This is a genomic window from Streptomyces megasporus (assembly GCF_000718985.1).
GTDB classification, from domain to species: Bacteria; Actinomycetota; Actinomycetes; order Streptomycetales; family Streptomycetaceae; genus Streptomyces; species Streptomyces megasporus.
The window spans coordinates 170889-359872 of record NZ_JODL01000005.1; the positions used below are offsets into that span (position 1 = coordinate 170889).

General features: G+C 72.6%; 155 protein-coding genes, 5 tRNA genes and 6 pseudogenes (1 of these 166 only partly in view). 63 read left to right on the top strand and 103 right to left on the bottom strand.

The features are described 5' to 3' along the window. The 3 genes from IF47_RS0106860 to IF47_RS0106870 form a co-directional block, all read left to right on the top strand. Positions 1 to 157, top strand: partial view of a metal ABC transporter ATP-binding protein gene (locus tag IF47_RS0106860; protein WP_078591639.1) — the end only. 638 nt of this gene lie to the left of the window's left edge; only the last 157 of its 795 coding nucleotides appear in the window; its start codon lies beyond the left edge, outside the window; its stop codon occupies positions 155 to 157. After that, positions 154 to 1065 (top strand): metal ABC transporter permease, encoded by a 912-nt coding sequence (locus tag IF47_RS0106865; RefSeq protein ID WP_078591614.1) that lies wholly within the window; start codon positions 154 to 156, stop codon positions 1063 to 1065. Before IF47_RS0106860 ends, IF47_RS0106865 begins: the two co-directional genes overlap by 4 nt. 133 nt (positions 1066 to 1198) lie before the next feature. After that, a complete protein-coding gene (locus IF47_RS0106870; RefSeq protein ID WP_037732162.1) occupies positions 1199 to 1624 on the top strand; it encodes a Fur family transcriptional regulator in 426 nt (141 codons plus the stop codon). 139 nt (positions 1625 to 1763) lie between these two features. Here IF47_RS0106870 and IF47_RS0106875 read toward each other — a convergent pair whose 3' ends face one another. From IF47_RS0106875 to IF47_RS0106885, 3 genes are all read right to left on the bottom strand, one after another. Further along, positions 1764 to 2642 (bottom strand): isoprenyl transferase, encoded by an 879-nt coding sequence (locus tag IF47_RS0106875; RefSeq protein ID WP_078591615.1) that lies wholly within the window; start codon positions 2640 to 2642, stop codon positions 1764 to 1766. Positions 2643 to 2730: 88 nt separating this feature from the next. Next, positions 2731 to 3480: a DNA repair protein RecO gene (gene recO / locus IF47_RS0106880; protein ID WP_031507411.1), complete on the bottom strand. Its 750-nt coding sequence runs from the start codon at positions 3478 to 3480 to the stop codon at positions 2731 to 2733. Between the two features lie 72 nt (positions 3481 to 3552). Beyond that, positions 3553 to 4215, bottom strand: coding sequence for a TerB family tellurite resistance protein (locus tag IF47_RS0106885; protein ID WP_031507412.1), 663 nt, complete (start codon positions 4213 to 4215; stop codon positions 3553 to 3555). Positions 4216 to 4510: 295 nt separating this feature from the next. Here IF47_RS0106885 and IF47_RS0106890 point away from each other — a divergent pair, with 295 nt between their 5' ends. Next, positions 4511 to 5395, top strand: coding sequence for an alpha/beta fold hydrolase (locus IF47_RS0106890; protein WP_211257173.1), 885 nt, complete (start codon positions 4511 to 4513; stop codon positions 5393 to 5395). Positions 5396 to 5419: 24 nt separating this feature from the next. Here IF47_RS0106890 and IF47_RS0106895 read toward each other — a convergent pair whose 3' ends face one another. The 5 genes and pseudogenes from IF47_RS0106895 to IF47_RS0106915 all read right to left on the bottom strand — a co-directional run bounded on the left by IF47_RS0106895 (position 5420) and on the right by IF47_RS0106915 (position 7368). Beyond that, positions 5420 to 5623, bottom strand: a complete 204-nt coding sequence (locus IF47_RS0106895) for a DUF397 domain-containing protein (protein ID WP_031507414.1) — start codon at positions 5621 to 5623, stop codon at positions 5420 to 5422. Between the two features lie 219 nt (positions 5624 to 5842). Continuing rightward, on the bottom strand, positions 5843 to 6043 hold the full coding sequence (locus IF47_RS0106900; RefSeq protein WP_031507415.1) for a DUF397 domain-containing protein: 201 nt from the start codon (positions 6041 to 6043) through the stop codon (positions 5843 to 5845). A 99-nt stretch (positions 6044 to 6142) separates the two neighbouring features. Further along, positions 6143 to 6202, bottom strand: a pseudogene (locus IF47_RS32105) (hypothetical protein); the annotation flags it as partial. 135 nt (positions 6203 to 6337) lie between these two features. Beyond that, positions 6338 to 6556, bottom strand: a complete 219-nt coding sequence (locus tag IF47_RS0106910; protein ID WP_051717164.1) for a DUF397 domain-containing protein — start codon at positions 6554 to 6556, stop codon at positions 6338 to 6340. Continuing rightward, positions 6553 to 7368 carry a helix-turn-helix domain-containing protein gene (locus IF47_RS0106915; protein ID WP_031507417.1) on the bottom strand — a complete coding sequence of 272 codons (816 nt, stop codon included), beginning with the start codon at positions 7366 to 7368 and terminating at the stop codon, positions 6553 to 6555. Before IF47_RS0106915 ends, IF47_RS0106910 begins: the two co-directional genes overlap by 4 nt. A 242-nt stretch (positions 7369 to 7610) precedes the next feature. Here IF47_RS0106915 and IF47_RS0106920 point away from each other — a divergent pair, with 242 nt between their 5' ends. Beyond that, positions 7611 to 8021 carry an ATP-binding protein gene (locus tag IF47_RS0106920; protein WP_031507418.1) on the top strand — a complete coding sequence of 137 codons (411 nt, stop codon included), beginning with the start codon at positions 7611 to 7613 and terminating at the stop codon, positions 8019 to 8021. 181 nt (positions 8022 to 8202) lie between these two features. Then, on the top strand, positions 8203 to 8640 hold the full coding sequence (locus tag IF47_RS0106925) for a hypothetical protein (RefSeq protein WP_031507419.1): 438 nt from the start codon (positions 8203 to 8205) through the stop codon (positions 8638 to 8640). 115 nt (positions 8641 to 8755) lie between these two features. Here the strand turns inward: IF47_RS0106925 and leuA are convergent, their stop codons facing one another. From leuA to hrcA, 13 genes are all read right to left on the bottom strand, one after another. Beyond that, positions 8756 to 10522, bottom strand: coding sequence for a 2-isopropylmalate synthase (gene leuA, locus IF47_RS0106930; RefSeq protein ID WP_031507420.1), 1767 nt, complete (start codon positions 10520 to 10522; stop codon positions 8756 to 8758). A gap of 260 nt (positions 10523 to 10782) precedes the next feature. After that, the gene (gene era, locus IF47_RS0106935; RefSeq protein WP_031507421.1) at positions 10783 to 11754 is read right to left on the bottom strand and encodes a GTPase Era; all 972 of its coding nucleotides are present in this window, start codon (positions 11752 to 11754) and stop codon (positions 10783 to 10785) included. Between the two features lie 122 nt (positions 11755 to 11876). Continuing rightward, complete coding sequence (locus IF47_RS0106940; protein WP_031507422.1) at positions 11877 to 12230, bottom strand: cytidine/deoxycytidylate deaminase family protein; 354 nt, start codon at positions 12228 to 12230, stop codon at positions 11877 to 11879. Between the two features lie 59 nt (positions 12231 to 12289). After that, a complete protein-coding gene (locus IF47_RS0106945; protein WP_031507423.1) occupies positions 12290 to 13636 on the bottom strand; it encodes a hemolysin family protein in 1347 nt (448 codons plus the stop codon). Continuing rightward, on the bottom strand, positions 13633 to 14130 hold the full coding sequence (gene ybeY / locus IF47_RS0106950) for an rRNA maturation RNase YbeY (protein WP_031507424.1): 498 nt from the start codon (positions 14128 to 14130) through the stop codon (positions 13633 to 13635). The genes IF47_RS0106945 and ybeY overlap by 4 nt, the downstream gene beginning before the upstream one ends. 35 nt (positions 14131 to 14165) lie before the next feature. After that, positions 14166 to 15203, bottom strand: a complete 1038-nt coding sequence (locus IF47_RS0106955) for a PhoH family protein (protein WP_031507425.1) — start codon at positions 15201 to 15203, stop codon at positions 14166 to 14168. Positions 15204 to 15404: 201 nt separating this feature from the next. Further along, positions 15405 to 16475 carry a carbohydrate kinase family protein gene (locus IF47_RS0106960; protein WP_031507426.1) on the bottom strand — a complete coding sequence of 357 codons (1071 nt, stop codon included), beginning with the start codon at positions 16473 to 16475 and terminating at the stop codon, positions 15405 to 15407. Positions 16476 to 16605: 130 nt separating this feature from the next. Next, entirely contained in the window at positions 16606 to 17514 is a 909-nt protein-coding gene (locus IF47_RS0106965; protein WP_031507427.1) for a ribonuclease Z, read from the bottom strand. Between the two features lie 10 nt (positions 17515 to 17524). Then, a complete protein-coding gene (locus IF47_RS0106970) occupies positions 17525 to 17902 on the bottom strand; it encodes a histidine triad nucleotide-binding protein (protein ID WP_031507428.1) in 378 nt (125 codons plus the stop codon). Between the two features lie 91 nt (positions 17903 to 17993). Further along, positions 17994 to 18737, bottom strand: a complete 744-nt coding sequence (locus IF47_RS0106975; RefSeq protein WP_031507429.1) for a 16S rRNA (uracil(1498)-N(3))-methyltransferase — start codon at positions 18735 to 18737, stop codon at positions 17994 to 17996. Next, a complete protein-coding gene (locus IF47_RS0106980) occupies positions 18734 to 19831 on the bottom strand; it encodes a nitronate monooxygenase (RefSeq protein ID WP_106982511.1) in 1098 nt (365 codons plus the stop codon). The genes IF47_RS0106975 and IF47_RS0106980 overlap by 4 nt, the downstream gene beginning before the upstream one ends. Before the next feature lie 97 nt (positions 19832 to 19928). Further along, positions 19929 to 21068: a molecular chaperone DnaJ gene (dnaJ, locus tag IF47_RS0106985; RefSeq protein ID WP_031507431.1), complete on the bottom strand. Its 1140-nt coding sequence runs from the start codon at positions 21066 to 21068 to the stop codon at positions 19929 to 19931. After that, complete coding sequence (gene hrcA / locus IF47_RS0106990) at positions 21069 to 22085, bottom strand: heat-inducible transcriptional repressor HrcA (RefSeq protein ID WP_031507432.1); 1017 nt, start codon at positions 22083 to 22085, stop codon at positions 21069 to 21071. Between the two features lie 235 nt (positions 22086 to 22320). Here hrcA and IF47_RS0106995 point away from each other — a divergent pair, with 235 nt between their 5' ends. The 4 genes from IF47_RS0106995 (at position 22321) to IF47_RS0107010 (ending at position 25705) form a co-directional block, all read left to right on the top strand. After that, positions 22321 to 22986 carry an MBL fold metallo-hydrolase gene (locus tag IF47_RS0106995; RefSeq protein ID WP_078591616.1) on the top strand — a complete coding sequence of 222 codons (666 nt, stop codon included), beginning with the start codon at positions 22321 to 22323 and terminating at the stop codon, positions 22984 to 22986. A gap of 26 nt (positions 22987 to 23012) precedes the next feature. Next, the gene (locus IF47_RS0107000; protein WP_031507434.1) at positions 23013 to 23867 is read left to right on the top strand and encodes a DUF3097 domain-containing protein; all 855 of its coding nucleotides are present in this window, start codon (positions 23013 to 23015) and stop codon (positions 23865 to 23867) included. A 58-nt stretch (positions 23868 to 23925) separates the two neighbouring features. Next, positions 23926 to 25158, top strand: a complete 1233-nt coding sequence (gene hemW, locus IF47_RS0107005; protein ID WP_037732102.1) for a radical SAM family heme chaperone HemW — start codon at positions 23926 to 23928, stop codon at positions 25156 to 25158. 91 nt (positions 25159 to 25249) lie between these two features. Continuing rightward, on the top strand, positions 25250 to 25705 hold the full coding sequence (locus tag IF47_RS0107010; RefSeq protein ID WP_031507436.1) for a VOC family protein: 456 nt from the start codon (positions 25250 to 25252) through the stop codon (positions 25703 to 25705). Between the two features lie 152 nt (positions 25706 to 25857). Here IF47_RS0107010 and IF47_RS0107015 read toward each other — a convergent pair whose 3' ends face one another. Together IF47_RS0107015 and lepA are read right to left on the bottom strand one after the other, a co-directional pair. Beyond that, the gene (locus IF47_RS0107015) at positions 25858 to 27747 is read right to left on the bottom strand and encodes an AMP-dependent synthetase/ligase (protein ID WP_031507437.1); all 1890 of its coding nucleotides are present in this window, start codon (positions 27745 to 27747) and stop codon (positions 25858 to 25860) included. 327 nt (positions 27748 to 28074) lie between these two features. After that, complete coding sequence (gene lepA / locus IF47_RS0107020; RefSeq protein WP_031507438.1) at positions 28075 to 29949, bottom strand: translation elongation factor 4; 1875 nt, start codon at positions 29947 to 29949, stop codon at positions 28075 to 28077. A gap of 220 nt (positions 29950 to 30169) precedes the next feature. On the opposite strand from lepA, the gene rpsT reads away from it, so the two are divergent. After that, entirely contained in the window at positions 30170 to 30436 is a 267-nt protein-coding gene (gene rpsT, locus IF47_RS0107025) for a 30S ribosomal protein S20 (RefSeq protein WP_031507439.1), read from the top strand. 254 nt (positions 30437 to 30690) lie between these two features. Here the strand turns inward: rpsT and IF47_RS0107030 are convergent, their stop codons facing one another. Both IF47_RS0107030 and holA read right to left on the bottom strand, forming a co-directional pair. After that, complete coding sequence (locus tag IF47_RS0107030) at positions 30691 to 31671, bottom strand: peptidoglycan-binding protein (RefSeq protein ID WP_031507440.1); 981 nt, start codon at positions 31669 to 31671, stop codon at positions 30691 to 30693. Positions 31672 to 31994: 323 nt separating this feature from the next. Further along, positions 31995 to 32987, bottom strand: coding sequence for a DNA polymerase III subunit delta (gene holA / locus IF47_RS0107035; RefSeq protein ID WP_031507441.1), 993 nt, complete (start codon positions 32985 to 32987; stop codon positions 31995 to 31997). A 76-nt stretch (positions 32988 to 33063) separates the two neighbouring features. On the opposite strand from holA, the gene IF47_RS0107040 reads away from it, so the two are divergent. Next, positions 33064 to 33351: a hypothetical protein gene (locus tag IF47_RS0107040; RefSeq protein WP_051717167.1), complete on the top strand. Its 288-nt coding sequence runs from the start codon at positions 33064 to 33066 to the stop codon at positions 33349 to 33351. Between the two features lie 62 nt (positions 33352 to 33413). After that, positions 33414 to 33878 carry a pyridoxamine 5'-phosphate oxidase family protein gene (locus IF47_RS0107045; protein ID WP_031507443.1) on the top strand — a complete coding sequence of 155 codons (465 nt, stop codon included), beginning with the start codon at positions 33414 to 33416 and terminating at the stop codon, positions 33876 to 33878. 586 nt (positions 33879 to 34464) lie between these two features. Here the strand turns inward: IF47_RS0107045 and IF47_RS0107050 are convergent. From IF47_RS0107050 to IF47_RS0107075, 6 genes are all read right to left on the bottom strand, one after another. Continuing rightward, entirely contained in the window at positions 34465 to 36984 is a 2520-nt protein-coding gene (locus tag IF47_RS0107050; RefSeq protein ID WP_031507444.1) for a ComEC/Rec2 family competence protein, read from the bottom strand. Then, positions 36981 to 37880: a ComEA family DNA-binding protein gene (locus tag IF47_RS0107055; RefSeq protein WP_245641026.1), complete on the bottom strand. Its 900-nt coding sequence runs from the start codon at positions 37878 to 37880 to the stop codon at positions 36981 to 36983. Before IF47_RS0107055 ends, IF47_RS0107050 begins: the two co-directional genes overlap by 4 nt. 418 nt (positions 37881 to 38298) lie before the next feature. Beyond that, positions 38299 to 39174, bottom strand: a complete 876-nt coding sequence (locus IF47_RS0107060) for a DegV family protein (RefSeq protein ID WP_051717169.1) — start codon at positions 39172 to 39174, stop codon at positions 38299 to 38301. Between the two features lie 57 nt (positions 39175 to 39231). Beyond that, positions 39232 to 39921, bottom strand: coding sequence for a hypothetical protein (locus IF47_RS27550; RefSeq protein WP_031507447.1), 690 nt, complete (start codon positions 39919 to 39921; stop codon positions 39232 to 39234). Between the two features lie 231 nt (positions 39922 to 40152). Continuing rightward, complete coding sequence (gene leuS / locus IF47_RS0107070; RefSeq protein WP_031507448.1) at positions 40153 to 43041, bottom strand: leucine--tRNA ligase; 2889 nt, start codon at positions 43039 to 43041, stop codon at positions 40153 to 40155. Between the two features lie 346 nt (positions 43042 to 43387). Continuing rightward, positions 43388 to 43460, bottom strand: a tRNA-Ala gene (locus IF47_RS0107075). Positions 43461 to 43649: 189 nt separating this feature from the next. Between IF47_RS0107075 and IF47_RS0107080 the strand changes: the two genes are divergently transcribed. Then, positions 43650 to 45032 carry a glycosyltransferase 87 family protein gene (locus IF47_RS0107080; RefSeq protein ID WP_078591641.1) on the top strand — a complete coding sequence of 461 codons (1383 nt, stop codon included), beginning with the start codon at positions 43650 to 43652 and terminating at the stop codon, positions 45030 to 45032. Here IF47_RS0107080 and IF47_RS0107085 read toward each other — a convergent pair. The 7 genes from IF47_RS0107085 to IF47_RS31030 all read right to left on the bottom strand — a co-directional run bounded on the left by IF47_RS0107085 (position 45011) and on the right by IF47_RS31030 (position 49808). Continuing rightward, positions 45011 to 45244 carry a hypothetical protein gene (locus IF47_RS0107085; protein ID WP_031507450.1) on the bottom strand — a complete coding sequence of 78 codons (234 nt, stop codon included), beginning with the start codon at positions 45242 to 45244 and terminating at the stop codon, positions 45011 to 45013. The genes IF47_RS0107080 and IF47_RS0107085 overlap by 22 nt on opposite strands. A gap of 340 nt (positions 45245 to 45584) precedes the next feature. Then, positions 45585 to 45657 (bottom strand) — tRNA-Ala (locus IF47_RS0107090). 138 nt (positions 45658 to 45795) lie between these two features. After that, positions 45796 to 46449, bottom strand: a complete 654-nt coding sequence (locus tag IF47_RS0107095; protein ID WP_031507451.1) for a histidine phosphatase family protein — start codon at positions 46447 to 46449, stop codon at positions 45796 to 45798. After that, the gene (gene rsfS / locus IF47_RS0107100) at positions 46446 to 46865 is read right to left on the bottom strand and encodes a ribosome silencing factor (protein WP_031507452.1); all 420 of its coding nucleotides are present in this window, start codon (positions 46863 to 46865) and stop codon (positions 46446 to 46448) included. Before rsfS ends, IF47_RS0107095 begins: the two co-directional genes overlap by 4 nt. A 79-nt stretch (positions 46866 to 46944) precedes the next feature. After that, complete coding sequence (locus IF47_RS0107105; RefSeq protein ID WP_037732104.1) at positions 46945 to 48951, bottom strand: LCP family protein; 2007 nt, start codon at positions 48949 to 48951, stop codon at positions 46945 to 46947. A gap of 13 nt (positions 48952 to 48964) precedes the next feature. Further along, entirely contained in the window at positions 48965 to 49594 is a 630-nt protein-coding gene (nadD, locus tag IF47_RS0107110) for a nicotinate-nucleotide adenylyltransferase (protein ID WP_031507454.1), read from the bottom strand. Between the two features lie 52 nt (positions 49595 to 49646). Next, positions 49647 to 49808, bottom strand: a complete 162-nt coding sequence (locus tag IF47_RS31030; RefSeq protein ID WP_031507455.1) for a hypothetical protein — start codon at positions 49806 to 49808, stop codon at positions 49647 to 49649. Positions 49809 to 49951: 143 nt separating this feature from the next. Here IF47_RS31030 and IF47_RS0107120 point away from each other — a divergent pair, with 143 nt between their 5' ends. Further along, a complete protein-coding gene (locus tag IF47_RS0107120; RefSeq protein WP_031507456.1) occupies positions 49952 to 51025 on the top strand; it encodes a M48 family metallopeptidase in 1074 nt (357 codons plus the stop codon). Here the strand turns inward: IF47_RS0107120 and IF47_RS0107125 are convergent. From IF47_RS0107125 to proB, 5 genes are all read right to left on the bottom strand, one after another. Beyond that, positions 51003 to 52058 (bottom strand): SCO2583 family membrane protein, encoded by a 1056-nt coding sequence (locus tag IF47_RS0107125; protein WP_031507457.1) that lies wholly within the window; start codon positions 52056 to 52058, stop codon positions 51003 to 51005. The genes IF47_RS0107120 and IF47_RS0107125 overlap by 23 nt on opposite strands. Positions 52059 to 52145: 87 nt before the next feature. Further along, positions 52146 to 52886, bottom strand: a complete 741-nt coding sequence (locus IF47_RS0107130; protein WP_078591619.1) for an SCO2584 family spore wall biosynthesis protein — start codon at positions 52884 to 52886, stop codon at positions 52146 to 52148. 77 nt (positions 52887 to 52963) lie between these two features. Then, on the bottom strand, positions 52964 to 54241 hold the full coding sequence (locus IF47_RS0107135; RefSeq protein WP_031507459.1) for a glutamate-5-semialdehyde dehydrogenase: 1278 nt from the start codon (positions 54239 to 54241) through the stop codon (positions 52964 to 52966). A gap of 138 nt (positions 54242 to 54379) precedes the next feature. Beyond that, a complete protein-coding gene (locus tag IF47_RS0107140; RefSeq protein WP_245641027.1) occupies positions 54380 to 54889 on the bottom strand; it encodes a hypothetical protein in 510 nt (169 codons plus the stop codon). A 196-nt stretch (positions 54890 to 55085) separates the two neighbouring features. Then, positions 55086 to 56264 carry a glutamate 5-kinase gene (gene proB, locus IF47_RS0107145; RefSeq protein ID WP_078591620.1) on the bottom strand — a complete coding sequence of 393 codons (1179 nt, stop codon included), beginning with the start codon at positions 56262 to 56264 and terminating at the stop codon, positions 55086 to 55088. Positions 56265 to 56488: 224 nt separating this feature from the next. Between proB and IF47_RS0107150 the strand changes: the two genes are divergently transcribed. The 3 genes from IF47_RS0107150 (at position 56489) to IF47_RS0107160 (ending at position 63720) form a co-directional block, all read left to right on the top strand. Continuing rightward, on the top strand, positions 56489 to 58624 hold the full coding sequence (locus IF47_RS0107150) for a hypothetical protein (protein ID WP_245641028.1): 2136 nt from the start codon (positions 56489 to 56491) through the stop codon (positions 58622 to 58624). Positions 58625 to 58949: 325 nt separating this feature from the next. After that, complete coding sequence (locus IF47_RS0107155; protein WP_031507463.1) at positions 58950 to 61190, top strand: bifunctional glycosyltransferase/CDP-glycerol:glycerophosphate glycerophosphotransferase; 2241 nt, start codon at positions 58950 to 58952, stop codon at positions 61188 to 61190. Between the two features lie 226 nt (positions 61191 to 61416). Then, complete coding sequence (locus IF47_RS0107160; protein WP_051717171.1) at positions 61417 to 63720, top strand: bifunctional glycosyltransferase/CDP-glycerol:glycerophosphate glycerophosphotransferase; 2304 nt, start codon at positions 61417 to 61419, stop codon at positions 63718 to 63720. Between the two features lie 129 nt (positions 63721 to 63849). On the opposite strand, the gene obgE is transcribed toward IF47_RS0107160, so the two are convergent. The 16 genes and pseudogenes from obgE to IF47_RS0107240 form a co-directional block, all read right to left on the bottom strand. Beyond that, positions 63850 to 65289 (bottom strand): GTPase ObgE, encoded by a 1440-nt coding sequence (gene obgE / locus IF47_RS0107165; RefSeq protein WP_031507465.1) that lies wholly within the window; start codon positions 65287 to 65289, stop codon positions 63850 to 63852. Between the two features lie 234 nt (positions 65290 to 65523). Further along, complete coding sequence (gene rpmA / locus IF47_RS0107170) at positions 65524 to 65781, bottom strand: 50S ribosomal protein L27 (protein ID WP_031507466.1); 258 nt, start codon at positions 65779 to 65781, stop codon at positions 65524 to 65526. A 14-nt stretch (positions 65782 to 65795) separates the two neighbouring features. Then, positions 65796 to 66119 (bottom strand): 50S ribosomal protein L21, encoded by a 324-nt coding sequence (gene rplU, locus IF47_RS0107175; protein ID WP_031507467.1) that lies wholly within the window; start codon positions 66117 to 66119, stop codon positions 65796 to 65798. A gap of 245 nt (positions 66120 to 66364) precedes the next feature. Beyond that, complete coding sequence (locus IF47_RS27555; RefSeq protein ID WP_031507468.1) at positions 66365 to 70480, bottom strand: Rne/Rng family ribonuclease; 4116 nt, start codon at positions 70478 to 70480, stop codon at positions 66365 to 66367. A 238-nt stretch (positions 70481 to 70718) separates the two neighbouring features. Next, on the bottom strand, positions 70719 to 71465 hold the full coding sequence (locus IF47_RS0107185; RefSeq protein WP_031507469.1) for a TIGR03936 family radical SAM-associated protein: 747 nt from the start codon (positions 71463 to 71465) through the stop codon (positions 70719 to 70721). Between the two features lie 103 nt (positions 71466 to 71568). Further along, on the bottom strand, positions 71569 to 72126 hold the full coding sequence (locus tag IF47_RS0107190) for a GNAT family N-acetyltransferase (protein ID WP_031507470.1): 558 nt from the start codon (positions 72124 to 72126) through the stop codon (positions 71569 to 71571). 105 nt (positions 72127 to 72231) lie between these two features. Continuing rightward, positions 72232 to 74160, bottom strand: a complete 1929-nt coding sequence (locus IF47_RS0107195; RefSeq protein ID WP_031507471.1) for a TIGR03960 family B12-binding radical SAM protein — start codon at positions 74158 to 74160, stop codon at positions 72232 to 72234. 117 nt (positions 74161 to 74277) lie between these two features. After that, the gene (gene rodA / locus IF47_RS0107200; RefSeq protein WP_078591642.1) at positions 74278 to 75411 is read right to left on the bottom strand and encodes a rod shape-determining protein RodA; all 1134 of its coding nucleotides are present in this window, start codon (positions 75409 to 75411) and stop codon (positions 74278 to 74280) included. A 56-nt stretch (positions 75412 to 75467) separates the two neighbouring features. Further along, positions 75468 to 77233, bottom strand: a pseudogene (locus IF47_RS27560) (penicillin-binding transpeptidase domain-containing protein). A gap of 13 nt (positions 77234 to 77246) precedes the next feature. Further along, positions 77247 to 77933: a rod shape-determining protein MreD gene (gene mreD / locus IF47_RS0107210; RefSeq protein WP_031507473.1), complete on the bottom strand. Its 687-nt coding sequence runs from the start codon at positions 77931 to 77933 to the stop codon at positions 77247 to 77249. A 9-nt stretch (positions 77934 to 77942) separates the two neighbouring features. Continuing rightward, positions 77943 to 78923: a rod shape-determining protein MreC gene (mreC, locus tag IF47_RS0107215; RefSeq protein ID WP_051717176.1), complete on the bottom strand. Its 981-nt coding sequence runs from the start codon at positions 78921 to 78923 to the stop codon at positions 77943 to 77945. A gap of 159 nt (positions 78924 to 79082) precedes the next feature. Further along, positions 79083 to 80102 (bottom strand): rod shape-determining protein, encoded by a 1020-nt coding sequence (locus IF47_RS0107220; RefSeq protein WP_031507475.1) that lies wholly within the window; start codon positions 80100 to 80102, stop codon positions 79083 to 79085. Between the two features lie 285 nt (positions 80103 to 80387). After that, positions 80388 to 80801, bottom strand: a complete 414-nt coding sequence (gene ndk / locus IF47_RS0107225) for a nucleoside-diphosphate kinase (RefSeq protein ID WP_031507476.1) — start codon at positions 80799 to 80801, stop codon at positions 80388 to 80390. 107 nt (positions 80802 to 80908) lie between these two features. After that, positions 80909 to 81250, bottom strand: coding sequence for a DUF4233 domain-containing protein (locus tag IF47_RS0107230; RefSeq protein WP_031507477.1), 342 nt, complete (start codon positions 81248 to 81250; stop codon positions 80909 to 80911). After that, positions 81251 to 82789: a bifunctional tetrahydrofolate synthase/dihydrofolate synthase gene (gene folC / locus IF47_RS0107235; RefSeq protein WP_031507478.1), complete on the bottom strand. Its 1539-nt coding sequence runs from the start codon at positions 82787 to 82789 to the stop codon at positions 81251 to 81253. Between the two features lie 91 nt (positions 82790 to 82880). After that, positions 82881 to 85529: a valine--tRNA ligase gene (locus IF47_RS0107240; protein WP_031507479.1), complete on the bottom strand. Its 2649-nt coding sequence runs from the start codon at positions 85527 to 85529 to the stop codon at positions 82881 to 82883. 133 nt (positions 85530 to 85662) lie between these two features. On the opposite strand from IF47_RS0107240, the gene IF47_RS0107245 reads away from it, so the two are divergent. Further along, the gene (locus IF47_RS0107245; RefSeq protein WP_031507480.1) at positions 85663 to 86592 is read left to right on the top strand and encodes a hypothetical protein; all 930 of its coding nucleotides are present in this window, start codon (positions 85663 to 85665) and stop codon (positions 86590 to 86592) included. Positions 86593 to 86706: 114 nt separating this feature from the next. Here IF47_RS0107245 and clpX read toward each other — a convergent pair whose 3' ends face one another. The 5 genes from clpX to IF47_RS0107270 form a co-directional block, all read right to left on the bottom strand. After that, a complete protein-coding gene (gene clpX, locus IF47_RS0107250; RefSeq protein ID WP_031507481.1) occupies positions 86707 to 87996 on the bottom strand; it encodes an ATP-dependent Clp protease ATP-binding subunit ClpX in 1290 nt (429 codons plus the stop codon). A gap of 190 nt (positions 87997 to 88186) precedes the next feature. Next, positions 88187 to 88873 carry an ATP-dependent Clp protease proteolytic subunit gene (locus tag IF47_RS0107255; protein WP_031507482.1) on the bottom strand — a complete coding sequence of 229 codons (687 nt, stop codon included), beginning with the start codon at positions 88871 to 88873 and terminating at the stop codon, positions 88187 to 88189. A 62-nt stretch (positions 88874 to 88935) separates the two neighbouring features. After that, on the bottom strand, positions 88936 to 89538 hold the full coding sequence (locus IF47_RS0107260) for an ATP-dependent Clp protease proteolytic subunit (RefSeq protein ID WP_031507483.1): 603 nt from the start codon (positions 89536 to 89538) through the stop codon (positions 88936 to 88938). 256 nt (positions 89539 to 89794) lie between these two features. Further along, entirely contained in the window at positions 89795 to 91216 is a 1422-nt protein-coding gene (gene tig / locus IF47_RS0107265) for a trigger factor (RefSeq protein WP_031507484.1), read from the bottom strand. 97 nt (positions 91217 to 91313) lie between these two features. After that, positions 91314 to 91390 (bottom strand) — tRNA-Pro (locus IF47_RS0107270). 102 nt (positions 91391 to 91492) lie between these two features. Between IF47_RS0107270 and IF47_RS0107275 the strand changes: the two genes are divergently transcribed. Then, positions 91493 to 91566: transfer RNA gene (locus IF47_RS0107275), tRNA-Gly, on the top strand. A gap of 44 nt (positions 91567 to 91610) precedes the next feature. Here IF47_RS0107275 and IF47_RS0107280 read toward each other — a convergent pair. After that, positions 91611 to 91805: a hypothetical protein gene (locus IF47_RS0107280; RefSeq protein WP_051717178.1), complete on the bottom strand. Its 195-nt coding sequence runs from the start codon at positions 91803 to 91805 to the stop codon at positions 91611 to 91613. 561 nt (positions 91806 to 92366) lie between these two features. On the opposite strand from IF47_RS0107280, the gene IF47_RS0107285 reads away from it, so the two are divergent. Continuing rightward, positions 92367 to 93608: an acyltransferase family protein gene (locus tag IF47_RS0107285; protein ID WP_078591621.1), complete on the top strand. Its 1242-nt coding sequence runs from the start codon at positions 92367 to 92369 to the stop codon at positions 93606 to 93608. A 22-nt stretch (positions 93609 to 93630) separates the two neighbouring features. Here IF47_RS0107285 and IF47_RS0107290 read toward each other — a convergent pair whose 3' ends face one another. Beyond that, complete coding sequence (locus IF47_RS0107290; RefSeq protein WP_031507487.1) at positions 93631 to 94365, bottom strand: endonuclease V; 735 nt, start codon at positions 94363 to 94365, stop codon at positions 93631 to 93633. Positions 94366 to 94412: 47 nt separating this feature from the next. Continuing rightward, positions 94413 to 95567, bottom strand: a complete 1155-nt coding sequence (locus IF47_RS0107295) for a PP2C family protein-serine/threonine phosphatase (RefSeq protein ID WP_031507488.1) — start codon at positions 95565 to 95567, stop codon at positions 94413 to 94415. Between the two features lie 113 nt (positions 95568 to 95680). Here IF47_RS0107295 and IF47_RS27565 point away from each other — a divergent pair. Further along, a pseudogene (locus tag IF47_RS27565) lies at positions 95681 to 96903 on the top strand (GNAT family N-acetyltransferase). A gap of 23 nt (positions 96904 to 96926) precedes the next feature. Here IF47_RS27565 and IF47_RS0107305 read toward each other — a convergent pair. Genes IF47_RS0107305 through IF47_RS0107315 form a run of 3 tightly spaced genes read right to left on the bottom strand, consistent with a single transcriptional unit; the run spans position 96927 to position 98908 of the window. Further along, positions 96927 to 97754 carry an Fpg/Nei family DNA glycosylase gene (locus tag IF47_RS0107305; protein ID WP_031507489.1) on the bottom strand — a complete coding sequence of 276 codons (828 nt, stop codon included), beginning with the start codon at positions 97752 to 97754 and terminating at the stop codon, positions 96927 to 96929. Between the two features lie 42 nt (positions 97755 to 97796). Further along, on the bottom strand, positions 97797 to 98285 hold the full coding sequence (locus tag IF47_RS0107310; RefSeq protein ID WP_031507490.1) for a ribose-5-phosphate isomerase: 489 nt from the start codon (positions 98283 to 98285) through the stop codon (positions 97797 to 97799). Between the two features lie 14 nt (positions 98286 to 98299). Next, the gene (locus tag IF47_RS0107315) at positions 98300 to 98908 is read right to left on the bottom strand and encodes a biotin transporter BioY (RefSeq protein WP_031507491.1); all 609 of its coding nucleotides are present in this window, start codon (positions 98906 to 98908) and stop codon (positions 98300 to 98302) included. 322 nt (positions 98909 to 99230) lie between these two features. Here IF47_RS0107315 and IF47_RS0107320 point away from each other — a divergent pair, with 322 nt between their 5' ends. Continuing rightward, positions 99231 to 100643 (top strand): amino acid permease, encoded by a 1413-nt coding sequence (locus IF47_RS0107320; protein ID WP_031507492.1) that lies wholly within the window; start codon positions 99231 to 99233, stop codon positions 100641 to 100643. A gap of 306 nt (positions 100644 to 100949) precedes the next feature. On the opposite strand, the gene IF47_RS0107325 is transcribed toward IF47_RS0107320, so the two are convergent. After that, a complete protein-coding gene (locus IF47_RS0107325) occupies positions 100950 to 101600 on the bottom strand; it encodes a mycothiol-dependent nitroreductase Rv2466c family protein (protein ID WP_031507493.1) in 651 nt (216 codons plus the stop codon). A gap of 265 nt (positions 101601 to 101865) precedes the next feature. Between IF47_RS0107325 and pepN (IF47_RS0107330) the strand changes: the two genes are divergently transcribed. Together pepN (IF47_RS0107330) and IF47_RS0107335 are read left to right on the top strand one after the other, a co-directional pair. Next, entirely contained in the window at positions 101866 to 104469 is a 2604-nt protein-coding gene (pepN, locus tag IF47_RS0107330; protein WP_031507494.1) for an aminopeptidase N, read from the top strand. Positions 104470 to 104747: 278 nt separating this feature from the next. Further along, positions 104748 to 105797 (top strand): hypothetical protein, encoded by a 1050-nt coding sequence (locus IF47_RS0107335; protein WP_031507495.1) that lies wholly within the window; start codon positions 104748 to 104750, stop codon positions 105795 to 105797. Between the two features lie 183 nt (positions 105798 to 105980). Here the strand turns inward: IF47_RS0107335 and pepN (IF47_RS0107340) are convergent, their stop codons facing one another. Beyond that, the gene (pepN, locus tag IF47_RS0107340) at positions 105981 to 108557 is read right to left on the bottom strand and encodes an aminopeptidase N (protein WP_031507496.1); all 2577 of its coding nucleotides are present in this window, start codon (positions 108555 to 108557) and stop codon (positions 105981 to 105983) included. Positions 108558 to 108820: 263 nt separating this feature from the next. Between pepN (IF47_RS0107340) and IF47_RS0107345 the strand changes: the two genes are divergently transcribed. The 4 genes from IF47_RS0107345 to IF47_RS0107360 all read left to right on the top strand — a co-directional run bounded on the left by IF47_RS0107345 (position 108821) and on the right by IF47_RS0107360 (position 112573). Beyond that, positions 108821 to 109561: a Clp protease N-terminal domain-containing protein gene (locus tag IF47_RS0107345; protein WP_031507497.1), complete on the top strand. Its 741-nt coding sequence runs from the start codon at positions 108821 to 108823 to the stop codon at positions 109559 to 109561. 223 nt (positions 109562 to 109784) lie between these two features. Further along, positions 109785 to 111479, top strand: coding sequence for a TIGR03767 family metallophosphoesterase (locus IF47_RS0107350; protein WP_031507498.1), 1695 nt, complete (start codon positions 109785 to 109787; stop codon positions 111477 to 111479). A 231-nt stretch (positions 111480 to 111710) separates the two neighbouring features. After that, a complete protein-coding gene (locus tag IF47_RS31420) occupies positions 111711 to 111881 on the top strand; it encodes a hypothetical protein (RefSeq protein WP_157839926.1) in 171 nt (56 codons plus the stop codon). Next, on the top strand, positions 111878 to 112573 hold the full coding sequence (locus IF47_RS0107360) for a DsbA family oxidoreductase (protein ID WP_245641029.1): 696 nt from the start codon (positions 111878 to 111880) through the stop codon (positions 112571 to 112573). Before IF47_RS31420 ends, IF47_RS0107360 begins: the two co-directional genes overlap by 4 nt. A 66-nt stretch (positions 112574 to 112639) precedes the next feature. On the opposite strand, the gene IF47_RS0107365 is transcribed toward IF47_RS0107360, so the two are convergent. Next, a complete protein-coding gene (locus IF47_RS0107365) occupies positions 112640 to 112822 on the bottom strand; it encodes a hypothetical protein (RefSeq protein WP_031507500.1) in 183 nt (60 codons plus the stop codon). A gap of 225 nt (positions 112823 to 113047) precedes the next feature. After that, the gene (locus tag IF47_RS0107370) at positions 113048 to 113707 is read right to left on the bottom strand and encodes a VWA domain-containing protein (RefSeq protein ID WP_031507501.1); all 660 of its coding nucleotides are present in this window, start codon (positions 113705 to 113707) and stop codon (positions 113048 to 113050) included. Positions 113708 to 114035: 328 nt separating this feature from the next. Here IF47_RS0107370 and IF47_RS0107375 point away from each other — a divergent pair, with 328 nt between their 5' ends. Further along, complete coding sequence (locus tag IF47_RS0107375; protein ID WP_031507502.1) at positions 114036 to 115205, top strand: endo-1,4-beta-xylanase; 1170 nt, start codon at positions 114036 to 114038, stop codon at positions 115203 to 115205. A gap of 99 nt (positions 115206 to 115304) precedes the next feature. On the opposite strand, the gene IF47_RS28605 is transcribed toward IF47_RS0107375, so the two are convergent. The 4 genes from IF47_RS28605 to IF47_RS0107395 form a co-directional block, all read right to left on the bottom strand. Continuing rightward, the gene (locus IF47_RS28605) at positions 115305 to 115640 is read right to left on the bottom strand and encodes a hypothetical protein (protein ID WP_157839927.1); all 336 of its coding nucleotides are present in this window, start codon (positions 115638 to 115640) and stop codon (positions 115305 to 115307) included. Positions 115641 to 116261: 621 nt separating this feature from the next. Beyond that, complete coding sequence (locus IF47_RS0107385) at positions 116262 to 116552, bottom strand: hypothetical protein (protein ID WP_051717184.1); 291 nt, start codon at positions 116550 to 116552, stop codon at positions 116262 to 116264. A gap of 10 nt (positions 116553 to 116562) precedes the next feature. Then, positions 116563 to 118758: a 4-alpha-glucanotransferase gene (malQ, locus tag IF47_RS0107390; RefSeq protein WP_078591622.1), complete on the bottom strand. Its 2196-nt coding sequence runs from the start codon at positions 118756 to 118758 to the stop codon at positions 116563 to 116565. Positions 118759 to 118795: 37 nt separating this feature from the next. Continuing rightward, complete coding sequence (locus IF47_RS0107395) at positions 118796 to 119050, bottom strand: hypothetical protein (RefSeq protein WP_031507505.1); 255 nt, start codon at positions 119048 to 119050, stop codon at positions 118796 to 118798. Positions 119051 to 119476: 426 nt separating this feature from the next. Between IF47_RS0107395 and IF47_RS0107400 the strand changes: the two genes are divergently transcribed. After that, positions 119477 to 122770, top strand: a complete 3294-nt coding sequence (locus tag IF47_RS0107400) for a beta-N-acetylglucosaminidase domain-containing protein (protein ID WP_245641030.1) — start codon at positions 119477 to 119479, stop codon at positions 122768 to 122770. Between the two features lie 121 nt (positions 122771 to 122891). Here IF47_RS0107400 and IF47_RS0107405 read toward each other — a convergent pair whose 3' ends face one another. Beyond that, a complete protein-coding gene (locus IF47_RS0107405; RefSeq protein ID WP_031507507.1) occupies positions 122892 to 123431 on the bottom strand; it encodes an HNH endonuclease in 540 nt (179 codons plus the stop codon). Positions 123432 to 123657: 226 nt separating this feature from the next. Between IF47_RS0107405 and IF47_RS0107410 the strand changes: the two genes are divergently transcribed. The 10 genes from IF47_RS0107410 to IF47_RS0107455 all read left to right on the top strand — a co-directional run bounded on the left by IF47_RS0107410 (position 123658) and on the right by IF47_RS0107455 (position 138231). Beyond that, the gene (locus IF47_RS0107410; protein WP_078591624.1) at positions 123658 to 124845 is read left to right on the top strand and encodes a mechanosensitive ion channel family protein; all 1188 of its coding nucleotides are present in this window, start codon (positions 123658 to 123660) and stop codon (positions 124843 to 124845) included. Positions 124846 to 124989: 144 nt separating this feature from the next. After that, positions 124990 to 126222 (top strand): ROK family transcriptional regulator, encoded by a 1233-nt coding sequence (locus IF47_RS0107415; protein ID WP_031507509.1) that lies wholly within the window; start codon positions 124990 to 124992, stop codon positions 126220 to 126222. Between the two features lie 81 nt (positions 126223 to 126303). Next, on the top strand, positions 126304 to 127575 hold the full coding sequence (locus tag IF47_RS0107420) for a 6-phospho-beta-glucosidase (protein WP_031507510.1): 1272 nt from the start codon (positions 126304 to 126306) through the stop codon (positions 127573 to 127575). Further along, positions 127566 to 128630, top strand: coding sequence for an N-acetylglucosamine kinase (locus tag IF47_RS0107425; RefSeq protein WP_078591625.1), 1065 nt, complete (start codon positions 127566 to 127568; stop codon positions 128628 to 128630). The genes IF47_RS0107420 and IF47_RS0107425 overlap by 10 nt, the downstream gene beginning before the upstream one ends. 236 nt (positions 128631 to 128866) lie before the next feature. Then, positions 128867 to 130297: a hypothetical protein gene (locus tag IF47_RS0107430; RefSeq protein ID WP_031507512.1), complete on the top strand. Its 1431-nt coding sequence runs from the start codon at positions 128867 to 128869 to the stop codon at positions 130295 to 130297. A gap of 94 nt (positions 130298 to 130391) precedes the next feature. Continuing rightward, positions 130392 to 131360 carry a transporter substrate-binding domain-containing protein gene (locus IF47_RS0107435; protein WP_037732108.1) on the top strand — a complete coding sequence of 323 codons (969 nt, stop codon included), beginning with the start codon at positions 130392 to 130394 and terminating at the stop codon, positions 131358 to 131360. Between the two features lie 41 nt (positions 131361 to 131401). Then, entirely contained in the window at positions 131402 to 132736 is a 1335-nt protein-coding gene (locus IF47_RS0107440; RefSeq protein WP_031507514.1) for a hypothetical protein, read from the top strand. Next, positions 132733 to 135240 (top strand): serine/threonine-protein kinase, encoded by a 2508-nt coding sequence (locus IF47_RS0107445; protein WP_031507515.1) that lies wholly within the window; start codon positions 132733 to 132735, stop codon positions 135238 to 135240. The genes IF47_RS0107440 and IF47_RS0107445 overlap by 4 nt, the downstream gene beginning before the upstream one ends. A 2-nt stretch (positions 135241 to 135242) precedes the next feature. After that, positions 135243 to 136562, top strand: a complete 1320-nt coding sequence (locus IF47_RS0107450; protein ID WP_031507516.1) for a PP2C family protein-serine/threonine phosphatase — start codon at positions 135243 to 135245, stop codon at positions 136560 to 136562. A 349-nt stretch (positions 136563 to 136911) separates the two neighbouring features. Continuing rightward, positions 136912 to 138231, top strand: coding sequence for an FHA domain-containing protein (locus IF47_RS0107455; RefSeq protein ID WP_031507517.1), 1320 nt, complete (start codon positions 136912 to 136914; stop codon positions 138229 to 138231). Here IF47_RS0107455 and IF47_RS0107460 read toward each other — a convergent pair. After that, positions 138212 to 139273: a methyltransferase domain-containing protein gene (locus tag IF47_RS0107460; protein ID WP_051717189.1), complete on the bottom strand. Its 1062-nt coding sequence runs from the start codon at positions 139271 to 139273 to the stop codon at positions 138212 to 138214. The genes IF47_RS0107455 and IF47_RS0107460 overlap by 20 nt on opposite strands. A gap of 94 nt (positions 139274 to 139367) precedes the next feature. Between IF47_RS0107460 and IF47_RS0107465 the strand changes: the two genes are divergently transcribed. From IF47_RS0107465 to IF47_RS0107475, 3 genes are all read left to right on the top strand, one after another. After that, positions 139368 to 140096, top strand: a complete 729-nt coding sequence (locus tag IF47_RS0107465; protein WP_031507519.1) for an ABC transporter ATP-binding protein — start codon at positions 139368 to 139370, stop codon at positions 140094 to 140096. Continuing rightward, a complete protein-coding gene (locus tag IF47_RS0107470; protein ID WP_245641031.1) occupies positions 140093 to 141163 on the top strand; it encodes an ABC transporter permease in 1071 nt (356 codons plus the stop codon). The genes IF47_RS0107465 and IF47_RS0107470 overlap by 4 nt, the downstream gene beginning before the upstream one ends. A 104-nt stretch (positions 141164 to 141267) precedes the next feature. Beyond that, on the top strand, positions 141268 to 141672 hold the full coding sequence (locus tag IF47_RS0107475; RefSeq protein WP_031507521.1) for a globin: 405 nt from the start codon (positions 141268 to 141270) through the stop codon (positions 141670 to 141672). Between the two features lie 87 nt (positions 141673 to 141759). Here the strand turns inward: IF47_RS0107475 and IF47_RS0107480 are convergent, their stop codons facing one another. The 7 genes from IF47_RS0107480 to IF47_RS0107510 all read right to left on the bottom strand — a co-directional run bounded on the left by IF47_RS0107480 (position 141760) and on the right by IF47_RS0107510 (position 150596). After that, positions 141760 to 142506: a DUF8010 domain-containing protein gene (locus IF47_RS0107480; RefSeq protein ID WP_031507522.1), complete on the bottom strand. Its 747-nt coding sequence runs from the start codon at positions 142504 to 142506 to the stop codon at positions 141760 to 141762. Then, a complete protein-coding gene (locus tag IF47_RS0107485; RefSeq protein WP_031507523.1) occupies positions 142503 to 142952 on the bottom strand; it encodes an acyl-CoA thioesterase in 450 nt (149 codons plus the stop codon). The genes IF47_RS0107480 and IF47_RS0107485 overlap by 4 nt, the downstream gene beginning before the upstream one ends. A gap of 8 nt (positions 142953 to 142960) precedes the next feature. Continuing rightward, the gene (ettA, locus tag IF47_RS0107490) at positions 142961 to 144625 is read right to left on the bottom strand and encodes an energy-dependent translational throttle protein EttA (RefSeq protein ID WP_031507524.1); all 1665 of its coding nucleotides are present in this window, start codon (positions 144623 to 144625) and stop codon (positions 142961 to 142963) included. A 289-nt stretch (positions 144626 to 144914) separates the two neighbouring features. Continuing rightward, positions 144915 to 146351, bottom strand: a complete 1437-nt coding sequence (locus IF47_RS0107495; protein WP_051717192.1) for a Cys-Gln thioester bond-forming surface protein — start codon at positions 146349 to 146351, stop codon at positions 144915 to 144917. Positions 146352 to 146534: 183 nt separating this feature from the next. After that, positions 146535 to 146930, bottom strand: coding sequence for a single-stranded DNA-binding protein (locus IF47_RS0107500; RefSeq protein WP_051717194.1), 396 nt, complete (start codon positions 146928 to 146930; stop codon positions 146535 to 146537). A 163-nt stretch (positions 146931 to 147093) separates the two neighbouring features. Then, positions 147094 to 148971 carry a GTPase gene (locus IF47_RS0107505; RefSeq protein WP_342667244.1) on the bottom strand — a complete coding sequence of 626 codons (1878 nt, stop codon included), beginning with the start codon at positions 148969 to 148971 and terminating at the stop codon, positions 147094 to 147096. 5 nt (positions 148972 to 148976) lie between these two features. Further along, complete coding sequence (locus IF47_RS0107510; RefSeq protein WP_031507528.1) at positions 148977 to 150596, bottom strand: dynamin family protein; 1620 nt, start codon at positions 150594 to 150596, stop codon at positions 148977 to 148979. A 311-nt stretch (positions 150597 to 150907) separates the two neighbouring features. On the opposite strand from IF47_RS0107510, the gene IF47_RS0107515 reads away from it, so the two are divergent. Together IF47_RS0107515 and IF47_RS29210 are read left to right on the top strand one after the other, a co-directional pair. Continuing rightward, a tRNA-Arg gene (locus IF47_RS0107515) sits at positions 150908 to 150983 on the top strand. Positions 150984 to 151122: 139 nt separating this feature from the next. Continuing rightward, positions 151123 to 151599, top strand: a pseudogene (locus IF47_RS29210) (TerD family protein); the annotation flags it as partial. A gap of 89 nt (positions 151600 to 151688) precedes the next feature. On the opposite strand, the pseudogene IF47_RS27580 reads toward IF47_RS29210, so the two are convergent. Then, positions 151689 to 152434: pseudogene (locus IF47_RS27580) on the bottom strand (DEAD/DEAH box helicase); the annotation flags it as partial. A 116-nt stretch (positions 152435 to 152550) separates the two neighbouring features. Then, positions 152551 to 153024 (bottom strand): ATP-binding protein, encoded by a 474-nt coding sequence (locus IF47_RS0107530; protein ID WP_078591626.1) that lies wholly within the window; start codon positions 153022 to 153024, stop codon positions 152551 to 152553. 363 nt (positions 153025 to 153387) lie between these two features. Here IF47_RS0107530 and IF47_RS30580 point away from each other — a divergent pair, with 363 nt between their 5' ends. The 3 genes from IF47_RS30580 to IF47_RS29215 all read left to right on the top strand — a co-directional run bounded on the left by IF47_RS30580 (position 153388) and on the right by IF47_RS29215 (position 155933). Beyond that, a complete protein-coding gene (locus IF47_RS30580; RefSeq protein WP_051717200.1) occupies positions 153388 to 154287 on the top strand; it encodes an SCO2400 family protein in 900 nt (299 codons plus the stop codon). Positions 154288 to 154881: 594 nt separating this feature from the next. Then, positions 154882 to 155742 carry a helix-turn-helix domain-containing protein gene (locus IF47_RS0107540; protein WP_031507532.1) on the top strand — a complete coding sequence of 287 codons (861 nt, stop codon included), beginning with the start codon at positions 154882 to 154884 and terminating at the stop codon, positions 155740 to 155742. Next, positions 155739 to 155933 carry a DUF397 domain-containing protein gene (locus tag IF47_RS29215; protein ID WP_078591627.1) on the top strand — a complete coding sequence of 65 codons (195 nt, stop codon included), beginning with the start codon at positions 155739 to 155741 and terminating at the stop codon, positions 155931 to 155933. Before IF47_RS0107540 ends, IF47_RS29215 begins: the two co-directional genes overlap by 4 nt. Here IF47_RS29215 and IF47_RS0107550 read toward each other — a convergent pair. Further along, positions 155909 to 156790 (bottom strand): annotated as a pseudogene (locus IF47_RS0107550) (DUF7008 domain-containing protein); the annotation flags it as partial. The gene IF47_RS29215 and the pseudogene IF47_RS0107550 overlap by 25 nt on opposite strands. Positions 156791 to 157236: 446 nt before the next feature. On the opposite strand from IF47_RS0107550, the gene IF47_RS30585 reads away from it, so the two are divergent. The 4 genes from IF47_RS30585 to IF47_RS0107570 all read left to right on the top strand — a co-directional run bounded on the left by IF47_RS30585 (position 157237) and on the right by IF47_RS0107570 (position 159691). Then, positions 157237 to 157407, top strand: coding sequence for a hypothetical protein (locus IF47_RS30585; protein ID WP_157839928.1), 171 nt, complete (start codon positions 157237 to 157239; stop codon positions 157405 to 157407). 64 nt (positions 157408 to 157471) lie between these two features. After that, complete coding sequence (locus IF47_RS0107560; protein WP_031507534.1) at positions 157472 to 158365, top strand: ABC transporter ATP-binding protein; 894 nt, start codon at positions 157472 to 157474, stop codon at positions 158363 to 158365. Then, entirely contained in the window at positions 158365 to 159144 is a 780-nt protein-coding gene (locus IF47_RS0107565; protein ID WP_031507535.1) for an ABC transporter permease, read from the top strand. Before IF47_RS0107560 ends, IF47_RS0107565 begins: the two co-directional genes overlap by 1 nt. Before the next feature lie 115 nt (positions 159145 to 159259). Beyond that, on the top strand, positions 159260 to 159691 hold the full coding sequence (locus IF47_RS0107570) for an OsmC family peroxiredoxin (RefSeq protein WP_031507536.1): 432 nt from the start codon (positions 159260 to 159262) through the stop codon (positions 159689 to 159691). Positions 159692 to 159786: 95 nt separating this feature from the next. On the opposite strand, the gene IF47_RS0107575 is transcribed toward IF47_RS0107570, so the two are convergent. Genes IF47_RS0107575 through IF47_RS0107590 form a run of 4 tightly spaced genes read right to left on the bottom strand, consistent with a single transcriptional unit; the run spans position 159787 to position 163635 of the window. Further along, positions 159787 to 161190, bottom strand: coding sequence for an NAD(P)/FAD-dependent oxidoreductase (locus tag IF47_RS0107575; protein WP_037732114.1), 1404 nt, complete (start codon positions 161188 to 161190; stop codon positions 159787 to 159789). 34 nt (positions 161191 to 161224) lie between these two features. Then, positions 161225 to 162559 (bottom strand): MAB_1171c family putative transporter, encoded by a 1335-nt coding sequence (locus tag IF47_RS0107580; RefSeq protein WP_051717202.1) that lies wholly within the window; start codon positions 162557 to 162559, stop codon positions 161225 to 161227. Positions 162560 to 162566: 7 nt separating this feature from the next. After that, positions 162567 to 163136: a hypothetical protein gene (locus IF47_RS0107585; protein WP_051717203.1), complete on the bottom strand. Its 570-nt coding sequence runs from the start codon at positions 163134 to 163136 to the stop codon at positions 162567 to 162569. 4 nt (positions 163137 to 163140) lie between these two features. Continuing rightward, positions 163141 to 163635: a helix-turn-helix domain-containing protein gene (locus tag IF47_RS0107590; protein WP_051717204.1), complete on the bottom strand. Its 495-nt coding sequence runs from the start codon at positions 163633 to 163635 to the stop codon at positions 163141 to 163143. A 210-nt stretch (positions 163636 to 163845) separates the two neighbouring features. Here IF47_RS0107590 and IF47_RS28620 point away from each other — a divergent pair, with 210 nt between their 5' ends. Further along, positions 163846 to 164955 (top strand): GGDEF domain-containing protein, encoded by a 1110-nt coding sequence (locus IF47_RS28620; RefSeq protein WP_078591629.1) that lies wholly within the window; start codon positions 163846 to 163848, stop codon positions 164953 to 164955. 99 nt (positions 164956 to 165054) lie between these two features. Here the strand turns inward: IF47_RS28620 and IF47_RS31880 are convergent, their stop codons facing one another. The 3 genes from IF47_RS31880 to IF47_RS0107610 all read right to left on the bottom strand — a co-directional run bounded on the left by IF47_RS31880 (position 165055) and on the right by IF47_RS0107610 (position 172954). After that, positions 165055 to 170025 carry a DNA repair ATPase gene (locus IF47_RS31880; protein WP_031507542.1) on the bottom strand — a complete coding sequence of 1657 codons (4971 nt, stop codon included), beginning with the start codon at positions 170023 to 170025 and terminating at the stop codon, positions 165055 to 165057. Positions 170026 to 170117: 92 nt separating this feature from the next. Further along, positions 170118 to 172166, bottom strand: coding sequence for a flotillin family protein (locus IF47_RS0107605; RefSeq protein ID WP_031507543.1), 2049 nt, complete (start codon positions 172164 to 172166; stop codon positions 170118 to 170120). Positions 172167 to 172318: 152 nt separating this feature from the next. Continuing rightward, positions 172319 to 172954, bottom strand: a complete 636-nt coding sequence (locus IF47_RS0107610) for a DUF1449 family protein (protein ID WP_031507544.1) — start codon at positions 172952 to 172954, stop codon at positions 172319 to 172321. A gap of 205 nt (positions 172955 to 173159) precedes the next feature. Between IF47_RS0107610 and IF47_RS0107615 the strand changes: the two genes are divergently transcribed. Continuing rightward, positions 173160 to 173582, top strand: coding sequence for a nitroreductase family deazaflavin-dependent oxidoreductase (locus tag IF47_RS0107615; protein WP_031507545.1), 423 nt, complete (start codon positions 173160 to 173162; stop codon positions 173580 to 173582). Between the two features lie 36 nt (positions 173583 to 173618). Here the strand turns inward: IF47_RS0107615 and IF47_RS0107620 are convergent, their stop codons facing one another. After that, positions 173619 to 174728 (bottom strand): PucR family transcriptional regulator, encoded by a 1110-nt coding sequence (locus IF47_RS0107620; protein WP_031507546.1) that lies wholly within the window; start codon positions 174726 to 174728, stop codon positions 173619 to 173621. 314 nt (positions 174729 to 175042) lie between these two features. Between IF47_RS0107620 and nhaA the strand changes: the two genes are divergently transcribed. Then, a complete protein-coding gene (gene nhaA, locus IF47_RS0107625) occupies positions 175043 to 176389 on the top strand; it encodes a Na+/H+ antiporter NhaA (RefSeq protein ID WP_051717208.1) in 1347 nt (448 codons plus the stop codon). A gap of 129 nt (positions 176390 to 176518) precedes the next feature. Here the strand turns inward: nhaA and IF47_RS0107630 are convergent, their stop codons facing one another. The 5 genes from IF47_RS0107630 to iolC all read right to left on the bottom strand — a co-directional run bounded on the left by IF47_RS0107630 (position 176519) and on the right by iolC (position 182898). Beyond that, the gene (locus tag IF47_RS0107630) at positions 176519 to 178015 is read right to left on the bottom strand and encodes a CoA-acylating methylmalonate-semialdehyde dehydrogenase (RefSeq protein ID WP_031507548.1); all 1497 of its coding nucleotides are present in this window, start codon (positions 178013 to 178015) and stop codon (positions 176519 to 176521) included. A gap of 75 nt (positions 178016 to 178090) precedes the next feature. Further along, positions 178091 to 179971 carry a 3D-(3,5/4)-trihydroxycyclohexane-1,2-dione acylhydrolase (decyclizing) gene (gene iolD, locus IF47_RS0107635; protein WP_031507549.1) on the bottom strand — a complete coding sequence of 627 codons (1881 nt, stop codon included), beginning with the start codon at positions 179969 to 179971 and terminating at the stop codon, positions 178091 to 178093. Beyond that, a complete protein-coding gene (iolB, locus tag IF47_RS0107640; protein ID WP_031507550.1) occupies positions 179968 to 180948 on the bottom strand; it encodes a 5-deoxy-glucuronate isomerase in 981 nt (326 codons plus the stop codon). The genes iolD and iolB overlap by 4 nt, the downstream gene beginning before the upstream one ends. Positions 180949 to 181036: 88 nt before the next feature. Continuing rightward, complete coding sequence (locus IF47_RS0107645; RefSeq protein WP_031507551.1) at positions 181037 to 181915, bottom strand: Cgl0159 family (beta/alpha)8-fold protein; 879 nt, start codon at positions 181913 to 181915, stop codon at positions 181037 to 181039. 8 nt (positions 181916 to 181923) lie between these two features. After that, complete coding sequence (iolC, locus tag IF47_RS0107650; protein WP_031507552.1) at positions 181924 to 182898, bottom strand: 5-dehydro-2-deoxygluconokinase; 975 nt, start codon at positions 182896 to 182898, stop codon at positions 181924 to 181926. Positions 182899 to 183219: 321 nt separating this feature from the next. On the opposite strand from iolC, the gene IF47_RS0107655 reads away from it, so the two are divergent. From IF47_RS0107655 to IF47_RS0107685, 7 genes are all read left to right on the top strand, one after another. Next, a complete protein-coding gene (locus IF47_RS0107655) occupies positions 183220 to 184233 on the top strand; it encodes a sugar ABC transporter substrate-binding protein (protein WP_031507553.1) in 1014 nt (337 codons plus the stop codon). Positions 184234 to 184238: 5 nt separating this feature from the next. Beyond that, complete coding sequence (locus IF47_RS0107660; protein ID WP_031507554.1) at positions 184239 to 185324, top strand: ABC transporter permease; 1086 nt, start codon at positions 184239 to 184241, stop codon at positions 185322 to 185324. 5 nt (positions 185325 to 185329) lie between these two features. After that, positions 185330 to 186241 (top strand): ATP-binding cassette domain-containing protein, encoded by a 912-nt coding sequence (locus IF47_RS0107665; RefSeq protein ID WP_037732200.1) that lies wholly within the window; start codon positions 185330 to 185332, stop codon positions 186239 to 186241. A gap of 162 nt (positions 186242 to 186403) precedes the next feature. Continuing rightward, on the top strand, positions 186404 to 187438 hold the full coding sequence (locus tag IF47_RS0107670) for a Gfo/Idh/MocA family protein (RefSeq protein WP_031507556.1): 1035 nt from the start codon (positions 186404 to 186406) through the stop codon (positions 187436 to 187438). 323 nt (positions 187439 to 187761) lie between these two features. Next, positions 187762 to 187977, top strand: coding sequence for a helix-turn-helix transcriptional regulator (locus IF47_RS0107675; RefSeq protein ID WP_031507557.1), 216 nt, complete (start codon positions 187762 to 187764; stop codon positions 187975 to 187977). Positions 187978 to 188101: 124 nt separating this feature from the next. Further along, positions 188102 to 188320 carry a heavy-metal-associated domain-containing protein gene (locus tag IF47_RS0107680; RefSeq protein ID WP_031507558.1) on the top strand — a complete coding sequence of 73 codons (219 nt, stop codon included), beginning with the start codon at positions 188102 to 188104 and terminating at the stop codon, positions 188318 to 188320. A 104-nt stretch (positions 188321 to 188424) separates the two neighbouring features. Further along, positions 188425 to 188984: cation transporter (locus tag IF47_RS0107685; RefSeq protein WP_031507559.1), on the top strand; the 560-nt coding region annotated here is incomplete at its 3' end.

A 188984-nucleotide genomic window follows, 5' to 3' on the forward strand; every position in this document is an offset into this window, starting at 1 on the left:
GCACGAGCTGGGCCCGCTGGCCCCGCTGATCGACCGCTCCGTCGTCCTCCACGACGGCCGGGTCGAGCGGGTGGACGGCACCGCCCACCTCCACGACCAGGCGTGCCACCCGTACCCCGACCCCTCCGCCCCCGCCCGGACCGGACTGCTGACATGATCGAACTGCTGGACTACCCCTTCATGCAGCGCGCCCTGCTGGCGGCGCTGCTGGTCGGCGTCGCCGCCCCGGCCGTCGGCATCTACCTCGTACAGCGCCGCCAGGCGATCATGGGCGAGGGCATCGGGCACGTGGCGATGACCGGTGTGGCGCTGGGCTTCCTGCTCAGCACCAACCCGGTGTGGACGGCCGTGCTGGTCTCCGCCCTCGGCGCGGTCGCGATGGAGCTGATCCGCTGGTACGGCATGGCGCGCGGCGACATCGCCCTGTCGCTGCTGTTCTACGGCGGCCTGGCCGGCGGTGTCATGATCATCAACCTCTCGCCGGGCGGTTCCAACGCCGACCTGCTGACGTACCTCTTCGGTTCCATCACCACCGTCTCGCCCGAGGACGTCACGGCGATCGTGGTGCTGTCCGCGTTCGTGCTGGCGGTCTCCCTGGGGCTGCGCCGCCAGTTGTTCGCCGTCTGCCAGGACGAGGAGTTCGCCCGGGTCACCGGTCTGCCGGTGCGGCTGCTCAACCTGCTGCTGGCCGTCACCGCCGCCGTCACCGTGACCGTGGCGATGCGGGTGGTGGGCCTGCTGCTGGTGAGCGCCCTGATGGTGCTGCCCGTCGCCGCCGCCCAGCAGGTCACGCGCAGCTTCGCGAGTACGCTGGCACTGTCGGTGTCCGCCGGCGTGCTGGTGGCCCTCTCCGGCACCGTCACGTCCTTCTACGCGGACGTGCCGCCCGGAGCGAGCATCGTGCTGCTGGCCATCGCGCTGTTCGCGCTCCTGGCGGTGGTGGGTCCCCTCCTCGTCCGGGCGAGGAGCAGGGCGGGGGCCCGGCACGGGGAACGCCACGAAGCGCGCCACAAGACGCACCACGAGGCACCGGAGGATCCCGAGGGCGCTACGGTCGTGCGGTGATGTGTGACCACGGTCGTCGGTGACGGGCGTCGGCGAGGGCGCACCGTAAGGAGTGCTCCCGCGTCACGCCCACCACACCCTGGCACAATGGCCGATCAGCTACGCGAGGTAGCGCCGAGGTGAGGAGGCAATGGTGGCGACCGCAGGTCCCCCTGTACGCGGCCGGTCGACCCGGCAGCGCGCCGCTGTGGCGGCGGCTCTCAGCGAGGTCGACGAGTTCCGCAGCGCCCAGGAGCTGCACGACATGCTCAAGCATCGAGGCGACTCGGTGGGCCTGACCACGGTCTACCGCACCCTCCAGGCGCTGGCCGACGCCGGGGAGGTGGACGTGCTGCGCAACGACGACGGCGAGGCCGTGTACCGCCGGTGCAGCACCGAGGACCACCATCACCACCTGGTCTGCCGCCACTGCGGCAGGGCCGTGGAGGTGGAGGGGCCCGCCGTGGAGAAGTGGGCGGACTCCATCGCCGAGGAGCACGGCTTCGTCGACGTGGCCCACACCCTGGAGATCTTCGGCACCTGCGGCGAGTGCGCCGCGGCCGGGCGCTCCACGTCCTGACGCCGTCCCGGTCCACGGGATGCCCACCGCGTCCCCGCACGCGAAGCGTGCGGGGACGCGGCACGTTCCGGGCCGCTTTCGGCCGCGGGGCCGGGCGACGGGGCCGGGCGATGGGGCCGGGCGACGGGGCCGGGCGAGGTCAGGCGCCGGGCTCGGCCGCCGTGTCCGGGGCGCTCTCCTCCCGCTCCTCGGCCCGTCGCGCGTCGGGGGCGGGCACCCGGTTGGGCTCCGCCCCGCCGAAGCGGCGGTCGCGGCGGGCGTACTCCAGGCAGGCGTCCCACAGGTCGCGCCGGTCGAAGTCGGGCCAGAGCACGTCCTGGAAGACCATCTCGGCGTAGGCGCTCTGCCATATCAGGTAGTTGGACGTGCGCTGCTCGCCCGAGGGCCGCACGAAGAGGTCCACGTCCGGCATGTCCGGGTAGTACAGGTACCTCGCGACGGTCTTCTCCGTCACCTTCGACGGGTCCAGCCGCCCGGCCCGCACGTCCGCCGCGATGGCCGCCGCCGCGTCGGCGATCTCGGCGCGACCGCCGTAGTTGACGCAGAAGTACAGCGTCATGGCGTCGTTGTCCTTCGTCTGCTCCTGCGCTATCTGGAGCTCCTGGACGACCGACTTCCACAGCTTGGGCATCCGGCCCACCCAGCGGATGCGGATGCCCAGGGCGTCCATCTCGTCCCGGCGGCGGCGGATGACGTCGCGGTTGAAGTTCATCAGGAAGCGGACCTCCTCCGGCGACCGCTTCCAGTTCTCGGTGGAGAAGGCGTACAGCGAGAGGTTCTCGATGCCCATCTCCAGGCACCCCTTGAGGACCTCCATGACGACGCCCTCGCCCCGCTTGTGCCCCTCGGTGCGCGGCAGCCCGCGCTGCTTGGCCCAGCGGCCGTTGCCGTCCATGACGATCGCCACGTGCTTCGGCACCAGGTTGGCGGGGATGCTCGGCGGGCGCGCACCGGAGGGGTGCGGGTCGGGGGTGAGGTAGTCGCGACGCTGCCGGGACAGCATTCCGCGCCGTGCCATGCGGTTCTCATCTCCACTCGGGCGGGCCTCGACGACCGCGCCTGGATTACGGGCTCTCGTGGGTCGGGACAAGCGGGAGCGTAGCCGGTCAGCCCTTCTCCACGTAGCGCAGGGACCGCAGACCGCGCTCCAGGTGCCAGTGGAGGTAGGCCGAGACCAGGCCGCTGCCCTCCCGCACGTGCCGGGCCTCGGCGGCGTCGGCCGTCGCCCAGTCGCCGGCCAGCAGCGCGCCCAGCAGCCGCAGCGCCTCGGGGGACGGCACGACGCTGCCCGGCACCCGGCAGTCGGCGCACACCACGCCGCCGGCGGCGACGGAGAAGAACCGGTTCGGTCCGGGCAGCCCGCACTGGGCGCAGGCGTCGAAGCTCGGCGCGTAGCCGCCGACGGCCAGGGAGCGCAGCAGGAAGGCGTCCAGCACCAGCCCCGGACTGTGCTCCCCGGCGGCGAGGGTCCGCAGCGCCCCGATCAGCAGCAGGTACTGCTGGACGTTCGGCTCGCCCTCGTGGTCGGTGAACCGCTCGGCCGTCTCCAGCATGGCCGTCCCGGCGGTGTAGCGGGCGTAGTCGGTGACGATGTTCCGCCCGTAGGGCGCGATCGTCTCGGTCTGGGTGCACAGCGGCAGCCCGCGGCCGATCAGTTCGCTGCCGCGCGCGAAGAACTGGATGTCGACGTGGGAGAAGGGCTCCAGCCGCGCGCCGAACTTGGACTTGGTGCGCCGCACCCCCCGCGCCACGGCCCGTACCCTGCCGTGTCCGCGCGTGAGCAGGGTGATGATGCGGTCCGCCTCGCCCAGCTTCTGGGTTCGCAGGACCACACCGTCGTCGCGGAACAGGCTCATTCCCCCATTCTCCCCCACCGGGCCCCGGCGGGGGCGGGGGGAGGCGCGGGGTGAGGTACAGGGGGAGGGCGGTCAGGAGGAGGCACTGCGGGCGACGTCGAGCAGCCGCTCGGTGTCGTCCCGGCACAGCTCCAGAGTCCGTCCGACGGACGCCAGCACCGCGCGCTCGGCGGGGGTGTAGGCGCCGTCGGCGAGGGCGACCCGGGCGCCCAGGAACAGCAGGCTCTCGCGGCCCGGCGGGGCGAGGTGCGGGGCGAGCGGGGCCAGGGCCTCGTGCAGCTCGATGTCCATCGTGACGCGGTCGGCGCCGACCGCCGCGAGCAGGGTGACCACCTGCTCCTCGGAGCATCCGGGGTATCCGGCGGCCCTGATCCCCTCGACGGCCGCCTCACGGGCCGCGCGGGACTCCGATCCGCCCGCCGCGAGCACCGCCAGGGCGACGGTGTGCACGGCGTCGCGGAGCATGGCGCCCAGTCGGGTGGTGGTCGGGTGGTCCAGCGCGTCGGTGCCGAAGCGCTCACGGCAGGCGGCGCACTCCAGCACCGGCCCGACCTCCCCGCGCGCCAGGACGGGCACGCCCAGCACGACCAGCCGACGGCGTCCGGTGCGCCGCCTGTAGTTGCGGTCCCCACCGCAGGACGGGCAGAAGAACTCGCCGTCGTCGAGGGTGCGCCATGTCGTACGGACGCCCGCCACACGCAGTTTCCGGCCGTCCCGGCTCCGGGAGTGCACCACTGACGTACCTCCGTCACGCTTCAGCGCCATTGCCGCGTGGGCGTGATGTTAACCACATTCGTGAGGCGACGTCAGTACCCCGACCGGTACCCGTTGCCTGCCCGTCCGGCCCTTGTGGACCGGCCCGAGGGGCGTTCCCGCCGGTCGGACGGCGTTTTCCGGGGCGGGGCGGCCATGCGCTCGATCCGGTCGACCACGGCGGTTTTCCGCCGGCCGAACCGACGACGGCTCCGTGGAGGCGCCGCCGCGGAAACACCGTCGCGGGCCCGCCGCCCGGATCGGCAGGATGGCGCGCATGGACGTGGGCGTCACCGATCCGGAGCGGGTGGGCGAGGAGCGGCTTCCCGACGGGAGGCCGCTGGGCTGGGCGGAGTGGGGGCCGCCGGACGGCGTCCCCGTGCTGTTCTCTCCGGGCGCGGGCACGAGCCGGCACCTGGGTTTCGGCGCGGACGCCGTGGCCGCGCTCGGGGTGCGGCTGATCGCCCTGGACCGGCCCGGCCTGGGCGCCTCCGCCCCGTCCCCAGGACGCACCTTCGCCGACTTCGCCGAGGACGTCCGCGCGTTCGCCGCCGCCCGAGGGCTCGGTCGGCCCGCCATGGTGGGCAACTCCCAGGGCGCGCCGTTCGCCCTCGCCTGCGCGGCGCGGGGGGCGGTGAGCGCGCTCGCCGTGGTCTCCGGGGCGGACGAGATCGCCGATCCCCGGTTCGCCGACGCACTGCCGGAGGAACTGCGGCGACTGGTCGGCACCGCCGTCGCCGACCCGGCCGCCGCGGAACGGATCTTCACCGGCTTCACGCCTCGGGCCATGGCGGACATGGTGTTGGCGGGCAGCCCGGAGTGCGACCTGGCGGTCTACCGGCACCCGGCGTTCGCCGCCGCCTGGCAGCGGGCGCTGGAGGAGGGCTTCGCCCAGGGGCCGGGCGGCTACGCCCGCGACACCGCCCTGGTCATGGGCCGCTGGGGGCGGTGGGGGCTGAACCTGGCGCGGATCGCGGTGCCGGTGGACCTGTGGTACGGCGCGGAGGACACCTCCCACTCCCCCGACCAGGGCGCCTCACTGGCGTCACGCATCCCCGGAGCCGTCCGCCGCACCGTCCCCGGCATCGGCGGCGCGGTGCTGTGGACACACGCCGAGGAGATCCTGGGCACGCTGCTGGAACGCATCGGGACCGCCCGGTAGATCCAGGTGGCCCCGACACGGGGTTCACTTCACGGCGAAGCCGACGAACGCGCTCCAAGCCACAGGGGTGAAGGCGAGCGTCCCACCCGCCCTGTCCTTCGAGTCACGTACGCGGACGGCATCGGAGCCGGCCGCGACCTCGACGCAGTTGCCGCCATCCCCACCGCTGTGGCTGCTCTTGAACCACGACAGTCCGTCGGGCGCGTTTGTGGGCTGCTCTCTGTTCATAGGTCTCCCGCGATGTCGACATCGCCTACACCAAAACAGTGCGCATCTTCGCGCGCTCCGACACGTGCCGAAGCTGCCTCTTGTGCGCGCCCCTCCCCGGTGAGGTACCGCAGCACGACTTCTTCGATCAGAAACCCAAGACGCACGCCGAGAACCTTCCGCGCCCTGCTCGAACACATCGGGGCCGCCCGGTAGACCCGAGCGACCCCAATACGGGCTTCACTCCGCGGCGAAGCCGACGAACGCACTCCAAACCGTGCGCGGGAACGCCAAGGGTTCCCGTCCCGGCTCCTTGGAATCCCGCACGTGGACGGTGCTGGGCGTGGCCGCGATCTCGACGCACTCCCCACCGTCTCCGCCGCTGTAGCTGCTCTTGAACCACACCAGCCCGCTGGTACCCGTGGCCCGCTCGGTGTTCATAGGTCTCCCGCCGCCTGCTCGATGAGATGTACTGATTCTTCCCATGGCAAGGGGGCTGTCCATGCCCATGTGGATCCCCCACGACGTCGGCGTGATCCGCACCAGGACGTTGCGCTTCTTCGCGCACTCCACCAGGTGCCGAAGCTGTCGCCTGTACACGCCCTTCCCCTGATGGGCGCCGCAGCACGGCCTCTTCGATCATGAAGCCCAAGACGCACGCCGGTGAGATCCTGGGCGCGCTGCTGGAACACGTCGGGGCCACCCAATAGTTCCGGGTGGCCCCGACACGGAGGTTCACTCCGCGACCGTCGCCTCCGCGGCGAGGCCGACGAACGCGTTCCAAGCCGCAGGGGTGAAGGCGAGTGTCCCGCCCGCCTTGTCCTTCGAGTCGCGTACGCGGACGGCGTCGGAACCGGTCGCGACCTCGACGCAGTTGCCGCCTTGGTTACCGCTGTAGCTGCTCTTGAACCACTTGGGCGCAGCGGTTGTGCCAATGCCCTGCTCAGTGCTCATAGGTCTTCTGCCGCCTGTTCGATGAGAGCTGCGGAGTCTTCCGGGCTGAGAGCCTGTGCCCGGATGATTCCATACCGCCGCGCCATCTTGTTCACCTCTTTCCGCTGTGAGACGAGGAAGCTGCCGCCCTGTCCCTCGACATAGGCCAGGCTGCGCTCCTCCTGGGTCTCCAGCAACACCATGGGGCCGTCCAGCCCGGTGTGTGTCTCCCGCATGGTCGGCATGATCTGGAGCGAGACATTGCGCATGTCGGCGCACTCCAGCAGGTGCCTTAGCTGGGCCCGCAATGTCTCCTTTCCACCAATCGGTCGGCGCAGAACCACCTCTTCGATGACGAAGCCCAGAATCGGAGCCGGTTTGCGGCTCAGAAGCCGTTGTCGATCGAGCCGTGCGGTCACACCGCTCTCGATGCTCTCGTCGTCTGGTGGTGGGCAATCGGCGGAGATCACCGCCCTCGCGTAGCCCTCGGTTTGGAGAAGACCCGGAATGACGTGGTTCTCGTACGAGTACAGGCTCACCGCCTCCGCCTCCAGCAGGGCGAAGTCCCGGAACCATGTCGGGTAGCGGGATTGGAGCAGGTACGGCAGGCCGGCCCGCAACACCCCGCCCGCGCCCAGAGTCTCGTCCACCTGGTCGACGAACTCCTGCTGCGGCATCCGCCGTCCCTGCTCGACGGAGGCGACCGTCGCCTCCGAGTACCCGATCCGATCGCCGAGTTCCGCGCGGGACAGCCCGGCCCTCCGACGGAACAGCTTCATCTGGCTGCCGAAGTACCTGAGCGTCGTCGCCCCGTAGTCGCTCTGCTCACCCATGTGACACCACCCCGTCCGCAGGCTTCGCATGGTCAACTCGGCTTCATGAGTCGCCGTTACGGCGCGCGGCGCGTACAGAACCTCGTACAAGCGCGTACACGTCCCGGTCGGGACGTGGTGGCCATCCCCAACTCACGCGGTGGTGCTGTTCCTTGCTGGACATGCTGCCTGAACTCCCCTCAAGTCGACTTCTCTTCGGCCTCCGAGCCCACACCCCTCCGTGCGGTCCGTACGAGTTCCGGATGCGGTTCAGTCCGACTCCGCGTGGTGCGCGGCTCGCGCGGCACCTGGCCGCGGTGCGGCTCGACGAGTGGGGCTTCCCCTACGACGGGGACGCCGCCGGAACGGCCTGCCTGCTGGTGGCCGAGCTGGCCGCGAACGCCGTCGTCCACGGCCGCGTGCCCGGCCGGGATTTCGCACTCCGGCTCGCGCTCTCCGCCCCTCTGCCGCTGCCCACGACCCTGCGCATCGAGGTCACGGACGCCCGGGGCGAGAGGCGTCCGCCCTCATCGCTCCTCTCCCCCGCCCCCACCGACGAGTCCGGACGCGGGCTTCTCCTCGTCGACGCCCTCGCGGACCGCTGGGGCGTCGACGAGCGGGGGCCGGGTCCGGCGCCCGGCAAGACCGTCTGGGCGGAGGTGGACGTCCGGTGAGGACGACCCCGCCCACGTCGAGCGGCGCTTCGGGCCCTCGACCGCCCGGTTCGCGGTCACGCGGCTTCGCCCACCGAACGACACCTGTGATCGTTCACGGCTGCGGGAGGCGTCGGCGACGGCCCGCTCGGGTGAGCTTCCCTGGCTTCCCGACCGATCGGGGCACCGGCATGCTGTGTCTATGACAAAAGGGCGGGGACTCGCGATCGTCGGTTACAGCGCGCTCACCCTGCTGTGCGCCGCGGCGACGGCGTTCGCGGTGTTCGACGGTCTCGCCCGGCTGGACCTGCTGGGAAACGCCGTACAGGTCTGGATCGCGGAGTGTCACGTCGAAACCGGGGGACGCGGTGGAAGTTACTCCGTATGCAGCGGTCCCCGGTTGGACATTGCGGCGACGCACATCGTGGAGGTCCGGTACGAGGGCCACAGGGGAGAGGTCATTCGGGTCGCGCGGACGCCGTGGGGCAGCCATGAGGCCGTGGACACGGGCTTCGTTTCCTGGGGCATCGCGGTGCTGCTTCCGGTCCTGCCGCTCATGGCGACGGCCGCGGCGGGTGCTTTCACCGTCAGAGAGGTCCGTCGGGCACGGCGGGACGCCATGTCCGACGGTGCTCCGTGAGCGATTGGTTTCGGCGGCGGGCCGCGACCTCCGTGCGGTCTTCCGCCGGAAGGCGGGCGGCCCCGCCGAACCGAACGGTTCGGCGGGGCCGCTTTCCGGGTGGGCGCCGCGTCCGTCAGCGGTAGGCGCGGTTGACGGCGGAGACGATGGCCTTCAGCGAGGCGCGGGTGGTGTTGGGGTCGATGCCGATGCCCCACAGCACCTTGCCGTCGATGGCGCACTCGATGTACGAGGCGGCCTGCGCGGAGGCGCCCTCGCTCATCGTGTGCTCCTGGTAGTCCAGCAGTCGGGCGTCGACGCCGATCTTCTCCAGCGCGTCGAAGAAGGCGGAGATCGGTCCGTTGCCGGTGCCGGTCAGCACGGTCTCGGCGCCGTCCACGGTGGCCTCGACGGTGAGGGTGTCCACGCCGTCGGTCTCGGTCGTGGTCTGCCCGTTCCTGACCTGGATGCGGCCCCAGGGGTTCTCCGGGTTGGGCAGGTACTCGTCCCGGAAGATGTCCCAGATCTGGCCCGGGGTGACCTCGCCGCCCTCGGCGTCGGTCTTCGCCTGGATGATCTTGGAGAACTCGATCTGCATCCGGCGCGGCAGGTCCAGCTTGTGCTCGTTCTTCAGCACGTAGGCGACGCCGCCCTTGCCGGACTGGGAGTTGACGCGGATGACGGCCTCGTAGGAGCGGCCGACGTCCTTGGGGTCGATGGGCAGGTAGGGCACCGCCCACTCGATCTCGTCCACCGTCCTGCCCTGCTCGGCGGCGGTGGCCTCCAGCGCCTCGAAGCCCTTCTTGATGGCGTCCTGGTGGGAGCCGGAGAAGGCCGTGTAGACGAGGTCGCCCGCGTACGGGTGGCGCGGGTGGACCTCCATCTGGTTGCAGTACTCGGCCGTGCGACGGATCTCGTCGATCTGGCTGAAGTCGATCTGCGGGTCGACGCCCTGGCTGAACAGGTTCATCCCCAGGGTGACCAGGTCCACGTTGCCGGTGCGCTCGCCCTGCCCGAACAGGCAGCCCTCGACGCGGTCCGCGCCGGCCATGACCGCCAGCTCGGCGGCGGCCACGGCGGTGCCGCGGTCGTTGTGGGGGTGGGTGGACAGGCAGACGAACTCGCGGCGGGACAGGTTCCGCGACATCCACTCGAAGCGGTCGGCGTGGGTGGAGGGCGTGGAGCGCTCGACGGTGGCCGGCAGGTTGAGGATGATCTCGCGGCCGTCCTCGGGCTGCCAGACGTCCATGACGGACTCGCAGACCTCCAGGGCGAAGTCCAGCTCGGTGTCGGTGAAGATCTCCGGGCTGTACTGGTAGCCGAAGACGGTGTCGTCGCCCAGGATCTTCTCCGCGTACTCCATCACCAGGCGGGTGCCGTCCACGGCGATCTGCTTCACGTCCTCCCGGCTGCCCCGGAAGACCACGCGGCGGAAGACGGGCGCGGTGGCGTTGTACAGGTGGACGGTGGCGCGGGGGGCGCCCTCCAGGGACTGCACCGTCCGCTCGATCAGTTCCTCGCGGGCCTGGGTCAGGACGGAGATCGTCACGTCCTCGGGGATGGCGCCCTCTTCGATGATGGAGCGCACGAAGTCGTAGTCGGTCTGGCCCGAGGAGGGGAAGCCGACCTCGATCTCCTTGTAGCCCATGCGGACCAGCAGGTCGAACATCGCGCGCTTGCGGGCGGGCGACATCGGGTCGATCAGGGCCTGGTTGCCGTCGCGCAGGTCGGTGGACAGCCAGCGGGGGGCTTTGGTGATGCGCTTGTCGGGCCAGGTGCGGTCGGGCAGTTCCACGGCCTCGTAGCCGCGGTACTTGTGGATCGGCATTCCCGACGGCTTCTGGGTGACGGTCGCCGCGGTGATGGGCGTGGGACGGCCGATGCGGGAAGGGGAATCGCTCATGGTGGGCTTCGTCTCCTGATCGCGGAGTGAGGGGGCTTCGGGGGTGGCCGACGACGGCAACACCGAACTCCGCGGTGAGGGGGTCGGCCGTATGTCTACAGGCCCTCGCCGCGGCAGCTAAGGAGAAGCAGCCCAAAACGCATGACCTCTCAAACATAACCGACGGGCGCTCGCATACGGCGGCGCGTATCAGTATGCGAGAAGTCACAGAGAGGACCGGTCGGCGCGCGCCCGCCGCGCACCGGCCGGGAGACCTCGGGTCAGAAGCCCAGTCTGCGCAGTTGCTTGGGGTCGCGCTGCCAGTCCTTGGCGACCTTGACGTGGATGTCGAGGAAGACGGGCGTGCCCAGGAGAGCCTCGATGTGCTTGCGGGACTTGGTGCCGACCTCCTTCAGCCGGCTGCCGCCCGGACCGATGACGATGCCCTTCTGGCTGGGCCGCTCGATGAAGAGGTTGGCGTGGATGTCCAGCAGCGGACGGTCCGCCGGGCGGCCCTCGCGCGGCAGCATCTCCTCGACCACGACGGCGATGGAGTGCGGCAGTTCGTCGCGCACGCCCTCCAGCGCGGCCTCGCGGATCAGCTCGGCGACCATGACCTGCTCGGGCTCGTCGGTGAGGTCGCCGTCCGGGTACAGCGCGGGGCCCTCGGGGAGGAGGGGGACGAGCAGGTCGGCCAGCAGCCCCACCTGTGTGCCCGCGGTGGCCGAGACGGGCACGATCTCGGCCCACTCGATGCCCAACTCCTTGCCGAGCCGGTCCACGGCGACGAGTTGCTCGGCCAGGGCCTGGGAGTCCACCAGGTCGGTCTTGGTGACGATCGCCACCTTGGGGGTGCGCCTGAGCGTCGCCAGCTCCTTGGCGATGAACCGGTCGCCGGGGCCGATCTTCTGGTCGGCGGGCAGGCAGAAGCCGATCACGTCGACCTCGGCCCAGGTGGTGCGCACGACGTCGTTGAGCCGCTCGCCCAGCAGGGTGCGCGGCTTGTGGAGGCCGGGGGTGTCCACGAGCACCAGTTGGGCGTCGGGACGGTGGACGATGCCCCGGACGGTGTGGCGGGTGGTCTGGGGACGGTTGGAGGTGATCGCGACCTTCGTCCCCACCAGGGCGTTGGTGAGGGTGGACTTGCCCGCGTTGGGGCGGCCGACGAAACAGGCGAAACCCGCGCGGTGCGGCGCGGACTCCGCCGGCGGGGTGGGCCGGGAGGAGGGGGAACGGTCGCTCATGAGGGCCATTCTCCCCGATCGGCGGAGCGACTCGGACCAGATCGCCCCGGGCGTTCCCGGCCGGAGGCCGCCGAGGGGTCGGGCGTACGGCGTTCACCCCGGGGGCGGGGTGAACGCCGTACGGCGGCGGCTCAGCCCGCGGTGACCGAGGAGCGCAGCGCGCCGTCGGGCCCGGCGAGCAGCACCGGGGTGGCCGGTCCGCCCAGGTCGTGGACGGCGGCGAGGTCCGCGGAGGGCACGGCGGGCGCCTCGGAGACCACGGCGGCGGCCTCCAGGGACTTGGCCCCGGACGCCACCGCCATGGCGACCGCCGTCTGCAGGGCGCTGAGCTTGAGCGACCGCAGCGCCACGGTCCCGGCCACATAGGTGCGCCCGGTCTCGTCCCGTACGGCCGCCCCCTCGGGCACGCCGTTGCGGGCCCGCGCGCTGCGGGCGAGGGTGATGATCTTGCGGTCTTCGGGGTCCAGCTCGGCGGCTTCGCTCATGGGGCCGAGCATATGTGCTCCCCGCGCGGCGGGGGGCGGGAGTCCGGACGCCGGCACGGTCAGCCGCCGCCCCCCGCGGCAGGTTCGTCCTCCCGCTCGGGGACGGCGGCGCGGACCGGCTCGACCAGGACCGTGACGATGCGGTTGCGGCGTCCCGCCGGGGACTCCGCGGTCAGCCGCAGGCTCTCCAGCGTCGGATCGGCGTCGCGGTCGGCGCGGGCCTCGGAGACGTCCACGACGGCCGTGGCGCCCGCGATCGGGACCCGGCCCAGCAGCTTGGCCAGCAGACCGCCGACCGTCTCCACGTCCTCGTCCTCCAGGTCCAGGCCGTACAGCTCGCCCAGGTCGCCGAGGTCGAGGCGGGCGGTGACGCGGTGGCGGCCCCCGCCGAGGTCCTCCACCGGGGGCAGCTCCCGGTCGTACTCGTCGGTGATCTCGCCGACGATCTCCTCCAGGATGTCCTCGATGGTGACGATCCCGGCCGTGCCGCCGTACTCGTCGATGACGACCGCGACGTGGTTGTGGTCCCGCTGCATCTCGCGCAGCAGGTCGCCGGCGTTCTTGGTGTCCGGGACGAAGACGGCGGGCCGCATCGCCGTGGAGACCGGCTCGGTCTCGGCCTCGCGGTTGATGTGGACCCTCCGCGCGAGGTCCTTGAGGTAGACGATGCCGACCACGTCGTCCTCGCTCTCCCCCATCACCGGGATGCGGGAGAAACCCGAGCGCAGGGCCAGGGTGAGGGCCTGGCGGACGGTCTTGAAGCGCTCGATGGAGACCACTTCGGTGCGCGGCACCATCACCTCGCGCACCAGGGTGTCGCCCAGCTCGAAGACGGAGTGCACCATCCGGCGCTCCTCGTCCTCGATCAGCGACTCGCGGCCGGCCAGGTCCACCATCGCCCGCAGTTCGGCCTCGGTGGCGAACGGGCCCCTGCGGAAGCCCTTGCCCGGGGTGAGGGCGTTGCCCAGGAGGATCAGCAACTGCGGCAGCGGGCCCAGCACTCGGGCGAGCGGCAGCAGGACGTACGCGGCGGCCGTGGCGGTGTTCAGCGGGTGCTGACGGCCGATGGTGCGCGGCGAGACGCCGACCGCGACGTAGGAGACGAGCACCATCACGGCGATGGCGGCGGCCAGGGCCTGCCAGGTCTCGCCGAAGGCGTGGAGGAAGCCGTAGGTGACCAGCACCCCGGCCCCCATCTCGGCGGCGACGCGCAGCAGCAGCGCCAGATTGAGGTAGCGGGTGGGTTCGGCGGCGACGGCGGCCAGTCTGGCGCTGCCGCGCCGTCCGGACCGCACGGCCTCCTCGGCTCGGTAGCTGGTGGTGCTGGCCAGGCCCGCCTCGGCACAGGCCGCGAGCCAGGCGACGCCGACCAGGACGACCGCCGCGACGATCAGTTGGGCGCTCACGTCGTGGTGGGGGCCGGCGAGGGCCCGGTCAGGCCGTGTTCGGCGCGCCAGCCGTCGACGATCGCCGCCTGGAGGCCGAACATCTCGGCCCGCTCGGCGGGGGTCTCGTGGTCGTACCCGAGCAGGTGCAGCACACCGTGGACGGTGAGGAGTTGGAGCTCCTCGTCCATGGAGTGCCTCGTGGGGGCCTCCGCGCCCTGCTTCTCGGCGACGTCCGGGCAGAGGACGATGTCGCCGAGCAGACCCTGCGGCGGCTCGTCGTCGTCCTTCGTGGGCGGACGCAGCTCGTCCATGGGGAAGGACATCACGTCGGTGGGGCCGGGAAGGTCCATCCACTGCCGGTGGAGCTGCTCCATGGCGGCGGTGTCGACGGCGATCACCGACAGCTCCGAGAGGGGATGGATGCGCATCCGGGCGAGGGCGTAGCGGGCGATGTCGAGGATCGCGCGCTCGTCGATCTCCCGCCCGGACTCGTTGTTGACGTCGATCGACATGGGGGGCTGGACGCTCTCCGTTACTTTCCGCGCCGTTACTTTTTTCCGCGGTCGCTGCCGTTGGTCGTGCCGTTGAGGTCGTCGTAGCGGTCGTAGGCGTCGACGATACGGCCGACCAGCCTGTGGCGGACGACGTCGGTGCTGGTGAGCCGCGCGAAGTGGACGTCCTCCACGCCTTCGAGGATCTCCTGGACCTGGCGCAGACCGCTCTTCGTGCCACCCGGCAGGTCCACCTGCGTGATGTCACCGGTGACCACGATCTTGGAATCGAAACCGAGCCGGGTGAGGAACATCTTCATCTGCTCGGGATTCGTGTTCTGCGCCTCGTCGAGGATGATGAACGCGTCGTTGAGCGTCCTGCCGCGCATGTACGCCAGCGGCGCGACCTCGATCGTCCCGGCGGCCATCAGGCGCGGGATGGAGTCGGGGTCGAGCATGTCGTGCAGCGCGTCGTACAGCGGACGCAGGTACGGGTCGATCTTCTCGTAGAGGGTGCCCGGCAGGAAGCCCAGCCGCTCTCCCGCCTCGACCGCGGGACGGGTCAGGATGATGCGGGTGACCTGCTTGGACTGCAGGGCCTGCACGGCCTTGGCCATCGCCAGGTACGTCTTGCCCGTGCCGGCGGGGCCGATGCCGAACACGACGGTGTGCTTGTCGATCGCGTCCACGTAGCGCTTCTGGTTGAGCGTCTTGGGACGGATCGTGCGACCGCGGTTGGACAGGATGTTCTGGGTGAGGACCTCGGCCGGCGTCTCCGCCTGGGCCCCCTCCCCCGCGTCGCGGAGCATGGCGATCGAGCGCTCCACCGCGTCCTCGGTCAACGGTTGGCCGGTGCGCAGCACCAGCATCATCTCGTCGAAGAGCCGCTGGATGAGAGCGACCTCCGCCGCGTCGCCCGTGGCGCTGATCTCGTTCCCGCGAACGTGGATGTCGGTCGACGGGAAGGCGCCCTCGATCACGCGGAGGAGGGAATCGCCGGAGCCGAGCACCGTCACCATGGGGTGCTTGGCCGGAACCGTGAAGTGGGCACTCGTGTGGTTCGACCGTGCCTGGTCTGTCTGTGTCTGAGTCATGGGCCGGCACTGTGGCCTGCGCGTCCCTCTCTGTCGCTGCCGTCCGCTTCGGGTCCCAGGGTACGCCGTGCGGCCGACAGGCCCGTAGGGGGAATTGCCTCACCCCGCCGCCCGCGGGCCGGCCCACCGTCTCCTCACGGCCCCCTTCCTGCTCCCTTCCGGCCCCCTTCCGGCCCCCTTCCGGCCCCGAGGGGCGTCCCCTCACACCCTGCGGAACCCGATGGTCGGCACGGCCCGGCGCAGCGGCCAGGGCCGGGCGACGCCGGGCAGCAGGTCGTCCAGGAAGGAGTAGCGGCGCAGGGCCCGGCGGTCCTGGTCGTCGAAGGAGCGGACGTGCTGCCACCACGCGGCCACCTCGGCCCAGCCGGGGGCCGACAGCGAGCCGCCGAACTCCTGCACCGACAGGGCGGCGGTCAGGCCCGCGAACGCGAGCCGGTCGGCGAGCGGCCAACCGGCCAGGGTGCCGGTGACGAAACCGGCCGTGAACACGTCCCCGGCGCCGGTGGGATCGAGCGCCTCCACGGCGATGGCGGGCACCTCGGCCGTCTCCCCGGTGCCGCCGTCCACCGCGTAGGCGCCCTCCGAGCCGAGGGTGACCACGGCCAGCGGCACCGTGTCGGCGAGCTTGTGGGCGGCGGCGCGGGGGCAGTCGGTGCGGGTGTAGCGCATCGCCTCCTCGGCGTTGGGCAGGAACGCCTCGCAGTGCCGCAGGTCGGTGAGGTCGTTCGGGTCCCAGCGTCCGCTCTCGTCCCACCCCACGTCGGCGAAGATCCGGCTGCCGCGGCGGGCCGCCGTCTCGACCCACTCCTGCCGGACGCCCGGTCGCAGGGAGACGACGCAGGCGCGGGAGAGGGGCGGCACGTCGGGCGCGGGTTCCTCCGGCGGCGGGGCCTCGTGCCCGTGGGAGACCATCGTCCGCTCGCCCTCGTAGGCCATCGAGACGGTGACCGGGGAGTGCCAGCCGGGCACGGTGTGCGACAGCGACAGGTCGATGCCCTCGCCCTGTTCCAGGGCCTCCCGACAGTAGTCGCCGTACATGTCGTCCCCGAAGGCGGCGGCGAGCCAGGTGCGCAGGCCGAGCCGGGCCAGGGCGGTGGCCATGTTGGCGACGCCGCCGGGGCTCGATCCCATGCCCTTCGCCCAGGACTCGGTGCCGCGCACCGGCGCGGAGTCCAGGCCCGTGAAGACGATGTCCAGGAAGACGGTTCCGGTCAGGTAGACGTCGCAGGGCGGGTCGTCGGGAGCGCGGCGAGCGGCGAGCGGGTCGAGCATGCGGCCCAGTGTGCCCGACGACGGGCGCGCCGCGGAGGGAGCGTGGGGTTCGTCCACCGGCGCGGTGCGGCGGGACCGGTCGCGCGTTCGCCGCGCGCCCCGGTCCGCCGGCGCGTGGGACGGGAGGCGGTCACCGTCGCCGGGGCACCGGCACCCGCGTCAGGTCCTCGGCCACGGTCAGCTCCCCGGCGAACCCCGCCGCCCGCGCCTGCCGGGCGAACTCGGCCGGGTCGTCGTAGCGCTGCGAGAAGTGCGTGAGGACCAGGTGCCGCACCCCCGCCTCCACCGCGACGGACGCGGCCTGGCCGGCGGTGAGGTGACCGTACTCCTCGGCCTGGTCCGCCTCCCCGTCCAGGAAGGTGGACTCGATGACCAGCATGTCGCAGCCCTCGGCGAGCTCGTACACGCCGTCGCACAGCCGGGTGTCCATGACGAACGCGAAGCGCTGGCCCGGCCTGGGCTCGCTCACCTGGTCGAGGGTGACGCCGCGCAGTTCGCCCTCCCGCCGGAGCCGGCCGACGTCGGGGCCGGTGATGCCGTGGGCGGCGAGCCGCTCGGGCAGCATCCGCCGTCCGTCGGGCTCGACCAGGCGGTAGCCGTAGGACTCCACCGGGTGGGACAGCCTCCGCGCGAGCAGGGTGAACGCGTCGGTGACGGCCAGCGTGCCGCCGTCCCCGGAGACCGGCTCCTCGCGCAGGTCGACCGTCTCGCGGTAGGCCGTGGCGTACCGCAGTCGGTCGAAGAAGCGCCGGCCGCTCGCCGGGTAGTGCGCCGTGACCGGGTGCGGCACCCGGTCGAGGTTGATGCGCTGGATCACACCGGCCAGGCCGAGCGAGTGGTCGCCGTGGAAGTGCGTCACGCACAGCCGGGTGAGGTCGTGCGCGGCCACGCCCGCGCGGAGCATCTGGCGCTGGGTGCCCTCGCCGGGGTCGAAGAGGAGGCCCTCGCCGTCCCAGCGCAGGACGTAGCCGTTGTGGTTGCGGTGTCGTGTGGGCACCTGGCTGGCGGTGCCCAACACGACCAGTTCGCGCACGGACAAGGACCGGCCCTTATCCGGGCGGCCAGTTCAGACCGCGTCCGCCGAGCACGTGGGCGTGGGCGTGCCAGACGGTCTGCCCGGCGCCCGCGCCGGTGTTGAAGACGATGCGGTACCCCTTGCTGGGCACGCCCTCCTCGGCGGCGATCTTCTCCTGCGCGGCGACCTCGCCCGCCTCGCGCAGCACGTCGGCGGCCAGTTCCGGGGCGCCGGCGGCCAGCGACGCGGCGTCGGGGTAGTGCGCCTTGGGGATCACCAGCACGTGGGTGGGTGCCTGGGGGTTTATGTCCCGGAAGGCGAGCGTCGTCTCCGACTCGCGGACGACGGTCGCCGGGACGTCACCCGCGACGATCTTGCAGAACAGGCAGTCGGCCTGTGATTCTCCCGCCACGGTGGCGCCTCCCGCTGTGGATGGGCTTGATCCGTCGGTACGCAGCGGATCGTACCCGCTCCGGCCCCGGACCGGGCCGTGAGGACACCGCTCAGGACCAGCGGCCGGTGCGTCCCAGCAGCAGCGCCGCCGCGGCCGTCCCCGCCGTGGAGGTGCGCAGCACGCTCGGGCCCAGGCGGTAGGGCCGCGCCCCGACCTCGGCGAAGGCGTCCAGCTCCTCCGGGGCGATCCCGCCCTCCGGGCCGACGACCAGCACCAGTTCGCCGGCCGTGGGCAGGTCGGCCGTGGCCAGCGGCTCGGCGCCCTCCTCGTGGAGGACGGCGACGAAGGCGGCCGAGGCGAGCAGCGGGAGGAGCCGGCGGGTGTCGACCGGCTCGGCGATCTCCGGGAAGCGCAGCCGGCGGGACTGCTTGCCCGCCTCGCGCGCCGTCGTGCGCCACTTGCGCAGCGCCTTGGCCCCGCGCTCGCCCCGCCACTGCGTCACGCAGCGCGCGGCCGACCACGGCACGATCGCGTCCACGCCCGTCTCGGTCATCGTCTCCACGGCCAGCTCGCCGCGGTCGCCCTTGGGCAGTGCCTGGACGACGGTGATCCGGGGATTCGGTTCCGGCTCGGCACGCACCTCGGCGACGGAGACCTCCAGCCGCTCCTTGCCCTCGACGGCCGTGACGGTGCCGAAGGCCCCGGCGCCCGCGCCGTCGGTGAGGACGATCTCCTCGCCCACCCGCAGCCGCCGCACCGCGACGGCGTGCCGGCCCTCGGGACCGTCCAGGGTCAGCGTGGTGCCGGGGGACGCTCCGGCGAGGGAGTCGGCGACGAAGACGGGGGCGGTCACGCCGCCCTCCCCGGGACGAACGCGTCGCGGGCCGCCGCCAGCTCGTCGGCCAGCAGCCCGACCAGCTCCCCGGCGGGCAGGGCGCGCGTCAGCCGGTGCCCCTGTCCCGCCCACAGCGCCATGGCCTGCGGGTCCCCGGCCGCCGCGGCGGCCCCGCGCAGGGGGGACGCGAGGTGGTGCACCAGCGGGTACGCGGCGGGGGCCTGGGGGCCGTGCTCGGCCATGAAGCGGTTGACCAGGCCACGTGCGGGGCGGCCGGAGAAGGCACGGGTCAGCTCGGTGCGGGGGAACGCCGGGTCGGTCAGCGCCCGCTTGTGCAACTCGTGGGCGCCCGACTCGGGGCAGGCCAGGAACGCCGTGCCGAGCTGCGCGGCGACCGCGCCCGCGGCCAGCACTGCGGCGATCTGCCCGCCGCGCATCAGCCCGCCCGCGGCGATCAGCGGGAGCGACACGGCCTCCCGCACCTGCTCCAGCAGGGTGAGCAGGCCGAGCCCGGCGCCGTTCGAGGCCGGGTCCGAGAGGGGGTCGTCGTGGTGTGTGCCCTGGTGGCCCCCCGCCTCGACGCCCTGGACGCACAACGCGTCCGCCCCCGCCTCCTCGGCGGCCCGGGCCTCGGCGACCGAGGTGACGGTGACCACGGTGGCGGTGCCCGCCCCGGCCAGTTCCGCCAGGACCCGGCGCGACGGGCAGCCGAAGGTGAAGGAGACCAGCGGAACGGGCTCCTCCAGCAGGATCGCCAGCTTGGCGTCGTACCCGTCGTCGCCGCCCCGCTCGGGGTCGCCCGGCTCGACGCCGTACCGGGCGAACTCGTCCGCGAGCCGCTCGCGGTAGGCCGCGACGGCGGCCCGCGAGTCGCCGTCGAGCTCCTGCGGCATGAAGAGGTTGACGCCGAAGGGGCGGTCGGTCAGCGTCCGCAGCCGTCGGATCTCCTCGCGCATCGCCTCCGGGGTCTTGTATCCGGCGGCGAGGAAGCCCAGCCCGCCCGCCTCGCAGACGGCGGCGGCCAGCTCGGGGCGGGACGCGCCCCCGGCCATGGGGGCCTGCACGACGGGGTGTTCGATCCGGGACAGGAGCGTGGTCGACACGGAGGACATGACCGCATCCTGTCACGCCTCGCCGGGACGGACGCCCCGCCCCGGTCGGCCGCGCCCATCGGGGGACAACCCCCGAACCCCCGGCCGACAGAACCCCTCAACGCCCGTTGAACGCGTCCTTCAACCGAGAGAACAGACCCTGCTGCCCCGGCTGGAACTGGCCCGTCGGCCGTTCCTCGCCCCGCAGTTTGGCCAGGCGGCGCAGCAGCTCCTCCTGCTCCTGGTCCAGCTTGGTCGGGGTCTGCACCTCGACGTGGACGACCAGGTCGCCGCGGCCCCCGCCGCGCAGGTGCGTCACACCGCGCTGGTGGAGCGGGATGGACTGGCCGGACTGGGTGCCGGGGCGGATGTCGACCTCCTCCATGCCGTCCAGCGTCTCCAGCGGGACCTTCGTGCCCAGTGCCGCCGCCGTCATGGGGATGGTGACCGTGCAGTGCAGGTCGTCCCCACGGCGTTGGAAGACCGGGTGCGGGACCTCGTGGATCTCCACGTACAGGTCGCCCGCCGGGCCGCCGCCCGGGCCGACCTCGCCCTCGCCGGCGAGCTGGATGCGGGTGCCGTTGTCGACGCCGGCCGGGATCTTCACCGTCAGGTTGCGCCGCGACCGCACACGGCCGTCGCCGGCGCACTCCGGGCAGGGGGTGGGCACGATCGTGCCGAACCCGTGGCACTGCGGGCAGGGACGCGAGGTCATGACCTGGCCCAGGAAGGACCGGGTGACCTGCGAGACCTCACCGCGGCCACGGCACATGTCGCAGGTCTGCACCGACGTGCCCGGGGCCGCGCCCTCGCCGCTGCACGTCTTGCAGACGACGGCGGTGTCGACCTGGATGTCCTTGGTGGTGCCGAAGGCGGCCTCGTCCAGCTCGATGTCGAGCCGGATCATCGCGTCCTGACCGCGCCTCGTGCGGGACCTCGGCCCGCGCTGCGAGGCGGTGCCGAAGAAGGCGTCCATGATGTCGGAGAAGTTCCCGAACCCGGCGCCGAAGCCGGCTCCGGCTCCGCCCCGCGCCCCGGCGCCGCCCATGGGGTCGCCGCCGAGGTCGTACATCTGTTTCTTCTGCGGGTCGGAGAGCACCTCGTAGGCGGTGTTGATCTCCTTGAACCGCTCCTGCGTCTTCGGATCGGGGTTCACGTCCGGGTGCAGCTCGCGCGCGAGCCGCCGGAATGCCTTCTTGATCTCGTCCTGCGAGGCATCGCGCTGCACGCCCAGGACCGCGTAGTAGTCCGTCGCCACTTACGACTCCGCGAGGATCTGTCCGACGTAACGTGCCACTGCGCGTACCGCTCCCATCGTTCCGGGGTAGTCCATGCGGGTCGGTCCGACCACACCGAGCTTGGCAACCGCCTCGTTGCCCGAACCGTAACCGACCGAGACGACCGACGTGGAGGTCAGCCCCTCGTGGGCATTCTCGTGCCCGATGCGTACCGTCATGCTCGAATCCTTGGCCTCCCCCAGCAGCTTGAGGAGCACGACCTGCTCCTCCAGCGCCTCCAGCACGGGTCGGATGGTCAGGGGGAAATCGTGGACGAAGCGGGTGAGATTGGCGGTGCCGCCGATCATCAGCCGCTCCTCGGGTTCCTCCACCAAGGTCTCCAGCAGGGTCGCCAGCACGGTCGAGATCGTGCCGCGGTCGCCCTGCTCGAAGGACTCCGGCAGATCCTGCACCAACCTGGGCACCTCGGAGAAGCGCTCGCCGACCACCCGGCTGTTGAGCCGGGCACGCAGGTCCGCCAGCGTCGTCTCGGTGAGGGGGGCAGGACAGTCCACGACGCGCTGCTCGACCCGCCCGGTGTCCGTGATCAGCACGAGCATCAGGCGTGTGGGCGCGAGCAGCAGCAGTTCGACGTGGCGCACGGTCGAGCGGGTCAACGACGGGTACTGGACGATGGCGACCTGTCGGGTGAGCTGGGCCAGCAGCCGCACGGTGCGGCTGACGACGTCGTCGAGGTCGACGGCCCCCTCCAGGAAGTTCTGGATCGCCCGCCGTTCGGGCTTGGACAGCGGCTTGACGCCCGCCAGTTTGTCCACGAACAGGCGGTACCCCTTGTCCGTCGGGATACGCCCCGCGCTGGTGTGCGGCTGGGCGATGTAGCCCTCGTCCTCCAGGGCCGCCATGTCGTTGCGCACGGTGGCCGGGGAGACCTTGAGGTTGTGCCGCTCGGTCAGGGCCTTGGAGCCCACCGGCTCCTGTGTGCCGACGTAGTCCTGGACGATGGCGCGCAAGACCTCGAGTCTGCGTTCACTGAGCATTCGGCGCACCTCCCGTCCGGCCGTGCCTTCGTTTCCTGCCCTGGCACTCTCGACAGGCGAGTGCCAGCCTTCCCTGTGCCAGTGTACGGCCGGTTACCACGGCCAGGGCAAGGGCGGCCCCGGAGCGGGTGCTCCGTCCCTGCTCGCCCGGTGGGCGTCGCCCGCCCGTTGGCGCTAGCGTCGCCGTATGGACGCCGGATGGGAAGAGCTCGCGCCGGGAGTCGTCCGTCACCGTATGCCCGGCTGGGACGAGACGATCGGGGCCGTCGGGGGCGAGACGGGCGTGCTCGTGGTCGACACGGGCGCGTCGCTGGGCGAGGGCGCGCGGATCCGACGGTCACTGGGTGAGCGCTTCGGCCGCCGCGTCACCCACGTGGCGCTCACCCACCCGCACTTCGACCACGTCCTGGGCACGTCCGCCTTCTCCGGGGTCGAGGTGTACGCGGCGGTGGGGGCCGACGACTGGCTGGCGCGGTCGAAGGACGAGCTGCTGGCGGACGCCGTGCGGCACGGCGCGGACCGCGAGGAGGCCGCCCAGGCCGTCGACGTGCTCGTCCATCCGCACCACCGGGTGGTCGGCGAGCTGACGGTCTCGCTGGGCGACCGGGAGGTGGTCCTGGCCAACGTCGGTCCCGCGCACACCGCGTACGACCTGGCCGTCCTGGTGCCCGGCGTCGCGGGCGGGCGGGACGTCGTCTTCTGCGGCGACCTGGTGGAGGAGTCCGGCGAGCCGCAGGCGGGCCCGGACGCCCACCCTCTCCACTGGCCGGCCGCCGTGGACCGCCTCCTCGCCCTGGGCGGCGAGGACGCACTGTACGTCCCCGGTCACGGCGCGGTGGTGGACGCCGCGTTCGTCCGCGCCCAACGCGACGCGCTGGCACGGCGCTTCGGCGTTTCCTGACGGTGTCCGCGTTACAGAATGAGCGCATGCGCAGCAGACGGTACGACCGGTACGACCCCGACCTGACCCCTCCGTGGAAGCGGACCAGGCCCGTGCCTGAGGTCCCCGCCGAGCCGGATCTGGTGGTGGAGGAGGTCACCACCGGGTTCTGCGGGGCCGTGGTCCGCTGCGAGAAGACCGCGCAGGGGTTCACCGTCACCCTGGAGGACCGGTTCGGCAGGCACCGCGTCTTCCCCCTGGAACCGCGGGGCTTCCTGCTGGAGGGGAGGGTCGTCACCCTGGTGCGACCGCGGGCGGTCGCCCCGCCCGCCCCGACGGCGCCCCGGCGCACCGCCTCGGGCTCGATCGCCGTACCGGGTGCCCGCGCGCGGGTGGCGCGGGCGGGGCGCATCTACGTGGAGGGACGCCACGACGCGGAGCTGGTGGAGAAGGTCTGGGGCGACGATCTGCGGATCGAGGGCGTCGTCGTGGAGTACCTGGAGGGCGTCGACGACCTTCCGGCGATCGTGGAGTCCTTCGGCCCCACCCCCGACGCCCGGCTGGGGGTGCTGGTGGACCACCTGGTGCCCGGCTCGAAGGAGTCCCGGATCGCGGCGCGGGTGACCGACGAGAACGTGCTGGTGGTCGGACACCCGTACGTCGACGTCTGGCAGGCGGTGAAGCCGTCCGCGCTGGGCATCGACGCCTGGCCGGACGTCCCGCGCGGCCAGGACTGGAAGACGGGCGTGTGCCGGGCGCTGGGCTGGCCGGAGAACACCGGCGCGGCGTGGCGGCGGATTCTGGGCAGTGTGCGGAGCTACACGGACCTGGAGCCGGGCCTGCTCGGGCCGGTCGAGCGGCTGATCGACCACGTCACGGTGGGCGGTCCCGGCGGTCCGTGAGCCCGGCCCGTCCGGTATCGGCCGCCGATACCGGGCGGGATGCCGGACAATGGGTCCCATGCCTTCCGCACTGCCCGACGGCGAGCCCGTCCCCGCCGACGGGGCGCTGCCCGCGCACGCCCTGGCGGGCGCGGGGAAGCGTCCTCTCGGCCTCTACCTGCACGTTCCGTACTGCGCGACGCGCTGCGGCTACTGCGACTTCAACACCTACACCGCGAGCGAGCTGCGCGGCTCCGGCGGGGTGCTCGCCTCGCGGGAGAACTACGCGGACATCCTGGTCGAGGAGGTCCGGCTGGCCCGCAAGGTGCTCGGCGACGATCCGCGACCGGTGGAGACGGTCTTCGTCGGCGGCGGCACTCCGACCCTGCTGCCCGCCGCCGACCTGGGACGGATGCTGGCCGCGATCCGCGAGGAGTTCGGTCTGGCGGACGGCGCGGAGGTCACCACGGAGGCCAACCCGGAGTCCGTCGACCCGGCCTATCTGGCCGGACTGCGCGAGGCGGGTTTCAACCGGGTCTCCTTCGGGATGCAGAGCGCCCGGCGGCACGTGCTGGCCGTCCTGGACCGCACCCACACCCCCGGCCGTCCCGAGGCGTGCGTGGCCGAGGCCCGGGCGGCGGGCTTCGAGCACGTCAACCTGGATCTGATCTACGGCACCCCGGGCGAGAGCGACGACGACTGGCGGGCCTCGCTGGACGCCGCGATCGACGCCGGGCCCGACCACGTCTCGGCGTACGCGCTGATCGTCGAGGAGGGCACGCGACTGGCCCGCCGCATCCGGCGCGGCGAGATCCCCATGACCGACGACGACGTGCACGCCGACCGCTACCTGATCGCCGAGGAGAAGCTCTCCCGGGCCGGTTTCGGCTGGTACGAGGTGTCCAACTGGGCGACCTCGCAGGCCGCCCGCTGCCGCCACAACGAGCTGTACTGGACCGGCGCCGACTGGTGGGGCGCGGGCCCCGGAGCGCACAGCCACGTCGGCGGGGTGCGCTGGTGGAACGTCAAGCACCCCGGCGCGTACGCCCAGGCCATCGCCGAGGGGCGTTCCCCGGGTGCGGGCCGCGAGCTGCTGACCGACGAGGACCGCCGCGTGGAGCGGATCCTGCTGGAGCTGCGGCTGGTGGACGGCGTGCCGCTGGACGTCCTCGCCCCGGCGGGGGCGCGGGCCGCCGAGCGGGCGCTGGCCGACGGGCTGCTGCGCCCGGAGGCGTACGAGCGGGGCCGGGCGGCGCTCACCCTGCGCGGCCGACTGCTGGCCGACGCGGTGGTCCGCGACCTGGTGGACTGACGGGGCCTCCCCCCGACGGCGTTCTCCCGGTGGCGTTCCCCCGGCTGCGTTCTCCCGGCGGCTGTCGGTCCCTCCTGCCATGCTCCGCTCCATGGAGACGACACTGCAGGTGACGATCGACTGCGCCGAGCCGCGGCGGCTGGTGCCCTTCTGGTGCGAGGCCCTGGGGTACGTGCCCGAGCCCCCGCCGGGCGGGTACGCCACGTGGCGGGAGTACTGGCGGGCCACCGGGGTGCCGGAGGAGGAGCTGGGCGACGGCGCCGGGGAGACGCCCGAGTCGATCGTCGACCCGGCGGGGCGGGGGCCGCGGGTGTGGTTCCAGCAGGTCCCGGAGCCCAAGACGGTGAAGAACCGGGTGCACCTGGATCTGAAGGCGGGCGGCGGGCGCGGTGTCCCGCTCGCGGTCCGCACGGAGCGCGTGACGGCCCTGGTGGACCGGTTGACCGGGGCGGGCGCGACGGTGCTGCGGATCATGGACGAGCCGGGAATGGACTACTACGGCGTCGTCCTGGCCGATCCGGAGGGCAACGAGTTCTGCGTCGCCTGACCGTCCCCGCCGGCCGGGAGCGCCGCGCCGGCGGTCCGGAGGGCGGGGTGACGGTCCGGCAGGGACGGGGGCCGGGAGACGACAGGGGCCGGAGGGGCGCCGGATTCGCGGGCGCCCCTCCGACCCTCGCGGGCCGGTTCCCTGTGGGCCGGTCAGGACTCGCGGGCGCCCTCGTACATCTCCTCGATGAGGTGGCCGAACTCCTTCTCCACCACGGGCCGCTTGAGCTTCAGGCTCGGGGTGAGGTCGCCGTGCTCGACGTCCAGGTCGCGCGGCAGGATGCGGAACTTCTTGATCGTCTGCCACCGCTGGAGGCCGGCGTTGAGCCGCTGGACGTAGCCGTCGATCAGCTCGCGCACCTCGTCGGAGGCGACGATCTCCGCGTAGCTCCTGCCGCCGAGCCCCTTCTCCTTCGCCCAGCCCGTGATGGAGGGCTCGTCGAGCGCGATGAGCGCGGTGCAGTAGTTGCGGTCCGCGCCGTGCACCAGGATGTTGGAGACGTACGGGCAGATGGCCTTGAACTGGCCCTCGACCTCGGCCGGGGCGATGTACTTGCCGCCGGAGGTCTTGATCAGGTCCTTCTTGCGGTCGGTGATCCGCAGGTAGCCGTCGTCCGACAGCTCCCCGATGTCACCGGTGTGGAACCAGCCGTCGTCCTCCAGGACCTCGGCGGTCTTCTCCGGGAGCTTGTGGTAGCCCTGCATGATGCCGGGGCCGCGCAGCAGGATCTCGCCGTCCTCGGCGATGCGCACCTCGGTGCCCGGCAGCGGCTTGCCGACCGTGCCGGTGCGGTAGGCCTCGCCGGGGTTGACGAAGCTGGCGGCGCTGGACTCGGTGAGGCCGTAGCCCTCCAGGATGTGGATGCCGGCGCCGGAGAAGAAGAAGCCGATCTCCGGGGCGAGGGCCGCCGAGCCGGAGACGCAGGCGCGCAGCCGGCCGCCGAATGCCTCGCGGATCTTGGCGTAGACGAGCTTGTCGGCGATCCCGTGCTTGATCTTCAGTCCGGCGGGCGCGGAGGCCACCCCGGTGCGGCGGAAGTTGTCCTGGGTGACCTTGGCGTACTCGCGGGCCACCCCGGACGCCCACCGGAAGATCCTGTACTTGGCCGCGCCGCCCGCGCGCGCCTTGGCGGCGACCCCGTTGTAGACCTTCTCGAAGATCCGGGGCACGGCGGCCATGTAGGTGGGCCGGACCACCGGAAGGTTCTCGATGATCTTGTCGACCCGGCCGTCCACCGCGGTGACGTGGCCGACCTCGATCTGGCCGGCGGTGAGGACCTTGCCGAAGACGTGCGCCAGCGGCAGCCACAGGTACTGCACGTCGTCGGGCCGGACCAGGTCGGTCGCGGCGATGGCCTTGCCCATGTAGGACCAGGCGTCGTGCGGCAGCCGTACGCCCTTGGGGCGGCCGGTGGTGCCGGAGGTGTAGATCAGCGTGGCGAGCTGGTCGGAGCGGAGGGAGGAGACGGTCTCCTTGACGGCCTCGGGGTGCTGCTCCAGGTAGGTCTCGCCGCGCCGGCGCAGCTCGTCCAGGGAGAGCACCCAGCCCTCCGGGTCGCCCTCGGCGGGCACCGCGTCCTTCGGCTCGACGACGACCACGTGGGCGAGGTTCGGCAGTTCGGCGCGGCGCTCACGCGCCTTGGCGAGCTGCCCGGCGTCCTCGGCGATCAGCACCCGGCTCTCGGAGTCGGCGAGGATGTAGGCCGTCTCCTCGGCGTTGGTGCTGGGGTAGACGGTGGTGGTGGCCGCTCCCGCGCACAGCACGCCGAGGTCGCACAGGATCCACTCGACCCGGGTGTTGGAGGCGATGGCGACCCGCTCCTCGGGGCGCACGCCCAGGTCCATCAGGCCGGCGGCGGTCGCGAAGACCTTCTTCGCGGCCTCGCCCCAGGTGTAGGAGCGCCACTCGTCGGGGCCCTGGCCGGAGGCGGGCGGCACGGGATAGCGGTACGCCTCCCCGTCCGGCGTGGCCTCGACGCGCTCCAGGAAGAGATTCGCCACCGAGGGCGGACGGTTCTCGATCAGGGTCTGTGGGTCGCTCACGACATCCTCCGGGGCCCGCGACGATGCAGGTGGGTGGCTCCAAGACTCGGTGTACCGGGAGCGCTGGGATTGCGAAAGAGTATTCGGGTCTGTTCTCTGCGTGCTTGCCTGTGCGTACTGCGTAACTCATGAGTAACAACCGAGTGGGTGATCAGACTAAACGGGATGGCCGTCCCTTGATAAGGGCTTGCGCCCGCCCTCCCCGAAGCCGTGACCTCCGCGATACATACCCGACATACCAAGTGGTCTGTCCGGCGCTCCGCTCCTGGAGCGGACACGGCGAGGGCGCCCGCCGACCGGCGGGCGCCCTCGCCGTGGACACCGTCGCTACTTCTTGCCCTTCTCCGCGCCCGCGTCGGAGTCGGAGGAGAGCGCGGCGATGAAGGCCTCCTGCGGGACCTCCACCCGGCCCACCATCTTCATGCGCTTCTTGCCCTCCTTCTGCTTCTCCAGCAGCTTCCTCTTGCGGGAGATGTCACCGCCGTAGCACTTGGCGAGCACGTCCTTGCGGATGGCCCGGACGGTCTCGCGGGCGATGATGCGCGAGCCGATGGCGGCCTGGATGGGCACCTCGAACTGCTGCCGCGGAATGAGTTCGCGCAGCTTGGAGGCCATCTTGACGCCGTAGGCGTACGCCTTCTCCTTGTGGACGATGGCGGAGAAGGCGTCCACCTTGTCGCCGTGCAGCAGGATGTCGACCTTGACCAGGTCGGAGGTCTGCTCGCCGGTCGGCTCGTAGTCGAGCGAGGCGTAGCCGCGGGTCTTGGACTTGAGCGCGTCGAAGAAGTCGAAGACGATCTCGGCGAGCGGGAGGGTGTAGCGCAGCTCGACGCGGTCCTCGGAGAGGTAGTCCATGCCCTGGAGGTTTCCGCGCCGGGACTGGCACAGCTCCATCACCGCGCCGACGAAGTCGTTGGGCGTCAGGATGGTGGCGCGCACCACCGGCTCGTGCACCTGGGCGACCTTGCCGTTGGGGTACTCGCTGGGGTTGGTGACGATGTGCTCGCTGCCGTCCTCCATGTCCACCCGGTAGATCACGTTGGGCGCGGTGGCGATCAGGTCGAGCCCGAACTCGCGCTCCAGACGCTCGCGGATCACCTCCAGGTGGAGCAGGCCCAGGAAGCCGACGCGGAAGCCGAAGCCGAGCGCGGCGGAGGTCTCCGGCTCGTAGACCAGCGCGGCGTCGTTGAGCTGGAGCTTGTCCAGGGCGTCGCGCAGCTCCGGGTAGTCCGAGCCGTCCAACGGGTACAGCCCGGAGTACACCATCGGCTTGGGCTCCTTGTAGCCGCCCAGCGGCTCGGTGGCGCCCTTGGTGAACTGGGTGATGGTGTCGCCGACCTTGGACTGGCGGACGTCCTTCACACCGGTGATCAGGTAGCCGACCTCGCCGACGCCCAGTCCGTCGGAGGGCAGCATCTCCGGGCTGTTGGTGCCGATCTCCAGCAGTTCGTGCGCGGCGCCGGTGGACATCATCTTGATGCGCTCGCGGTGGGAGAGCTTGCCGTCGACGACCTTCACGTACGTCACCACGCCGCGGTAGGCGTCGTAGACCGAGTCGAAGATCATCGCGCGGGCGGGGGCGTCGGCCTCGCCGACCGGCGCCGGAACCTGCCGGACGACCTCGTCCAGCAGCGCCTCGACGCCCTCGCCGGTCTTGGCCGAGACCTTCAGCACCTCCGACGGGTCACAGCCGATGAGGTGCGCCAACTCGGCGGCGAACTTCTCCGGCTGGGCGGCCGGCAGGTCGATCTTGTTGAGGACCGGGATGATCGTGAGGTCGTGCTCCATCGCCAGGTAGAGGTTGGCGAGGGTCTGGGCCTCGATGCCCTGGGCGGCGTCGACCAGGAGGATGCATCCCTCACAGGCGGCGAGGGAGCGGGAGACCTCGTAGGTGAAGTCGACGTGCCCCGGGGTGTCGATCATGTTGAGGATGTGGGTCGTCCCCTTGGCATCGCTCCCGGTGGGCGCCCACGGGAGGCGGACCGCCTGGGACTTGATGGTGATGCCGCGCTCGCGCTCGATGTCCATGCGGTCGAGGTACTGAGCGCGCATCTGGCGCTGCTCGACGACACCGGTGAGCTGGAGCATCCGGTCGGCGAGGGTCGACTTGCCGTGGTCGATGTGCGCGATGATGCAGAAGTTGCGGATCAGCGCCGGGTCGGTACGGCTCGGCTCCGGCACGTTCGATGGGGTCGCGGGCAACGCAGGGTCCTGTCGGGTCATGGCTCGGGTTCGATACGTCTTCCCCCATGGTCCCATGAACGGCGTGCTCGGTCCGGTTTGGGAGCCCATCGGGCCTGCTGGTACCCTGACCGACTGTGTCTTGCCCTCTCGCGGGACCCGCCGCGAAGGAAGCGCGGGAGCCGGAAGGGCCCACAAAGGCACGGAACCACACCTCTATCACACCCGAGAAGGCTCTTTCGTGGCGAACATCAAGTCCCAGATCAAGCGGAACAAGACCAACGAGAAGGCCCGCCTGCGCAACAAGGCGGTCAAGTCCGAGCTGAAGACCGCGATCCGTCGCACCCGTGAGGCCGTCGAGGCCGGCGACGCCGCGAAGGCCACCGAGGCCGCGCGTCTGGCCGCCAGGAAGCTCGACAAGGCCGTCAGCAAGGGCGTCATCCACAAGAACCAGGCCGCCAACAAGAAGTCGGCGCTCGCTCGCAAGGTCTCCGCTCTCCAGGGCTGACCCCCTCGGGTCGCCGTACGGCGGCCCACCCCGTGCCGGAGCGGGCCACAGCGGACCCTCTCACCGCTCCGCGACGGCACCACCGCGCCGCACGCGGCCTGCGTTCGCCACGCGGGTGCGGCGCACCACTGCGTTCACAGCACAGAGCGACACACATCGCTTGGTCATGGGCCGTAGGTTCGCTGCCCGTCGGGATTCCCGGCGGGCAGCGGCCGTTTCCGCGCCCCGCCGGCGGACGGGGCGCGTACGAGCCGTCAGCCGACCAACGCCTCCCAGGTCACCGGGCCCGCCACGCCGTCGACGTACAACCGGTTGGCGCTCTGGTACGCGCGCACGGCGGAGGTCGTCACCGAGCCGAACCCACCGTCGACCACGAGTCCCGCGCTGTGCTTGTTCAGCGCGACCTGCAGCCCCCGGACGTGAGAGCCCGAGTGGCCCTGCCGCAGCGAGTAGACCAGGTGGGGCCAGGTGACCGGGCCGACCTGGCCGTCGGCGACCAGGCCGCGGGACGTCTGGAACCTCTTGACCGCGCCGACCGACACCGAGCCGTACTGGCCGTCCACCACCAGGCCGTATCCGCGCTGGTTCATCAGGTGCTGGATGGCCTTGACGGTCTCGCCCACGGCGCCCGGGTCGATGCGCGACCAGCCGCCGCCCAGGTCCACGCCGCGGGCGGTCATGAAGGTGACGGGGTTGACGGTGGAGCCCAGTCCCCCGGTGTGGGTCTCGAAGTGCAGGTGCGGGCCGGTCACGTTGCCCGTGGCGCCCATGTCGGCGATGCGCTGCCCGGCTCCGACCGTCGCGTTCAGGCCGACCCGGAACACACTGAGGTGGCCGTAGTAGGTGTACGTGCCACCGCCGTGCGAGATGACCAGGCCGTACCCGGTGCGCCCGGTCAACACGTTCGTGCCCCGGCGGATCACGGTGCCGGCCGCCGCCGCGTAGACGGCGGTGCCCGTCGAGTTGGTGATGTCCTGACCGGCGTGCGAGACACCGCCCCGCGGGGCCCCGTAGTGACCGCCGGAGGGGAAGTAGCCTCGGGCGGGGTTGCACCACCGACCGTCCTTGAGGGTGGCGGCGGCGGCCGGGGACGTCAGGGCGGGCACACCCGTCAGGGCGACGCCCATCCCGGCGCCGAGGCCGGCCAGCAGTCTCCGGCGGGACGGGCCCGCCGGGCGGAACGTCTCCTCCGCCTCCTCCGCCGTGGCGTCGGTCGGGCCACACTGTTCACACATGTGTCTCCCCTTCTGGAAAGCGTGTCGGTCGTTTCTCACGGGAACCCCGTGGCCGACCTTCCGCTCTCACCGGCTTCTACGCGCGTCGCACCGGAGCGCGACGCGAGCGCCCACCGAGATCGGACACACAGCCCCCGTATGACAGGAGCATGCCATTCCTGGTTCGTTTCGCCCAGAGGGCCTCGGAAGCCCTCCCGAAGCCCGGCCGGGACCCCGACCGGGACATGCGGAGCCCGACCGGGGCATGCGGAGGCAGACGTGGAGAGGCACCCGCGGCGGGGACCACAGGTGGTGCGGTACCGGTCGACAGTCGGTCGATCGGTTCAGCGGGAGCGCGCCGCGCGGGCGATGGCCATGACGGCCTTCTCCAGGGCGTACTCCGGGTCGTCCCCGCCGCCCTTCACCGCCGCGTCGGCCTCCGCCACCGCTCGCAGCGCCACCGTCACCCCGTCCGCCGACCAGCCGCGCGCCTGTTGGCGGACCCGGTCGATCTTCCACGGGGGCATGCCCAGCTCACGGGCCAGGTCGCCCGGACGCATGCCGCGCGGGGCCGACAGCAGCTTGCCGATCCCCCGCACGCCCTGGGCCAGGGCGCTGGTGACCAACACCGGGGCGACGCCCGTGGCCAGGGACCAGCGCAGCGCCTCCAGCGCCTCGGGAAGCCGGCCCTCCACGGCGCGGTCGGCGATGGTGAAGCCGGACGCCTCGGCACGGCCGCTGTAGTAGCGGGCGACGACGGCCTCGTCGATGGTGCCCTCGACGTCGGCCATGAGCTGGGAACAGGCGCTGGCCAGTTCGCGCAGGTCGCTGCCGAGCGCGTCGACCAGGGCCTGACACGCCTCGGGGGTGGCCGAACGCCCCGCGGCGCGGAACTCGGCCCTCACGAACGCCTGTCGGTCCGCGGGCTTGGTCATCTTGGGGCAGGCCACCTCGCGGGCACCCGCCTTCCGGGCCGCGTCCAGCAACCCCTTGCCCTTGGCGCCCCCCGCGTGCACCAGCACCAGGGTGATCTCCTCGGCCGGGGACGCCAGGTAGGCCTTGACGTCCTTGACCGTGTCCGCCGCCACGTCCTGTGCGTCCCGCACGACCACGACCTTCCGCTCGGCGAAGAGCGAGGGGCTGGTCAACTCGGCGAGCGTGCCCGGCCGCAGGTCGACGGGGGCGAGTTCGCGCACGTCGGTGTCGGCGTCGGCGGCCCTGGCCGCGTCGACCACCTCGCGCACGGCGCGGTCGAGCAGCAAATCCTCCTGGCCCACGGCGAGCGTGACGGGGGCGAGGGGGTTGTCGGTCGAGGACTTCCTGGTTTTTCCGGCCATCGCGGACCAGCATCCCACGAGCCGCCGACACCCACCGCCCCCACGGCCGGTTCCGGCCCTGCCGCAGAATGGTCCGGTGAGCGACGTTCGACACATCCTGGTGCTGCCCGACCGCGACGCCGCCGAGGAGGTGGCCGAGGAGGTCACCGAGCGTCTCGGTCTTCCGGAGGAACCGCGGCCGATCCGCGAGGCGCTGGCGGGCGAGGACGACGCGGAGGACGCCCAGTGGCTGGTCGTCCTCGACGATCCGGCGGGCGCCTACGATCCGGCCGACCTGGACGCCCTCGCCGCCGAGTACGACGGCTGGCTGGAGGGATGGCCGGAGCACGAGCAGCAGCCGGACACCGACGACGCGCGTGGGTAGGCCGGAAGGCTTACCCCCACCGCCCGATGTGCCGGTGAGGACCGCCCGGTTAGCGTCGCCGCATGGTGACCGGTGACCCCGCTCCGCGCGATGCGGAGCAGCGCAGACGTGATGTGCTGGAGCGGCTGGAGAAGGATGTGGACGCCTGGGTGTCCACCGTGAACCCGGACGGCAGTCCCTGCCTGGTGCCGCTGTCCTTCGTCTGGCACGGGGACGCCCTGCTGATGTGCACGAAGGAGTCCCGGCCCACCGCCCGCAACCTGCGGACGGGCGGACGGGCTCGGGTGGCGCTGGGCCACACCCGGGATGTGGTCCTGATCGACGCCCGTGCGGAGTTCGTGCCCTCGGACCGGCTGCCGGACGCGGAGGGGGAGGCGTTCGCGGGGAAGCTGAGCTGGGACCCGCGCGGACGGGAGGCGTGGGTCTTCCTCCGTCTCCGCCCGGAGAGGCTGCTGGCCTGGCGCGAGGAGAACGAACTGGCGGACCGGGAGCTGATGCGCGACGGGGTCTGGGTCGTGCCCGGGTGATCTCCCCTGCTGTCCGCGGGGTCGCACAAGAAGGGCGCCGGCCGGTGCCGGGGCTGTCGGGGCGGTGGCCGTCAGCGGCCGGGTGCCGGGCGGCGGGCCCGGCGACGGAGGCGAAGGCCCCACCGTGGGCGGCGAGGACGCCGCCGACCGGCCGGACGTGGAGGGACGGCGACCGCTCCGGCTGCGTCGCGGGCCGGCCTCCACGGATCGTCGGGCGACGACATCGGCACCCTGCGTTCCGCCTGTGCCTGGATCTCGTGGTGAGCTTGGTGGGCCGTCGCCTGGAAGGCCTCGTTGTAGGAGGCCATGGCCGCGCGGACGGCTGTGCCGGCGACACCGCGACGGCGGACGACGGATGCCAACCATGTGAAGAAGCCCATGGTCGCGGCGAGAGCGCCGGCGACCACCAGGAGGGGAAGGAGTTCACCCATGGGCCCGAGCCTATGCCCGGCACCGGTCCGCACGGGCGGTTGTGCACCTGCTTCCCCGTCGTCGCGGCGGCCTGACGACCGCTCGGCCGCGAGGAACACGAAGGGCGGGCAGGACACCGGCGGGACGAGGGACGTGGAGGAATGGACACGGAGGCTCAACCCTCCGATCCGGTGACCGCACCGTCGGAGGTGACGGCCAGGGAGCCGTGGACGTCGGTGCGCAGCACGACGGCACCGGTGGCGCGCAGGGCGCCCAAAGTACGGGGAGAGGGGTGCCCGTAGGGGTTGTCCTCCCCCGCCGACACGAGCGCCACGCGCGGGTTCAACCGCTCCAGTAGTTCGGTGTCCTGGTAGGCCGAGCCGTGGTGGGCCACCTTGAGGACGTCCACCCGCGGCAGGTCGGGACGCGCCGCCAACAGCCCCCGCTGCGCCGGGGGTTCGAGGTCTCCGGGAAGGAAGACGGTCAGGTCGGCGGCGCGGACGAGGAGGGTGACGCTGGCGTCGTTGGCGTCCTCGCCCATCGGGGAGGGCGGTCCGGGCGGCGGAGGCTCCCGGGGCCACAGCACCTCCCAGGAGAGATCGCCGATCCGACGCCGCTCCCCCGGCCCCGCCCGGAGCACCGGCACCCCCGCCCGGGCGGCCGTGCGCCGTACCGCCGCCGCCTGCCCGGACGGCTCGCCCAGGGGGGTGGTCTGGATCGCCCCGACCGCCCGTCCACGCAGGACTCCGGACAGCCCCGCGACGTGGTCGGCGTGGAAGTGGGTGAGCACCAGCAGCGGGACGGCGGTGACCCCGAGGGTGCGCAGACAACGGTCCACGGCCCCGGGGTCGGGGCCGGCGTCGACGACGACGGCCGCGCCCTCCCCGGCCGCCAGTGCCAGCGCGTCCCCCTGTCCGACGTCGCAGACGGCGAGCCGCCAGTCGGGGGGCGGCCACCCGGTGAAGGGACGGATCAGGGGGACCGGTCGCAGGATCGCCAGGACGAGCAGCACGGCGCAGGCGGCGCAGAGCCAGGGGTGCCGCAGCAGCCACCGGGCGGCCAGGAGCACCGCCACGGTGAGCGCGGCCAGCGCCAGGGCGCCGGCCCAACTGCCGGGCCAGTCGATCTCGGCGCCGGGCAGGGCGGCGCCCGCCCGGGCGATGGCGGCGATGCCGGCGGTGGGCCAGCCGGCGACCCAGGCCAGCGCCTCGGCCAACGGCGGCGCGAGCGGCGCCGCCGCCAGGGCGGCGAACCCGAGCACCGTGGCGGGCGCCACCAGGAACTCGGCCAGCAGGTTGCACGGAATCGCCACCAGGCTGACGTGGGCGGCCAGGACCGCGACCACGGGCGCGCACACCGCCTGCGCCGCGGCCGCCGCGGCCAGCGCCTCGGCGAGCCGTCCGGGCACCCCGCGGCGGCGCAGGGACTCGCTCCAACGCGGGGCGATGGTGAGCAACGAGCCGGTGGCCAGCACCGAGAGGAGGAAGCCGAAGTCACGGGCCAGCCAGGGGTCGTACAGGACGAGCAGCAGAACGGCGGTTGCCAGCGCGGGCAGCAGGGAGCGCCGCCGCCCGGTGCCGATCGCCACGATGGTGATCAGCCCGCAGGCCGCCGCTCGCAGCACGCTGGGCTCCGGACGGCAGACCACCACGAAGGCCAGGGTGAGCAGCGCGCCGGTGACCGCGGTGGTGCGCAGCGACATTCCCAACCGGGGCGCCATCCCGCCGCGTTCGGCGCGGGAGGCCCTCCCCGGCGGTCCGATCAGCAGCACCAGCAGGATCGCGAGGTTGGCCCCGCTCACCGCCAGCAGGTGGAGCATGTCCGACGCCCGGAAGGCCGCGTCGAGGTCGGGCGGGATGCGCGAGGTGTCGCCGACCACCAGTCCGGGCAGCAGTGCCCGGGCGTCGGCCGGCAACCCGTCGGTGGCCTCCCGCAGCCCGGCCCGCAGCTCTCCGGCGGTGCGCTGGACGCCGGTCGGCGCGCCGATCACCGTGGGCGGTCCCTCGCCCCGCACCCGCAGCACGGCGGCGACGTCCCGGCCGCCCGCCCCGTCCTCCCGCGGCGGCAGGAGGCGGGCCCGGACCCGCAGCCGGGTACTGGGCAGCAGGTCGAGCCACGCCGACGGCGGCCGGACCTCGGGGCCTTCCCGTCCTCCGCCCCCGTCGCCCTGCCGTGCCAGGAGGAGCACCGGCGACCGGGTGGCGGTCACCGTGCCGTCCGGGGCGGTGACGCGGACGGCCTCGGCCCGCAGCAGCACCGCCTCCGGCACCTGCTCGGACCCGTGGACGCGCGGCCTGACCGTGCGCGGGTCACCGGTGACGATCACCTCGGCCGTGACATGGGCGTACCGCTCGGCCTGTGCGGGCAGCGGGCCGCGGTGCACGTCGGCGGCGTGGGCCGCGGCCACCCCGCCCCCCGCCGCGGCGCACACCAGTACCGTGGCGACGGCCGTGTGCCCGCCGCTCCGCCCCCGCGCGAGGAGCAGGGACACCACCGCCCCCAGGCAGCAGACCGTCACGCCCACCACCGCCGTGCGGCCCGGAATCCCCAGGGCCAGGGCCGCCGCCCCCCACGTGGCCAGCGCGGGCGGGATCATCCGGAGGTCGGTGGGCCCTTCCCGACGGGGCTCGGCCGCGCCCAGACGGTGCCCGGCGGCGGCGTGGACCGCCGCCCTGGCCGTCCCCCGGACGGTCACGGTCCGACCAGGGGACGCAGATCGGCGAAGCGCCGCTCGCCGATGCCGTCGATGTCGCGGAGTTGTTCGACGGAGGTGAAGCCACCGTGCTCGGTGCGGTAGTCGACGATGCGCCGCGCCATGACGGGGCCGATGCCGGGGAGGGCGTCGAGCTGCTCGACCGTGGCGGAGTTGAGGCTGATCGGCACCCCCGTGGGCGGTCCGCCGGCCGCCGGGGGGGCGGGTGCGGCGATCGCCGCGGCGGGCTCTCCGACGACGATCTGCTCGCCGTCGACCACCGGGCGGGCGCGGTTGAGACCTTCGAGGTCCGTGCCCGGCCGGACACCACCCGCGGCCCGCAGCGCGTCGGCGACGCGGGCGCCGGCCGGCAGCCGGTGCACCCCCGGCTTGCGGACCTTGCCCGCCACGTCCACCAGCAGGTGTCGGACATCGGGGGCCGGCGCGGGGGGCCGCGCGGAGGGGCGGGGCGGGGAGGAGTCCGGACGCGGGTCGGGCGCGGACTCCACCGAGGGCACCCCGACGGTCTGTGGACGGCCGGTCCAGAAATGGTGTGCGGCGAAGCCCAGGGCCACGACCAGCACCAGGCCGAGCGCGGCCAGTGCGCGCGGCTCCACCCCGCACCGTGTCCGCACCCACAGCGGCAGGCGGTCCCACACGGCCTCCGCCAGCCGCGCGCGTCGGGAGAGCCCCGGCCCGGGCCCCGGCTCGTGCCCCGGCTCGTGCCCCGGCTCGTGCCCCGGGGCCTGGGCGGGCTCGTGCTCGGGCTCGGTCCCCGGCTCGGGGCGCTCACGCGTCAGATCCCGCGCCGGCTCACGTGACGGCTCACGCGCCGCCGAACCATGCGCCACGGCCCGGCCGGCCGGACCTCCCTCCGCCGCCCGCCGGACACGTGCCATACGGACCGCCTCTCGGGCGGCGGCCATGGCCTCGACCCGCGACAGCGAGGGCGAATCGGCAGGTCCGGGACCGGCACCGGAGGGAACAGTGGGAGCGGAAGCGAGCGTGGAGCCGGCGGCCGGCCCGCGTGGCCCCGGTCCGACCGTGAGCAGTGTGCTCGCGCGTTCCCGCAGCGGCGCCTCGGCGGCGGCCCGCCGCCGTGCCCGACGGCCCGGGTCGCGGTGCCGGCCGGGGACGCCGGCCGAGGTGCGGACCGGGGGACGGATCGGGAAGGAGCGTGACCGTGCCCGTGGGAGGGATCGGGAGGACGGCCGAGGGGACGGCCGGGAGTGCGCGCCGGAACGTGTACGGGTGTCCATGCCGGTCGACGGTAGGCCGGACGACCCACCTCGGACGATCATGGAGATCTTCCGTGGACTACCCGCCGGTTGTGGACAACTCCGTCACCTGTCCGAGCGACACCACCACGCCCAGCAGCCCCGGCCCGGTGTGCGCGCCGATGACCGCGCCCACCTCGCTGACGTGCAGTTCCCCGAGCCCGGGCAGGCGGGTGCGCAGCCGTTCCGCGAGCTGGTCGGCGCGGTCCGGCGCCGCCAGGTGGTGCACGGCGACGTCCACCGCCGCGGCGCCCGCCCGCTCCACCACGATCTCCTCCAGACGCGCGATGGCCCGGGAGGCGGTGCGGACCTTCTCCAGCACGCCGATGCGGCCGTCCTCCAGCTCCAGCAGCGGCTTGACCGCCAGCGCCGAGCCCAGCAGCGCCCGGGCCGCGCCGATGCGGCCTCCGCGCCGCAGGTAGTCCAGGGTGTCCACGTAGAAGTACGCGGACGTTCCGTCGGCGCGCTTCCGGGCCGCGGCGACCGTCTCGTCCAGCGAGCCTCCCGCCTCGGCGACCTCCGCCGCGGCCAGGGCGCAGAAGCCCAACGCCATCGCCACCATGCCGGTGTCCACCACCCGCACCGGGACGGGCGCCTCCCGGGCGGCGAGCACGGCCGCGTCGTAGGTGCCGGAGAACTCGGCCGACAGGTGGAGGGAGACGATGCCCTCCACCCCCGTCTCCGCGATGGCGCGGTAGGTGTCGGCGAACACCCGCGGGGCGGGACGGGAGGTGGTCACGGACCGCCGTTTCCGCAGCGCCTCGGCCAATGACCGGGCGGAGATCTCGGTACCCTCCTCCAGCGCCCGGTCGCCCAGCACCACGGTCAGCGGTACCGAGGTGATGCGGTGACGCTCCAGTGCCGCCGGTGGCAGGTAGGCCGTGGAATCAGTGACGATCGCGACATGGCGGGACATGGGGCGGAGATTACCCGGCCCTTCCCGCCGCGCGTGACACGAGGCCGTCGGCGTGGTTCACGACGCGCTCTGCGGACGGCCCTTGCCGAAGTCCGTCCCGGCACCCGGAGCCGCCTCCCCGCCCCGCCACGCGGCCGTTCCCTTCCGGCCCTCGATGCCGGGGGCGCCGGGCGCTCCGGCGGAGCCGGGGAGTTCCGCGTCGGGCGTGGTCCAGTGCCGCAGGGCGCCGGCCTCCAGTTCGATCTGCTCGTTCAACGCGGCCAGTTCGTCCTCGCTGTGGCGTCGGGCGCGGTCCTGCGCGGCGAAACGCAGCGAGTCCGCGGAGGCCCTGATGCGGTCGGCCCGCTCCCGTGCCTCGGGCAGACGGGCGGCGACCCTCGCCCGATCCGGTTCACGTTCCATCAGCAGCCGCAGTTCCCCGTCGAGTTGACGGGCGTGCTCCTGAAGGCGGTCGAACAGGGCGACGGCCTCGCCGAGCGAGGTGTCGTGCCGGGCGCCGTCCTCCAAGGCGCGGCGCGTGCCCTCGAGGGACGCGCGCAGCTCCAGCCGTACCCGGGCCAGCTCGCCGACGGGCCCCGGCTGGGCGCTGCGGGCCCGCAGCGTGGTCTCCTCCACCGTCCGGCGCACCTGGTCGCCGGCTCGCTCCACACCGCGCTTGACCGCTCGCGTCGTCTTCACCGCGGCGATCGCACCGAGCACCGCGAAGAGCACGAAGAGCAGGGCCAGCAGACCGATGACGAACTCCACAGTCGCTCCCTCGTTCGCCGGTGCCGTCGTGTTCCCAGGGTAAACGCGCGAGGCCCGGTCCGGGGTTCCACACGACCCCGGGACCTTCCCGCGTTCGCCCCGTAGGGGACGTCCCTCGCCCGACGCCCCTCCCCCGTGTCGCCCGGGCCGCCGGCCGCGCGGTGGAACGCGTGTGGGGGCGGGGACCGCGCGGTCCCCGCCCCCACACCGCCCGAAACGGACCGGACCGGATCAGGCCGGGACGATGTTCACCAGCTTCGGCGCCCGGACGACGACCTTGCGGACGTCCGCGCCGCCCAGCGCGTTCCGGATCGCCGGCTCGGCCAGCGCCCTGGCCTCCAGGTCGGCCTCCGAGATGTCCGGCGCGACCTCCAGACGGGCCTTGACCTTGCCCTTGACCTGGACGACGCAGGTCACGGTCTCGTCCGCCACGTACCGCGGGTCGGCGACGGGGAAGTCCTCGTGGACGACGCTGGTGTCGCGGCCCAGCCGGTGCCACAGCTCCTCGGCGACGTGCGGGGCCAGCGGGGCGACCAGCAGCACCAGCCGCTCGGCGGCCCAGCGCGGCACCTCGCGCAGCTTGGTGAGGTGGTTGTTCAGCTCGGTGATCTTGGCGATGGCGGTGTTGAAGCGCAGGCTCTCCATGTCCTTGCGCACGCCGTCGATCGCCTTGTGGACCGCGCGCAGGGTCTCCTCGTCGGGCTCGGCGTCGACGACCGCGACCTCGCCCGTGGTCTCGTCGATCACGTTGCGCCACAGCCGCTGCAGCAGCCGGTACTGGCCGACGACCGCGCGGGTGTCCCACGGCCGCGAGACGTCCAGCGGGCCCATCGCCATCTCGTACAGCCGCAGCGTGTCGGCGCCGTACTCCGCGCAGATCTCGTCCGGGGTGACGGCGTTCTTCAGGGACTTGCCCATCTTGCCCAGCGTCCGGCCGACCTTCTCGCCGTTGTACCAGTACGCGCCGTCGCGCTCCTCGACCTCGGCGGCGGGGACGGCGATGCCGCGGGAGTCGCGGTAGACGTACGCTTGGATCATCCCCTGGTTGAACAGCTTGTGGAACGGCTCGGCCGAGGAGATGTGGCCCAGGTCGTACAGCACCTTGGACCAGAAGCGGGCGTACAGCAGGTGCAGCACGGCGTGCTCGGCGCCGCCGACGTACAGGTCGACGCCGCCGGTCGGCATCCCCTCGCGCGGGCCCATCCAGTACCGCTCGATCTCGGGGTCGACCAGCTTCTCGTCGTTGTCCGGGTCCAGGTAGCGCAGCTCGTACCAGCACGAACCGGCCCAGTTGGGCATGGTGTTGGTCTCGCGGCGGAACCTGCGCGGGCCGCGGCCGTCGCCCAGGTCCAGGGTGACGTGGACCCACTCCTCGTTCCGGGACAGCGGGGTCTCGGGCTGGGTGTCGGCGTCGTCGGGGTCGAAGGTCCGCGGGGAGTAGTCCTCGACCTCGGGCAGTTCCAGCGGCAGCATCGACTCGGGCAGCGCGTGGGCGACGCCGTCCTCGTCGTAGACGATCGGGAAGGGCTCGCCCCAGTAGCGCTGCCGGCTGAACAGCCAGTCGCGCAGCCGGTAGTTGACGGTGCCCTCGCCGATGCCGCGCTCGGCCAGCCAGTCGGTCATCCGGGCCTTGGCCTCGGTGACGGTCAGGCCGTCCAGGGTGACGCCCTCGCCGGTGGAGTTCACGATCCGCGCGTCGTACGAGGCGAAGGCGTCGTCCCAGGTCGCCGGGTCGGTGCCGCGGCCGTCCGTCGGCTCGACCACGCAGCGCATCGGCAGGTCGAAGGCGCGGGCGAAGGCGAAGTCACGGCTGTCGTGCGCGGGGACGGCCATGATCGCGCCGGTGCCGTAGCCCATCAGCACGTAGTCGGCGATGAACACCGGGACCCGCTCGCCGCCGGCCGGGTTGACGGCGTACGCGCCGGTGAAGACGCCGGTCTTCTCCTTCGCCTCCGCCTGCCGCTCGACGTCGGACTTGGACGCCGCCTGCTTGCGGTACTCCGAGACGGCCTCGGCCGGGGTGGAGTGACCGCCGGTCCACGCCTCACGGGTGCCCTCGGGCCAGGCGGCGGGGACGATGCGGTCCACCAGGTCGTGCTCGGGCGCCAGCACCATGTACGTGGCGCCGAACAGGGTGTCCTGCCGGGTGGTGAAGACGGTGATCCGCTCGTCGGACTCCTCGCCGTCGGGGCCGGCGACGGGGAACTCGACGCGGGCGCCCTCGCTGCGGCCGATCCAGTTGCGCTGCTGCAGCTTGATGGCCTCGGGCCAGTCCAGGGTGTCCAGGTCCTCCAGCAGCCGCTCGGCGTACGCGGTGATGCGCATGTTCCACTGCCGCAGCTTGGCCTTGAAGACCGGGTAGTTGCCGCGCTCGGAGCGGCCCTCGGCGGTGACCTCCTCGTTGGCCAGGACGGTGCCCAGGCCGGGGCACCAGTTGACCGGCGCGTCCGAGGCGTAGGCCAGGCGGTACTCGCCCAGCACGTCGGCCCGCTCGACCTCGCTCAGCTCGCTCCAGGGCCGCCCGTCGGGGGTGGGGCGCGTGCCGTTCTCGAACTGCTCGACCAGCTCGGCGATCGGCCGGGCCCTGCGCGCCTCCTCGTCGTACCAGGAGTTGAAGATCTGCAGGAAGATCCACTGGGTCCAGCGGTAGTAGTCCGGGTCGATCGTGGCGAAGGAACGGCGCTGGTCGTGCCCCAGCCCCAGCCGCCGTAGCTGGGCCCTCATGTTCTCGATGTTGGCCTCGGTCGACACCCGCGGGTGGGTGCCGGTCTGCACGGCGTACTGCTCGGCGGGCAGGCCGAAGGCGTCGAAACCCAGGGTGTGCAGGACGTTGTGGCCGGTCATGCGCAGGTAGCGCGCGGTGACGTCGGTGGCGATGTAGCCCAGCGGGTGCCCGACGTGCAGGCCCGCACCCGAGGGGTACGGGAACATGTCCATGATGAACCGCTTGGGGCGGGCGACCGTTTCGGGATCTCCGGCCAGGTTCCCTTTGGGGTTGGGAGCCTCGTAGGTGCCGTGCTCGTCCCAGAAGTCCTGCCAGCGCGCCTCCAGCTCGGCGGCCAGCGCGGCCGTGTAGCGATGGGGGGCCGCGGTCTCCGCGGCGGCGGTGGTCTCGCTCATCGTCCTCTAAGCTCCATCGGTCGTCATCTGCCTGCGGGAACGCTGCGGAAGCACTGTGGGAACACTGCGGGAGCGCAATGGCCCGTAAAACAAAAGACCCCTCGCACAGGAGGGGATGCCGCGCTGACTCCGACTCCACCGGAACCGAACCGGAGGGTCGGCGCTGATTCAGCGCGGCCCGCTAAGCAGAAGGCGTACGGCACGCATAACGTCAGGGTACCGCAAGGCTCCCTCGGCGCCGGTGTCCATCCACGGTCCGGACAGGCTCCGACCGGCCCGCGGAACCGGGCCCGGGGAACAGAAAAGCGGGTCATTCGCGTCTCGCGAATGACCCGCTCGTTCACTGTGGAGCTAAGGAGAATTGAACTCCTGACCTCTTGCATGCCATGCAAGCGCTCTACCAACTGAGCTATAGCCCCGAGTGGTCCGCTCGCGGTTTCCCGCGGCGGCGACGCCTACTGTACACGGCCCCCACCGCTCTTCGCCAAATCCCATAACGGGTGGGTCACGGAGGGGCGGGTACTGTCGGTCTCGCGCCCGTTCCCCCCACCGTTCCGCCCTGGAACCCCCACCGGAAACCGGAGCCGCTCGTGAGCACGCTGCAGCCGATGGCCGACCGCCGAGGCCTCGTGGCGAGGACGTACCTGCTGAAGCGCCCCACCCTCGTCGCCGCCGCGTTCTGCCTGCTGTCCTTCGCGGCGTTCCTGGCGGCACAGCGCGCGGCGAACGTCTCCATGATCGACCTGATGGTCTACCGGGCCGAGGGCTGGACGGCCCGCACCGGCGGAGACCTGTACGCGATGCGCGCCACGCACGCCGAACTGCCCATGACCTACCCGCCGTTCGCCGCGCTGCTGTTCATCCCGCTCACCCTGGTCGACGTCCCGGAGATGCGGGCGCTGGCCACCGGGGTCAACCTCGCCCTGCTGGTCGTCCTGATCCACCTGTCGCTGCGGCTCGTCGGGCGTCCGCTGCGCCTCCCGCGTCCGGCCGTCGCCCTGGCGCTGGCGGCGGTCGCCGTCTGGTGCGAGCCGGTGTGGACGACCCTGCGGTACGGGCAGATCAACCTGCTGCTCGCCGCCCTGGTGCTGTGGGACCTCTCCCGGCGCTCGGACCACCGCTGGGCGGGCGTCGGCATCGGGGTGGCGGCCGGGATCAAACTGACCCCCGCGCTGTTCGCGGTGTTCCTGGCGCTGTGCGGCCTGGTCGGGGCGGGGCAGCGGTTGTGGCGGACCGGGCGGCTCGAAGGCGCCTGGAACCACTGGCTGCGCCGGGCCGCCGTCGCCGGCGGGGCCTTCCTCGGGACGGTCCTGCTGGCGGCCCTGGCGCTGCCCCACGACTCCCGGAACTTCTGGACGGCGGTCGTCTTCGCCCCGGAGCGGGTGGGCAGGGTGGAGGACACCGCCAACCAGTCGCTGCGCGGCGTCCTGGCCCGGCTGCTGCACACTCCCGAGCCCGGCTTCGGCTGGCTGCTGCTCGCCGCCGTGGTGACCGCGGCGGGGCTCGCCACGGCGGTGGCCGCCGCGCTCGCCGGTCCGCGCCGGCTGCCCGCCGCGCACGCCTGGGCCGTTGTCGCCTGCGCCACGACCGCGCTGCTGGTCAGCCCCGTCTCCTGGTCGCACCACTGGGTGTGGTGCGTGCCGACCGTGGTGCTGCTCGGCACCGAGGCGCTGCGCCGGGGCAGCGCCCTGTGGTGGGCGGGCACGGGGCTGACGGCGCTGCTGTTCTGCTCGTACGCGCTGTGGTGGGTGCCGCACGCCCCCTCGGAGCGGTTCGAACTGCGGCAGAGCGGTGTGGAGATGGCGCTGTCCGCCGTCTATCCGCTGACGGGGGCGGCCGTTCTGCTGCTCGCCGCGGCCTTGGCGGCACGGGCGCTGCGCCGGCCCGTGCCGCGTCCGCCCGTCTCCCCGCCGCGAGCCGTCGAGACCGCCGTGTCCCGACGGAGGGCGCCGCTCGGGCCGGTCCGCGCTCAGGCCGCCACGAAGGAGTAGAAGCGCTTGAGGGTGCAGTGCTCCTCGAGGAGCCGGCCGTAGATCGGCTCGCCCTCCAACTCGCGGTACACCTCGATGGGATCGCCCTTGATGATCAGGGCTCGCGCGCACTCGACACACCAGTACTGGTAGGCCGTGTTGACCGGCTCCATGTCACGGACGATCGGAGTACCGCTGCCGCACCAGTCGCATTTCCTGCTGTGGGCACCCATGTCCGTCAGTCAACTCCAGCCGTGGCCGCGGGCGTGCACGTGCGGGGACCGCCTCCGCCGTCCCCGCTCCCTGTGGACATTCCGGCGGCTTCTTCCCCCACCGCCCCTCCGATGGGGGCCGCCGCCTCGTCCAGCGCTCCGATTCTGCCACGCTCCGGACGGTCTCCGGCAGGAGCGCCGGCCTCTCGGCGCCTCCCTCGCCTCCCGCTTCCGGAACGCGGCGGAGGACGCCGAGGAGACGGGGGAAAGCCGGCCGGGAAACGGCTCGGACAACGATTCGGACAACGATCCGGAAAACGGAAATCCCGCCCCCGGAAGGAGCGGGATCACCATGTGTCTGTGGAGCTAAGGAGAATCGAACTCCTGACCTCTTGCATGCCATGCAAGCGCTCTACCAACTGAGCTATAGCCCCAGGCTCCGGCTCCGCCGTTCTCACCGCGGCGCCGTGAACGGGAAGTAGCTTAACCGGTGACCTGCCCGAATGCGAAATCCGCCTCCGGGCCCCGGCCGGCATCCCGTTCCACGCCCTCCGGCCGGGCTCCTCGCGCGGTCAGACGTCGTCGCCGAGCACCGGCTCGGGGAGTGTCCCGGCGTTGTGCTCCAGCAGACGCCAGCCGCGGGCGCCCTCGCCCAGGACGGACCAGCAGCAGTTGGTCAGCCCGCCCAGAGCCTCCCAGGAGCTCGGCTCCAGGCCGAGGAGACGGCCGATGGTGGTGCGGATGGTGCCGCCGTGGCTGACGACGACCAGGATCCCGCCGTCGGGCAGCTTCTCGACGTTGCGCTCGACGACCGGCGCCGCGCGGTCGGCCACCTCCGTCTCCAGTTCGCCGCCGCCGCGCCGCACGGGCTCGCCGCGCTTCCACGCGGCGTACTCCTCGCCGTGGCGCTCCATGATCTCTTCGTGGGTCAGCCCCTGCCAGACGCCCGCGTACGTCTCGCGCAGGCCCTCGTCGTAGGTGACCTGCAGGCCCGTGACCGCCGCCAGCTCGGCGGCCGTGTCGACGGCCCGCCTCAGGTCGGAGGCGATGATCGCGTCCGGTCCCAGCGCCGCGAGCTGCCGGGCCGCGCGCCGCGCCTGGGCGACGCCCGTCTCGGTCAGCTCGATGTCCGTCGTGCCCTGGAAACGGCGTTCGAGGTTCCACGCGGTCTGGCCGTGCCGCCACAGCACGACCCGGCGACCGCGTCCCGCCGACTGCCCGTTCAGCTCGACTCACCGCCCTCGCGCGCGGCCGCCTCGCCCCCGCCCCGGGTGGCCTTGGCGGCCTCCGGCAGGTCGATCTCCGGGCAGTCCTTCCAGAGTCGCTCCAGCGCGTAGAAGACCCGCTCCTCGCTGTGCTGGACGTGCACCACGATGTCGACGAAGTCCAGCAGGACCCAACGGCCCTCGCGCTCGCCCTCGCGGCGCGCGGGCTTGGCGCCCTTCTCCTTCAGGAGGCGCTCCTCGATCTCGTCGACGATCGCCCTGACCTGGCGGTCGTTGGGAGCGGAGGCCAACAGGAAGGCATCGGTGATGGCGAGCACATCGCTGACGTCGTACGCGACGATGTCGTGGGCGAGCTTGTCGGCAGCCGCCTGGGCGGCTGCGTTGATCAGCTCGATGGAGCGGTCCGTGGCGGTCACAGGCAGTGCTTTCCGTCGGTGGTCAACAACCCTTCAAGGGTCTCACGATCCGCCGCGGACCGGCTCCACGGGCTTCTCGTCAGCCGCTCGCCCCCTCGGGGTCGTAGTCCTCGCCGAGCACCACCGTGACGTCGGCGTTCGCCGCGCCCTTGCCCTTGGCGACCGCCTTCTCGGAGAGGCCGAGCGTCCTGGCCACCTCCTGGGCCTGCCGCTTGTGCTTCTCGTCCGAGTAGGTCACCCGGGTGGCCGCCTGGGGGGAGTCGGAGGTGCCGGCGCCGACGACGGTGTACCCGCCGTTCACCAGCGCCACCCGGGCGGTGGTCGCCGCGGCCTCGTCCCCGGTGGCGTCCTTCAGGCTCACGCGCGGGGCGGCGTCCGGATCGGTGTTCCGCACCGTGCCGCCGAGCACGTTCCGCACCAGGCCCTCGCCGGTCTCCTCGCTCAGCGTGCCGTCCGCCTCCACCGGCAGCAGCTCGGTGGCGTAGTCGCCCTTCTTGGCGTAACCGGCCAGCGGGGCGAGGCTGGCGCCCAGTTGCGACTCCGTCAGGGACGGGTCGAGGATCTGGGTCAGCGACCTGACCGTCTCGGTGGCGGCCCCCGGGTCGCTGGACATCTTGGCGAGGGTGGCCTGCACCACCTGCCCGAAACGGGCGAGCTGCTTCGTCTGCGGCTCGCCGGTGGCCCGGTGGGTGGCGTAGGCGACGGCGGCCCGCCCGTCCAGGTCGCGGTCGGCGCCCTTCTCGACCAGCGGCTCCTCGCCCTCCTTGGCGCCGGGCACGGTGGTGTCGGCGTCGACGGTGATGCCGCCGACCAGCTCGACCCAGTTCTCCAGGTACGGGGTGTCCAGTCGCCAGGTGCCCCTGATGTCGGTGCCGAGCAGCAGGCCCAGCGCGTCGCGCGTGGCGGCGGCTCCCTCCGCCTCGAAGACCTTGCCGAGCGTGGTCGCCCCGCCCGTCCCGCCGGAGGAGGTGACGGCGAGGGAGTTGGGCAGCAGGACGGTGGTTCCCTTGCCCGCCGTCTCGTTGTTGACCAGCAGAACCGTGGAGATCTCACCGCCGTCGACCTCGCGCAGGTGGACGACTATCGTCGTGCGCTTCTGGCCGCCGCCCGCCGCCTGTTCCGCCTCCTCGGAGCCGGACAGTCCGGGCAGTTTGCCCGCGAACCACAGCCAGCCGACGCCGCCCACCAGGACCACGGCCACCGCGACGATCAGGGCGATCGTGCGGTTGCGGCCCCGGCGTTTGGCCTCCTCGCGCCGCTCGGTGCGGCTCTCGGAGAACTTCAGCCAGTCGATGACGTCCTCGGACTCCTCGTTCTGCTCCTCGATGAAGGAGAACTCCTCCGACCGGTACTCGCCGTCGGCGTCGTCCGTGCCGTCCCGCTCCGTGCCGCTCGGCGCCCCGGCGGAGGCGGGCACGGTGTCGGGGTCCGGTCGGCCGGGCTCGGTGCCGTCCCGGCCTTCCCGGGAGTCCCGAGTGCCCTGGGAGTCCTGGAGGGCCCGTGCGCCGTCGGCCGCCCCGTGCCCCTCCTCGTACCAGGGGGCCTGGGGCTGCTGCGGGATCCAGACGTCCCCCGCGGACCCCGGCGCGTCGGTCGCGGCGGCGGAGCCGTCCCAGGATGCGGTGTACCGCTCCCGGGCGCCGTACCCGCCGTGTTCCGGGGTCGGGTCCGCTTCGGTCGCCCCCGGAACGGGGGCGTAGGCGTCCGGGGCGTAGGGGCCGGAGGCGTACGGGTCCTGGGGGTACGCGCCAGGGGTGGGCGTGCCCGAGGCGTAGGGGTCCTGGGCGTACGAGATCTGGGTGTAGGGGTCCTGGGCGTACGAGGTCTGGGGATAGGGATCCTGGGCGTGGGAACCCTGGGCATAAGGGTCCTGGTCGTAGGAACCCCGGGCGTGGCCGTCGGGGGGGTACGGGGCGTACGGGTCGTACGCGGGCTGCCCTCCGGCTCCCGGGGCCGGGTACGAGGCGTCGTGGTCCTGCCGCGGCGGGTCGCCGTGGACGGGGCGACCGTACTCGTCGTAACCGTGGATGTGGTCGTTCGCCTGTGGCGGGTCTCCCAGCCCGTACGGGTCCTGCCGGTCGTTCACGACTGCCGCCCCTCTAGCCCCTCTGCGCCTGCCCGTCCCGGTACAGCCGGCGTTTGTTGATGTAACGCACCACCCCGTCCGGCACCAGATACCAGACGGGATCGCCCTGTGCCACGCGCGCGCGGCAGTCCGTCGAGGAGATCGCCAGCGCCGGCACCTCGATCAGGGACACCCCGCCGTCCGGCAGGCCCGGATCGGTCAGGGCGTGTCCCGGACGGGTGACCCCGATGAAGTGGGCGAGCGAGAACAGCTCGTCGACGTCGCGCCAGGTGAAGATCTGGGCGAGCGCGTCCGCGCCGGTGATGAAGAACAGGTCGGCGTCGGGGTGCAGCGCCCGCAGGTCCCGCAGTGTGTCGATGGTGTACGTCCGGCCGCCGCGGTCGATGTCGATGCGGCTGACCGAGAACTGCGGGTTGGAGGCGGTGGCGATGACCGTCATCAGATAGCGGTCCTCGGCCGGCGAGACCTTCTGGTGGCTCTTCTGCCACGGCTGTCCGGTCGGCACGAAGACCACCTCGTCGAGGTCGAACCGGGCCGCCACCTCGCTCGCCGCGACCAGGTGCCCGTGATGGATCGGGTCGAACGTCCCGCCCATCACGCCCAGTCGCCGCTTACCGGCTCCGGGCACTATGTGCTCTCCCATGCGTGCCGACCTTAGCCGTCCGACGTCCGCTCCGCCGCCGTGGCGCCGGACCTCAGCGGTCCCGGTTGAAGCGGGTGGTGATCCACAACAGGATGAGCAGCACCAGCAGCGCGCTGCCGCCGGTGACGAGCGGGTCGGGGCCGTGACCACCGCCGTTCTCGGCACCGGAGGAGGCGAGGAGGGCGAGGGTGTGCGCGGTCTCGGGCAGCTTCATCGTCGGCAGAACCTATCCGGGGTAGGAACGGACACTTGAGCCACATCGTAAGCGGGGTGGGTCCTGTGACTCGCGGCACCCACCACCTAGGGTGGTGGGCGACAAGGGGGACGGGCCCGAACGAGACCCGCAGGGGGCGGAGAATGACAGACGCCAACGGCAGCACCGAACACCTTCCCGGCCGCAACAGGCGGCGTTTCCCCGGGATCTCCTCGCGGGCGTACGAGCACCCCGCGGACCGTTCGGCACTGGTGGCACTGCGCAAGCTGAGCGGATTCGACACGGCTTTCAAGGCGCTGAGCGGGCTGCTGCCCGAGCGCAGCCTGCGCCTGCTGTTCCTGTCCGACTCGGTGCGGGTGGACGACGACCAGTTCGCCCACCTGTACGCCATGCTGCGGGACGCCTGCTACATCCTGGACCTGGAGAAGGTCCCGCCGATGTACGTCACGCAGGACCCGAAGCCCAACGCCATGTGCATCGGCATGGACGAGCCGATCATCGTGGTGACGACCGGGCTGATCGAGCTGCTGGACGAGGAGGAGATGCGGGCGGTCATCGGCCACGAGGTCGGTCACGCCCTGTCCGGGCACTCGGTCTACCGCACCATCCTGCTGTTCCTGACGGGCCTGGCCGCCAAGGTGGCGTGGATCCCGCTGGGCAGCGTGGCGATCATGGCGGTCGTGACGGCGCTGCGCGAGTGGTTCCGCAAGTCGGAGCTGTCGGCGGACCGGGCCGGTCTGCTGGTCGGCCAGGACCTCCGGGCGTCGATGCGGGGCCTGATGAAGATCGCGGGCGGCAACCACCTCCACGAGATGAACGTGGACGCGTTCCTGAAGCAGGCCGACGAGTACGAGGCCGCCGGCGACCTGCGCGACTCCGTCCTGAAGATCCTCAACGTGCTGCCGCGCAGCCACCCCTTCACCACCGTGCGCGCCGCGGAACTGCGCAAGTGGGCCGCGAGCCGCGACTACCAGCGGATCATGGACGGGCACTACGACCGGCGCGAGGACGACAAGGAGGCCTCGGTCTACGAGTCGTTCCGGCAGTCCGCGAGCCACTACTCCGAGACCGTGCGCACCAGCAAGGACCCGCTCATGGGCCTCCTCCGGGACCTCGGCGACGGAGCCGGGGACCTGGGCGGGAAACTGCGCGACCGCTTCACCGGACGCCAGGGCGGCCGGGAGGCCGGCGGCTCTACGGGCTCGGCTGCGAGCTAGGGGACAGCGTTCCGCACAGCGGGGTGTTCCCGCCGTGCCGGTCGTAGGGGTCGGTGGCGGCCGGGCGGTCGTCACCGGCCGTCTGCCCGGCCGTCAGGGGGCTCAGCGCCTCGTGGGAGCGGGCGCCGCAGGACATGGGCCCGGCCCGCACCGTGGCCCGCTCCACCACCACCTGCTGGTCGCGCAGGTTGCCGCGGTCGAAGCTCAGCACCAGCTCGCGCCGCACCGTGAACAGCGAGGCGGCGCCGCCGCCGGCGGCGGGACGGACGGCGTAGACGAAGACGTGGTCGGTGCGGACCTCCAGCACGTCGGAGCCCGCCTCCCGGACCGCCATCGTGCCGCGCACCCGCACCCCGTCGCCGGTCGGACCGGCGCGGCGCGGGTCGAAGCGCACCAGCCAGCCGGTCGCCGCGTGCCGGCCGTCGGCGGCGGGCCGCTCCAGGCTGCGGTCGAACTGGGGGTGCTGGGTCGGATCGATCATTATCCGCACCGGGCGCGCGGTGCCCCCGTCGAGCACCTCCGGGTTGAGGGAGCTCTCGACGAGGTACTCCTTGGCGGTGGTCAGGGCGGCGAGCACCTGCGTCTCGGTGAAGTGGGGGGTGCTGCGCACGGGGGGCAGCGTCACCCCGGCGGCGCCGACGTGGAACTCCGCGGCCGGGCTGCGCGCGAACAGTCGGTCGGGCTCTCCGCCGGGCACCTTCCCCCTCGGTTCGAGCGGGACCACCGTGCTGCTCAGCGGCTCCCGGCGCGGCGCGTTCGAGGGCGGGGAGGAGCCGTTCAGGTTCATGTGGATCGCCGTGCCGAAGGCGATCACGAGCAGGAGCACCAGGACGACGCCCTGCCACGGCACCCCGCGCAGTGGCCGGGGCGGCAGGGAACGCACCGGGTGTTCGTGGTCCACCAGCCGTTCCCGCGCGGAGAACTCCTGGAGGCGGGCAGCCCTGACGAACGACTCGTCGAAGACGGTCGATCGGTACTCGTCGTCGCCACCGCCCGGAACACCCTCGGGCGGCAGGCCTCCAGGCCCGGCCATACGGTCAGGGTAGGTCGGCGAAAGGCACCCTAAACGCCCCGATGGGCCGTAAGTTCGGAAAGTGCGAAGTGGAGTCCTCCGGGCGGCCTAGCGGGTGTCGGCCAGGGGGGTCGGCGGGGCCTCGACGGACACCGGCCACGGCGTGGCGTGGTGGGCGGAGGACGTCGCGTACCGGCCGGACAGCGAGGGGAACGCCCCGGAGGACCGTCCGCCCGACGGGGTGTCCACGTCGGTGGACGCGGGCGGGGGCGTGGGGGTCTGCTGCCGGTACTGGCCGCCGGCGCCCCGGTGGAGGGCCGCGAAGGCCATCGCCACGATCCCGACGCCCATCACCACGGCGAGCACCCAGGCGACCGGCCGCTGCCAGCGCACATGGCCCCGGTAGGGACGGAAGACGGGGGCGCGCGGGTCGTCCCGCGGGTCCGGGTCCTCGTTGTAGCCGAGGTAACCGGCGTCCTCCGGGTACTCCGCGTCCTCGACGTACTCGATGTACTCGACGCGGTCCGCGTACTCCACACGCCCGTACCGGTACCTGCCGTACCGGTCGTCGTCCTCGTCCGGGTCGTCGTGGTCCTGCTCGGCGCCCTCCGGGGTCTGCCGGCGCCCGTGGCCGTACAGGTCGTCGTGCGCGAGCGCCGACTCCGTCTCGGCAGGGGACTGGGCGGCGGCGAGTATGCGCTCGGCGGCGCTGGGCTCGCGGATCAGGGCGGCCCGTACGAAGGACTCGTCGAAGACCACGGAGGCGAACGCGTCGTCCGCCGCCGTGCGGTCGCGATCGTCGGGCTCCTCGCCGTTCTGGAACGGCCTGCCCCCCACATCGTCCGGCACGGCACCAGCGTAGACCGGTCGGAGCGGTTTGGGCAGGGACAGCGGCGATTCGCCTGGTACCGGCTGGTCCGTTCCGCTCAGCCGCGCACGTGGCCGTCGCCCGTGACCACGTACTTCGTCGAGGTCAGCTCCGGCAGGCCCATGGGACCGCGGGCGTGGAGCTTCTGGGTGGAGATGCCGATCTCCGCGCCGAAGCCGAACTGGCCGCCGTCCGTGAAACGGGTGGAGGCGTTGACCATGACGGCGCTGGAGTCCACCAGGGAGACGAAGCGGCGGGCCGCGGCGGTGTCCGCGGTGACGATGGCCTCGGTGTGGCCGGAGGACCAGCGGCGGATGTGGTCCACGGCGGCGTCCAGGGAGGGCACGACGGCGGCGGCGATGTCGTACGAGAGGTACTCGGTCTCCCAGTCCTCCTCGCCGGCGGGGAGCACCCGCACGCCCGCGGCCTCACCGGCCTTCGCCCAGGTCTCGTCGCCGTGGACGGTGACCCCGGCCTTCTCCAGGGCGGCCAGGGCGCGCGGCAGGAAGGCGTCGGCGATGCCGGCGTGCACCAGCACGGTCTCGGCGGCGTTGCAGACGCTGGGGCGCTGGGCCTTGGCGTTGATCAGGATGTCCACGGCCGTGTCGAGGTCGGCGCGCTCGTCCACGTAGACGTGGCAGTTGCCGGTACCGGTCTCGATGACCGGGACGGTGGACTCCTCCACCACCGTCCTGATCAGGGAGGCGCCGCCGCGCGGAATCAGCACGTCGACCAGGCCGCGGGCGCGCATCAGCTCCTTGACGCTGTCGCGGCTCTCGCCGGGCACGAGCTGGACGGCGTCGGCCGGCAGACCGGCGGAGACCACCGCGTCGCGCACCACGGCGACCAGGGCCGTGTTGGAGGAGTACGCGGAGGAGGAGCCGCGCAGCAGCACCGCGTTGCCGGTCTTCAGACACAGGGCGGCGGCGTCCACGGTGACGTTGGGCCGGGCCTCGTAGATGATCCCGACCACACCGAGCGGCACCCGCACCTGGCGCAGTTCCAGGCCGTTGGGGAGGGTGGAGCCGCGGACGACCTCGCCGACCGGGTCGGGCAGGGCCACCACGTCGCGCACGTCGGAGGCGATCGCGGCGATCCGCTCGGGAGTGAGGGTGAGGCGGTCGATCATCGCCTCCGAGGTGCCGGCCGCGCGGGCCTTCTCCACGTCGACGGTGTTGGCCGTGACGATCTCCTCCGCGCGGGCCGTGAGCGCGTCGGCGATCGCGAGCAGAGCGCCGTCCCGCGCGGAGCGCGGCAGCGGGGCGAGCGCGGTGGCCGCCTCCTTCGCACGGCGGGCGGTCTCCAGGACGGGCGAGGTCTGCGATGCGCGGCTCATGCCCGCAAGCCTAGCCAGGCCCGGGACGGTGCCCGGCGGAAAGTCCGCAGTGCGAGACGGAGACGAGGTGCTCCGACGAGGTGATCCGGTGCGTCCGGGGCCCGGACGCACCCCGTCCGCGCTCCGTTCGCGAGCGGCTCAGAACGGGTGGACGCCCACCGGGACGGTCGGATGCGGGGCGTAACCCTCCGCCACCCGCCGGCGGTACGTCTCACGGCCGATGACCTCCAGCCCGACGATCTCCCAGGGAGGCAGCTTCGCCGACGCCCGGTGCTCGCCCCACAGGCGGAGCGCCACGGCCGCCGCGTCGTGGAGGTCGCGCGCCTCCTCCCAGTAGCGGATCTCGGCGTGGTCGTTCGCGTACCGGCCGGTCAGCAGGAAGGGGTGGTCGTGGGCGAGCTGTTCGAGCGCCCGCCTGACGTCCTTCAGGGGCGCTTCCTCCCCGCAGACGCTGAGGGTGACGTGCCACAGCCGGGACGCCCCGTCGTGCCGGGCGTCGTGTCGGGCGCTCCCCTCCCGGTCCGGCCGGTTCCAGGGGCCCTTCCCCTCGCTGCGCCGGGGATGCCCCGTCCCCTCGCTGCGCCGGGGATGCCCCGTCCCCTCGCTCCGCTGGGGATGCCCCAAGTCGACGCTGGTCAGTCGTCTCACCGGCGGCCTCCCGTGTGGTGCCGAACTCCGCGTGCCTGCGCGGTGGGCCGTCGTTCCGGGGGCGGCCCCACACCACAGTTGACCAGTCCCGAAGGAGTCGCGTGGCCGTTTTCGGGAAGGTGTCCGTCGAAAGACCGGTCTTTCACCGATCCCGCACGGGTGTGACGGCGAGGCGACGTGGCGTGCCCTCCGCGGATCACCTGCGCAGCAGCACCAGATCGTCCCGGTGGACGACCTCCCGCTCGTAGGCGGGGCCGAGTTCGCGCGCGAGTTCGCGGGTGGAGCGCCCGATCAGGCGGGGGATCTCCCGCGCGTCGAAGTTGACCAGCCCGCGGGCGACGGCGTGCCCGGAGACGTCCCTCAGCTCGACGGGATCGCCCGCCGAGAACTCGCCCTCCACCCCGGCCAGCCCGGCGGGCAGCAGCGAGGTGCGCCGCTCGACCACGGCCCGCACCGCCCCGTCGTCCAGGACCAGCGCGCCGCGCGGCGTGGAGGCGTGGGCGAGCCACAGCAGCCGACCGGCGGAGCGACGGCCGGTGCGGTGGAAGTACGTGCCGATGGGCCGTCCGGCCAGGGCGTCGGCGGCGTGGCTGGCGGAGGTGAGGACCACGGGAATGCCCGCCGCCGCGGCGATCCCGGCCGCCTCGACCTTGGTCGTCATCCCCCCGGTGCCCACCCCGGCCCTCCCCGCGCTGCCGATCTCCACGCCCTCCAGGTCCTCCTGACCCCTGACCTCCTTGATCATGGACGTGCCGGGGGTGGCCGGATTCCCGTCGTAGAGGCCGTCCACGTCGGAGAGGAGGACGAGCAGCTCGGCGCGGACCAGGTGGGCGACGAGCGCGGCCAGCCGGTCGTTGTCGCCGAAGCGGATCTCGTCCGTGGCCACGGTGTCGTTCTCGTTGACGATCGGCACCGCGCCCATGCTCAGGAGCTGGTCCAGGGTGCGGTAGGCGTTGCGGTAGTGGGAGCGGCGGCTGGTGTCGTGCGTGGTGAGCAACACCTGGCCCACGCGCCGGCCGTAGCGGGCGAAGGAGGCCGTGTAGCGGGCCACCAGCAGGCCCTGTCCCACGCTGGCGGCGGCCTGTTGGCGGGCGAGGTCGCGGGGACGCCTCTCCAGACCCAGCGGTGCCAGCCCCGCCGCGATGGCGCCGGAGGAGACGAGTACGATCTGCTTGCCCTCCCCCGTGTCCGGTGTCTCCGTGGGGGCGAGGTGTCTGGCGAGCACGTCCACCAGCGCGTCCACCCGGTCCGCGTCCAGTCCGCCCGCGGCCGTGGTGAGCGAGGACGAGCCGACCTTCACCACGACCCTGCGGGCCTCCAGCACGTCCCGTCGAAGCCCTTGCTCCACCCCTGCCACCCGCGCGTCCTTGTCCATGTACGTGATCCGTCGTCCCCGTCCGCATCGCAATCTACGCGAAGCACATCCCCACCCGCGCATCCGTCCCGACCGCCGGACAGGTCCCGGGCGCGGCACCGCGGCCGACGGGTCGCACGGTGTGCGGCGGTCCGACGCATCCGTTCCGCCGAACGACGGCCGCGCGGTCCCGGGAGGGGACGAGCACGCCGATTCCCCATCTGCCCACAGGTAGCGTGACCCGTATGAAGTTTCCCTCCTTCACAGCGGTGAGGTCCTTCCGCTCCTCCCCCCAGAGCGGAGCCGCTGTGTCCCCGTCCCCCCTCCTGGCGCTGCTGGCGGCGGCCCTGCTGGCCGTGGCGTTCCTCGTCCAGCTCGTCGGCGCGCTGGTCCCGGTGCTGCCCCTGTTCGTCGTGGGCTCCGTCGCGGGCCTCCTGCTCGACCTCTACCTGGTGCGCCGCCAGCCGCGAGTGACCGCCTGGCTGGGCCGGGTCCGGTTCGACGTCACCTCCCGCCAGCTCCTCCGCGACATGCTGATCGTCGTCGGCCTGATCAGGACCCCGGGCATCGATCCGCTGGAGGAACCGCTCGCCCTCGCGCTGCTGTGCGGCTACTTCCTGCACTTCTGCTGCCAGGGCGTGGCGCTGCTGGTCCGGCGCACCCGGACGCTCCCGGTCGTCACCCGCAACATCGACGCCTCGGACCTGCGGCTCTCCGCCGCTCCGCCGCGGCTGCTGGCCCGCCAGCCCAGCCGCCGCCTGCTGCACTTCTCCGTTCCCGCGACGGCCGGTCTGCTGGCCGGCGCCGTGACCGGCGACGCGCTGTGGGCCCTGCTGGGCCTGGGCCTCACGCTGCTGCTCTCCCTGGTCGGCACGGTCTGGCTGGCCACCTGGCTGCTGCCGAAGAGGCGCCCGGCCAACGAGCGGCAGACGCTGGAGTGGCTGGACCGGTGGCTGGCGGAGTACCGGCCGACCGTGGCGATGTACTTCTCCGGCGGCGCCACCTCCGCGTACCAGGCGAACATGTGGCTCTCCACGCTCTCCTCCCTGGAGGGCCGGCCGCTGATCGTGCTGCGCGAGCGGTTCATGGTGCAGAAGATCGAGGCGACCGACGTGCCCATCGTGTGCATCCCCAAGGTCGCCCACCTGATGCACCTGGAGCACTCGTCGCTGAAGGCGATGCTGCACCCGGCCAACTCCGGCAAGACCTCGCAGGTGCTGCGCATCCCGTCGATCAAGCACGCCTTCATCAACCACGGCGAGAGCGACAAGCTCTCCAGTTGCAACCCCTACGCCAAGGCGTACGACGAGGTGTGGGTCGCCGGCCCGGCCGCCCGAGAGCGTTACCGGCTCGCGGACATCGGCGTCGACGACCACGACGTGGTGGAGGTCGGCCGCCCGCAACTCGCGCCGATCCGGCCGTACGACGGGCCGCCCGCCGCCGACGGCTTCACCACCGTCCTGTACGCCCCCACCTGGGAGGGCTGGACCGACGACCCGGGCAACACCTCCATCATCCTGGCCGGCGAGAACATCGTCCGCGCGCTGCTCGCGGACCCGAAGGTGCGGCTGCTGTACAAGCCGCACCCGATGACCGGCTCGGTGGACCCGCGCGCCGGCCGCGCCGACGCGCGCATCCGGCAGATGATCGCCGAGGCCAACGCCCGGCGTTCCGGGCCGCGCCCCGGCCCGGAGGCCGCCGCCGAGCTGGCCCGCCGCACCGCCGCTCTGGACGAGCTGACCACCTCGGCGTTCCGGGCGAGCGCGGACGAGATGGAGCGGATGCTGCTCCAGTCCTCCCCGGAGGGGAACCGGGAGACGGCGGTGGCGGCGGCGACGGCGGCCTGGGAGGAGGCGTACTGGGCGTCCTTCCCCGAGTGGGAACACCAGGTGATCACCGGCCCGCGGCCCGCCCTCTACTCCTGCTTCAACCACTCCCACCTGCTGATCAGCGACGTGTCGAGCGTGGTCTCGGACTGGCTGGCCGGCGAGAAGCCGTACGCGGTGACCAACACCACCGGCCTGTCGGAGGAGGAGTTCAGGACCGGATTCCCGACCGTGCGGGCCGCCGTGATCCTCACCCCCGACGCCTCGGGCGTCCCCGCGCTGCTGGAGTCGGTCCGCGATCCGGGGAAGGACACCCTGGTCCGGGCCCGTGCCGAGCTGAAGACGCACCTGCTGGGGCCGGCCGATCCGCCGTCGGTCGTCCGCTTCGACCGGGCGGTCCGGGAGCTGTGCGCCAAGGCCGAGGCGCGACAGGCGCGGCAGGCGCGGATGGGCACGGCCTTCCGGGAGGCGTCGGAGCTGCGCGGGACCGGCGGCATCGAGGCGGAGGAGAAGACGTTGGACGCCAACGGCTCGGAGGACGCGGTCAACGTCTGACGCCTCCGGGACGGGGCCCGCGACGGCGGCGGCCTCCCGTGTCGGCCCATCCGGCCGGCGCGGGAGGCCGCCGTCTTGTCGGGTCGGTCGTCGGGCCGATCGCCGGGTCGGTCGCCGGGCCGATCGTCGGACCGGTTCGGCGCGGAGGGCGAATACCACGCTCGTCGCGAATCACGGAAGACTTCGGCGCCGGTTAAACCCCCCTCGACATCACGTTCTCATAACAGACGGCAACTGTTCACCCGCGGGAATCGTCTTCGTTGAACGAGAGTTCACCAATCGAACAGCGCCCCTATTCGGGCGTGTTTCCGCCAAAGGGGAAGCTTTGCCGCGTTTCACGCTCGTCGTGCCCGCCTACAAGGTGCAGGGGTACCTGGGTGCCTGCCTGGACTCCGTCCTGGCGCAGGACTTCGACGACTTCGAGGTCGTGGCGGTCGACGACTGCTCGCCGGACAACTCCGGAGCCATCCTCGACGAGTACGCCGCCGCCGACGAACGGGTCCGCGTCCTGCACCTCCCGCAGAACGTGGGACTGGGGCGCGCCCGCAACGCGGGCCTGGCCCGGGCCCGGGGCGATTACGTGCTGTTCCTCGACAGCGACGACACCCTGACCCCCGGCTCCCTGAGCGCCATGTCCGACCGGCTGGCGAAGACCGACGACCCCGACGTCCTGATCTTCGACTACGCGCGCACCTACTGGGACGGCAGGGTCCAGCGCAACCTCCGCGCGGACCTGCTGCGGCAGGGCGAGCCCGCGTCCTTCTCCCTGGAACAGCGCCCCGAGTTGCTCGACCTGCTGCAGATCGTCTGGAACAAGGCGTACCGGCGGGACTTCGTCGAGGAGCACGGGTTCCAGTTCCCCCCGGGGTACTACGAGGACGCGCCCTGGACGTTCTGCACGCTGATCACCGCCGACCGCCTGGCCGTGCTGGACCGAGTGTGCGTCCACTACCGGCAGCGCCGACAGGGCGGCAACATCCTCCGCACCCGCAGCCGGAAGCACTTCGAGATATTCGACCAGTACGAGCGGGTCTTCCGGTACCTGGCGGAGCACCCGGAGCTCGACTCCTGGCGACCGCACCTCTTCCGCAAGATGGTCGACCACTACCTCACCGTGCTGGACCGCCCCGACAGGCTCCCCGCCGAGAGCCGGGCCGAGTTCTTCCGCAGGGCCGCGGCGGACTACCGACGGCTGAGACCCGAGGGGTTCACCCACCCGGACGGCGTGCGCGGCCGCAAGTACCGGCTCCTCGCCCTCGGCAGCTACCCCGCGCTGGCCGCCCTCAAGGCCGCCAACCGGACCAGGACCTCCCTGCGGCACCGTGGCCGGCAGCGTCTGCGGAGCACCAAGCGCAAGGTGGTGAACGCGCACTACCGCGCGCAGTTGCGACTGCCCCTGGACGAGAAGCTGGCGGTCTTCTCGGCCTACTGGAGCCGCGCCTACGCCTGCAACCCCGCCGCACTCGACGCCGAACTGGCCCGCCTCGCCCCCGACGTCCGCCGGGTGTGGGCGGTACGGGCCGAGGACGTCCACCGGGTCCCCGAGGGCGTGAACGTGGTCCGGCTGGGCTCGCGCGACTACTGGACGGCCGTGGCCCGCGCCAAGTACCTGGTGAACAACGTCAACTTCGGTGACTCACTGGTCAAGCGCGAGGGCTCGGTCCACATCCAGACCCACCACGGCACCCCGTTGAAGTCGATGGGCATCGACCAGCGCGACCACCCCGGCTCGGCCCACGGCATGGACTTCGAGAAGCTGCTGGCCCGCTGCGACCGCTGGGACTACAGCCTCTCCTCCAACCGCCACTCCACGGCCGTCTGGGAGCGCGTCTACCCCTGCTCCTACACGTCCCTGGAGACCGGCTACCCGCGCAACGACGTCCTGCTCAACGCCGACGGCGAGGACGTCCTGGCCGCCCGCCGCGAACTGGGCCTGGCCGACGGCGCCACCGCCGTCCTCTACGCCCCCACCCACCGCGAGTACGAGTCCGGTTTCGTGCCGCGTCTGGACCTGGCCCGGTGCGCCGAACGGCTCGGTCCGGACACCACGCTGCTGGTCCGCGGCCACTACTTCTACGACTCCTCCCGGGAACTGGCGGCCCTCCGCGCCGACGGCCGGATCGTCGACGTCTCGGCACACCCGTCGGTGGAGCGGCTCTACCTCGCCGCGGACGCCCTGATCACCGACTACTCCTCGGCGATGTTCGACTACGCCAACCTGGACCGCCCGATCGTCGTCTACGCCCCCGACTGGGAGATCTACCGGGCGGTCCGCGGCACCTACTTCGACCTGCTCCGGGAGCCGCCGGGGCCGGTGGCCACCACCGAGGACGAGCTGATCGAGATCATGACCTCGGGCGCCTGGGACGACGGGACCTCGACCGGGCTCCGCGCGGCCTTCCGGCGGCGGTTCTGCGACTTCGACGACGGCCGGGCCGCGGAACGGGTGGTCCGCCACGTCTTCCTCGGCGAGGACCTCGCCGACCTTCCCCCCGTGGTCCCCCTGGAACGGCGCACCCCCGCGCCACGCCCGGACCGGGTCCTCGAGTCCAGCGGGCGGGGTTGAGGCCGCTGGACGGACAGGCACGCGCCCTCGACGCCACGGCGCCGTCCGCCTGCGGGAGAGCGGACCCGTGACCGTGACGAGGCGCCGGTCGCGAGTCGACCGCGCCCACCGCCGTCATCACTCGTCAGCCACCCGATTCCGGACACACCAGGTGTCCCGCGATCCCTCCCCGCACGTCACGGCGGCCCCCCGGCGCCGTGATCGGCAAGCCACAGGAGCTCACCCCATGCCCCAGACCCGATCGACCGACTCGCCCCGCATCAGCGTCGTCGTCCCCATCTACAAGGTGCAGGGCTACCTGCGCGAGTGCCTCGACTCGATCCTCGGGCAGTCCTTCACCGACTTCGAGGTCATCGCCGTGGACGACTGCTCCCCGGACGCCTGCGGCCGGATCGTCGACGAGTACGCCGCCCGCGACGGTCGCGTCGTGCCCGTCCACCTGGAGAAGAACGGCGGCATCGGCAACGCGCGCAACGTCGGCGCCGCCAAGGCCCGCGGCGACTACATCCTCTTCCTCGACAGCGACGACACCCTCACCGAGGGCGCGCTCCAGGCGGTGTCCGAGCGCCTGGCCGTCACCGGTGACCCGGATGTGCTGCTCGTCAACCACGCCCGCACCTACTGGTGGGGCGAGATCCAGCAGGGCGCGGCGAGCGACATGCTCCGCGCGGCCGGCACCGACGTGTTCGGCGTTCTGGAACGTCCCGAGTACCTCGGCATGTTCGCGGTGGTGTGGAACCGTCTCTACCGGCGGGACTTCTACGCCGACAACGGCTTCGTCTTCACCGACGGCATCTACGAGGACGCCCTGTTCGTCTACACCACGATGCTGACCGCGAAGCGCGTCGCGTGCCTGGATCACATCTGCGTCCACTACCGGCAGCGCCGGCAGGGCAACTCCATGCGGACGCCCGGGCGCGAGCACTTCGCCATCTTCGACCAGTACGAGCGGCTCTTCGAGTTCCTCGACAGGCGCCCCGACCTGGAGTCGATGCGGCCCCTGCTCTTCGAGAGGATGGTCAGCCACATCCTCTTCGTCCTCTCGCGGGCGGACCGGGTCCGCACCCAGGACCGGCCGGAGTTCTTCCGACGGGCCGCGGCCCAGTACCGCCGCTTCGAACCCGCCGGTTTCGTCCCCCCGGAGGGCGAGGACGCACGGCGGTTCGAGCTGCTCTCCCGCGGCTCGTACTCGGCGTTCACCGCGGTGACCCTCGCCGCGAGCACCCGCAAGCGCGTCACCAAGCGTCTGAACAAGACCAGGGTGCGGCTCGGCAGGCAGGCGTACGACAAGCTGTACCGGATGCACCTCAAGCGGCCGATCGACGAGAACCTCGTGGTCTACTCGGCCTACTGGGACCGCGGAGTCTCCTGCAACCCCGCCGCGATCTACCACAAGGCCAAGGAGTTGGCGCCCCGGCTCCACGGCGTCTGGGTGGTGCGGAAGGGCGCCGAGCACACCGTCCCCGACGGGGTCGACCACGTCGTCGTCAGGTCCCCCCGCTACTGGGAGGTCATGGCCCGCGCCAAGTACCTGGTGAACAACGTCAACTTCCCCGACGAGATCGTCAAGCGCCCCGGCCAGATCCACCTCCAGACCCACCACGGCACGCCGCTGAAGCAGATGGGTATCGACCAGCAGCGGTTCCCCGCCGCCGCCAAGAACATGAGCTTCCGCAAGCTCCTGGAGCGGGCCGACCGGTGGGACTACAGCCTGGCCTCGAACCAGCACTCGGCGGAGATCTGGGAGCGGGTCTACCCCTGCTCCTTCGAGAACATCGACTCCGGCTACCCGCGCAACGACGTGTACTTCTCCGCCGGCGCCGACGACGTCCGGCGCATCCGGGCCGAGTTGGGCATCGAGGAGGGCAGGACCGCCATCCTCTACGCGCCCACGGTGCGGGACTACCAGAAGGGCTTCGTGCCCCACCTGGACCTGGAGCGTTTCTGCCGCGAGATCGGCGAGGACCACGTCGTGCTGGTGCGCGCCCACTACTTCTACGGCGTCAGCCAGGACCTGCAGAGGCTGCAGGAGAGCGGGATGATCAGGGACGTCTCGAAGTACCCGGTGACGGAGGACCTCTGCCTGGCGGCGGACGTGCTCGTCACCGACTACTCCTCCATCATGTTCGACTACGCCTGCCTCGACCGCCCGATCGTCTCGTACGTTCCCGACTGGGAGGTGTACGCCAAGGCCCGCGGCGTCTACTTCGACCTGCTCTCCGGGAAGCCCGGCGAGACGCCGGGGGCCGTCGCCACCGACGAGGACCGGCTGATCAAGGTCTTCCGCTCCGGCGCCTGGGACACGCCCAGGACCAGGGAGCTGCGCGCCGCGTTCCGCAGGCGCTTCGTGCAGTACGACGACGGGAACGCCGCGGAGCGCGTGGTGCGGAAGGTCTTCCTGGGCGAGGAGGTCGCGCCGCCCGTCATCCCGCTCGAGGAGCGCACCCCGGCCCCGGCGCCGTCCGCCCGTCCCGCGTCCGGGACGTTCCTCGCCCCGTCGACCGGCGACGGCGATCTCGTCGGCGCGTGACGCGGGGAGCCGAGGAGGACCGGAGACGACAGGACGGGCGGCCCGCCGTGGAGCGGGCCGCCCGTCCCGCTCGACGGCGTGGCCTTCCAATGACCGGTCCACCGGCCGCGGGCGGCCGGTGGACCGCCGTCACGCGAAGGGGTCGAAGTCCTCGTACTCCCGCGTGGTCTCGTCGCGCGCCGCCTCGCGGTCGCGGCGGCGCTGGGCGGCCGGGCGGACGCTCTCCAGCCGGTGGTCCTCCCCCCGGCGGCCGAGCATCTCCGCACCCGCGGACACCGACGGCTCCCAGTCGAAGACGACCGCGTTGTCCTCGGGGCCGATGGCGACGCCGTCGCCCTCGCGAGCGCCCACCTTCATCAGTTCGTCCTCGACGCCGAGGCGGTTGAGCCGGTCGGCGAGGTAGCCCACGGCCTCGTCGTTGTTGAAGTCGGTCTGGCGGACCCAGCGCTCCGGCTTCTCGCCGCGCACGCGGAACAGGCCCTCGCCCTCCTTGGTGACGGTGAAGCCCGAGTCGTCCACGGCCTTGGGGCGGATGACGATGCGGGTCGCCTCCTCCTTGGGCTTCGCCGCGCGCGCCTCGTCCACGATCTTCGCCAGGGCGTAGGAGAGTTCCTTGAGGCCCTTGCGGCTGACGGCCGAGACCTCGAAGACCCGGTGGCCGCGGGCCTCGATCTCGGGACGGATGATGTCGGCGAGGTCCTGGCCGTCGGGGACGTCGGTCTTGTTGAGCGCCACGATGCGCGGGCGGTCGTCCAGACCGCCGTACTGCGCCAGTTCGGCCTCGATGGCGTCGAGATCCGTGAGCGGGTCGCGGTCGGACTCCAGCGTCGCGCAGTCCAGCACGTGGACCAGCACCGCGCAGCGCTCGACATGGCGCAGGAACTCCAGTCCCAGCCCCTTGCCCTGGCTGGCGCCGGGAATCAGCCCGGGGACGTCGGCGATGGTGTAGACGACCGAACCGGCCGTCACCACGCCCAGGTTGGGCACCAGCGTGGTGAAGGGGTAGTCGGCGATCTTCGGCTTGGCCGCGGAGAGGACGGAGATCAGGGACGACTTGCCCGCCGACGGGTAGCCCACGAGCGCCACGTCGGCCACCGTCTTCAACTCCAGGACGATGTCGCGGGTCTCTCCCGGCTCGCCCAGCAGCGCGAAGCCCGGCGCCTTGCGGCGGGGCGAGGCGAGCGCGGCATTGCCCAGTCCGCCCCGGCCGCCCCGACCGGCGACGAAGGTGGTGCCGTGGCCGACCAGGTCGGCCAGGACGTTCCCCCGCTTGTCGAGGACGACGGTGCCGTCCGGAACGGGCAGCACCAGGTCCTTGCCGTCGGCGCCCGAGCGGTTCCCGCCTTCGCCCGGCCTGCCGTTGCCGGCCCTGCGGTGCGGGGTGTGGTGGTAGTCCAGCAGCGTGGTCACGGACTGGTCGACGACGAGGACGACGTCGCCGCCCCGGCCGCCGTTGCCGCCGTCCGGACCGCCCAGCGGCTTGAACTTCTCACGGTGCACGGAGGCACAGCCGTGGCCTCCGTTACCCGCGGCGACGTGCAACTCGACGCGGTCCACGAAGGTGGTCATGACGGTGCCTCCCGGCTGGTGTTCAAGGGTGTACCTGGAGTGTGCTCGATGGTCGTCCGCGAGAGGGCCGGCCGTGCCGGCCCCGGACCGGGACGCCGCCGTCCTCGCGGACGGCTTCCTGGGGGTGTAACGCGCCGAGGGCGGATCCGCTTCCCCGCCGGTACGCGCGCCGCGCGTACGACGAGAGGCGGTCCGCCCTCGGAAGGTGGTGTCGTGCCGTGCCGGACTACTCGATCACTCGCCGGCCGGGACGACGTTCACGACCTTGCGGCCGCGGTGGGTGCCGAACTTCACCGCACCGGCGGACAGCGCGAACAGCGTGTCGTCGCCGCCGCGGCCCACGCCGGCGCCCGGGTGGAAGTGGGTGCCACGCTGACGGACCAGGATCTCGCCCGCCTTGACGACCTGGCCCCCGAAGCGCTTCACACCGAGCCGCTTGGGGTTGGAGTCACGACCGTTCTTGGTGGACGATGCGCCCTTCTTGGTTGCCATCTCTCCTCAGTCCCTTACTTCGTCGCCGGGGCGTCGATGCCGGTGATCTTCAGCGCGGTGTGCAGTTGGCGGTGACCGATCCGCTTGCGGTAGCCAGTCTTGTTCTTGTACTTCAGGATGTCGATCTTGGCACCCTTGTGGTGGTCCACGACCTCGGCGTGGACCTTCACACCGGCCAGGACCCAGGGGTCGCTGGTGACCGCGTCGCCATCGACGATGAGCAGGGTCGAGAGCTCGACGCTGTCGCCGACCTTGCTGTTGGAGATACGGTCAACCTCAATCACGTCGCCGACGGACACCTTCTGCTGGCGGCCGCCGGTGCGCACGATCGCGTACACGCGGAACTCTCTCTCGCTCGTGGGTGGGGCCCCTGATGCCAGCCGCCCGACACGGGCTGACCCGTGGTGATCCTGGTGGATTGAGCGGCCTCTCCTCGCGCTCCCACGACACCGTGCGGAGCACGCGGAGGGATTCGCTCAGGAGCCTGGCGTATCCATCGACACGCCGACGGTCAAGATTACGGGGGCGGAAGTCCGCGGGTCAAACCGGGCCCCGGACGCCTCGCGTCCGGGGCCCGGTCCCGTCACTCCTCGGTCTCGGCCTCGGCCTGGGCCGAGACGGACGGCGGGGCCTGCTGCTCCGCCGCGGCGGTCTTCCCGGCCGTCGACTTCCTGGTGGTCGTCTTCTTGGCCGGGGCCTTCGTCGCGGTCTTGGTCGCCGACTTCTTGGCCGCGGTCTTCTTCGCCGGGGCCTTCGTCGCCGCCTTGGCCGCCGTCTTCTTGGCGGTGGTGGTCGTCTTCTTGGCCGGGGCCTTCGTCGCCGCCTTGGCCGCCGCCTTCTTCGCGGTGGCCTTCTTGGCCGGGGCCTTCGCCGCCGCCTTCTTCGCGGTGGTCTTCTTGGCGGTGGCCTTCTTCGCCGGGGCCGCCTCCTCCGCCTCCGGCTCACCGGCGGCCTCGGGCGCGGCCTCGGCCTCGGGCTCTGCCGCGACCGTCGGGGCGCCCGCGGGCTCGGTGATCTCCGCGGCCTCCGGGGAACCCGCCGGAGCGGCGGCCCGGCGCACCACACGGCGACGGGGCCGCGCCGGGGGCGCGGGCTCCTCCGCGGGGGCCTCGGACTGCTCCGGCACGGAGAGCGCCTCGGAGGCGGGGGCCTCCGCGGGCTTCTCCTCGGAGGTCTCCTCGGCCGACTTCGCGGCCGTCGGGACCACCACCACGGCGGCCTCCTCCTCGGCGGCGGCCTTCGGCGGGCCGGCCGGGACCGACACCTTGCGGGTGACGCGCCGCCGGGTGCGCGGGCGCGGTTCCTCGGCCGCCTCGGGCGCCTCGGCCGTCTCCACCACGCCGGCGGGCTCGGGCGCGGTCTCCTCGGCGGCGGGAGCCGCCTCGGGCGTCCGGTCGGTCTCCGGGGCCGGGGCCTCCTCCTCGGCCCGCTCCGCCGGTTCCGCGGGCTCCTCGGCCGTCGGGGCCACCGTCGTCGCGGCCTCCGGGGCCGACGCCTTGCGGGCGGCGCGCCGCCGCCTGCGACCGCGTCGGGCGGCCTCCTCGGCCTCGGCTGCGCTGTTGTACAGCTCCTCGTCCGGGGTGAACACCGGCTCGGGCAGCGCCGTGGGCTCGGCGAGTTCCGCCGCGACCTCGGCGGGAGTCTCCGCCGGGACCTCGGCGGGCTCCTCCACCGGCGCCTCGGGGGCGGGGGTCTCCGCGGCCGGAGCCTCGGGAACGGGCTGCTGCGCGGCGCCCTTGCCCTTCTTCCGGGCGCGCTTGCCGCCACCGCCGCCCTGGGTCTGCACCTGGTCCATGTGGACGATGACGCCGCGACCGTTGCAGTGCGCGCAGGTCTCGGAGAAGGACTCCAGCAGCCCCTGGCCGACCCGCTTGCGGGTCATCTGGACCAGGCCCAGCGAGGTGACCTCGGCCACCTGGTGCTTGGTGCGGTCGCGGCCCAGGCACTCCAGCAGGCGCCGCAGCACCAGGTCGCGGTTGGACTCCAACACCATGTCGATGAAGTCGATCACGATGATGCCGCCGAGGTCGCGCAGCCTGAGCTGGCGCACGATCTCCTCGGCCGCCTCCAGGTTGTTCCTGGTGACCGTCTCCTCCAGGTTGCCGCCCTGGCCGGTGAACTTGCCGGTGTTGACGTCGATGACGACCATCGCCTCGGTCCGGTCGATGACCAGCGAGCCGCCGCTGGGCAGCCAGACCTTGCGGTCCAGCGCCTTCATCAGTTGCTCGTCGATGCGGTAGGTGGCGAAGACGTCGACCTCGGAGGTCCACTTCTGCAGTCGGTCGGCCAGGTCGGGCGCGACGTGCGAGACGTATCCGTGGATCGTCTCCCACGCCTGGTCGCCGCTGACGATGACCTTGGAGAAGTCCTCGTTGAAGATGTCGCGGACGACCCGGACGGTCATGTCCGGCTCGCCGTAGAGCAGCGCCGGGGCGTTGCCCTTGCGCGCCTTCTTCTGGATGTCCTCCCACTGCGCCTGGAGCCGCTCGACGTCACGGCGCAGCTCTTCCTCGCTGGCGCCCTCGGCGGCGGTGCGGACGATGACGCCCGCGTCCTCGGGGACGATCCGCTTGAGGATCTGCTTGAGCCGGGCCCGCTCGGTGTCCGGGAGCTTGCGGCTGATGCCGGTCATCGAGCCCTCGGGCACGTAGACCAGGTAGCGGCCGGGGAGGGAGACCTGGCTGGTCAGCCTGGCGCCCTTGTGCCCGATCGGGTCCTTGGTGACCTGGACCAGGACGGACTGGCCGGACTTGAGCGCGCTCTCGATCCGGCGCGGGCCACCGGACATCCCCAGGGCCTCGAAGTTCACCTCGCCGGCGTAGAGGACAGCGTTGCGCCCCTTGCCGATGTCGACGAAGGCGGCCTCCATCGACGGCAGCACGTTCTGGACCTTGCCCAGGTAGACGTTGCCGACGTAGCTGGTCGACTGCTCCTTGTTGACGAAGTGCTCGACGAGGACGCCGTCCTCCAGCACGCCGATCTGGGTGCGGTCGCCGTTCTGGCGGACCACCATGACGCGCTCGACCGCCTCGCGGCGGGCGAGGAACTCGGCCTCGGTGATGATCGGGACGCGGCGGCGGCCCTGCTCGCGGCCCTCGCGGCGCCGCTGCTTCTTGGCCTCCAGACGGGTGGAGCCCTTGATGGACTGCACGCCGTCGGCGCTCTCGGGCGTCTCGTCCTTCCTCTTCCGCGGCTCGCGGATCTTGACGACCGTGCGCTCCGGGTCGTCGGGGGAGAGCTCTGTGCTCACCGTCTCGGCCTCACCGCTGCGCCGCCGACGGCGCCGACGGCGGCGCGAGGTGCTGCCGGCGGTGGTCGGGTGCTCGCCGTCGTCGGCCTCGCCGGTCTCACCGGCCTCGTCCGCGGCGTGCTCGGCGTGCCGGTCGTCCTCGGCCGTGGGCTCCTCGCCGTTCTCCGCGTCCTCGTCCCCCTCGTCGCCGGTCCGGGCCTCGTCGGAGGCGTCGGCCTCACCGCCACGCCGGCGGCGACGTCCACCGCGGCGACGGCGGCGCGAGGGGCGCTCGTCGATCCCCTCGGCGTCCTCGGTGCGGCCCTCGGTCTCCTCGTCCGCCTCGCCGGAGTCCTCGCCGGTCTCCTCCGCGCTCTCCGCGGTCACGTCCTGCTCGGCCTGCTCGGCGGGCTCGCCGTACTCGGCCGCCTCGCCACGGCGCCGACGACGGCGCCGGCGGCGGGCGGAGCCGGTGGACTCGTCGTGGGCCGCCTCGTCGGCGTATCCCCCGTTCCCGGTGTCCTCGGTCTCGTCCTCGTCCGGCTCCTCGAGCCCCGCGGCCTCGGCCGCGGCGGCGATGGCGGCGGTCTCCGGGGTCTGGAACACCGGCTCGGTGAACACGGGGGGCTGGAACACCGCCACCGGCGGCTTCCTCCTCACCCGCCGCTGGGGCGCGGGCTCGGCCTTCTCGGCCACCGGCTTCCCTGCCGCCGGCTTCTCGACGGGCTCCTCGACGGGCTTCCCGGTGGACTCCGGCTCCGTGGACTTCGACTCCGTCGCGGGTGTCCTGCTCTCGGCGGTCTTGGCGCTCTTGGCGGTCTCAGCAGCCTCGGCGGTCCCGGCGGAGACCTTGCGGGTGCGGCGCCGCGCACGGGAGGGCGCGGGCTTCTCGGCGGCTTCCGCGGCGGACTCCTCCGCGGACTTCTCGACCGGCTCCTCGGCCTCGGCCGCGGGCTGTTCGGCCTCCTCGGTCGGCTGCGGCGACCCCGCAGGTGCGGAGGCCCGGCGCGTGGTGCGGCGCCGGGTGCGGGCGGGCGCGGGCTGCTCGGCGGCTTCTGCGGCGGGCTCCGCGGGCTCCTCGGACGCCGCGTCCTCGTCGGCCCGTGCCGTGGACACGACCGTCTCGGCCGCCTCCGGCGGGCCCGCCGGAGCGGAGGCCCGGCGCGTCACGCGGCGCCGGGGGCGCGGCGGTGCCGGCTCGCTCTCGGGAGTGTCGGGGGCGGACGTGGACGCGGCGGGGGCTTCCGCGGGCGGCGTGTCGGCCGGTGCGACGGCCGGGGTGACGACCTCCGGCTCGGCCGTGGTGACCGCGGGCGGTCCCGCCGGGCGGGACACCGCGCGCCTGCGGCGGCGCGGCGGCAGGTTGTCGCTGGGGGTGTCGTGGGCGGTGGTCCCCTCCCCTTCGGGGGCGGGGGACGTCCTGTCGTTGTCGTTCGCGGTGATCTCCGCGGACTCCGTGGGTTCGCGCATGCGGGCGGTTCTCCCGTCACGCTCCCGGGCGCCGTACCTCGATCCGGTCGGGCTCCGCGTGATGTGCGCGGGCCGCTGTCCGGGGCGCGGGCGCCGCACGGGAGCTGTCGTCTCGCTCGCCGGTTGTGTGCCATCGGGCTCGCAGCCGGCGAAAGTCTGCTGGTCGGTGCGCCTGCCTGACGGCCGGACCCGGGTGGCTCCCTGGTGCCTCGCACATCGGCGGCGCGGCGGCGTCGGCCTACGCGGTGACGTCCGGCACCGTCGCGACGGCGGTTGCGTCGCGGTCGGGCGCGAACGGATCGGTCACCGTGCCGGTCTCCTCATCGAGCGGCCCCTGCGCCAGCCTGGTCACCGCTGCGGGGACCGGCGGCGCCAGGTCGGCCGTAGCTCGGAGGCCGGACAGGACGTCGTCGGGTCGTACGGCGGGTGTCTGGTGCCGCACTACCAGGCGCAGTATCGCACAAGGGGGGCCCTCGGGCCTATCGGACCCGGCCGGGACGGCCTCCAGCGAGGCCACCGCGGCACGTGTGTCGAACGTGCGGAGGCCCTTCTTGGTCTGCCGCTGGACCTCCACCGAGTCGGCGGCGAGGAACACCTCGACCGCCTTCCCCGCCTCCTCCGGGCTCACGCCGTCCAGCCGCAGCTCCCATCGGGAGGCAGTGAGCCGTTCGGCGAACCCGCCGGTGCGGGCCTCCACCGCGTCGACGACGTCGAGTCCGTCGGGGAGCGACTCGTCGAGCAGTCGCCGCAGCACCTCGGGATCACGTCGTTCGGTGAGGGCGATCTCCAGGTACTCGGCCTCGCTCCCCGTGCCGGTCGGCGCCGCGTTCGCGTACGAGACCTTGGGGTGCGGGGTGAAACCGGCGGAGTACGCCATGGGCACCTCGGCCCGGCGCAGCGCCCGTTCGAAGGCGCGCTGGAAGTCGCGGTGGCTGGTGAACCGGAGGCGGCCGCGCTTGGTGTAGCGCAGGCGGATGCGCTGCACCGCGGGTGCGGGCGGCGGGCCTTCGGGCTGTCGCTTGCCCAGTGTCCCTCAGTCCTTCGTGCTGTCCTGGGCCCGGCGTGGGGCCGTGTTTCTTTCCCCCAGGTTACGCGGCTCGGGGGTTCGGTGCGGTTGGTACCCAGTACCGCAGCTTCACACCCCTGCGGTCCTCGAAGATCCCGCCGCACGCCTCGATGACCTTGCGGGAGGCGATGTTGGTGTGGTCGCAGGTGATCAGGGCGGGGTCGATCCCCAGGGAGTGGGCCACCGGCAGGGCGGCGCGCAGTATGGCGGTCGCGTGACCCCGACGACGGGCGGAGACGCGCACGTCGTAGCCGATGTGCCCGCCGTAGTCGAGGAGGAAGGGGTTGAGCCGGTGCCGGATGGCGATGCGGCCGAGGTAGACGTCCCCGTCGACCCACCACAGGGTGGTGCACGGGACGAACCCCGACGGACGTGGGGTGTCCTCCTCGGCGTCGATCCTCAAGGCGGTCACGTACGCGGCGAAGACCTCCGGGTCCCCCCACCGGTCGCGCCAGAGGCGCAGGTCGCGGCCGACCATCGAGTTGTCGTCGGGCGCCCCGCGGCCTTCCGCCGCGAACTCCTCCATCGCCTCGACGAAGGAGGCGTGCACTCGGACGGTGGGGGCGATCAGTTCCGGCATGGACAGCAGTCTCGCAGCGCGCGACCGCCTCCGGCCGGCGGACGTCCAGGACGTTCCACCGTTTCGGAGGCGGTCGGGCGCGGTCCGCGGTCGGGACCGGCGGGGCTACTTGTCGACGACCGTCAGCGGCAGCAGCTTCCTGCCCGTCGGGCCGACCTGGATCTCGGTGCCCATCTGCGGGCAGACGCCGCAGTCGAAGCACGGGGACCAGCGGCAGTCCTCGACCTCGGTCTCGTCGAGGGCGTCCTGCCAGTCCTCCCACAGCCAGTCCTTGTCGAGACCGGAGTCGAGGTGGTCCCAGGGCAGGACCTCCTCGTAGGAGCGCTCGCGCGTGGTGTACCAGTCGACGTCCACGCCGTGGGGGGCCAGCGCGCGCTCGGCGCACTCCATCCACAGGTCGTAGGAGAAGTGCTCGCGCCAGCCGTCGAAGCGGCCCCCCGCCTCGTAGACGGCGCGGATGACGTCGCCGACGCGGCGGTCGCCGCGCGAAAGCAGGCCCTCGACGATGCCGGGCTTGCCGTCGTGGTAGCGGAAGCCGATGGAACGGCCGTACCGCTTGTCGGCGCGGATCTTCTCGCGGAGCTTCTCCAGGCGGGCGTCGGTCTCCTCGGCCGAGAGCTGCGGGGCCCACTGGAAGGGGGTGTGCGGCTTGGGGACGAAACCGCCGATGGAGACCGTGCAGCGGATGTCGTTGGAGCCGGACACCTCGCGGCCCTTGGCGATGACCTTGCCGGCCATGTCGGCGATCTGCAGGACGTCCTCGTCGGTCTCCGTCGGCAGGCCGCACATGAAGTACAGCTTCACCTGCCGCCAGCCGTTGCCGTAGGCGGTGGCGACGGTGCGGATCAGGTCGTCCTCGGAGACCATCTTGTTGATGACCTTGCGGATGCGCTCGCTGCCGCCCTCGGGGGCGAAGGTCAGACCGGAGCGGCGGCCGTTGCGGGTCAGTTCGTTGGCCAGGTCGATGTTGAAGGCGTCGACCCGGGTGGACGGCAGCGACAGGCCGATCTTGTCGTCCTCGTACCGGTCGGCCAGGCCCTTGGCGATGTCGCCGATCTCGCTGTGGTCGGCGGAGGAGAGCGAGAGCAGGCCGACCTCCTCGAAGCCGGTGTTCTTCAGGCCCTTCTCCACCATCTCGCCGATGCCGGTGATGGAGCGCTCGCGCACCGGGCGGGTGATCATGCCCGCCTGGCAGAAGCGGCAGCCGCGGGTGCAGCCGCGGAAGATCTCCACGCTCATCCGCTCGTGGACGGTCTCGGCCAGCGGCACCAGCGGCTTCTTGGGGTAGGGCCACTCGTCGAGGTCCATCACGGTGTGCTTGGTCACGCGCCACGGCACGCCGGAGCGGTTGGGGACGACGCGGGCGATCCGGCCGTCCTCCAGGTACTCCACGTCGTAGAACCTCGGCACGTACACGCCGCCGGTCCTCGCCAGACGCAGCAGCAGCCCGTCGCGTCCGTCCGGGCGGCCCTCGGCCTTCCAGGCCCGGACGATCTCGGTGATCTCCAGCACGGCCTGCTCGCCGTCGCCGATGACCGCGCAGTCGATGTAGTCCGCGATCGGCTCGGGGTTGAAGGCGGCGTGGCCGCCGGCGACGACCACCGGGTGGTCGTCGTCGCGGTCCTTCGCCTCCAGCGGGATGCCGGCCAGGTCGAGCGCGGTGAGCAGGTTGGTGTAGCCCAGCTCGGTGGAGAAGGAGACGCCGAACACGTCGAAGGCGCCGACCGGGCGGTGCGCGTCCACGGTGAACTGCGGGACCCCGTGCTCGCGCATGAGCTTCTCCAGGTCCGGCCAGACGCTGTAGGTGCGTTCGGCGAGCACGCCCTCGCGCTCGTTGAGCACCTCGTAGAGGATCATGACGCCCTGGTTGGGCAGCCCGACCTCGTAGGCGTCGGGGTACATCAGTGCCCAGCGGACATCGCAGGCGTCCCAGTCCTTGACGGTGGAGTTCAGCTCTCCGCCGACGTACTGGATCGGCTTCTGGACGTGCGGGAGGAGGGCCTCCAGGCGCGGGAAGACCGACTCGACAGGCATGGGTGGTGTCCTCGGATGCTGGGGTCTCGGGGTGCCGCTCCGCGCGCGGGTGTTGCGGACGGAAGTGGCCATCCAGCGTAACCCCTGCGCCGGAGCGGGCCCCGCGCCGCCCGAGGTTCAGGCGGACACGGGGCGCTGCACCCGGATCGACTGGAGCAGCCCGATGGCGATCCACACCGCGAACATCGAGGTGCCGCCGTAGCTGACGAAGGGCAGCGGCAGGCCGGCGACCGGCATGATGCCCATGGTCATCCCGATGTTCTCGAAGGACTGGAACGCGAACCAGGCGATGATGCCGGCGGCGACGATCGTCCCGTACAGCTCGGTCGCCTCGCGGGCGATGCGGCAGGCCCGCCAGAGCACGACGCCGACCAGGAAGATGATCAGCCCCGCGCCGAGGAAGCCCAGCTCCTCGCCCGCGACGGTGAAGACGAAGTCCGTCTGCTGCTCGGGGACGAACCGTCCCGTGGTCTGCGTCCCCTCGAACAGGCCCTTGCCGTAGAGGCCGCCCGAACCGATGGCGATGCGGGCCTGGTTGGTGTTGTACCCGGCGCCGGACGGGTCGAGGGCCGGGTTGGCGAAGGCCGCGAACCGCTTGATCTGGTAGTCGTCGAGCACGCCGAGCTGCCAGACCAGCACCGCGCCGATGCCGCCCGCCGCGAGGAGCCCGATGATCCAGCGGTTGGACGCCCCGGAGGCCAGCAGCACCCCGAGCACGATCACGGCCAGCACCATCACCGAGCCCATGTCGGGCATCAGCATCACGATGCCGATCGGCACGGCGGCCAGTCCCAGGGCCTGCACCACCGTGCGGTGGTCGGGGTGGACGCGGTCCCCGGCGTCCACCCGGGCCGCCAGTATCATCGCCATCCCCAGGATGATGGTGATCTTGGCGAACTCGGCGGGCTGGAGCGAGAGGCCCCCGCCCAGCTTCAACCACGCGCGCTGACCGTTGATCGTCGCGCCGAGCGGGGTGAGCACCAGCAGCGCCAGCGCCACCGACAGCACGTACAGCACCGGGACCGCGCCGCGCAGCCTGCGGTGGCCCAGCCAGATGGTGGCCACGGCCAGTGCCACGCCCCCGGCGAGGGCGAACAGGTGGCGCCAGAGGAAGTACTGCGGGTCGCCCTCGTTCAGCTCGGTGCGGTTGCGGGTGGCGGACCACACCAGCAGGGCGCCGAGGATCGACAGTGCCACACAGGCGAGCAGCAGTATCCAGTCCAGGCGGCGGACGACGGAGTCGCGCGCCATGATCCTGCTCCAGGCCGACCGCTCCTGCCAGGGCCGTCCCGCGTAGGAGTGGGTGCTCACGGCTTGAAGCCCTTCTGCCGCTGGGCCTCGATCGTGCCGTCCCGGTTGATCTTGGGGAGTTCCTTCTGCGGCTTCGGCAGCAACGCCTTGTCCTTGTGGATCGTGCCGTCGTCGTCCACGCCGTACAGCGCGTCGTAGATGTTGCGCACCGCGGGACCGGAGGCGCCCGAGCCGGTGCCGCCCTGCGAGATCGTCATGACGATCGTGTATTCCTCGGTGTACGTCGCGAACCACGAGGTGGTCTGCTTGCCGTAGACCTCGGCGGTACCGGTCTTGGCGTGCATGGGGATCTTGTCCTGGGGCCAACCGGTGTCGGCGAAGCGCCAAGCCGCGGTACCTCGGGTGGCGACGCCCTCCAGGGCCTTGTCGATCTGGCGGAGCGTCCCGCGGTCCACCGGCAGCCTGCCCCTCTTCTTGGGCTCGATCTCCTTGATCCTCTTGCCGTCCGGGCTGACGATCGCCTTGCCGACGGTGGGCTCGTACACGGTGCCGCCGTTGCTGAGCGCCGCGTAGATCACCGCCATCTGGATGGGCGTCGTCAGGGTGTCGCCCTGGCCGATGGAGTAGTTGACGCTGTCACCGGCGCGCAGCTTGTTGCCCTCCAGGCAGTTCTCGTACGCGATCTGTTCGACGTAGTCCCCGTTCTTCTTGCCGTACTCGCACCAGGCGTCCTTGTTGGCCTCCCAGTACTCCCGCTTCCACTTCCGGTCGGGGACGCGGCCGGTGACCTCGTTGGGCAGGTCGATCCCGGTGCGCTTGCCGAGGCCGAAGTCGTGGGCCGTCTTGTAGAACCAGTCGTCGGGGTTCTTCTTCGGCTTGTTGCCGCCGTCCTTCTTCCACTCCTGGTGGGCGAGGGCGTAGTAGACGGTGTCGCAGGAGACCTCCAGCGCCCGGCCGAGGTCGATCACGCCGTGGTCCTGCGACTCGTAGTTCGTGAAGACCTGGCCGCCGATGCTGTACGAGGACGAGCAGCGGTAGCGCCCGTCGAAGTCGTAGCCCGCCTTGACGGCCGCGACGGTCGGGATCACCTTGAAGATCGAGCCGGGCGCCGCCTGCCCCTGGATGGCCCGGTTGAGCAGCGGGTAGTTGGACTTCTTCCCGGTGAGCTCGGTGTAGTCCTTGGCGGAGATGCCGCCGACCCAGGCGTTGGGGTCGTAGTCCGGCAGGGAGGACATCGCCACGACCCGCCCGGTCTTGGACTCCATCACCACGACCGCGCCCGCGTCGGCCTTGTAGTTCTCGCCGGTGTTGTCGTCGAACTGTTTGCGGGCCTCCTTCATCGCCTTGGCCAACTCCTTCTCGGCGATGGCCTGGACGCGGGCGTCGATGCTGGTGACCAGGCTGGCGCCGGGCTCGCCCTCGTCGCTCTCGGCCTCCCCGATGACCCGCCCGAGGTTGTCCACCCGGTACCGCGTCACGCCCGCGTCGCCGCGCAGGGCGGCGTCGTAGCTGCGCTCCAGGCCGGAGCGGCCGATCTGGTCGGAGCTGAGCAGCGGCGAGTCGCCGTCCTTGGTCTCCTCGATCTCCTCGTCGGTGACGGGGGGAAGTCCTCGGCGCGCTCGCGGATCTGGAGCGCCTGCTGGGTGGTCGCCTCGTCGGTGATCGGGATGGGCTGGTAGGGCGAGCCGTTCCAGCACGGCTGCGGCGTCTCCGCGTCGCAGAGGCGGATCTTCTCGGACACCTCCTTGAAGACCAGGATCTGGATGGCGACCAGTCGGATGGTGACCCGCGGCGTGCGACCGGTCTCGGGAATGTTGCTCACTGCTCCACCTCCGTCACAGTCGCTTGACTCCCCTGATGCGTCCCACCCGGCTCTTCGACGTCCGGGCCGACAGTCCGCCGCCCCGGACACGGGCCGCGCGCGTTGCCCCGCCGCCGAGTCGGCCCACCCGGCCCGTGCCGAACAGCCCGCCACCGTGGGCGCTGTCGGTCGCGCTGCCCGCCGCCTCGGCGAGCGGGTCGTGCTGGGTGCGGCGGGCCAGGGCCATGACCGCCGGGACGGTGAACGGCGCGAGCAGCAGGTCGTAGACGGTGGCCGTCAACAGCAGCCCGCCCAGGCCCACATGGCGGGCGGCGGTGTCCCCCACCAGCGCGCCGACCCCCGCGTACAGCAGGGTGGAGGAGAGCGCGGCGCCCGCCACGACGAGCATCGGGACGGTGGCGCTGCGGTGTCGGCCGTTCTCCGGCCTGGTCAGGCCCGCGGCGTAGCCGACGACGCACAGCACCAGGGCGTACCGGCCCACGGCGTGGTCGGCGGGCGGCGCGAGGTCGGCCAGCAGCCCGGCGCCGAAACCGACCAGGGCACCGCCCGTGTGGCCGTACACCAGCGCCAGGCCGAGGACGGTCAGCAGCAGCAAGTCCGGCACGGCGCCCGGCAGTTGGAGCCGGGCCAGCACGCTGACCTGGACGACCAGGGCGACGACCACCAGGGCGGTCGAGAGCAGGATCCGGTTGAGGTGCATTGCTATCGGTCAGCTCCTGGAGGGGCTGGGGGCGGTGGTGGCCCCGTCGGAGGGCGTGGCCTCGTCGGAGGGGCTCGCGCCCGCGGAGGGGGTGGCGGTCACCGTGACCGTCGGGGTGGGCCTGGCCTTCGGCGCCGGCGGGAGCACCGCGTCGCGCGGGTCGGTGCGCGGCGCCTTGACGACGACGCCGACGATGTCGAGCTTGGTGAAGCCGACGTACGGCCGCACCCGCACCGTCCTGGTGAGGCCCCCGCTGTGCGGGTCGACCCGGATGACCTCACCGACGGGCACGCCGGGGACGAAGGGCCTGTCGTTGCTGGAGCCGAAGGTGACCAGGCGGTCGCCCTTCTTCACCTCGGCCTTGCTGTTGAGGAGCTGGACGGTCAGGGCGCTGTCGCCCCGGCCGTTGGCGAAGCCCAACTCGTTCGTGCCCTCCATTCGGGTGCCGACGGTGAAGTCGGGGTCGTTGGCGAGCAACACGGTCGAGGTGCTCGGTCCGACGGTGGTCACCCGGCCGACGAGCCCGTCGCCGTTGATGACGGTCATGTCGCGCTTGATGCCGTCCCGCTCGCCGACGTCGAGGGTGACCGTCCAGGAGAACCCCTGGGCGGCGCCGATCCCGACGACCTGGGCCGCCTTGATGCCGTACTGTCCGGCGCCCGCGGTCTTGAGGAGCTTCTCCAGTTCGCGCACCCGGGAGTCGTTCCGGTCGGAGTCGGCCAGGCGCTGCCTCAGCTCCGCGTTCTCCCGCTCCAGTTGACCGATCCGGTCGTAGCGCTCGCCGGAGTCCCGTACGGCCGCGATGGCGTTGCCGACGGGGTCGACCGCGGCGGCGACGGTGTTCTCCACCGGACCGAGTACGGATGCCGTGACCTCTCTCGCCCCGTCGAGCGGCGAGCGCTCACCCCCGCGGATGTCCACCGTGATCAGTGCGAACGCGATGGCCACCAGCAGGACGAGCAGCAGCCGGCTCTCTCGTGTATCCCTCACGTGCGACGGCCGTGCCTTCCCGTTGTCGGAGTTGTCTGACCGTGGTGTCGTTCTGCCTCGTCGGCACGGACGGTGTTCGGGCCGCTCGCCGCGGCCCGAACGCCTCCGCGTCCGATCCGTGCGGTGGGACCGGGCACCCTCCCGCCCCCACCGCCGTCGTCACCGACGTGGTTGCGAGTCGAGCACCTGCTGGAGCGCCTCGAACTCCTCGACGCACTTGCCGGAGCCCAGCGCCACGGAGTCCAGCGGGTTCTCGGCGATGTGGATGGGCATGCCCGTCTCGCGCCGCAGCCGCTCGTCCAGGCCGCGCAGCAGGGCGCCGCCGCCGGTGAGCACGATGCCGCGGTCCATGATGTCGCCGGAGAGCTCCGGCGGGCACTTGTCGAGGGTGGTCTTCACCGCGTCCACGATGGAGCTGACGGGCTCCTCGATGGCCTTGCGGATCTCGGCGGCCGAGATCACCACCGTCTTCGGCAGTCCGCTGACGAGGTCGCGACCGCGGACCTCGGTGTGCTCGTCGGTCTCCATGTCGTACGCCGAGCCGATCGTGAGCTTGATGTTCTCGGCGGTCCGCTCGCCGAGGAGGAGGCTGTACTCCTTCTTGACGTGCTGGATGATCGCGTTGTCCAGCTCGTCGCCCGCGACGCGGATGGACTGCGCGGTGACGATCCCGCCCAGGGAGATCACCGCGACCTCGGTGGTGCCGCCGCCGATGTCGACGACCATGTTGCCCGTGGCCTCGTGGACCGGCAGCCCGGAACCGATCGCGGCGGCCATCGGCTCCTCGATGATGTGCACCTGTCGGGCACCGGCCTGTGTGGACGCCTCGATGACCGCGCGGCGCTCGACGCCGGTGATCCCGGACGGAACGCAGACGACCACTCGGGGGCGCGCGAGATAACGCCGCTTGTGAATTTTGAGGATGAAGTAGCGGAGCATCCGCTCGGTGATCTCGAAGTCGGCGATAACGCCGTCCTTCAGGGGGCGGACCGCCACGATGTTGCCGGGGGTGCGGCCGATCATCTTCTTCGCCTCGGCGCCGACCGCGAGGATTCCGCCGGTGTTGGTGTTGATGGCGACGACCGATGGTTCGTTGAGGACGATCCCGCGACCCCTGACGTACACCAGCGTGTTGGCGGTCCCGAGGTCGACAGCCATGTCACGGCCGATGAACGACATGTTGTTCGCCATGAGGATACGTCAGGCCTTCCAACTGGAGCGATGTGAGGGGGGAGGACGGCAGCGTGCGCTGCGGGGCGGGAGAAGTTTCCATCGTAGTCGCGCCCGTTCGAACGCGGCGGGAGGGTTCCTCCTCCGTCATTGTCGGCGGAACGCGTGCCATCCCTGTAAGGGTTGACGTCGCGTCCGGGTGATTCGTTCCCCCGAGTGAGGGTGGATTCACGGTGGGGCGATCGAATTCCATCGATCGCCCCACGTCAAGAGTTCCGTGAAGATACCGTGCCGTCAGCCGTGAGAAGGGAAGAAAATCTTCACTTCCCTCTCCGCGGACTCTTCGGAGTCCGAGGCGTGGATGAGGTTCTCACGCACGATCGTCCCGAAGTCCCCCCGGATGGAGCCGGGCGGTGCGGCGATCGGGTCGGTCGGGCCGGCCAGGGCCCGCACCCCCTCGATGACCCTCTCGCCCTCGACGACCATCACCACGGCCGGGCCCGACGTCATGAACTCCAGCAGTGGCTCGTAGAACGGACGACCGACGTGCTCGGCGTAGTGCTGTTCCAGCGTCTCGCGGTCCAGTGTGCGCAGCTCCATCGCGCTGATCCGCCAGCCGGCCTTGCGCTCGATCCGTCCGACGATCTCACCGATCAGGCCCCGCCTGACCGCGTCGGGCTTGAGGAGGACGAGAGTGCGCTGGCTCATGGGCTGCTGGCTCCTTCGGAGTACGGCGGAACAGGGAATTCACAAGTGCTCGAAAGGCTACAGGGGTGCCGCCGGAAGCCCGGCGGCACCGTCGTCGAGCGGTACCGTCAGGCGGTGTCGGCTCCGGCCGCGAACCGGGCCTTGGCCTCGTCGATCTTCCGACCGAAGTGGATCGAGGCCCACCACAGGCCGGCGAAGAGGGCGCCGAGGAAGAACATCGCCGGGACGACGAGGCCGGACGCGATCAGGCCGATCTGCAGCGCCCAGCCCAGGTGCAGCGCTCCGGGACGGGTGAGCACGCCGCACAGCAGCAGGCACAGCGCCATCGCCACGCCGCCGACGGTCCACACGGTCGTCGCGGACAGGTCGCCGAGCCGCATCGCCACCAGGGAGGCGAAGCCGATCACGAAGAACTCCCCGATGAGCGTGGAGGCGCAGAGCGTACGCATCTAACGGTCCTTTCCGAGCAGCAGCCGGGCCTCGCCGACGGTGAAGACCGAACCGGTGACCAGCACGCCCGCACCGGCGTACTCGCCCTCCTCCTCGGCCAGGGTGACGGCCTCCTCCAGGGCGTCGTCGAGTCGCGGCTCCACCTGGACCCGCTCCTCTCCGAAGACCTCCACGGCCAGCGCCGCGAGTTCGTCCACGTCCATGGAACGGGCGGTGGTGTTCCGGGTGACCACGACCTCGGCGAAGATCGGCTCGAAGGCCTCCAGCAGCCCCCGTACGTCCTTGTCCGCGCTGGGGGCGACCACCCCGACCAGGCGGCTGAAGCCGAACGCCTCGGTGACCGCCTCGGCCGTGGCCCGCGCGCCCGCCGGGTTGTGGGCGGCGTCCAGCACGACGGTCGGACTGCGGCGCACCACCTCCAGCCGTCCCGGCGAGGTCACGGAGGCGAAGGCGGTGCGGACGGAGTCGATGTCCAGGGCGCGGCCCTGCTCGGCGCCGATGCCGAAGAACGCCTCGACGGCGGCCAGCGCCACGGCGGCGTTGTGGGCCATGTGGGCGCCGTGCAGCGGCAGGAAGACCTCCGGGTACTCCCCGCCCAGCCCGCGCAGGGTCAGCAGTTGGCCGCCGACGGCGACCTCGCGGGAGACGACGCCGAACTCCAGCCCCTCGCGGGCCACGGTGGCGTCCATCTCCACGGCCTTGCGCAGGACCACCGCGGCGGCCTCCACCGGCTGCTGGGCCAGGACGACGGTGGCGCCCCGCTTGACGATCCCGGACTTCTCCCCCGCGATCTCCTCGGGTGTGTCGCCCAGCCGGTCGGTGTGGTCCAGGGAGATCGGGGTGACGACGGCGACGCCCGCGTCGACGACGTTGGTGGCGTCCCAGGTCCCGCCCATGCCGACCTCGACGACCGCGACGTCCACGGGAGCGTCGGCGAAGGCCGCGTAGGCCATGCCCGTGAGCACCTCGAAGAACGACAGCCGGTGCTCGAAGGAGGCGTCGACCATCTCGACGTACGGCTTGATGTCCCGGTACGTCTCGATGAACCGCTCGGGCGCGATCGGCGCGCCGTCCAGGCTGATCCGCTCGGTCACGGCCTGCACGTGCGGGCTGCTGTAGCGGCCGGTCCGCAGGTCGAACGCCCCGAGCAGCGCCTCGATCATCCGCGCGGTGGTGGTCTTGCCGTTGGTGCCGGTGATGTGGATGGCGGGGTAGGAGCGCTGGGGGTCGCCCAGGACGTCCATCAGGGCGGCGATGCGCTCCAGCGACGGGTCCAGCCGTGTCTCGGGCCAGCGGCCCACCAGCTCACTCTCCACCTCCCGCAGTGCCCGGTCCAGCTCGGGGTCCTCGGGCCGGGCGGGCAGGTCGCTCGGGGGCGGTCCCGTCCGGGCGCGCAGGGTGCGGCTGCCCGCCTCGATCACGGCCATGTCGGGATCACGCTCGGTCTCGGCGTCGATGATCTCGTCGAACTTCTCGGCCAGGTCGGGCTCGCCGTCGTGACCGTTGCCGGAATCGTCGTGCGGGGGGTGCTCACTCACTGTTTCAGTGTACGAAGCCGGCCACCGCCGCCACGCCCGGGCGGGGTGTGGCGACGGCGGCCGGCTCGTCGTACCGGTTCTCCCGGGCTTCTCAGCCCTGCGGCAGCGCCTCCAGCTGGGCGGAGATCCGGGCGATGTCCGCCTCGGCCTTCGCCTTGCGGGTGCGGATCTTCTCGACCACCTGGTCCGGGGCCTTGGCCAGGAAGCTCTCGTTGCCGAGCTTGGCCGTGGCCTGGGCCAGTTCCTTCTCCGCCGCCGCCAGGTCCTTCGTCAGACGCTTGCGCTCGGCCGCGAAGTCGATCGCGCCGGAGAGGTCCAGCTCGACCCTGGCGCCCGCCACGGGCAGGGACGCGGTGGTCCGGAAGTCCTCGCCCGCGGGCTGCAGGCGCGCCAGGGAGCGGACGGCCGCCTCGTGCGCCACCAGGGGCGTCCCCTCCAGGGTGAGCCGGGCCGGGACGCGCTGACCGGGCTGGAGGCCCTGGTCGGCGCGGAACCGGCGAACCTCGGTGATCACCTGCTGGAGGGTGGCGATCTCCTTCTCCGCCGCCGTGTCGCGGAAGCCGGAGTCGGTCGGCCAGTCGGCGATCACCACCGACTCCCCGCCCGTCAGCGTCGTCCACAGCGTCTCGGTGACGAACGGCATCACCGGGTGGAGCAGCCGCAGCGTGACGTCCAGGACCTCGCCCAGGACGCGGGCGGAACGCCGGGCCGCCTCGCCGCCCTCGGCGAAGGTGGTCTTGGACAGCTCGACGTACCAGTCGAAGACCTCGTCCCACGCGAAGTGGTAGAGGAGGTCGGAGAGCTTGGCGAACTGGTAGTCGTCGTAGTACGCGTCCACCTCCGCCACGACCGTGTTCAGCCGGGAGAGGATCCAGCGGTCGGTCGCGAGGAGCTCCTCGGGCGCGGGCAGTTCGCCCTCGACCGTGGCGCCGTTCATCAGCGCGAAGCGGGTGGCGTTCCAGATCTTGTTGGCGAAGTTGCGGGACGCCTGGACCCAGTCCTCGCCGATGGGCACGTCGATGCCGGGGTTGGCGCCGCGCGCCAGCGTGAAGCGCAGCGCGTCGGAGCCGTACTTGTCCATCCAGTCCAGCGGATTGACCGCGTTGCCGAAGGACTTCGACATCTTCTTGCCGAACTGGTCACGGACCATGCCGTGGAGCACGATCTGGTGGAACGGCGGGGTGCCGTCCATCGCGTACAGGCCGAACATCATCATCCGGGCGACCCAGAAGAAGAGGATGTCGTACCCGGTGACCAGGACGGAGTTCGGATAGAACTTCGCCAGGCTCTCGGTCCGCTCGGGCCAGCCCAGCGTGGAGAACGGCCACAGGCCGGAGGAGAACCAGGTGTCCAGGACGTCCGTGTCCTGGTGCCAGCCCTCGCCGGACGGGGGCTCCTCGTCCGGGCCGACGCAGACCGTCTCGCCGTTCGGGCCGTACCAGACCGGGATGCGGTGGCCCCACCACAACTGGCGGGAGATGCACCAGTCGTGGAGGTTGTCCACCCAGTCGAAGTAGCGCTTGGCCATCTCCTTGGGGTGGATGGAGACCCGGCCGTCGCGGACCGCGTCGCCCGCCGCCTTGGCCAGCGGACCGACCTTGACCCACCACTGCATGGACAGGCGCGGCTCGATGGTGGTCTTGCAGCGCGAGCAGTGGCCGACGGAGTGGGTGTAGGGACGCTTCTCGGCGACGATCCGCCCCTCGGCGCGCAGCGCGGCGACGACCGCCGAGCGGGCCTCCAGCCGGTCCAGACCCTGGAACGGGCCGTGGGCGGTGATCACCGCGTGCTCGTCCATGACCGTGATGGCGGGAAGGTCGTGGCGGCGGCCGATCTCGAAGTCGTTCGGGTCGTGCGCCGGGGTGACCTTGACGGCGCCGGTGCCGAACTCCGGGTCGACGTGCTCGTCCGCGACGATGGGGATGCGGCGGCCGGTGAGCGGCAGCTCGATCTCGGTGCCGACGAGGCGGGCGTACCGCTCGTCGTCGGGGTGGACCGCCACGGCGGTGTCGCCGAGCATCGTCTCGGCGCGGGTGGTGGCGACGACGATGGAGTCCTCGCCCTCTCCGTAGCGGATGGAGACCAGCTCGCCGTCCTCGTCGGAGTACTCCACCTCGATGTCGGAGATGGCCGTCAGACAGCGCGGGCACCAGTTGATGATCCGCTCGGCGCGGTAGATCAGCTCGTCGTCGTAGAGCCGCTTGAAGATCGTCTGGACGGCCCGGGAGAGCCCCTCGTCCATGGTGAAGCGCTCACGTGACCAGGCGACACCGTCGCCCAGGCGCCTCATCTGGCCGGAGATCTGCCCGCCGGACTCCGCCTTCCACTGCCACACCCGTTCGACGAACGCCTCGCGGCCCAGGTCGTGGCGGGACTTGCCCTCCCTGGCCAGCTCGCGCTCGACGACGTTCTGGGTGGCGATGCCCGCGTGGTCCATGCCCGGCTGCCACAGCGTCTCGAAGCCCTGCATCCGCTTGCGGCGGGTGAGGGCGTCGATCAGCGTGTGCTCGAAGGCGTGGCCCAGGTGCAGGCTGCCGGTGACGTTGGGAGGCGGGATGACGATCGCGTACGGCGGCTTGTCGCTCGCCGCGTCCGCCTCGAAGTAACCACTCTCTACCCAGCGCTCGTACAGCTTCCCCTCTACCTCGGCCGGAACGTACTGGGTCGGCAGACTGGCGTGGGCACTGTTCGACGGCTCCGCCCCGGCGGGGGTCGGGCTCTGCTGAGTGTTCTCGGTCACGACCGCCAGTGTACGGGCCGCTGTGTAGCGGTCTCGAACCGGTTTGGGGACCGGATGCGCGGGGGATGGCGGCCGTCCGCCAGGATGGGGCCGCGTATGCGCGTACACGTCCAGCACCAGGGGGAGCCTCCTCGTGAGCCACAACCAGCCACCGCCGCAGCCCGGTCCGTACGGCGGGCAGCCGCCGCAGCCCGGCTACGGCCACCCGCCACAGCCCGGTCATCCGCAACAGCCCGGCTACGGCTATCCGCAACAGCCGGGTTACCCGCAGCAGCCCGGCTTCCCCCAGCAGCAGGGGTACCCCGGGCAGCCCGGCTATCCGCAGCAGCCGGGTTACCCGCAGCAGCCCGGTCCCTACGTGCCCCCGCCCCCGCAGAGCGGCGGCACGGGCAAGGTGATCGGCATCGTCATCGGTGCCGTCGCGGTCGTGGCCGCGCTCGCGGTGGGCGCCTGGCTGTTCTTCGGCACCGGCGCCGGCGGCAGCGACATCGCCGACGACGGACCGCACAAGCTGATCACCCCCGAGACCGTGCTCAACGGCGAGTACAAGAAGGCCGGCGGCAGGGACCTCCCCGACACCGACATCGAGGAGTTCGAGCAGTTCGGGGTCGAGAACCCCCAAGGCGTCCGCGGCGACTACGTCTCCGGGTCGGCGACCGCCCGGAAGGCCGTCCAGTTCCAGGGGGCCTGGGGAGACGTCGACGACCCCGAGGCGGTCGTCGACGCCCTGTTCTCGAAGCTGGAGGAGGAGGCCGGCAAGGATCCCAGCCTCGGCGGTGGAGGGGAGGCCAAGCTGGTGGGCGAACCGAAGGAGGTCTCCCCCGCCGGGCTGGAGAACGCCGTCATGAAGTGCCAGGCGATCGAGTTCACCGGTGGTTCCTCCAGCGGCATCGGCCAGAAGGGGTTCTCCGTGCCGTTCTGCGCCTGGGGCGACCGCAGCACCGTCGCATACGGGGCGTACAACGACGCTTCCGCGGTCCTCAGCGGCAAGGAACTCTCACTCGACGAAACCGCCGACATCATGGCGAAGCTCCGCGACGACGTACGCGTCAAGGCGGAGTGACCCGCGGCCGCGCACCGCGCGGCGCACACGGCGAGGGGCCGCCCGGAGTGCTCCGGGCGGCCCCTCGCCGCATGTGTGTTCCGTGTGCGCGTATGCGCCCGGCCGTGTGGGGCCTCAGGCGCTCTTCTCGCGCGGGCCCTGGCCCGTCTCGCCGCGGGAGCGGGGCACCAGGGTGGGGTTGACGTTGGAGTGGACGACGTCGGCGGTGATCACCACACGGGCCACGTCCTTGCGGGAGGGCACCTCGTACATCACCGACATCAGCACCTCCTCCATGATCGCGCGCAGCCCGCGGGCGCCGGTGCCGCGCAGGATCGCCTGGTCGGCGATGGCCTCCAGCGCCGGACGGTCGAAGTCCAGCTCCACCCCGTCGAGCTCGAAGAGTCGCTGGTACTGCTTGACCAGCGCGTTGCGCGGCTCGACCAGGATCTTCAGCAGGGCCTCGCGGTCGAGGTTGTGGACGGAGGTGATCACCGGCAGACGGCCGATGAACTCCGGGATCATGCCGAACTTCACCAGGTCCTCGGGCATGACGTCCTCGAACTGGTTGCTCGCCTCGATCTCGCGCTTGGAGCGGATCGTGGCGCCGAAGCCGATGCCCTTGGCGCCCGCTCTCGCCTCGATGATCTTCTCCAGACCGGCGAAGGCGCCGCCCACGATGAACAGCACGTTCGTGGTGTCGATCTGGATGAACTCCTGGTGCGGGTGCTTCCGTCCGCCCTGCGGCGGGACGGAGGCCGTGGTGCCCTCCAGGATCTTCAGCAGCGCCTGCTGCACGCCCTCGCCCGAGACGTCCCGAGTGATGGAGGGGTTCTCGCTCTTGCGGGCGACCTTGTCGATCTCGTCGATGTAGATGATCCCCGTCTCCGCCTTCTTCACGTCGTAGTCGGCGGCCTGGATCAGCTTCAACAGGATGTTCTCGACGTCCTCGCCCACGTACCCGGCCTCGGTCAGGGCGGTGGCGTCGGCGATGGCGAAGGGGACGTTCAGCATCCGGGCGAGGGTCTGCGCCAGCAGGGTCTTGCCGGAGCCGGTGGGACCCAGCAGCAGGATGTTGGACTTGGCCAGCTCGATGCCGTCGTCCCGACCCTGCGGGCCGCCGTTCTCACCGGCCTGCACCCGCTTGTAGTGGTTGTAGACGGCGACGGAGAGCGCCTTCTTCGCGGCCTCCTGGCCGACGACGTAGCCCTCCAGGAACTCGTAGATCTCGCGCGGCTTGGGCAGCTCGTCCCAGCGCATCTCGGAGGTGTCGGCGAGTTCCTCTTCGATGATCTCGTTGCAGAGGTCGATGCACTCGTCGCAGATGTAGACGCCCGGCCCCGCGATGAGCTTCTTCACCTGCTTCTGGCTCTTGCCGCAGAACGAGCACTTGAGCAGATCGCCGCCGTCACCGATGCGTGCCACGAGGTGCTTCTCCTTCGCCTGGGATCCGTCGAGTTCCACGAACCCGGGTGCTTGCTCTGGGCCTTGGCGGGGGCGGCCCCCGGACCCCCTATGACGGTACCTTGCCCGGCCCCCTGAATGGGCCCCCCTCGGACCGACTCGACCCGAGGGGGGTGGAAATGTTCAAGGGAATCCGGCGATTTCGGCGGGGTTATCCGAGTCCGACCGAGGTCTTGCGGGTGGAGATGATCTGGTCGATCAGTCCGTACTCCAGCGACTCCTCGGCGGTGAGGATCTTGTCCCGCTCGATGTCCTGGCTGATCTGCTCGATCGGCTTGTTGGAGTGCTTGGCGAGCATCTCCTCCAACTGCGTCCGCATCCGCTGCACCTCGTTGGCCGCGATCTCCAGGTCGGAGACCTGACCGCGACCGGTCTCGGTGTAGGGCTGGTGGATCAGCACCCTGGCGTTGGGCAGCGCCATCCGCTTGCCGGGCGTGCCGGCGGCGAGCAGCACGGCCGCGGCCGAGGCCGCCTGGCCCATGCAGACCGTCTGGATGTCCGGCTTGACGAACTGCATCGTGTCGTAGATGGCCGTCAGCGCCGTGAAGGAGCCACCAGGCGAGTTGATGTAGACCGAGATGTCGCGGTCGGGGTCCATCGACTCCAGGCACAGCAACTGCGCCATGACGTCGTTGGCCGAGGCATCGTCGATCTGCACGCCGAGGAAGATCACGCGCTCCTCGAAGAGCTTCGCGTACGGATCGTACTCGCGCACGCCCTGCGAGGTGCGCTCCACGAAGCGCGGAACGACGTACCGGGACTCGGCCGACGGCCCGTCGTAGCGGGCCTCGAGCCGGTCGTAAATCCCGGCACCGGGAAAGGTGTGCTGACTGTTCATGGGCTGTGCACCGTCCTGGTGAGGTGAGCTGGCTGCGGTCGTGGGCTGCGGAACGTCCGGGCTCACGCGCCCGTGCCGCCACCGCCCGGAAGCTGCGCGGCGGAACCGTAGACCTCGTCGATCAGGCCGTACTCCTTGGCTTCCTCGGCGGTGAACCAGCGGTCGCGGTCGGCGTCGCGGTTCCACTGCTCCTCGGTCTGGCCGGTGTGCAGCGCGGACAGGCGCGCCATCTTCCGCTTGGTGCGCAGCAGCCGCTCGGAGTGGATCTTGATGTCGGAGGCCGATCCCGCCAGGCCCGCGGAGGGCTGGTGGATGAGGATCTCGGCGTTCGGCAGCGCGAAGCGCTTGCCCGGGGTGCCCGCGCTGAGCAGGAACTGGCCCATGGACGCGGCCAGGCCCATCGCGATGGTCACCACGTCGTTCTTGATGTACTGCATGGTGTCGTAGATCGCCATGCCGGCCGTGATCGAACCACCCGGACTGTTGATGTAGAGGTAGATGTCCTTGTCCGGGTCAGCGGCCAGAAGGAGCAGCTGAGCAGTGATCCGGTTGGCGATGTCGTCGTCGACCGGCTGTCCGAGGAAGATGATCCGCTCGTTGAGCAGTCGGTTGTAGACCTGGTCGCCGAGGCCACCGATGGTCGGCTCGGTGGCGGCGTAGGGCATCGGAAGCTTCACGTGTCCACCTGCTCGTGTAACGGACGGCTCGTCTCTCCAGGGCCGTCTCTGAGTCTTCGTGTACTTGGACCCTAACGCGCGGGTCCGACTGCGCCATCCCGGTCCGAGAACTGTTCGCTGTGAGCGCAGGGAGCGTTCCCGCAGGTGAGGTCGGCGTGTTCCGCCGTACGCGAACGGGCCCGCACGCGGTGTCGCGCACGGGCCCGTTCGTCGGACGTCTCGGGCGGGCGGGGTGCCCCGGGGCTCAGCCCTCGGACTTCTCCTCGCCCTGCGCCTTCTCCTCGGACTCCTTGGCGGGCTCCTCGGTGGACTCGGCGGAGGCCTCGACGGTCTCGCCGCCCTCGGCCTCGTCCTCCTCGTCCTCCAGGTTGACGACCTCGCCGTTGCTGTCGGTGACCTTGGCGGCGTCGACGACGAGCGCGAGGGCCTTGCCGCGGGCGACCTCGCCGACGAGCATCGGCACCTGACCGCCCTCGACGATGGCCTGGGCGAACTGGTCCGGGCTCATGCCGGAGGACTGGGCACGGCGCACGAGGTGCTCGGTGAGCTCCTCCTGGTTGACGTTCAGCTTCTCCTTGTTGACGAGCTCGTCCAGGATGAACTGGGTCCGGATGCCCTTCTCGGCCTGCTCCTTGAGCTCGGCCTCGAACTCCTCCTCGGACTTGTCCTGCATCCGCAGGTAGGCCGCGAGGTCCATGCCCAGTTGCGGAAGCTGGTGGTTGACCAGGTTGTGCTTGCGGGTGTTGATCTCGTCCTGGAGGAGCTTCTCCGGGATCGGGACCTCGACCAGGGAGATCAGCGCGTCGAGCACCTTCTCCTGGGCCTGGGTGGCCTGGTCGTACTTCTTCATCTGCTCCAGGCGCTTGCGGGTGTCGGCCCGCAGCTCCTCGATGGTGTCGAACTCGCTGGCCATCTGGGCGAAGTCGTCGTCCAGCTCGGGGAGTTCGCGGGCGGAGACGGAGGTGACGTCCACCTTCACCTCGGCCTCGCGACCGGCGGCGGAGCCGCCCTTGAGCTCGGAGGTGAAGGTCGCGGAGCCGCCGGCCTCCAGGCCGGTGACGGCCTCGTCGATGCCGTCCAGCAGCTCACCGGAGCCGATGACGTAGTCGATGCCCTTGGCGACGCCGTCCTCCAGGACCTCGCCGTCGACCTTGGCCTCCAGGTCGACCTTGACGACGTCGCCCTCGGCGGCGGCGCGCTCGACGACGGTGGTGGAGGCGAAGCGCTCCCGCAACTGCCGGACCGACTCCTCCACGTCCTCGTCGGTGACCTCGACGGCGTCGACGGTGACCTCGATGCCCGAGTAGTCCGGGATCTCGATCGTGGGACGGACGTCCACCTCGGCGGTGAAGGCGAGGAGCTCGTTGTCCTTCAGCTCGGTGATGTCGACCTCGGGCTGCCCCAACGGGTTGAGCTCGCCCTCGTTGACGGCCTCCTGGTAGAGCTTCGGGAGCGCGTCGTTGACCGCCTCCTCGAGGACCGCACCGCGGCCGAAGCGCTGGTCGATCACCCGGGCGGGGACCTTGCCCTTACGGAAGCCGGGCACCGTGACCTGCTGGTTGATCTTCTTGTACGCCGCGTCGAGGCTGGGCTTCAGCTCCTCGAAGGGCACCTCGACAGTGAGCCGAACCCGGGTGGGGTTCAAGGTCTCCACGGCGCTCTTCACGGTCGGTCTCCTTGGGGCTGACTGCTTGGGAACTTCTTACTTCTCGAGGCGCCCCGTACGCAGACACGACACAGGCAGGCGCGTCTTTCATAGTACGTGGTCGGGGTGGCCGGATTCGAACCGACGACCTTCCGCTCCCAAAGCGGACGCGCTACCAAGCTGCGCCACACCCCGTCCGTGCGACACGTAGCGTACATGCCGTACGATGCGGAGCGTGCCGCACGTGGTGCGCGACCGGGAGGCTATGATCTGCCTGTCCGTGATCCACGTGACTCCGCGGGCGTAGCTCAATGGTAGAGCCCCAGTCTTCCAAACTGGCTACGCGGGTTCGATTCCCGTCGCCCGCTCCACGGTGGACGGCCCGGCTCCTTCGGGAGCCGGGCCGTCGTCGTGTTCAGAAACTGATCTGGTTGATCGACTCGGCGAGCGAGTTGAGGAAGCGGTTTATCGCCGGGGCCATGCCGGTGGAGGCGAGGAAGAAACCGAAGAGGATCGCGACGAGCGCGGGCCCCGCCTTCAGGGAGCCACCGCGAATGAGGACGATCATGATGACCGCCAAGAGCAGCACCACTGACAGTGAAATGGCCACAACTGATCACACCCTCGGTCGCAACGCCTCTGCGCCGGCCGTGCCGGCCCGGGAACCCTCCGCCGCGTCCCCGCAGCGCACCATCGTGCCACCAACTACCGCGTGAATGGAGGCCGTCGGCGGATCGGCGGAGGTCGGGCGTGTCTCCGCGACGGGTCCGCGCGGCGCCGACGGAGCCGGGCGTCGGGGTGGCCGACCGCGACGGGGACGGCCCCGGACCGTGGCGGCCCGGAAGGGAAAACACCCGGTCGGTGCCGTCTACAGAGATCCTCCACCCGATCCCGTCACACTCTTCACCGATAACTCACCCCGGTGAATTCGATGACCCTGTGGCATGAATCACCCGGAAAACAAATCGCTCGAAAGACAACGCAGTCGTTGATGGACATGTACTGCCATAACGTATATCGACTGACAGGCAAAGTTCTCATCGCGGACAATTCATCCCCTTGGCCGTCCACGGCCGGATCTCCCCTCACCGACCTGGAATAATTCATCCATCGGGGGTAGGCGGATCATCGAAAATTTACCCGCGGACGGCTTTCCACTAAGGTGCGGCAGATGTTCCACGCTGGCTACGAGCGCTCCCCGCTTCCCCCGGCTCGACCCGACACAGGTGAACGGCCGGACGCCCCCGCTCCGGACACCCCGCCGGTCGGTCCGGGAGACAGAACCGGGAGACCTCCCCGGCCCGGCGGGTCGAAACAGCGGGACGCGTTCTTCGACAACGCCAAGTACCTGGCGATGGTCCTGGTCGTCGTGGGACACGCCTGGGGCCTGATGCTCTCCGACTCGCGGGCCGTGAACGCGGCCTACAACTTCGTGTACGCCTTCCACATGCCGGCGTTCATCGTCATCTCCGGCTACTTCTCCCGCAGCTTCGACATGCGCCCGGACCGGCTGCGGCGGCTGGTGACCGGCGTGGTCGTCCCGTACGTGGTCTTCGAGACCGCCTACACCCTGATCATCAAGCGCCGGGTGGAGGGCGAGCCCGACTACCCCATCAGCCTGCTCGACCCCTGGTACCTGACCTGGTTCCTGGTGGCGCTGTTCGTGTGGCGGCTGACGACCCCGCTGTGGAAGATCGTGCGCCGGCCGGTGCCGCTGGCCCTGGGGATCTCCCTCCTGGCTTCCGTCTCCCCCGACATCGGCGACGACCTGGACCTCCAGCGGGTGCTGCAGTTCCTGCCGTTCTTCGTCATCGGGCTCTGCCTCCGTCCCGAGCACTTCGAACTCGTGCGGCGGCGCGGGGCGCGGCTGCCGGCCGTCCTGGTCATGGCGGCGGCGTTGGTGTTCGCCTACTGGGCCGCGCCGAGGATGAACTTCGAGTGGTTCTACCACCGCGACAGCGGCCAGGAGCTGGGAGTGCCCTGGTGGGTGAGCATCCTGATGAACCTGGCGCTGTTCGGGTGCTCGCTGCTGCTGACCGCCTGCTTCTTCGCCCTGGTCCCCCGGCGCCACATGTGGTTCACCGCGCTGGGCGCCGGGACCCTGTACGGCTACCTGCTGCACGGCTTCCTCATCCGGTGGGCCCGGGCCGAGGAGGTCATGGACACCCACGCCTGGCTCACCGAGCCGCTGGGCATCGTCATGGTGACGGTCGTCGCCGCGGTCGTGGGCACGGTGCTGTGCACCGAGCCGGTGCGGCGGGTGTTCCGGGTCGTGATGGAGCCCAAGATGGCGTGGCTGTTCCGGACGGACGCCACCGAGGCCGCCCGCGAGCGCGCCGCCGCGGGAGGCGGCTCGGGAGGCGGCTCGGACGCCGGCGCCCCGGAGGCCAAGACGCCCGCCGCCTCCCGCTGACCGTCTGCGGGCCTTGGAGGGCCTACCGTTCCGCGGCGCCGTACGGTTTCCGCCGCCCGGCCCTGAGTTCTCTCAGGACCCTGCGGCCGAGGCCGTCGGCGCCGCGCGTCGTCTCCGGGAGACGGTGACGCGGCGCAAGGCGCAGGGTGTGGGCGCAGGCGTGGTCCAGGCCGATGCCGTGGCCGGCCGAGACGAACACCGGCTTGACGCCGGACCGGGTGCGCAGCGCCCGGCCCACCACTTCCGGCGGGTCCGTCCGCCGGTCCAGCAGCGGCGAGGAGTCGCCGCGCAGCGGCCCCGGCTCGACGTGGTCGAAGACGAAGGGGGACTTGGCGACCCCGAAGCACGGCAGTCCGGTGAGCACGCCCAGGTGCACCGCCAGTCCGGCGCGCCGGGGGTGGGCGTGGCCGTAGCCGTCGCAGACCACCAGCTCCGGCGGGGTGCGCAGCCTCTCCAGCACCGCCAGCACCCCGGGCAACTCGCGGAAGGCGAGCAGTCCGGGAACGTACGGGAAGCGGCTTCGGCCGGTGTGGACGGCTTCCTCCAGGACCTCCAGGGTGTCGGCGTCCAGCACCACGGCCGCCGCGACCAGCAGGTCGCTCTCCTCGTCGTAGGCGACGTCGACCCCGGCGATCCGACGCACCTCCCCCGGCGCCGGGCCCGGTCCGATCGGGTCCGCCGCCGCGCGGATCCGCTCCTGTTCGGCCACCGCCTCCGCCTCGGTGGCGGGCCACCGTCCGGCCGGCTCCGCTCCCACGGCCCCCTCCCCTCTCTCCCCGTCGACCCCGGTGTCGGTTCTCGGTGTCAGTCCCGGCGTATCAGCAGCAGGGCCCGGTCGTCGTTGACGTCGCGGGCGACGGCCTCGATCAGGTGCCACGCGGCCCCCTCGAAACCGGTGACGACGTAGCGGTCGGCCTCGCCCGTCAGTCTGTCGATGCCCTCCGACAGTTCGCGCTCGGCCGTCTCCACCAGCCCGTCCGTGAAGAGCATCAGCACGTCGCCGGGGCGCAGGCTGCCCTTGACCGCGTCGAACTGGGCGCCGTCGTAGACGCCCAGCAGGGGCCCCTCCCCGGCCTTCTCCTCCCAGCGACCGCTGCCCGCGTGGAGTTGGAGGGCGGGGACGTGTCCGGCCGAGAACAGCTCGTAGTCGCCGCTGTCGAGGTCCAGGACGAGATGGACGGAGGTGGCGAAGCCCTCCTGCCAGTCCTGGCGCAGCAGGTAGGCGTTGGCGGCCGGGAGGAAGGCGTGCGGGGGCAGGGAGCCCAGCAGCCCGCCGAACGCCCCGGACAGCAGCAGCGCGCGGGAGCCGGCGTCCATGCCCTTGCCGGAGACGTCGGTGAGGACGACCTCCAGGACGCGGCGGTCGGGTCCGCTGCGGGTCGCGACGACGAAGTCGCCGGAGAAGTACTGGCCGCCCGCCGGGCGCAGGGCCATCTCGCGGTGCCAGCCCTTGGGCAGCCTCGGCAGCTTGCTCTGGACGCGGATGCGCTCGCGCAGGTCGAAGAGCATGGTGCCGCCACGCCGCCAGGGCACGCCGACCCGGCTGCGGAACTGGGCTATCAGCAGCCCGGAGAGGCCCACCGAGCCGACCACCAGGATGGTGCCGGGCGTGACCCGTCCCGGCCCGGCGGTGTACGGGCCGAGCACCGTGGCCTCCACGATCAGCGCGCCGGCCGCGGTCGCGTAGAGGATCAACAGGTTGGCGGGACGCAGCAGCAGCCCTCCCGCGACGATCGGCAGCACCAGGCTCTCCGGCGCGAACCACAGGGGCTCGGCGAGCGTGGCGTAGGTGAGGGCGGGGACGGCCGCCATCAGCGCGACGAAGGCGATCCAGTCGGAGCCGTCGCCGCGGAAGTAGTCGACGGCGGACCGGCGCAGGGCGGTGCGGACCCGGTGCATGGCCTTGCGGGCCTTGGACCACCGGGTCGTTGGAGGGGCCTTGCCCGTACGACCTGCCATAACCCGGACCTTATCCACCCGTTCGGGGGCGCGTCGATTCCCGATTCGGGGGGAGGGAAACCCTGTTCGATATTCCGTCGCCCCCGCTGCGTTTGCTTGGTAGGGATGGCCTCATGACGAGCACGGATCTGCGAGTACTGCGCCGCGAGGACTGGGACGCCTGGTACGGCAACCTCGAACTGGCCTTCGGCGGGGTGGCCGAGGCGCCCGAGGAGAGGGCTCTGTGGCGCGATCTGACCGAGTTCGACCGGTCGCTCGCCGCCTGGGACGGCGATCGGATCGTCGGCACCGCCGGGGCGTTCTCCTTCGGCCTGTCGGTGCCGGGCGGCGCGATCGTGCCCGCGGCCGGGGTGACGATGGTGAGCGTGGCCGCGACGCACCGGCGGCGCGGCATCCTGCGCGCCATGATGCGGCGGCAGTTGGACGACGTGCGGGCGGCCGGGGAGCCGCTGGCGGTGCTGACCGCCTCCGAGCCGGCGATCTACGGGCGCTTCGGCTACGGGATCGCCGCCCGGCACCTGCGCGCGGAGATCGACACGGCCCGGGTGGGTCTGGAGGTGCCGCCGGGCACGGACGAGGTGCGGCTGCGGTACGCCGATCCCGTCGCGTCGCTCGGGGAGTGCGAGGCGCTGTACGCCGTCCGGGTGCCCTCCCGGCCCGGCATGGTGGAGCGGCTTCCTGGCTGGGGGTGCTGGACCCGGAGAGCGAGCGGCACGGTGCCTCGCCGCTGCGCTGCGTCCTGGCCGAGGTCGACGGCGAGCTGCGCGGTTACGCCCGCTACGCCGTCAGGCCGGAGTGGGACGCGTCCGGTGCGAAGGGCACGGTGGTGGTGCGCGACCTGGAGGCGCTGGACCCGGCCGCGTACGCGGCGCTGTGGCGCTTCCTGTTCGAGACCGACCTGACCTCGACGGTGACGGCCCACTCCCGTCCGGTGGACGATCCGCTGCTCCACCTGGTCACCGACGTCCGGCGCTGCGGGGTCCGCGTCCGCGACTGGCTGTACCTGCGGCCGGTGGAGGTGGGCGCGGCGCTGGCGGCCCGCCGGTACGCGGCGCCGGTGGACGTGGTGCTGGAGGTGGAGGACGCCTTCTGTCCCTGGAACGCGGGGCGTTGGCGGTTGACGGGCGACACCTCGGGCGCCTCCTGCGTCCGCACCGACGACGCGCCCGAACTGGCGCTCGGCGCGAGGGAGTTGGGGGAGGCGTACCTGGGCGGGACGTCCCTGGCCGCGCAGGCGGGCGCCGGGCGGGTGCGGGAGCTGCGTCCGGGCGCGCTGACCGAGGCGTCGGCCGCGTTCGCCTGGCCCGTCGCGCCGTGGTTGCCGCACGGTTTCTGACGGTTCGGCAAGGCGGGCGCGGGTCAGGTCTTCTGGCAGGTGGGGCACCAGAACAGGTTGCGGCCGACGAGCGGGGCGGTGCGGATCTCGTCGCCGCAGACGTGGCAGGGCATGCCGGCGCGGCGGTAGACGTACACCTCGCCGCCGTGGTCGTCCACGCGCGGCGGGCGCCCCATGGCCTCGGGGGTGTGCTCGGGCCGTACGGTGTCGATGCGGTTGTGGCGCACGCCCTCGCGCATCAGCTCGACCAGGTCCGCCCAGACGGCCTCCCACTCGGCGCGGGTGAGGTCCCGGCCCGCCCGGTGGGGGTCGATGTGGTGCCGGAAGAGGACCTCGGCGCGGTAGACGTTGCCGACGCCCGCGACGACCTTCTGGTCCATCAGCAGCGCGGCGACGGTCGTGCGGCTGCGGGAGATCCGCGCCCAGGCCCGCTCCGGGTCGGCGTCGGCGCGCAGCGGGTCGGGGCCCAGGCGGTCCTCGACGGCCCGCTTGCCCTCCTCGGTGATCAGTTCGCAGGTGTTGGGCCCGCGCAGGTCGGCGTGGGCGTGGGGGGAGTCGACGGTCGCCAGTCGCAGCCTTATCTGCCCGACGGGGGCGGGAGGCGGCCCGTCGCCGTGGGAGAAGGCGCCGTACAGGCCGAGGTGGATGTGGATCCAGTCGCCTCCGGCCGGCCCCTCGAAGCCGAGGAAGAGGTGCTTGCCGTGGGCGTCGGCGCCGGTGAACGTCCGGCCGTCGACGAGGGCGGCTCCGCCGGTGAACCTGCCCTGCGGGCTGGACGCCCGCACGGGCCGGCCGCCGAACCTCCGGTCGAGGTCGGCGGCCAGCCGGTGGATGGTGTGGCCTTCGGGCACGGGTGGGTGCCTGTCTCCTGTGGGTTCGGTCCTGCCGCGGGTTCAGTCCTGCTGCGGGTGGTGGGCGGGGACGGGCGGCAGTTCGCCGGTCCGCTCGTAGTCCGCGAGCATGTCGATGCGGCGGACGTGCCGCTCGTCGCCGGTGAACGGGGTGGCGAGGAAGGTCTCCACGAACGAGACGGCCTCCTCGGTGGTGTGCATCCGGGCGCCGACGCTGATCACGTTGGCGTTGTTGTGCTCCCGGCCCAGCCGCGCCGTCTCCCGGCTCCAGGCGAGGGCCGCCCGCACGCCCTTCACCTTGTTGGCCGCGATGGCCTCGCCGTTGCCCGAGCCGCCGATCACGATGCCCAGGGAGCCTTCGTCGGCGGCCGTGCGCTCCGCGGCGCGCAGGCAGAAGGGCGGGTAGTCGTCCGCGGCGTCGTAGATGTGGGGGCCGCAGTCGACCGGTTCGTGCCCGGCCTCCTTCAGCCACTGGACGAGGTGGTTCTTCAGTTCGTAACCGGCATGGTCGGAGCCGAGGTACACGCGCATGGCAGGGAGTCTATTCACGCGTTCCGGCCGATCAGCTTCCAGGCCGTGGGAAGGGCTCCCATGGCCAGGGCCGCCTTGAGCGCGTCGCCGACCAGGAAGGGCACCAGGCCCGCGGCGACGGCCTGACCGATGGACATGCCTGTGGTCAGCGCCAGGTAGGGGACGCCGACGGCGTAGATGATCGCGGTGCCCACGGCCATGGTCCCGGCCGTGCGCAGCGCTCCGCGGTCACCGCCGCGGCGAGCCAGGGCGCCGACGGCGACGGCGGCCAGCAGCATGCCGAGGATGTAGCCGAAGGTGGGCACTCCGGCGCCGGAGGCGCCCTCGGCGAACCACGGCATTCCGGCCGCGCCCGCGGCGGCGTACAGGCCGAGGGAGGCGAGGGCGCGGCGGGCGCCCAGTCCGGCGCCGACCAGGAGGGCGGCGAAGGTCTGGCCGGTGACCGGGACGGGGGAGCCCGGCACGGGGACGGCGAGCTGCGCCGCCACACCGGTGAGCGCGGCGCCGCCGACGACCAGCGCCACGTCGCGCAGCCGGGCGCGGGCGGCGGTGGATGCGGGCAGGACGTCGGCGAGGACGCTGCCCGGGCGGACGATCGCGCTGTTCGCGGCGGATGTGCTCATCTCACGGCTCCGGTGTCGTAGGTGCTTCGGGGGACGACCCGACGTTAACCGACGTCAGCCCCGACTCCCCCGTGAGATTGGCGACAAAGGAGCCGGGCTCGGCTTGTGGGGTGCGGCCGTGCGGGGGCGGGACGGGGCGGACGCGGCGGGCCGCGCCGTGGTTCCGACGGGCCCACCGGGGTGTACGGAGGGTCACCGGGGTGTCCGTATGCCGGACAAGGAGCGTGCCTCTTGCCCTCGGGTGGGACCCGCCACCACACTGGCCCGATCCGGAACACGTTGTTCCGTATCCTCGACCCCTCCAGGACGGCACTCCATCCCCATGCCCGGAACACCCGATCTGAAGGCCGAGACCCCTCCCCCCGAGACTCCGGCCGGCTCCGAACGCTCCTCCCTCACCCACGGTCTGCGACAGCGGCATCTGTCGATGATCGCTCTCGGCGGCGTGATCGGCGCCGGCCTCTTCGTCGGTTCCGGTGCGGGCATCGCCGCCGCCGGCCCGTCGATCGTGCTGGCGTACGCGGCCTCCGGGCTGCTGGTGATGCTGGTGATGCGGATGCTCGGCGAGATGTCGGCCGCCCACCCCGCCTCCGGTTCCTTCTCCGTGCACGCCGAACGCGCGATCGGCCCCTGGGCCGGCTTCACCTCCGGGTGGATCTTCTGGACGCTGCTGTGCGTCGCCGTCGCCGCGGAGGCGTTGGGCGCCGCGGCGATCGTGACCAAGTGGTTCCCGGGCACGCCGGACTGGCTGTGGGTCGCCGTGTTCATGGCGGTTTTCTGCGGGACCAACCTGCTGTCGGTGCGGAACTTCGGCGAGTACGAGTTCTGGTTCGCCGCCCTGAAGGTCGCCGCGATCGTCCTCTTCCTCCTGCTGGGCGTCGCGGCCGTGCTCGGCCTGCTGCCCGGCACCGACTCCCCCGGCGCCGCCAACCTCGTCGGCGAGGGCGGCTTCTTCCCGGGCGGCGCGGAGGGTCTGGTGGCCGGTCTGTTGGCCTCCCTCTTCGCCTACGGCGGCCTGGAGACGGTGACCATCGCGGCGGCCGAGTCCCAGGACCCGGTGCGGGGCGTGGCGAAGGCCGTGCGCACGGCGATGTGGCGCATCGCCGTCTTCTACGTCGGTTCGATGCTGGTGATCGTCACGCTGATCCCCTGGCACGACGAGTCGGTGCTGTCCGGCCCGTACGCCGCCGTGCTGGACCACCTGGGCATCCCGGCCGCCGCGCAGATCATGAACGTCGTGGTGCTGGTCGCCCTGCTGTCGGCGATGAACGCCAACATCTACGGCGCCTCGCGCATGGCGTACTCCCTGATCCGCCGGGGCGAGGGCCCCGCCTTCCTGGGGAAGGTCTCCGACGGCGTGCCGCGCCGGGCGGTGCTGGCCTCCTCGGCCTTCGGGTTCTTCGCGGTGCTGCTGAGCTTCTGGTGGCCCGACACCGTGTTCACCTGGCTGCTGAACATGGTGGGCGCGGCCGTGCTGGTGGTCTGGAGCTTCATCGCGGTCTCCCAGTTGCGCACGCGCCGGAGGCTGGAGCGCGAGGCGCCGGAGAGGCTGGTGGTGCGGATGTGGCTGTTCCCCGCGCTGACCTGGGCGTCGTTGGCGGGGGTGGCCGTGGTGCTGCTGTTGATGCTCCGCCAGGACGACACCCGCGTCCAGCTCGCCTTCACCGCCGGGCTCACGCTGGCCCTGGCCGCCGTCGGCCTGCTCCGGCAGCGGATGGCGGCGCGCGCCCGGTAGCCCGGCCGGATTCCATCGGCCGGAGTGCACGCCTTGTTGCCGGAGATTGCTTGTTGCGCATAGCGTGCAACAAGGTTCGTCGCCCGCCGGCCGTGTGCCGTCCCCGCCCCCGTCGTGGGACGTCCGCCGTGGACGTGATCGTCTTCTCACCGTCACCGCCGCGAAGGACCCGCGAAGAACACGGCCCCGGCGCCGGACGGAGAAGGGCACGGCCCCGCGCCGCCTCGGTGCGCGGGGCCGTGCCCGTCCCTCGGGCCGGGCCGGGAGGACCGGCTCGGCCGTTCTCAGTCGTCGCTCGACCGTCGCTCAGTCGTCGAACCGCGGTTCCTCGGTGCGGGTCCGCTTCAGCTCGTAGAAGCCCGGAGTGGAGGCCACCAGCAGCGTGCCGTCCCACAGTTGGGCCGCGGCCTCGCCCTTGGGGGCCGGGGTGACGACGGGACCGAAGAAGGCGACCTGCTTCCCGTCCGCGCCCGGCACGGCGATCACCGGGGTGCCGACGTCCTCGCCGACCAGGGTGATGCCCTCCTCGTGCGAGGCCCGCAGCCGCTCGTCGTACACGTCCGTGTCCGCCGCGTCCGCCAGCTCCTCCGGGAGGCCGACCTCCGCCAGGGCGTCGACGATCGTCTCGCGCTCGGCGGGACGCCCCTGGTTGTGGAAGCGGGTGCCGAGGGCGGTGTAGAGCGGGCCGAGCACCTCGGTGCCGTGCTTCTGCTCCGCCGCGATCAGCACGCGCACCGGGCCCCAGGCGGTCCGCAGCAACTCGACGTACTCCGGCGGCAGTTCGTCGAGCCGATTCTCGTTGAGCACGGCCAGGCTCATCACGTGCCAGCGCACGTCGACGGGCCGGACCTTCTCCACCTCCAGCATCCACCGGGAGGTCATCCAGGCCCAGGGGCACAGGGGGTCGAACCAGAAGTCGGCCGGCGTTCTGGTCGCGTTCTCGGACGTCTGGGGCACGTGGTTCTCCTCGTCTCGCGGGGTCTCACGGGTTCACACGGGTTCACACGGGTTCACACGATCGGCGGTGGTCGCCCGCGGACGTCGGCGGCAGGAGGCGGACGACCGCGGGACACGCTCCCGGGAGAACGTCGGGGACGGCCCGCCGCATTCCCGGCCGCGGCGCCGGCCACGCCGTCCGGGGCACGGTCGAGCGCATGGTGGAGCACCTCACATGCGATCCTGGCTCTTCCGTGTTCGACATGTGAGACGAGGGAGTCACGACGTGCCCGGTGAGAACCTGACCCGCGACGAGGCCCGGGAACGTGCCCGGCTGCTGACCGTGGACGGGTACGAAGTCGCGCTCGATCTACGGTCCGCGATCGGGCCCCACACCGGGCACGGGCCGCGCACCTTCCGTTCCACCACCACGATCCGCTTCCGCTGCGCCGAGCCCGGCGCCTCCACCTTCGCCGACCTGCTCGCGCCCTCGGTCTCCTCGGTGACCCTCAACGGCCGCGAACTGGACGTCGGCGAGGTGTTCGACGGCACGCGCGTCGCCCTGGACGGCCTGGCCGCCGAGAACACGCTGATCGTGGACGCGCGGTGCGCGTACAGCCGCACCGGCGAGGGGATGCACCACTTCGTCGACCCCGAGGACGGCGAGACCTACCTCTACACCCAGTACGAGCCCGCCGACGCCCGACGGGTCTTCGCCAACTTCGAACAGCCCGACCTCAAGGCGCCCTTCACCTTCACCGTCACCGCCCCCGCCGACTGGACGGTGCTGAGCAACGGCGCGCGCGAAGGGGAGCCGGAGCCGATCGGCGACGGCGCGGCCGTGTGGCGGTTCGCGACGACCAAGCCCATCTCGACGTACATCACCACCGTTCTCGCCGGCCCGTACCACCACGTCACCGACGTCTACCGGCGTGCCCTGCCGGACGGGAGCGAACTGGTGATCCCGCTGGGCGCGCTGTGCCGCAAGGGCTTGGCCCGCCACTTCGACGCCGAGGACGTCTTCACCGTCACCAAGCAGGGCCTGGACTTCTTCCACGACCACTTCGACTACCCGTACCCGTTCGGCAAGTACGACCAGGCGTTCGTGCCGGAGTACAACCTCGGCGCGATGGAGAACCCGGGGTGCGTGACCTTCCGCGAGGAGTTCGTCTTCCGCGGCAAGGTGACCGGCGCCGCCTACGAGAACCGGGCCAACGTCATCCTCCACGAGATGGCGCACATGTGGTTCGGCGACCTGGTCACCATGGAGTGGTGGGACGACCTGTGGCTCAAGGAGTCCTTCGCCGACTTCATGGGCACCTTCTCCATGGTCGAGGCCACCCGGTTCGCCGATGGCTGGATCACCTTCGCCAACCGCCGCAAGGCGTGGGCGTACCGCGCCGACCAGCTCCCCTCCACGCACCCGATCACCGCCGACATCCGGGACCTGGAGGACGCCAAACTCAACTTCGACGGCATCACCTACGCCAAGGGCGCCTCCGTCCTCAAACAGCTCGTCGCCTATGTGGGGCGGGACGCCTTCCTGGAGGGCGCGCGCCGGTACTTCAAGCGCCACGAGTGGGGCAACACCCGGCTCGAACACCTGTTGGCGGTCCTGGAGGAGACCTCCGGACGCGACATGTCCGCCTGGGCGCGGGCGTGGCTCCAGACGGCGGGCGTCAACTCCCTGACGCCGCGCGTCGCCTACGGTTCCTCGGGCCGCATCACCGAGTTGGCCGTCGTCCAGGAGGCGCCCGAGGAGCACCCGACGCTGCGCCCCCACCGGGTGGCGGTCGGCCTGTACCGGCGGCAGAGCGCGGGCGGTCCGCTGGAGCGCTACGCCCGCGCGGAGGTGGACGTCACCGGTGCGCGGACGGTCGTGGAGGAGCTGACCGGGGCCGAGCGGCCGGAGCTGATCCTCGTCAACGACGACGACCTGACGTTCTGCAAGGTCCGCTTCGACGAGGCGTCCCTGGACACCCTCCGCGAGCACCTGGGCTCGATCACCGACCCCCTGACGCGGGCCCTGTGCTGGTCGGCGCTGTGGGACCTCACCCGCGACGCGCTGCTGCCCGCCCGCGACTTCCTCGACCTGCTGCTGCGCTTCGGCGGCCAGGAGAGCGACATCGGCGTGGTGCAGATGCTGCACGCCTGGGCGCGCACGGCCCTGGTCCACTACGTCGCGCCCGACGCGCGCGAGGAGTGCGGTCGCGCCCTCGCCCGCGGCGCGCTGCGGCATCTGCGGCAGGCCGAGCCGGGCAGCGACCACCAGCTCGCCTGGGCACGGTTCTTCGCGGCCGTCGCACACGACGAGCCCGACCTGCGCCTGCTGGACACGCTGCTGGAGGGGACCGGCCGGATCGACGGGCTGGAGGTCGACCAGGAGCTGCGCTGGACGCTCCTGGAGCCCCTGGCCGCCCACGGTGTCGCCGACGAGGCGCGGCTGGCGGCCGAACTGGCCCGCGACGACACCGCCTCCGGCAAGCGGCACCAGGTGCGCTGCCTGGCCTCGCGGCCGGACCCCGAGGTCAAGGCGCGGGCGTGGACGGACGTGGTGGACTCCGACCGGCTCTCCAACGCGCTGGTGGAGGCGACCATCTCCGGCTTCGACCAGCCGAGGCAGCGGGAACTCCTGGCGCCCTACGCGCGACGGTACTTCGAGGCGATCGAGCGGGTCTGGGCCGAGCGGTCCATCGAGATCGGCATGGCGATCGTCCGCGGCCTGTACCCCGCCCTCCAGGACAGCCGGACCGTGCTGGAGCTGACGGACGCCTGGCTGGAGAGCCACCGGGACGCGCCCCCGGCGCTGCGGCGGCTGGTGCTGGAGGCCCGCGACGACACGGCGCGGGCCCTGCGGGCGCAGCGGTGCGACGCGGCGGCGGGCGCCTGATCCGTCCACCGGCCCCGCTCGGGGCCGAACCGAGCGCCCGCCCGGCACAACCCGGCACGCCCCGGCACGCCGGAGCGTGCCGGGCGGGCGCACGGAGGACGGTGACAGACGGTGACACGGCCTGTTCCGTCACCGGTCTCCGCCCCGTCTCCGACGTGTGAGCCGTCCGCTCCCGATCGGCACTCGAACGCCCACGCTTGAGGACAGGCTTGTCCGGATTCGTCGACAGCCGCGTAACAGAGGTTGGCCGGCGGAACGGGGACGGGAATCGCGGGGACATGAACAACGCCCCGCTCTCCCCCCGTCCCGTCCGTCCCCTGCCGCACGTGGAGCGTCGGGTGGTGACGGCCCGTACCCTGCGCGAGCAGGGCGTCTCCGCCGCCACCGCCGACGAGCGCTGCCGGCCGGGCGGCCCCTGGCAGATGCCGCTGCCCGGCGTCTACCTGCTCCATCCGGGTCCGCCGACCAGCGAGGAGCGGCTGCGCGCGGTGCTGCTGTACGCGAGCAGGGAGCGCTTCCCCGCCCAGACGGGCGCTCCGTGCGCCGCCTCCTTCGTCCCCCCGGCCGTCGAGGAGCCCGAGGCGATGATCACCGGGCCGGCCGCGCTCGCCCTGTACGGCTTCTCCTCCACTCCCCCGCTGCTCTCCCTGGAGCACGTCGACATCCTGGTCCCCCGCACCCGGCGGCTGCGCTCCATCGGGTGCGCGCGGGTGGTGCGCACCCGGTCCCTGCCGCGTCCCCGGCAGGTCACCGGCCTGCCCGTGGCCCCCGTGGAGCGCGCCCTGGCCGATGCCGTCGGCCGTCCGGACGGCGCCACGGCGGTGCGCCCGTTGCTGACGGAGGCGGTGCGCGAGGGGCACTGCGAGGCCCCGGCCCTCGTCCGCGAACTGTCCCGTGCCCGGCTGCTGAGCCGGCCCCACGTCGCGGAGGCCGTGGACGCCGTGCTGGCCGAGAGCCGGGCGGTGGCCGAGAGCCTGCTGTACGGTCTGGTCCGCTCCCACGGCCTGCCCGAGCCCTGCTGGAACGTCGATCTGCGACTGCCCGACGGCCCCCACCTGGGCGGTGTGGACGCCTACTGGCCCGAGCAGGCCGTCGCCGTGGAGCTCGACACCCGCTCCTGCCACGGGACGGCCGTCGAGGGCGGCGCGACGTGGTCCCGGTACGCCCGCAAGCGGGAGGCCCTGGAGCGCCTGGGGATCTCCGTCCTCCACATCACCCCGGCGAAGCTCCGCGACCATCCCTGGCAGCAGGCCGCCGTGGTCCGCACCGCCCTGATGACCGCGCCGGAGCGCGAGCCGACGGCGTATGTGACGGTCCTGCCCCGGTGACGCCTCTCCCTGGGGCCGGCGGGCGGGCCCGACGGTCGGCGGGTTCCGGCGGGGGGTTCGACGGGGGGTTCGACGGGGTTCGGCGGGGGCTTCGGCGGTGGGCTTCACAGGGCAGGGGCCGGAACGCCGTCGGGCCGCGCCCCCGTGCGGGGAGCGCGGCCCGACGAAGCGGGTCGGCGGCTCTCAGACCGCCGCGGCGGCGTCCGCCTCCTGTGCCTTCAGGGCGCGCTCGATGCCCGCGCGGGACTCGACGACCAGGCGGCGCAGGGCAGCGCTGGGCTCGGCCGACTCCAGCCAGGCGTCCGTGGCCCGCAGGGTCTCCTCGGTGACCTGGACCGCCGGGTAGAGACCGATCGCGATCTGCTGCGCCATCTCGTGGCTGCGCGACTCCCACACGCCCTTGAGCGCGTCGAAGTACTTGGCGGTGTACGGGGCGAGCAGCTCCCGCTGGTCGGTCTGGACGAAGCCGCCGATGACGGCCTCCTGCATCGCGTTGGGCAGCTTGTCGGACTCCACGACCGACGCCCACGCCTCCGCCTTGGCCTCCGCCGTCGGCCGGGCCGCCCGCGCCGACACCGCGTGCCGCTCGCCCGCCGACGTCCGGTCGCGCTCCAGCTCGGCCTCGATGGCGGCCTCGTCGGCGCGTCCGGTGGCCGCCAGCCGGTGGAGCAGGGCCCAGCGCAGCTCGGTGTCGACGGTCAGGCCCTCGATCTTCTCGCCGCCGTCCAGCAGCCCGGCGAGCAGGTCGAGCTGCTCGTCGGTGCGGGCGGTGGCGGCCAGGGCCCGCGCCCAGGCGAGCTGGTGGTCGCTGCCCGGCTCGGCGGCGCGCAGCTTCTCCACGGTGGCCTCGGACCAGCGCAGCAGGCCGGTCTCGCGCCAGCTCGGCGCGGCGTACAGCTCCAGGGCGAGCTTGACCTGCCGCTGGAGGGACTGGACGACGCCGATGTCCGTCTCCTTGTCGATGCCGGAGAGCACCAGCTCCAGGTAGTCGCGGGTGGCCATCTCCCCGTCGCGGGTCATGTCCCAGGCCGAGGCCCAGCACAGGGCGCGCGGCAGCGACTCGGCGAAGTCGCCCAGGTGCCGGGTGACGGTGGCCAGCGACTCGGCGTCGAGCCGGACCTTGGCGTAGGACAGGTCGTCGTCGTTGAGCAGGATCACGTCCGGGCGGAGGGTGCCGACCAGCTCGGGCACCTCCGTCCGCTCGCCGTCCACGTCCAGCTCGACGCGGCCGGTGCGCACCAGCTTGCCGCCGTCGAGCTCGTAGGAGCCGATGGCGATGCGGTGGGGGCGCAGGACGGGCTCGCCCTTGGCGCCGGCGGGCAGTGCCGGGGCCTCCTGGAGCACCGCGAAGGAGGTGATCGTCCCGTCGTCGTCGGTGGTGATCTCCGGGCGCAGCACGTTGATGCCCGCGGTCTCCAGCCACGCCTTGGACCAGGCCTTCAAGTCCCGGCCGGAGGTCTCCTCCAACGCGGTGAGCAGGTCGGTCAGGCGGGTGTTGCCCCAGGCGTGGCGCTTGAAGTACGTCCGCACGCCGCGGAAGAACGCGTCCTCGCCGACGTAGGCGACGAGCTGCTTGAGGACGGAGGCGCCCTTGGCGTAGGTGATGCCGTCGAAGTTGACCAGGACGTCGTCGAGGTCCTTGATGTCCGCCATGATCGGGTGCGTGGAGGGGAGCTGGTCCTGGCGGTAGGCCCAGGTCTTCATGGAGTTGGCGAAGGTGGTCCACGCGTGCGGCCAGCGGCTGCCGGGTGCGGCGGCCTGGCAGGCGATGGAGGTGTAGGTGGCGAACGACTCGTTCAGCCACAGGTCGTTCCACCACTCCATGGTGACCAGGTCGCCGAACCACATGTGGGCCAGCTCGTGGAGGATCGTCTCGGCCCGCGTCTCGTAGGCGGCGTCCGTCACCTTGGAGCGGAAGACGTACTGGTCGCGGATGGTCACCGCGCCCGCGTTCTCCATCGCGCCCGCGTTGAACTCCGGGACGAAGAGCTGGTCGTACTTGGCGAAGGGGTAGGGGATGCCGAACTTCTCCTCGAACCAGTCGAAGCCCTGCCGGGTGACCTCGAAGATCGCCTCCGCGTCGAGGTGCTCGGCCAGGGAGGGTCGGCAGTAGACGCCCAGCGGCACGGTGCGGCCGTCGCCCTTGCCGCTCTCCCAGACGCTGTGGACGCCGTGGTACGGGCCGGCGATCAGCGCGGTGATGTAGGTGGAGATCCGCGGCGTCGGTTCGAACCGCCAGATGTTGTCCCGCGGTTCGGGGGTGGGCGAGTTGGAGATCACCGTCCAGCCCTCGGGGGCGGTGACGGTGAAGGCGAAGGTCGCCTTGAGGTCGGGCTGCTCGAAGGCGGCGAAGACCCGGCGGGCGTCGGGCACCTCGAACTGCGTGTAGAGGTACGCCTGTTGGTCCACCGGGTCGACGAAGCGGTGAAGGCCCTCACCGGTGTTGGTGTAGGCGCAGTCGGCGACGACCTTCAACTCGTTCCGTCCGGCGACGAGACCGGGCAGGGCGATGCGGGAGTCGGCGAAGACCTCGGCCGGGTCGAGGGAGGTTCCGTTGAGGACGACCTCGTGCACGGTGGGGGCCACCAGATCGATGAAGCTCTCTCCGGCCTCGCGGGCGTCGAAGCGCACCGTGGTGACCGAGCGGAACGTGCCGCCCTCCTGCGCTCCGGAGAGGTCCAGCTCGATGTCGTACGCGTCCACCTCGAGCAGACGGGCCCGCTCCCGCGCTTCCTCGCGCGTGAGGTTCGTACCAGGCACCTGCGTCATCTCCTTCTTCTCCGCTTGTGTCCGGCCATCCTCGCACGCCGGCTCTCGCGAACGTGACGACCTTTCCCACCGGCTCCCACCGGCTCCCACCGGCGCCCGGGACGCGCGGCGGTCGCGGCGGAGGAGGCCTTCGCCGCTCCGCGGGCGGTGGAGTACGGCCGCTTCCGCCACGAGGGGCGTGGGGACCGGGAGCCGCGGCGACCAATCGTCAACCTCGGGTTGACGGCCCCCATGCGTCAACCTAGGGTTGACGCATGGAGAATCCCGTGCGCATTCCCGACTCCGTCCGACTCGACGACCTGATCCAGGGGATCAAGAAGACCCACACCGACGTCCTCCAACAGCTCTCCACCGCGGTCCTCACCGCGGAGCACCTCGGCGAGGTGGCCGATCACCTCATCGGTCACTTCGTCGACCAGGCCCGGCGCTCGGGCGCCTCCTGGACCGACATCGGCCGCAGCATGGGCATCACCAAGCAGGCGGCGCAGAAGCGCTTCGTCCCCAAGGGCTCCGCGCCGGACCTCGATCCCTCCCAGGGGTTCGGCCGGTACACCGACCGGGCGAGGAAGGTCGTGGTGGTGGCGCAGGAGGAGGCTCGCGCGGCCGGCCACGCCGAGATCCGTCCCGAGCACCTGGCCCTGGGGCTGCTGAGCGAGCCCGAGGGGCTCGCCGCGAAGGCGATCGCGGCGCAGGGCGTCTCCCCGGACGCCGTCCGGCAGGCCCTCTCCGCCGCGCTGCCGCCCGCGTCCGGGGAGGTGCCCCGGCTCATCCCGTTCGACGCGGCGGCGAAGAAGGCCCTGGAGCTCACCTTCCGGGAGGCGCTGCGGCTGGGCCACAACCACGTCGGAACCGAGCACCTCCTGCTGGCGCTGCTGGAGCTCGAGAACGGCGAGGGGACGCTCAGCGGCCTCGGGCTCGACAAGGCCGCCGCCGAGACCCACATCGCCGACGCGCTCGCCGCCATCGCCGCGGCACACGACCAACAGGGCGAGTGACCGGCGCCACGTCCCCCCACGGCAGGTGAACGCGCGGTGAGCGGAAGCGCACCGCGCGGCGAGCGAGACATGGCGGTCGCGAACACGTGTGATCCATGAACGGAGTTCGGCGTCGGACGTTTCCGCACCGTTGCTCCGAACGTCACCGTGGCTGTCGACGATCCCGGTGGGCAGGGAGGTCCCCGCCCCGCGACTTCGCGTTCGCAACCGGGGAGATGTGCTCATGTCCGGTCACCGCCGATTCGCCCACCGGGCCCTCGACCGCCGCACCCTGCTCACCGCCGCCGGGGCGGCCGGGATCGCCACCGGGCTGGGGGTGGCCCGCGGCGGGGGCGGCGATCCGGCCGGCGCCGCCCCCGCCGCGGCCCCCACCCCCACCGGCGCCCCCTCCCCCACGCCCACGCCCACACCGGTGGCCCCCTCCCCGGCCGGGACCACGTTGGAGAGCGTGGCGACCCCGCGCGGCACGGGCGGCTACCGACGGCTGGGCGAGGGCCCCGGCTGGGGCCGGGTGGTGCGGCAGGACCTGGCCGCCGCGGGCGGGGGGCGCGAGGACCGGCGCACCGTCCTGGCGTCCTTCGTCCACCTCACCGACGCCCATGTGACGGACGTGCAGCACCCGGTGCGCTTCGAGTACCAGCGCGCCGGGAAGCCCGGCGCCTGGCGTCCGCACGAGGCGTTGACCGTCCACGGCCTGATCTCGCTGATCGAGCGGGTCAACTCGTTGCGCGGCGGCCCGGCCACCGGCGTGCCGCCGTCCTTCGTGATGACCACGGGGGACAACACGGACAACAACTGCCGCGCCGAACTGGAGTGGTTCCTCACCGCGATGAGCGGCGGTCGCATCACCCCCAACACCGGCGACCCGCGGCACTACGAGGGCGTGCAGAACTCCGGTCTGCCGCTGTACTGGCAACCGGAAGCCGCGCTGCGCGACCTGGACAAGCGGCACGGCTTCCCCCGTGCCGACGGCTTCCTCGACGCCGCCATCGCGCAGGTCGCCAGCCCCGGCCTGACCATCCCCTGGTACTCCACCGTCGGCAACCACGACGACCTCTACGGCGGCCACTACGCGAGCGACCCGTACTTCGCCGAACTGGCCGTGGGGGACCGGAAGCTGTACTCCCTGCCGGAGGCCGAGGCCGCCGCACTGCACAGGACGGTGCGGGAGGGCCGGGACACCCGGGGCGAGGACCTCAAGCGGTTGCTGCGCGCCCACGCCCGCGCGATGCGCACCGTCACGCCCGACCCGTCCCGCGCGCCCCTCACCTCCCGCGAGTACGCCGAGGCGCACCTGGACCCGGCGTACGCCGGTCCCGGCCCCGTCGGACACGGGTACACCCGGGAGTCCGTCGCCCAGGGGCGGCTGTACTACAGCTTCCGCATAGCCGAGAACGTCGTCGGGATCAGTCTGGACACCACCAACCCGAACGGCGACTACCGGGGCCACCTGACCGCGTCCCAACTCCGCTGGCTGGACCGCGAGCTGGCCCGCCACGCCGGCGACCACGTCCTCGTCTTCAGCCACCACTACAGCGCCTCCGTGCGGTCCGGCGGGGCCGAGCTGCTCGCGCTGCTGAAGCGGCACGGCAACGTGGTCGCGTGGATCAACGGGCACAGCCACCGCAACCGGATCACACCGCACGGCGGGTTCTGGGAGATCACCACGGCCTCGCACGTGGACTGGCCGCAACTGGCCCGGGTGATCGAGCTGGTGGACAACCGCGACGGGACGCTGTCGCTCTTCACCACCTGCGTCGAGTCGGCGGCCCCGTACGGCACCGACCTCGACGACCTCTCCCGCACCGGCCTGGCCTCGCTCTACCGCGAACTGGCCTTCAACGCCCCGGGCCGCAGCACGACCCTGACGGGCGAACCGGGCGACCGCAACACGGAACTGCTGCTGCCCCGACGCTGAGACACCGACGACCGCGCGGGCGGCATGGTCGGACGGACAGGACGGGACAGGTCGGGTGCGGCGCGGGACGGTGCCGGGGCAGCCATGCCGCCGGAGTGGTTCCACTCCACGACATACCACCAGGAATGGGACTTGTCCTCCCCGCTCGGGAATGCGGAGGGGAGTCGTCCGGGTTCGAGCGGATGGCGCACCGCGCGCCACGAGGCCGTACGACGATCGAGCGAGGTACCGATGAGCGTGTCCCAGCCGGAGGAAGCGGTGACTCCGCCGGAGGCGGAACGGAAGCCGGAGCCGGGGACGGGAACCGAAGGGACGGGAGCGGCGACGGAGGCGGCCTCCGGCATGGTCGTCCTCGGCTCCGCCGATGCCCCCGTCTGCACGGACGGGGTGTGCGCCCTGTGAGCGGGACGGTGAACGGGACGGCGAGCGCCACGAGCACGGTGCGGATCGAGATCTGGTCGGACGTCGTCTGTCCCTGGTGCTACATAGGCAAGCGGCGCCTGGAACGAGCCCTGGAGGACTTCGAGCACGCCGACGAGGTGGAGGTCACCTGGCACAGCTTCCAACTCGACCCGTCCTTCCCCAAGGGCGTGCGGCAGCCGGTGCCCGAGATGCTGGCCAAGAAGATCGGCGGCTCCCCCGAACAGGTTCGCGCCATGAACGCGCAGATCACCGAGGTGGCGGCGCGGGAGGGTCTGCTCTACGACCTGGAGCGCTCGGTCATGGTCAACACCGTCGACGCGCACCGGCTGACCCACCTCGCCAAGGAGCACGGTCTCGGCGACCGGGCCCACGAGCGGCTGCTGCGGGCCCAGTTGGTCGAGGCGCAGGTCCTCGACGACCCCGACACGCTCGTCCGCCTGGGTGTCGAGATCGGACTGGACGAGGACGAGACGCGCCGGGTGGTGACCGGTGACGCCTACGCGCGGGAGGTGGAGGCGGACATCCGCGAGGCCCGCGCGCTGGGTGTCGGCGGTGTGCCGTTCTTCGCGCTCAACCGTGTCTTCGCCATCTCCGGCGCCCAGCCCGCGGAGACGTTCCTGTCGGGGCTCCGCAAGGCCCGCGAACACGGGCTCGGCGCGACGACCTCCTGATACCGCACCGCCCCGGCAACCCGAAGGTGGCCGGGGCGGGTCCGGGCCGGGATCACTCCACGGCGCTCACTCCACGGCGGACACGACGTACGCGAGGACGAACACGGCGAGGAAGCAGAGCGCCACCGCGGCCAGGACGAACAGCCACATCAGCCCTGCGATCGCGGTCCAGGCGAACCGCGAGGCGCGCTCGGCCCCTTCGGCCGCGTCCCGATGGCCGCCGGCGTCGCCCCATTCCCCGTCGCTCATGGTGCCTCCCGAGCGGAGCTGTGGCGCGGACGTCCCGGCCCCGAACTCCTCCCCGTCCAGGTACCCCGAAAAGACACCGCCCCGACACGGGCCGCGGGTCGGGTACCCGAGTGGCCGTAACGGTCCGCTCCGGCGCGACCGGCGCGCGACGGCAGTCCGGAACCGGCTCCCGGCCTCGGCGCGGAAGGGGCGCCGGGCGGCTCCCGCCCACGCGGCGAGGTTCCGTCAGGCCTTCGCGGCGAGCTTCTCCCGCCACTGGGCGAACCCCCGGACGACGGCCCGCCGGCTCCAGTTCTCCTCGAAACAGAACCAGACGTTGGGGAGCACCTGTCTCCGGCTCAGGCTGTCCCTGCTCCAGAATGTTTCGTAAATCCGCTCGGAATCTCCGAAGAACTGCCAGAAGATCCTCTCGCCGTCGGATTCGCCGATGAACCGGATCATTTCCTCGGTCTCCGCCTTCCGGTCGAGCCAGAAGATCACGAAAGTCGACTCGTCCGAGCCGGAGGCCCATTCGCTCACCGCGTGCACCGCGGAGAGGGGCCTGCCGTACCAGGGCTGCTCGCCGGCGCCGAAGCACTCCTCGGCCCGGTTCGACGGAACGGGCCGGTCGAACGGCCTCCGGTGGGCGTTCGGCCGGACGCCCCACTCCCGCACCCACTCGGAGAGGGACCCCGGCTCCAGCCGGGAACGGACCACATCCGTTCCCTCGTCGTTCGCCGGCTCCCCGTACAGGAACACATCCACACCGGAGCCGGGCGAGATCTTCTCGGAGATCTTCAGCGCCTTTTCCGCGTATCCGGCGATCGAATGCTTCCGCTGCGGCTCGAAGTACCACTCCCAGGAGGTCGGGAGGACAAGAGCGACGCGGACGCCTGCGCTCCTCATGCGGAGACCGTAGCACCGCGGATCGGCCTTCTCGAAAATGAACCGAAAGGCTGAATTTTCTCCACAAGGAGCCCCACAGACCCCATTCCGGCACACGGCCGGCCCCGGCACCCCCGGCGCCCCCGAGCCGGACCGGCCCGGCTCGGGCCCCGGCGGCGGCCGGCCGCGGGGCCACGTGACGCCGTGGACACGGGCCCGGGGAGCGGCGACAACAGCGGGACCGTGCAGAGGTATTGACGCCCTCGTCAGCGACCGCCTAACGTCCGTGAGCCATACGTCCGGAAACTTTCCGGAAATTTTGAGAAGGCCGACCGAAAAGGGAGCCTCCATGAGACCCATCCGCCTTGTCACCGCCGCACTCGCCACGGCCGCCCTGTCGCTGCCGCTGGTGGTGACACCGGCCACGGCCGCCCCGCCTTCCGGCCACCAGGCCGCACCCCACTCCAACGCCAAGTTCGATCGGCTGCGCTCGGCCGCTCCCGACGGTTTCCACGTGGGCACCGCCGTGGCGGGTGGCGGCCACCACCTCGAGCAGGACTACCCGGACCCCTTCACCTCGGACCGGGAGTACCGGAAGCTGTTGGGGAAGCAGTTCAGCTCGGTCTCCCCCGAGAACCAGATGAAGTGGGAGTTCATCCACCCCGAGCAGGGCCGCTACGACTTCGGGGCCGCCGACGCCATCGTCGACTTCGCCAAGCGCAACAAGCAGGTCGTGCGCGGTCACACGCTCCTGTGGCACAGCCAGAACCCGGAGTGGCTGGAGGAGGGCGACTTCTCCAAGGAGGAACTGCGCGCCATCCTCCGCGAGCACATCACCACCGTCGTCGGCCGTTACGCCGGCAAGATCCAGCAGTGGGACGTGGCCAACGAGATCTTCGACGAGCAGGGCAACCTGCGCACCGAGGAGAACATCTGGATCCGCGAACTCGGGCCGGGCATCGTCGCCGACGCCTTCCGTTGGGCGCACCAGGCCGACCCGAAGGCGAAGCTGTTCTTCAACGACTTCAACGTCGAGGACATCAACGCCAAGAGCGACGCCTACTACGAACTCACCCGGGAACTGCTCGCCCAGGGCGTGCCCGTGCACGGCTTCTCCGTGCAGTCGCACCTGAGCCTGCGCTACGGCTTCCCCGGCAGCCTCGAGGAGAACCTGCGCCGGTTCGACAAGCTCGGTCTGGAGACGGCCATCACCGAGTTGGACGTGCGCATGGACCTGCCGGCGAACGGCAAGCCCACCAAGGCGCAGTTGCGGCAGCAGGCCGACTACTACCAGCGCGCGCTGTCGGCGTGCCTGGCAGTGGAGGACTGCAACTCCTTCACCATCTGGGGCTTCACCGACAAGTACTCCTGGGTCCCGGTGTTCTTCGAGGGCGAGGGCTCCGCGACGGTCATGACCGAGGACTTCGTCCGCAAGCCCGCCTTCCACGCCCTCAAGTCCACCCTGTGGGACGCCAAGAAGGCGGAGGAGAAGGACCGGAAGAAGGGTCGCAAGCACTGAGAACGCCCGCCCGCCGCGGCCGTCCGCGGCGGGCGGCGCCTCCCCTCCCCGCCCGCCGCCGCGTCCCCGACCGGCGGCGGGCGCCTTTCGCCGACTTCTTCACCGCCTCTTCTCACCGTTCGAACTCTTCTCACCGTTCGAAAAGCCCGGCCCCGGGCCGGTTCCCCGACCCGTGCTCCCGCGCCCGGGGCCGCCGCAGGGCCGCCACCGCCCAGCGGGGCGCCTCGGTGCGCTGCACGCGGTCCACAGCGGGACGATGACGCCGAGCAGCGGCATGTGGAGCGGCAGCACCGTGTGGAGAGCGGTGACCAGCACGTACCGACGGTCGCGGAGGACGGTCGAGCGCGGGGCGCCGGGCGCTCCGGCCGGGGCGGGCGGGACGGCCGGCAGGCGCGACAGGACGAGGGCGGCCACCACGAAGGCGAGGGCGTCCACCACCAGGACCGTCCGGTACGCGGCGGGGTGTCCAGGTGGAGGGCCGGGCCGCCCGGGGCGGCGCCGACGGCGAGTCCGGCGTCTCCGGTGGACTGCGGATACGCGCGGACGCGGGTGCGCTCCCGCTCCGGGACCAGGGTCGCGAGCAGCGCCTGCCGGGCGGCGCCGAGCCCGCACCGGCGACAGGCGTGGAGCACGGCGGCGGCCGTGCGGGCCGGGAAGCCGCCGACGGTGAGGAAGACGGCGACGGCCGGTCCGGTCGCCGGCGTCAGAGCGACCGCCGTGCCGCGTGCCCCGCGCCGATCGGCGAGGTGCCCCGGCGGGACGCCCGCCACGGCGCCGGCCGCTCGACCGAGCGTGAGGCCGGCGCCGACCTCGGTCGCGGACGGACCGACGACACACGAGTGAAGTACAGCGCGGAGCGGACGTGGTGCGCGCCGTCCCGACGGAGTGGACCGGTTGGGCCAGGGCGGACGTCCGGGAGCGGATGCGGACGTGGGGAGGGTCCGTGAGGTCACGCGGTGACGCTACGGACCCGTCCGGTCCCCCCGGCAGGGCCGGTCGGCGGCCGGTTCGGTGGGCCACTTGCCACCCGGGAGGCCGCCGCGGGCCGACCGCGGGTCAGCCGCGGTTCGGCTCCTGCCGTCCGGCGATCTGGCCGCTGTTGCGCGAGGACTTGTCGCCCACCACCACCAGTCCGGCGATGACCAGGAAGAGGACGATCGGCAACACGACGAACAGGCCGATGGTCTCGACCGGGCTGATGCCGGTACCCGGCTGGTCGCCGTCGTCGCGGTAGAGGGCGAGGGCGCTGGGGGAAGTGAGCAGGAGCGTCAGCGCGGTGAAGGCGGTGACAGCTCCGGCGCGCACGGCGGTGCGAGCCTTCTTGGTGTTCGTGACCTTGGTGTCCACGGTCCCAACGCTAGCGAACGTCCTGCGGCGCCACTCGTCCAGGGTGGCCCTGAGCGCGCCTGCGGGTGCCCTGCCTGCCGTACAGCTCGTCGCTGACCGTCTCCAGGAGAGAGCGCAGGCGGGGCGAGGTGACCAGCTCCTCCAGGGTGACCGGGCGGCCGTCTCCGTCGGCGACGGGCAGCCGCCAGTTGGGGTACTGGTCCCAGGTGCCCGGCACGTTCTGCGGGCGGCGGTCGCCGACGCCGTCCGGCAGCCAGACGCCGACCATCTTCGCGGGGGTGCGGACCAGGAAGCGGTAGACCGCCTTGATCTCGTCCTCCTCGTCGCCCTCGCCCTCCGGACGCAGGCCCAGACGGGCCAGGTGCGCCATCCATTCGGAGGTCTCCCGGCTCTCCCGGCTCCGCTCCTCCTCCAGCGAGCCGGCGAGCAGCCCGAGCCGGTCGCGCAGCTCGACGTGCTCGCCGCTGAGGCGGGCGGCGGTGCTGGGCAGGTCGTGGGTGGTGGCGGTGGCCAGGCAGTCGGCGCGCCAGTGGTGCGGGTCCAGCGGCCGGGGCGTGTCACCGGGCGGGGCGTGCCGGCCCTCGTAGTCGCGCTCGAACCACAGCACGGAGGTGCCCAGCACCCCGCGTCCGGCCAGCTCGCCGCGGACGCCCGGCTCGACGGTGCCCAGGTCCTCGCCGATGACGACGGCCCGCGCCCGGTGCGCCTCCAGGGCGAGCACGCCGAGCATCGCCTCGGCGTCGTGGCGGACGTAGGTGCCCTGGGTGGGCGGGCGACCCTCGGGAATCCACCACAGCCGGAACTGGCCCATGACGTGGTCGACGCGCAGCCCGCCCGCGTGGCGCAGCAGCCCGGCCAGCAGCGAGCGGTACGGGGCGTAGCCGGAGGCGGCCAGCGCGTCGGGCCGCCAGGGCGGCAGGCCCCAGTCCTGGCCGTTGGCGTTGAAGGCGTCCGGCGGAGCGCCGATCGACATGCCGGGGGCCAGGAACTCCCGCTGCGCCCAGGCCTCCGCCCCGGAGGGGTGCACGCCCAGCGCCAGGTCGTGCACCAGGCCGATGGACATGCCCGCGTCGCAGGCGGTGCGCTGGGCGCGGGCGAGCTGGGCGTCGGTGAGCCAGGCCAGCCAACTGTGGAAGTCCACCCGGTCCAGCAGGTCGTTGCGGGCGCGGGCGGTGGCGGGCGAGCACGGGTCGTCCAGGCCGTCGGGCCAGGAACGCCAGTCGGGGCCGTGGACCTCGGCCAGGGCGCACCAGGTGGCGTGGTCCTCCAGCGCCTGGCCCTGCTCGGCGAGGAAGTCGTTGTAGGCGACGCGCCGGCCGGGGCTGAGGGGGACGGTGCGGACCAGTTCCAGCGCCCGGAGCTTGAGCGCCCACACGGCGTCGCGGTCGATGGTGCCGTCCTTGGTGAGGGTGGTCTCGCGCAGTTCGGCGGCGCGGGCCAGCAGTTCGTCCACCCTCGAACGGGCCTCGCCGGAGAGGTAGGCGTACTCGGGGACCGCCTCCACCCGCAGGTGGACGGGGTCGGCGAACCGTCGCGAGGAGGGACGGTACGGGGAGGGGTCGACGGTGTCGCCCGGCGCGGCGGGGACGGCCGCGTGCAGGGGGTTGAGCTGGATGAAGTCGGCGCCGGTCGCGCGTCCGGCCCAGGCGGCGAGGTCGGCGAGGTCGGCGAGGTCCCCCATGCCCCAGGAGTGGGAGGACAGCAGGGAGTAGAGCTGGACGAGCAGGCCGAAGGAGCGTTCCTCCAGGGGCGGGAAACGGTCGGGCGCGACGATCAGGGTGGCCCGCGCGGAGCGCCCGTCGAGCGTCTTGGCGTACAGGGTGTGGCAGCCCGGCGGCAGCCGCCTGCCGTCGTCGACCGGTTCGTCCGCGCTCCACTCCAGGCACTGGCCGTCCTCGGTCTCCACGTGGAGCGCCGTGCCGGCGGGCAGCGGGGGCAGACCGCTTCGGACGGCGGTGGCGGGAGCGGCGGGCGAAGAGGCGTGCCGGGCCCGCACCACGACGGTGGGGGGGAGCAACCGGCCGGCCTCCTCGCGCGCGCGACGCTCCAGGGCCTTGTCGACCGCTCGGGGGGTGGAGGCGTCGACGCCCAGCGCCGCGAGCACGTCCACGACCGTGTCCTCGGGCACCTGGACCGTACGGCCCGGGGCCGGTTCGTAGGAGGTGCAGACGCCGTACGCCGCCGCGAGCCTCGCCAGTCGGCCCATCTGGATCTCCCTCGGCTCTCCTCGGCCCCCAGGGGTACTAGATGCCCGCGGGCTCCGCGGCGTATCCCACCCCGGTCGGCTCGCTGGTGAGGGGAAGCCCGGTGGCGAGGGGTGGCTCGCTGGTCAGTGGAGCGGCGTCGGCGAGCGGAGGTTCGCTGGTCAGAGGGGCTTCGGCGTAGTCGTGGACGCAGGAGCCGCCCAGCCCGGAGTCCGGGTCGGACACACCGGAGAGGTCGAGCGGTTCCTGCCTCTGTTCGGGTGGAAAGGTCAGCAGATCGGCGGACGTGGCCACAGGGGGCCTCCGTTCGTTTCTCGGTCGGACATGGTGGCCCTACCCAGTGCGGCGGGGACCAGTCCCCTTCGAGGGAACAACGTGAGCCGGGTCACCCGGCCCACGGCCGATGATTTCACGGTGCCGCGCGCTTGTCAGCGCAGAGAATTCACCCGAAGCCGCTGTCATGGCCGGATTTTCCCGGACCCCACGGTCGGTCGTCCCCGGCGCCCGGCCGTGGGCCCGCCCGCCGCGGCGCCGCCCGCGCGCGTCCGCGGAAGCCCCTTTCGCGTCACCCTCCCCACGACAACTCGGACACTTCGGCCTCCGCCGTTGACACCCTCACCACGCCGGTGGTGGGCTCGTTGCGGCCGACGGGCCCGATCGGACGGGTCCGAGCGGCCCCACGGACGGGCAAGAAGAGCGGGCGAGAAGGGCCTGGACGACGTGAACCACGCGACGCATGGCCGCGGTGCGCGCCGAACCGGGGCGACGGCACTGGTCGCGGCCTTCCTCGGCGGGCTGCTCTCGGGCGCGCCGGGCGCGCACGCCGCGCCGCCCGGTCCGGACGCGACCGGCGGCACGGCACCGGCCGCCGACGGCCGGGAGGACGTCGCCGCGCGAGGCGACGTCCCGGCGGTCTGGCCGCGTCCGCAGTCCCTGCGGGGGCGGGGCGCGGCCGTCCCCGTCACCGACGAGGTCACCGTGCTCGCCGACGCGGACGCCGACTCCCGCGCCCTCGGCGTCGTCCGCGACACGCTGCGCGCGGCCGGCGCGCGCGACGTGCGCACCCTGCGGCCCGGCGAGGCGTCCCGCGCCCGGGGCCTGGTGGTGCGGGTCGGGGGCGCCCCCGCCGAGCAGGCGCTGCGGGCCCTGCGCGCGTCCGAGCGCGGCGACCTGCCCGCGGGCGGCTACCGGCTGGCGGTCGGCCGGGCGGACGACCTGGGGGACCCCGGCGGCACGGTCGCCTTGGCGGGGGTGGGCGACGACGGGCTGTTCCACGCCGCGCAGACGCTGCGGCAACTGGTGGTCACCGGCGAGGACGGGCGGCGGGCGTTCGCCGGGGTCACCGTGCGGGACTGGCCGGCGACGGCGGTGCGCGGCACGACCGAGGGCTTCTACGGCGAGGCCTGGTCGCACGAGGAGCGGTTGGCACACCTGGACTTCATGGGCCGCACCAAGCAGAACCGCTACCTGTACGCCCCCGGCGACGATCCCTTCCGCCAGTCCCACTGGCGCGACCCCTACCCCGCCGAGCGGCGCGCGCAGTTCCGCGAGCTGGCCGAGCGGGCCCGACGCAACCACGTGGTGCTGGGCTGGGCCGTCTCGCCGGGGCAGTCGATGTGCCTGGCCTCCGACGGCGACCGCCGGGCCCTGCTGCGCAAGGTCGACGCCATGGTGGCGCTGGGGGTGCGGGCCGTCCAGCTCCGCTTCGAGGACGCGAGCTACTACGAGTGGCACTGCGGCCGGGACGCCGACCACTACGGCTACGGCCCCGAGTCCGCCGCCCGCGCCCACGCCGAGCTGACCAACGAACTGGCCGCGCACCTGGCGGAGCGGTACGGCACCGGGCGGGGCGCGGTGCCGCTGTCGGTGCTGCCGACCGAGTTCTACCAGGACGGCTCCACCGAGTACCGCCGCGCGTTCGCGAAGGCGCTGCGCGGGGACGTGGAGGTGGCCTGGACGGGCGTCGGCGTCGTCCCGGCGACCATCACCGGCGCCGAGACGGCCGAGGCGCGCTCCGTCTTCCGCCAGCCGCTGGCCACCCTGGACAACTACCCGGTCAACGACTACGCCGCGGACCGGATCTTCCTCGGCCCGTACACCGGCCGCGAGCCGGCCGTCGCCAACCGTTCGGCGGAGCTGTTGGCCAACGCGATGGAACAGGCGACGGCCTCCCGCGTCCCGCTGTTCACGGTCGCCGACTACGCCTGGAACCCCCGCGCCTACCGGCCCGAGGAGTCCTGGGAGGCCGCCGTCGACGACCTGGCCGGCGCCGGCGAGCCGGGCGGCACGGTCGACCGCGAGACCCGCGAGGCGCTGCGCGCGTTCGCCGCCAACAACTCCTCCTCCGTGCTGGACGAGGAGGAGTCCGCCTACCTCGCTCCGCTGCTCGACGCCTACTGGGACGCCCACGCGAGCCACGACGAGGAGCGGTTCGCCGACGCGGAGGGCCGGCTGCGCGACGCCTTCGCGGTGCTGCGCGACTCCCCCGAACACCTGGCCGAGGTGGCCGACGGCGCCCTGACCGACGAGACGCGCCCCTGGGTGGGGCAGCTCGCGCGCCACGGCCGGGCCGGCGGGCACGCCCTGGACATGCTGGCCGCCCAGCGGCGCGGCGACGGCGCGGCGGCCTGGCAGGCGCGGCTGAAGCTGGAGCGGCTGCGCGACGAGGCCGACAGGAGCGGCGTGACGGTCGGCGAGGGCGTCCTGCCGGACTTCGTGGACAAGGCACTGGGGATCGCCGACCACTGGTCGGGCTCCGGCGGCCGGTCCTCCGAGCCCAAGCGCTCCGGCGAGCGGGTGCGCGGCGGCCCCGCCCCGCTGCCCGGTTCCTCCCCGAAGGACGCCGTCGACGGCGACCCGGCCACCGCCTTCCGCGCCGCCCGGGCGCCCGCCCCCGGCGCCGAGGAGTTGGAGCTGCGGCTGCCCCGGCCGCGTTCCCTGGAGGTGGTCACCGTCCAGTCCGAGCCGGGTTCGGGGGCTCGGGCCGCCGTCGAGGCCCACGTCCCGGGCAAGGGCTGGAAGAAGCTGGGCGACCTCTCCGACCACGGCTGGACGGAGGTGCGGGCCGACGGCCTGCGGGCGGACGCCGTGCGCCTGGCCTGGCGGCACGGCTCGAAGGCCCCGGTGATCCACGAGTTGACGCCCTGGTACTCCGACGGCCCCGGCGCCGAGTTGGCGCTGGCCCGCACCGAGACCAACGCCGTCATCGGCGGCGCCCCGGCCGCGGTCGAGGCGCGGCTGACCGGCAACCGTCCCACCGACGTGCGCGGCCGGCTGACGGTGCGGGCGCCCGAGGGCTTCACGGTGCGCGCCCCGCGCAGGGTGACGCTCCAGCGCGGCGTCCCGGCGACGGCGACCGTCGAGGTGCGGGCCGGGAAGGACGTGCGACCGGGCACCTACGACGTTCCGGTGACCCTCACCACCGCGGAGGGCGAGACCCGCAAGGCGACGCTCACCGTCCGCGCCTATCCGCCCACCGGCGGCCCGGACCTGGCCCGCGGCGCGCGGGCGGACTCCTCCGCCGACGAGACCGAGGACTTCCCCGCCGCGGCCGTCGTCGACGGCGACCCGAACACCCGCTGGTCCTCCCCCGCCGAGGACGGGCAGTGGGTGCGGGTGGAGCTGGACCGGCCGGCCCGCGTCGGCGAGGTGCGGCTCCACTGGCAGGACGCCCACGCCTCCCGCTACCGCGTCCAGGTCTCCGCCGACGGCAAACGGTGGCGCACGGCCGCGACCGTGCGCGACGGGCGGGGCGGACGGGAGACGGTGCGCATGGACGCCCCGGCCGACACCCGTTTCGTCCGGATGGTGGGCGACGAGCGGGCGACCCGCTTCGGGCTGTCCCTGTGGTCCGTGGAGGTCTACGCCGTACGGGACGACGGGGGCGACGGAGAAAGCAAGGACAGCCGAGACGACCGAGAGGGCCAGGGCCGCCAGGGCGGCCGGGACGGCGAGAAGGGACGGAACGGCCGGAGCGGCGACGACGGCGAGAGGGCAGGCGACCGCCGGGGGTGACGACGTGGGCGCGCCGGAGCCGGCACCGGCCGCGGTTCCTCGCGCGAGGCCCGCGGCCGGCCCCGATCCCGGGGCCGAATCCGGGGCCGACGACGACCCCGAAGACGACGAAACCCGAATCTCAGGCGGATGTCCTGCCGTCGATTCGGGCCAGTGCCTCCTCCGCGCCGTACGGTCGCAGGTACGGCAACCAGCGCGGGTCGCGATGCCCCGTTCCGATGATCCGCCAGGCCAGGCCCGTCGGTGGCGCGGGTTGATGCCTCATCCGCCACCCCAGTTCGGAGATGTGGCGGTCGGCCTTCGTGTGGTTGCAGCGGCGGCAGGCCGCCACGACGTTGTCCCAGGAGTGTTGCCCGCCACGACTGCGCGGAACGACGTGGTCGACGCTGGTTGCGACGCCACCGCAGTACACGCATCTGCCGCCGTCACGGGCGAACAGGGCGCGGCGGGTGAGCGGCACGGTGCCGCGGAAGGGCACGCGGACGAAGCGTTTCAGGCGTACGACGCTCGGGGCGGGTATGGCTTGGGTGGCGCTGTGCATCAGGGCGCCGGAATCCTCCAGGCTTATCGCCTTTCCATTGAGGACGAGGATGAGCGCGCGGCGGAGCGGTACGACGCCGAGCGGCTCGTACGACGCGTTGAGGACCAGGACATGCGGCACGGTGCCTCCTTGTACGTCGGCGGCGCGTGGCTCGCGCCGGGACGATCTCCCCCAGTGTGTCCCGCGTCCCGGTGGCTGCGCCACCACGATCGCGTAACGCGCTGAGCGTGTTTTCGACCACACACCGTTTCTCCCCCTCCCGCCCCCGCTGTTATCCCATGACCGCCCGGAACGGAGCGGCCGGTCGGACGGGGTGTCCCCCGTTAGTGTGTCGAGAGTGGACTCGATGAACGACGCGCACGAGACGGCCACGAACGCCGCCGGCTGGATAGAGGAGAACTGGGGCGTCTGGCTCGCCACCGGCCTGCGCATCCTGCTGATCCTGGTGATAGCGGTCGTGCTGCGCTCGGTGATCCGCCGGGCCATCACCCGGTTGATCGCCCGGATGAACCGCAACGCCGAGGCCGAGGCGAGCGGCAACGCGCTGCGCGGCCTGCTGGTCAACGCCGAGCGGCGGCGCCAGCGCACCGAGGCGATCGGTTCGGTGCTGCGCAGCGTCGCCACGTTCGTCATCATGGGCACGGCGGTGCTGATCACCCTGTCGACCCTGGGCATCGACCTCGCGCCGCTGCTGGCCAGCGCCGGCGTCGCCGGCGTGGCGATCGGCTTCGGCGCCCGGAACCTGGTCACGGACGTGCTGAGCGGGATGTTCGTCCTCCTGGAGGACCAGTACGGGGTCGGGGACCGGATCGACGCGGGCGAGGCCACCGGCACGGTGCTGGAGATCGGGCTGCGGGTGACCAAGCTGCGCGGCGACGACGGCGAGATCTGGTACGTCCGCAACGGCGAGATCAAGCGGGTCGGCAACCTCAGCCAGGGGTGGGCGACGGCCTCCCTGGACGTGGAGGTGCGCGCCGAGGAGGACTTGGACGAGGTCCGGGCGGCCATCGTCGCGGCCGGCGAGGAGATGTCCACCTCCTCGCCGTGGGACGAGGTGCTGTGGGCGCCGGTGGAGGTGCTGGGCCTGAACTCGGTGACGCTGGAGACGATGGTGATCCGCGTCTCGGCGAAGACCATGCCGGGCAAGGCGCTGCCGGTGGAGCGCGAACTGCGCGCGCGGATCAAGCGGGCGCTGGACGCGCGGGGCATCCGGATGGTGGACGAGGAGGCGCTGACCGCCCTGCGCAGGCTGGACGCCGACCTGGAGCGCGGCCCGGAGCGCGGCCTGGACGGGGGGCCGGGGCGGGGCATGGTGAAGGACCGGGACGGGATCCTCGCCAAGGATCCGGCCAAGAGTCCGTCCGAGGGGCTGTCCAAGGGGCTGTCCGAGGGGCTGTCCAAGGCCCTGACCGGCGACCCGGCCAAGTCCCCGCTCGAATCCCCGGTCAAGTCCCCGCCCAGGTCCCCGGCCGACTCCCTGGCGAAGGAGACCGGCGCGGACCGGGGCCGGGGCGGGAGCCGACCGACCGCGTAGGACACGGTCCGCGTGGAACACGGCGCGGGGCACGAGGGGTGCGAGGGCCGTTCCGGCCCGTTCGTTGACGTGGGTCGGGGGCGGGTCTACTGTCCTGTCCCGCACAACTGGAAACTTTCCTGACAGTAACGGGCGGGAGAGCCGATGGCCGGTACGACCCCGGGGACGCCTCGGGTGCTGCGCACGATGAACGACCGCGCGGCGCTGGAACTGCTGCTCGCCCACGGCCCGCTGTCGCGCAGCCGCATCGGCAAGCTCACCGGGCTGTCCAAACCGACCGCGTCCCAGCTCCTGGCCCGTCTGGAGGCCGCGGGCCTGGTCGTCGTCACCGGCACCAGCCAGGGGCGTCCCGGGCCGGGCGCCCAGCTCTACTCCCTCGATCCGACCGTCGCGTACGTCGCCGGCGTGGACGTCACCACCACCCGCGTCCGGGCCGCGGTCGCCGACATCACCGGCCGCACCGTCGGCGCCTTCGAACTGCCCGCCTCCGGGCGGCGGTCCGACGAGGGCGCCGTCCGGCAGGTCGTGACCGCCGTGGACGGCGCCGTCGAGGACGCCGGGCTCACCCGCGACGCCCTGCACCGCGTCGTCATCGGCACGCCGGGCGCCTTCGATCCCCGGACCGGACGGCTGCGCTACGCCTCCCACCTGCCCGGCTGGCACTCCCCCACCCTCCTGGAGGAGTTGGCCGCCGCCCTGCCGGTGCCGCTGGAGTACGACAACGACGTCAACCTCGTCGCCGTCGCCGAACAGCGGCTGGGAGCCGCCCGCGGTCACGACGACTTCGTCCTGCTGTGGAACGAGGAGGGCATCGGAGCCGCCCTGGTGCTCGGCGGGCGTCTGCACCGCGGCTGGACCGGCGGCGCGGGAGAGGTCGGCTTCCTGCCGGTGCCCGGCGTCCCGCTGATGCGCCGGGTCGCGCAGGCGGGCGGTGGCGGCTTCCAGGAGTTGGCGGGCGCCGCCGCCGTGGTGCGGACCGCCCGCGAGCTGGGGCTGCGGCCTCCTCGGGGGCCGGCTCGGGAGGTCGCCGCCGCCCTCCTCGCCCGCGCGGCCGACCACGCGGGCCCGAACGGCGTCGCGGACGGCGGACCGGACGGTCCCGAGGGGGAGTTGCTGCGCCGGACGGCCACCGCGCTGGCGACCGGACTCGCCGCGATGGTCGCCGTCCTCGACCCCGAACTCGTCGTCCTGTCCGGCGGCGTGCTGACCGCCGGGGGCGAGGCGCTGCGCGCGCTGATCCAGCGGGAGCTGGCCGAACTGGCCGCCCCCAGACCCCGGCTGGTCGTCGGCGCCGTCACCGAACACCCCGTGCTCAGCGGGGCGTTGGAGAGCGCCCTGACCACCACCCGCGACCGGGTGTTCGACACCTCCCGCTGACCCCGGTCGGCCCCGCCACCAGCCCCGCCGCCAGACCCGCCGATCCCGCGCCCGCGCCGTATCCGAGGAGGACCAGGCCCCGTGAAACTCGCAGTGGTAGGTGGCGGTTCCACCTACACCCCCGAACTCGTCGACGGCTTCGCCCGGTTGCGGGACGTCCTCCCCGTCACCGAACTGGTCCTGGCCGACCCGGCGGAGGAGCGGCTGGAGACGGTGGGCGGGCTCGCCCGGCGCATCCTCGCCCGCGCCGACCACCCGGCCACCGTCACCACCACCTCCGACCTGGACGCGGCCGTCGCGGACGCCCACGCCGTCCTCCTCCAACTCCGCGTCGGCGGCCAGGCGGCCCGCGAGCGGGACGAGAGCTGGCCGCTGGAGTGCGGCTGCGTCGGGCAGGAGACCACCGGCGCCGGCGGGCTGGCCAAGGCGCTGCGCACCGTACCCGTCGTGCTGGACATCGCCGAACGGGTGCGCCGCGCCAACCCCGACGCGTGGATCGTCGACTTCACCAACCCGGTCGGCATCGTCACCCGCGCGCTGCTGACCGAGGGTCACCGCGCGGTGGGTCTGTGCAACGTGGCGATCGGCTTCCAGCGCAAGTTCGCCGCCCTGCTGGGGGTCGCCCCCGAGGAGGTCCACCTCGACCACGTCGGGCTCAACCACCTCACCTGGGAGCTGGGCGTGCGCCTGGGCGGGCCGGGCGGCGCGGACCTCCTGCCCGGGCTGCTGGCCGAGCACGGCGGGACCATCGCCGCCGACCTGCGGATGCCGAAGACCCTCCTGGAGAGGCTGGGCGCCGTGCCCTCGTACTACCTGCGCTACTTCTACGCGCACGACGAGGTGGTGGCCGAGATGCGCACCAAACCCTCGCGGGCGGCGGAGGTCGCCGCGATGGAGCGGAGGCTGCTGGAGATGTACGCCGACCCGACGTTGGACACCAAACCGGAACTGCTCTCCAAACGCGGCGGCGCCTACTACTCCGAGGCCGCCGTCGCCCTGGTCGCCGCGCTGCTGGGCAGCGCCGAAGACGGCGGCGGCGTGCAGGTGGTGAACGTCCGCAACGACGGCACCCTGCCCTTCCTCCCCGACGACGCGGTGATCGAGGTGCCGGCCGAGGTCTCCCCGGCGGGCGCGCGGCCCCTGCCCGTGGCGCCGCTCTCCCCGCTCCACACGGGTCTGATCTCGGCCGTGACGTCGTACGAGCACCTGGCGCTGGAGGCCGCCCTGCGCGGTGGCCGGGACCGGGTGTTCGCCGCGCTGCTGGCCCACCCGCTCGTCGGGCAGTACGCCCTCGCCGAGCAGTTGACCGACCGTCTGATCGCGCACAACCGGGAGCACCTCGCATGGGCCTGACGCCCGCCTCCGCCTCGACCGCCTCCACCGACTCCACCGCCTCCCCCACGGTCGCGGTCCTGGCGATCGACGCGGGCAACAGCAAGACCGACGTGGCGCTGGTCGCCGGGGACGGGAGCGTCCTGGGCTCCGCGCGGGGCGGGGGGTTCCAGCCGCCGGTGGTCGGGGCGGAGGCGGCCGTCGAGGCCCTGGGTGAGACCGTGGTCCGGGCGGCGAGGGACGCGGGGTTGGACGCCGACGCCGTCGGCTCGGGCGCTCCCCTGGCCGAGCACGTCTCGGCCTGCCTGGCCAACGCCGATCTGCCGCGTGAGGAGCGGGAGTTGGCGGCCCTGGTCGACGGTCGCGGCTGGGGCCGCGGCAGCGAGGTCGCCAACGACACGTTCGCGATCCTGCGCGCGGGGCTGCCCGACGACGGCTCGGTGCGGCACGGGGTCGCCGTCGTCTGCGGCGCGGGCGTCAACTGCGTCGGGGTCGCCGAGGACGGCCGCACCCACCGCTTCCCCGCCGTCGGCCGGCTCTCCGGCGACTGGGGCGGCGGCGGAGGGCTGGCCGAGGAGGCGCTGTGGCACGCCGCCCGCGCCGAGGACGGCCGGGGCGAGGACACCGAGCTGGCCAGGGCGCTGCCCGCCCGTTTCGGCCTGCCCGACATGTACGCGCTGATCGAGGCGTTCCACCTGGGCGACCTGCCGAGTGGGCGCCGCCACGACCTCGTCCCCGTCCTCTTCGAGGTCGCCGACGGCGGTGACGCGGTCGCCCGCGCGCTGGTCCACCGGCAGGCCGAGGAGATCGCGGTGATGGCGACGGTCGCGCTGGAACGCCTGGGCCTGCTCGACACCCCGACCCCGGTCGTGCTGGGCGGCAGCGTCGTGGCGGCCCGGCACCAACTGCTCCACGGGAGGCTCCTGGAGCTGTTCGCCGAGCGCGCCCCCCGCGCCGACGTCGACGTGATCACCGCCCCTCCCGTGCTCGGCGCGGCGCTGCTGGCCCTGGACCGGCTCGCGGCCGGGACGGACGCCTGCGCCCGGCTCCGCGCCCACCACGCCGTGCGCGGCTGACCGTCCCCCGCGTCCCGCCGGGCGCCGGGCGTCCGGTGGGGCGCGTGGGCGGGCCGGGCGCTCCACGGAGATCGCGATCGGAACAAGATCCCGGCGGGGACGGTGTCGTCGCCGCGTCCGGCCGCCATACTGCTGGGCGGGGCTCCTCCGGCTCCGCCGTGTGGGGGCCGCACAGGGGCCGCGTGGGGGAGAGCGCGGGGCCCGGTGCGTCAGCGACCGAGGGGGAGGTCCGACCAGTGACACAGCCGCCGAGCGGTCCGCCTCCGACCCCCGCCGTGCCTCCCGTCCCGGCGTCCCGGCAGGCACCCCGGTCCGGTGCCTCCGTCGCCGTCCCCGGGCCGCCGCGCCGCACGGCCTGGGCCGAGGGCGTGGACCGGCTGCGCGCGGCCGCGGTGACCGAACCCGGACGGCTGCGGATCATCGGGGCCGTCCTGGTCGCGCTGGTGCTGGCGTTCGGGGCCGTGACCGCCTGGCAGGTCTCCGACCGGGCCGCCGCGGCCGAGGCCGTGGTCGCCCGCAGTCAACCGCTGAGCGCCGACGCGGCGAGCCTCTACCGCTGCCTCGCCGACGCCGACACCACCGCCGCCGGCGCCTTCCTGGCCGGGGGCGACGAGCCGCCCGAGCTGCGCGAGCGGTACGAGAGGGACATCCGCACCGCCTCCCTGCTGCTGACCCGGGCGGCGGCGAACAGCGACGCCTCGGACCCCGGCTACGCCGAGATCGTCAAGCTCAACCGGGAACTCCCCGTCTACACCGGCCTGGTGGAGACCGCCCGCGCCAACAACCGGCAGGGCCTGCCCCTGGGCGGCGCCTACCTGCGCCACGCCGGCGAGCGGATGCGCGAGGAGCTGCTGCCCGCCGCCGAGGCGCTCCACCGCTTCGAGACCGCCCGGCTCCGCGAGGACCACGGGGCGGCGCGCTCCCGGCCCGTCCTCGCGCTGCTCACCGGGGTCGTCGCGCTCGCCGCGCTCGGCTGGGCCCAGCGGCGCCACCACCTGCGGACGAACCGGGTGTTCAACCTCGGGCTGCTGGCCGCGACCGTCGCGACGGCCACGACGCTGCTGTGGCTGATCGCCGCGCACGGGCTCGCCCGGTCCGGCCTCGACGACTCCGACCGGTACGGCGCACGTTCGCTCCAGGTGCTCAACGAGGCGTGGACGGGCGTCCTCCGGGCCCGCGGCGACGAGAACATGACGCTGGTGGCGCGCGGCGGCGGCGCCGAGTACGAGGAGAGCTACCAAGCGGGCATGCGCGAGGTGGCGGGCGACCCGGTGGCCGGGGAGCGCGACGGCACGGGGCTGCTGGCACGGGCGCTGGCCCTGGCGGACGACGCGGAGGGCCGCACGCCGGTCCGGGACGCGCTGCGGGCCACCGACCGGTGGCGCGAACACCACGCCACCGCCCGCGCGTTGGAGAACGACGGGCGCTACGACGACGCGGTCGCCCTGGTCGTCGGCCCCGGCCGGGACACCGCGCGGAGCGCGTTCGACGCGGTGGAGGCGGGTCTGGCCGAGGCCGTGGAGCACGAGCAGCGGGAGTTCGAACGGGCGGCCGAGCGGGGACGGGACGCGCTCGACGGACTGCCCGCCGGGGCCGGGGCGCTGGCCGTGCTCGGCGCGGTGGGCGTGGTGCTGGGCATCGGCCGCAGGCTGTCGGAGTACCGGTGAGACCGGTGGAGGAAGACACGTGAGAGCACCTGGGAGGGGCCCGTGGGGACGTGGGCCCGGCACGCGGGGCGCAGCGTCCCCCACGAGCGTCGCCGTGTCGTTGGGCGGGCTCGTCCTGTCCGTCGCGATGCTGCTGTGGACGGTGCCGGCCACGGGGACGCCCGCCCGGCCGGCCGCGGACGGCGACCGCGCGGCGGGACGCGGGCCCGGCGCCGCGCGGACGTCGCCCGCCGCCGAACGGGAGACCTGCGCCGACGGCCGCGATCCCGCCGAGAGCCTGCGGCCCTCGAACGAGGCGGGGCCCGCGGTGGAGCGCGTCCGGCGGGCGGGCCGGCTGGTGGTCGGCGTCGACCAGAACAGCTACCTGTGGGGCTACCGCGATCCCTCCTCCGGCGACATCGTCGGCTTCGACATCGATCTGGTGAAGGCCATCGCAAAGGACCTCCTCGGCGATGACCCCGAGATCGTCTACAAGACCGTCCCGACCGACCGGCGCATCCCCGCCGTCCAACGGCGCGAGGTGGACATGGTGGTGCGCACCATGTCGATCACCTGTGCCCGTCTGAAGGAGGTGGCGTTCTCCACCGCGTACTTCGAGGCGGGACAGCAGATCCTCGCCCCGAGGTCCTCGTCGATCACGGGGTTCGACGAGACGTTGCGCGGCAAGAGGCTGTGCACCGCCGCCGGTTCGACCGCGCAGACCCTGCTGGAGAAGGACGACGGGGGCGCCGAACCGGTCTACGTCGACAACCAGCTCGACTGCCTGGTGCGGCTCCAACTCGGCGAAGTGGACGCGGTGATGACCGACAGCGCCCTGGCCGCCGGACAGGCCGCCCAGGACCCCTCGGTGCGCCTCGTCGGCGACCCGCTGACCGTGGAGCCGTACGGCGTCGCGATGCACCGGGAGGACGAGGATCTGGTGCGCCGGGTCAACAAGGTGCTCGACGACTACCGCCGGGGCGGTGAGAACAGTCCGTGGATGGCCGCATACAAACGGTGGCTCGCCGACAAGATGGAGGTAGCGGAGCCGGCTCCCCCGGCTCCGGCGTACAGGGACCGATGACGCGCCGGGCACGACCGGCGACGAGAACGGCGAGGTGATCGATGGGGGACGGCGGAGGTCCGGAGCCCGACGAACCGGTGATGAGCCGGGAGGAGGTGGACCGCGCCCTGGCCCGGCTCGGCGCGGAACACGAGGCGCTCGAGACGTCCCTGCTCTCGCTCCAGGACCACGCGGGACGCAGGCTGTTGGAGGGCGCCGCGCTGACGGGCGTCACCAAGGAGCGGTGGGCGCGGGCCGAGGAGGCGATCTCGCTGCTGTGGACGTACTTCGAGGCCTACACCGCCACGCTGGACTCGCTCCGTGAGCTGCGCGCCCGGCGCCGGCGGCCGACCCCGGAGGACCTCGCCGAGCTGACCGGCGGGCTGCGGAACCCGTCGGCGACCGTCCCGACGGACCCGGACGGCGGAGGCGGCGGGAACGGCGGAGGTGACGGCGGGGACGGAGGCGGCGGCGAGCGGATCGGCCTGGCGGAACTGGTCGACCGGATGAACGACCGGTACGCCCGGGCCCTCGACGTGGTGGCCGCCGCCGACTCCGTGTGGTCCGCCCTGCCCGCCCGGATAGACATGCTCTCCGCCGAGTTGCGGCGCGTCCGCTCCCTGGCGCACTCCGTCGGCGTGCGCCCCGGGGAGCACCCGGCGGGCGACGAGTTGGAGCGGACGACCGAGGAGTTGACCTCGCTCCGCGCCGAAGTGGTCGCCGACCCGCTGGCCTTCTGGATTCCGGCGGGCGGGAGTTCGGCCCCCGGCGGCGGTCGTCCCGACACCGAGCGGTACGACCGGGCGGCCCGCGCCCTGGACGACATCCGCCGCGAGATCGACGCCGTGCTCCAGGTGCGGCAGGACGCCGAACAGCGGCTGATGCGGCTGCGCGACGTGCTGTCCCGGGCGGACCGCACCCTCGCGGAGGCCCGCACGGCGCGCGGCGAGGTGCTGGCGAGGATCGCCGCTTCCGAGGTGCCCGCGGTGAGCGGTCCCCCGACCGTGCTGTACGAGCAGTTGGAGGCCGCGATCGAGCACCGGCGTCACGCCCGCTGGCACCGGCTGTCGCCGCTGTTGGAGAGCCTGGAGGAGCGCGCGGAGGAGGAGCTGGAGCGGGCCCGCGCCTCGTTGACCGCCGTGACCGCGCCGCTGGCCGTCCGCGCGGAGCTGCGCGGCCGGCTGGACGCCTGCCGCGCGAGGGTGGCCCGGCACGGTTCGGCGGACGACCCGCTGCTGTCGGAGCGGTACGACCTCGCGCGGCGGCTGCTGTGGAGCGCGCCGTGCGACCTGCGGGCCGCCGAACAGGCGGTGTTGCGCTACCAACAGGCGGCTTGGGAGGTCCTGGCGCCACGGGAGGGCGGCGGGCCGACCGGCCGGGAAGGAGACGCCCGATGAGCGCGGGCTCCGGGGCCGTCCGGGCGTGCGGGCGACCCGGCTGCGCGGGGACGTACCGGGACGCCGGGGGCGGCGCGCCGTACTGCGATGCCTGCGGGACGCCGCCGCCGGTCTCCCCGGACGGCACGGTGGCCTCGCCCCCGACGAGCGCCCACGGCACCCCGCCCTCCGGGACGTCCCGGCCCTCGGCACCGTCGGGTCCGGCCGTCGACTCCTCCTCCGCCTCGTCGTCGGGGCGGCTGTCGGGGCGGCTGTCGGGCCGCCCCTCGGGGCGGCCCGTCTCCGTGCGCAGCTCGCGCTCGTCGTCGTCCTCCTCCGGGCGCGGCGCGCTGGGCGCCGGCCTGGTGTCCGTGCCTCCGGTGCCGCGCCCGGACCCCCGGTCGGCGGTGTTGGAGAACCCCGAGGTGCCCGAGCGGAAGCGGTTCTGCGGCCACCCCGGGTGCGGCGCTCCGGTGGGACGTTCGCGCCGCGGCCGGCCGGGCCGCGCCGAGGGCTTCTGCACCCGGTGCGGACACCCCTACTCCTTCGTCCCCAAGCTGCGGCCGGGCGACGTGGTGCACGGCCAGTACGAGGTGGTGGGCTGCCTCGCGCACGGCGGACTGGGCTGGATCTACCTGGCGGTGGACCACGCGGTCTCCGGCCGCTGGGTGGTGCTCAAGGGCCTGCTGGACACCGGCGACGAGGAGGCCATGGCCGCGGCGATCTCCGAGCGTCGGTTCCTCGCGGAGATCGAACACCCCTCCATCGTGCGGATATACAACTTCGTCGAGCACCTGGACCGGCGCACCGGCAGCCTCGACGGCTACATCGTGATGGAGTACGTCGGCGGCAGGTCGCTGAAGGAGATCGCCAACTCCCGTCGGACGCCTCGGGGTCGCCGCGATCCGCTGCCGGTCGAGCAGGCGTGCGCGTACGGCATCGAGGCGCTGGAGGCGCTCGGTCACCTGCACGCCCGGAACCTGCTCTACTGCGACTTCAAGGTCGACAACGCCATCCAACAGGGGGACCGGCTCAAGCTGATCGACATGGGCGCGGTCCGGCGGATGGACGATCGGGAGAGCGCGATCTACGGCACGATCGGCTACCAGGCGCCGGAGGTGACGCGGACGGGTCCGTCGGTGGCCTCCGACCTGTACACGGTGGCCCGCACGCTGGCCGTGCTGACCTTCGACTTCCGGGGCTACACCACCGTGTTCGCGCACAGCCTGCCGGGACCGGAGCACATCGAGGTCTTCCGGCGGCACGAGTCGTTCCACCGGCTGCTGGTGCGGGCGACCGATCCCGACCCGCAGCGGCGGTTCGCCTCGGCGGAGGAGATGTCCGAGCAGCTCACGGGCGTGCTGCGGGAGATCGTGGCGCTCCGGACGGGCGAGCCGCGGCCGTCGGTGTCCACGCTGTTCGGCCCGGAGACGAGGGTGGTGGACACCCAGGTGCTGGCGCCCGCCGCCGGTGACACCTCCCTCCTGGGCATCCGCGCGCCCAGGCGCCCGCGCCGGGCGCGCGGCACGACGGCGCACCCCGTGGCGAGCGCGGGCGCTGTGGGCGCGGCGCCCGCGCTGGTGCCGCTGGACGCGCGGGCCGCGGCGTCTGCCCTTCCGGTGCCGTTGGTGGACCCGACCGACCCGAACGCGGGGTTCCTCGCCGGTCTGCCGGCCGCCGAACCCGCCGAGCTGGTCGCCGCGTTGCGGGCCGCGCCGACCGACTCCGCGGAGCGCCGGCTGCGGGAGCTGCGCGCCTGGCTGGAGACGGGCGACCCGCGGGGCGGCCCGGCCGCCGCCGGGGTGCTGGCCGAGTTGGAGGAGCGGTACGCGGACGACCGGCGGGTGGTCTGGTACCGGGGGCTGTACGCCCTGGCGACCGGCGACCGGGAGACGGCGGCGGCGGCCTTCGACGCGGTCCACGGCGCCTTCCCCGGGGAGCCCGCCCCCAAGTTGGCGCTCGGCGTCTGCGCCGAGGCGCTGGGGCGGTGGGAGGAGGCCGCGCGGTACTACCGGCTGGTGTGGGCGACCGACCGGAGCTGGGTGAGCGCCGCGTTCGGCCTGGCCCGGGTACGGTTGGCCACCGGCGACCGCCACGGTGCCGTGCGGGTGCTGGAGTCCGTGCCGGAGTCCTCCGTCCACCACACGGCCGCGCGGGTGGCCGCCGTACGGGCCCGGCTGCGTCAACGTTCCCCGTACGAGCCGCTGTCGGAGGACCTGCGGGCCGCCGCCCGTGAGGTGGAACGGTTGCGGGAGACGGGTCTGGACGCGCTGCGCCGCGAACGGTTGACCGCCGAGGTACTGGGCAGTGCGTTGGACTGGGTGCTGGCGGGCCGGCTGGGCGCGCCCGCGCCCGCCGGTTCGGGGCGGCTCCCGCCCCTGCTGGGCTGCGAGTTGGACGAGACAGGGCTCCGCCTGGGGCTGGAACGTTCGTTCCGGCTGCTCGCCCGGCTCGCGCAGACCGGCGCCGAAAGGATCGAACTGGTGGAACGGGCCAACCGTCTCCGCCCCAGAACGTGGGTGTGACCATGCCGCAGCTCGACCAACTCTCCGTCTGCCCCCGCTGCGAGGAGCCCCTCGAGGAGGGCGACCGCTTCTGCGGCGCGTGCGGTGCCGACCTGGTGGCCGCGGCGAACGGACCGCGACCGCCTGCGCCGCCCGTGCCCGCCGCACCGCCCGTGCCTCCGATGCCCTCGGTCCCGCCGCCGCCCGCGGCGCCCCCGGCGGCCCCGGCCGTCCCCCCGGCACCCTCCGCACCGCCTCCACCGCCCGCACCGTCCGCACCGCCCGTGCCTCCGGCGTCTTCCGCGCCTCCCGCGTCCTCCGCGGCGGACGCGCGGCCCACGCCGACCGAGCCGGACTTCCCCCTGCCCCCGCCCGCCCCGGCCCCCGCCGAGGACCCGCGACTCCTCGACCCCCCGCCGTCCCGCTCCGGCGACCGACGCCCCCGGTGCGTCGCCTGCGGCACCGGCCCCGTCGACGGGGCCGGCCACTGCGAGCGCTGCGGACACGTCCAGCCGCGCGAACGCGACCACATGGAACGGACGTCAAAGGGGGTGGCGGCGGTCAGCGACCGGGGGTTGCGCCACCACCGCAACGAGGACTCCTTCGCCGTCTCCACCGGCGCGCTGCCGGACGGCTCGCCGGCCGTGGTCGCCATCGTCTGCGACGGGGTGTCCTCGGCGACCCGCCCCGACGAGGCGTCGGCCACCGCCGCCGAGACCGCCTGCGCCTCGGCGCTCGACGCGCTGCCGCGCGGCGTCCCGGTCCGGCAGGCGGTCCACGACGCCCTGATCGCCGCCGCCGAGGCCGTCGGCGCCATGGCCACCGTGGAGGAGACCCAGGACCCGACGCGGAACGCCCCGGCCTGCACCATCGTCGGCGCGGTCGCCGCGGGCGACCTCCTCACCGTCGGCTGGATCGGCGACAGCCGCGCCTACTGGATTCCCGACGACCGCTCGGCCCGGCCCGCCCGGCTCACCGAGGACGACTCCTGGGCGGCCCAGATGGTGGCGGCGGGCCTGATGGAGGAGGCCGAGGCGTACGCGGACCCCCGGGCCCACGCCATCACCGGATGGCTGGGCGCGGACGCCTACGAGATCGACCCGCACACCGTCTCGTTCACCCCGGACGGGCCGGGCGTGGTGGTGGTGTGCACCGACGGGCTGTGGAACTACGCCGAGTCCGCCGAGGAGATGGCCGCCGTGGTCACGCCCGACGCCCACGCCGACCCGCTGCGGTGCGCCCGGCACCTGGTGGGCCACGCGCTGGACGGCGGCGGGCACGACAACGTGACGGTGGCGGTGGTGCCGTTCCCCGTCCCGTCCGGTCGGCCGGTGTCCGGCTGAGGCGCCTGCGCGGGGCGTTCCGGAAGGTGTCGCGGACGTCACACGGACGGTGGAGGCCACGCGCGACGGGGGGACCCCGGACGGGGCACCGCGCTCGCGGTGTCCGCGCCGGCGCCCGGTCCTTCGGGGTGAACCGTCCGCGCCCCGGAGGCGTCGTGGTGACGGGGGCGCCCCCGCTCCGCCTCGAAGGGGGTGGGCGTGATCGACGCGGTGACCGGTACTGTTCGACCGAGGGCGAACGTCTCCGAGGCCGACGAGGCGGCGCCCCGGGCGCGGACCGGCAGGACGGTCCGCGCCGGCGAGCGACCCACGGAGCGACACGGAACTGCACGGAGGGGGAAGGACCGACATGCCGACCTGCCCGAACGGCCACCAGTCGGCGGCCGACGACTGGTGCGAGGTGTGCGGCCACCGCATGACCTCCGCTCCGGGGGCGCCCGCCGGTGCCGTCCCGCCTCCTCCCCTGCCCGGCCAGTCGATGCCCGGCCAGGGCGGCTACGGCTACCCCGCTCCGGTGGGCGGTGCCACGGCGCAGGCGGAGCCGTGCCCGCGGTGCCGTACGCCGCGTGACGGCCAGGCGCCGTTCTGCGGGGAGTGCCGGTACAACTTCCCGGCCCCCTCCTCCGCCACCGGCGGCTACGCCTCGCCGCCCCCGCCGCCCCCGCCGTCCCAGGCGCCCGGCGGCAGCATGGGCGGGCTGAACCTGCCGCCCGGCTTCCAGCAGGCGGGGCCGCCCGGTCCGCCCCCGCCTCCACCGCCGCCCCGGATGGACTACGAGTCCTCCGGGACCGGCCCGCAGGGCCGCCCGGCCGAGCCGCTCGCCCCCGAGCCGCCGAGGCCCCCGCAGCCGCAGCCGATGATCCCGCACCAGCAGCAGCACCACGCGCCGCCTCCGCCCGAGCAGCCGGAGTACGTCCGTGCCGACTTCGGGCAGCAGCAGGGGCAGGGCTACGGCTACCCGCAGCCGCTCGCCCCCCAGCCGCCCCACCAGCAGCCCCCACCGCCTCCACACCAGCCGCCGCACCAGCCCTCCCACCAGCCGCCGGCCGGGGGGAACGACGACTGGACGCTGCCGCCGCCCGGTCCCGGTGCGCACGACCCGCACGGTTACGGGCAGCAGCAGGGGCACGGTTACGGCTACCCGCAGCCGCTCGCCCCCCAGCCGCCCCACCAGCAACCGCATCAGCAGCACCAGCAACCGCATCAACAGCCCCACCAGCAGCCGGGCCAGGGCCAGAACCAGGGGCAGCCTCCGCAGCAGCCCGCCGGCTGGATGGTGACGATCGGCCCGGACCGCGAGTACTTCACCGCGATGATGCAGCGCAGCGGCCCGGAGGCGGCCGGCCTCAACCTTCCCGCCTACTCCCCCGAGCAGCAGGTCCGGCTCACCGGCACCCAGGTCACCATCGGTCGGCGTCGGCACTCCACCGGCGAGTCGCCCGACATCGACCTGGCCCGTCCGCCGGAGGACCCGGGCGTCTCGCACCAGCACGCGGTGCTGGTGCAGCAGCCCGACGGGGGCTGGGCCGTGGTCGACCAGGACTCCACCAACGGCACCACCATCAACGGTGCCGAGGACCCGATCCAGCCGTTCGTCCCGGTCCCCCTCAAGGAGGGCGACCGAGTGCACGTCGGCGCGTGGACCACGATCACCCTGCACCGGGGCTGACCCCGGGGCCGGCGGGGCCGGCCGCCCGCCCTCGGGGCCGGCCCGTCGTCAGCGGCCAGCGGTTCGGCCCCTCGGGGTCGTCCAGCCAGGCCCACTGCTCCCCGCCGCGCACCGTCACGCCGTACCGGGCGCGGTCCGGCCGGCCTGCGCGCCGCCATGCCTCGTAGGTGGCGGCCGGGTCCGGGCCGCCCCCGATCAGTGAGAGCAGGAAGCCGAACGACTCCGTCCGCAGCGCCTCGCGCGGCAGGTCCCCCGGATCGATCCGCGGGCGCGGCGGGACGTCGCCGCGCAGGGGGACGAAGTAGGCGGGGGTCTCCAGGAACCGCCCCTCCGCGTGTTCGGCGTCCGTCACCCGCAGGGCGAGCAGGCCGGTGGCCATCGGGGTCAGGACGCGCGCCCCCGGCCTGCACTGCGCGAGCCACTCGGGCGGGACGGTGTCCAGCGCGCAGGTCGCGATGATCCGGTCGTACGGCCCCCGCTCCGGGCAGCCGCGGGCCCCGTCCCCGGTGACCACCGCGGGCCGCCGGCCCGCCGCCGCCAGCCGTTTTCGGGCCTCCTCGGTGATCTCCGGGTCCAGGTCGACGGTGGTCACGTGCTCGTCGCCCAGCCGGTGGGCGAGGAGGGCGGCGTTCCAGCCGGTGCCGGTGCCGATCTCCAGGACGTCCATCCCGTCCTCGACCCGCAACTCCTCCAGCATCATCGCCATGAGGGAGGGCTGGCTGGAGGAGGAGACCGGTTCGCCGTCCCGCACCAGGGTGGCCAGCGGCTCGTCCTCGTACACGCCCGTCAGCCACATCTCCCGGCCGAGCGGGTCGGGGGCGTCGCGCCGGCGCCGCTCGTACCCGCCCACCCGCGGCACGTGGTAGTACGGCACGAACAGGTGACGCGGCACGGCCTCGAACGCGGCCCGCCAGGCCGGATCGGTCAGCGCGCCCTCCGCCTCGATCCTCCGCACCAGCGCCCCGGCCAGGACCCGGGCCCGCGCGGCGAGTTCCCCGCCCTCCTGCCACCCGACGCCCTCGGTGTCGCTTTCGTCCCTCATGTCTCCACTGTGCTGCGCCCGAGGCGATCCCGCGAGATCGTTCCGGAGCGCTCCGCCCACCGGAAGGTGATATTCCGCCGTTACGCTCCGCACCATGACCACCGCCGCGATCACAGTCGAGGGACTGCGCAAACGGTACGGGGACGTGCGGGCCGTCGACGGGGTGTCCTTCACCGTCGAGCGCGGCGAGTTCTACGGCATCCTCGGACCGAACGGCGCGGGCAAGACGACCACCCTGGAGATCACCGAGGGGCTGCGCAGGCCCGACGAGGGCGAGGTGCGGCTGCTGGGCGAGTCCCCCTTCCCCCGGAACCCGGCGCTGCTGCGTCGGATCGGCGTCCAACTCCAGGCGTCGGCGTTCTTCGAGAAGCTGTCCGCCCGCGAGCAGATCCACACCTTCGCCTCCCTCTACGGCGTCTCCGCCGAGCGCGCCGACGCGATGCTGGAGACCGTCGGCCTCACCGAGAAGGCGGGCACCCGCGAGGACAGGCTCTCCGGCGGCCAGGCCCAGCGGCTGTCCATCGCCTGCGCCCTGGTCCACGACCCGGAGCTGGTCTTCCTCGACGAGCCCACCACCGGCCTCGACCCGCAGGCCCGCCGCAACCTGTGGGACCTGCTGCGGGCCATCAACGACGAGGGCCGCACGGTGGTGCTCACCACGCACTCCATGGACGAGGCCGAATCGCTGTGCGACCGGGTCGCGGTGATGGACCGCGGTCGCGTCCTGCGCGTGGGCGCCCCCGCCGACCTGATCTCCGAGCTGGGCGCGGCCTCGCTGGAGGACGTCTTCCTCCAGTTGACCGGACGGGAGTACCGCCAGTGAACACCAAGGCGTTCACCAGCCTCTCCAAGGCGATGGCCCTGGGGATGCTGCGGGACCGGACCGCCGTCTTCTTCATCCTGCTCTTCCCCCTGATGTTCCTGCTCCTGTTCGGCGCGCTGTTCAAGAACGAGTCGACGCCGCGGGTGGAGATCGTCCAGATCGGTCGGGTCGAGGTGCTGGACTCCCTGCCGCGCGAGGCGCGGGAGGCCCTGGACGACGTGCTGAACGTGCGGAAGTCCGACGACCGCGAGCGGGCGCTGGAGGAGGTCCGCGCGGGCGACGTGGACGCGGTGGTCTGGCAGGACGGCGACCGGGTGCGGATGCGCTACTCGGCGGCCGACCCGACCCGGGCGGGCAACGCGCGGGTGGTCGTCGACTCGCTCGTCCAGCAGGCCAACATCGCGGCGACCGGACAGCCCCCGGCGTACGAGCTGAGCGCCGGGCAGGTGGAGGACGAGTCCCTGAAGGCGATCCAGTTCTTCACCCCCGGCCTGCTCGGCTGGGCGGTGGCGATGAGCGCGGTCGTCGGCTCGGCGCTCACCCTGGTGAACTGGCGCAGGAAGCGCATCCTGCGCCGGCTGTGGCTCGCCCCGGTGGGCGCGGGCTCGGTGGTCGCCGCCCGCATCGGGGTGAACGTCACCCTCGCCCTCGTCCAGACGCTGGTCTTCGTCGGGGTGGCGTCGATCCCGTTCTACGGCCTGGAGCTGACCGGCCACTGGTGGCTGTCCCTGCCGCTGATCGTCTGCGGCACCCTGGCCTTCATGTCCATCGGCCTGGTCGTCGGCGCCCGGACGAAGACCGAGGAGGCCGCCAACGGCGTGGCCCAGCTCGTCATCCTGCCGATGGCCTTCCTCTCCGGCGCCTTCTTCCCCCTGGACAGCGCGCCGACCTGGGTGCGGACGGTCTCCGAGGTCCTCCCGCTCAAGCACCTCAACGAGGCGATGCAGGACGTCCTCTCCCGTGGCCAGGGCTGGGACGCCGCCCTGCCCGTCATGGGCGGGCTGCTGCTGTTCGCCGCGGTCATGACGGCGATCGCCGCCCGACTCTTCCGCTGGGACGACGCCTGAGGGAGCGGAGGAGGCCGGGGCGGACGTGCGCCCGGCCGGCGAGGGCCGGAGGCGGTGACCTAAGTCTCCGGTCCTCGGCCGGGGCATCTGCGACCATGGGGGGCGTGATGGAGATTCCGCGCGGCAGCTTGCAGACGCAGACCTTCTTCGACCAGGTCGGTGGCGAGGAGACGTTCCGCCGACTGGTGCGCCGGTTCTACGAGGGCGTCGCGGAGGACCCGCTGCTGCGGCCGATGTACCCCGAGGAGGACCTCGGACCGGCCGAGGAGCGTCTGGTGCTGTTCCTGATGCAGTACTGGGGCGGGCCGAGGACGTACAGCGAGCAGCGGGGGCACCCCCGGCTGCGGATGCGGCACATGCCCTTCACCATCGACCGGGCCGCCCATGACGCCTGGCTGCGGCACATGCGCGACGCCGTCGACAGCCTCGACCTGGCGCCCGAGCACGAGAAGCAGTTGTGGGACTACCTGGTCTACGCGGCGGCCTCGATGATCAACGCCCCGGACTGAGCGTCCGGGGCTCTTCCCGGCGCCCCGCGCCGCGTGCCGCGGGGCGCCGGCGACCGTTCACCCCACGATCGTTCACCCCGAGGCCGTTCACAACGGGGTGACGCTCAGGCCCGTACCGCCGCCCCTGCGCACGGCCGTCGAGCCGTAGGGGGTGCGCAGCCGCAGCCAGGAACCGGCGGCGAGCACCGTGACCCGGGGCCCTGTTTCGGCGCCGGCCGGGCCGCCCCGTCCGGGTCCGCCGATCGGTCCGTCGGGCCCGGCGGCGACGACGGGCCCGACCGGCCGCAGCATCCCCAGGGCCTGGGCCGCGTGCACGGCGCGCAGCGGCAGTCCGGCACCGCCGCCGCCCAACGGGCGGGACCAGATCTCCTCCGCCAGCGCGTCCAGCGCCTCGCGGGTGCGCTCGGCCGGCGGCAGCGTCTCGCTGCGCCGACGGAACTCGGCGACCACCGCGGCGGCGACCGACCGGACCGACTCGTACGGCAGTTCGCCGACCGGACGCCAGCCGCCGCGCGGCGGCAGCACCCCGGCCCACGGCGGACCGGTCACGGCGTCGGGGACGGTCACCGCCGCGGACGCCTCGTCGACGCCCTCCAGCAGTTCCCCGGCCGAGACCGTCGCGTCCAGCAGCACCGGCTCGGCCAGGCGGGCCGTCCGCACGGCCAGCACCTCGAACCGGGCCGGGCGGCCGAAGACGCCCAGGACCCCGTCGTCGGTGCCCCGCAGCCGCACCGCCGCGTTCTTCTCCCAGCGCAGCAACCGTCCCAGGAAGGCGGCGAGTTCCGCCGCCTCCCCGGGCTCGGCGAACACCGGACGCGCGGCCGTGGTGCTCATGCGGCGCCGGTTCCCGTCGCGCTGTCGTCCAGGTACTCCTTGAGGAACGCCTTCTCCTCGTCGGTGAGTCGACGGGGACGCTCCTTCTCCAGGTCGTAGGGGACCACGACCGTCGAGGCCCGCACATAGACGGTGGCCCGGTCCTCGGCGTCCTCGGCGCGGTCCTTGACCTCGTAGGCGACCGTCAGCGACGCCGCCCCGATCTTCGTCACCCACATCTCGACCACGACCGGTTCGGGCCGGTGCTTGAGCGGTCTCACATAGGCGATCTCGTGGCTCGCCACCACCGAGCCGCCGGTGAAGGCGCCGGAAGCCGCCTGCCGCGCCAGTCGGAACATGAAGTCGATCCGCGCCTCTTCCAGGTACCGCAGGAAGACGACGTTGTTGACGTGCCCGAAGGCGTCCATGTCCGACCAGCGCAGCGGGCAGGGGAATACGTGTCGCAACGGTTCCCTCAGCCCCGAGTCAGCTTCTTGTAGGTGGCGCGGTGCGGACGCGCGGCGTCCGGGCCGAGCCGCTCGATCTTGTTCTTCTCGTACGACTCGAAGTTGCCCTCGAACCAGAACCACTTGGAGTCGCCCTCGTAGGCGAGGATGTGCGTGGCGATGCGGTCCAGGAACCAGCGGTCGTGGGAGACGACCACGGCGCAGCCGGGGAACTCCAGCAGCGCGTTCTCCAGCGAGGACAGCGTCTCGACGTCGAGGTCGTTGGTCGGCTCGTCCAGGAGCAGCAGGTTGCCGCCCTGCTTGAGGGTGAGCGCCAGGTTGAGGCGGTTGCGCTCGCCGCCGGAGAGGACGCCGGCGGGCTTCTGCTGGTCCGGGCCCTTGAAGCCGAACGCGGAGACGTAGGCGCGCGAGGGCATCTCGACCTGGCCGACGTTGATGTAGTCCAGGCCGTCGGAGACGACCTCCCACAGCGTCTTCTTCGGGTCGATGTTGGCGCGGGCCTGGTCGACGTAGGAGATCTTGACCGTGTCGCCGACCTTGATGGCCCCGGAGTCCGGCTGCTCCAGCCCCTGGATCATCTTGAACAGCGTGGTCTTGCCCGCGCCGTTGGGGCCGATGACGCCCACGATGCCGTTGCGCGGCAGGGTGAAGGAGAGGTCGTCGATGAGGACCTTCTCGCCGAACGCCTTGGAGAGGTTCTCCACCTCCACCACGACGTTGCCCAGGCGCGGCCCCGGCGGAATCTGGATCTCCTCGAAGTCCAGCTTCCGCATCTTGTCGGCCTCGGCGGCCATCTCCTCGTAGCGCTGCAGTCGCGCCTTGGACTTGGCCTGCCGCCCCTTGGCGTTGGAGCGGACCCACTCCAACTCCTCCTTGAGGCGCTTCTGACGCTTGGCGTCCTTCTGCCCCTCGACCTTCAGACGGGACGCCTTCTTCTCCAGGTAGGTGGAGTAGTTGCCCTCGTAGGGGTGGGCACGACCGCGGTCGAGCTCCAGGATCCACTCGGCGACGTTGTCCAGGAAGTACCGGTCGTGGGTGATGGCCACGACGGTGCCTGCGTACTTGGCCAGGTGCTGCTCCAGCCACTGCACGGACTCGGCGTCCAGGTGGTTGGTGGGCTCGTCCAGCAGCAGCAGGTCGGGCGCCTCCAGCAGGAGCTTGCAGAGGGCGACGCGGCGCTTCTCGCCACCGGAGAGGTTGGTGACGGGCCAGTCGCCGGGCGGGCAGCCCAGGGCGTCCATGGCCTGCTCCAGTTGGGCGTCCAGGTCCCAGGCGTTCGCGTGGTCCAGCTCCTCCTGGAGCTTGCCCATCTCCTCCAGCAGCGCGTCGGAGTAGTCGGTCGCCATCTGCTCGGCGATCTCGTTGAACCGGTCGAGCTTGCCCTTGATCTCCGCGACGCCGTCCTGGACGTTCTCCAGCACGGTCTTCGACTCGTCCAGCGGGGGCTCCTGGAGGAGGATGCCGACGCTGTAGCCGGGGGCGAGGAAGGCGTCGCCGTTGGACGGCTGCTCCAGCCCGGCCATGATCTTCAGCACCGTGGACTTGCCCGCGCCGTTGGGGCCCACGACACCGATCTTCGCGCCCGGCAGGAAGCTCAGCGTGACGTCGTCGAGAATCACCTTGTCGCCGTGCGCCTTACGCGCCTTGCGCATGGTGTAGATGTACTCAGCCAAGAGAAACCGTCCGGCAATCAGGGAGTGGGCAGATACACCCCATCTTGCCGCACCCGGTGCCGGGGACGAAAACGGCTTGGTCGGCGACCTGTACCACGCCCCTGACCTGCGGCTGTGCCGGGGTGCCGGCGCGGGTGCCGCAGAGCCGGCGGCGTGGGGCGCCGTGCCGTGTGGCCGTGCGGCTCCCACCGGGAACCGGAAACGAAAGAGGCCACGTGCCGCCGCGCGGGGCGGCGGCACGTGGCCGGGGTGGGACGGGCATCAGGGGATCATGCCCGGAACCCGTGGATCAGTTGTCGGCACCGTTGGCGGTGGGCTTCTTCTTCCGCAGGAAGAAGACCGCCCCGCCACCGAGGAGCACCAGCGCGATGGCGACACCCGCGATGATCGGGGTGCTGCTGTCGGAGCCGGTCTCGGCGAGGTTGCCGTCGGTGTCGCCGGTCTCACCGGTGTCGCCGGTGTCGCCGCCGACGGTGGCCGGGCTGGGCTCGGAGGAGGGCTCCTCCGTGCCCGGGCCGCCGGTCTGGGAGCTGTCGGTCTCGCAGTCCAGGATGCCGGTGAACGTCTCCTTGAAGCCGTTCGGGCCGGTGACCGTGATCTCGTACGGCTGGTCCTCCTTGACCGGGACGGTCACCGTCTCGGTCCCGCCGGCCGGGATCTCGTACTCCTTGCCCGCCAGGGTGAAGGTGAACGGCTCGTCGCCCTCGTTGCTCGCGGTGACGTCCACGCCGCCCTTGACGCAGTTCTTCTCGGCGGTCACGGCCGGGATCGGGCCCTTGGTGGCCCAGTTCGCGGTCGCGGTCGCGGTGACGGTGGACTCGCTGGAGCCCGCCAGGATCTGCGTCTGGCTCTCGGCGTGCTTGCCGACGCCGGTGAAGACGCGGCCGACCGGCACCTTGGTGGCGGCCTGGACGGACAGCGACGCGGTGCCGTCCTCGGCGCCCTGCGGGACGTCGAAGAAGACCTCGTCGCCGTTCTTGACCGAGGTCACCTCCTGGCCGTCCTTGCCGACGACCTTCACGCCGGCGCTCGCGGCCTCCGAGCCGGGCGTGACGGTCGCGCTCTCCGCGTTGGTGCGCACGGTGATCGGACCGAGCTTCTCGCCCGACTTGCCGGAGACGGCGGGCGGGTCGAGCACCAGCGAGGACTGGGGCTCGGCCAGGTTCTGGGCGTTCTCCTCCAGGTAGTCGGCGAGCTTCTCGGCGTTCGCGTCGACCGCCTCGACGTCCACCTTGTCGGAGAAGCGCCAGATCGCGACCTGGGTGCCCGCGGCGGCGGTCTTCGCGGTGAGCGTGTCCGCACCGGCCTTGCTCGCCAGCGCGGCGAGGTCGTTCACCTGCGGGTAGGAGTTCTGCAGGATCCAGTGGATCTTGCCCGCGTCGGCGTTGCCCTGGAGCAGCGAGGACTTCCAGGGCACCTCCTCGTACAGTGCCTTGCTCTGCGTCGGCCGGTAGATGTCGATGCAGTAGGTCTTCAAAGTGCCGCCGCCGTCGACGGTCATCTCGAAGAGGCCGGCACTGACCGACTGCTTCTTGCCGTTGCTCTTGATGACGGCCTTGTCGGCTTCCTTCAGGCCGTTCAGGGTGGCCCTCGCGCCACCCGACTGGTGGTCACCCTCGTCCGCGACCGCGGTCCCCGCGCCGGCGAGAGCTCCGGCCGCCATCAGGCCTGTGGCCACTGCGGCGGCGGCGAAACGGGCAGCAACCCGTCCGCGTATAGAAATCATGGTGTGGTCGTCCCCTCATCAACCCCCGTGTTCTCAGGGGAGGATCGTAGGGAGCAATCGGAACCCGGTCCCCGCCAATACCAGTCGTTACACATTCCGAGTCTGAATCGTTATCAGGGAATGCTCAGGATTCGGAACTTCTCCGGCATGGGTGTTGTTACCGATCGGTCATGAGTGCACCGGTCAAGGGCTCACCGCCTCCTCCTGGCCCGGGAGAGGGCGGGTGACGCGGACGAACGCCGAGGTGCCGCGCGCCAGATCGTGGCCGATCGCCGTCGCCTCGATGTCCGCCGACGTCCAGCGCTGCCCGTCCCGTTCGCCCTGCCGCACCCGCAACCGCCCCTGGACGACGAGCGGTTCGCCGATGGTGACGGACGCCACCAGGTTCTCCGCGAGCGCCCGGAACGCCCACACCGTGTAGAAGCTGGTGTGCGCGTCCGTCCAGCCGCCCTGCCGTTCGTCGTAGCGCCGCACCGTCGTGGCCAGCCTCAGCCTGGCCGCCGGATGACCCGCCGCCGTCGTCTTCGCCTCCACCGCCGACGCGGCGTTGCCCACCACCGTCACCACGGTCTCGTTCACGTCGCTCCCCCGTTCCCGGCCATTTCCGTTCGCCGCTCGTCCGTCGCCTGCCCGTCGCCCTCATGCTGCCCGCGCCCGCGGACCGCCGCCGCGCCCTGTGGAGTACCGACGGGTTGTGGACAACTCGGCCGCCCGTGTGGGTGATCCGGGCCCTTCGGGCTGTTCAGGCGCGGTCGGTGCCGCCCGCCGCGATGACGTACTGCTCCCGCACCTCGCGGTACCGCAGCAGTTCGGCCGCCACCGGTTCCAGCACCCACGCCTGGCCCCAGCCCGTGGCCAGGCGTCGCAGCCTGTGCTCCTTCGCCATCCCGTACGCCCGCGCCGGCCCCCGTGCCGCGAGCCGGCAGCACCAGGCGAGCAGCGGACCGGCCGTCGCGCCGCCCGCCAGCAGCCCCACCGGCAGCCAGACGCCGCCCCTGCCCGGTCCGCCGGCGAACAGGTCCACCAGCAGGTACAGGCCCAGCAGTTGGACGGCCAGCATCAGCCACTGCGCGCACGCCGCCGCCGTCCACCAGCGCGGACGCGGCAGCCGGGGCTCCCGTCCCGCGTCCCGCGCGCCGTCCCCGCCCGTCCCCTCCCACGTCTCGTCCCCGAGTCCGGCGATCGCCTCCTCCAGTGCCTCCGGCAGCCCCTCCGCGCCGCGCCAGGCCGCGTCCCGCACCGACTTCGCCCAGGGCCGCGGCAGCCCGACCGACGCCTCGTCGGCGAGCGTCCGCACCGCCTGGGCCAGGACGGGCCGGGCCACCGCGGGCGCGTCCCCGCACTCCTCGCCCGCCTTCTCGCCCGCCTTCGCCGGGGCCGTGGCCCTCTCCCCGCATCCGCGTCGGGTCTCGTACCAGCGCAGCAGTCGGGCCCAGGGGGTGCCGCACGCCTGCTCGGCGTGCCGCAGCCAGAGGCGTTCGGCGGTCTGTCCGGCCGCCGAGGCGCCCACCGCCGCCGCCAGTCGGTCCTCGAAGTCCTCGCGCGCCCGTTCCGTCAATCCGGCCGGGCCCTGCGGGGTGTCGACCATGTAGACCGGGCGGAGTCGGCCGACCGCGCCGTCCACGTCGGCGGACATCCGCAGCTCCGCGGCCCGTCGCCGCGAGGCGAGCGCGCCCAGGGAGCGCCTGAGTTCGTCGACGCCCTCGCCGGTGAGGGCGGACAGCGCCAGGACGGTCGCGCCGGGCTCGCCGTGCTCGCCGAGCGCCATGCCGTCCTCGTCCAGCCGTCGCCGCAGGTCGTCCATGACCACCTCGACGGCGTCGGCCGGCAGCCGGTCGACCTGGTTGAGCACCACGAACGTCACCTCGGCGTGCCCGGCCAGCGGGCGCAGGTAGCGCTCGTGCAGCACGGCGTCGGCGTACTTCTCCGGGTCGGTGACCCAGATCACCGCGTCCACCAGCTTCAGCAGCCGGTCGACCTGCTCGCGGTGGCCCGGCGCGGCGGAGTCGTGGTCGGGCAGGTCGACGAGGACCAGCCCCTTCAGGGACGGGTCCCGAGGCTGCACCCGGCGGCGCGCCCGGGGCGGCACGCCCAGCCGTTCCAGCAGGCCGTCGGCGCCGGCGTCCCACTCGGCCTCCCACACGCACCCGACGGGCACCGAGGTGGTGGGGCGGCGCACCCCGGTCTCGGAGAGCTGGAAGCCGGCGAGGGTGTTGAACAGCGTCGACTTCCCGCTTCCGGTGGACCCGGCGACGGCCACCGCGGTGTACGTCCGCGACAGCCTGCCGCGGGCGGCGGCCTCCTCCAGGACCCGGCCCGCCTCGGCCAGCACCTCGCCGTCCAGTCTGGTCCGGGAGAGCCCGACCAGCTCCCGCAGCGCGCGCAGTCTCTCCCGCAGCGGGTCGTCTCCGTCGGCGCGGGGGCGTGTGGCGCCCTCGGCCCAGTCCTCCCAGCCGCCCTCCCACCGGCCGTCGAAGGTCCGTGCGCGGAGCCGCGCGTGGTCCGCGTCCTCCCAGGGGCTCGTCACCGCGGGGGCCGACGAGCCGCCGTCCGGGCGGGCCCGGCGGGCGATCAGCCCGTCGTCCCAGGTCCGGTCATCCGCATGGACATCCGCGGCCACCGCGGTCACCTCTCCCTCTGCAGTACGGACAGTGCGGCGATCAGGGACACCTGCTGGGCGGGGGTGGCGTCGAGGTCCTCCAGGGGAGCCAGGCGGTAGTCGCGCTCGCCGCGCAGCGCCCCCTCCAGGCAGGTCTCCAGCAGTTCCTCGCCCCGCTCGCGCAGCCGGACGGCGACGGCGCCGCCCAGGGACTCGGCCAGGGCCTCGCCCGCGCCCCGGGCGCGGCGCCCGCCCAGCAGGACGGCGGCGAGCAGGGCCGCGGTCTGTTCGGCGGGCAGCGGGCAGTTGCCGTCCGCCGCGCGCGACTCCACCTCGGCGAGTTCCTCCACGCCGCGCCGCCAGCGCTCCACCAGGTTCTCGATCCGTTCGGCCACCAGTTCGTCGGCGCGACCGCACTCGGGGGCGCCGGGCTCCCGGCGCCAGGCCTCGGCCGTCTGCTCGTCGGCGTCGCCGACGGCTCCGCGCAGCAGGGCGGACAGACCGTCGGCGAAGGCGTCGAGCAGCTCCTCGCCGCCGCTGTCCCGGGGGAAGCCGCGCCAGCGGGCGAGTGCCTCGCCGGCCAGCAGCTCGCCGTCGGCGAGTCGGCGGCGCACCCGGGTGGTCGCCGCGTCGTAGGCGGCGTCGATGTACCGCATCAGCCGCAGCGCGGTGGCGTGTTGGGCGGCGGCGGCGCCGGCGAGGGCGGGGACGCGGGAGCGCAGCGAGTCGACGGCGCCGGCCAGCGTCCGGCCGGCGGCGACCGCGCGGGCGGCAGGGTCCTGGGCGTGGTGGAGCAGCCACTGACGGAGCTCGGCGACGGCGGTGGCGGGCAGCAGCCCGGAACCGCCGCGGGCGGACTCGGGCAGCTCGGGGATGGTGAAGTAGGGCACGTCGCCGAGCCCGGCGCGTTCCAGGAGGGCGGCGTACTGGCGGGAGACCTCGGCGGCGATCTGGTGCGGCACCCGGTCCAGCACGGTGGCCAGCGTGACGTCGTACTCCCGTGCGGTGCGCAGCAGGTGCCAGGGGACGGCGTCGGCGTAGCGGGAGGCGGTGGTCACCAGCACCCAGACGTCGGCGGCGCAGATCAGCTCGGCGGCCAGTTCGCGGTTGGAGACCACGAGGGAGTCGATGTCGGGCGAGTCCAGGAGGGCGAGCCCGGCGGGCACCGTCTCGGCGGTCTCCACGGCGAGCGAGGGCGGGACGTCCTCGCCGTCCGCGCCGTGGTCGTCGTCGTGCCCGCCGGCCGGTTCGTCGTCGCTGTGGGGGGCGTCCCGGCGCGGGGTCCACACCCGCCTCAGTCGGGGCAGGACGCGCGGCCCGGCGAACCAGTGCCGGTCGGAGGGGTGGCAGACCAGCACGGGCGTGCGCGTCGTGGGCCGCAGCACCCCGGCGTCGCTGACGCGGCGGCCGACGAGCGAGTTGACCAGGGTGGACTTCCCAGCGCCGGTGGACCCCCCGACGACGACGAGCAGCGGCGCCTCGGGCGAGCGCAGTCTCGGCACCAGGTAGTCGTCGAGTTGGGCGAGCAACTCGGCCCGGGAGCGGCGGGCGTGCTCGGCCCCGGGCAGCGGCAGCGGAAAGCGGGCCGCGGCGACGCGGTCACGGAGCGTGATGAGCGCGTCGAGCAGTTGGGTCCTAGCCTCCAAGATCGCCACATGCGCAGAATGCCCAATTTCGAGCGGTTTTTGAAGTGCCTTCGGGCTAGAACAGGGTGTTTTGACCCCTGTGGCCCGCGAGGCGGCGGATCAGGACGGCATAACGAGTGCACAACACCCGTGACTCAGATCGTCCGAAGCGGTGCATGATTCGTACTCGCCTGCGATTATCGGGACCGCTTCACTGAACCTCCACAGGGTGTCGTGGACGTGAAGCAACCGGGAGGGAGCATCGGGGCAACTATCCTTGCCGTGGCAAGGTCACCCCGGGGGCGCCCGACCGTCCGTCCGCGACCGCATCGGCCCCCGTAGCTCAGTGGATAGAGCAGGCGCCTTCTAAGCGCTTGGCCGCAGGTTCGAGTCCTGCCGGGGGCGCCACACCCTTCCGTCGGCGACGGCACCGTCCGGACCGGTCCCGCCGGAGCGGCGCGCACACGCCGTCACGGAGCGGGACCTCGAACCTCCGGGACCTCGAACCCCGGGACGCCGGAACTCGCCCGCCGGGGCAACCGGGGCCCACTGGACCGTCGCCGCCTCCTGGGCCCAGCGGACGGCCTGCGAGATCGACGCCGTGGCCTTCACCGTGGACGAGGACGAGCAGGTCTCCCGCGACGAGGACTTCGTCTTCCACGGGGCTCCGGAGAACCCCGACGGCACCGTGCGGCTCCTCGGCGACGGCCCCACCGAGCAGACCGTCACCGTCGACCTCGGCGCCCTGCCCCCGGCGGTTCGCAAGATCGTCGTCGCGGCCGCCATCGACGGCGCCTTGACCTTCGGCGACGTCGGCGCCGTCCACATCACCACCGGTTCGGACGACGGCACGGCGCCTCTCGCCCAGGCCACCCTCGACGCCGCCACCACGGAACGCACCATGCTGCTCGCCGAGATCTACCGCCGCGGTCCCGTCTGGCGCCTCCGCGCCGTCGGGCAGGGCTACGACCACGGCCTCGCCGAACTCGTCCGCGGTTACGGGGTGGACGTCGCGGAGGAGTGACGCCCCGGGCGCGCGGACGCGTCCTCGGAGCGTCACCCGACGTCGGCGACGAACCGCGTCGGTTCGGAGAGGACGGCGACCGCCGAGTCCGGGTCGGCCAGACGGGCGGCCAGGGTGGCGTTCGCGCGGTGCCCGGCCCACGCCCACCACCGCAGGCGACCGTCCGGGTCGCGAATGACCAGGTTCCCTCCGGGGCGCACTCTCGCCAGGAAGTGCTCACGTGCCTCCGCGAGAGCCCTGCCGGCCCTCCGGGTCAGGGAGACGGGCGGATCGACGCCCAACAGGACATCGCGCACCGCGCGGGTCACTTCGAAGGAGGCGCCCTGCCCGAAGCCGGCGCTGCTCCACTTCGCCTCGCCTCCGCCGTCCGCGGGCTCGACGAAGCAGCGTTTGCGGTGCCAGTCGATGTAGGTGACCTGCCGGCTCCGCCCGGCGAGCAGGAGGCGGCGCGGCCCCTCGACCCATTCGGTGAGCAGGCCGGGATCGGTGCGCCCTGTCTCCTTGCGCCCCTGCACCACGGTGAACTGCGGTGGTGCGGTGAACACGGAGGTGGGGTTCATGAAGTGCCGGTGTCCGTAACGGCGTTCGGCCTCGGGACCGATGAACAGCAGGCCACCGTCCCGGTCGAGACAACCCTGCTCGACCAGGTGCCGCACGACCGGTTCCACCCAACCCCGCGACCACTGGAGCAGCCTGCCGGCCGCGGCCGGCAGGCCGCTCTCGTCGAGGGCGAGTCGAGGGCGAGGAGCAGGCAGTTGCGGGAGGTTCCCGGGCGACGGCCGGTACGGCCGAGGCGTTGCAGGAACGAGGCGACGGAGGACGGTGCGTCAAGGCGCGGGGCGACCACCCGGCCCGGCCACCTGTCCGGCCATCCGGTCAACCGTCCTGAGCAGCGAAGACGAGCCGAGGTGCGCGGGTTCCCGCCTGCTCACACCGGAGACGCGCCGCGTGTCAGGTCCCGTTCGCCGGGCGGGCCGGGGCGACCGGGGCCAGCGGGTCCAGGAGGTCCGCCGGTGTCGCCCGCAGGTCGAACTCGGCCCACACCGTCTTGCCCGGCCCGCAGCGCTCCCGCACGCCCCAGCGGGCCGCGAGCGCCTCGACCAGGAGCAACCCTCTCCCCCGCTCCTCCTCCGGATCGGGCTCGGACGCGGTACGCACCAGGGGCACGGGCCGCGACGGGTGCGTGTCCGACACCTCGATCCGGAGGACGTCCCCCTCGTCGTCGTACGCGAGGACCAGCTCGAAGTCCCGTCCGGGTACGCGCCCGTGCAGGACGGCGTTGGAGGTCAGTTCGGCGACGACGAGCACGGCGGCGTCGAAGAGGTCGGTGCCGCGCGGGATGCCCCAGACGGTGAACTGGTGCGAGGCGAGCAGCCGTGCCAGCCGCGCGCCGCGCGGGGTCGCGGAGAACCGCTGGGTGAACATACGTGCGGTGACGCGAAGTCGGGAGGGTGGAACCGGGACTGTCATGGCGGTCAGCGTCCCGGCTGGAGCGCCCTGTCCGGCAGGGTCGGTGCCGGCACAGATCCCGCTGTACCGGTCGGCGCCGCGGGGTGCCGTGCACGACCCGGCCCCGGATTCCGCCTGCGGGAGCGCGGCACCCGATCCGGCGCGCGGCCACGTAAGTCGACCGCGAGACACCCGGAGAACCCGCGCAGGAACGTCACACACGCCGCACACCCCCTTCCGAACGCGTCGATAACGTTGTTGATCGTTTGCGCAGGTACGAACGTGACCAAGCCGTGGTCCAGGCGGGCCGACGGCACAGTCGACCCAGGAAGACCACAGATGGACTACTGCTACTCGTGCCGCCGGCACCTCAACGGTGCCCTGGTGTGTCCCGGGTGCGCCGCCTACGCCCCGGACATCGCTCCGCGCGTCACCGACGGCGACAGCTCCCCGGCCTGGTCCACCGCCTCGACGGTGACGGACGACGCACCGAGCGCGACGACGTGGGAGTCCACGGCACCGGCCGCCTGGCACGACGGCCCGCGGCCTGACGAGGCGCCGCTCGGGGCCGGCATGGACGAAACCACGCACCCCGACACGTCCGGCGGTATCGGGGGCACGCCCCCCGTGCGCCAGGGCCGGGCAGCGCGCCGGCGTCAACTGGCCCGCTGGAAGAAGACCCAGCGCCGGGCCGTGGTCGCAACCGCCGTCGCGCTCGTCGGAGGCGGCCTGACCGTCGCGACGACGGACCGGCACTCGACGGACCAGGCACAGGCGGCCGACCGGACACAGGCGGCGGTGTCGGACGACAGGAGCATGGACGCCGCGGAGGAGCAGGCGACGGAGCGGGCGGCGGAGCAGGGGACGGAGCACACCCGCCCGGCGTCGGAACCGCGCACCACGCACCAGTCCGAACGCACCGCCTCCCCGGCACAGCCGCAGGCAGCCAACCTCCCGCGTCAACACTCCCCGGCGGAGACGTCCCCCACCACGCGGTCGAGCGCTCCGAGCGCTCCCGCACCGGATGCCGCCGTTCCCTCGCGTCCGACGGCCACGCCCGCTCATCAGGCGGAGGCCGTGTCCTCGGCCTCCGACACGACGGCCCACGAACGCCCCGACACGGCGGCGGAGCAGCCGTCCGCATCCGCCGACGCCACGGCCCCGGGCACGTCGCAGCCGAGCCCCCAGCCGGCGACGTCACCGACACAGGTCTGCCTGCTCTTCCTGTGCCTCGACTGACCCCGCCCGGTCTCCACACCGCGCACCGTGAGTCGCCGGTGCCTGCCTGCGCTTCCGGCAGGCAGGCACGCACGCACACGCTCTGATCCCTCCTGGCACGTCGCTCGTGCCACGTGCGTGCGGACCGGTCGGTGAACCACGGTCGGTGAAGGACATCGCGGGCCCCGGCACGGAGCTTCGGCGGAACCCCACGCCGCCCGCTCCCCGCACGGCGGGATCCACCACGCCTTCCACCCGGTGGGGACGGAACTCACATCCGAGGGCCGAGAGAGGCACCGAAGCGGACTGACGCTTGGAAGGTTCCCCGTCTCCCGCGGGCAGCCGCGCGGCCCCGCACATCGCACCGAGCGGCCGGAGAACCGCCGGGCGAACGTACGTACGGTGACGGGGGTTTGAGGGCGCGGAAACTCCACGGCAGTCGGCTCCTGGCGGAGAAGCCCGGTTCGGCAAGGTCGGCACCGGTACAGATCGCGTTGTACCAGTGGGCGTTGTGGACTGGGCTGGTGACCGGGTGTGACGATGACGAATCTGTGACGTTGAGCAGTAACACAGACACGTTGCGTCGCGGACGCGGGTACGGGGAGGCGGGCTGCCATGACGGCGGACAACGGCGGCGGGGGCAGGAACGGCGGCACGAACGGCGAACCGGGGCTGTCGGACAGCCTGAAGACCTTCGGGGCGGTGTTGAAGGTCCTGCGGGAGGAAGCCCGGTTGACGCAGGAGGAGTTCGCTCCGCGCGTCCAGTACTCGACGCACTACGTCGCCAAGATCGAGCAGGGCAAACGGTTCCCGCCGAGGGACCTCGTCGAACGCTCGGAGGAAGTCCTCGGCCCCACGGCCGGTCGCGTCCTCGCCGCGGCGGCCCGCAGCCTGACCCGCCGGGCGGGCTTGGCTTCGTGGTTCCGCCAGTGGGCGGGCATCGAGGAGGAGGCGCTGTCGCTCTACACGTACGAGTGCCGCGTCGTGCCTGGGTTGTTGCAGCCCGAGTCTTACATCCGCGCAATCTTCGAACGCAGGTTGCCGCCCGTCACCGAGGAGCAACTTGAGCGAGAGGTGGCTGCTCGGCTCGATCGACAGCAGGTCATTACGCGAAGGCCGAATACCGCGTTCAGCTTCGTCATCGAACAGGCGGTCTTGGAGAGGAACCTGGGTGGTGACCAAGTCACGCGTGCTGTCATCGACCATCTGCTGGACGTGAGCACCCGGCTCAACGTCGAGATCCAAGTCATGCCTCTCCGGCAAGAGGATCACTGCGGAGTCGACGGACCTCTATACCTGGCGGAGACCTCAGAGCATCGATGGGTCGGCTACACCGAAGGGCAGCGATCAAGCAACCTGATCACCACGCCCAAGGACGTGAGCGCTCTGCTCCAGCGCTATGGCAGGCTGCGTTCGCAGGCCCATGATTGCAGGGCCACGGTGAGCCTGCTGACAGAGATGCGAGGAACGCTATGAGCACCACTGCCGAACAGGGCTGGTTCAAGAGCAGCTACAGCGGAAGCGAGGGTGACAACTGCGTGGAGGTGGCAGTGCGACCCGCGACCGTCCTCGTTCGTGACTCCAAGGACGTCCGGAGGCAGCCGCTGTCCATCTCCCCCAACGCCTGGTCGGCCTTTACCACCTACGCGGCAGACTCGCACCACTGACTCCGTACGTGGTTGTTGGGGCAGCGGTCGCCCGCTGCCCCAACAACCACGTCGGGACTGCTCGCCCTCCGACACAGCCCTCTTGGTCGCCTTCCGCCCCGGGGCTTCTTCACCGGACGCCAGGCTTCCAACTCCTGCACACCAACCTGGTGCCTGCGGAGCAGGTTCTCGTACTCCGCCTCCAATTCCTCCGCCGGGCTGCCTTCCCACTCGTCGTCGTACTCGCCGTGCCACTGCCGGAGCCACGGCATGATCTCGTGCAGGCCGGCGAGCAGCGGAACGATCCGATCGGTGCCCCAACCGTCCCGCTTGGTACGCGCGTCGATCAGTTCGAAGAGGGCCTGCGCCCGGTCCTTGTGGTCCCAACCCGCCCAGCCGAGCATCAGCGTCGAGTCGCTGTCGGGCGCGGTCTCGGGGTACGAGACGAACCGCTCCTTGGGCACATCGAGCTTGCCCCGGTTCGACCAGTAGGAAGAGCGCGCGAAGTCGGCCGATGTGTACTTGGGCGGCACGGGGATGTCGAGCCGCCGGCCGGTGCGGTCCTCCTCGCGTTGCTGCTCCCACACCTGTTCCCACTGCGCCCGCTTCCGCAGGCCGGAGTCCTTGTAGCGCATGGCGGCGAGGTAGGGCACGTGCTCGTCGGCGATGACCTCGGAGAGTATCTGTGCGAGCGGCAGGTCGGGCTTGCCCAGGTGGTCGGCGGCGTAGAGCGCGGCCACGGAGGTGAAGTCGGCATCCGAACTCAACTGGCTGGCAAGGTAGTTGACCGTCATCGGACGAGGCCGCTTGAGCCCGTCCCGCACCTCGGACCACAGCTCAGGGTTCTCACACCGGTCGAGCAGCCAGGTCCGCAGCGCGGCCCGCGCAAGGTGGGAACCGGCGGGCTGCTGTCACTTCCCGGCCTCCAACGCGTTCCTCACCTGACAAGGAAGGCACAACACCCGCTCGACCCTGTCGCGAGCAGACCGGGACCGAGCCGGTCATGGGCCGGTCACGAGCCGGTCATGGGCAACCGCCGTCCGGGGCCGGCCGCCCCTTCGGCACCCTCCCTTCGGCACCCTCGCGATACACCGTCCGCCCGCCGCTCGCGGGCCGATTGAGCTGTCAGCGATCGAGTCGGGACCATCGGTGACCGTCGCGGTATCGTGCGGTACGTCTACCGGCGACCAGGAAGCGCGCATCGTGGACGAGCGAGGGGGGCCCGTCGGCTCCGACGTCATCGGCGAGGTCGAGGTGTCCGGCTACTGTGTCGCCGCCGGCTTCCCGGGCGACCCGTCGGCCGCCGAGGCGACGTTCCAAGGGCGTGGTGACCGCCCGCGGCAGGAACCTCGACGCCCCGGCCGACGTCGTCCTCGTCCGCCGACGCACGCTGCCCGACACCTCCGGCGGGAAGCTCCGGCGTTCCCGGTGCGCCGACCTCTACGAGCGTGGAGAACTCGGACCCTTCCACCGCCACGCGGCCCCGTCGGTGTGAGAGCCGGGGGCCGGGCCGCCGGCGGATCCCCGGACGGAGAAACACGCGCAGGAGAAGGAGTGCAGTGCTCCAAGTCGTCGACATCGTCAAGCGATACGGCGGGGTCACCGCCGTGGACAAGGTGTCCTTCGAAGTCGCCGCGGGCGAGATCGTGGGGTTGTTAGGCGTCAACGGGGCCGGGAAGACCACCACGCTCGAATCGATCGTCGGTCTGGTCACCCCCGACTCGGGAACCGTCACGATCGACGGACACGACATCCGCACCGACCCGCAGCGGGCGCGCGCCCTCGTCGGATTCGCCGCCCAGAACACCGCGCTGTACCCGCGCCTGACGGTGCGTGAGAATCTGAGGTTCTTCGGGAGGCTCACCGGCCTCTCCCGCGGCGAGGCCGACACGCGGGCGGCGGAGTTGATCGAACTGCTCGAACTGCGGGAGCAGGCCGACCGGCTCTCCGGCGTCCTCTCCGGCGGCGAGAGCCGCCGCGCCCACGTGGGGGTCGCGCTCATGTCGCGCCCCCGGTTGCTGCTGCTGGACGAGGCCACCGTCGGCCTGGACGTCCGCACGCGGACCCACATGCTGGAGCTGGTGACGAGCGCCGCCCGGGAGACCGGCGCCGCGGTGCTCTTCTCCAGCCACTACCTCGCCGAGGTCGAGGCCATCTGCGACCGGGTGGTGATCATCCACCGGGGCAGGGTCCTGACCTCCGGGACCGTCTCCGAGACCATCAGCCGCCACGCCACGTCCGCCGTCGAGTTCACCTTCGGCGACGGCACACGGCAGCGTCACGAGGTGGCCGATCCGGCGGCCGACCTCCCGCCCCTGCTGGCCCGGCTCTCCACGAAGGGCGGCGGGCGGGCCGAACTGACGTCGATCAACGTGCGACGCGCCTCCCTGGAGACGGCCTTCTGGGCCCTCACCGGGGAGGACTCCGAAGCGGTCGCCGAGGAGGTGGCCTGATGCGGCCTGACCGGCTGATCGCCATCGGCGGCAACGAGTGGCGCATGCTGTGGAAGGACCAGGCGGTCGTGATGCTGCTGATCGTCACCCCGGCGGTGATGATGGGCATCATGGCCGACGGGCTCGGCCCGGTGGTGCGCGAGAGCTTCGACGCGGGCGAGACCATGAGCGGCGCCGACTTCGCCGTGCCGGGGTTCACCGTGATGTTCGCGTTCTTCATGACCGGGTTCATGGCCAACGGCTTCTTCCTGGAGAGGGGTTGGGGCACCTGGAGCCGTCTGAGGGCCTCCTCCGTCCGGTCCTCGGAGGTGCTGCTGGGCAAGACCGTGCCCTACGCCGCCGTCTCCGCCCTCCAGATCGCCGTCATGTTCGCCTTCGGTTGGCTCGCCCTGGACCTTCACATGAGGGGCAGCGTCCCCGCCCTGCTCCTGATGGTGGTCGCGGTGGTGGCCGTCATCATGGCGGTGTCCCTGTTCCTGGTCGCCTTCTGCTCCTCCAGTCAGCAGATCAGCGCGCTGACGAACCTCGTCAGCGTGGTCGGGGGCGTGATCGGGGGCGCTTTCCTGCCGGTGGACGCCCTGCCCGGCTGGACGGAGTACGTGGCCTTCGCCACCCCCCAGTACTGGGCCGTCGACGGCCTCACCGGTGTGCTCGGCGCCGGGCAGGGCGTCGGTGACGTCGCGCTCAACGCCGCCGTCCTGCTGATCGGGGCCGTGGTGCTGGTGATCATCTCGGCCCGCCGCCTGTCTCTGGCCGAGCAGGAACGTTCCGCCGTCTGAGCGTTCCGCGGCGGGGCGTGGGCCGGGGCGTCTCCACGTCCGCGTCTCCGTGCCGCCCTTCCACGACGGCATCCCGTCCATCTTGTCCGTCACAACACCCGTCGAAAGGTCGAACATGACGATCAAGCGCACCGCCGGCTCCCACTGGGAGGGCCCCCTCCAGGACGGCCGGGGAACCGTCTCCCTGTCCTCGTCGGGCGCCGGCACGTACCGGGTGAGCTGGCCCGGTCGCTCGGAGGAGGAGCCCAATGGCCAGACCAGCCCCGAGGAGTTGGTCGCCGCGGCGATCAGCGCCTGTTACAACATGTCCCTGTCCCACACGCTGGAGAGCCAGGGTCACACCCTGGGCTCCGTGGACACCGACGCCGAGGTCACCTTCCGGCTCGGCGAGGGCCTCACCCTCATCGCGCTGACCGTCCGGGCGAGCGTCCCGGGCCTGTCGGAGGAGGCGTTCGGGGAGGCGGCCGAGCTGGCGAAGAAGAACTGCCCGGTCGGCATGGCCCTGGCCGGCGTCCGGGAGATCACTCTGGACGCCCGTCTGGTGTGACGTCCCCGTCTGGTGTGACGTTCTCGTCTCGGGAGGGCCTGGTCGTCCGGCCGGGCCCTTCGTCCGTCCCGCGTCCGTCCGGACCGGGTCGGGCGTCAGGGCGCGTTGCCGGCTGTGCCGCGGGCGCGGGTGAGTTCGTCCGCGGTCAGCGGGGGCTCGGACGGGGGCGGGGCGGCCGGGCCGCGCACCGCGGCCAGCAGGGCCTTGGGGCCGATCAGCCGGCCCATCGGCGCGGAGAGGGTGAGCATGTCGATGAACGCCTCGGCCGCCGCCCGGCGGGAGAGGGCGGTCTCGAACAGCCGGTCCACATAGCGCAGCAGCAGTCGGTCGACGGACGAGGGCCGCGGGCCGACGACGTCCGGGAAGAGGACGTCCTGGCCGGTGGCCGTCTTCCAGGCGCCGGCCACCGGGCGGGCGAGGGCCCGCTGGAGTCGTCGGGCCGTCCCCGGGCGCAGGCCGTGCCGTCCGAGGATCTCCCCGATGGCGACCGCGCCGCCGGCCAGCACCGACATGCCCTGCCCGTAGACGGGGTTGTACGCGGCCACCGCGTCCCCGATGACGACGAACCCGTCGGGCCAGGCGCGGAGGCGTTCGAAGTAGCGGCGGCGGTTGGCGGTGCTGTGGGAGCCGTGGATCGGGGTGAGGGGTTCGGCGTCCTCGACCAGTTCGGCGACGACGGGGCTGCGCAGCCGCCGCGCGAACTCCAGGAAGTGCTCCTCGTCGGTGGGCGGTTCGCCGCCCCGGGTGCCGGAGATGGTGACCAGCCACCGCTCGCCCTCGATGGGCAGCAGCACCCCTCCCCGGCCGGGCCGGCCGTCCCGAGGGTCGGCCTGGACGGTGATCACGGGGAAGTCCTTGCCGGCCGCGGGCGGGGCGCGGAAGATCCGGGTGGCGTAGGCGAGACCGGAGTCGACGACCATCTCGTGGACCGGGGGCAGTCCGAGGTCGGTCAGCCAGCGGCCGGCCCGTGAGGCGCGGCCACTCGCGTCGACGACGAGGTCGGCCTCCAGCACGGAGGTTTCCCCGGACGCCTCGTCTCTGACCCGCACGCCCGTGATCCGCTCGGCGGTGCCGACCGGTTCGACGCCTCGCAGCCCCTGACGGAGCACCACGCCCGGCTGTGCGAGCGCCTGTCGGCGCACCACCCAGTCCAGCAGGTCGCGACTGCAGGCGATCATGAACTGGGTCTCGGGCCACCGCCGCATCCAGCCGTGCGCGGTCAGCAGGACCAGCCCGCTGGGCAGGCCGATGCGCCGCGCCCCGGCCGCCAGCAGGGCGTCGGTCGTCCCCGGCAGCAGCGTCTCGATGGCGCGGGCGCCACCCGACCAGAGCAGGTGGGAGTGCCGGGCCTGCGGTACGCCCCTGCGGGGCTCCGGGCCGTCGGGCAGGACGTCACGCTCGACGATCGTGACCTTCTCCAGATGGCGGGCGAGCGCGGCGGCGGCCAGGGTTCCGGCCAGTCCGCCGCCGAGCACCACGGCATGTCTCGTCGGGCGCACCGATCCTCCTTGCTTGGCGCCGGGTTGGCGAGTTTCAGTCTCTCGCGGACTCGGCGGAAGAGGAGGACCGGGTGGGCGAGGAGGACGCGCCGGATCCGTCGGTGTCGCCGCCGTCGGCCGCCCCACGAGACCCGTCGGTCCCGTCGGTTCCGTCCGTCCCGTCCGTCCCGCCGGCGCGGGCGAGCGCGGCGGCCACGACCGGTGAGGAGGCGAAGGCCCGGGAGACGCTGACCAGCCAGGCCAACTCGCCGATGCCGTCGGTGCCGTCGGTGCCGCCGCGAGCGCTTCCGTGGCCGGTGACGGCCTCCGCCGGGGGGAACCTGATGTTCGCGGCCTTGGCCGCGACGGCGGCCTTCAGCCGGGCCGCGTCGACGACCGCCTGCAGGTCGGCGCCGGTCAGCCCGGCCTCGTGCCCCAGACGCAGGGTGACCTCGGCCACCTCGGGGTCGACGTGGGCGCGGAGGGCCAGCCGGCCGTCGTTGATCTCGGCCAGCCGCCGTGTCAGCCGCAGTTCGAAGTCCCACCAGGGGACCCGCGTGGACGGGACGATGGCGGGGGTGGCCCGTCGCAGCGCGTCCCACAGCGGGTACAGGGCCCGGAACGAGCGGTACCGGTCGGCTCTGCCGCGCAGTTCGGACAGGTGGTCGCCCAGGGCGGGCAGCGCGTAGCCGACGGCGCTCACCACCAGGCCGAGCATGGCCAGCGCGGGGGCGAGCCGGGAGCTGAGCCAGTCCCAGTCGGTGTCGGCCCAGCGGGCGGCCACGGCGGTCAGCTTGGCGGCGCCGAAGCCCAGCGCCGCCAGTGCTCCCAGGGCGATCAGCCACAGTCCGCGGCGCAGCCAGGGCCGTCCGGCGACCTTCGCCCACCCCCAGCACATCCGCACCAGGACCGCCATCGCCACGCTCAGCGCCAGCAGGTACAGCAGGATGAACTGGACGATGTAGGGGGTGTTGGCGTAGTGGGTGTCGAAGTCCACCAGCCGCTCCCGCGGGGCCTCGCCCACCACGAACAGCGCGATCAGGGCGACGACGACGGCCGCGTAGGCCAGCGTCCAGCGGCGGGCGATGGGCCGGGCCTCCTCCGCCGGCCACCGCCAGTACGCCAGCAGCACCTGGCAGGAGGCGCCGAGGGCCACGAGCAGGCAGTAGACCACCGGAGCGGTGAAGTTGGGGATGCCCACGAGGTCGTTGACGCCGTCGATGACGGCGGGCGCGGCGCAGAAGACGCAGGCGGAGGCGAGGAAGAGGGTACTGCAGATCGCCTGGCGCATGGGGTTGCGGGGCGCGCGTCGCAGGTCGCGCAGCTTGACCGCGAAGGCCACCCAACCGACCACGGCGCAGAACAGGTGGACCGCGCTCTGGTTGCTCACCGGCGTCTCACCGTGCCCGGCGGGCGGGGCCGGCCGGGTCGGTCGGGTCGGGGCCGTTGCCGAGGGCGGCCTCCAGGCGGTGGACGACGGCGGCGGCCGAGTCGGGGACGTCCCAGGTCCGTTCGGGGAGCCAGCGGCTGACCTTGGCCATCAGCATGGAGGCGAAGAAGTCGGCCTCCTGCTCGGCCAGGGCGTCGCAGTGGCTGCGGCGGGCGACGATGCGGGCGACGGTTCCGGGGTCGAGGGAGGGCAGCGAGAGGCAGGGGGTGTCGTCGTCGACCGCGGTGGCCCCGTGGTCCACCTCCATGTGCCAGAACTCGTGGCAGGTGATGAGCAGTTGGTGCCAGGGGCTGGTGCGCTCCTCGCACAGGATGTAGTGCGCCGAGTCGGTGGCCACCCACAGGCCGCTGACGGTGTCGGGTGGGAAGGGGACGAGGCGGTGGTGGACGTCCCGTCCGAGGCGTTGCCTCATCCTGCCGCACAGCGCGGCGATGACCTGGTCGGGCTCTGCGGGGACCGGCAGGTCCAGGTCGCGGACCAGTGCCGCACAACTACGGCGCATGGCCTTCAGGTCCATCGCGTCAGCGCTCCGCCGGCCGGTCGCCGGGGGGCGGGGAACCCGAGTTCGGGGCCGGATGGCCGGAGGACTTCGCACGGGCTCCGGGATCGCTCTCCAGCACGTGCTCGACGATCCTCGTCACGGCGGCGAGCCCCTCGGGGGAGAGTTCCAGGGCGCGCAGGGCGAGCTTCCTGACGCCCAGGTTGTGGGCCACCTTGGCGAGTTCTATCTCGGCGTCGGTCTGGGCCGCGGTGTTCTCGTCCAGGAAGTAGGAGGCGGGGACGCCGAAGAAGCGGGCCAGGGCCGTCAGCAGTTCGGTGGAGGGGTTGCGCTTGGTGCCCTTGCGCAGGGCCGACAGGTAGGCGCCGCCCACCCGGATCCCCGGGTCCGCCTGCTTGATGGCGGTGGCGACCTCCTCGTTGGTGTACCGCCGCCCCTTGGGCCCCTCCGGACGGATGGTGTCGAAGAGCCGGTCGAGATTCTCGGCCAGCGTCCGACGCCCGCTGGGATCGGGCACCGTATCCACCTCCACCACACCTGATCCGACCGGAAGTTGTCACCGCATCATAACTCTTGGCAGTCGGCGGGGAGTTGACAGTCCCGTCATTCGGAAGCCTAGACTCACTCATCGCAGCCACTCAACTACCGGTTGAGTCGAACCTTTTGTGAGTCAACCGCTGGTTCAGCACAGCCGCGTGTCCGACCCTCCGGGGGGAGAAGGGGAGCGATGAGCACTGCGCCGAGGACGCCCGAGGAGTGCGCGTCGTCCCCCTCGTGCTGTTCGCGGGGCGGTCACCGCCCCCCGACCGATGACCTCACCGGGTTGCTGGTGAGGAGGGCCTGGGAGATCAGGGCCTCCCAGGCCCTCGCATTCGCCCGCAACCGACACCGTCCGCTCGCCGTCGTCATGGGCGACCTCGACCGCTTCAAGAGCATCAACGACACCTACGGACACCTCGCCGGGGACGCCGTGCTGCGCGCCGCCGCGGGGGTGCTGCGCCGTGTCGAGGGAGCGGTCACCGGACGCTACGGGGGCCACGCGGGCGACGAGTTCCTGATGCTGCTGCCCGACACCGGCGCCGGCGAGGCGATGGCCACCGCCCGACGTGTCCGGCAGGAGATACGGGAGCTGTCCGTACCGGCCCCGATCGGCCGCGGCACCACCGTGACCATCACCGGAATGACCATCTCGCTCGGCGTCTACGCCTGGGACCCGGTCGGCCCCGCCCCCGGCGGGCTCTCCGACCTGCTGCTGGACTCCGACGCGGCGCTGCGCGAGGTCAAGCGCGCCGGGGGCGACGGCGTCCGCCTGGCCGGCGCCCCGGACGCCCCGGAGCCTGCGACCGGCCTCCCCTACGTCCCCCGCCCCGCCCGCCGCGGCGTCCACGAGCTGCCGCACTCCGCCCGGCCGAGCTGGCTGCCGTACGGCGGAACGCACCGCGCCGTCCCCGCGGGCACCTGGTGGGACGCCGTCCGGATGCCCGGACGGACCGGGTTCAGGGTGCTCGACGCCATGCTGCGGTACGGCGACCGGCCGCCCGGCCCGGTGATAGCCGACCTGCCGGGAGAGACCGGCGAGGCGGGAGCCGAGAGGGAGTGGGAGGAGCGGTCGCGGGTGTACTTCCTGATCCCGCCCAGGGCCGCCGACCGCCGGGAGCTGCCGGGGGCCAGGGTCCTCGGCCGCGGCTCCTACGTCGTCGTCCCCGACGCCGCCAGCGTCCGCCCGCCGGGCCTGCACTGGCTCGTCCCCCCGACCGCCGACCGCCGGCTGACCAGCTTCAGGTCCCTGCTCGAGGCGGTGGAGAGGGTGACGGACCCCACCTCGACCCCGACCTGAGACCCCGACCCGAGACCCCGGCCCGAGAGAGGGACGCGGCGGAGGGCGGGACACCTCGGCCCCGCACACCCTCCGCGAGCCCCGTCGGTCGGCGCCCGGTCACCGGCGGGCGCGGAACGCCTCCTTCACCTCCTCCCAGCGGCGGGCCTGCTCCGGCGTCAGACGGCCGCGGAGTTCGGCGAGCTTGAGCAGGTTGGCCTCGGCGTCCGCGGCGAGGGTGCGGGCCTGGGCGGCGTAGTGGTCGTCCAGCAGCGCCTCGATCTCCTCCTCCGTCATCACCGGCGCGATGCGCTCGGCGATCCGGGCCGTGTCGCGGTAGGAACCCTGGAGACGGAACGGCGGCTCGGTGCGGGTGGTCTCGTCCTGGGCGGCGGAGGCGATGTAGGCGGTGTTGACCGTCAGGATCGTGCGCCGGGCCCGCAGCAGTCCGCGCAGCACGCCCAGGATCCGCTCCAGCTCGGCCGGCGAGCAGGGGTGGACGAGCCGGTCGGCGCGGGCCGTGGCGTCGCCGCGGGCCAGCCGCACCAGCAGGTCGACGTCGCCGCGCTCCCACGAGGCCAGCGGCGCCAGCACCGGGTTGGCGGTGAGCGCGTTCTCCACGTGGCTGAGCGCGAACAGCTCCTCCCGGCCGGCCAGGACGTCGCCCAGGTTCCACACGTCCGCCCGGTTGGCCAGCATGTCCGGGACGCGGAAGCGGGCACCGGACTCGGTGAAGGGGTTGCCCGCCATGCACACCGCGAACCGCTTGCCGCGCAGGTCGTACGTGGCCGGGCTCCCGTCGGAGAACCGCACGCCGTCAATGCGGCGCTGGGCGTCGCACAGCGGGATGAACCGCTGGAGCAACTCGGGCGAGGTGTGCTGGATGTCGTCGAGGTGGAGCAGGACGTCGTTGCCCATCTCCAGCGCCAGGTTGATCTTCTCGACCTCGCGCCGGGCGGTGGCGTCCGGCGCCGCGGCCGGGTCCAGGGAGGTGGTGCGGTGCCCGAGCGCCGGGCCGTCGACGCGGACGAAGGCCAGGCCCAGCCGGGCGGCGACGTATTCGAGCAACGTCGTCTTGCCGTAGCCGGGAGGCGACAGCAGCAGGAGCAGGCCCTGGCTGTCGGTGCGGCGGTCCTCGCCCGCCGTGCCGAGCTGTTTGGCCAGACCGGCGCCGACCAGCGGCAGGTACACCTCGTCGATCAGACGGTTGCGGACGAACGCGGGCAGCACGCGCGGCTTGTGCGCGTCCAGCCGCAGCCGCTCCCGCTCGGCCGCCAGCAGCGCGGCGCGGCGCCGGGTGTAGGCGCGGTGGGCGGGGACGCGGACGGCCCGGAACTCCGCGGTGCGCTCCAGGAACTCGTCCAGTCGCAGCGGCAGGGTGCCGCCGGTGATCCGCGGGTGGGTGCCCAGCAGTCCGGTGACGCCGGCGGCGAGCGGCGCGTCGGAGGTCTCGGCGTCCCGGCTCGGCGTGAGGTCGCCGCACAGGACCTCGGCGACGGCCTCGGGCAGGTCGGCCTCGACGTCCCGTGCCGCGGAGGCGGCCCAGGAGCCGAGCCAGGCCACGGCGAGCTGCCGGCGGGCGGCCAGGTGCTCGGGGCCGTCCCTGCCGAGCGTCCGCAGATCCTCGGCGAACTCCTTGGCGGCGGTCGACTCCGGGCCGCCGAGCGCGGTGTGGAAGCCGTCCAGCAGGGCGCGGGCGGCGGGGCCGATGACGAACCGGCCGCCGCTCTCGGCCAACTCCTCCACCAGGTAGGCGCCCACCGCCGCGGGGCGGCGCGGCTCGGGCAGCCCGGCCGAGGCGAGGAAGTCGGCCGCGGCCCGCCCGAGTTCGTCGGCGAGGCGGTCCACCGCGTCGCGCGCGCCGAAGGCGGACCGGGCCCCGACCAGGGACCGGGCGCGGACGGTCCAGGCCGAGCGGGCCGCCTCGTCGGTGCCGTACGCCCAGAACAGCCGTGCCGCCGCCCGCGTCTCCGGGGTGAAGCGCAGCAGGCCGGCGCCGGCGCGCAGCCGCAGCACCACGGCGAGGATCGCGGCGGCGTCGCGGTCGTGGACGCCCCGGTCGTACCCCTCGTCGGGCGCCTCCTCCGCCGCCCGTCGGACCAGTGGCAGCAGGTCGTCGACGTCCGTCGCGCCGCCGGTCGACGTGCCGGGCAGGGGCGTGTCGGGCAGGCCGGCGAGCACGGTCGCGGCGAGGTGTTCGGCGCGGTAGACCTGTGGGGACTCCGAGACCAGCGGCTGGTCCCAGAACGCGCGGGTGGTCTCGAAGTCGGGGTCGCGGACGGCGGCACGGTAGTCGGTGCCGGTCACGGCGCAGGCCAGGCCGTCCCCGTCCGGGACCAGGGTGACCTCCAGCGGCCGGGTGGTGACCGCGAAGCGGTGGCGGCCCAGCCGTACGGTGCCCTCGGCGTCGTAGAGGTCGGCGCGGTCGCGCAGGGCGCGGTCCGCCTCCTGCCGGGCGGCCTTCAAGCGGCCGGTCAGCTCCTCGGCGCGCGCGACCTCGCCGAGGCCGCGCAGCTCGTCGGCGGTGGCGCGGACCCGGGCGACCAACGGATCGGCCGCGAAGTAGGCGGCCACCTCGTCCGGACCGTTCAGGGTCGCGCAGCGGCGGGTGACGGTGTCCAGCACCCGTGCCGCGGAGCGCGCGAGGCGTTCCGCGCGCCGGGCGCGTTCGTCGGTCAGGGCCTGCCGACGGGTGGTGAAGGTCTCCTCGATCTCCTGCCGCTGCTCGGTCAGCCGGGCGAGGAAGTCGTCGTGGGCGCCGAAGCGGGACTCCAGGTTCTCCAGGCGCACCAGCAGCCGGCCGAGCTGTTCGTCGCACTCCTCGGGAGTGGAGGCGGCGGCCAACGCCCCCGCGACGGCCTGGCCCAGCAGAGCCGTCTCGGCGGCGAACTCCGCACGGTTCTCGGCCTCCAGCAGTTCCCGACGCCGTCCGTCGAGCACGGCGCGGGCGCGGTTGACGGCGGCCGTGGTCTCGCCGATCCGCTCCAGTACGGCGGTGCGCACGCCGGCCCCGCTCTCGGCGTCGCCCTCCAGGGCGCCGACCACGTCGGTGACGGTGGCCAGATCGGCGGCGTGTTCGGCGATCCGCTCGGCCAGGGGCGCGGTCTCGGCGGTCGTGGCGGCGGCGGAGGCTTTCTCGGCCAGCTCCTCCACGGCCGCGATGACGCCGTCGAAGGCGCCGGGGCGGGCGAGGTGTTCCAGGGCGCGGCGGCCGGTGGCGGCCAGGGCCTCCCCCAGCTCTCCGGCGAGTTCGTCGATCCGGTCCGGGTCGGCGTGGCGCAGTTCGCGCAGGGACTCCACCGCGCCCAGGCCGCGACGGAGTTCGGCGAGCAGGGCGACCCAACCGACCGCCTCGCCGGGGGCCTCGCCCCGGGCCCGGCGCACCAGCGCCACGGCCCGCTCGGCCGCTCGGGCCACGGCGGTCGCGTCCCGCTCCCGCAGCTCGGCCAGGCGCGCGTACTCCGCGACGGCCTGCCCGGCGGTCTCGCGCAGCGCCCGCAGCGGCCCGCCCAGATCCTCCAACTCGCGCGAGAGGTCGGGCGAGGCCAGCCAGTGGTGGCGGTCGAAGACCCGTGCGCAGGCGGCCACCACGGCCTCCAGGGCCGCGACGCCGGTCGGGGTGTCCTCGGCCATCCGCGCGATGGAGAGACAGTCGGAGATGCCGCGCACCAGCTCGGCGTTGCCGACGCGGGCGAGCGGTCCGTCGCCGGTGGGGTGGGCGGCGGCGTGGGCCTCGGAGACGTAGGGGGTGCGCCACACCTGGACGGTGTGGGTGCGCGCCGCGTCCTCCCCCGTCCCGTCGGATTCCCGCAGGACGGCCAGGGTGCCGTCCTCGAAGAGGGCGTGGCCCAGGGCGGGTACGGGGGCCGCGGCCTCCTTGCGGATCAGGTTGTACGGCAGGAGCAGGGTGCGGCCCCGCTCGGGCGCGTGGAAGACGTACAGCACGTCCTCGCCGTTGGGCGAGCGCACCACGGTCTCGTACTCCAGGCCGTCGGTGTCGGCGGCGAAGGTGCGGGCGGCGGCCCCGGCCGGGGCGTCGGCGAGGTAGAGGCCGCCGGGGAAGACGACGCCCTGGTCGTCGGGGAGGCGGCGGCACGCCCGTCCGATGCCGTCCAGCCGCACGACCTCCCCGGTGCGGGTGTTGAAGACCAGGTGGCGGTGGTCGGTCTCGTTGTACGGCAGGACGCGCAGCAGGATCAGCGGACCGACGCGGGCGTGGGCGATCTCGGCGTCGGCCAGCGACTGCAGGGGGTCGTCGACGGGCTCGGCGTACACGCCCTGGTCGGTCTCGGTGTCGTTCTCGGTCTTGACGGTGAGGGTGCCGCCGACGGTGGAGACGTACAGCTCGCCGGCGACCGCCACGTGCGGCCGGCGTCCGGGGACGTGGTCCTCGCGCTCGGCCGGGGTCCAGGTGACGCCGGACGCGGAGTGGGCGGGCGGGGCGGTGTGATCGCGCTCGCCCTTGTCGTCGAGGTACGCGACGCCGCCGTCCGGCGCGACGCGCCAGCGCAGGACGCGGATGTCGGTCAGCCGCTCGCCGGTGCGGAAGACGGCCAGCAGCAGCGGTCCGGTGCGGCGCAGCCGCAGCAGGCGGGCCTGGCGGTAGTAGCGGTACAGCTCCTCGACGTCGCGGTGGAGGCGCGGGTCGTCGAGGAGGCCGGGAACGGCGTCGGGGCCGACCGGCTCGAAGCGGGGCGGTCCGTCGCCGTCGCCGCCGGTGGGGCGGTACAGCGTGAACACGTCGTCGACCCCGGTCGGGCGTCCGTGTCCGGCGGGCGGGTTGGCGCCCAGCAGCAACACCTTTCCGACCGCCCCCTCGGCGCCTCCCTCGACGGCCCCTTCGGCGGCCCCTTCGGCGGCCCCTTCGACGGCGATGATGTCGCGCGGCACACGGGGGTGCTCGGTGCGCAGAACGGCGGGGCCCGCCAGCTCCAGCTCGGCGCCGCCGAAGGCCGCCACGCGCCGGTCGTTGAGGGAGCGGGCCCGGGCCGCGAGGTCCGCGGCCGACGCGGCCATGCGGCTTCGGAGCACCTCGTGGGTGCTCTCGTCCAACCGCGTCTCCTCCCGGTTCTCCACGGCCCGGTTCTCCACGTCTTCTCAACTCCTCGGTCGCTGACGGCTGCACTGACGGCTTCTCGGGGCGGCCGGCCGGCGGGCGCGCGGGCCCGCCGGCCGGCGCGGGGTCACCGGTTCGCCGGCGTCCCGTTGGCGGCGGCCGTCCCGCTCGCCGCGCCCGTCAGGGCGGACAGCGGCAGGTCGGCCACGCCCGAGCCGCGGACCGCGTCCAGCAGCGTCGACAGCTTCGGTGCGTCGGGGCCGCCCGCGGCGACCAGCTTCGTCAGCAGTCCCGCGAGGGTCAGGTCGCGCAGTCCGCCGGCGCCGAGTCCGGCGACCATGCCGGTGAGGTCGTCGGTGAAGGTGGAGTTCTCCTGGTCGAGCCAGGGGCCGGCCATGGCGCGGACGGTCTCGCTGCGGTTCACGAAGCCGTCGACGCTCTTGCCGGCCGTGATCGAGCCGACGAGCTTGTCGAAGAAGACGGAGTCCCCGCCGACGATGTCGATGTTGGCGTTCTCCAGGCCGGTGGCGACCATGGTGGCCTGGGCCTCGGCGATCTGCCGCTGGACGTCGATGCCCGCGATGCGGATCTCCTTCTCCGCCTCCAGCCGCAGGCGGTACTCCTCGTGCTCCCGGCTCGCCTCGTCCAGACGGGCCATGGCGCCGGCCTTCTCGGTGAGCCCCTCGGCCTCGGCCTTGAGCTTCTCGCGGAGCCCGTCCGCCTGAGCCATGGCGAGTTCGCGCTCGGCGACGGCCTCGGCGTGCCGGGTCTTGGCGATGGCGTCGGCCATCCGCTCCTGGACCTCGGCCTCGGCGAGTCCGGCCGCGGCGGCCTCGGCCTTCTTCCCCTCGGCGAGCCGGGCGGCGGCCACCGCGTCCAGCTCGGCGGCCTTGCGGCGCGCCTCGGCCATCGTCAGTTCCTCGGCGGCCCGGTGCTCGGCGGCCTGCTCGGCGGCCTCGGCGGCCTTGATGTCCTTCACCAGCCGCTCCTGGGCCTGGGCCTCGGCGGCGATGATCAGGGCCTGGCGCTCGCGCTCGGCCTCCTCGACGGTGCGCAGCTTCTTGATCTCCTCCTCCTGCTGCGCGACGGTCTTCTCCACCGCGATCCGCTCGCGGATCACATCGGCGATGTCCCGCTTCTCGGCCTCGATCTCCTTGTCGGCGGCGATCCGGCGGAGCTGGGTCTCGCGCTCGCGGGCGATGACCTCCAGCAGACGGTCCTTCTCGATGCGCTCGTTCTCGATGGCCACCACCCGCTCGCGGTTGAGCTGGGCGACGGCGATCTCGCGCTCCCGGTTCTCGTTCTGGATGCCGAGGGCCTCCTCGGTCTTGAGGTGCGCGGTGTGGGCGCGGAGCCGCTCCTCGGCCTGGACGCGGGCGGTCTCGGCCTCCTCGCGGGCGCGGACGGTCTCGATCTCGCGCTTCTGCCGGATCTCGGCGTCGGCCTGGCGGCGCTCCAGTTCGAGGACGGCCTCCCGGGCGTCGACGTTCTGCCTGGTGATCTCCTTCTCCTCGTGGCGCTGGAGCTCGTTGGTGCGCACGTGCTCGGCGGCCGTCAGCTCGGTGATCTTCCGGATGCCCTGGGCGTCGAGGATGTTGTTGCTGTCGAGCTGGGCCAGCGGCGTCTGCTCCAGGTAGTCGATCGCCGCGTCCTCCAGGCTGTAGCCGTTGAGGTCGGTGCCGATGACGGCGATGATCCGGTCGCGGAACTCGTCGCGCTTGGTGTAGAGGTCGGCGAAGTCGAGCTGCTTGCCGACGGTCTTGAGGGCCTCGGAGAACTTGGCGTTGAACAGCTCCTGGAGGGTGGACCGGTCGCTGGCGCGCTCGGTGCCGATGGCCTGGGCGACCTTGATGACGTCCTCGACGGTCTTGTTGACGCGGACGAAGAACGAGATGCGGATGTCGGCGCGGATGTTGTCCTTGCAGATCAGGCCCTCGCTGCCGGTGCGGGCGATCTCGATCGTCTTCACCGAGATGTCCATGATCTCGGCCCGGTGGAGGACCGGCAGGACGACGGTTCCGGTGAAGGTCACGTCGACCTTGCGCATCTTGGAGACGATCAGCGCCTTGCCCTGTTCGACCTTGCGGAACAGGCGGCTGACCACGATCAGCAGGGCGATGCCCATGAGGAGGACCACGGCGACGAGCACGCCGAGTCCCGTGGAGATGACGTCCATGCGATGGGTTCCCTTGTGAGGTCGTGCGAGCGTGTGAGCTTGTGCGTGCCGACGGGGCGCGGTGGGGCGCGCGGAGTACGGCGAGGCGTTCGCGGGGGGATGTGCGACGCCGGGTGTGCGGCGTCGGATGTGCGCGAGTGGGGCGGGCGCGCTCAGCGCGCCGGGCGTTCGGGGTCCAGCGCGGGATCCCAGGGGGCGACGCGGAAGAACTCGCCGTCGGCGTCGTAGTCGAAGACCAGGGCGGTGCGTCCGGCGGCGAGACCGGCGGCGTCCTCGCCCAGGGCACGGACCTGGACCAGTACCGTCGAGCCGTCGTCCGTGGTGATCTCGGCCTGCCCGAAGCGGTGGCTGACGTGTCCGGTGCGGATGGTGCACGTCCGGCCGACGAGGTCGTGGCGGCTGGTCCCCGTCTCGCGCGGCGTCAGGCGGCGCAGCGGGCGGATCAGCAGCCGGGTGCCGCCCCAGGCGGCGAACAGCGCGACGGGCAGGACCGCCAACCGCGCCGGGGTGCTCTCGGTCAGGGCGGTGCCGCTCAGCGACACGAACCAGGCAATGGCGATCAGGAGCGTCAGGGTGACGGTGACGGGCACGCCGCCGAGACCGGCCGCGGCCCACACCCCCGCCGGGCCGCCGGCTCCCGTGTCGGCGCCGATGTCCTCACCCCCGTCCAGAACATCGACGCCCACGGCTCCGAACAGCACCGACAGCCAGTAGACGAGCACCACCAGGAGTCCGAACCCGAACAGAACGGCGGGGAAGTCCATGGCCACACGCATGAACTCGCTCATCTCGATCACCCCCTGACGGCTGCGGTGCGCCCCATGTTGACACTGTTCCGTCAACTCGCACATTGCCGGAACCCGGCAATCTTTACGACCTGTTTACGTCCGACAACCGGTGAAACCGCCCTCGGAACCACCCGGAACGCCTTCTTCCGGCACCTTCGAGCACTAACGTGGCCGGCCACGGACCGGACCACCGTCAGGGGAAACCATGGACATCGCGGCATTCAACGAACGTGTGATCGAACAATTCCGCGCCAACCGGGGCAAGGGGACGATCGCCGAGCGCCTCGACGCCGGAAAGCTGCTCCTGCTCACGCACACCGGCGCCCGGAGCGGGAAGTCCCGGACCACCCCGTTGATGTTCCTCCGACTGAAGGGCCGACTGTGCGTCGTCGCCTCCGCCGACGGGGCGCCACGCCACCCGGACTGGTACCACAACCTGGTCGCCCACCCCGCCGTGACCGTCGAGATCGGGGACGAGGAGTTCCCCGCGACGGCCGTCGTCCCCACCGGACGGGAACGGGACGAACTGTTCGAGGAGGCCGTGCGGCAGCAGCCGTTCTTCGCCGAACACCAGAGCCGGGCGGGGCGGACCATCCCGGTGGTCGAGCTGCGGCGCGCGGACGCCTGACCCCTTCCCGCCCCCTTCCCTCCCCCGCCCAGAGGGCTAGAGCGGCTTCTCCGGCCAGCCCAGCAGCCGGGCGCCCATCGCGGCGGTCTCCAGGGTGTACCGCTGGAGGCCGTCGCCGGGGTCGTAGCCGGTCAGGGTGCGGATGCGGGCCAGACGGTACGTCAACGTCCGCACGCTCACACCCAGCCGGCGGGCGGCCTCGGCGTTCACATAGCCCGCCGCCGAGCACACCATCAGGGTCTCCAACAGCGGCCCGGCGCCGCCGCGGGCCTGGTCGAGCGGGCCCAGGACGGTCCGCACCAGATCGGCCATCGCCGAGCGGTCGCGCAGCAGCACGGGGAAGACCAGCAGCTCCGCCGCGTGGAGCCGGGTGTTGTCCAGACCGAGCCGGTCGGCGAAGTCCAGGGTGCTCAGCGCCTCCTCATAGGAGCGCACCACACCGCTCGGGCCCTTGTGGCCGCGGCCGATCGCCACCCGCCGGGCGGGCGGATACCCGGGGCCGGGGTTCTCGGCGAGCCGGGCGAAGGTGTCCAACACCGCCCGCTCGACGCTGGCGGCGATGCACACCAGCCGCCCCTCCTTGGTGGCCAGCAGCACGTCGCGCGTCTTGAAGCGGGCCACCAGTTCGCGCTCGATGCGGCGGACGGCGGGGTGCACGTCGTCGTACTTCTCGGCGCCCGCGGCCACCGCGACCGCGTGCGCGCGGGCCAGTCGCAGGCCGAAGCGCTGGGCGCGCTCGGCGAGCCGGCCGAAGTCGCTGCGGCCGTAGAGCAGGTCGTCCACGAACTCGCGTCGTTCGGCCTCCTCCTGCCGCACGACCAGCCGCTGGGCCCGCTCGTGGCCCTCGCCGAGCGCGGCGACGGCGGCCTCGACGGCGGCCAGCAGGGCGTCCCCGGTCCGGGCCCGCTCCACCGCCGTGGCCGAACGGGCGATCCCGGGCAGGGTGCCCCACAACCGTCGCGTCTCGGACAGGTAGAGGCCGACCAGTTCGCGCAGGCCGTGGCCCGCCTCGGCGGCGTGCTCCCCCGCCTCGCGGAAGGCGTCGAGTTCGGCGCGGCGTGGCAATCGTCCGGTCTCGGATATCTCGGCGAGCAGCTTCGGATAGTCGCCGAGGAAGACGCCGGGTATCGCGCCGCGCTTCTTCACCTGTGCAGGCCCTCCGTCCTTCGGTTCACGCCTCCGCGCCCCGTATCGGACCGCCCGGCGCGAGGTCACCGGCACAGCCTAGAGCGGACGACCCGCGCCGGGAGCACGGCTCGACGGGCGGAACGCGACAATGGGAGCGCTTCCATCCGCGGCCTCCCGTCACCTGCGGGTATGGCCGAACGGGTGTATGGGTACGGTGGAGGGGGCTGTGCGCGATCATGCGCGTCGGCCCGCTCCATATCTTCATAGGTGTGCCGGGAAGTCTGGTCGGCGATGTTCATCCCTGTCCGTCAACGACTCCCGAAAGGCCCGCCATGTCCTCCCAACCGCCCAAGCAGCGCACCTCCCTGTTCGGTCTGCCCCCGTTCCAGGAGCGGCGCTTCCTGCTGGACGCGCTGCGCACCGAGACGGTCGGCGGCATGGTGCTGCTCGTCGCGGCCGTGGTGGCGCTGGTGTGGGCGAACTCCCCGTGGAGCGGACTGTACGAGTCCATCCGCGACTTCCGCTTCGGCATCCCCGAACTCCACCTCGACCTGTCGGTGGGACACTGGGCGTCGGACGGCATTCTGACGATCTTCTTCTTCGTCGCCGGCATCGAACTGAAGCGCGAACTGCTCCTCGGCGAGCTGCGACGTCCGGCCGCGGCGGCCCTCCCGGTGGTCGCGGCGCTCTGCGGCATGGTGGTGCCCGCCCTGTTCTACGTCGCGGTCAACGCCGCGGGCGGCGGGCAGATGGACGGCTGGGCCGTTCCGATGGCCACCGACATCGCCTTCGCCCTCGGCGTGCTGGCCGTGATCGGCACCAACCTGCCCTCGGGCATCCGGGCCTTCCTGCTCACCCTCGCCATCGTCGACGACCTCGGCGCGATCATCGTCATCGCCGTCTTCTACACCTCCTCCCTCAACTTCCCGGCGCTGGCCGGGGCGCTGGCCGGGCTGGTGGTGTTCTGGTTCCTCCACCACCGGCTGCGGGTGCGGGGCTGGTACGTGTACGTGCCGCTCGGCCTCGTCATCTGGGCGCTGATGCACGCCAGCGGGGTGCACGCCACCATCGCCGGCGTGGCGATGGGCATGCTGCTGCGGGTGCTCCCGCTCAAGGGCAGCCAGGGCTATCCGGCCGAGAAGGAGTCCCCGGCCGAGCGGATCGAGCACCTGGTGCGCCCCCTGTCGGCCGGCTTCGCGGTGCCGGTGTTCGCGCTCTTCGCCGCGGGGGTGAGCGTCTCCGGCGGCGCGCTGGCCGAGACCTTCCGCCAACCCGAGGCGCTGGGCGTGATGCTCGGGCTGTTCGCGGGCAAGCTCGTCGGCGTCTTCGGCGGCACCTGGCTGGCCGCCCGCCTCACCCGCGCCCGGCTCAGCGAGGACCTGGCCTGGGCGGACGTGGCGGGGGTCGCGATGCTCGCCGGGATCGGGTTCACCGTCTCGCTGCTGGTGGGCGAGCTGGCCTTCACCGACGCCGAGACCATCGAGCACGTCAAGGCCGCCGTCCTGATCGGTTCGCTGGCCTCCGCCCTCGTCGCCTGCGTCTTCCTCCGGGCCCGCAACACCAAGTACAAGCGGCTGTGGGAGGAGGAGAACCGGGACGAGGACCACGACAACGTCCCGGACGTCTACCAGCGGCCCGCGGGCGCGACCCGCGAGGACGCCGCCGGCCGCGAGGACTGACCGACTTCCGACCCGCTCGGCGCCCCGGACGGCGAGTGGGGGCAGAGGGCGGGGACGGCGAGCGGGCCGGTGGAACGGCAGCGGCCTCCCCGGGGTCCGGGGAGGCCGTCGGGCACGCGGGCGGGCCGGTCAGTGGTTGCTGGGGAAGCCCAGGTTGATGCCGCCGCTGTCGGCCGGGTCGGGCCAGCGGGTGGTGACGACCTGGCCGCGCGTGTAGAAGTGGACGCCGTCGTTGCCGTAGATGTGGTGGTCGCCGAAGAGGGAGTCCTTCCAGCCGCCGAAGGAGTGGTAGCCGACGGGGACCGGGATGGGGACGTTGACGCCCACCATGCCCGCCTCGACGTCCATCTGGAAGCGGCGGGCGGCGCCGCCGTCGCGGGTGAAGACGGCGGTGCCGTTGCCCCACCGGGAGCCGTTGATCAGCTCGATGGCCTCGTCGTAGGTCTCGGCGCGCACCACGCACAGCACGGGTCCGAAGATCTCGTCGCGGTAGGCGTCCATCTCCGGGGTGACCTTGTCCAGCAGCGAGACGCCGATGAAGAAGCCCTTCTCGTGGCCCTCGACCGTGTACCCGGTGCCGTCGACGACGACCTCGGCGCCCTGCTCGCGGGCCCCGTGGACGTAGGAGGCCACCTTGTCGCGGTGCTCGGCGGTGATCAGCGGGCCCATCTCGGAGGCCGGGTCGTTCCCCGGGCCGATGCGCAGCTTCGCGGCCCGTTCGGCGATCCGCTCCACCAGCTCGTCGCCGATGCCGCCGACGGCCACGACCACCGAGACCGCCATGCAGCGCTCGCCGGCCGAGCCGTAGGCGGCGTTGATGGCGTTGTCGGCGGCGTGGTCGAGGTCCGCGTCGGGCAGGACGAGCATGTGGTTCTTGGCCCCGCCCAGGGCCTGGACGCGCTTGCCGTGCTCCACGGCCTTCGCCTGGATGTACTTCGCGATCGGAGTGGAGCCCACGAAGCTGACGGCGGCGATGTCCGGGTGCTCCAGGAGGCGGTCGACGGCCACCTTGTCGCCGTTGACCACGTTGAGCACGCCGGCGGGCAGCCCGGCCTCGGCGGCCAGCTCGGCCAGCCGGTAGGAGGCCGAGGGGTCCTTCTCGCTGGGCTTGAGGACGAAGGTGTTGCCGCAGGCGATGGCGAGCGGGAACATCCACATCGGCACCATGGCCGGGAAGTTGAACGGGGTGATGCCCGCCACCACGCCCAGCGGCCGGCGGATGGAGGCGACGTCGACCCGGGTGGAGACCTGGATGGACAGCTCGCCCTTGAGCTTCTCGGGGATGCCGCAGGCCAGTTCGACGATCTCCATGCCGCGGGCGACCTCGCCCAGGGCGTCGGAGTGGACCTTGCCGTGCTCGGCGGTGATCAGCTCGGCGATCTCGTCGCGGTGGGCGTCCAGCAGCTCGCGGTAGCGGAAGAGGATCGCGGTGCGCTTGGCGAGGGAGACGTCCTTCCAGGTGCGGTACGCCTCCTTCGCCGCGGCGACCGCCCGGTCGACCTCCTCGGTGGAGGCGAGGGCGACGCGGGAGGGCTGCTCGCCGGTGGCCGGGTCGTGGACGGGTCCGTACTGGCCGGAGGTTCCGTCGACGGGCTTGCCGTCGATCCAGTGGCCGATGGTCCTCATGGGTGCGGGCCTTTCGTGGCTGCGGTGGTCTGCGGGGTGCGGTGGGTGCGGCGGGTACGGGGGACGCGCCGGCGGTCACAGGTGCCGGCGGCGGCCGGCGGCGTGGCGCTCGTACCGTTCGCGGGCCTCGACGGCGGCGGGCCGGGTGGCGGTCTCGGCGACCGGGACGTCCCACCACGCCTGGGCGGCGGGGGCCGCGGGGCCCCGGCCGGGCTCCGTGTCCGTCTCCACGTACACGCAGGTGGGTCGGTCCGAGGCGCGGGCGGTGCGCAGGGCGGCGCGCAGCTCGGCCACGGTGTTCGCGCGGATGACGTCCATGCCGAGGGAGGCGGCGTTGGCGGCGAGGTCCACCGGGAGCGGGTCGCCGGTGTAGGTGCGGTCCTCGGCCCGGTAGCGGTAGGCGGTGCCGAAGCGCTCGGCGCCGGTCTCCTCCGACAGGCCGCCGATGGAGGCGTAGCCGTGGTTCTGGATCAGCACCAGGTTGACGTTGACGCCCTCCTGGACGGCGGTGACGATCTCGGTCGGCATCATCAGGTAGGTGCCGTCGCCGACCAGCGCCCACACCGGGCGGTCGGGGGCGGCGAGCCGCACGCCGATGGCGGCCGGGATCTCGTAGCCCATGCAGGAGTAGCCGTACTCCAGGTGGTACTGGCGCGGGGAGCGGGCCCGCCACAGCTTGTGGAGGTCGCCGGGGAGCGAGCCGGCGGCGTTGATCACCACGTCGTCGTCGCCGACCACGGAGTCCAGCGCGCCGAGCACCTGGGTCTGGGTGGGCCGCGCGCCGTCGTCCTCCGCGGCGTAGGCGGCGTCGACGGCCTTCTCCCACGCCTGCTTGCCGGCGCGGTACTCGGCCTCGTAGGCGGCGTCGACGCGGTGGCCGCGCAGCGCCTCGGCCAGGGCCGCGAGGCCGGCGCGGGCGTCGGCGACGAGGGAGAGCGCGCCCATCTTGTGGGAGTCGAAGGACGCGATGTTGAGGTTGACGAAGCGCACCGCGGGCTCGGCGAACAGGGTGTTGGACGCGGTGGTGAAGTCGCTGTAGCGGGTGCCGACCCCGATGACCAGGTCGGCGGTGCGCGCCAGGTCGTCGGCGACCGCGGTGCCGGTGTGGCCGATGCCGCCGACGTCGCAGGGGTGGTCGTACCGCAGCGAGCCCTTGCCCGCCTGGGTGGAGGCGACGGGGATGCCGGTGGCGTCCACCAGGTCGCGCAGCGCGTCCTCGGCCTCGCTGTGGTGGACGCCGCCGCCCGCGATGATCAGCGGACGGCGGGCGGCGCGCACGGCGGCGACGGCCTCGGCCAGCGCGGCGGCGTCCGGCGCCGGGCGGCGGACGTGCCAGACGCGCTCGGCGAAGAACTCCTCGGGCCAGTCGTACGCCTCGGCCTGGACGTCCTGGGGCAGGGCGAGGGTGACGGCGCCGGTGTCCACGGGGTCGGTGAGGGTCCGCATGGCCGCCAGGGCGGCGGGGATCAGCGCCTCGGGGCGGGTGATCCGGTCGAAGTAGCGGGAGACGGGCCGCAGCGTGTCGTTGACCGACACGTCACCCGCGTACGGCGTCTCCAACTGCTGGAGCACGGGGTCGGCGGGGCGGGTGGCGAAGACGTCGCCGGGCAGCAGCAGGACGGGCAGCCGGTTGATGGTGGCCAGGGCGGCTCCGGTGACCAGGTTGGTGGCGCCGGGGCCGATGGAGGTGGTGACGGCGTGGGTGCTCAGCCGGTCCGACTGGCGGGCGTAGCCGACGGCGGCGTGCACCATCGACTGCTCGTTGCGGCCCTGGAGGTAGGGCATCGCGTCGGAGTACTCCAGCAGGGCCTGGCCGAGTCCGGCCACGTTGCCGTGGCCGAAGATCCCCCAGCAGGCGCCGATCAGCCTGCGGCGCCGGCCGTCCCGCTCGGTGTGCTGGGCGGCGAGGAAGCGCACCAGCGCCTGGGCGACCGTCAGTCGGATGGTGGCGGTCATCGGTCGTCCTCTTCCTGTGTCTGTGCCGGTCGGGTCGCCGACGGGGACATCGACGGGGCGGTGTAGAGGGGGAGCCGGGGGTCCACGGCCTGGTCGGCCCAACTGCCGCGAATCCAGGCGTGGTCGGGGTGGTCGCAGATGAGCCAGGACCGCTCCTCGCCCGGACCGGCCATCACGTTGAGGTAGTACATGTCGTGGCCGGGGGCGGCGATGGACGGTCCGTGCCAGCCGTCGGGGATCAGCACGACGTCGCCGCCGCGGACCTCGGCGAGCACGTCGGTGCCCTTCCCGCGGCCGGAGGGCGTCACCCGCTGGTAGCCCAGGCCGGGGGCGTCGGGGTTGCCGGCGGCGGGGGCGATCTCGAAGTAGTAGATCTCCTCCAGCTCGGACTCCTCGCCGGGGCGGCACTCGTCGTGCTTGTGCGGCGGGTAGGAGGACCAGTTGCCGCCGGGGGTGAGCACCTCGACGGCGATCAGCCGGTCGGCCTCGAAGACGTCGGCGGCGGCGAAGTTGTTGACCTGCCGCGAGCAGGCGCCGCTGCCGCGCAGTTCGACGGGCACGTCCGCGGCGGGGCCGTAGCGGGCCGGCAGCCGCCGCTCGCAGCGAGCCCCGGTGAGCGCGAAGCGTCCTCCGCCGCCGGCACCGGTGATCCGCACGCGGGCGTCGCGCGGCGCGTAGGCGAAGTCGGTGACGCCGCTGAACACGTCCTTCCGGCCGTGCAGTTCGAAGGTGTGGGCTCGGCCGTCGGCGTCCTCGACCGTCACCGCGCAGCCGCCGGAGAGCGGCAGCACGATCCACTCGCTGTCGCCGGCGGCGAACTCGTGCTCCCCGCCGGGCTCCAGGGAGAGCACCCGCAGGGAGGAGTATCCCCAGCCGGCGCGCTCGGGATCGACGTAAAGGTCGTACGGCCCCGAGGCCGCGCTTCCGGCCGGGAGGTGGAACCCGCCGGCCGGCCGTGTGTCCGTGTGCGTGGTCATGCGCTTCCTCTTCCTGCCTGTCGCCTCGGTCCTCTTCCCGGATTAGCGTCGGCCCGGTTCACTGCTGCCCGGTTCGCGGCGGCCCGGTTCACAGCAGCCCCACGGCGGTGTCCACCGCGCGCTCCACGTCCCCGTCGGCGGGGTACAGGAGCGAGCGTCCGACGACCAGGCCCTGCACAGTGGGCAGCCGCAGCGCCTTGCGCCACTTCTCGTACATCCCCTCCTGGTCCCCGGTGACCTCGCCGCCGAGGAGGACGGCGGGCAGGGTGGAGGTCTCCATGACCTCGCCCATGTCGTCCGGGTCGGTGGTGACGGGCACTTTGAGCCAGGTGTAGGCGGAGGTGCCGGCCAGGCCGGAGGCGATGGCGATGGATCTGGTCACCGCCTCCGCGCTGAGGTCGTTGACGACCTTCCCGTCCACCCGGCGCGAGATGAACGGCTCGACGAAGACGGGGAGTTCGCGCTCGGCCATGTCGTCGATGGCGCGGGCGGTGGTCAGCAGCGTGGAGAGCGAACCGGCGTCGTCGTAGTCGATGCGCAGCAGCAGCTTGCCCGCGTCGAAGCCGAGCCGTTCGAGGTCCTGGGGGCGGTGGCCGGTGAAGCGGTCGTCGAGCTCGAAGGAGGAACCGGCCAGGCCGCCGCGGTTCATCGAGCCCATGACGACCTTGTTCTCCAGGGCGCCCAGCAGGAGGAGGTCCTCCAGGATGTCGGCGGTGGCCAGGACGCCGTCCACGCCGGGGCGGGAGAGCGCCAGGCAGAGCCGCTCCAGCAGGTCGACGCGGTTGGCCATGGCCAGTTTCGCGCCGCCGACGGAGAGCGCGCCGCGCGCGGGGTGGTCCGCCGCGATGATCATCAGTCGGCCGCTGTCACCCACCAGTGGTCGACGCGACCGCCGCCGGGCGGCCTCGGCGATGGCCTCGGGGTGCCGGACGCGCACCTTCACGAGGTCGGAGATGCTGATGCTCAAGGGGGTTCTCACTTCCGTGCGCGCAGGAGGTCCTCGACCTCGGACTCGGTGGGCATCGCCGAGGAACAGGCCAGCCGGGAGGCCACGAGCGCTCCGGCGGCGTTGGCGTAGCGCATGGTGTGCTCCACCTCCCACCCCGCGAGCAGGCCGTGGCAGAGGGAGCCGCCGAAGGCGTCCCCCGCGCCGAGGCCGTTGACCACCTCGACGGGGTGCGGGGGCACCTCGGCGGCGGTGCCGTCGCGGTGGACGGCGAGGACGCCCTTGGGTCCCTGCTTGACGACGGCCAGTTCGACGCCGGCGTCCAGCAGCGCCCGGGCGCAGGCGTGCGGGTCCCGCACTCCGGTGGCGACCTCGCACTCGTCGAGGTTGCCGACGGCCACGGTGGCGTACCGCAGGGCCTCGGCGTAGTGGGCGCGGGCCGCCTCGGCGCCCTCCTTCCAGAACATCGGGCGCCAGTCGAGGTCGAAGACGGTGGCGGTCTGTTCCGCTCCCGCGGCCCGTGCCTCGGCGCGGGCCCGCAGGGCGGCGAGGGTGGCGGTGCGGCTGGGCTCCTCGCACAGTCCGGTGCCGGTCATCCAGAAGATCCGGGCGGACGCCACGGCGTCCAGGTCCAGCTCGTCGGTGTGGATCTCCAGGTCGGGCGCCTTGGGCAGCCGGTAGAAGTAGAGCGGGAAGTCGTCCGGCGGGAAGATCTCGCAGAAGGTGACGGGCGTCGGGTACGCCTCGACGGGGGTCACCCAGCGGGGGTCGACGCCGAACTCCTCCAGCGCCTGCCGGCAGTACTCGCCGAACGGGTCCCGCCCGGTGCGGCTGATGACGGCGGCCTCCCGGCCCAGGCGGGCGGCGGCGACGGCGACGTTGGTCGCGGAGCCGCCGAGGAACTTGCCGAAGGACTCCACCCGCGACAGCGGGACACCGGTCTGCAGCGGATAGACGTCCACTCCGATCCGGCCCATCGTGATGACGTCGAACGGCTCGGTCATGGGTGTCCCTTCGAGGAGCGTGGCGGGGATGGGTGCCTCCACATGTAGACCCGTCCGGGACCCCTGTCAATGCTTTGTCCTTACATAAGGACGTCTAGACTCTTCGACATGCGCAATGTTATCGGCCTGTTACGTCAAGATGAAGTGTTGTCATGACAAAGTATTGACAGCCAAGCGCCCAGGGAGTTGGCTCCCTCCAGCACGGAGACGTTTCCGGCTCACTGGCCGAAAATGTCCCCTCGGCCTCCGGGACGCGCCCCCACGCCCCGGCCGGCCTGGTCCCTCTCCCGTTCCACTTCACCCAGCGAGGTGCAGGACGACATGAACCGCAGCACCCGTCACTCCCGCAGAACCGCTCTCATAGCCGCCTGCGCGGCGGGCGTTCTGGTCCTCGCCGGCTGCTCCAGCAGCTCCGGCGGCAAGAAGGCCCAGGAGGAGCAGGAAGGGGTGTCCGCAGGCAAGGCCGACACCCCGCGCATGAAGGTCGCCCTGGTGACCCACGCGGCTCCCGGCGACACCTTCTGGGACTTGGTCCGCAAGGGCGCCCAGACCGCGGCCGCGAAGGACAACATCGAGCTGGTCTACTCCAGCGACCCCAAGGCGTCCGAGCAGGCCAACCTGGTCCAGAACGCCATCGACCAGAAGGTGGACGGCATCGCCGTCACCCTGGCCAAGCCCGACGCCATGAAGTCCGCCGTCGAGAAGGCCCACCAGGCCGGCATCCCGATCGTCGCCCTCAACGCCGGTCTGGACGCCTGGAAGGAGCAGGACATGCTCTCCTTCTTCGGCCAGGACGACCGGGTCGCGGGCGAGGCGTTCGGCGAGAAGCTCAACGAGCTGGGCGCCGAGCGCGCCCTCTGCGTGATCCACGAACAGGGTCACGTGGGGCTGGAAGGACGCTGCGCCGGCGTCGAGGACACCTTCGAGGGCAAGACCGAGACGCTCTACGTCACCGGCACCGACATGCCCTCGGTGAAGTCCACCATCTCGGCGAAGCTGCGCCAGGACTCCTCCATCGACTACGTCGTCACCCTGGGCGCGCCCTTCGCCATGACCGCGGTCCAGTCCGTCGACGAGTCGGGCAGCAAGGCGAAGATCGGCACCTTCGACCTCAACAAGGACCTGGTCGGGGCGGTCGAGGCCGGCGACATCGAGTTCGCCGTGGACCAGCAGCCCTACCTCCAGGGCTACCTGGCCGTCGACGCCCTGTGGCTCCACAAGACCAACGGCAACTACAGCGGCGGCGGCCAGGAGCCGATCCTGACCGGCCCGGCGTTCGTCGACAAGAGCAACGTCAAGGACATCGCCGCGTTCGCCGAGAAGGGCACCCGGTGATCGACATGCCCCAGGCCGCTCCCCAGGCAGCCTCCGCCCCCGCCCCGGCGGCGGGGGCGCCGGCCCCGGCCCCCGTCAAGGACGGCCGCACCACCGAGCGCTCCCTGCTGCGCCGGGTGCTGGGCCGTCCCGAGATCGGCGCGCTCATCGGCGCGATCGTCGTCTACGTCTTCTTCTTCGCCGTCGCCCCGACCTTCCGCCAGGTCGACTCCATGGCCACGGTGCTCTACCAGGCCTCCACCATGGGCATCATGGCGCTGGCCGTGGCGCTGCTGATGATCGGCGGCGAGTTCGACCTGTCCGCCGGTGTCGCGGTGACCAGCTCCGCGCTGACGGCGGCCATCCTCAGCTTCCAGCTCACGCTGAACGTCTGGTCGGGCGTCCTCATCGCCCTGGTCCTCTCGCTGGCGGTCGGCGCGTTCAACGGCTTCCTGCTGGTCAAGACGGGACTGCCGAGCTTCCTGGTCACGCTCGGCACCTTCCTGATGCTCCAGGGCCTCAACCTGGCGGTCACCAAGCTGTTCACCGGCAACGTCGCCAGCGACTCCATCCGCGGCATGGACGGCTTCGACCAGGCCAAGGCGGTCTTCGCCTCGGAGATCACCATCGCCGGGGTGGACGTCAAGATCACCGTGCTGTGGTGGCTGCTCTTCGCGGCCTTCGCCACCTGGCTGCTGCTGCGCACCAAGTACGGCAACTGGATCTTCGCGGTCGGCGGCAACCAGGACAGCGCCCGCGCCGTCGGCGTCCCCGTGGTCTTCACCAAGATCACGCTGTTCATGGGCGTCGGTTTCGCCGCCTGGTTCGTCGGGATGCACCTGCTGTTCTCGTTCAGCACCGTCCAGGCGTCCGAAGGCGTCGGCAACGAGTTCCTCTACATCATCGCCGCGGTGATCGGCGGTTGCATGCTCACCGGTGGCTACGGCTCCGCGGTCGGAGCAGTGATCGGCGCCTTCATCTTCGGCATGGTCTCCCAGGGCATCGTCTACGCCAACTGGAACCCCGACTGGTTCAAGTTCTTCCTCGGCGTGATGCTCCTGTTCGCCACCCTCGTCAATCTGTGGGTCCGCCGCTCGGCGACCCGGAGGTGACCCCCATGGAAACCACCGCGACCACCGAGAACACCGACCGCGAGCACGCCGACCAGGGGAAGACCGACGCCGCCGGCGACCCGATCGTCGTCCTGCGGAACGTCGGGAAGTCCTACGGCAACATCCACGCGCTGCGCGGGGTGGACCTGGAGGTGCGCCCCGGCCGGGTGAGCTGCGTCCTCGGCGACAACGGCGCCGGCAAGTCCACCCTGATCAAGATCATCTCCGGGCTGCACCAGCACACCGAGGGCGAGTACCTCGTCGACGGCGAACCGGTACGGCTCTCCGGCCCCCGCGAGGCCCTGGACCGCGGCATCGCCACGGTCTACCAGGACCTGGCCACCGTGCCGCTGATGCCGGTGTGGCGGAACTTCTTCCTCGGCTCGGAGATCACCCGCGGCCCCTGGCCCTTCCGGCGGCTGGACATCGCGGGGATGAAGAGCGTCGCCGACCGGGAACTGCGCAACATGGGCATCGTCCTGGACGACCTGGAGCAGCCCATCGGCACGCTCTCCGGCGGCCAGCGGCAGTCCGTGGCCATCGCCCGCGCCGTCTACTTCGGCGCCCGGGTGCTGATCCTGGACGAGCCCACCGCGGCCCTGGGCGTCAAGCAGTCCGGTGTGGTGCTGAAGTACATCGCCGCCGCCCGCGAACGCGGCCTGGGCGTCATCTTCATCACCCACAACCCGCACCACGCCTACATGGTCGGCGACCACTTCACGGTGCTGCGCCTGGGCGCGGTCGAACTGAGCGCCCCCCGCAAGGAGATCACCCTGGAGGAACTCACCCACCACATGGCGGGCGGGGCCGAACTGGCCGCGCTCAAGCACGAGCTGGCCCAGGTCAGCGGCGTGGACGTGGAGGAGCTCCCGGACGAGGGCGCGCCGCCCGCCGGGGCCCCCGCCGCCCGCGCCTGATCCCCGTCCCCGCCCCGTTCTCCCGTCCCGTGGTCCGGACCGGGAGAACGGGGCGGGGCAGGACGGACACGGGCCGCGGGCCGCCCGTCCGCGCGACCCCAACGCGACACCCCACCGCGCAATCCGACCGACCTCCACCGACCCCCGGGAGAGCCGACCCACATGACCACCACCGGACCGCTCGGCGTCGCGGTGGTCGGCGCCGGCAAGATGGGCGCCGACCACGTCCGCCGCCTCCACCACGTCATCAGCGGGGCCCGCGTCGCCGCCGTGGCGGACGTCGACGGGGAGCGCGCCAAGGCGCTCGCCGAGACGGTCGAGGGCTGCGTCGCGTACACCGACCCGGCCGCCGCGATGGCCTCCCCCGAGGTGGACGCGGTCCTCGTCGCCTCCCCCGGCCCGGCCCACGAGGAGGCGCTGCTGACCGCCTTCGAGCACGACCTGCCGGTGCTGTGCGAGAAGCCCCTCACCCCGGACCCCGCCTCCGCCCTGCGGGTGCTGGAGGCCGAGCAGCGGCTGGGGCACCGCCGGGTGCAGGTCGGCTTCATGCGGCGCTTCGACACCGAGTACCTGCGGTTGAAGAGGACCCTGGCGGACGGGGTCCTGGGCCGGCCGCTGATGCTGCACTGCCGCCACCGCAACGTCTCGGTGCACCCGTACTTCACAGCCGAGATGCTGATCACCGACTCCGTCGCGCACGAGATGGACTGCGCCCGCTGGCTGCTGGAGCAGGAGATCACCGCCGTCACCGTGCTCCGTCCGACCCCCAGCTCCCTCTCCCCCGAACGGTTGGACGACCCCCAGCTCGTGATCTTCGAGACCGACGGCGGCGCCCTCGTCGACGTCGAGATCTTCGGCAACTGCGGCTTCGGCTACCAGGTGCAGACCGAGGCCGTCTGCGAGCGGGGCACCGCCCGCATCGGCGACGACCACGGCATGTTCGTCAACGCCGCCGGCCGTTGGGGCGGCGAGATCGCCCAGGACTACGTGGAGCGCTTCGAGGACGCCTACGACCGCGAGGTACAGCAGTGGGTGGACGCCACCCGACGCGGCGAGGTCACCGGCCCCAGCGCCTGGGACGGCTACGCGGTCGCCGCCGTGAGCGAGGCGGGCGTCGCCGCGCAGACCACCGGGCGGCGCACCGCCGTGGAGATGATCGAGCGTCCCGCCTTCTACGCGCCGAACCGACAACACTGAGCCACCCGGCCGGGACGCGGGCCACGCTCCTCCCGGCCGGTCGAGCGGGCGAGCGGCCCTCCCCTGTTCCGTTCGCCCCCGGGGCCGGATCCTCGTGCGGGGATCCGGCCCCTCCTCTTCTCCGGCTTCCCGACTTCCCGCCTTCTCCGACGGGCTCCCGTCCGTGCGTCCGTCCGCGTGTCCCGCCTCCGTCACGGCTGTCACAGCTCTGTGAGCCGGCCGTCACAGCCGGACGACAAGATCACCCACGCGGTCACCGAACGTCATGGAGTGACCACAGGGTGGTGGGCGACCACTGTCACCAACCCCCCACGGAGGTGCCCTTGTCCACGGCAGAACCGACGGACCACCGACTCTGGTCGTACCGGGACATCGCCGCGCACATCGGGGTCAAGACCGAGACCGTACGCTCGTACCGGAAGCACGGACTGCTCCCGCCGCCCGACCGGGTGGAGAGCGGGCGACCCTACTGGTTCGCCGACACCGTCCGCGCGTGGGTGGCCCGCCGCCCCGGGAACAGTCGCGGCCGGCGGGACTGACACCCGGGCGACACCGGGGCCGACCACCTCGGGAATACCCCCCGTGGGTATGATGTTGCCTCTGCTGGGAACACGTACCCACGCGCCGCCCGAGCGTTTCCGAGGACTTCGAGGAGTGCGAGCCATGAGCACCGTCACCACCACCTACAAGGTCACCGGCATGACCTGCGGCCACTGCGAGGGCGCGGTCACCGCCGAGGTCTCCGAGATCGACGGCGTCACCGACGTGAAGGCCGCCGCCTCCACCGGCCTGGTGACCGTCGTCTCCACCGGGGAGCCGAACGACGAGGCCGTGCGCGCCGCCGTCGACGAGGCGGGCTACGAGCTCGTCGGCCGGGCCTGACACCCACCGACACCCCGCCCCCGCCGGGCCGCACCACCGCACGGATCACCGCGCCCCTGGCGCCCGCCACCGGATGCGGCCCGGCCTCCTCCCCGGGAGACACCATGAGCACCACGTCCTTCGAGGCCCCGGAGTCCACCGCCGGTCCGACCACCGAGGTCGAACTCGCCATCGGCGGGATGACCTGCGCCGCCTGCGCCACCCGCGTCGAGAAGAAGCTCAACCGGATGGACGGCGTGACCGCCACCGTCAACCTCGCCACGGAGAAGGCCCGCGTCACCCACTCCCCCGAGGTGACCGTGGACGACCTGATCGCCACCGTCGTCAAGACCGGGTACACGGCCCGACTCCCCGAACCCCCCGCTCCCTCCGGATCGGACACCGGCCCGGAAGGGGCCTCGAACGGCGGCGACCGCGAGCCGGACGCGCTGCGCGAGCGCTTCCTGGTCTCGCTGGCGCTGTCGCTGCCGGTCGTCCTGCTGTCGATGGTCCCCGCGCTGCAGTTCGACAACTGGCAGTGGCTGTCCCTGACCCTCGCCGCTCCCGTGGTGGTCTGGGGAGCACTGCCCTTCCACAAGGCGGCCCTCACCAACCTCCGGCACGGCTCCGCCACCATGGACACCCTGGTCTCGCTGGGGACGCTCGCCGCCTTCGGCTGGTCGCT

What these genes read in the sequence shown, in the direction of transcription:
- IF47_RS0107425 (WP_078591625.1), top strand. Translation starts at nt 127,566, where the DNA reads ATGGGCCTGACGCCCGCCTCCGCCTCGACCGCCTCCACCGACTCCACC.
- iolB (WP_031507550.1), bottom strand. Translation starts at nt 180,948, where the DNA reads ATGACCACGCACACGGACACACGGCCGGCCGGCGGGTTCCACCTCCCG.
- IF47_RS0106890 (WP_211257173.1), top strand. Translation starts at nt 4,511, where the DNA reads ATGGACGTGGGCGTCACCGATCCGGAGCGGGTGGGCGAGGAGCGGCTT.
- IF47_RS0107410 (WP_078591624.1), top strand. Translation starts at nt 123,658, where the DNA reads ATGAACGACGCGCACGAGACGGCCACGAACGCCGCCGGCTGGATAGAG.
- IF47_RS0107060 (WP_051717169.1), bottom strand. Translation starts at nt 39,174, where the DNA reads ATGTCCCGCCATGTCGCGATCGTCACTGATTCCACGGCCTACCTGCCA.
- leuA (WP_031507420.1), bottom strand. Translation starts at nt 10,522, where the DNA reads ATGAGCGATTCCCCTTCCCGCATCGGCCGTCCCACGCCCATCACCGCG.
- IF47_RS0107565 (WP_031507535.1), top strand. Translation starts at nt 158,365, where the DNA reads ATGCGGCCTGACCGGCTGATCGCCATCGGCGGCAACGAGTGGCGCATG.
- leuS (WP_031507448.1), bottom strand. Translation starts at nt 43,041, where the DNA reads ATGAGCGAGACCACCGCCGCCGCGGAGACCGCGGCCCCCCATCGCTAC.
- hemW (WP_037732102.1), top strand. Translation starts at nt 23,926, where the DNA reads ATGCCTTCCGCACTGCCCGACGGCGAGCCCGTCCCCGCCGACGGGGCG.
- IF47_RS0106995 (WP_078591616.1), top strand. Translation starts at nt 22,321, where the DNA reads ATGCCCGGCTGGGACGAGACGATCGGGGCCGTCGGGGGCGAGACGGGC.
- hrcA (WP_031507432.1), bottom strand. Translation starts at nt 22,085, where the DNA reads ATGCTCAGTGAACGCAGACTCGAGGTCTTGCGCGCCATCGTCCAGGAC.
- IF47_RS0107030 (WP_031507440.1), bottom strand. Translation starts at nt 31,671, where the DNA reads ATGTGTGAACAGTGTGGCCCGACCGACGCCACGGCGGAGGAGGCGGAG.
- ndk (WP_031507476.1), bottom strand. Translation starts at nt 80,801, where the DNA reads ATGAGCCAGCGCACTCTCGTCCTCCTCAAGCCCGACGCGGTCAGGCGG.
- IF47_RS0107315 (WP_031507491.1), bottom strand. Translation starts at nt 98,908, where the DNA reads ATGAGCACATCCGCCGCGAACAGCGCGATCGTCCGCCCGGGCAGCGTC.
- IF47_RS0107495 (WP_051717192.1), bottom strand. Translation starts at nt 146,351, where the DNA reads ATGATTTCTATACGCGGACGGGTTGCTGCCCGTTTCGCCGCCGCCGCA.
- IF47_RS0107055 (WP_245641026.1), bottom strand. Translation starts at nt 37,880, where the DNA reads ATGGCACGTGTCCGGCGGGCGGCGGAGGGAGGTCCGGCCGGCCGGGCC.
- IF47_RS0107455 (WP_031507517.1), top strand. Translation starts at nt 136,912, where the DNA reads ATGCCGACCTGCCCGAACGGCCACCAGTCGGCGGCCGACGACTGGTGC.
- IF47_RS0107615 (WP_031507545.1), top strand. Translation starts at nt 173,160, where the DNA reads ATGGACATCGCGGCATTCAACGAACGTGTGATCGAACAATTCCGCGCC.
- IF47_RS0107465 (WP_031507519.1), top strand. Translation starts at nt 139,368, where the DNA reads ATGACCACCGCCGCGATCACAGTCGAGGGACTGCGCAAACGGTACGGG.
- IF47_RS0107160 (WP_051717171.1), top strand. Translation starts at nt 61,417, where the DNA reads ATGCCCCAGACCCGATCGACCGACTCGCCCCGCATCAGCGTCGTCGTC.
- IF47_RS28620 (WP_078591629.1), top strand. Translation starts at nt 163,846, where the DNA reads ATGAGCACTGCGCCGAGGACGCCCGAGGAGTGCGCGTCGTCCCCCTCG.
- ybeY (WP_031507424.1), bottom strand. Translation starts at nt 14,130, where the DNA reads ATGTCGATCGACGTCAACAACGAGTCCGGGCGGGAGATCGACGAGCGC.
- recO (WP_031507411.1), bottom strand. Translation starts at nt 3,480, where the DNA reads ATGAGCCTGTTCCGCGACGACGGTGTGGTCCTGCGAACCCAGAAGCTG.
- malQ (WP_078591622.1), bottom strand. Translation starts at nt 118,758, where the DNA reads ATGGGCCGACTGGCGAGGCTCGCGGCGGCGTACGGCGTCTGCACCTCC.
- IF47_RS0106940 (WP_031507422.1), bottom strand. Translation starts at nt 12,230, where the DNA reads ATGAGCGAAGCCGCCGAGCTGGACCCCGAAGACCGCAAGATCATCACC.
- IF47_RS0106925 (WP_031507419.1), top strand. Translation starts at nt 8,203, where the DNA reads ATGACAAAAGGGCGGGGACTCGCGATCGTCGGTTACAGCGCGCTCACC.
- IF47_RS0107285 (WP_078591621.1), top strand. Translation starts at nt 92,367, where the DNA reads ATGTTCCACGCTGGCTACGAGCGCTCCCCGCTTCCCCCGGCTCGACCC.
- mreD (WP_031507473.1), bottom strand. Translation starts at nt 77,933, where the DNA reads ATGCACCTCAACCGGATCCTGCTCTCGACCGCCCTGGTGGTCGTCGCC.
- IF47_RS0107335 (WP_031507495.1), top strand. Translation starts at nt 104,748, where the DNA reads ATGAACAACGCCCCGCTCTCCCCCCGTCCCGTCCGTCCCCTGCCGCAC.
- IF47_RS0106865 (WP_078591614.1), top strand. Translation starts at nt 154, where the DNA reads ATGATCGAACTGCTGGACTACCCCTTCATGCAGCGCGCCCTGCTGGCG.
- IF47_RS0107345 (WP_031507497.1), top strand. Translation starts at nt 108,821, where the DNA reads ATGGAGAATCCCGTGCGCATTCCCGACTCCGTCCGACTCGACGACCTG.
- IF47_RS0107480 (WP_031507522.1), bottom strand. Translation starts at nt 142,506, where the DNA reads ATGAGCACCACGGCCGCGCGTCCGGTGTTCGCCGAGCCCGGGGAGGCG.
- IF47_RS31420 (WP_157839926.1), top strand. Translation starts at nt 111,711, where the DNA reads ATGAGCGTGTCCCAGCCGGAGGAAGCGGTGACTCCGCCGGAGGCGGAA.
- IF47_RS0106895 (WP_031507414.1), bottom strand. Translation starts at nt 5,623, where the DNA reads ATGAACAGAGAGCAGCCCACAAACGCGCCCGACGGACTGTCGTGGTTC.
- rpmA (WP_031507466.1), bottom strand. Translation starts at nt 65,781, where the DNA reads ATGGCAACCAAGAAGGGCGCATCGTCCACCAAGAACGGTCGTGACTCC.
- IF47_RS0107530 (WP_078591626.1), bottom strand. Translation starts at nt 153,024, where the DNA reads ATGTTCACCCAGCGGTTCTCCGCGACCCCGCGCGGCGCGCGGCTGGCA.
- IF47_RS0107660 (WP_031507554.1), top strand. Translation starts at nt 184,239, where the DNA reads ATGCCCCAGGCCGCTCCCCAGGCAGCCTCCGCCCCCGCCCCGGCGGCG.
- nhaA (WP_051717208.1), top strand. Translation starts at nt 175,043, where the DNA reads ATGTCCTCCCAACCGCCCAAGCAGCGCACCTCCCTGTTCGGTCTGCCC.
- rodA (WP_078591642.1), bottom strand. Translation starts at nt 75,411, where the DNA reads ATGGCGCGCGACTCCGTCGTCCGCCGCCTGGACTGGATACTGCTGCTC.
- IF47_RS0107440 (WP_031507514.1), top strand. Translation starts at nt 131,402, where the DNA reads ATGGGGGACGGCGGAGGTCCGGAGCCCGACGAACCGGTGATGAGCCGG.
- IF47_RS0107310 (WP_031507490.1), bottom strand. Translation starts at nt 98,285, where the DNA reads ATGCGCGTGTACCTCGGCTCCGACCATGCCGGTTACGAACTGAAGAAC.
- obgE (WP_031507465.1), bottom strand. Translation starts at nt 65,289, where the DNA reads ATGACCACCTTCGTGGACCGCGTCGAGTTGCACGTCGCCGCGGGTAAC.
- IF47_RS0107365 (WP_031507500.1), bottom strand. Translation starts at nt 112,822, where the DNA reads ATGAGCGACGGGGAATGGGGCGACGCCGGCGGCCATCGGGACGCGGCC.
- IF47_RS0107150 (WP_245641028.1), top strand. Translation starts at nt 56,489, where the DNA reads ATGAAGTTTCCCTCCTTCACAGCGGTGAGGTCCTTCCGCTCCTCCCCC.
- IF47_RS0107460 (WP_051717189.1), bottom strand. Translation starts at nt 139,273, where the DNA reads ATGAGGGACGAAAGCGACACCGAGGGCGTCGGGTGGCAGGAGGGCGGG.
- IF47_RS0107010 (WP_031507436.1), top strand. Translation starts at nt 25,250, where the DNA reads ATGGAGACGACACTGCAGGTGACGATCGACTGCGCCGAGCCGCGGCGG.
- IF47_RS27555 (WP_031507468.1), bottom strand. Translation starts at nt 70,480, where the DNA reads ATGCGCGAACCCACGGAGTCCGCGGAGATCACCGCGAACGACAACGAC.
- IF47_RS0107125 (WP_031507457.1), bottom strand. Translation starts at nt 52,058, where the DNA reads ATGGCCGGGCCTGGAGGCCTGCCGCCCGAGGGTGTTCCGGGCGGTGGC.
- IF47_RS0107255 (WP_031507482.1), bottom strand. Translation starts at nt 88,873, where the DNA reads ATGAACAGTCAGCACACCTTTCCCGGTGCCGGGATTTACGACCGGCTC.
- IF47_RS0107350 (WP_031507498.1), top strand. Translation starts at nt 109,785, where the DNA reads ATGTCCGGTCACCGCCGATTCGCCCACCGGGCCCTCGACCGCCGCACC.
- IF47_RS0107295 (WP_031507488.1), bottom strand. Translation starts at nt 95,567, where the DNA reads ATGGCAGGTCGTACGGGCAAGGCCCCTCCAACGACCCGGTGGTCCAAG.
- IF47_RS0107415 (WP_031507509.1), top strand. Translation starts at nt 124,990, where the DNA reads ATGGCCGGTACGACCCCGGGGACGCCTCGGGTGCTGCGCACGATGAAC.
- IF47_RS31030 (WP_031507455.1), bottom strand. Translation starts at nt 49,808, where the DNA reads ATGAAGCTGCCCGAGACCGCGCACACCCTCGCCCTCCTCGCCTCCTCC.
- IF47_RS0107680 (WP_031507558.1), top strand. Translation starts at nt 188,102, where the DNA reads ATGAGCACCGTCACCACCACCTACAAGGTCACCGGCATGACCTGCGGC.
- iolC (WP_031507552.1), bottom strand. Translation starts at nt 182,898, where the DNA reads ATGACCGAGCCGTTCGACGTCATCACGATGGGCCGGATCGGAGTGGAC.
- IF47_RS29215 (WP_078591627.1), top strand. Translation starts at nt 155,739, where the DNA reads ATGAGCACCACTGCCGAACAGGGCTGGTTCAAGAGCAGCTACAGCGGA.
- IF47_RS0106900 (WP_031507415.1), bottom strand. Translation starts at nt 6,043, where the DNA reads ATGAACACCGAGCGGGCCACGGGTACCAGCGGGCTGGTGTGGTTCAAG.
- IF47_RS0106955 (WP_031507425.1), bottom strand. Translation starts at nt 15,203, where the DNA reads ATGACTCAGACACAGACAGACCAGGCACGGTCGAACCACACGAGTGCC.
- IF47_RS0107120 (WP_031507456.1), top strand. Translation starts at nt 49,952, where the DNA reads ATGACAGACGCCAACGGCAGCACCGAACACCTTCCCGGCCGCAACAGG.
- IF47_RS0107665 (WP_037732200.1), top strand. Translation starts at nt 185,330, where the DNA reads ATGGAAACCACCGCGACCACCGAGAACACCGACCGCGAGCACGCCGAC.
- IF47_RS0107080 (WP_078591641.1), top strand. Translation starts at nt 43,650, where the DNA reads ATGGCCGACCGCCGAGGCCTCGTGGCGAGGACGTACCTGCTGAAGCGC.
- holA (WP_031507441.1), bottom strand. Translation starts at nt 32,987, where the DNA reads ATGGCCGGAAAAACCAGGAAGTCCTCGACCGACAACCCCCTCGCCCCC.
- IF47_RS0107610 (WP_031507544.1), bottom strand. Translation starts at nt 172,954, where the DNA reads ATGAGCGAGTTCATGCGTGTGGCCATGGACTTCCCCGCCGTTCTGTTC.
- IF47_RS0107260 (WP_031507483.1), bottom strand. Translation starts at nt 89,538, where the DNA reads ATGCCCTACGCCGCCACCGAGCCGACCATCGGTGGCCTCGGCGACCAG.
- IF47_RS0106960 (WP_031507426.1), bottom strand. Translation starts at nt 16,475, where the DNA reads ATGCTCGACCCGCTCGCCGCTCGCCGCGCTCCCGACGACCCGCCCTGC.
- IF47_RS0106915 (WP_031507417.1), bottom strand. Translation starts at nt 7,368, where the DNA reads ATGGGTGAGCAGAGCGACTACGGGGCGACGACGCTCAGGTACTTCGGC.
- IF47_RS0106980 (WP_106982511.1), bottom strand. Translation starts at nt 19,831, where the DNA reads ATGTCCTCCGTGTCGACCACGCTCCTGTCCCGGATCGAACACCCCGTC.
- IF47_RS0106875 (WP_078591615.1), bottom strand. Translation starts at nt 2,642, where the DNA reads ATGGCACGGCGCGGAATGCTGTCCCGGCAGCGTCGCGACTACCTCACC.
- IF47_RS0107320 (WP_031507492.1), top strand. Translation starts at nt 99,231, where the DNA reads ATGCCCGGAACACCCGATCTGAAGGCCGAGACCCCTCCCCCCGAGACT.
- IF47_RS0107085 (WP_031507450.1), bottom strand. Translation starts at nt 45,244, where the DNA reads ATGGGTGCCCACAGCAGGAAATGCGACTGGTGCGGCAGCGGTACTCCG.
- IF47_RS0107570 (WP_031507536.1), top strand. Translation starts at nt 159,260, where the DNA reads ATGACGATCAAGCGCACCGCCGGCTCCCACTGGGAGGGCCCCCTCCAG.
- IF47_RS0107135 (WP_031507459.1), bottom strand. Translation starts at nt 54,241, where the DNA reads ATGAGCCGCGCATCGCAGACCTCGCCCGTCCTGGAGACCGCCCGCCGT.
- IF47_RS0107220 (WP_031507475.1), bottom strand. Translation starts at nt 80,102, where the DNA reads ATGTCGTTCATCGGCCGTGACATGGCTGTCGACCTCGGGACCGCCAAC.
- IF47_RS0107540 (WP_031507532.1), top strand. Translation starts at nt 154,882, where the DNA reads ATGACGGCGGACAACGGCGGCGGGGGCAGGAACGGCGGCACGAACGGC.
- IF47_RS0107375 (WP_031507502.1), top strand. Translation starts at nt 114,036, where the DNA reads ATGAGACCCATCCGCCTTGTCACCGCCGCACTCGCCACGGCCGCCCTG.
- IF47_RS0106920 (WP_031507418.1), top strand. Translation starts at nt 7,611, where the DNA reads ATGCGGTTCAGTCCGACTCCGCGTGGTGCGCGGCTCGCGCGGCACCTG.
- IF47_RS0106910 (WP_051717164.1), bottom strand. Translation starts at nt 6,556, where the DNA reads ATGAGCACTGAGCAGGGCATTGGCACAACCGCTGCGCCCAAGTGGTTC.
- IF47_RS0107045 (WP_031507443.1), top strand. Translation starts at nt 33,414, where the DNA reads ATGGTGACCGGTGACCCCGCTCCGCGCGATGCGGAGCAGCGCAGACGT.
- IF47_RS0107230 (WP_031507477.1), bottom strand. Translation starts at nt 81,250, where the DNA reads ATGCGTACGCTCTGCGCCTCCACGCTCATCGGGGAGTTCTTCGTGATC.
- IF47_RS0107655 (WP_031507553.1), top strand. Translation starts at nt 183,220, where the DNA reads ATGAACCGCAGCACCCGTCACTCCCGCAGAACCGCTCTCATAGCCGCC.
- era (WP_031507421.1), bottom strand. Translation starts at nt 11,754, where the DNA reads ATGGCCCTCATGAGCGACCGTTCCCCCTCCTCCCGGCCCACCCCGCCG.
- IF47_RS0107585 (WP_051717203.1), bottom strand. Translation starts at nt 163,136, where the DNA reads ATGGACCTGAAGGCCATGCGCCGTAGTTGTGCGGCACTGGTCCGCGAC.
- IF47_RS0107605 (WP_031507543.1), bottom strand. Translation starts at nt 172,166, where the DNA reads ATGGACGTCATCTCCACGGGACTCGGCGTGCTCGTCGCCGTGGTCCTC.
- IF47_RS0107445 (WP_031507515.1), top strand. Translation starts at nt 132,733, where the DNA reads ATGAGCGCGGGCTCCGGGGCCGTCCGGGCGTGCGGGCGACCCGGCTGC.
- nadD (WP_031507454.1), bottom strand. Translation starts at nt 49,594, where the DNA reads ATGGGAGAGCACATAGTGCCCGGAGCCGGTAAGCGGCGACTGGGCGTG.
- proB (WP_078591620.1), bottom strand. Translation starts at nt 56,264, where the DNA reads ATGGACAAGGACGCGCGGGTGGCAGGGGTGGAGCAAGGGCTTCGACGG.
- IF47_RS0107195 (WP_031507471.1), bottom strand. Translation starts at nt 74,160, where the DNA reads ATGCCTGTCGAGTCGGTCTTCCCGCGCCTGGAGGCCCTCCTCCCGCAC.
- iolD (WP_031507549.1), bottom strand. Translation starts at nt 179,971, where the DNA reads ATGACCGCCACCATCCGACTGACGGTCGCCCAGGCGCTGGTGCGCTTC.
- IF47_RS0107450 (WP_031507516.1), top strand. Translation starts at nt 135,243, where the DNA reads ATGCCGCAGCTCGACCAACTCTCCGTCTGCCCCCGCTGCGAGGAGCCC.
- IF47_RS0107000 (WP_031507434.1), top strand. Translation starts at nt 23,013, where the DNA reads ATGCGCAGCAGACGGTACGACCGGTACGACCCCGACCTGACCCCTCCG.
- IF47_RS0107370 (WP_031507501.1), bottom strand. Translation starts at nt 113,707, where the DNA reads ATGAGGAGCGCAGGCGTCCGCGTCGCTCTTGTCCTCCCGACCTCCTGG.
- IF47_RS0107630 (WP_031507548.1), bottom strand. Translation starts at nt 178,015, where the DNA reads ATGAGGACCATCGGCCACTGGATCGACGGCAAGCCCGTCGACGGAACC.
- IF47_RS0107670 (WP_031507556.1), top strand. Translation starts at nt 186,404, where the DNA reads ATGACCACCACCGGACCGCTCGGCGTCGCGGTGGTCGGCGCCGGCAAG.
- IF47_RS30580 (WP_051717200.1), top strand. Translation starts at nt 153,388, where the DNA reads ATGGACTACTGCTACTCGTGCCGCCGGCACCTCAACGGTGCCCTGGTG.
- IF47_RS0107190 (WP_031507470.1), bottom strand. Translation starts at nt 72,126, where the DNA reads ATGCCGGAACTGATCGCCCCCACCGTCCGAGTGCACGCCTCCTTCGTC.